This window comes from Zoogloea sp., assembly GCF_041908905.1.
Classification (GTDB): Bacteria; Pseudomonadota; Gammaproteobacteria; order Burkholderiales; family Rhodocyclaceae; genus Zoogloea.
On the sequence record NZ_JAYREK010000002.1, the window covers coordinates 56,346 to 283,386 of the forward strand.

At 69.1% G+C, this 227,041-nt stretch carries 194 protein-coding genes, 1 tRNA gene and 1 pseudogene (2 of these 196 only partly in view); 94 read left to right on the plus strand and 102 right to left on the minus strand.

Translation table 11 applies throughout. From position 1 onward, the window contains the following. The 3 genes from ACE3OU_RS02105 to ACE3OU_RS02115 all read right to left on the minus strand — a co-directional run. On the minus strand, positions 1 to 1,485 hold the start of the coding sequence (locus ACE3OU_RS02105) for a response regulator (protein WP_374239875.1). The gene continues 2,178 nt to the left of window position 1, outside the view; the window shows 1,485 of its 3,663 coding nt (coding positions 1-1,485); the start codon lies at positions 1,483 to 1,485; its stop codon lies off the left edge, out of view. A gap of 106 nt (positions 1,486 to 1,591) precedes the next feature. Further along, positions 1,592 to 2,701, minus strand: a complete 1,110-nt coding sequence (locus ACE3OU_RS02110) for a two-component system response regulator (protein ID WP_374239876.1) — start codon at positions 2,699 to 2,701, stop codon at positions 1,592 to 1,594. A 26-nt stretch (positions 2,702 to 2,727) separates the two neighbouring features. Next, positions 2,728 to 7,110 carry a response regulator gene (locus tag ACE3OU_RS02115; protein ID WP_374239877.1) on the minus strand — a complete coding sequence of 1,461 codons (4,383 nt, stop codon included), beginning with the start codon at positions 7,108 to 7,110 and terminating at the stop codon, positions 2,728 to 2,730. Between the two features lie 420 nt (positions 7,111 to 7,530). Between ACE3OU_RS02115 and ACE3OU_RS02120 the strand changes: the two genes are divergently transcribed. After that, entirely contained in the window at positions 7,531 to 7,818 is a 288-nt protein-coding gene (locus ACE3OU_RS02120; protein ID WP_374239878.1) for a putative quinol monooxygenase, read from the plus strand. A 157-nt stretch (positions 7,819 to 7,975) separates the two neighbouring features. Beyond that, the gene (locus ACE3OU_RS02125) at positions 7,976 to 8,164 is read left to right on the plus strand and encodes a hypothetical protein (RefSeq protein WP_374239879.1); all 189 of its coding nucleotides are present in this window, start codon (positions 7,976 to 7,978) and stop codon (positions 8,162 to 8,164) included. A gap of 35 nt (positions 8,165 to 8,199) precedes the next feature. On the opposite strand, the gene ACE3OU_RS02130 is transcribed toward ACE3OU_RS02125, so the two are convergent. The 3 genes from ACE3OU_RS02130 to ACE3OU_RS02140 all read right to left on the minus strand — a co-directional run bounded on the left by ACE3OU_RS02130 (position 8,200) and on the right by ACE3OU_RS02140 (position 11,287). Then, on the minus strand, positions 8,200 to 9,402 hold the full coding sequence (locus tag ACE3OU_RS02130) for an ammonium transporter (protein WP_374239880.1): 1,203 nt from the start codon (positions 9,400 to 9,402) through the stop codon (positions 8,200 to 8,202). 68 nt (positions 9,403 to 9,470) lie between these two features. After that, positions 9,471 to 10,334: a ferredoxin--NADP reductase gene (locus tag ACE3OU_RS02135; protein ID WP_374239881.1), complete on the minus strand. Its 864-nt coding sequence runs from the start codon at positions 10,332 to 10,334 to the stop codon at positions 9,471 to 9,473. Positions 10,335 to 10,810: 476 nt separating this feature from the next. Beyond that, positions 10,811 to 11,287: a hypothetical protein gene (locus ACE3OU_RS02140; RefSeq protein ID WP_374239882.1), complete on the minus strand. Its 477-nt coding sequence runs from the start codon at positions 11,285 to 11,287 to the stop codon at positions 10,811 to 10,813. A 373-nt stretch (positions 11,288 to 11,660) separates the two neighbouring features. Between ACE3OU_RS02140 and ACE3OU_RS02145 the strand changes: the two genes are divergently transcribed. From ACE3OU_RS02145 to pabB, 11 genes are all read left to right on the plus strand, one after another. After that, positions 11,661 to 12,104 carry a prepilin-type N-terminal cleavage/methylation domain-containing protein gene (locus ACE3OU_RS02145; RefSeq protein ID WP_374239883.1) on the plus strand — a complete coding sequence of 148 codons (444 nt, stop codon included), beginning with the start codon at positions 11,661 to 11,663 and terminating at the stop codon, positions 12,102 to 12,104. Positions 12,105 to 12,401: 297 nt separating this feature from the next. Continuing rightward, positions 12,402 to 12,668, plus strand: a complete 267-nt coding sequence (locus ACE3OU_RS02150) for a BrnT family toxin (protein WP_374239884.1) — start codon at positions 12,402 to 12,404, stop codon at positions 12,666 to 12,668. Next, entirely contained in the window at positions 12,655 to 12,942 is a 288-nt protein-coding gene (locus ACE3OU_RS02155) for a BrnA antitoxin family protein (RefSeq protein WP_374239885.1), read from the plus strand. Before ACE3OU_RS02150 ends, ACE3OU_RS02155 begins: the two co-directional genes overlap by 14 nt. 64 nt (positions 12,943 to 13,006) lie before the next feature. Then, positions 13,007 to 13,258: a type II toxin-antitoxin system VapB family antitoxin gene (locus ACE3OU_RS02160; protein ID WP_374239886.1), complete on the plus strand. Its 252-nt coding sequence runs from the start codon at positions 13,007 to 13,009 to the stop codon at positions 13,256 to 13,258. Continuing rightward, entirely contained in the window at positions 13,255 to 13,635 is a 381-nt protein-coding gene (locus tag ACE3OU_RS02165; RefSeq protein WP_374239887.1) for a type II toxin-antitoxin system VapC family toxin, read from the plus strand. Before ACE3OU_RS02160 ends, ACE3OU_RS02165 begins: the two co-directional genes overlap by 4 nt. 226 nt (positions 13,636 to 13,861) lie before the next feature. Then, positions 13,862 to 14,950, plus strand: coding sequence for a GTP 3',8-cyclase MoaA (moaA, locus tag ACE3OU_RS02170; RefSeq protein WP_374239888.1), 1,089 nt, complete (start codon positions 13,862 to 13,864; stop codon positions 14,948 to 14,950). Positions 14,951 to 14,957: 7 nt separating this feature from the next. Next, positions 14,958 to 15,563: a molybdenum cofactor guanylyltransferase MobA gene (gene mobA, locus ACE3OU_RS02175; RefSeq protein ID WP_374239889.1), complete on the plus strand. Its 606-nt coding sequence runs from the start codon at positions 14,958 to 14,960 to the stop codon at positions 15,561 to 15,563. Next, the gene (gene glp, locus ACE3OU_RS02180; RefSeq protein ID WP_374239890.1) at positions 15,560 to 16,834 is read left to right on the plus strand and encodes a gephyrin-like molybdotransferase Glp; all 1,275 of its coding nucleotides are present in this window, start codon (positions 15,560 to 15,562) and stop codon (positions 16,832 to 16,834) included. Before mobA ends, glp begins: the two co-directional genes overlap by 4 nt. A 111-nt stretch (positions 16,835 to 16,945) precedes the next feature. Continuing rightward, complete coding sequence (locus ACE3OU_RS02185; protein WP_374239891.1) at positions 16,946 to 17,869, plus strand: hypothetical protein; 924 nt, start codon at positions 16,946 to 16,948, stop codon at positions 17,867 to 17,869. Positions 17,870 to 18,050: 181 nt separating this feature from the next. Continuing rightward, positions 18,051 to 19,232: a polyphosphate kinase 2 gene (ppk2, locus tag ACE3OU_RS02190; RefSeq protein WP_374239892.1), complete on the plus strand. Its 1,182-nt coding sequence runs from the start codon at positions 18,051 to 18,053 to the stop codon at positions 19,230 to 19,232. 122 nt (positions 19,233 to 19,354) lie between these two features. Then, a complete protein-coding gene (pabB, locus tag ACE3OU_RS02195; RefSeq protein WP_374239893.1) occupies positions 19,355 to 21,175 on the plus strand; it encodes an aminodeoxychorismate synthase component I in 1,821 nt (606 codons plus the stop codon). Positions 21,176 to 21,187: 12 nt separating this feature from the next. Here the strand turns inward: pabB and ACE3OU_RS02200 are convergent, their stop codons facing one another. Both ACE3OU_RS02200 and ACE3OU_RS02205 read right to left on the minus strand, forming a co-directional pair. Beyond that, complete coding sequence (locus tag ACE3OU_RS02200; RefSeq protein WP_374239894.1) at positions 21,188 to 22,060, minus strand: hypothetical protein; 873 nt, start codon at positions 22,058 to 22,060, stop codon at positions 21,188 to 21,190. Next, entirely contained in the window at positions 22,057 to 22,797 is a 741-nt protein-coding gene (locus ACE3OU_RS02205; RefSeq protein ID WP_374239895.1) for an AAA family ATPase, read from the minus strand. The genes ACE3OU_RS02200 and ACE3OU_RS02205 overlap by 4 nt, the downstream gene beginning before the upstream one ends. A 78-nt stretch (positions 22,798 to 22,875) precedes the next feature. Between ACE3OU_RS02205 and ACE3OU_RS02210 the strand changes: the two genes are divergently transcribed. Further along, positions 22,876 to 23,394, plus strand: a complete 519-nt coding sequence (locus ACE3OU_RS02210; protein ID WP_374239896.1) for an O-acetyl-ADP-ribose deacetylase — start codon at positions 22,876 to 22,878, stop codon at positions 23,392 to 23,394. Here ACE3OU_RS02210 and ACE3OU_RS02215 read toward each other — a convergent pair. Continuing rightward, a complete protein-coding gene (locus ACE3OU_RS02215) occupies positions 23,349 to 23,759 on the minus strand; it encodes a hypothetical protein (RefSeq protein ID WP_374239897.1) in 411 nt (136 codons plus the stop codon). The genes ACE3OU_RS02210 and ACE3OU_RS02215 overlap by 46 nt on opposite strands. Positions 23,760 to 24,042: 283 nt before the next feature. Between ACE3OU_RS02215 and ACE3OU_RS02220 the strand changes: the two genes are divergently transcribed. Beyond that, the gene (locus ACE3OU_RS02220) at positions 24,043 to 25,326 is read left to right on the plus strand and encodes an O-acetylhomoserine aminocarboxypropyltransferase/cysteine synthase family protein (RefSeq protein WP_374239898.1); all 1,284 of its coding nucleotides are present in this window, start codon (positions 24,043 to 24,045) and stop codon (positions 25,324 to 25,326) included. A gap of 53 nt (positions 25,327 to 25,379) precedes the next feature. On the opposite strand, the gene leuA is transcribed toward ACE3OU_RS02220, so the two are convergent. Beyond that, on the minus strand, positions 25,380 to 27,074 hold the full coding sequence (gene leuA, locus ACE3OU_RS02225) for a 2-isopropylmalate synthase (protein WP_374239899.1): 1,695 nt from the start codon (positions 27,072 to 27,074) through the stop codon (positions 25,380 to 25,382). Positions 27,075 to 27,462: 388 nt separating this feature from the next. Continuing rightward, positions 27,463 to 28,920, minus strand: a complete 1,458-nt coding sequence (locus ACE3OU_RS02230; RefSeq protein ID WP_374239901.1) for a hypothetical protein — start codon at positions 28,918 to 28,920, stop codon at positions 27,463 to 27,465. A 172-nt stretch (positions 28,921 to 29,092) separates the two neighbouring features. Here ACE3OU_RS02230 and ACE3OU_RS02235 point away from each other — a divergent pair, with 172 nt between their 5' ends. Next, positions 29,093 to 29,887, plus strand: coding sequence for a thymidylate synthase (locus ACE3OU_RS02235; protein WP_374239902.1), 795 nt, complete (start codon positions 29,093 to 29,095; stop codon positions 29,885 to 29,887). After that, the gene (locus ACE3OU_RS02240) at positions 29,884 to 30,468 is read left to right on the plus strand and encodes a dihydrofolate reductase (protein ID WP_374239903.1); all 585 of its coding nucleotides are present in this window, start codon (positions 29,884 to 29,886) and stop codon (positions 30,466 to 30,468) included. Before ACE3OU_RS02235 ends, ACE3OU_RS02240 begins: the two co-directional genes overlap by 4 nt. Positions 30,469 to 30,551: 83 nt before the next feature. Here the strand turns inward: ACE3OU_RS02240 and ACE3OU_RS02245 are convergent, their stop codons facing one another. The 4 genes from ACE3OU_RS02245 to apbC form a co-directional block, all read right to left on the minus strand. Next, entirely contained in the window at positions 30,552 to 32,795 is a 2,244-nt protein-coding gene (locus ACE3OU_RS02245) for an Orn/Lys/Arg decarboxylase N-terminal domain-containing protein (protein WP_374239904.1), read from the minus strand. Positions 32,796 to 32,909: 114 nt separating this feature from the next. Then, positions 32,910 to 33,479 (minus strand): dCTP deaminase, encoded by a 570-nt coding sequence (gene dcd, locus ACE3OU_RS02250; protein ID WP_374239905.1) that lies wholly within the window; start codon positions 33,477 to 33,479, stop codon positions 32,910 to 32,912. A gap of 70 nt (positions 33,480 to 33,549) precedes the next feature. Beyond that, positions 33,550 to 33,744 carry an NF038104 family lipoprotein gene (locus ACE3OU_RS02255; protein ID WP_374239906.1) on the minus strand — a complete coding sequence of 65 codons (195 nt, stop codon included), beginning with the start codon at positions 33,742 to 33,744 and terminating at the stop codon, positions 33,550 to 33,552. Then, a complete protein-coding gene (gene apbC, locus ACE3OU_RS02260) occupies positions 33,741 to 34,832 on the minus strand; it encodes an iron-sulfur cluster carrier protein ApbC (protein ID WP_374240092.1) in 1,092 nt (363 codons plus the stop codon). The genes ACE3OU_RS02255 and apbC overlap by 4 nt, the downstream gene beginning before the upstream one ends. Before the next feature lie 247 nt (positions 34,833 to 35,079). Here apbC and metG point away from each other — a divergent pair, with 247 nt between their 5' ends. From metG to ACE3OU_RS02285, 5 genes are all read left to right on the plus strand, one after another. Further along, entirely contained in the window at positions 35,080 to 37,290 is a 2,211-nt protein-coding gene (gene metG, locus ACE3OU_RS02265; RefSeq protein WP_374239907.1) for a methionine--tRNA ligase, read from the plus strand. Positions 37,291 to 37,371: 81 nt separating this feature from the next. After that, a complete protein-coding gene (locus tag ACE3OU_RS02270) occupies positions 37,372 to 37,650 on the plus strand; it encodes a hypothetical protein (protein ID WP_374239908.1) in 279 nt (92 codons plus the stop codon). Positions 37,651 to 37,788: 138 nt separating this feature from the next. Beyond that, on the plus strand, positions 37,789 to 39,474 hold the full coding sequence (locus tag ACE3OU_RS02275) for a SulP family inorganic anion transporter (protein ID WP_374239909.1): 1,686 nt from the start codon (positions 37,789 to 37,791) through the stop codon (positions 39,472 to 39,474). Then, entirely contained in the window at positions 39,458 to 39,745 is a 288-nt protein-coding gene (locus ACE3OU_RS02280) for an acylphosphatase (protein ID WP_374239910.1), read from the plus strand. Before ACE3OU_RS02275 ends, ACE3OU_RS02280 begins: the two co-directional genes overlap by 17 nt. An 86-nt stretch (positions 39,746 to 39,831) precedes the next feature. Further along, complete coding sequence (locus tag ACE3OU_RS02285; RefSeq protein WP_374239911.1) at positions 39,832 to 42,306, plus strand: EAL domain-containing protein; 2,475 nt, start codon at positions 39,832 to 39,834, stop codon at positions 42,304 to 42,306. Here ACE3OU_RS02285 and ACE3OU_RS02290 read toward each other — a convergent pair. The 4 genes from ACE3OU_RS02290 to ACE3OU_RS02305 form a co-directional block, all read right to left on the minus strand. Next, on the minus strand, positions 42,296 to 42,772 hold the full coding sequence (locus tag ACE3OU_RS02290; RefSeq protein ID WP_374239912.1) for a WbuC family cupin fold metalloprotein: 477 nt from the start codon (positions 42,770 to 42,772) through the stop codon (positions 42,296 to 42,298). The genes ACE3OU_RS02285 and ACE3OU_RS02290 overlap by 11 nt on opposite strands. Before the next feature lie 66 nt (positions 42,773 to 42,838). Then, positions 42,839 to 43,969 carry a lipocalin-like domain-containing protein gene (locus ACE3OU_RS02295; protein WP_374239913.1) on the minus strand — a complete coding sequence of 377 codons (1,131 nt, stop codon included), beginning with the start codon at positions 43,967 to 43,969 and terminating at the stop codon, positions 42,839 to 42,841. A gap of 1 nt (position 43,970) precedes the next feature. After that, on the minus strand, positions 43,971 to 46,454 hold the full coding sequence (locus ACE3OU_RS02300) for an FtsX-like permease family protein (protein WP_374239914.1): 2,484 nt from the start codon (positions 46,452 to 46,454) through the stop codon (positions 43,971 to 43,973). Next, a complete protein-coding gene (locus tag ACE3OU_RS02305) occupies positions 46,451 to 47,104 on the minus strand; it encodes an ABC transporter ATP-binding protein (RefSeq protein WP_374240093.1) in 654 nt (217 codons plus the stop codon). The genes ACE3OU_RS02300 and ACE3OU_RS02305 overlap by 4 nt, the downstream gene beginning before the upstream one ends. Positions 47,105 to 47,695: 591 nt before the next feature. Here ACE3OU_RS02305 and ACE3OU_RS02310 point away from each other — a divergent pair. From ACE3OU_RS02310 to ACE3OU_RS02390, 17 genes are all read left to right on the plus strand, one after another. Continuing rightward, the gene (locus ACE3OU_RS02310; RefSeq protein WP_374239915.1) at positions 47,696 to 48,343 is read left to right on the plus strand and encodes a hypothetical protein; all 648 of its coding nucleotides are present in this window, start codon (positions 47,696 to 47,698) and stop codon (positions 48,341 to 48,343) included. Between the two features lie 11 nt (positions 48,344 to 48,354). Further along, the gene (locus ACE3OU_RS02315) at positions 48,355 to 48,897 is read left to right on the plus strand and encodes an ATP/GTP-binding protein (protein WP_374239916.1); all 543 of its coding nucleotides are present in this window, start codon (positions 48,355 to 48,357) and stop codon (positions 48,895 to 48,897) included. Then, positions 48,894 to 49,298, plus strand: coding sequence for a roadblock/LC7 domain-containing protein (locus ACE3OU_RS02320; protein WP_374239917.1), 405 nt, complete (start codon positions 48,894 to 48,896; stop codon positions 49,296 to 49,298). The genes ACE3OU_RS02315 and ACE3OU_RS02320 overlap by 4 nt, the downstream gene beginning before the upstream one ends. Positions 49,299 to 49,390: 92 nt before the next feature. Continuing rightward, a complete protein-coding gene (locus tag ACE3OU_RS02325; protein WP_374239918.1) occupies positions 49,391 to 49,750 on the plus strand; it encodes a roadblock/LC7 domain-containing protein in 360 nt (119 codons plus the stop codon). Positions 49,751 to 49,833: 83 nt separating this feature from the next. Continuing rightward, the gene (gene hpnC, locus ACE3OU_RS02330) at positions 49,834 to 50,655 is read left to right on the plus strand and encodes a squalene synthase HpnC (RefSeq protein WP_374239919.1); all 822 of its coding nucleotides are present in this window, start codon (positions 49,834 to 49,836) and stop codon (positions 50,653 to 50,655) included. 6 nt (positions 50,656 to 50,661) lie between these two features. Continuing rightward, positions 50,662 to 51,498, plus strand: a complete 837-nt coding sequence (hpnD, locus tag ACE3OU_RS02335) for a presqualene diphosphate synthase HpnD (RefSeq protein ID WP_374239920.1) — start codon at positions 50,662 to 50,664, stop codon at positions 51,496 to 51,498. After that, complete coding sequence (hpnE, locus tag ACE3OU_RS02340) at positions 51,495 to 52,823, plus strand: hydroxysqualene dehydroxylase HpnE (RefSeq protein WP_374239921.1); 1,329 nt, start codon at positions 51,495 to 51,497, stop codon at positions 52,821 to 52,823. Before hpnD ends, hpnE begins: the two co-directional genes overlap by 4 nt. 138 nt (positions 52,824 to 52,961) lie before the next feature. After that, positions 52,962 to 53,327, plus strand: coding sequence for an ArsC family reductase (locus ACE3OU_RS02345; protein ID WP_374239922.1), 366 nt, complete (start codon positions 52,962 to 52,964; stop codon positions 53,325 to 53,327). Next, positions 53,324 to 54,199, plus strand: a complete 876-nt coding sequence (locus ACE3OU_RS02350) for an Hsp33 family molecular chaperone HslO (RefSeq protein WP_374239923.1) — start codon at positions 53,324 to 53,326, stop codon at positions 54,197 to 54,199. Before ACE3OU_RS02345 ends, ACE3OU_RS02350 begins: the two co-directional genes overlap by 4 nt. Before the next feature lie 73 nt (positions 54,200 to 54,272). Then, the gene (gene minC, locus ACE3OU_RS02355) at positions 54,273 to 55,088 is read left to right on the plus strand and encodes a septum site-determining protein MinC (RefSeq protein WP_374239924.1); all 816 of its coding nucleotides are present in this window, start codon (positions 54,273 to 54,275) and stop codon (positions 55,086 to 55,088) included. A gap of 28 nt (positions 55,089 to 55,116) precedes the next feature. Then, positions 55,117 to 55,935 (plus strand): septum site-determining protein MinD, encoded by an 819-nt coding sequence (gene minD, locus ACE3OU_RS02360; protein ID WP_374239925.1) that lies wholly within the window; start codon positions 55,117 to 55,119, stop codon positions 55,933 to 55,935. A gap of 1 nt (position 55,936) precedes the next feature. After that, complete coding sequence (gene minE, locus ACE3OU_RS02365; protein ID WP_374239926.1) at positions 55,937 to 56,194, plus strand: cell division topological specificity factor MinE; 258 nt, start codon at positions 55,937 to 55,939, stop codon at positions 56,192 to 56,194. Between the two features lie 8 nt (positions 56,195 to 56,202). After that, positions 56,203 to 56,287 (plus strand) — tRNA-Leu (locus ACE3OU_RS02370). Between the two features lie 19 nt (positions 56,288 to 56,306). Then, entirely contained in the window at positions 56,307 to 56,726 is a 420-nt protein-coding gene (locus ACE3OU_RS02375; protein WP_374239927.1) for a DUF1178 family protein, read from the plus strand. A 27-nt stretch (positions 56,727 to 56,753) separates the two neighbouring features. Further along, positions 56,754 to 57,551, plus strand: a complete 798-nt coding sequence (locus ACE3OU_RS02380) for a helix-turn-helix domain-containing protein (RefSeq protein ID WP_374239928.1) — start codon at positions 56,754 to 56,756, stop codon at positions 57,549 to 57,551. Positions 57,552 to 57,788: 237 nt separating this feature from the next. After that, complete coding sequence (locus ACE3OU_RS02385; protein ID WP_374239929.1) at positions 57,789 to 59,540, plus strand: arylsulfatase; 1,752 nt, start codon at positions 57,789 to 57,791, stop codon at positions 59,538 to 59,540. Positions 59,541 to 59,586: 46 nt separating this feature from the next. Continuing rightward, positions 59,587 to 61,632 (plus strand): tetratricopeptide repeat protein, encoded by a 2,046-nt coding sequence (locus ACE3OU_RS02390; protein WP_374239930.1) that lies wholly within the window; start codon positions 59,587 to 59,589, stop codon positions 61,630 to 61,632. 235 nt (positions 61,633 to 61,867) lie between these two features. Here ACE3OU_RS02390 and ACE3OU_RS02395 read toward each other — a convergent pair whose 3' ends face one another. Genes ACE3OU_RS02395 through nifJ form a run of 3 tightly spaced genes read right to left on the minus strand, consistent with a single transcriptional unit; the run spans position 61,868 to position 67,370 of the window. Continuing rightward, positions 61,868 to 62,725 carry a RimK family alpha-L-glutamate ligase gene (locus ACE3OU_RS02395; protein ID WP_374239931.1) on the minus strand — a complete coding sequence of 286 codons (858 nt, stop codon included), beginning with the start codon at positions 62,723 to 62,725 and terminating at the stop codon, positions 61,868 to 61,870. 60 nt (positions 62,726 to 62,785) lie between these two features. Further along, positions 62,786 to 63,799 carry a dihydroorotate dehydrogenase-like protein gene (locus ACE3OU_RS02400; protein ID WP_374239932.1) on the minus strand — a complete coding sequence of 338 codons (1,014 nt, stop codon included), beginning with the start codon at positions 63,797 to 63,799 and terminating at the stop codon, positions 62,786 to 62,788. A gap of 1 nt (position 63,800) precedes the next feature. After that, positions 63,801 to 67,370 (minus strand): pyruvate:ferredoxin (flavodoxin) oxidoreductase, encoded by a 3,570-nt coding sequence (gene nifJ / locus ACE3OU_RS02405; RefSeq protein ID WP_374239933.1) that lies wholly within the window; start codon positions 67,368 to 67,370, stop codon positions 63,801 to 63,803. A gap of 318 nt (positions 67,371 to 67,688) precedes the next feature. Between nifJ and ACE3OU_RS02410 the strand changes: the two genes are divergently transcribed. Next, a complete protein-coding gene (locus ACE3OU_RS02410) occupies positions 67,689 to 68,192 on the plus strand; it encodes a flavodoxin family protein (RefSeq protein ID WP_374239934.1) in 504 nt (167 codons plus the stop codon). A gap of 12 nt (positions 68,193 to 68,204) precedes the next feature. Here ACE3OU_RS02410 and ACE3OU_RS02415 read toward each other — a convergent pair whose 3' ends face one another. Then, positions 68,205 to 69,452, minus strand: coding sequence for an HD-GYP domain-containing protein (locus tag ACE3OU_RS02415; RefSeq protein WP_374239935.1), 1,248 nt, complete (start codon positions 69,450 to 69,452; stop codon positions 68,205 to 68,207). Between the two features lie 174 nt (positions 69,453 to 69,626). Here ACE3OU_RS02415 and ACE3OU_RS02420 point away from each other — a divergent pair, with 174 nt between their 5' ends. Next, a complete protein-coding gene (locus ACE3OU_RS02420) occupies positions 69,627 to 69,911 on the plus strand; it encodes a YbfB/YjiJ family MFS transporter (RefSeq protein WP_374239936.1) in 285 nt (94 codons plus the stop codon). 11 nt (positions 69,912 to 69,922) lie between these two features. Further along, positions 69,923 to 70,072: pseudogene (locus ACE3OU_RS02425) on the plus strand (MFS transporter); the annotation flags it as partial. A 241-nt stretch (positions 70,073 to 70,313) separates the two neighbouring features. On the opposite strand, the gene ACE3OU_RS02430 reads toward ACE3OU_RS02425, so the two are convergent. From ACE3OU_RS02430 to ACE3OU_RS02465, 8 genes are read right to left on the minus strand one after another with little or no spacing between them, the layout of a single operon-like run. Then, the gene (locus tag ACE3OU_RS02430; protein WP_374239937.1) at positions 70,314 to 70,694 is read right to left on the minus strand and encodes a cytochrome c family protein; all 381 of its coding nucleotides are present in this window, start codon (positions 70,692 to 70,694) and stop codon (positions 70,314 to 70,316) included. A gap of 12 nt (positions 70,695 to 70,706) precedes the next feature. Next, the gene (locus tag ACE3OU_RS02435; protein ID WP_374239938.1) at positions 70,707 to 72,098 is read right to left on the minus strand and encodes a cytochrome C; all 1,392 of its coding nucleotides are present in this window, start codon (positions 72,096 to 72,098) and stop codon (positions 70,707 to 70,709) included. 59 nt (positions 72,099 to 72,157) lie between these two features. Beyond that, complete coding sequence (locus ACE3OU_RS02440) at positions 72,158 to 72,739, minus strand: cytochrome b (RefSeq protein WP_374239939.1); 582 nt, start codon at positions 72,737 to 72,739, stop codon at positions 72,158 to 72,160. A 54-nt stretch (positions 72,740 to 72,793) separates the two neighbouring features. After that, positions 72,794 to 74,209, minus strand: a complete 1,416-nt coding sequence (locus ACE3OU_RS02445) for a sensor histidine kinase (RefSeq protein ID WP_374239940.1) — start codon at positions 74,207 to 74,209, stop codon at positions 72,794 to 72,796. Beyond that, the gene (locus ACE3OU_RS02450) at positions 74,193 to 74,873 is read right to left on the minus strand and encodes a response regulator (protein WP_374239941.1); all 681 of its coding nucleotides are present in this window, start codon (positions 74,871 to 74,873) and stop codon (positions 74,193 to 74,195) included. Before ACE3OU_RS02450 ends, ACE3OU_RS02445 begins: the two co-directional genes overlap by 17 nt. A 9-nt stretch (positions 74,874 to 74,882) precedes the next feature. Further along, positions 74,883 to 75,314, minus strand: a complete 432-nt coding sequence (locus tag ACE3OU_RS02455; protein WP_374239942.1) for a potassium channel family protein — start codon at positions 75,312 to 75,314, stop codon at positions 74,883 to 74,885. Between the two features lie 7 nt (positions 75,315 to 75,321). Further along, complete coding sequence (locus tag ACE3OU_RS02460; RefSeq protein WP_374239943.1) at positions 75,322 to 76,758, minus strand: aldehyde dehydrogenase family protein; 1,437 nt, start codon at positions 76,756 to 76,758, stop codon at positions 75,322 to 75,324. A 44-nt stretch (positions 76,759 to 76,802) separates the two neighbouring features. After that, positions 76,803 to 79,034: a UvrD-helicase domain-containing protein gene (locus tag ACE3OU_RS02465; RefSeq protein WP_374239944.1), complete on the minus strand. Its 2,232-nt coding sequence runs from the start codon at positions 79,032 to 79,034 to the stop codon at positions 76,803 to 76,805. Between the two features lie 373 nt (positions 79,035 to 79,407). On the opposite strand from ACE3OU_RS02465, the gene ACE3OU_RS02470 reads away from it, so the two are divergent. The 4 genes from ACE3OU_RS02470 (at position 79,408) to secF (ending at position 83,191) form a co-directional block, all read left to right on the plus strand. Then, positions 79,408 to 79,734, plus strand: coding sequence for a hypothetical protein (locus ACE3OU_RS02470; RefSeq protein WP_374239945.1), 327 nt, complete (start codon positions 79,408 to 79,410; stop codon positions 79,732 to 79,734). A 216-nt stretch (positions 79,735 to 79,950) separates the two neighbouring features. Beyond that, entirely contained in the window at positions 79,951 to 80,283 is a 333-nt protein-coding gene (yajC, locus tag ACE3OU_RS02475; RefSeq protein WP_374239946.1) for a preprotein translocase subunit YajC, read from the plus strand. An 80-nt stretch (positions 80,284 to 80,363) separates the two neighbouring features. Beyond that, positions 80,364 to 82,223 carry a protein translocase subunit SecD gene (gene secD / locus ACE3OU_RS02480; RefSeq protein WP_374239947.1) on the plus strand — a complete coding sequence of 620 codons (1,860 nt, stop codon included), beginning with the start codon at positions 80,364 to 80,366 and terminating at the stop codon, positions 82,221 to 82,223. 35 nt (positions 82,224 to 82,258) lie between these two features. Further along, positions 82,259 to 83,191 (plus strand): protein translocase subunit SecF, encoded by a 933-nt coding sequence (secF, locus tag ACE3OU_RS02485; RefSeq protein ID WP_374239948.1) that lies wholly within the window; start codon positions 82,259 to 82,261, stop codon positions 83,189 to 83,191. Positions 83,192 to 83,259: 68 nt separating this feature from the next. On the opposite strand, the gene ACE3OU_RS02490 is transcribed toward secF, so the two are convergent. Next, the gene (locus tag ACE3OU_RS02490; RefSeq protein WP_374239949.1) at positions 83,260 to 83,967 is read right to left on the minus strand and encodes an ABC transporter ATP-binding protein; all 708 of its coding nucleotides are present in this window, start codon (positions 83,965 to 83,967) and stop codon (positions 83,260 to 83,262) included. A gap of 144 nt (positions 83,968 to 84,111) precedes the next feature. After that, positions 84,112 to 85,572 (minus strand): IMP dehydrogenase, encoded by a 1,461-nt coding sequence (gene guaB / locus ACE3OU_RS02495; RefSeq protein ID WP_374239950.1) that lies wholly within the window; start codon positions 85,570 to 85,572, stop codon positions 84,112 to 84,114. An 81-nt stretch (positions 85,573 to 85,653) separates the two neighbouring features. Between guaB and ACE3OU_RS02500 the strand changes: the two genes are divergently transcribed. Then, on the plus strand, positions 85,654 to 86,112 hold the full coding sequence (locus ACE3OU_RS02500; RefSeq protein WP_374239951.1) for a DUF4124 domain-containing protein: 459 nt from the start codon (positions 85,654 to 85,656) through the stop codon (positions 86,110 to 86,112). Between the two features lie 55 nt (positions 86,113 to 86,167). Here the strand turns inward: ACE3OU_RS02500 and ACE3OU_RS02505 are convergent, their stop codons facing one another. Beyond that, positions 86,168 to 86,497: an RnfH family protein gene (locus ACE3OU_RS02505; RefSeq protein ID WP_374239952.1), complete on the minus strand. Its 330-nt coding sequence runs from the start codon at positions 86,495 to 86,497 to the stop codon at positions 86,168 to 86,170. 1 nt (position 86,498) lies between these two features. Next, positions 86,499 to 86,939, minus strand: a complete 441-nt coding sequence (locus tag ACE3OU_RS02510) for a type II toxin-antitoxin system RatA family toxin (protein WP_374239953.1) — start codon at positions 86,937 to 86,939, stop codon at positions 86,499 to 86,501. 67 nt (positions 86,940 to 87,006) lie between these two features. On the opposite strand from ACE3OU_RS02510, the gene smpB reads away from it, so the two are divergent. Further along, complete coding sequence (gene smpB, locus ACE3OU_RS02515) at positions 87,007 to 87,453, plus strand: SsrA-binding protein SmpB (RefSeq protein ID WP_374239954.1); 447 nt, start codon at positions 87,007 to 87,009, stop codon at positions 87,451 to 87,453. 35 nt (positions 87,454 to 87,488) lie between these two features. Here smpB and ACE3OU_RS02520 read toward each other — a convergent pair whose 3' ends face one another. From ACE3OU_RS02520 to ACE3OU_RS02530, 3 genes are all read right to left on the minus strand, one after another. After that, positions 87,489 to 88,439: a hypothetical protein gene (locus ACE3OU_RS02520; protein ID WP_374239955.1), complete on the minus strand. Its 951-nt coding sequence runs from the start codon at positions 88,437 to 88,439 to the stop codon at positions 87,489 to 87,491. Positions 88,440 to 88,590: 151 nt separating this feature from the next. Further along, a complete protein-coding gene (locus tag ACE3OU_RS02525) occupies positions 88,591 to 88,884 on the minus strand; it encodes a 4a-hydroxytetrahydrobiopterin dehydratase (RefSeq protein ID WP_374239956.1) in 294 nt (97 codons plus the stop codon). Positions 88,885 to 88,895: 11 nt separating this feature from the next. Then, a complete protein-coding gene (locus tag ACE3OU_RS02530) occupies positions 88,896 to 92,612 on the minus strand; it encodes a DUF748 domain-containing protein (protein WP_374239957.1) in 3,717 nt (1,238 codons plus the stop codon). Positions 92,613 to 92,790: 178 nt separating this feature from the next. Here ACE3OU_RS02530 and ACE3OU_RS02535 point away from each other — a divergent pair, with 178 nt between their 5' ends. Next, positions 92,791 to 94,023, plus strand: a complete 1,233-nt coding sequence (locus ACE3OU_RS02535) for an NAD(P)/FAD-dependent oxidoreductase (RefSeq protein WP_374239958.1) — start codon at positions 92,791 to 92,793, stop codon at positions 94,021 to 94,023. A gap of 15 nt (positions 94,024 to 94,038) precedes the next feature. Here the strand turns inward: ACE3OU_RS02535 and ACE3OU_RS02540 are convergent, their stop codons facing one another. The 3 genes from ACE3OU_RS02540 to ACE3OU_RS02550 all read right to left on the minus strand — a co-directional run bounded on the left by ACE3OU_RS02540 (position 94,039) and on the right by ACE3OU_RS02550 (position 97,092). Then, a complete protein-coding gene (locus tag ACE3OU_RS02540; RefSeq protein ID WP_374239959.1) occupies positions 94,039 to 94,482 on the minus strand; it encodes a c-type cytochrome in 444 nt (147 codons plus the stop codon). Positions 94,483 to 94,513: 31 nt separating this feature from the next. Continuing rightward, the gene (locus ACE3OU_RS02545) at positions 94,514 to 95,098 is read right to left on the minus strand and encodes a pentapeptide repeat-containing protein (RefSeq protein ID WP_374239960.1); all 585 of its coding nucleotides are present in this window, start codon (positions 95,096 to 95,098) and stop codon (positions 94,514 to 94,516) included. A gap of 125 nt (positions 95,099 to 95,223) precedes the next feature. Continuing rightward, complete coding sequence (locus ACE3OU_RS02550; protein ID WP_374239961.1) at positions 95,224 to 97,092, minus strand: methanol/ethanol family PQQ-dependent dehydrogenase; 1,869 nt, start codon at positions 97,090 to 97,092, stop codon at positions 95,224 to 95,226. A gap of 195 nt (positions 97,093 to 97,287) precedes the next feature. On the opposite strand from ACE3OU_RS02550, the gene ACE3OU_RS02555 reads away from it, so the two are divergent. After that, a complete protein-coding gene (locus ACE3OU_RS02555; RefSeq protein ID WP_374239962.1) occupies positions 97,288 to 98,553 on the plus strand; it encodes a histidine kinase in 1,266 nt (421 codons plus the stop codon). Positions 98,554 to 98,566: 13 nt separating this feature from the next. Further along, a complete protein-coding gene (locus ACE3OU_RS02560; RefSeq protein WP_374239963.1) occupies positions 98,567 to 99,214 on the plus strand; it encodes a response regulator in 648 nt (215 codons plus the stop codon). A 382-nt stretch (positions 99,215 to 99,596) separates the two neighbouring features. Here the strand turns inward: ACE3OU_RS02560 and ppa are convergent, their stop codons facing one another. From ppa to hemN, 5 genes are all read right to left on the minus strand, one after another. Continuing rightward, positions 99,597 to 100,124 carry an inorganic diphosphatase gene (gene ppa / locus ACE3OU_RS02565; protein WP_374239964.1) on the minus strand — a complete coding sequence of 176 codons (528 nt, stop codon included), beginning with the start codon at positions 100,122 to 100,124 and terminating at the stop codon, positions 99,597 to 99,599. 105 nt (positions 100,125 to 100,229) lie between these two features. After that, positions 100,230 to 100,436, minus strand: coding sequence for a heavy-metal-associated domain-containing protein (locus ACE3OU_RS02570; protein ID WP_374239965.1), 207 nt, complete (start codon positions 100,434 to 100,436; stop codon positions 100,230 to 100,232). Between the two features lie 12 nt (positions 100,437 to 100,448). Then, positions 100,449 to 102,842 (minus strand): heavy metal translocating P-type ATPase, encoded by a 2,394-nt coding sequence (locus tag ACE3OU_RS02575; protein ID WP_374239966.1) that lies wholly within the window; start codon positions 102,840 to 102,842, stop codon positions 100,449 to 100,451. Between the two features lie 18 nt (positions 102,843 to 102,860). Next, a complete protein-coding gene (locus ACE3OU_RS02580) occupies positions 102,861 to 103,583 on the minus strand; it encodes a sulfite exporter TauE/SafE family protein (RefSeq protein WP_374239967.1) in 723 nt (240 codons plus the stop codon). A gap of 108 nt (positions 103,584 to 103,691) precedes the next feature. Then, complete coding sequence (gene hemN / locus ACE3OU_RS02585; RefSeq protein WP_374239968.1) at positions 103,692 to 105,086, minus strand: oxygen-independent coproporphyrinogen III oxidase; 1,395 nt, start codon at positions 105,084 to 105,086, stop codon at positions 103,692 to 103,694. Positions 105,087 to 105,213: 127 nt separating this feature from the next. Between hemN and fnr the strand changes: the two genes are divergently transcribed. Then, positions 105,214 to 105,948 carry a fumarate/nitrate reduction transcriptional regulator Fnr gene (gene fnr, locus ACE3OU_RS02590; RefSeq protein WP_374239969.1) on the plus strand — a complete coding sequence of 245 codons (735 nt, stop codon included), beginning with the start codon at positions 105,214 to 105,216 and terminating at the stop codon, positions 105,946 to 105,948. Positions 105,949 to 105,975: 27 nt separating this feature from the next. On the opposite strand, the gene ACE3OU_RS02595 is transcribed toward fnr, so the two are convergent. The 4 genes from ACE3OU_RS02595 to ACE3OU_RS02610 all read right to left on the minus strand — a co-directional run bounded on the left by ACE3OU_RS02595 (position 105,976) and on the right by ACE3OU_RS02610 (position 110,029). After that, positions 105,976 to 106,362 (minus strand): SirB2 family protein, encoded by a 387-nt coding sequence (locus ACE3OU_RS02595; RefSeq protein WP_374239970.1) that lies wholly within the window; start codon positions 106,360 to 106,362, stop codon positions 105,976 to 105,978. Positions 106,363 to 106,440: 78 nt separating this feature from the next. After that, the gene (locus ACE3OU_RS02600) at positions 106,441 to 107,181 is read right to left on the minus strand and encodes an MBL fold metallo-hydrolase (RefSeq protein WP_374239971.1); all 741 of its coding nucleotides are present in this window, start codon (positions 107,179 to 107,181) and stop codon (positions 106,441 to 106,443) included. Between the two features lie 5 nt (positions 107,182 to 107,186). Beyond that, entirely contained in the window at positions 107,187 to 107,807 is a 621-nt protein-coding gene (locus ACE3OU_RS02605; protein WP_374239972.1) for a chemotaxis protein, read from the minus strand. A 146-nt stretch (positions 107,808 to 107,953) separates the two neighbouring features. Then, on the minus strand, positions 107,954 to 110,029 hold the full coding sequence (locus tag ACE3OU_RS02610) for a hypothetical protein (protein WP_374239973.1): 2,076 nt from the start codon (positions 110,027 to 110,029) through the stop codon (positions 107,954 to 107,956). Between the two features lie 264 nt (positions 110,030 to 110,293). On the opposite strand from ACE3OU_RS02610, the gene ACE3OU_RS02615 reads away from it, so the two are divergent. The 16 genes from ACE3OU_RS02615 to ACE3OU_RS02690 all read left to right on the plus strand — a co-directional run bounded on the left by ACE3OU_RS02615 (position 110,294) and on the right by ACE3OU_RS02690 (position 124,659). Then, complete coding sequence (locus tag ACE3OU_RS02615; protein WP_374239974.1) at positions 110,294 to 110,989, plus strand: discoidin domain-containing protein; 696 nt, start codon at positions 110,294 to 110,296, stop codon at positions 110,987 to 110,989. Positions 110,990 to 111,086: 97 nt separating this feature from the next. Further along, a complete protein-coding gene (locus ACE3OU_RS02620) occupies positions 111,087 to 111,821 on the plus strand; it encodes a tRNA pseudouridine(65) synthase TruC (protein WP_374239975.1) in 735 nt (244 codons plus the stop codon). 165 nt (positions 111,822 to 111,986) lie between these two features. After that, a complete protein-coding gene (locus ACE3OU_RS02625; protein WP_374239976.1) occupies positions 111,987 to 112,655 on the plus strand; it encodes a type II secretion system protein N in 669 nt (222 codons plus the stop codon). Beyond that, positions 112,652 to 114,841 (plus strand): type II secretion system secretin GspD, encoded by a 2,190-nt coding sequence (gspD, locus tag ACE3OU_RS02630; RefSeq protein WP_374239977.1) that lies wholly within the window; start codon positions 112,652 to 112,654, stop codon positions 114,839 to 114,841. The genes ACE3OU_RS02625 and gspD overlap by 4 nt, the downstream gene beginning before the upstream one ends. After that, complete coding sequence (gspE, locus tag ACE3OU_RS02635) at positions 114,838 to 116,304, plus strand: type II secretion system ATPase GspE (protein ID WP_374239978.1); 1,467 nt, start codon at positions 114,838 to 114,840, stop codon at positions 116,302 to 116,304. The genes gspD and gspE overlap by 4 nt, the downstream gene beginning before the upstream one ends. 4 nt (positions 116,305 to 116,308) lie before the next feature. Continuing rightward, positions 116,309 to 117,514 carry a type II secretion system inner membrane protein GspF gene (gene gspF, locus ACE3OU_RS02640; RefSeq protein ID WP_374239979.1) on the plus strand — a complete coding sequence of 402 codons (1,206 nt, stop codon included), beginning with the start codon at positions 116,309 to 116,311 and terminating at the stop codon, positions 117,512 to 117,514. Between the two features lie 9 nt (positions 117,515 to 117,523). Beyond that, positions 117,524 to 117,967: a type II secretion system major pseudopilin GspG gene (gspG, locus tag ACE3OU_RS02645; RefSeq protein ID WP_374239980.1), complete on the plus strand. Its 444-nt coding sequence runs from the start codon at positions 117,524 to 117,526 to the stop codon at positions 117,965 to 117,967. A gap of 7 nt (positions 117,968 to 117,974) precedes the next feature. Continuing rightward, complete coding sequence (locus ACE3OU_RS02650) at positions 117,975 to 118,544, plus strand: prepilin-type N-terminal cleavage/methylation domain-containing protein (protein ID WP_374239981.1); 570 nt, start codon at positions 117,975 to 117,977, stop codon at positions 118,542 to 118,544. Continuing rightward, complete coding sequence (gene gspI / locus ACE3OU_RS02655; protein ID WP_374239982.1) at positions 118,541 to 118,921, plus strand: type II secretion system minor pseudopilin GspI; 381 nt, start codon at positions 118,541 to 118,543, stop codon at positions 118,919 to 118,921. Before ACE3OU_RS02650 ends, gspI begins: the two co-directional genes overlap by 4 nt. Then, a complete protein-coding gene (gene gspJ / locus ACE3OU_RS02660) occupies positions 118,918 to 119,502 on the plus strand; it encodes a type II secretion system minor pseudopilin GspJ (protein WP_374239983.1) in 585 nt (194 codons plus the stop codon). Before gspI ends, gspJ begins: the two co-directional genes overlap by 4 nt. Continuing rightward, positions 119,502 to 120,461: a type II secretion system minor pseudopilin GspK gene (gene gspK, locus ACE3OU_RS02665; RefSeq protein WP_374239984.1), complete on the plus strand. Its 960-nt coding sequence runs from the start codon at positions 119,502 to 119,504 to the stop codon at positions 120,459 to 120,461. Before gspJ ends, gspK begins: the two co-directional genes overlap by 1 nt. Next, positions 120,458 to 121,678, plus strand: a complete 1,221-nt coding sequence (gene gspL, locus ACE3OU_RS02670) for a type II secretion system protein GspL (protein WP_374239985.1) — start codon at positions 120,458 to 120,460, stop codon at positions 121,676 to 121,678. Before gspK ends, gspL begins: the two co-directional genes overlap by 4 nt. Continuing rightward, positions 121,675 to 122,202 (plus strand): type II secretion system protein GspM, encoded by a 528-nt coding sequence (gspM, locus tag ACE3OU_RS02675; RefSeq protein ID WP_374239986.1) that lies wholly within the window; start codon positions 121,675 to 121,677, stop codon positions 122,200 to 122,202. Before gspL ends, gspM begins: the two co-directional genes overlap by 4 nt. A 14-nt stretch (positions 122,203 to 122,216) precedes the next feature. Then, on the plus strand, positions 122,217 to 122,969 hold the full coding sequence (gene gspN / locus ACE3OU_RS02680; protein ID WP_374239987.1) for a type II secretion system protein N: 753 nt from the start codon (positions 122,217 to 122,219) through the stop codon (positions 122,967 to 122,969). A gap of 76 nt (positions 122,970 to 123,045) precedes the next feature. Then, positions 123,046 to 124,122, plus strand: coding sequence for a transaldolase (gene tal / locus ACE3OU_RS02685; protein ID WP_374239988.1), 1,077 nt, complete (start codon positions 123,046 to 123,048; stop codon positions 124,120 to 124,122). A gap of 138 nt (positions 124,123 to 124,260) precedes the next feature. Beyond that, positions 124,261 to 124,659, plus strand: a complete 399-nt coding sequence (locus ACE3OU_RS02690) for a RidA family protein (protein WP_374239989.1) — start codon at positions 124,261 to 124,263, stop codon at positions 124,657 to 124,659. A 139-nt stretch (positions 124,660 to 124,798) separates the two neighbouring features. Here the strand turns inward: ACE3OU_RS02690 and ACE3OU_RS02695 are convergent, their stop codons facing one another. The 9 genes from ACE3OU_RS02695 to ACE3OU_RS02735 all read right to left on the minus strand — a co-directional run bounded on the left by ACE3OU_RS02695 (position 124,799) and on the right by ACE3OU_RS02735 (position 134,696). Beyond that, positions 124,799 to 125,248 (minus strand): DUF192 domain-containing protein, encoded by a 450-nt coding sequence (locus ACE3OU_RS02695; protein ID WP_374239990.1) that lies wholly within the window; start codon positions 125,246 to 125,248, stop codon positions 124,799 to 124,801. Positions 125,249 to 125,712: 464 nt separating this feature from the next. Beyond that, a complete protein-coding gene (locus ACE3OU_RS02700) occupies positions 125,713 to 126,582 on the minus strand; it encodes an alpha/beta fold hydrolase (protein WP_374239991.1) in 870 nt (289 codons plus the stop codon). 55 nt (positions 126,583 to 126,637) lie between these two features. Further along, a complete protein-coding gene (locus ACE3OU_RS02705; protein WP_374239992.1) occupies positions 126,638 to 127,216 on the minus strand; it encodes a hemerythrin domain-containing protein in 579 nt (192 codons plus the stop codon). A 20-nt stretch (positions 127,217 to 127,236) separates the two neighbouring features. Then, complete coding sequence (locus ACE3OU_RS02710) at positions 127,237 to 127,986, minus strand: ABC transporter ATP-binding protein (protein WP_374239993.1); 750 nt, start codon at positions 127,984 to 127,986, stop codon at positions 127,237 to 127,239. Position 127,987: 1 nt separating this feature from the next. After that, positions 127,988 to 129,823 carry an ATP-binding cassette domain-containing protein gene (locus tag ACE3OU_RS02715; protein ID WP_374239994.1) on the minus strand — a complete coding sequence of 612 codons (1,836 nt, stop codon included), beginning with the start codon at positions 129,821 to 129,823 and terminating at the stop codon, positions 127,988 to 127,990. Then, complete coding sequence (locus ACE3OU_RS02720) at positions 129,820 to 130,848, minus strand: branched-chain amino acid ABC transporter permease (protein ID WP_374239995.1); 1,029 nt, start codon at positions 130,846 to 130,848, stop codon at positions 129,820 to 129,822. The genes ACE3OU_RS02715 and ACE3OU_RS02720 overlap by 4 nt, the downstream gene beginning before the upstream one ends. 88 nt (positions 130,849 to 130,936) lie before the next feature. Next, complete coding sequence (locus ACE3OU_RS02725; protein WP_374239996.1) at positions 130,937 to 132,070, minus strand: ABC transporter substrate-binding protein; 1,134 nt, start codon at positions 132,068 to 132,070, stop codon at positions 130,937 to 130,939. Positions 132,071 to 132,111: 41 nt separating this feature from the next. Then, the gene (locus ACE3OU_RS02730; RefSeq protein WP_374239997.1) at positions 132,112 to 133,065 is read right to left on the minus strand and encodes a 3-carboxyethylcatechol 2,3-dioxygenase; all 954 of its coding nucleotides are present in this window, start codon (positions 133,063 to 133,065) and stop codon (positions 132,112 to 132,114) included. Then, positions 133,062 to 134,696, minus strand: a complete 1,635-nt coding sequence (locus ACE3OU_RS02735) for a bifunctional 3-(3-hydroxy-phenyl)propionate/3-hydroxycinnamic acid hydroxylase (RefSeq protein ID WP_374239998.1) — start codon at positions 134,694 to 134,696, stop codon at positions 133,062 to 133,064. The genes ACE3OU_RS02730 and ACE3OU_RS02735 overlap by 4 nt, the downstream gene beginning before the upstream one ends. A gap of 262 nt (positions 134,697 to 134,958) precedes the next feature. Here ACE3OU_RS02735 and ACE3OU_RS02740 point away from each other — a divergent pair, with 262 nt between their 5' ends. Further along, positions 134,959 to 135,807: a DNA-binding transcriptional regulator gene (locus tag ACE3OU_RS02740; RefSeq protein ID WP_374239999.1), complete on the plus strand. Its 849-nt coding sequence runs from the start codon at positions 134,959 to 134,961 to the stop codon at positions 135,805 to 135,807. A gap of 157 nt (positions 135,808 to 135,964) precedes the next feature. Next, positions 135,965 to 138,145 (plus strand): catalase/peroxidase HPI, encoded by a 2,181-nt coding sequence (katG, locus tag ACE3OU_RS02745; RefSeq protein ID WP_374240000.1) that lies wholly within the window; start codon positions 135,965 to 135,967, stop codon positions 138,143 to 138,145. A gap of 75 nt (positions 138,146 to 138,220) precedes the next feature. On the opposite strand, the gene ACE3OU_RS02750 is transcribed toward katG, so the two are convergent. From ACE3OU_RS02750 to ACE3OU_RS02840, 19 genes are all read right to left on the minus strand, one after another. Next, complete coding sequence (locus ACE3OU_RS02750) at positions 138,221 to 138,853, minus strand: pseudouridine synthase (protein ID WP_374240001.1); 633 nt, start codon at positions 138,851 to 138,853, stop codon at positions 138,221 to 138,223. A gap of 19 nt (positions 138,854 to 138,872) precedes the next feature. Beyond that, positions 138,873 to 140,165, minus strand: a complete 1,293-nt coding sequence (locus ACE3OU_RS02755; RefSeq protein ID WP_374240002.1) for a mechanosensitive ion channel family protein — start codon at positions 140,163 to 140,165, stop codon at positions 138,873 to 138,875. Beyond that, a complete protein-coding gene (locus ACE3OU_RS02760; RefSeq protein WP_374240003.1) occupies positions 140,131 to 140,802 on the minus strand; it encodes a phospholipase D family protein in 672 nt (223 codons plus the stop codon). The genes ACE3OU_RS02755 and ACE3OU_RS02760 overlap by 35 nt, the downstream gene beginning before the upstream one ends. Beyond that, positions 140,802 to 142,061 carry an RsmB/NOP family class I SAM-dependent RNA methyltransferase gene (locus ACE3OU_RS02765; protein ID WP_374240004.1) on the minus strand — a complete coding sequence of 420 codons (1,260 nt, stop codon included), beginning with the start codon at positions 142,059 to 142,061 and terminating at the stop codon, positions 140,802 to 140,804. The genes ACE3OU_RS02760 and ACE3OU_RS02765 overlap by 1 nt, the downstream gene beginning before the upstream one ends. A 150-nt stretch (positions 142,062 to 142,211) precedes the next feature. Further along, positions 142,212 to 143,324 (minus strand): DUF3108 domain-containing protein, encoded by a 1,113-nt coding sequence (locus ACE3OU_RS02770; RefSeq protein ID WP_374240005.1) that lies wholly within the window; start codon positions 143,322 to 143,324, stop codon positions 142,212 to 142,214. A gap of 12 nt (positions 143,325 to 143,336) precedes the next feature. Continuing rightward, positions 143,337 to 143,978: a phosphoribosylglycinamide formyltransferase gene (gene purN, locus ACE3OU_RS02775; protein WP_374240006.1), complete on the minus strand. Its 642-nt coding sequence runs from the start codon at positions 143,976 to 143,978 to the stop codon at positions 143,337 to 143,339. A gap of 10 nt (positions 143,979 to 143,988) precedes the next feature. After that, on the minus strand, positions 143,989 to 144,636 hold the full coding sequence (locus ACE3OU_RS02780; RefSeq protein WP_374240007.1) for a DedA family protein: 648 nt from the start codon (positions 144,634 to 144,636) through the stop codon (positions 143,989 to 143,991). A gap of 128 nt (positions 144,637 to 144,764) precedes the next feature. Continuing rightward, positions 144,765 to 147,449, minus strand: a complete 2,685-nt coding sequence (gene pepN / locus ACE3OU_RS02785; RefSeq protein WP_374240008.1) for an aminopeptidase N — start codon at positions 147,447 to 147,449, stop codon at positions 144,765 to 144,767. A gap of 240 nt (positions 147,450 to 147,689) precedes the next feature. Further along, positions 147,690 to 148,628: an NAD-dependent epimerase/dehydratase family protein gene (locus ACE3OU_RS02790; RefSeq protein ID WP_374240009.1), complete on the minus strand. Its 939-nt coding sequence runs from the start codon at positions 148,626 to 148,628 to the stop codon at positions 147,690 to 147,692. Beyond that, entirely contained in the window at positions 148,616 to 150,112 is a 1,497-nt protein-coding gene (locus ACE3OU_RS02795; protein WP_374240010.1) for a glycosyltransferase, read from the minus strand. The genes ACE3OU_RS02790 and ACE3OU_RS02795 overlap by 13 nt, the downstream gene beginning before the upstream one ends. A gap of 17 nt (positions 150,113 to 150,129) precedes the next feature. Then, entirely contained in the window at positions 150,130 to 150,882 is a 753-nt protein-coding gene (locus ACE3OU_RS02800; protein WP_374240011.1) for a glycosyltransferase family 2 protein, read from the minus strand. Positions 150,883 to 150,953: 71 nt separating this feature from the next. Further along, positions 150,954 to 151,538 (minus strand): ankyrin repeat domain-containing protein, encoded by a 585-nt coding sequence (locus ACE3OU_RS02805; RefSeq protein ID WP_374240012.1) that lies wholly within the window; start codon positions 151,536 to 151,538, stop codon positions 150,954 to 150,956. Between the two features lie 17 nt (positions 151,539 to 151,555). Beyond that, entirely contained in the window at positions 151,556 to 154,699 is a 3,144-nt protein-coding gene (locus ACE3OU_RS02810) for a methyltransferase domain-containing protein (protein WP_374240013.1), read from the minus strand. Between the two features lie 58 nt (positions 154,700 to 154,757). Further along, positions 154,758 to 156,125 (minus strand): ABC transporter ATP-binding protein, encoded by a 1,368-nt coding sequence (locus ACE3OU_RS02815; RefSeq protein WP_374240014.1) that lies wholly within the window; start codon positions 156,123 to 156,125, stop codon positions 154,758 to 154,760. Beyond that, positions 156,115 to 156,939, minus strand: coding sequence for an ABC transporter permease (locus ACE3OU_RS02820; RefSeq protein WP_374240015.1), 825 nt, complete (start codon positions 156,937 to 156,939; stop codon positions 156,115 to 156,117). The genes ACE3OU_RS02815 and ACE3OU_RS02820 overlap by 11 nt, the downstream gene beginning before the upstream one ends. A gap of 101 nt (positions 156,940 to 157,040) precedes the next feature. Further along, positions 157,041 to 157,943, minus strand: coding sequence for a glycosyltransferase family 2 protein (locus ACE3OU_RS02825; protein ID WP_374240016.1), 903 nt, complete (start codon positions 157,941 to 157,943; stop codon positions 157,041 to 157,043). Positions 157,944 to 158,399: 456 nt separating this feature from the next. Then, positions 158,400 to 159,797 (minus strand): glutamate--tRNA ligase, encoded by a 1,398-nt coding sequence (gltX, locus tag ACE3OU_RS02830; protein WP_374240017.1) that lies wholly within the window; start codon positions 159,795 to 159,797, stop codon positions 158,400 to 158,402. 182 nt (positions 159,798 to 159,979) lie between these two features. Then, positions 159,980 to 160,318 carry a P-II family nitrogen regulator gene (locus tag ACE3OU_RS02835; protein ID WP_141349134.1) on the minus strand — a complete coding sequence of 113 codons (339 nt, stop codon included), beginning with the start codon at positions 160,316 to 160,318 and terminating at the stop codon, positions 159,980 to 159,982. A 54-nt stretch (positions 160,319 to 160,372) separates the two neighbouring features. Next, positions 160,373 to 161,992: an NAD+ synthase gene (locus ACE3OU_RS02840; protein ID WP_374240018.1), complete on the minus strand. Its 1,620-nt coding sequence runs from the start codon at positions 161,990 to 161,992 to the stop codon at positions 160,373 to 160,375. Positions 161,993 to 162,067: 75 nt separating this feature from the next. On the opposite strand from ACE3OU_RS02840, the gene ACE3OU_RS02845 reads away from it, so the two are divergent. Further along, a complete protein-coding gene (locus tag ACE3OU_RS02845) occupies positions 162,068 to 162,826 on the plus strand; it encodes a peptidogalycan biosysnthesis protein (RefSeq protein ID WP_374240019.1) in 759 nt (252 codons plus the stop codon). Here ACE3OU_RS02845 and ACE3OU_RS02850 read toward each other — a convergent pair. Then, positions 162,789 to 164,000, minus strand: coding sequence for an IS4 family transposase (locus ACE3OU_RS02850; protein ID WP_374240094.1), 1,212 nt, complete (start codon positions 163,998 to 164,000; stop codon positions 162,789 to 162,791). The genes ACE3OU_RS02845 and ACE3OU_RS02850 overlap by 38 nt on opposite strands. 94 nt (positions 164,001 to 164,094) lie before the next feature. Between ACE3OU_RS02850 and ACE3OU_RS02855 the strand changes: the two genes are divergently transcribed. The 7 genes from ACE3OU_RS02855 to ACE3OU_RS02885 all read left to right on the plus strand — a co-directional run bounded on the left by ACE3OU_RS02855 (position 164,095) and on the right by ACE3OU_RS02885 (position 174,422). Then, entirely contained in the window at positions 164,095 to 164,571 is a 477-nt protein-coding gene (locus ACE3OU_RS02855) for a peptidogalycan biosysnthesis protein (RefSeq protein ID WP_374240020.1), read from the plus strand. 230 nt (positions 164,572 to 164,801) lie between these two features. Continuing rightward, positions 164,802 to 166,220 (plus strand): efflux transporter outer membrane subunit, encoded by a 1,419-nt coding sequence (locus ACE3OU_RS02860; protein ID WP_374240021.1) that lies wholly within the window; start codon positions 164,802 to 164,804, stop codon positions 166,218 to 166,220. Positions 166,221 to 166,233: 13 nt separating this feature from the next. Next, entirely contained in the window at positions 166,234 to 167,304 is a 1,071-nt protein-coding gene (locus ACE3OU_RS02865) for an HlyD family secretion protein (protein WP_374240022.1), read from the plus strand. Continuing rightward, positions 167,301 to 170,045, plus strand: a complete 2,745-nt coding sequence (gene rbbA / locus ACE3OU_RS02870; protein WP_374240023.1) for a ribosome-associated ATPase/putative transporter RbbA — start codon at positions 167,301 to 167,303, stop codon at positions 170,043 to 170,045. The genes ACE3OU_RS02865 and rbbA overlap by 4 nt, the downstream gene beginning before the upstream one ends. Before the next feature lie 11 nt (positions 170,046 to 170,056). Further along, the gene (locus tag ACE3OU_RS02875) at positions 170,057 to 171,196 is read left to right on the plus strand and encodes an ABC transporter permease (RefSeq protein WP_374240024.1); all 1,140 of its coding nucleotides are present in this window, start codon (positions 170,057 to 170,059) and stop codon (positions 171,194 to 171,196) included. A 29-nt stretch (positions 171,197 to 171,225) separates the two neighbouring features. Continuing rightward, a complete protein-coding gene (locus ACE3OU_RS02880; RefSeq protein WP_374240025.1) occupies positions 171,226 to 173,061 on the plus strand; it encodes a PHA/PHB synthase family protein in 1,836 nt (611 codons plus the stop codon). A gap of 32 nt (positions 173,062 to 173,093) precedes the next feature. Next, complete coding sequence (locus tag ACE3OU_RS02885; protein ID WP_374240026.1) at positions 173,094 to 174,422, plus strand: ferric reductase-like transmembrane domain-containing protein; 1,329 nt, start codon at positions 173,094 to 173,096, stop codon at positions 174,420 to 174,422. A 7-nt stretch (positions 174,423 to 174,429) separates the two neighbouring features. Here the strand turns inward: ACE3OU_RS02885 and ACE3OU_RS02890 are convergent, their stop codons facing one another. Then, positions 174,430 to 175,683 carry an MFS transporter gene (locus ACE3OU_RS02890; RefSeq protein ID WP_374240027.1) on the minus strand — a complete coding sequence of 418 codons (1,254 nt, stop codon included), beginning with the start codon at positions 175,681 to 175,683 and terminating at the stop codon, positions 174,430 to 174,432. Between the two features lie 67 nt (positions 175,684 to 175,750). Continuing rightward, on the minus strand, positions 175,751 to 180,424 hold the full coding sequence (locus ACE3OU_RS02895; protein WP_374240028.1) for a PAS domain S-box protein: 4,674 nt from the start codon (positions 180,422 to 180,424) through the stop codon (positions 175,751 to 175,753). A gap of 462 nt (positions 180,425 to 180,886) precedes the next feature. Between ACE3OU_RS02895 and ACE3OU_RS02900 the strand changes: the two genes are divergently transcribed. Then, positions 180,887 to 182,626 carry a SulP family inorganic anion transporter gene (locus ACE3OU_RS02900; RefSeq protein ID WP_374240029.1) on the plus strand — a complete coding sequence of 580 codons (1,740 nt, stop codon included), beginning with the start codon at positions 180,887 to 180,889 and terminating at the stop codon, positions 182,624 to 182,626. A 104-nt stretch (positions 182,627 to 182,730) separates the two neighbouring features. Next, complete coding sequence (gene fusA, locus ACE3OU_RS02905; protein ID WP_374240030.1) at positions 182,731 to 184,782, plus strand: elongation factor G; 2,052 nt, start codon at positions 182,731 to 182,733, stop codon at positions 184,780 to 184,782. 47 nt (positions 184,783 to 184,829) lie between these two features. Here the strand turns inward: fusA and ACE3OU_RS02910 are convergent, their stop codons facing one another. Beyond that, positions 184,830 to 185,666, minus strand: coding sequence for a tetratricopeptide repeat protein (locus ACE3OU_RS02910; RefSeq protein ID WP_374240031.1), 837 nt, complete (start codon positions 185,664 to 185,666; stop codon positions 184,830 to 184,832). Between the two features lie 326 nt (positions 185,667 to 185,992). On the opposite strand from ACE3OU_RS02910, the gene ACE3OU_RS02915 reads away from it, so the two are divergent. Then, positions 185,993 to 187,867: an ATP-binding protein gene (locus ACE3OU_RS02915; protein ID WP_374240032.1), complete on the plus strand. Its 1,875-nt coding sequence runs from the start codon at positions 185,993 to 185,995 to the stop codon at positions 187,865 to 187,867. 149 nt (positions 187,868 to 188,016) lie between these two features. Here the strand turns inward: ACE3OU_RS02915 and ACE3OU_RS02920 are convergent, their stop codons facing one another. From ACE3OU_RS02920 to crcB, 5 genes are all read right to left on the minus strand, one after another. Further along, positions 188,017 to 188,430 (minus strand): DUF4870 family protein, encoded by a 414-nt coding sequence (locus tag ACE3OU_RS02920; protein ID WP_374240033.1) that lies wholly within the window; start codon positions 188,428 to 188,430, stop codon positions 188,017 to 188,019. Between the two features lie 70 nt (positions 188,431 to 188,500). Beyond that, on the minus strand, positions 188,501 to 190,240 hold the full coding sequence (locus ACE3OU_RS02925; RefSeq protein ID WP_374240034.1) for a putative bifunctional diguanylate cyclase/phosphodiesterase: 1,740 nt from the start codon (positions 190,238 to 190,240) through the stop codon (positions 188,501 to 188,503). After that, positions 190,233 to 192,887: an ATP-binding protein gene (locus ACE3OU_RS02930; protein ID WP_374240035.1), complete on the minus strand. Its 2,655-nt coding sequence runs from the start codon at positions 192,885 to 192,887 to the stop codon at positions 190,233 to 190,235. The genes ACE3OU_RS02925 and ACE3OU_RS02930 overlap by 8 nt, the downstream gene beginning before the upstream one ends. Positions 192,888 to 192,948: 61 nt before the next feature. Continuing rightward, positions 192,949 to 197,046 carry an ATP-dependent RNA helicase HrpA gene (gene hrpA / locus ACE3OU_RS02935; protein ID WP_374240036.1) on the minus strand — a complete coding sequence of 1,366 codons (4,098 nt, stop codon included), beginning with the start codon at positions 197,044 to 197,046 and terminating at the stop codon, positions 192,949 to 192,951. A gap of 19 nt (positions 197,047 to 197,065) precedes the next feature. Next, complete coding sequence (gene crcB / locus ACE3OU_RS02940) at positions 197,066 to 197,470, minus strand: fluoride efflux transporter CrcB (protein WP_374240037.1); 405 nt, start codon at positions 197,468 to 197,470, stop codon at positions 197,066 to 197,068. 176 nt (positions 197,471 to 197,646) lie between these two features. Here crcB and ACE3OU_RS02945 point away from each other — a divergent pair, with 176 nt between their 5' ends. Genes ACE3OU_RS02945 through ACE3OU_RS02965 form a run of 5 tightly spaced genes read left to right on the plus strand, consistent with a single transcriptional unit; the run spans position 197,647 to position 203,017 of the window. After that, positions 197,647 to 199,200, plus strand: coding sequence for a response regulator (locus tag ACE3OU_RS02945; protein WP_374240038.1), 1,554 nt, complete (start codon positions 197,647 to 197,649; stop codon positions 199,198 to 199,200). Further along, positions 199,197 to 199,511, plus strand: coding sequence for a hypothetical protein (locus ACE3OU_RS02950; RefSeq protein ID WP_374240039.1), 315 nt, complete (start codon positions 199,197 to 199,199; stop codon positions 199,509 to 199,511). Before ACE3OU_RS02945 ends, ACE3OU_RS02950 begins: the two co-directional genes overlap by 4 nt. Beyond that, a complete protein-coding gene (locus ACE3OU_RS02955) occupies positions 199,508 to 200,347 on the plus strand; it encodes an HDOD domain-containing protein (protein WP_374240040.1) in 840 nt (279 codons plus the stop codon). The genes ACE3OU_RS02950 and ACE3OU_RS02955 overlap by 4 nt, the downstream gene beginning before the upstream one ends. 4 nt (positions 200,348 to 200,351) lie before the next feature. Next, complete coding sequence (locus ACE3OU_RS02960; RefSeq protein WP_374240041.1) at positions 200,352 to 201,713, plus strand: ATP-binding protein; 1,362 nt, start codon at positions 200,352 to 200,354, stop codon at positions 201,711 to 201,713. Further along, on the plus strand, positions 201,710 to 203,017 hold the full coding sequence (locus ACE3OU_RS02965; protein WP_374240042.1) for an HD domain-containing phosphohydrolase: 1,308 nt from the start codon (positions 201,710 to 201,712) through the stop codon (positions 203,015 to 203,017). Before ACE3OU_RS02960 ends, ACE3OU_RS02965 begins: the two co-directional genes overlap by 4 nt. A gap of 12 nt (positions 203,018 to 203,029) precedes the next feature. Here ACE3OU_RS02965 and ACE3OU_RS02970 read toward each other — a convergent pair whose 3' ends face one another. The 4 genes from ACE3OU_RS02970 to ACE3OU_RS02985 all read right to left on the minus strand — a co-directional run bounded on the left by ACE3OU_RS02970 (position 203,030) and on the right by ACE3OU_RS02985 (position 208,307). After that, positions 203,030 to 205,168, minus strand: a complete 2,139-nt coding sequence (locus ACE3OU_RS02970) for a putative bifunctional diguanylate cyclase/phosphodiesterase (protein WP_374240043.1) — start codon at positions 205,166 to 205,168, stop codon at positions 203,030 to 203,032. Further along, positions 205,165 to 205,608 (minus strand): Hpt domain-containing protein, encoded by a 444-nt coding sequence (locus tag ACE3OU_RS02975; protein WP_374240044.1) that lies wholly within the window; start codon positions 205,606 to 205,608, stop codon positions 205,165 to 205,167. The genes ACE3OU_RS02970 and ACE3OU_RS02975 overlap by 4 nt, the downstream gene beginning before the upstream one ends. A 90-nt stretch (positions 205,609 to 205,698) precedes the next feature. Further along, a complete protein-coding gene (locus ACE3OU_RS02980; RefSeq protein ID WP_374240045.1) occupies positions 205,699 to 206,316 on the minus strand; it encodes a YfiR family protein in 618 nt (205 codons plus the stop codon). Continuing rightward, positions 206,304 to 208,307: a TonB-dependent receptor plug domain-containing protein gene (locus ACE3OU_RS02985; RefSeq protein WP_374240046.1), complete on the minus strand. Its 2,004-nt coding sequence runs from the start codon at positions 208,305 to 208,307 to the stop codon at positions 206,304 to 206,306. Before ACE3OU_RS02985 ends, ACE3OU_RS02980 begins: the two co-directional genes overlap by 13 nt. Before the next feature lie 199 nt (positions 208,308 to 208,506). Between ACE3OU_RS02985 and ACE3OU_RS02990 the strand changes: the two genes are divergently transcribed. The 6 genes from ACE3OU_RS02990 (at position 208,507) to proB (ending at position 214,250) form a co-directional block, all read left to right on the plus strand. Then, positions 208,507 to 210,225 carry a glutamine--tRNA ligase/YqeY domain fusion protein gene (locus tag ACE3OU_RS02990; protein ID WP_374240047.1) on the plus strand — a complete coding sequence of 573 codons (1,719 nt, stop codon included), beginning with the start codon at positions 208,507 to 208,509 and terminating at the stop codon, positions 210,223 to 210,225. Positions 210,226 to 210,438: 213 nt separating this feature from the next. Continuing rightward, positions 210,439 to 211,212 carry a hypothetical protein gene (locus ACE3OU_RS02995; protein ID WP_374240048.1) on the plus strand — a complete coding sequence of 258 codons (774 nt, stop codon included), beginning with the start codon at positions 210,439 to 210,441 and terminating at the stop codon, positions 211,210 to 211,212. Between the two features lie 87 nt (positions 211,213 to 211,299). Next, positions 211,300 to 211,611: a 50S ribosomal protein L21 gene (gene rplU, locus ACE3OU_RS03000; protein WP_374240049.1), complete on the plus strand. Its 312-nt coding sequence runs from the start codon at positions 211,300 to 211,302 to the stop codon at positions 211,609 to 211,611. A gap of 12 nt (positions 211,612 to 211,623) precedes the next feature. Then, on the plus strand, positions 211,624 to 211,887 hold the full coding sequence (rpmA, locus tag ACE3OU_RS03005; protein WP_374240050.1) for a 50S ribosomal protein L27: 264 nt from the start codon (positions 211,624 to 211,626) through the stop codon (positions 211,885 to 211,887). Between the two features lie 85 nt (positions 211,888 to 211,972). Then, positions 211,973 to 213,151 carry a GTPase ObgE gene (obgE, locus tag ACE3OU_RS03010; protein WP_374240051.1) on the plus strand — a complete coding sequence of 393 codons (1,179 nt, stop codon included), beginning with the start codon at positions 211,973 to 211,975 and terminating at the stop codon, positions 213,149 to 213,151. Further along, entirely contained in the window at positions 213,132 to 214,250 is a 1,119-nt protein-coding gene (gene proB / locus ACE3OU_RS03015) for a glutamate 5-kinase (RefSeq protein ID WP_374240052.1), read from the plus strand. The genes obgE and proB overlap by 20 nt, the downstream gene beginning before the upstream one ends. Before the next feature lie 146 nt (positions 214,251 to 214,396). On the opposite strand, the gene ACE3OU_RS03020 is transcribed toward proB, so the two are convergent. The 4 genes from ACE3OU_RS03020 to ACE3OU_RS03035 form a co-directional block, all read right to left on the minus strand. Next, positions 214,397 to 215,611 carry a porin gene (locus tag ACE3OU_RS03020; protein ID WP_374240053.1) on the minus strand — a complete coding sequence of 405 codons (1,215 nt, stop codon included), beginning with the start codon at positions 215,609 to 215,611 and terminating at the stop codon, positions 214,397 to 214,399. Between the two features lie 266 nt (positions 215,612 to 215,877). Then, positions 215,878 to 216,192 (minus strand): c-type cytochrome, encoded by a 315-nt coding sequence (locus ACE3OU_RS03025; protein ID WP_374240054.1) that lies wholly within the window; start codon positions 216,190 to 216,192, stop codon positions 215,878 to 215,880. Between the two features lie 238 nt (positions 216,193 to 216,430). After that, entirely contained in the window at positions 216,431 to 218,164 is a 1,734-nt protein-coding gene (locus ACE3OU_RS03030; protein ID WP_374240055.1) for an autotransporter assembly complex family protein, read from the minus strand. Positions 218,165 to 218,184: 20 nt separating this feature from the next. Next, the gene (locus ACE3OU_RS03035) at positions 218,185 to 219,186 is read right to left on the minus strand and encodes a class 1 fructose-bisphosphatase (protein ID WP_374240056.1); all 1,002 of its coding nucleotides are present in this window, start codon (positions 219,184 to 219,186) and stop codon (positions 218,185 to 218,187) included. Positions 219,187 to 219,321: 135 nt separating this feature from the next. On the opposite strand from ACE3OU_RS03035, the gene ACE3OU_RS03040 reads away from it, so the two are divergent. Further along, the gene (locus ACE3OU_RS03040) at positions 219,322 to 220,581 is read left to right on the plus strand and encodes a D-amino acid dehydrogenase (RefSeq protein WP_374240057.1); all 1,260 of its coding nucleotides are present in this window, start codon (positions 219,322 to 219,324) and stop codon (positions 220,579 to 220,581) included. Positions 220,582 to 220,866: 285 nt separating this feature from the next. Here the strand turns inward: ACE3OU_RS03040 and ACE3OU_RS03045 are convergent, their stop codons facing one another. From ACE3OU_RS03045 to petA, 7 genes are all read right to left on the minus strand, one after another. Then, positions 220,867 to 221,244 carry a DnaJ family domain-containing protein gene (locus tag ACE3OU_RS03045; RefSeq protein ID WP_374240058.1) on the minus strand — a complete coding sequence of 126 codons (378 nt, stop codon included), beginning with the start codon at positions 221,242 to 221,244 and terminating at the stop codon, positions 220,867 to 220,869. Positions 221,245 to 221,280: 36 nt separating this feature from the next. Further along, positions 221,281 to 221,772 carry a hemerythrin domain-containing protein gene (locus ACE3OU_RS03050; RefSeq protein WP_374240059.1) on the minus strand — a complete coding sequence of 164 codons (492 nt, stop codon included), beginning with the start codon at positions 221,770 to 221,772 and terminating at the stop codon, positions 221,281 to 221,283. Positions 221,773 to 221,874: 102 nt separating this feature from the next. Then, the gene (locus ACE3OU_RS03055; RefSeq protein WP_374240060.1) at positions 221,875 to 222,324 is read right to left on the minus strand and encodes a ClpXP protease specificity-enhancing factor; all 450 of its coding nucleotides are present in this window, start codon (positions 222,322 to 222,324) and stop codon (positions 221,875 to 221,877) included. 80 nt (positions 222,325 to 222,404) lie between these two features. After that, complete coding sequence (locus tag ACE3OU_RS03060; protein WP_374240061.1) at positions 222,405 to 223,001, minus strand: glutathione S-transferase N-terminal domain-containing protein; 597 nt, start codon at positions 222,999 to 223,001, stop codon at positions 222,405 to 222,407. A gap of 104 nt (positions 223,002 to 223,105) precedes the next feature. Further along, positions 223,106 to 223,873, minus strand: coding sequence for a cytochrome c1 (locus ACE3OU_RS03065; protein ID WP_374240062.1), 768 nt, complete (start codon positions 223,871 to 223,873; stop codon positions 223,106 to 223,108). Between the two features lie 2 nt (positions 223,874 to 223,875). After that, positions 223,876 to 225,138 (minus strand): cytochrome bc complex cytochrome b subunit, encoded by a 1,263-nt coding sequence (locus ACE3OU_RS03070; protein ID WP_374240063.1) that lies wholly within the window; start codon positions 225,136 to 225,138, stop codon positions 223,876 to 223,878. A 3-nt stretch (positions 225,139 to 225,141) separates the two neighbouring features. Next, complete coding sequence (gene petA / locus ACE3OU_RS03075) at positions 225,142 to 225,735, minus strand: ubiquinol-cytochrome c reductase iron-sulfur subunit (RefSeq protein ID WP_374240064.1); 594 nt, start codon at positions 225,733 to 225,735, stop codon at positions 225,142 to 225,144. A 210-nt stretch (positions 225,736 to 225,945) separates the two neighbouring features. Between petA and dacB the strand changes: the two genes are divergently transcribed. After that, positions 225,946 to 227,041, plus strand: the 5' portion of a protein-coding gene (dacB, locus tag ACE3OU_RS03080) for a D-alanyl-D-alanine carboxypeptidase/D-alanyl-D-alanine-endopeptidase (protein WP_374240066.1). 329 nt of this gene lie beyond the right edge of the window; only the first 1,096 of its 1,425 coding nucleotides appear in the window; it begins with the start codon at positions 225,946 to 225,948; the stop codon falls past the right edge of the window.

Here is a 227,041-nt window from a genome sequence, read left to right on the forward strand (position 1 = left end):
ATCCCAGTCCCACAGCCCGTCGCTGGCCGCATCGAGCGCGTAGGCATAGCGCTCTTCGCTCAGCCGCAGCTGCTCCGACTTGTCGGCGAGCTCGCGGGTGCGCGCCTCGACCAGTTGCTCGAGATTCTGGCGGTGGGCCTCGAGCTCCATCTCGAGGCGCTTGTAGGCGGTGACGTCGATGGAAATGCCGCACAGGGCGTAGATCCCGCCGTTCGCGTGGCGCAGCGGCAGCTTCACCGTCTTCAGGATCTTGTCGAGCGTGCCGTCCGGGTGGTGGAACACGTCCTCGGTGACGATCCGCTCCCCGTCCTCGATCACCCGGCGGTCGTCGCTCCGCATGTGGGCGGCCTGGGCGGAGCCGAAGAAATCGGCGTCGTCGCGCCCGACGACCCCCTGCGGCGAGCTGCCCATGATCTCGCAGGCGAAGCGGTTGGCGAAGAGGTAACGGTAGCCGGAATCCTTGATGTAGATGCAGCCCTCGACCCCGTCGAGGATGGTCCTCAGGCGGTCTTCACTGTCGCGCAGGCGGGCCTGTTCGTCCCTGAGGGCGGTCGTCCGGCGGGCCACCACCGCCCGCACGGTCTGCAGCCAGATCGCCATCAGCACCAGCACCCCCAGCAGGCCGGCGATCACGTAGCCGCTGAAGCGGATGTAGAGCGGCTCGTCCATGCGCCGGACAGCGCTGCCCATCCACTTTTCGACGATCCGTTGCTGCTCGGCCCTGTCGATGCGCTGAAAGCCGTCGGCGATGCGGTCGCGCAGCGCCTCGTTGCCCTTGCGCACCGCCCAGCCGCTCTGGACGACATAGACCGGCAGCGAATGGCGGAACTCGCCGGCCTGGCCCGCCTGGTTGAGGAAGTAATTGCCCGCCGCCTCGGGGGCGCAGAACACGCGGACCTCGCCCCGCAGCGCGGCGGCCACGAGGGCCTGGGTACCCGGGTAGGCCCGGATGTCCGTCACGCCGGCCTCGCGGAGCTTCTCGGCGCACAGGTTGCCCTGGATCACCCCGACCACGAAACCGCGGGCGGTCTTCGCGTCGACGATGCCCGCGATGCTCTCGTGAAAATACAGCAGCCCCTTCATTTCCGTGAGGTGCCGGCCAAAGACGAAGCGTTGCCTGCGGGCCTCGGTCTCGACAAAGAGGTCGATCACGTCGGCCTCCCCGGCGTCGATGCGGGCCAGCGCGACGGGCCAGCTCGAAGCCAGGTATTTCACCTCGATGCCGGTGCGTACCGACCAGAGATCCCACAGATCCTTCTGCATGCCGCGCAGCTCGCCCGAGGCGTCGCGGAACAGCATCGGCGGAAAGTCGCCGTCGGCGGCGATGGTGATGGACGTCGGCGGCCCGGACGGCCCCGCGACGCCGAGGGCCGGCAGGATGGCCCCCAGCAGGCACCCGAGCATCAGGGCCAGCCGCCCCAGGCCGTGGCGCCAGGTAGCGGCACGGCCCGGAGAGGCTTGCGGATCTGCATCCCATCCGATCACGACGGACCTCCATGCCTGTTGGAAGCGTGCGAGACCTCACTCCGACACCCTCGCACCCGCCCCGGGCTTCCGGCGGGGGCGCCGACTGGGCGGTATTGTGCGCCGCTTAGTCCCGGGCGTCTGCAAAACGCAGCGCGATGGCCTTGAACTCGTCCTGGATCGCCAGGAAGGCATCGACGACATCCGGGTCGAAATGGGCGTCGCGCCCCTCGGCGATGATCGCGGCGGCCTCCTCGTGGGGCATCCCGGCCTTGTAGATGCGCTGGCTGATGAGGGCGTCGTACACGTCGGCCACCGCCATCAGCCGTGCCGACACCGGGATCGCCTCGCCCGCGAGCCCCTGCGGATAGCCGGAGCCGTCCCATTTTTCCTGGTGCGACTGGGCGATGTCCTTGCTCATCGACAGGAAATCCACCTTCATGCCGAGCAGCTGCTCGGCGTGCTCGATGGCCTGCCGGCCCAGGGTGGTGTGGGTCTTCATGATCTCGAACTCGTCGGGCGTCAGCCGCCCGGGCTTGAGCAGGATCGCATCGGGGATGCCCACCTTGCCGATGTCGTGCAGCGGCGCCGACTTGAACAGCATGTCGATGTAGCGCGGGGTTAGCAGCGCGGCGAAGCGCGGGTGGGCCTGCAGGCGGCGGGCCAGAGCCTGGACGTAGAACTGGGTGCGGCGGATGTGGTTGCCGGTCTCGGAGTCGCGGGTTTCGGCGAGGGAGGCCAGGGTGTGGATCGTGACGTCCTGGATCGCCTGGATCTCCCGGGTCCGCTTGTCCACCTCGGCCTCGAGGAAGGCGCTCTTGTCGCGCAGGAAGTCGGTGTGCGCCTTGAGCGCCAGGTGGGTCCTGACCCGCGCCAGCAGCACCGGCGGGTTGAAGGGCTTGGTGACGTAGTCGACGGCCCCCGCCTCCAGCCCGGCCCGCTCCGACTCGGCGTCGGTGCGGGCGGTGAGGAAGATCACCGGGATGTCCCGGGTGGCGGGCTGCTGCTTGAGCTGCCGGCAGACCTCGTAGCCATCCATCCCGGGCATCATGATGTCGAGCAGGATGAGGTCGGGAGCCGGGCTGGCCGCGGCGATCTTCAGCGCCTTCTCGCCGCTGTTGGCGAGCTTGACCTTGTAGGGGCCGCTCAGCAGGGCGTTGAGGAGCGTGAGGTTGTCCGCCGTGTCGTCGACGGCCAGCAGCGTGGGTTTGGGGAGCATGTCGTGGGGAGTTTCCATCGTTGCGTTCCGGCGTGGGTGGCCCGTCAGGGGCTGGGCCAGAGGGCGCGGCACTCGCGCAGGGCGTCGCGGGCGAGGTCGAAATCGAAGTCGGCCAGCGCTGCCGAAACGGCTTTGGCCTGGGCCGGGCACAGCGCCGCGAACCGCCCGGCGTGGGCCTCCCAGAGGGTGACGGCGGCGCCGTCGGACTGGCCCAGCAGCTCGTCGAGCTGCGCCGCCACCGCCGCCAGCGCCGCGACGTCGGCCTCACCACCCGCCGGCGGGGCCGCTGGCGCGTCGCCCTCCAGGTTGGCCAGGCCGTCGATGACCGGCTGGAGCCGGGCGATCACCTCGGCGAGCAGGGCCTCCCGCGCCTCGGCCGGCGCCTGCTCGCGGCAGGCGGTCTCGAGGCGCCGGGCAGCCTGCTGCAGGGCGTGGGCGCCGATGGTGCCGGCGGTGGATTTGAGGGTGTGGGCGCAGCGCTCCTGGCCGGCCGGATCGGCCTCGCCGCCAGCCTGGGCGAAGCGTTCGGCGAAGTCGGCCTGCCCGGCCCGGAAACGCAGCAGCAGCTTGCGGTACAGGCGACGGTCGTTCTGGGCGATGGTCAGCCCCGCCGCGGTGTCGACACCGGCCAGCGGCGGCAGCCCGGCGTCGGCCTCGGGCGCCCCCGCCGGCGCGGAGGCCGGCTGGCCGCGGCGCGGCGCGGGGTGTATCCAGCGCGCCATGGTGGCGAACATCACCCCCACGTCGAGGGGCTTGGCGATGTGGTCGTTCATCCCGGCGTCGAGCACCTTCTGCTGGTCGCCGGCCATCGCGTTGGCAGTCATCGCCAGCACCGGGAGGTGCTGCAGCGCCGGGGTGGCGCGGATCTCGCGGGTGGCGGTGTAGCCGTCCATCACCGGCATCTGGCAGTCCATCAGCACGCCGTCGAAATCGCGGTCACCGGCCAGGATGTCGAGGGCCTCGCGGCCGTTGTCGGCCACCGCCACCTCGAGGCCGGCGCGGGTGAGCAGCTCGACCGCCAGCTCCTGGTTCATGTCGTTGTCCTCGACCAGCAGCACCCGGGCCCCGCGCAAGCGGGCCACCGCCGCCTCGCAATTGTCGATGCGGCGCGTCACGTGGGTCTCGGCCATGATGCCCTTGTCGAGGGCGCTGCCGATGGCCTCCAGCAGCGTCGATGGCGAGGTCGGCTTGTTGAGGACTTCCCTCACCTTGACGCCCCGCTGCTCGATCTGGCTCTGCACGCCGTCGCGGCCATAGGCGGTCACCATCACCATCGCCGGGATGGACACCGGGTATTCGGCCTCGACCCGGCTGACCGTCTCGACGCCGTCCATGCCGGGCATCTTCCAGTCGAGCAGGAGCAGGTCGTAAGGCCGCTGGGCGGCCACCGCGGCGGAGATCTTCTCGAGGGCCTCGGCGCCGCTGGCGACCACGTCGGTCTCGAGGCCGAAGGAGCGGGTCATGCCGGCGAGGATCTCGCGGGCGGTGGCGTTGTCGTCCACCACCAGCACGCGCACCCCGCGCAGCTCGTCGGCGTAGAACATGCGGCGCGGGTAGGGGGTCTTCTGCACGCCGAAGCGCGCCTTGAAGTGGAAGGTCGAACCGCGCCCGGGCGCGCTGTCGACCCACAGCTGGCCGCCCATCATCTCGACCAGGTTCTTCGAGATCGCCAGGCCCAGCCCGGTGCCGCCGTAGCGGCGGGTGGTCGAGGTGTCGGCCTGCTGGAAGGCCTCGAACAGGTGGGCGCACTGCTCGGCGTCCATGCCGATGCCCGTGTCGCGCACCCAGAAGTGCAGCTCCGCCCGCTCCTCGTCCGCCGCGAGGGCCTCGACGCCGATCACGACCTCGCCCTTTTCGGTGAACTTGACCGCGTTATTGCCGAGGTTGATCAGCACCTGGCCCAGCCGCAGCGGGTCGCCGACCAGGGCGGTGGGCAGGTCGGGCTTGACGTCGAAGAGCAGCTCGAGGCCCTTCTCCTCGGTCTTGAGGGTGATCAGGTTGGCGAGGTTGTCCATCACGTCCTCGAGCCGGAACTCGATAGCCTCCATCGCCAGCTTGCCGGCCTCGATCTTGGAGAAGTCCAGGATGTCGTTGATGATCCCCAGCAGGTTCTGCCCCGCCCGCTCCACCTTCTCGAGGTAGTTGCGCTGCTGGCGGTCGAGCCGGGTCTGCAGGGCCAGGTGGGTCATGCCGATGATCGCGTTCATCGGCGTGCGGATCTCGTGGCTCATGTTGGCCAGGAACTCCGACTTCATGCGCGTGGCCTCCTCGGCCTCGTGGCGGGCGCGCTTGATGACCTCGGTGGCCTGCCGCTCGTAGGAGACGTCCTCCATCAGCCACACCACGCCCTCCGCCGGGTCGAGGGGGTCGACGGCGCTGCCGGTGATGTGGCACAGGAAGGTCGAGCCGTCCTTGCGCTGCAGTTCCAGATCGCCCTGGTAGGTCTCGCCGCGCTCGATCAGCGGGTAGGCGGCGGCGCCGATGGCCTCGTAGTGGGCGTCGTCCAGGTGCAGGATCCGCGAGGGCTGGCCGATCACCTCCTCGGCAGCGTAGCCGAACAGCTTCAGGAAGGCCGGGTTGGCGCGCACGATGGTCCGCGCCCTGAAGAGCACGATGCCCATGCGGGCCGACTCCAGCAGGGCCGTCTGCTCCCGGTTGACCTTGTGCAGCGCCTCGGCCGCCGCCTTGCGCTCGCTGATGTCGAGAATCGCCGCGAAGACGCTGTTGCAATGGCCTTCGACGGCCGGCAGGCGGTCGAGGATCAGCTCGAGGGGGATCAGGCGGCCGTCCTTGTGGCGCCCCACCACCTCCCGGACCAGGATGCCTTCGTCCCGGTGGCCACGGTCGTGGATGAAGCCGTCGCGCAGGGCCACGTGGCGCTCGCGCATCTCCATCGGCAGCAGGGTCTCGACGAACTGCCCCTCCAGCTCGGGGCGGGTGTAGCCCAGGACGCGCTCCATCGCCTTGTTGCACAGGGTGATGGCGCCCCGCTCGTCCACCACCAGCATGCCCACCGGCGCCGACTCGATGATGTTGCGGTACCAGGCCTCGGTGGCCTGGATCTGGCGCTGCTGGCTGGCCAGGTCGTCCGCCTGCTGGGCCAGCTTGTCGGTCTGCTGCTGGAGGGTCTGGGCCTGGCGCTGGGTCTGGGCCAGCAGGTCCTGGGTGTGGAGGTTGCGCTGCAGCACCATCAGGCGCGGGGTGATGGTGTCGGACAGCTCCCGCACCAGCGCCCACTGCCGGTCGTCGGGCGCGCCGAACATCGCCAGCTCCAGCACCCCCACCACCAGCTCGCCGTCCTTGAGGGGCACCAGCACCAGCACCGACGGCGCCTTCTCGCCCAGGCCCGAGGCCACCAGCAGGTAATCGGGGGGCAAGCCGCGCACCACCCGCGGCACGCCGTCGCGGGCCGCCTGGCCGAGCACGCCGTCGCCCGGCATGAAACGGCGCCCGCGCAGCGCCGGCTCCTTGATCCCCCAGCCGCCACAAAAACTGCAGACGCCAGCCTCGCACAGGTAGAGCGCCGCCACGCCGCCCCCGAACATCGGAACCAGGCGGGCAAACAGGTGCTGGGCGAAGTCGCCCAGGGTCTCGGCACGCTGCAGGGCGACGCCGATGTCGGCCACCCCGGTGCGCACCCAGCGCTGCCGGGCCGCCTCGGCCGTGGAGGTGCGGTAGCGGTCGAGGGCGCGGGCGAGGTCGCCGATCTCGCTCTGGTTGTCCAGGTGGGCGATCTCGACCCCCAGGTTGCCGGCCGACATCTGCTCGGTGCTGGCGGTGAGCCCGATCAGGGGCATGATGAGGCGCCGCCGCATGAAGGCCAGGTAGCCCCACCAGAACAGCAGCAGGTTGGCGATCAGCAGCACCAGCGCGGCGTTGGAAGCCAGCGCGGCCTCGCGGGTCAGCCGGGCGATGTCGTCGTCGAGCCGCTGCAGCAGCGCCGCGTTGAGCGCCTCGACGGCCTCGAACTGGCCGGCGACCACCTGGCTGAACTCCGGCCCCGCCACCATCCCGGAGGCCCGGGCGAGCTGGCCGCCCTGGACGGCCTCGACGATCTGCGTCGCCAGGGCCAGATAGGCGTTGTAGCGCTCCTGCAGGCGCTGCAGGCTCAGGCGCTCCTGCTGCTCGAGGCGGACGGCCCGCAGCAGCCCGAGCGCCGCCTCCCGCTCGAAGCCCATGCTCACCTCGGTCTGGAACTGGCTCCGGGCGGCCAGATCTCCGGTGGTGGCATAACGGTGCAGGGCGCTGTTGGTCTTGTACAGGCTCTGCAGGATGCGCTCCAGGCTGTGGGACACCTCGGTCTTGCGGCTGTCGGCCTGCAGGCGCGCGTCGAAGTAATGCAGCGACAGGGCGTAGGAGCCGAGCGTCAGGGCAGAGAACAGGGCGCTCAGCGCAATGAGCCAACGATGAACGCGCAGAATCGACATGGGGAGCCGCCCTTCCATGAACCACGCGGCCCCGCTGGCTGCGCGACGACGGCGGTTCGTTTCATGAATACACAATCAAGCCGTGGGTCTACGGCAGGCCCGCGGCCGTACTGGAGGTAATTTTCCACACTTTGTGACAAATGCGACGCCGGGCAATGGCCCCGGCACGCCGCAGGAGCGGAGACGCAGACGCGCAGCGGCACGCCGGCACGCTCGCATTCCCCCCGATGGCCGCGCCGGCCGGAAGGAGAACGGGCGGAATTCGCGACACCGGCCCCGGGCGGCGCGATGCGTCGGCATACGCCACGCCGGCCTCCGCCAGGCATCTGGATCCTACCCCCGGCGGCGGCGGCCGGCGGGCTGCTAGAATTACCCTCGCCTCCGGGCCAGCCAGGCCCGGAAACCACTGGAGAACGCCCCATGAGCATCCGCATCATCGCCCGCCTCATCGCCCGTCCCGACGCCATCGACGCCCTGCGCGCCGAGTGCCTCGCCATGCTCGAGCCGACCCGCAAGGAAGCCGGCTGCGTCCGCTACGAACTGCTCGCCAACATCGCCAACCCGGCCGAATTCACCTTCGTCGAGGAATGGGCCGACCAGGCCGCCATCGACGCCCACATGGCCACCCCCCACCTCAAGGGCCTCGTCGCCAACACCCAGGCCCTGCTCGCCGAGCCCCTCGACGTGCGCCTGTACACCCTGGCCTGAGGCCCCCCGGGCGCCCCCGACGACGGGCGGGGTCGTGCCACGGCCGCCGCGGCATCACACGCCTGCAGCCTTGCCGTCGCCGGGCTGTCATCCAGGGCCCCTAGGATCGGCATCAACGCCGGCTACGGCCGGCCGCGACAACGCCCTGGAGCCGCCCATGCACATCGTCGAAGCAACCCTCAGGCAAGCCTGGCAACGCCTCTTCGGTCCCGAGATCACCGCCTTCGTGGTGGATGACGAATGGCCCTCCCTGCTGTTCGTGCCCGATCTCAGCGCCAGCCCCGTCGACACCAGCGAAAACGCCGCCTGGCCCGAGGACGGGACCGAGGCGGCGCTGGCGGCCTGACGCCACCCGTCGTCGGGGTGGCCGGGCGGATCCGCTTACCAGTGGGTTTCCCGGTCCGGGGTCGCGGTGATCTTGTGGATCGTCAGGTCGGCGCCCTCGAACTCCTCCTCCGCATCGAGGCGGATGCCCACCAGGGTCTTCAGCGTGCCATACACGATGGTGCCGCCGGCCAGCGCCACCACCACCGCCGCCACCGTGCCGATGAGCTGGGCCGCCAGGCTCACGCCCCCCATCCCGCCGAGCGCCTGGCTGCCGAAGATACCCGCCGCCAGCCCGCCCCACACGCCGCACAGCCCGTGCAGCGGCCACACGCCCAGCACGTCGTCGATCTTCCAGCGGTTCTGGGTGATGGTGAACAGGCGCACGAACAGCCCGCCGGCGATCAGGCCGGTGAGCAGCGCCCCCACCGGGTGCATCAGGTCGGAGCCCGCGCACACCGCCACCAGGCCGGCCAGCGGGCCGTTGTGGATGAAGCCCGGGTCGTTCTTGCCCAGCACCATCGCCGCCAGGGTGCCGCCCACCATCGCCATCAGCGAGTTGAGGGCCACCAGCCCGCTCACCTTGTCGAGGGTCTGCGCCGACATCACGTTGAAGCCGAACCAGCCCACCGTCAGGATCCACGCCCCCAGGGCCAGGAAGGGGATGTTGGACGGCGGGTGGGCCGCCACGTGGCCCTCCCTGGTGTAGCGACCGCGTCGCGCCCCCAGCAACAGCACCGCCGGCAGGGCGATCCAGCCGCCCATCGCATGCACCACCACCGAACCGGCGAAATCATGGAACTTGGCGCCGAAGGTGGCCTCCAGCCAGGGCTGCAGGCCAAAGTTGTCGTTCCAGGCGATGCCTTCGAAGAAGGGATACACGAAGCCCACCAGCATCAGCGTAGCGACGCTCTGGGGGTGGAACTTGGCCCGCTCGGCGATGCCGCCCGAGATGATCGCCGGGATCGCCGCGGCAAACGTGAGCAGGAAGAAGAACTTCACCATCTCATAGCCGCTCTTCTGGGACAGCACCTCGGCGCTGGCGAAGAAGTTGGCCCCGTAGGCGATGGTGTAGCCGATGAAGAAATAGGCGATGGCCGATACGCAGAAATCGGTGAGGATCTTCACCAGGGCATTGACCTGGTTCTTCTTGCGTACCGTCCCCACCTCGAGAAAGGCAAAGCCTGCGTGCATGGCCAGCACCATGATGGCACCGAGCAGGACGAAGACTACATTGCTGGCGTGACTGACTTGCTCCATTTTGGGCTCCAGATTTGGTGCTCCGCCCATCGCAAGTGCCGCGCCAGTTAACGCAAAACAGAAAACCTTTACAAGTCAGTTATTTGAAAATCGTGGTCGGTGGATTTCTGCACCATCCGCGTGCGCCGCCGTACCCGCCGCACCAAAAGCGTGCTCAGCCACCAGGCGTTCTCCACCGCAATCTGCGCCGGCGCCGCCAGCCGGCTGAGGCGAAAACCCCGCTCCATCAGCGCCTGGTGGCAGTCGCGCACCATCTCGGGGCTACCGCAGATCATCACCCGCGACTCCTCCAGGCCAAGGGGCAGGCCCACCGCCGCCTCCAGCTGCCCGCTGCGGATCAGCGCCGGGAGGCGCGCCTGCAGCGCACCGGCCAGCGCCTCCCGGGTAACCACCGGCTGGTAGATCAGCTTGTGGCCGTGCTCGGCCCACAGCGGGTGCGCCCGCAGCGCCGCGATCTCGTCGCGGTAGGCCAGGTCGGCCGCCTCCCGCGCGCCATGCACCAGAATGAGCCGCTCGAAGCGCTGCCAGGTGGTTTCGTCCTGCAGGATCGACAGGTAGGGCGCGAGGCCGGTGCCCGTCGCCAGCATCCACAGGTCGCGGCCGTCGGCAAAGCGGTTGGTGGTGAAGAAACCATTCGGCTTGCGCTCAATCAGCACGCTGTCGCCCGGCTGCAGCCCGACGAGCTGCGAGGTGAAGGCCCCGCCCGGCACCACGATCGAGTAGAACTCCAGATACTCGTCCCAGCTCGCCGAGGCCATCGAATACGCCCGCCACACCGGCACCCCGTCCGGCGTCTTCAGCCCCAGCCGCGCAAACTGCCCCGGCACGAAGCGGAACCCCGGCTCCCGCTCGAGCCGGAACGACAACAAACGCGGGCTCCAGCGCCGCATCCACAGGATGCGGGCCGGGACGAATCTGTCCTCGTGATCCATCTGCTCCTCCTTTGCCCGGGCACCGTCATCCATGGAGGTGCGCCCGGTGATGAACGGGCAGCCCGACTCACCGCCAGGCAGCCAATCGCTCGGCCTCGACTTTGCGGGCCAAGGCCACAGCGCCCCTGAGATTCAAGCGCAATAAGGCTCCCCGTTCGCTTTTCGATGTCTTCACTGTAGCCTATCTCGACCTTCCGAGCCTCGCGTTCGACCCTCCGAGCCTCGACAGCCATCCTCCGAAGCTCGAACACGACCTCCCGAAGGTCGAACTGGACCTCCTGAACCTCGAACACGACCTTCCGAACGTCGAACACGACCCTCCGAACCCCGAACTGGACCCTCCGACCGTCGAGCTCGACCTTCCGAACGTCAAGCTCGACCCTTTGGACCTCGAACTCGACCCTCCGAGCGTCGAGCCCCATCCAGCCCATGCCCCGGCCGAGCTGCGGCGGCTCGGGGCGCGGGCCGGGCGGGCGTCAGGCGGAGGCGTCGCCGTCGGGCTTGCGGGGTTTCGGGTTGCCCTTGAAGAGCGGGCTGGCCTGCATCTTCAGCTCGTCGAGCATCGCCCCCGAGCCGGTGGCCTTCGCGAAGCGATAGCCGTCCAGCGCCGCCTTGTAGAGATCGCTGCCGAGGGCCATCTCGGTGTCCTGCACCCGCGAGACCAGCATGCGCAGGCGGGACAGCAGCGGGCGCACCTGATCGATCGCCACCCGGTCCTCGCGGACCGCGTCGAGGTTGAAATCGGCCGGGAGCGCGCCCGGGTTGCGCTCCATCACCTCGATGGTCGCGCGGCAGAAGACCTCGGTCCGCGGGCCGAGCTTGAGCAGCTCGCGGCGCTGCTCGACGGACAGCTCGACAAAGTCGTCGAGCTGCTGCTCGAGGGCCGTGACGGCGGCGTCGATCGCGGAGAAACGGTTGGGGTCGATGCGAAGGGAGATCAGGTTCTGGGACATTCCGGGCAAGCTCCAGGTGGATGACATCAGGTTGAAAGAGCGCCCCGTCGGGGCAACCGGGATTGTAGCCGGGGCGGCCCAAAAAATACCATTTCGATAACCATTGCAAATCACCCGGATCACCCGGCCGGGTTCGCGACGGGCCATACGCGCCGCTGCGGCTGCCCCATTTCGTCAGCGCGGGTGACGAAAATTGTCACCCCATCGGGCTGCCACCGCGCCCGCCAAATCGAAACCGGCTCAGGAAAGAAAGCCAGGCCCTTGTATTAAAAACAATTTTGGATTGCCGGCAATTTCTGGCACGCCGATTGCATTATCCTTCCCGTCGGGCATCCGCCCCGCCCATCATTTAAACCAATCCTTGGAGCCTTCCATGAAGAAACAGTCCGGTTTCACCCTGATCGAACTCATGATCGTTGTCGCCATCATCGGCATCCTGGCCGCGATCGCTGTTCCGCAGTACCAGAACTACACAAAGAAGGCCCGTTTCACTGAAGTCATGCAAGCGACTCAGACCCGTAAGATCGAGGTCGAAGGCTGCATTCAACAAACCAGTGACAACACTGCAGCGGAGTGCGATGGCGGCAAAAACGGCATCTCAGCTGACATTAACTCCGGTTTCTCGAACGTTGTCGACAAAATCGTGGTTGAGAATGGCGTGATTACCGCAACGCCGAAGGCAGCGAATGGCATCGCCGCTACCGATACGCTGATCCTTACGCCGAAGGCAGATGCTAACCGTATTTTCTGGGAAGTCAGTGGCGGTTGTGTTGCTGCGAAGCTTTGCACTGAATCGAAAATCGCTGCTGCTCCGTAACACTCCGAGGAACTCCGCGGCAAGCGCTGATAGCGATGTCTTGACCTAAAAGCAGCAAGCCTAGGTCGGGTTAGCCCACAGGGCGTAACCCGACAAAACTCTGCCGCAGAAGAGCAAGCGTAGGTCGGGTTAGCCCAGAGGGCGTAACCCGAAAGGAGGGGCCGTCTTCGAGACTCATAGGCGGCATTCTACGAGCCGCTGAAAGGGACAGGCTGGTGTCCAAACAGGGTGGCGGCGGTTGATTTGTATGCACAAAAATCCTTGACTTCCCGCTTTCGCGTGCATACATTAATTTACATGGAAATTACCTACGACCCCGCCAAGGACACTACCAACATTGCCAAGCACGACGTATCGCTTGCGTTGGCGGCTGAATTGGAGTGGGAATCGGCGGTGGTCTGGCCCGATGTCCGGCGCGAGTATGGCGAGACGCGCATGGCCGCCATTGGCTACATCGGGCTACGTTTGTACCACGTGGCCTTTGTAGACCGCGCCGAAGGGCGACGTATCATCAGCCTGCGCAAGGCCAATCAGCGAGAGGTGAAACGCTATGCCGAAGCTTAAGCCGGGAACCCTCATTCCCACCCCGGAAGAAGACGCTGCCATCACGGCGGCGGCCATGTCCGACCCGGACGCCACCCCCTACACCGATACGGAATGGGAAGCGGTCAAGCCGACGCTCAAGCGCGGCAGGCCGCTGGCGGCCGTGACCAAGGAGCGAATCACCATCCGTCTGTCACCGGAGGTTGTGCAGGCTTTCCGCGCCTCGGGCGAAGGATGGCAAACTCGTGTCGATGCCGCACTGAAGGACTGGCTCAAGACCCATTCCCCGGCGTAATCCAGACTGTGCAGCCCATCGTCGGGAATGAAGCCCTCGTGCGGGGCACATGCGACTTGTCGAGATGCTTCATCTGATTCAATACTGCATCAAACCTGAAAGGGAGCGCATGAGGACCACGGTCACGATCGATGATGAGTTGTACGAGAAAGCCCTGGCTGTCGCGGATCCCACGATGGACAAGGGGGATCTGTTTCGTGAAGCCATCAAGACCTTTGTGCGTGTCCAGGCGGCCAAACGCCTCGCCGCCCTGGGCGGAAAAACGCCGGACATGCAGGACATCCCGCGGCGGCGTGCGGACCCAACGGCTCAATGAGCGCTCTCATCGACACCTCGGTCTGGGTGGACCACTTCCGTCGCCGCAATGATCGACTGGTCGAGCTCATCGTGATGGATCAAGCGCTCACCCATCCCTTGATCGTAGGCGAACTGGCCTGTGGTACGCCGCCCGCGCCTCGCCTCCAGACGCTCGCCGACATCGCGCTGCTGCAAGCTGCCACCCCGGCAAGCGTGCCCGAAACGATGGACTTCATCGAGCGCGAAAAGCTCTATGGACTCGGCTGCGGCTGGGTGGACCTGACCTTGCTGGCCTCGACACTCATTACGCCCGGCGCCATCCTCTGGACGCTGGACAAGCGGCTGGCCGCCCTGGCGGAGCGGTTTGAAGTCGCGCTTCAGACCCCGTTTCATTAAGGCCGGGCGCAGCTTGCCGGCGTCTGGCGCGCCGGCCCTCGAAACTCTCATGGCCTTCCTGCAAAGCAGGTGAGATTATTCGCGGGACAGCGCAAGCTGGGCCACCCACGACCTCTTCAAGACGGATCTGCTGCCTTGGCCCGCCTGCGCCCGGCCTTATCCCACGACAAGCACAGCCGCGGCCGGCGGGTGTATAAAAGCGCTCCCGCTTCAATCTCCCCGGGACATGAACCAGAAAGTCATTCCCCTCGCCGACGAGCGTCAGCTGCGCCAGTTGCCGGCGATCCCCACCGCGTTGACGGCCCCCACCGGCCGGCTGGTGGACCGCCGCGGCCGCGCGGTGAAGGATCTGCGCATCTCGGTCACCGACCGCTGCAACTTCCGCTGCGTGTATTGCATGCCCAAGGCGGTGTTCGACGCCGATTACCGCTTTCTGCCGCGCCAGTCGCTGCTGAGCTTCGAGGAGATCACCCGCCTCGCCCGGCTGTTCGCCGCCCACGGGGTGAGCAAGATCCGCCTCACCGGTGGCGAGCCGCTGCTGCGGCGCGACCTCGAGAAGCTGGTTGCCGAGCTCGCCGCGATCCCCGGCCTGGAGCTGACCCTCACCACCAACGGCGTGCTGCTGCCCAGGAAGGCCGCCGCCCTCAAGGCCGCCGGCCTGGCGCGGGTGACGGTGAGCCTGGATTCCCTCGACGACGCCACCTTCCGGGCCATGAACGACATGGACGTGCCGGTCTCGGACGTGCTGGCCGGCATCGCCGCCGCCGAGGCCGCCGGCCTCGCGCCGCTCAAGATCAACATGGTGGTCAAGCGCGGCCTCAACGACCACGAGATCGTGGCCATGGCCCGCCACTTCCGCGGCAGCGGTCACATCCTGCGCTTCATCGAGTTCATGGACGTGGGCAGCTCGAACGGCTGGCGGATGGACGACGTGGTGCCCTCAGCCGAGGTGATCCGGCGCATCAGCGCCGTGTTCCCCCTCGAACCCATCGACCCCAACTATCCCGGCGAGGTCGCCGAGCGCTGGCGCTACACGGACGGCGGCGGCGAGATCGGCGTGATCTCGTCGGTCACCCAGGCCTTCTGTTCCAGCTGCACCCGGGCCCGCCTGTCCACCGAGGGCAGCCTGTACACCTGCCTGTTCGCCCAGCAGGGCCACGACCTGCGCAGCCTGCTGCGCCAGGGCTGCAGCGACGCCGAGCTGTCGGCGGTGATCGGCGAGCTGTGGCGGCAGCGGGACGACCGCTACTCCGAGATCCGCACCGCCGAGACGGCCGCGCTGCGCAAGATAGAGATGTCCTACATTGGCGGATGAAGACGCGATGATCCCTCCCACGCCAGAACGCATCACCGGCCTCGTGCTGGCCGGCGGCCTGGGGCGCCGGATGGGCGGCGTCGACAAGGGCCTCAGCCTGCTGGACGGCGAGACCATGGTCGAGCACATCCTGCGCCGCCTGACGCCCCAGGTCGGCCGGCTCATCATCAACGCCAACCAGAACCACGACACTTACGCCGGCTTCGGCCACCCGGTGGTGGGCGACCGCATCGAAGGCCACGCCGGGCCGCTGGCCGGCCTCGAAGCCGGGCTGGCCGCCTGCACCACACCCTACCTGCTGGCGGTGCCCTGCGATTCGCCCTTCCTGCCCGCCGATCTGGCAAGCCGCCTCGCCGCCACCCTGGCCGCCCACAAGGCCAGCGTGGCGGTGGCCCGCACCGGCGAGCAACTGCACCCGGTGGTCAGCCTGCTGCGCAGCGACGAGCTGCCCGACCTGCAGGCCTTCATCCACGCCGGCGGGCGGCGCATGGAGGCCTGGCTGAAGCGCCTCTGCTGGGTGCCCTGCCCCTTCGACGACTGCCCCGAAGCCTTCGCCAACATCAACACGCCGGACGAGCTCCGCGCGCACCAAGCTGGAGACGCCGCCCGGTGACATCCCTCGCCCAACAGTTCCAGGCCCACGCCGATTACCAACCCGACGCCCTGGCGGTGGACGCCGGCCGGCGCCTCATCGTCGAGGCGCTCAGCCCCATCCTGGGCACCGAACACATCCCGCTGCGCGACGCCCTCGGCCGGGTGCTGGCCGACAGCGTGATCAGCCCCATCGACGTGCCGCCCCACGACAACTCGGCGATGGACGGCTACGGGCTGCGCGGCGCCGACCTCGCCGCCGACGGGCCGACGCGCCTCGAGCTCGTCGGCACCGCCCTCGCCGGCCAGCCGTGCGCGGCCCGGGTCGGCCCCGGCCAGGCGGTGCGGATCATGACCGGCGCCCGCCTGCCCGCCGGCGTCGACACCGTGGTGATGCAGGAGGCCGCCCAGGCCGACGCAGGGAGCGTCACCCTCGCACCGGGCCAGCGGGCGGGCCACAACGTCCGCCGGGCCGGCGAAGACCTCAAGGCCGGCCAGGTGGCCCTGGCAGCGGGGCGCCTGATCCGCCCGGCCGAGCTGGGCCTGATCGCCTCGCTGGGCATCGGCGAGGTCGCCGTGCGGCGGCGCCTGCGGGTGGCCTTCTTCTCCACCGGCGACGAGGTCGCCACGCCCGGCGGCGGCGCCTGCGACGGCCAGATCTACGACAGCAACCGCTACACCCTGTGCGGCATGCTCACCCGGCTGGGCTGCGACGCGATCGACATCGGCGTGGTACGCGACGACCCGGACGCCCTCGAGACCACCCTGCGCGAGGCCGCCTCGGTGGCCGACGTGGTGATCACCAGCGGCGGCGTGTCGGTGGGCGACGCCGACTTCACCCGCGCCATGATGGCCCGCCTGGGCGAGGTGCTGTTCTGGAAGATCGCCATGAAGCCCGGCCGCCCGCTGGCCTTCGGGCGCCTCGGGCGGGACGACCGCGCGGCCTGGATGTTCGGGCTGCCGGGCAACCCGGTGGCGGCGATGGTGAGCTTCTACCAGTTCGTGCAGCCGGCGCTGCTGAAACTCGCCGGCGTCGATCCGCTGCCCGCCACGCCGCTGCTGCAGGTTCCCTGCGCGACGGCGCTGCGCAAGCCCGCCGGGCGCACCGAGTTTCTCCGCGGCGTGCTGTACCCGGAGGGCGGCCAGTGGCGGGTGCGCACCACCGGGGCCCAGGGCTCGGGCATCCTCAGCTCGATGGCCGATGCCAACTGCTTCATCGTGCTCGGCCCCCAGCAGACCGCCGTCGCGGCGGGGGAGCCGGTGAGCGTCCAGGTGCTGGACGGCCTGGTCTAAGTTCCCCTGCGACACCAAAATTAACAGTCGATCGGATCAACAGGCATTTTATGGTGCAGAATTTCGACCTTTGACGGCCACGGCGCCCCGATCAACCACCCTGAGCAGACCATGGACAACACGGTTCCGGAAGGCACTCGCCGGATCATCGACGGGCGCGAGCGCGTCTTCTATTCAGACTACTGGGTCAAGACCTACGCCGTCCCCGAAGACACCCTGCAAGCCAAGCGCAAGCTCATCGGCGCGCTGACGCGGCGCCTGTTCAACCACGTCGAACACGGCCTCAACATCCCCGGCAGCCGCCTCAATGAAGCCCGCCAGAGCTACGAGACCGAGGCCGATCCCGAGCGCCGCCGCGTCAAGGGGGCGATGCTCGCCGGCGCGCTGTTCAACCGGGCCGCCGACATCTTCACCAAGCTGGTCGAGCTGCAGAGCGTCGGCATCGAGATCCAGTCCGACAACGCCCTGATGCGCGAATGCGGCCGCTGCCTGCAGGAGGCCCTCGGGCTGGGCCGGCTGGTGCTGCACCGCTCCGGCGAAGAGGGCATCGACGAGCTGTGGGGCGAGCCCTTCAAGGCCTTCTCGATCCCCCTCGAAGACTTCTACGAGAGCCGCTACGTCAAGATCGCCCTCACCCTGCGCGACATCGACCGCATCGCCGAAGCGATCATCGCCAACTTCGAGCCGCTGCCCTGCTTCGCCGGCCTCACCCCCCACGTGCGCGCCTTCGCCGAGGCGGCCAAGAGCAAGACCGAGACCCTCCGCACCGACCACGAGATCTTCGACGTGTGGACCAGCTTCGTCACCGCCGGCGAGCGCCTGTGCGCCCACCTCAACGACGCCGCGATGCCCGAGGGCCTGGAAGACCAACACCTGGTGGCCGACGGCCGGCACCTCCTGAAGCGCGGCCGCGACCTGATCAGCGACATCACCCGCGCCCGCACGCCGATGCCCAAGAGCAGCCAGGAGTACATCGAGAAGTGCCAGGCCTACGCGGCCCGCTGCGCCCGCGCCGAGAGTCGCGCCGGGCAGTGAGCCTCCGCCCTGCGCCCGACCACGGCGTGGGGCACCCGATCTTTCCACACCGGGCGTGAATGCCTTTTGCGTTTTGTCATGGTCGGCGCCAGCCGATTCTCGGAAAATTGATATCTTGTGCATGCGCCGGCAACAATCGCCGCGCACGCAGAGCCGATTTCAATAACAGGAGAGGAACGCCATGAGCACCAAGGACGCAACCCCAGCCGCCCCCGACGAATCCACCAGCAAGGCCGGCGCCAAGCGCCCTGCGCGGGCCAAGGCGCCGCGCCGCGCCGCCGCTGGTGATGTCGCCCCCAAGGCCACCGCCGCCGCAATCGAGGCCTTCGCCGTCGATGAGGCCGTCGAAGCCGCCCGCGACTCCAAGCTCACGGCGATCAGCGACATCGTCGCCACCCTCGCCCGCCACGACACCCACAGCGTCGCCGAGAGCCTGCAGGCCATCATGGCCGGCGCCTCCCCCGACGACGCCGCGCTGCTGCGCAAGGCCCTGTTCGCCGAAGAGGCCCCGATCTACCGCAAGCTCCCCTCCAACCCGGACGACGAGCTCGCCGAGGGCTGGCGCGAAGGCGCCTACCCCTACAAGAACCTGATGTCCCGCAAGGCCTACGAGAAGCAGAAATACCGCCTGCAGGTGGAGCTCCTCAAGCTCCAGGCCTGGGTCAAGGAGACCGGCCAGCGGGTGGTGATCCTCTTCGAGGGCCGCGACGCGGCCGGCAAGGGCGGCACGATCAAGCGCTTCATGGAACACCTCAATCCCCGCGGCGCCCACGTGGTGGCCCTCGAGAAGCCCACCGACACCGAGCGCGGCCAGTGGTATTTCCAGCGCTACGTGCAGCACCTGCCCACCGCCGGCGAGATCGCCCTGTTCGACCGCTCCTGGTACAACCGCGCCGGCGTCGAGCGCGTGATGGGCTTCTGCTCCCCGGACGAATACCTCGAGTTCATGCGCCAGACGCCCGAATTCGAGCGCCATCTGGTGCGCAGCGGCGTGCACCTCATCAAGTTCTGGTTCTCGGTGAGCCGCGAGGAGCAGCGCCGCCGCTTCAAGGAGCGTGAAGCCCACCCGCTCAAGCAGTGGAAGCTCAGCCCCATCGACCTCGCCTCCCTCGACAAGTGGGACGACTACACCAAGGCCAAGGAGGCGATGTTCTTCCACACCGACACCGCCGATGCCCCGTGGACGGTGATCAAGTCGGACTGCAAGAAGCGCGCGCGCCTCAACGCCATGCGTTACATCCTGCACAAGCTGCCCTACACCAACAAGGACCTCGAGCAGATCGGCACCCTCGACCCGCTGCTGGTGGGCCGCGCCCACGTGGTCTACGAGCGGGGCGAGCACGCGGGCGGCCCGCTGCTCTGAGCCCGCCGGGGCCGCCCCCGGCGGCCCGGTTTGCAGCGGCCTTGCCCCAGACACCCCGACCGGAGGCTCCGGTCGGCGCTACCCGCTACGCCCGCCGGGCGTAAGCGGGTAAACTGCGCCGCGTGCCAGCCAAACCGCTCCCCCCTGCCCTCCCCAGATTTGCCCTCTTCGACAGCCAGGACGCCAGCGGCGCGCCCGGGCGCAGCGGCGCCTGGCTGCTGACCCGGCCCCGCGAGGCGGTGTCGTGCACCGACCCCTCGGCCTGGGAAGCCTGCCTGCAGCGGCTCGAAGACGCGGCCCGGGGCGGCGCCTGGGTCGCCCTGGCCGCCAGCTACGAACTCGGCTACGCCATCGAGCCGCGCCTGCACCCGCTGCTGCCGCCGGGCCACGGCGCCCTCGTCACCGGCTGGGTCTTCGAGCACGGCGAATGGCTGGACGAAGCAGCCTGCGAAGCCTGGCTCGCCAGCCAGGCGGGGGATGATCCGGGCGGCACCAGCCGCATGCAGCCCGCCCTCCGCGAGGCGGACTACCTGCAGCAGGTGGCGCGCATCCGCCACTACATCGCCGCCGGCGACTGCTACCAGGTGAACCTCACCTTCCCCCTCGACGGCGAGGCCTTCGGCAACCCGGCCCGGCTCTACCAGGCCCTGCGCGCCGCCCAGCCGGTGGGCTACGGCGCCTTCATCGCCCATGCCGGCGGCGCTATCCTGTCCCGATCCCCCGAACTCTTCCTGGAGCGCGAGGGCACCCGCCTGGCCAGCCGGCCAATGAAGGGCACCGCCCCGCGCCACACCGACCCGGCCGCCCTCGCCGCCTCCGAGAAGGACCGGGCCGAGAACGTGATGATCGTCGACCTCATCCGCAACGACATGGGCCGCCTCGCCCCACCCGGCGGCGTGCGCGTCGAGGACCTGTGCCGCATCGAGGCCTACCCCACGGTCTGGCAGATGACCTCCCGGGTCGTCGCCGAGCCGGTGGACGCCAGCCTGGCGGAGATCTTCCGCGCCCTCTTCCCCTGCGGCTCGATCACCGGCGCGCCCAAGATCCGGGCGATGGAGATCATCCGCGAACTCGAAGCGCGGCCTCGCGGCATCTACTGCGGCGCCCTCGGCTGGCTGCGCCCGGGGGGCGACTTCCGCTTCAGCGTGCCGATCCGCAGCCTGTTCATCGACCCGACGGGCAAGGCCCGGCTCGACGTGGGCAGCGGCATCGTGATCGACTCCCGGGCCGAGTCCGAGTGGGCCGAGTGCCACCTCAAGTCGCGCTTCCTGACCAACCTGCCCAAGGGCCTGCGGCTGATCGAGACCCTGCGCTTCGAACCGGGCGTGGGCTACCCCTTCCTGGCCGAGCACCTGGAGCGCCTGTCGGCCTCCGCCGCCGCCTTCGGTTTTCCGTTCGACCCGGCGGCCTTCCGTGCCGGGCTGGCGCAGATCGATGCCAGCGAGCCCCGTCGCATCCGCGTCACCCTCGGCCAGACGGGCGACCTGGGCTTCGAGGACGCCAGCCTCGCCGCCGGTGCGCCGGGAGACGCGCCGACCGTGGTGATCTCGCCGACCCGCGTCCACAGCCACGACCTGCTGCTGCGCCACAAGACCACCGCCCGGGCCCTCTACGACGCGGAGCTTGCCCGGGTGATGGCCGCCGGCCATTTCGACGCGCTGTTCGTGAACGAACGGGACGAACTCACCGAAGGCGCCCGCACGAACCTCTTCATCGAACGGAACGGCCTGCTGCTGACCCCGCCGGTCTCGGCCGGGCTGCTCGACGGCGTGCTGCGCCGGCGCCTGCTGCGGGAAGGCAAGGCGCGGGAAGCCGCCCTACGCCTCGAAGACCTGATGCAGGCCGACGCCGTCTTCGTCGGCAACGGCCTGCGTGGGCTCGTGCGCGTCGAGCTGATCGACGCGACGGCCCCCGCCGCCCGAGGGCCCACGCCCCCGGGCTGAGCACGACACCGCTTACTTGGCGCCCTTGCCCTTGGGCACCACCGGCAGCCCTTCCACCAGCGCCTTCGCATCGGCGAGGGACGCCTTCAGGAGCAGCTGGACACCGGCGCGCAGCAGCTCCGACTTGGTACAGATGCGGCCGCCCTTGGCCAGGCTCTCGCGCAGGGCCTTGAGCTGGGCGTGTTCGCTCTTGGGCATCGAGAACGAATCCCGCACCACCTTCTCGCGGGGGAGCTTGACCGGCTTTTCCTTGGCCGGCTTGGCAGCCTTGGCGGCGACCGCGGCCTTCTCGCCCTTGCCGCTCTTTTCGGCCTTTGCAGCCTTCTCAAGCTTCTCGTCCTTCGCCGGCTTGGCGGGCTTGTCGAGCTTTGCCGCCTTGGTGGGCTTGGCCGGCTTGACCTCGGCCTTCTTGGCGGCGAGCGGAGGCGTAGGCTCGGCGGCCGGAGCCGCAGGCTTGGCTGCAGTGGGCGTGGCTGCGGCCGGCTTGTCGACCGCGGGCGCCGCCTTGGGCTTGGCCGGAGCCGCCTTGGCGCGGGGCGCCGCCGGCTTCTTGGGGGCGGCGGGCTTCTTCGGCGCCGCCGTGGGCTTGGCGCTCACCGGGGCGGCGGCTGCCACCTCGGGCTGGGGCGCGGCGACGGGCGCGGGAGTGGCGACCACGGCCGGGGCGGCTTCCACCGGGGCGGGGGCCGCCGTTGCGGCGACAAGCGGCTCCACCGGAGCGGCCGGCGTTGCGGGCGCGGGCGCCTGGGCCACCGGCGCAGCAGCCGGCGTTACCGGCTGAGCCGCGGCGGGGGCGGCAGGCTGCGGATCGGGCAGGCGCGCCTCGAGGGCCTTGCTCTCCTGTTCGAGGGTGGAACGCAGGGCCTCCTGGGTTTTCGTGTTCATCTCTTTTCTCCTGTCAGTTTCAATACTTCCGTAACGAGCTTGTCCACCTCACGCATGGCTTCGGCGGCGGCGCGGCCCAGTTGATAGACCGAGGCGCCGATGACCGCGCTCTGCGCAAAGGCGTTGCGCTGGGACAAACCGGCGCCGAGCACCGGCAACGAGAAATCACGCATCACCGCCAGCACGTCCCAGGCCAGGTTGGTACGCACCACCCGGTTGGGCACCAGGGCCGCCCGGAGCGGCCGGGCCGAGGCCTGACGGGCCGCCTGGACCTGCAGGATCAGCCGCTCGACGCCCTTGGTGGACCACAGGTCGGCGGGGCTGGGCACCACCGGCACCAGGGCCAGGTCGGCCTCGTCGAGGGCGGCCAGGGTGGCGGCGTGCTCGATGGACGGCGGGCAATCGAGCAGCACGTGGTCGACGCCCTTGCGGATGGCCCTGAGCTGCTCGCGCAGCGTGGCGGGCTCCCCGTCGAGGGGCGTGACACGGGCGGGGAAAGGCGTGGCCGGGTCGCCCGAATGGGCCCAGCGCAGGGCAGTCTCCTGCGGGTCGAGATCGACGATGGCCACCCGGCGGCCGACGCGGGCCAGCCCCGCCGCCAGCTGCATCGTGAGGGTGGATTTGCCTGCGCCGCCCTTCTGGGAGACGACGGTGATCACTGCCGGCCTTGCCATGCCACACCTATTGCGTAATACCGTATGATCGAAAATATAGCACGCGCCGACGGCGCTGCCCACCCTGCGCAGGCGACAGGTTTCAGCGCGGGTGGGCCGCAGGCACAATGGCCGCCGCGATCAACCGGGAGAGGCGCAACGATGAAGAATGACCAACGGCTCCGCGTCTGGCAGGGCGACATCACCACCCTGGCGGTGGACGCGATCGTCAACGCCGCCAACACCAGCCTGCTGGGCGGCGGCGGGGTGGATGGGGCGATCCACCGGGCGGCGGGGCCGGAGCTGACGGCGTTCTGCGCCGGCCTGGGCGGCTGCCCGACCGGCGAGGCGCGGATCACGCCGGGCTTCCGGCTGCCGGCCCGCCACGTGATCCACACGGTGGGGCCGGTGTGGCGCGGCGGCGGGCACGGCGAAGCCACGGCGCTGGCGAGCTGCTACCGCAACAGCCTGGCGCTGGCCGAGGCCCACGGGCTGCGGACGATCGCCTTTCCGGCGATCAGCTGCGGCGTGTATGGCTTTCCGCTCGACGAGGCGGCCCGCATCGCCGTGGCCAATTGCCGCGCGGCCTTGGATCAGGCAAGCGCGCTGGAGGAGATCGTGCTGGCCGCCTTTGATCAGCGCATGAAGTCGCTGCTCGACGAGGCCCTCGCGGCGGCCTGAGTCCGCTTAACGGGCGGGCTACCGCCGCAGCGCCCGGACGACAGCGCGCAAGCGCGCAGGCCACGGCGGCCGAGACACATGCACTGCATGTCCTGCTGGCCGCAGGCGACGGGCAGATCCCGGGCGTCGCCCTCCTGCACCCGCTCGATGCGCAGCAGCTTGAGGAATCGCAGCACCGCCTCCCGGCCTTTGAACACGGTCAACCGGCCATCGTTGGCACACAGCCAGCGATCATCCAGGGTGAGGGCCAGGCAGCCGGCCTGGCCTCCGCCCAGGGCATGCACCTGCAGCTGCGCCTGGCCGATCCGCCCGAGCGGAGCCAGGGCGAGTTCGAGCCAGGTCGCCCGGCGTCCTTTGATTTCCATGTCTCTCCTCCTTGTCTGCGGCGTGCCGCTGCGCGCCACCCTCCCCACGTCGCCGGTGGAACGCCGCGACCGGGTGAGACGGGCCGAGCGTCCGCCGGCGGGGACATCGCTTTTTATTGCGGGTCTTGTGATGGAGAAGAACTGTCCACGCGGCACTTTGCGTATTATCCCCAGGCGACAAAAGTACGGGGAGCCTGGCAAATCCCGGAAGCCCAGCCGGGAAAACCCTGACTCGGTCATGGCATTGCCCCACCGTACCGCACCTTCAACCCGGAGAAAGACGATGAAACTCGAAACCCTCGCCGTTCATGGCGGCTACAGCCCGGACCCGACCACCAAGGCCGTTGCGGTGCCCATCTACCAGACCACCTCCTACGCCTTCGACGACACCCAGCACGGGGCCGACCTGTTCGACCTGAAGGTGGCCGGCAACATCTACACCCGCATCATGAACCCGACCCAGGCCGTGCTCGAGGCCCGCGTCGCGGCGATGGAAGGCGGCATCGCCGGGCTGGCGGTGGCCTCCGGCATGTCGGCCATCACCTATGCGATCCAGACCATCGCCGAGGCCGGCGACAACATCATCTCGGCCTCCACGCTGTACGGCGGCACCTACAACCTGTTCGCCCACACCCTGCCCCAGCTCGGCATCCAGGTGCGCTTCGCGGACTACCGCGACCCCGCCTCCTTCGCGCCGCTGATCGACGCCCGCACCAAGGCGATCTACTGCGAATCGGTGGGCAACCCGCTGGGCAACATCACCGACTTCGCGGCCCTGGCCGCCATCGCCCACGCCCACGGCGTCCCGCTGATCGTGGACAACACCGTGCCGTCGCCCTACCTGTGCCGGCCGATCGAACACGGCGCCGACATCGTCGTGCACTCCCTCACCAAGTACCTGGGCGGCCACGGCACCACCCTGGGCGGCATCATCGTCGACAGCGGCAAGTTCCCGTGGGCCGAGCACAAGGCCCGCTTCCCGCGACTCAACGAGCCCGACGTGTCCTACCACGGCGTGGTGTACACCGAGGCCCTCGGCCCGGCGGCCTACATCGGCCGCGCCCGGGTCGTGCCGCTGCGGGGCATGGGCGCGGCGATCAGCCCGTTCAACGCCTTCATGATCCTGCAGGGCATCGAGACCCTCGCCCTGCGCATGGACCGCATCTGCGAGAACACCACCAAGGTGGCGGCCTTCCTGAAGAGCCACCCCAAGGCGGCGTGGGTCAATTACGCCGGCCTCGCCGACCACCCCGACCACGCGCTGGTGCAGAAGTACATGGGCGGCCGCGCCTCCGGCATCATCAACTTCGGCGTGAAGAGCGCCGACGGTGACGGCAAGGCCGCCGGCGCCCGTTTCCAGGACGCCCTCAAGCTGGTCACCCGGCTGGTGAACATCGGCGACTGCAAGAGCCTGGCCTGCCACCCGGCCTCCACCACCCACCGCCAGCTGTCCGCCGACGAGCTCGCCAAGGCCGGCGTGTCGGCCGACATGGTGCGCCTGTCGATCGGCATCGAGCACATCGACGACATCCTGGCCGACCTCGACCAGGCTCTCGCCGCGGTGTAAACCCAGACGGGCCGGGGATGACCCGGCCCGTTGTGCTCACACCCTTTCCACGCTTACGCCACGCAGTCGGCCGGCTCGGCCTGGCTCGCGGCCTCGGCCTGGCGCCCCCGCATGCGATTGGCGGCGCTGATGATGGCCCGCACCGAGGCCGTCACCGTGTTGCGGTGCATGCCGGCACCAAAGCAGCTGCCGGCAACCCCATCCATCGCCACCTCGACGATCGCCACGGCTGCCGCGTCGGCCCCTTCGCCCATCGAGCGCTCCTCGAAGCCCTGCACCCGGATCGGCACGCCGAGGGCGGCCACCGCCGCCTCGACCGGGCCATTGCCCTCGCCGGTGAACACCACCGGCTGGCCGGCCACCTCCGCCTCGATGCGGATGCCCTGCCGGCTGCCATCCTCGAAGAGATGGTGGGCAACGTAACGCACCGGCGCGTCGGCCTCGAAATACTCCTCGCCGAAGAGCGTCCACAACTGGTGGGCATCCACCTCCTGGCCGGTGCGGTCGGTGAGGCGCTGGACCGCCGCGCTGAACTCCACCTGCATCCGCCGCGGCATCACGAGGCCGTAGTGGGCCTGGAGCAAGTGGGCCACGCCGCCCTTGCCCGACTGGCTGTTCACGCGGATCACCGAGTCGTAGGTGCGGCCGAGGTCGGCCGGGTCGACGGGCATGTAGGGCACCGCCCACGGGGCGTCCGCGCGCTGGCGCTCGAAGCCCTTCTTGATCGCATCCTGGTGGGAACCCGAGAAGGCCGTGAACACGAGATCGCCCACGTAGGGGTGGCGCGGGTGCACCGGCAACTGGGTGCATTCCTCGCTGATCCGGGCCACCGAGTTGATGTCCGAGAAGTCGAGGCCCGGGTGGATGCCCTGGGTGTACATGTTGAGGGCGAGGGTCACCACATCCACGTTGCCGGTGCGCTCGCCGTTGCCGAAGAGGCAGCCCTCGACCCGGTCGGCGCCGGCGAGCATGGCGAGCTCGGCGGCGGCCACTGCGGTGCCCCGGTCGTTGTGGGGGTGCACGCTGAGGACGATCTGCTCGCGGCGGGCGAGATGGCGGTGCATCCACTCGACCTGGTCGGCGTACACATTGGGCATCGCCACCTCTACGGTGGCCGGGAGGTTGAGGATCACCTTCTCGCCCGGCCGCGGGTCCCACGCGGCGACCACCGCGTCGCACACCTCGCGGGCAAACTCGAGCTCGGTGGCGGTGAAGGTTTCCGGGCTGTACTGGAGCACGAACTCGGTCTCCGGCTGCTCGGCGGCGAGCTGCTTGACGAGCATCACGCTATCCACGGCGAGCTGGCGGACCTCGTCCTTGTCCATCCCGAAGACGGTCTCACGGAACACCGGCGAGGTGGCGTTGTAGATATGCACGATGACCCGCCGCGCGCCGCGCACGGATTCCATGGTGCGGCGGATGAGGTGCTCGCGGGCCTGGCTCAAGACCTCGATGGTCACGTCGTCGGGGATCTCGCCGTGCTCGATGAGCTGGCGGACGAAGTCGAAATCGGTCTGGGAGGCGGAGGGGAAGGCGACCTCGATCTCCTTGAAGCCGATCGCCACAAGCTTGCGGAACATCTGCAACTTGCGGGCGGCGTTCATGGGTTCGAAGAGGGCCTGGTTGCCGTCGCGGAGATCGGTGCTCATCCAGATGGGCGGATGGGTGATCTGGCGGCTGGGCCACTGGCGGTCGGCGAGGGCGACCGGGGGAAAGGCGGAGTACTTGGTGTTCGGGTTCTTCAACATGATGATCTTGTCCTTTGCTGTCGTCGGATGCGCTGCGAATGATGGGATGCGGACACGGGGCTGCCAGACTGCCGCGGGCTCGAGGCCTGGCAACCGGGGCGCAGTCGCAGGGACAGCAGGGCAAGATCAAACGTGGTCATGGTGAGGGCTCCGAAGGCTGTGCGTACGGGGACGCAATTCGCCCACTGTGGGCGAGACGGGAACTGCAACAGGAGGGGGAGATAGATGTGTGCCCGTCAGGGCAGCAGCAGACCCAGCCCGGGGAGGGCCAGAGGAGAGAAGCGAGTGGTCTGGTGCTTGGCGTTCATGAGCGAGAAATTAGCAGGTCGAAATCCGCCCGTCAAACATCAATTTGATATGCCATGGATAGCCGGCCGCTATCGGGCCCTCAGCCCAGGTTGCAGCCGACGATCTGGTAGCCCGGCCCGTTCTGCACCACGCCGGCCGGTGTGAACTTCACGAAGCGCCCCGCCACCTTGGCAAACACATGCACGCCGGTGCGCAGCACACCCGGCTCGCAGGCGATGCGCGCGCCGCGGCCCGGCACCGGCGGGTCGCACAGGATGCCGTTCCAGCTGCGGCTGCCGTCGTCGAAGGTGATGAGCTGCGGGTCGCTGGAGAGGGTCTGCAGCCCCATCGCGGCACCGCCCTCGCTCAGCCGCACCCGGCGCACCACCGCCAGCACCCAGCGCCCGCCGTCGCCGAGGTTGGCGGCGACCATCGCGCCGACCCGGCAGACCTCGCCATCCACGTTGGGCGACGAGACGCCGAAGCCGTTGCGGCTGGCGTCGGTGAGCGACCAGGCGGCGGCCGGGCGCATCAGCGCCTCGCCGGAGATCAGCGAGCGGATGAAGCCCAGGCCCGTCGCCAGGGCGATCGAACCGCGCACCGGATGGCGACGGTACTGCCGCATCGGCGGCACCGGGCCCCACTGGCGCGACAGGTGGCGGATCACCGACGCCACGGCGCCGGCGCCAACCCCCGCGAAGGCCGGATCGAGGGCGCCCTCGGCGAGCATCCGGCGCAGTTCGTCGAGCATCGGCACCGCGTCGGCGGCGCGGAAATAGCGCAGCGACCCCGGCTGGGGCTCGGCCGCGCCCAGCACCCGGCGCGGCGCGCCGAGCTTGGCCAGGTCAATGGAGAACAGGCTGCCGTCGGAAGGCTCGATGGAGAGGTCGAGGGCGGCCTGCAGGTAGCGCACCAGCTTGTCCGCGGCCTCGATGCGGTCGGGAGGCAGCTGATCGAGGCTGGCGCACTGGAGCGCGACGAGGCGGGTGAATTCGCGGGCGATCGTCGAGCGGGTCTCCCGCCCTTCGCGGACGCCCACCGGCACATTGAGCCCCCCTGCCGCGTGGGCGGCCCGGTAGGCGGCGCCGGCCCGACGCCAGACGGTGTCGGTGAGCTCGTGGTAGTCGAAGGCCACCCACTTCATCTCGCCGGCCGCCGCGCGCACGACCCGCAGCAGCATCTCGAGGCGCAGGCGGTTGCCGGGCTCGAGGGAGAAATCGGTGGCAAGGCCGGCCATCACCAGATCGTAGGCGCGGCCCAGGCTGGCATAGTAGTCGCGCCCGATGGCCTTGTAGCGCGCGCTGCGCGAGCCGTAGGCGTTGGACAGGTAGAGTTCGGAGGCGTAGCGCAGCTGGGGCTGGGCTGCCTCGTCGAGGGCCGCCACCAGACGGGCCAGCTCGGGAAAGGGCACCTCATCGAAATGGAAGGAGTCGAGCCAGCGGATCACCTGCACCAGGGCCGCCGGCGCGCCGTTGCTGCCGATATCGGCGAGTGTCTGGCTGAGGGCGTCGCCCTGGAGGAGCGGATGCGAATTCTCGACGACCGAACCTGCTCCCATGACTGCCTTTCACCTTTCAAATTGTTGCAAAAATCATCGCGCGCCGATGTTAGCACAAAGGGCCGACAGCCCTTTGGCCCGGCCGACGGGCGCGGCCCGCGGGGCGGTTTTGCGGCATCATCGGGGCCGGGATCGGTTAGAATCTCAGGCCATTTTCACGTCCCAGCCCGCCATGCGACAGTACCTCGAACTCATGCGCCACGTGGCCGAACGCGGTCACCGCAAGGCCGACCGCACCGGCACCGGCACCCTGTCGGTGTTCGGCTGGCAGATGCGCTTCGATCTGGCCGAGGGCTTCCCGCTGCTCACCACCAAGAAGCTGCACACCCGCTCCATCATCCACGAGTTGCTGTGGTTTCTGCGCGGCGACACGAATATTCAATACCTCAAGGACAACGGCGTTTCGATCTGGGACGAATGGGCCGACGAGAACGGCGAGCTCGGCCCCGTATATGGCAAGCAGTGGCGCCGCTGGGAGGCGCCGGACGGGCGCAGCATCGACCAGATCAGCCAGCTCGTCGAGGCCCTCAAGAAGAACCCGGACTCCCGCCGCCACATCGTGTCGGCCTGGAACCCCTCCGAGGTGGATCGCATGGCCCTGCCGCCCTGCCACGCCCTGTTCCAGTTCTACGTGGCGGGCGGGCGGCTGAGCTGCCAGCTCTACCAGCGCAGCGCCGACATCTTCCTGGGCGTGCCCTTCAACATCGCCAGCTACGCGCTGCTGACGATGATGGTGGCCCAGGTGTGCGGCTACGAACCGGGCGACTTCGTATGGACCGGCGGCGACTGCCACCTTTACCTCAACCACCTGGAGCAGGCCGAGCTGCAGCTCTCCCGCGAACCGCGGCCGCTGCCGACGATGCGGATCAACCCCGAGGTGAAGGACCTCTTCGCCTTCACCATCGACGACTTCGTCCTCGAAGGCTACGACCCGCACCCGCACATCAAGGCGCCGGTGGCCGTATGAGCACGTCCGCCCGGCCGCCCGAAGGAAGGGCTCATGCCTCCCCTGGGGAGGATGCCGCACAGCGGCAGGAGGGCCGTCCTCCGAGCAAACCCATCCTGGCCCTGATCGCCGCCTGCGCCCGCGGCGGCGTGATCGGCATCGCCAACCGCCTGCCCTGGCACCTGCCGGAAGACATGAAGTTCTTCCGCGAGACCACCCGTGGCAAGCCGGTGATCATGGGCCGCAAGACCTGGGAGTCCCTCCCCGACGCCTTCCGGCCCCTTCCCGGCCGGCGCAACATCGTGGTGAGCCGCAACCCGGGCTACGCCGCGCCCGGCGCCAGCGTGGTCAGCGGCCTGCCCGAGGCCCTGGCGGCGGCGGGCGGTTTTGATATCGCCTTCGTGATCGGCGGCGCCGAACTCTACCGCCAGGCCCTGCCCCTGGCCGACCGCCTGCTCCTCACCGAGATCGACCGGGCTTACGAAGGCGACGCCTTCTTCCCCGACTTCGACCGCAGCACATGGCGGGAAGCCTCCCGCGACGCCCGCACGGCCGAATCCGGCCTGCCGTTCGCCTTCGTCACCTACCAGCGCGCCGGCTGACGCCGCCCACCTGCGCCGCAGCGCCGGCCCCATGAAAAACGCCGCGGATTCCGCGGCGTTGTCGTTGGTGGCCCGGGCCAGGATCAGTCCTTCACGCAATCCACAAAGTAGTGGATACGCCCGTCACGCACTTCCTTCACGAGGCCGTGCACGTCGGTCTCGAAGCCCGGGAAGCGCTCGTTGAACTCGCGGGCGAACTGCAGGTAGCGCACCACCGTGCGGTTGAAGCGCTCGCCCGGGATCAGCAGCGGGATGCCCGGCGGGTACGGGGTGAGCAGCACGCTGGTGACGCGGCCCTCGAGTTCGTCGATGGCGACGCGCTCGATCTTGCGGTGGGCCATCTTGGCGAAGGCGTCGGCGGGCTTCATGGCCGGCACCATGTCCGAGAGGTACATCTCGGTGGTCAGGCGGGCCACGTCGCTGGCGCGGTACACCGCGTGGATGTCGCGGCACAGGTCACGCAGGCCGACGCGCTCGTAGCGGGGGTTCTTCTGGACGAACTCGGGCAGCACCTTCCAGAGGGGCTGGTTCTTGTCGTAGTCGTCCTTGAACTGCTGCAGTTCGGTCACCATGCTGTTCCAGCGGCCCTTGGTGATGCCGATGGTGAACATGATGAAGAAGCTGTACAGGCCGCACTTCTCGACGATCACGCCGTGCTCGGCGAGGTACTTGGTGACGATCGCCGCCGGAATGCCGCGCTCGGCGAACTCGCCGTCCACGTCGAGGCCCGGGGTGATGATGGTGGCCTTGATCGGGTCGAGCATGTTGAAGCCTTCGGCCAGGTTGCCGAAGCCGTGCCAGCGCTCGCCGGGCTTGAGCATCCAGGCCTCGCGCTCCTCGATGCCCTCCTCGGAGAGATCATCCGGGCCCCACACCTTGAACCACCAGTCGGCGCCCCACTCCTCGTCCACCTTGCGCATCGCGCGGCGGAAATCGAGGGCCTCGGCGATGGATTCCTCGACCAGCGCGGTGCCGCCGGGCTCTTCCATCATCGCGGCGGCCACGTCGCAGGAGGCGATGATCGCGTACTGCGGACTGGTGGAGGTGTGCATGAGGTAGGCCTCGTTGAACACGTCGCGGTCGAGATGCTGGCTCTCGGCGTCCTGCACCAGGATCTGCGAGGCCTGGGACAGACCGGCCAGCAGCTTGTGGGTGGATTGGGTCGAGAAGATCATCGACTCCTTGCAGCGCGGGCGGTCGGCGCCGATGGCGTGGTAGTCGCCGTAGAAGTCGTGGAAGGCGGCGTGGGGCAGCCAGGCCTCGTCGAAGTGCAGGGTGTCGATCTTGCCGTCCAGCTCGTCCTTGATCGCCTCGACGTTATAGAGCACGCCGTCGTAGGTGGACTGGGTGATGGTCAGCACCCGCGGCTTGGCGTTCTTGTCGGTGATGAAGGGATTGGCGTCGATCTTCTTCTGGATGTTCTCCCACGCGAACTCGCTCTTCGGGATCGGGCCGATGATGCCGTAGTTGTTGCGGGTCGGCATCAGGAAGACCGGGATCGCGCCGGTCATCATGATGGCGTGGAGGATGGACTTGTGGCAGTTGCGGTCGACCACCACGATGTCCCCCGGCGCCACGGTGGAGTGCCACACGATCTTGTTCGACGTGGAGGTGCCGTTGGTGACGAAATACAGGTGATCGCAGTTGAAGATGCGCGCCGCGTTGCGCTCGGAGGCGGCCACCGGGCCGGTGTGGTCGAGCAGCTGGCCGAGCTCTTCGACCGCATTGCAGACGTCGGCGCGCAGCATGTTCTCGCCGAAGAACTGGTGGAACATCTGGCCCACGGGCGACTTGAGGAAGGCCACGCCGCCGGAGTGGCCGGGGCAGTGCCACGAATAGGAGCCGTCGGAGGCGTAGTGGGTCAGCGCGCGGAAGAACGGCGGCGGCAGCGCCTCGAGGTAGGCCTTGGCCTCGCGCACCACGTTGCGGGCGATGAACTCCGGCGTGTCCTCGTACATGTGGATGAAGCCGTGCAGTTCGCGCAGCACATCGTTGGGGATGTGGCGGGAGGTGCGGGTCTCGCCGTGCAGGAAGATGGGGATGTCGGCGTTGCGCATCCGGATCTCGCTCACGAAGGCCCGCAGGTCGGCGATGGCCTTCTCGGCCGCCTCGGGCGACGAGAACTCCTCGTCGTCGATGGACAGGATGAAGGCCGAGCCGCGGCTCTGCTGCTGGGCAAAGGACGCCATGTCACCGTAGCTGGTCACGCCCAGGACCTGCAGGCCTTCCTTCTCGATGGCTTCGGCGAGGGCGCGGATACCCAGGCCAGAGGTGTTTTCCGAACGGTAATCCTCGTCGATGACGATGACCGGAAAATTGAAGCGCATGCTCGACTCCTCGATGCCCACGCAGGGGCGGGCGGGATCAACAAAAAGCTTTGGGCGGACCCGCCTGGCTGCGCATGGTCCGCCCCTGATTCACGACTCTAGCGTGAGAGTATTTCAGATTTTCGGCAACGTAACGCCGGTCTGACCCAGATATTTACCGCCCCGGTCCTTGTAGGAGGTGGCACAGATTTCGTCCGACTCGAAGAACAGCATCTGGGCCACGCCCTCGTTGGCGTAGATCTTGGCGGGCAGCGGCGTGGTGTTGGAGAACTCCAGCGTCACATGGCCCTCCCACTCGGGCTCGAGGGGCGTCACGTTCACGATGATGCCGCAGCGGGCATAGGTGGACTTGCCCAGGCACACGGTGAGCACGCTGCGCGGGATGCGGAAGTATTCGACCGTGCGGGCCAGCGCGAAGGAGTTCGGCGGGATGATGCACACGTCGCCGGTGAAATCCACGAAGTTGCGCTCGTCGAAGTTCTTCGGGTCGACGATGGTGGAGTTGATGTTCGTGAAGATCTTGAACTCGTTGGCGACGCGCACGTCGTAGCCGTAGCTCGAGGTGCCGTAGGAGACGATCTTGCCGCCCTCGTTCTGGCGCACCAGATCGGGGGCAAAGGGTTCGATCATCTTCGCATCGCCTTCCGCCATGCGGCGAATCCATTTGTCCGACTTGATGCTCACGCTGGCAATCCCGACTCAAAAACGCGCATTCTACATCCAGGCCCGGCCAAAACAAGGCAATGGCGCGGGGTCAGTTCTTCTTGGCTTCGGGTTCGTCGTCCTTCATCACGTCGTAGATGCCCTTGCCGACCTTGAAGGGCACCTTGACGACCTCGACACCCACGTCGACGGCGGTGCCGACCACCGTGCCGACGATGCAGCCGGACAAGCCCAGGGTTGAAGCGATGAGCAGGCCCGCGCCGGCTGCCTTGGTGAAACGACTCATGTGTTCTGCACCACGATGTTGGGGAACTTGTGGCTCATGTCCTTGGCGCGCTCGGCCACGGTGATCGCCACCTTGCGGGCGATCTCCTTGTAGAGCACGGCGACACGGCCGTCCGGGTCGGCGACCACGCTGGGCACGCCACCATCCACCTCGCGGCGGATCTGGATGTCGAGGGGCAGCGCGCCCAGGAAGGGCACGCCGTAGTCCTTGCACATGGTCTCGCCGCCACCGGCGCCGAAGATGTGCTCCTCGTGGCCACACTTGGAGCAGATGTGGATGCTCATGTTCTCGACGATGCCGATGATGGGCACGCCGACCTTCTCGAACATCTTGAGGCCCTTGCGGGCGTCGAGCAAGGCGATATCCTGGGGCGTCGTGACAATCACCGCACCGGTCACCGGAACGCTCTGGGAGAGCGTCAGCTGGATGTCGCCGGTGCCCGGCGGCATGTCGATGACGAGGTAGTCGAGGTCCTGCCAGTGGGTGTCCTTCAGCAGCTGGTTGAGGGCCTGGGTGGCCATCGGGCCGCGCCACACCATCGGCGTCTCCACATCCACCAGGAAGCCGATCGACATCACCTGCAGGCCGTGGGCCTCCAGGGGCTCCATGGTCTTGCCGTCGTGGCTCTCGGGGCGCTCGCCGCCGATGCCCAGCATCTGCGGCTGGGACGGGCCGTAGATGTCGGCGTCCAGCATGCCGACCCGCGCGCCCTCGGCGGCCAGCGCCAGGGCCAGGTTGACCGCCGTGGTGCTCTTGCCGACGCCGCCCTTGCCCGAGGCCACGGCGATGATGTTCTTCACCCCCGGCAGCAGCTTGACGCCCTGCTGCACTGCATGGGGGACGATCTTCATGGACACATTGGCGCTCACGTTGCCGACGCCGGGCACCGCCTTGACCTGGGCGATCAGGCCGGCGCGGATCGCGTCGATCTGCGACTTGGCCGGATAGCCCAGCTCGATGTCGAAGGAGACGTCGGCGCCGCTCACGCGCAGGTTCTTCACCGCGCGGGACGAAACGTAATCCTTGCCGGTGTTGGGGTCGGCAAACTGCTTGAGGCTGTCGAGGACGCTTTGTTCGCTGAGGCTCATGGTGTCGGTGGCCGGCTTGCGGCGAAAAAGGGAGAACATGCGGAAAAGGGCGGGACGAGGAAAACCCGAGTAATTTGGTACAGTTTAACCAAAAGCCGGCCCGAGGTTAAGCGCCGGGCTCCACGCCCCGCCCGCCGGCAACACGGAGCGCTCCCCGGAGCGGCCGGCGCGCGCGGCCCTTCCTGCGCCCCGCCCGGCCTTTGCTAGAATGGAGGGCTCAGAATAATCACGCTGCAGGCCCCATCCCATGAGCTCCCCGCGCAAGATCCTCGTCACCAATGCCCTGCCCTACGCCAACGGCGACATCCACCTCGGCCACCTGGTGGGCTACATCCAGGCCGACATCTGGGTGCGTTACCAGCGCATGCGCGGCAACCAGGTGCATTACGTCTGCGCCGACGACACCCACGGCACGCCGGTCATGCTGCGCGCCGAAAAGGAAGGCCTGACCCCCGAGCAGCTCATCGACCGCGTGCACGGCGAGCACAGCCGTGACTTCCGCGACTTCGGCGTGGCCTTCGACAACTACCACTCGACCCACAGCCCCGAGAACCGCTGGTACGCCGAAGACATCTACACCCGCCTGCGCGACGGCGCCCGGCTGATCGACACCCGCTCCATCGAGCAGTTCTACGACCCGGTCAAGGAGATGTTCCTGCCCGACCGCTTCATCAAGGGCGAGTGCCCCAAGTGCGGCGCGGCCGACCAGTACGGCGACAACTGCGAGGCCTGCGGCGCCGCCTACGCCCCCACCGAGCTCAAGAACCCCTACTCCGCCGTCTCCGGCGCCAAGCCCGAGCTGCGCACCTCCGAGCACTACTTCTTCCGCCTCTCCGACCCCAAGGCCGTCGAGTTCCTGCGCGGCTGGACCCAGGGCAGCACCCCCGACGGCAGCCGCCGCCTGCAGCAGGAAGCCGCCAACAAGATGAAGGAGTGGCTCGGCGAGGCCGGCGAGAACAAGCTCTCCGACTGGGACATCTCCCGCGACGCGCCCTACTTCGGCTTCGAGATCCCCGGCGCGCCGGGCAAGTACTTCTACGTGTGGCTCGACGCCCCGATCGGCTACTTCGCCAGCTTCAGGAACCTCGCCGCCAGGCACGCCGACATCGACGTGGCCGCCTTCACCGAAGCCGCCCCGGCCGCCGAGGCCGGCACCGAGCTGATCCACTTCATCGGCAAGGACATCCTGTATTTCCACGCCCTGTTCTGGCCCGCGATGCTGCACTTCGCAGGCTACCGCACGCCCACCCAGCTGTGCGTCAACGGCTTCCTCACCGTCGACGGCGCCAAGATGAGCAAGAGCCGCGGCACCTTCATCACCGCGCGCAGCTACATCGAGCAGAAGCTCAACCCCGAGTGGCTGCGCTACTACTTCGCCGGCAAGTCCAACGGCACGATGGAAGACGTCGACCTCAACCTCGACGACATGATCGCCAAGGTCAACTCGGATCTGGTCGGCAAGTTCGTCAACATCGCCAGCCGCTGCGCCGGCTTCATCGCCAAGCGCTTCGACGGAAGGCTGTCAACTGTAAGGACTGACGGCACCACTTCGATCAGCGAGGTCGGCGACCATCTTCTGGCTCCAGAGCTAGCAGAGGTCGCAAATAAGGCAACTGAAATCGGCGACCTCTTCGAAAAGCGCAACTACGCTCAAGCACTGCGCGAAATCATGAGCCTGGCGGACAGCGTCAACATTTTCGTAAATGAAAACGCACCCTGGGAGTTGGCCAAGCAGCCAGGCCAAGAGGGACGTCTGCATATCGTTTGCAGCATTGCTCTCAACTGCTTCCGACTACTCGCGGTTTACCTCCGTCCAGTGCTCCCTGCTACCGTTGAGAAAATTGAAGCCTTCCTTGGCGTACCGCCGTTGACCTGGGAAGACGCATCCAGACTTCTTCCTGAAGGCCATACCATCGGCACCTACAGCCACCTCATGACCCGCATCGAGCGCAAGCAGGTGGACGCCCTCCTCGAGGCCAACCGCGACTCCCTCGCCCCGGCCGCCGACGCGCAGCCGGCCAAGGCCGCCGCCAAGGGTGGCAACGACAAGGCCAGCCACTCCGAGCAGCGCCATGCCCAGCACCAGGCCCACGCGGCCGCCGCCGAGACCACCAGCGAGTTCGAGCCCTTCATCTCCATCGACGACTTCACCAAGGTGGATCTGCGCATCGCAAAGATCGTCTCGGCCGAGCACGTCGAGGGCGCCGCCAAGCTCATCAAGCTGATGCTCGACATCGGCGAGCCCCAACCGCGCCAGGTGTTCGCCGGCATCAAGAGCGCCTACGACCCGGCCAGCCTGGTCGGCCGCCTCACGGTGATGGTCGCCAACCTCGCCCCGCGCAAGATGAAGTTCGGGATGTCCGAAGGCATGGTGCTGGCCGCCTCCGGCGACGACACCCCCGGCCTCTTCATCCTCTCCCCCGACGCCGGCGCCCAGCCCGGCATGCGAGTCAAGTGACAGCCCGGGCGGCCCGGCCCGGCCACGGCGGCGGGCTGCGTAAGCCTGCCGTCAGGGCCGCCCCCTAAAGTGATCCGAACCATGGAAACCCGGCAATCTCCCCTGCCCCGCCTGACCCCGGCCTTCTGGGGCTGGGCGCTCATCGACATCATCGGCGTGCTGGTGCTCGCCGTCGGCGCGGCCTACCTGATGGAAGACCGCGCCTCCATCCTGCCCGGCTTCCCGGCCAACACCCTGCAAGCCTGGCTCTGCATCGGGGGCGGGATCGTCGCGGTGTTCATCGCCGCGGTGAAGATGCTGGTCGAAGTCATGCACAACGCCTCCCGCGGCAAATCCGCCGCCAACGACGGGCGTTTCTGAACACGCCGGCCGTGCCGCTCACCCCGAGCAAACGCTGGATCGTCCAGCACCGCACCGGCCCCGGCCCACGCCCTCCGCAACAGGCGCACCACCCTCGTGGTGGCGCCGCGTTCCCGACCCCACGTCTGCGGAGGCACCATGAAATTCCCGTTCCATCCCAAGCTCCTCGACACCCTGCCGGGCTACGGCAGGGCCTCGTTCGCCCATGACTTCTCCGCCGGCCTGACGGTCGGCGTGCTGGCGCTGCCGCTGGCGATGGCCTTCGCGATCGCCTCCGGCATGTCGCCCACCGCCGGCATCTGGACGGCCATCGTCGCCGGTTTCATCATCTCCGCCCTCGGTGGCTCGCGGGTGCAGATCGGCGGCCCCACCGGCGCCTTCATCCCCATCATCTACGCCATCGTCGTCGACTACGGCGTGCAGAGCCTGCTGGTGGCCACCATGCTGGCCGGCGCGATGCTGGTGGCGATGGGCGCCTTCCGCATCGGCAACCTGATCCGCTTCATCCCCAAGTCGGTGGTGATCGGCTTCACCAACGGCATCGCGGTGGTGATCTTCCTCGCCCAGATCAAGGACTTCCTCGGCCTGCAGGTCGATCACCTGCCCGGCGAGTTCTTCGGCAAGGTCAAGGCCCTCGCGAGCCACCTGGACACCCTCGACCCGCCCACCGTCGCCCTGTCGGTGGCCTCACTGGTCGTGCTGCTGTCATGGAACCGCCTGGCGCGGCGCTACCCGGCGGTCGGCCGGCTGCCCGGGCCGCTGGGCGTGCTGGTGGTCGCCACCGCCGCCAACGCGGTGCTGCAGCTGCCCGTCGAGACCATCGGCAGCCGCTTCAACGGCATCCCCCAGGCCCTGCCCGCCATCGCGCTGCCGGAGCTGTCCCTCGCCACCCTCGGCAAGCTGATCTCGCCGGCCCTCACCATCGCGCTGCTGGGGGCCATCGAGTCGCTGCTGTCGGCGCGGGTCGCCGACGCGTCCATCGACGACCGCCACGACCCCAACCAGGAGCTCATCGCCCAGGGCATCGCCAACCTGGTGGCGCCGCTCTTCGGCGGCTTCGCGGCCACCGGCGCCATCGCCCGCACCGCCACCAACGTGCGCACCGGCGGCCGCACGCCGGTGGCCGGCATGGTGCATGCGCTGGTGCTGCTGGCGGTGGTGCTGGTGCTGGCGCCCCTGGCGCGCCACATCCCCCTCGCCACCCTGTCGGCGATCGTCGTGGTGGTGGCGGTCAACATGGGCGAATGGCATGAGTTCAAGGGTCTCGGCCGCTTCTCGCTGCCCTACCGCACCACCCTGCTGACCACCTTCTTCGTCACCGTGCTGTTCGACCTGACCCTGGCCGTCGAGCTGGGCATGGTGCTGGCGAGCCTGTTCTTCATCTACCGGATGTCGGACCTCACCCGCGTCGAGCGCCTGCCCCTCGCCGAACTGCGCATGATGCCGGGCTTCCTCTACCCCGACGGCAGCCCGCGGGTGGTGGCCTATTCGCTGTACGGCTCGCTGTTCTTCGGCGCGATCCACAAGCTGGAGACCCTGCTCGCCCCGGCCGAGAACCACCCGGAGGTGGTGATCCTCGAGATGCAGCACCTCCTCAGCCTGGACACCACCGGCATGGAGGGCCTCGAGAGCCTGTGCCGCAACCTCCACAAACGCGGCTGCGCGCTGATCCTGTGCAACCTCAACACCCAGCCCGCCTCCCTCATCCGGCGCTCGGGCTTTGGCGACGAGGTCGGCCCCAACAACCTGTGCGGCGACCTCTACGGCGCCCTCGCCCGGGCACGCCAGCTCCTGCCGACGCTCCCCCATGACACCCCCGCCTGACGCCCGCCTGCTGCGCATCCGCGGCCACGTGCAGGGGGTCGGCTACCGCAACGCGCTGCACCGGGAGGCCACCCGGCTCGGCCTGTCCGGTTGGGTGCGCAACCGCAGCGACGGCAGCGTCGAAGCCCTCGCCGCCGGCCCGGCGGAGGCCCTCGACCACCTCGTCGCCTGGGCCCGCCGCGGGCCGCCCGCGGCGCGGGTCGACGAAGTCGGCTGGGAGGCTGCGGAGCCCCCCGCCGACGCCGGTTTCCACCGGGAGGCCACCCTCTAGCCTCATTCATGCAAACAGGACGCAAGACGGGAAGATAATCGCCGTTATCATTGACCATCCGCCGTCAACCTTGCGCTCCCCCTCCAATGGAAGCCTCTCCCCTATCTACCGGTGACGACCTGCGGGACTTCCCCACGTCCCTGTTCGAGCACTTCCCCACGCTGATCTGGCGTGCCGGCACCGACACCCGGTGCAACTACTTCAACAAGACGTGGCTCGAATTCACCGGCCGCAGCCTCGCCGAAGAGGTCGGCAACGGCTGGACCAAGGGCATCCACGCCGACGACTTCGACCGCTGCGTGCGCACCTACCTCGAACACTTCGCGGTGCGCACCCCCTTCGAGATGGAATACCGGCTGCGCCGCCACGACGGCGAATACCGCTGGATCATCGACGCCGGCCGCCCCATCTACGACCCGGACGGCGAATTCGCGGGCTACATCGGCTCCTGCCTCGACATCACCGATCGCCGCAACACCGAAGCCGAACTGCGCGACCGGGAGCAGCACATGCGCACCCTGCTGTCGGCAATGGGCGAAGGCGTGATCCTGCGCGATGCGGCCGGCCAGGTGCAGAGCTACAACAACGCCGCGGCCGAGCTGCTCGGCCTCACCCCCGACGAGATGGATCGCTGGCAGACCGACGACGGCCGCCTGCGCTACTTCGACGAAAACGGCGACCTCTGCCCGCACCACCACCTGCCCTTCGTGCGCGCGCTCACCAGCGGCAAGCACAAGACCGGCACCCTCGGCATCGAACGCCCCGACGGCAGCCGGCGCTGGCTGTGGATCAACGCCAAACCCTTCTTCGACGACAAGAGCGGCGAGCTGCGCGGCGTGGTCAGCACCCTCGCCGACACCACCCTGAGCCGCGAGCACGAGGAGCAGCGGCGGCTGGCCCTCACGGTGTTCCGCAACAGCGTCGAGGCGATCGTCGTGACCGACGCCCATGAGCGCATCCTGTCGGTCAACCAGGCCTTCACCGAGGTCACCGGCTACGCGGCCGAGGAGATCATCGGCCAGACGCCCCGGATGCTCGGCTCGGGCGTCCACAGCCGCGAGTTCTACCAGGCCATGTGGCGCGACCTGAACATCCTCGGCGCCTGGAAGGGCGAGATCGAGGACCGCCGCAAGGACGGCAGCCTCTACCCGGCCTCCCTGTCGATCAGCACCGTGCGCGACAGCAACGGCCGCATTACCCACTACGTGGCGGTCTTTTCCGACATCACCGAACGCAAGGCCTCGGAGGCCCGCATCGCCTACCTGGCCCAGCACGACGCCCTCACCGGGCTGCCCAACCGGGCCCCGCTGAAGGACCGTCTCGACCAGGCCCTGGCCCAGGCCACCCGCCTCGGCAAGCGCATCGCGCTGATGTTCCTCGACCTCGACCGCTTCAAGACGATCAACGACTCCCTCGGCCACGCCACCGGCGACAAGCTGCTGCAGAGCGTCGCCGCGCGGCTGCGGCAGAGCGTGCGCGAGACCGACACGGTGAGCCGGCAGGGCGGCGACGAATTCATCATCGTGCTCACCGGCATCGACACCCCCGACGAGGCCGGGCGGATCGCCGCCAAGATCCTCGAACAGCTCGACCCGCCCTTCGACGTGGACGGCCAGCAGCTGCGCACCTCGTTCTCGATCGGCATCGCCCTCTTCCCCGAGGACGGCGTCAGCCCCGAAACCCTGATGAAGAACGCCGACACGGCCATGTACCACGCCAAGGAGAGCGGCCGGGACACCTACCGCTTCTTCGACGAGCGCATGAACGTGAACACCCTCGAGCACCTGCAGCTCGAGAACGGCCTGCGCCAGGCCATCGCCCGCAACGAGTTCAAGCTCGCCTACCAGGCCCAGGTGGACCTCGCCAGCGGCCGCATCATCGGCCTCGAGGCGCTGCTGCGGTGGTCCAGCGAGACCCTCGGCAACGTGCCGCCGTCACGCTTCATCCCCCTCGCCGAAGAGTGCGGGTTGATCATCCCCATCGGCGAGTGGGTGCTGCGGGAAGCCTGCCGCCAGGCCCGCCGCTGGCAGGACGCCGGCCTCGCGCCGGTTCCGGTGGGGGTCAATCTGTCGGCGCTGCAGTTCCGGCGCAGCGACATTGTGGCGGGGGTCTCCGCGGCCCTCGCCGAGAGCGGGCTCGACGGCCGCTGGCTGGAGCTCGAGCTCACCGAATCCCTGCTGATGGAATCCGGCCCCGACGTGATCGTCACCCTCGGCCAGCTGAAGGCCGTCGGCGTGCGCCTGTCGATTGACGACTTCGGCACCGGCTATTCGAGCCTCGCCTACCTCAAGCGCTTTCCGGTCGACCGGCTCAAGATCGACCAGAGCTTCGTGCGCGACCTGGCGCAGGACCCGGACGACGCGGTGATCATCCGCGCCATCATCCAGCTCGGCCACAACCTGCGCCTCGAAGTCATCGCCGAGGGCACCGAGACCCTCGAGCAGATGGACTTCCTGCGCCGCGAGGGCTGCACCGCCGCCCAGGGCTACCTGTTCAGCCGCCCGCTGCCGGCCGAATCCATCCCGGCCCTGCTGCAAGGCGGCGTTCCGATCAACCGCTGAAGGCCGCCGCCATCGCGGCGAGGGCCTCCGCCACGCCGGGCTGCCCTTCCGCCGGGGCCCAGGGGCCCCACTCCGCGTCCAGCGGCGCCGCGTAGGGCCCGGCCTTGGCCTCGATGAACAGCGTGCCGCTCTCGAAGCACACGATGGCATGGAAGACCCCCGGCGGGATGTTGTAGCCGATCACCGCGCCGCCCGGCGCCATCTCCCGGGCCGCCTGCACCTGGCCCGCCTCGTCGAAGACCAGCACCCCGAGCCGCCCGCGCAGCACGATGATGGTCTCGGCCTTGTTGGGGTCGAGGTGCCGGTGCGGCCGCACATAGGAGCCCGGCTCCATCGCCACCAGCAGCCGGTGGGCCGGCGCCTCCGGGCTATCGTGGAGGTTATGGTGGGCGCGCAAGCGCGGCACGCCGCGGGCGCGGGCGCAGAGTTCGTCGAGGAGGGCGGCGTCGAGGAAGAAGTCGGACATGGCTCGGGTTGGGGTGGCGTAAGGTGTAAAGGGTGATCTGCGGGGCGGGAAGATAGCACGAGGTCATCACCCCGCTGCGTGCATTACGGCGGCAACGAGGCCATCCCAGGCCCGCCCTGGCTCAGCCTGGCCGACCCGGATCCGGTCACCGTAGCCGGTCATCTCCAGGTAGCCGCGGCCCCGCTCGCGGCCGGCCTCGAGCAGGCGCACGGCCCCCTCCCAATAAACCGCTCCAGTCGAGGCGCGGCTGTCGAGCTCCTGGTCGTCGATCAGCGGCTCCAGCGCGAAGGCCCGGCCGCCCACCCGCAATCGCCACGCCACCGGATAGGCGATGCCCGTTCGCGGCGAACGCCATTGGCGGACCGGCTCGAAGGCCACCGCCTCCGGCGCCAGCACCTGCGCCGCGCCGCCGCCGGCCTGCAGGGTCGCCGCGGCCCACAGGGCACGGCCATCCTTGCCGCGCATCCGGAAGGCCATCAGCGCCCCGCCGTCGTCCAGGTTGATGCCGACCCAGTCCCAGCCCTGGGCCCCCTCGGGCAGCAGTTCGCTCGACCATTCGTGATCCAGCCACGCGCTGCCCGCCACCGTCTGCTCGCGGCCATCGAGGCTCACGCTGCCGCTCACCGCCAGCCGCGGGCGGCTGTAGTAGTAGCTGGCCTGGCGCGGGTCCGGCCCCTTGCGGCTGAAGCCGGCGGCGCCGTTGAGCAGCGGCGGCCCGTCCGGGCGCAGGGTCAGCCGGTAGGCAAAGTCGTCGGCCTTCACCTCGGCGCGATAGGCTCCGCCCTCCAGCGCAAAGCGCCAGTCGCCCACCCACACCGCGGTGTTGCCCTCGGCGCAGCCGGCGTGGCCGAAGCCCACCCGCGCCGAGCGCTCCCCGTGGCGCAGCCGACCCAGCCGCGGGTCGGCCACCGCCGCATGGGCGAGCACCAGTTGGCGCGGCGCGAAGGCGCTCGGGTTGCCCTCCCCCACGCCGGTGCGCACCCGGAAGAAGGTCGTCTGGAAACCCAGTGGACTACCGTCGGGCAGGCGCAGCCAGCCGGTGGCGTACCACCACTCGGTGCGGAAATCGGGGTGCGCCCCGTGGTCCGCCGGAAAGCGCAAGGTCCGCCCCGCCAGCACCGGCGCAAAGTCCACCGCCAGCGCCTGCCGCCCCAGCGGCGACGCCATCAACGCCAGAAGAAAATGCCTGCGCTTCATCTCACCAATCCTCCCGCACCGCCAGCACCGCGTCCTGGCGCATGGCCTGACGCCCGGCGAGCACGGCCGACAGCGCGCCCAGCGCCACCAGCGCCAGCCCGAACAGCGCCAGCGAGGCCCACGGCACATGCACGTCCATGCTCCAGTGGAAACTCTGCCGATTCACCACCCGGATCAGCACCAGCCCGATCGCCCCGCCCGCCGCCAGCCCCGCGACCACGCCGACCCCGGCGGCCAGCGCGCCCTCGCGGGCCAGCATCGCCCCCACCTGGCGGCGGGTCAGGCCCAGGTGGCGCAGCATGCCGAACTCCCGCCGCCGCGCCGCCGCCAGCGCCGCAAAGCTCGCCGCCACGCCGGCCAGGCCGATCGCCACCGCCACCGCCTCGAGCAGGTAGGTGACCGCGAAGGTGCGATCGAAGATCCGCAGGCTGATCGCCCGGATCTCGCCCGGGTAGGCGATCTCCAGCACACCCGGCCCCGCCGCGGCGGTGAGGGCCTCGGCCACCTGGCGGGCCGGCGCGCCCGGCGCAAGGTGGATCGCCGCGTCGTTGGCGAGCCGGTCGCCGCCGAGGCGCCGGTAGGTGTCGAGGGCTATCATCACCGCGCCGGTCTGCCGCGCGTAGTCGCGCCACACGCCGGCCACGTGGGCTGTCACCGCCTGCCCGGCGATGGGCAGGGTCACCGCGTCGCCGGGGCGCCAGCCGTAGAGGTCGACCATCGCCTCGGAGACCCACAGCGCCGGCCCCTCCCCCGTCACCGGCCCACCGCCCACCACAGGCAGCTCGCGGCCGTCGGGCGACAGGGGCCGGGCGATCAACGCCACCGGCGCCTGCCCGGCGGCGAGGCGCAGGCTGTCGTGGCGGGTGAAGCTCACCGCCCCCACCCCCGGCGTCGCGGCGATGCGGGCCTGCAGGGCTTCGTCCAGATGGCCGCTGCCGCTGGCCTTGTCGGCGCGCAGATACAAATCAGCCGGCAGCAGCTGGGCCAGCCAGTCGTCCACCGAGTCGCGGAAGGACGCCACCATGATCGCCATCGCCGCCGCCAGCGCCACGCTCACCAGCACCCCCGCCGCGGCCACCACCGCGTGGCCGGGCGCCGCGCCCAGCCGGGCCGCCGCCAGCCGCGCCGGCACCGGGCCGTTCGTGGGCAACAGCCGGGCGATGCCTGCTGCCAGCGCCGGCAGCAGCATCACCCCGCCGGCCAGCAGGCAGGCCACCGCCAGATAGCCGCCCACCGGCAGCCCATCGACAGGCGGGATGCGGCAGGCCGCCACGCTGGCCAGCAGCAGGCCCACCGCCGCCAGCGGGTGGCCGAGGCCGTCGGCCAGCGCCGCCTCGTCGCCGGCCTTCAGCGCCCGGGCCGGCGCCACCGTGGCCGCCTCGCGGGCCGGCAACCAGGCCCCCGCCACGCCGGCCAGCACCCCGGCCAGCACATAGGCCGCCGTCACCCCGGGCTGGAACACAAGCTGCGGCCGCAGCCCCTGGAAATAGCCGGCCCCCAGGTCGCCCCCCAGCAGCGTCAGCGCCCCCCAGGCCAGACCATGGCCGAGGGCCGCCCCACCCACACCGCCGGCCAGGCCCACCAGCGCCCCCTCCGCCAGGAGCCAGCCGAACAGGCTGCGCCGCGGCAGCCCGATCGCCCGCAGAAAGGCAAACTCCGTGCGCCGCCGCACCACCGACAGGGCCTGGGCCGAGAACACCAGGAAACCGCCGGTCACCAGCGCAATCGCCGCCAGCATGGTCAGATTGACCCGGTAGGCGCGGGACAGGTTGGCCGCCTGGTCCTCGGCCGCCTCGGGGGCCTCCACCAGCACCCCGGCCGGCATCTCCGCCTGCAGCGCTGCGCGGGCCGCGGCCGGCGCCACGCCCTCGTGCAGGCGCACGTCGATGCGCGACAGCCGCCCCAGCCAGCCAAACTGTTCCTGCAGCGCCGCGATGTCCATCAGCGCCAGCCGCCGCCCCACGCCCGCGCCGGGCAGGTCGCCGGCCACCGGCAACTCGATCTCCCGGGCGCCGGCCTGCAGGCGCAACGATCCGCTCGCTCCCAGCACCGCCCGGGCCGCCTCGCTCAGAAAGAGCCCGCCCGACAGGGTCGCAAAGCGGTCGGCCCCGTCCGCCGCCCGCGGCAGCAACGCCGGGCTCACCCGGGCCAGGGCCAGCACGTCCACCCCGAGCAGCCGGAGACTCTCATCGTGGCCCGGCACCCGCGCCTCGATCTCGATCACCGGGCTCGCCGCCGCCACCTCGGGGCGGGCCAGCACCCGGGCGTAAAGGGCCTCGTCGAAGCCCGCCCGCGGGCCGGCCAGCTGCAGGTCGGCGGCGCCCGACAGGGTGCGCATGCCGCGCCCGAACTCGCCGAGCGCCGCCTCGTGCACCGCCTGCACCGCCATGCCCAGGGCCACGCCGAGCACGATGGCGATGAACGAGAACAGCGTGGCCGCCCGCCGCCGCGCGAGGGAGCCCAGAAACACCGGCGCGAGCTTCATCCGTGCAGCCCCTCCGCGTCGAGGCGCAGCACCCGGTCGGCCGTGGCCGCCGCCTCCATCGAATGGGTCACCAGAATCCCGATCGCCCCCGCGCCGCGGATGCGCTCGCCCAGCAGCGCCAGCACCCGCGCGCCGTTGGCCGGGTCGAGGTTGCCGGTGGGCTCGTCGGCCAGCACCAGGCGCGGGCCATGCACCAGCGCGCGGGCGATCGCCACCCGCTGCATCTCGCCACCGGAGAGCTCCCGCGGCCAGCTGCCCGCCCGCGCGCCCAGGCCCACCGCCTCCAGCAGCCGGCGCGCCGGGGCCTCGGCATCGGCACTGTCCACACCCTGCAGCCACAGGGGCAGCGCGACGTTCTGCAGCACCGTCAGGTGGGGCAGCACATGAAAGGCCTGGAACACGAACCCCAGCCGGTCCCGCCGCAGTCGCGTCAGGCCGTCCTCGTCGAGCGTCGTGTAATCGGCGCCGTCCAGCACCACCCGCCCGCTGTCGGGCCGGTCGAGGCCGGCGATCAGATTGAGCAGGGTGGACTTGCCCACCCCCGACTCCCCGACGATCGCCACGTAGTCCCCCGGCGCCAGGCGCAGGGATACCTCGGCCAGCACCTGGCGGCCGCTGAAGGAACGGGAAAGGGCGTCGATCTCGAGCATCGGGGGAATATCCATGAAGCGGGTCGCCAAGCTTAGCCCAGCCGACAGCGCGCGCGCCAAAACTCGCGCATGTCACCACGGGCCGCGCAATCGTGCCCTGCCCCCATCGAAAGACGGCATTGCGGACAGGGTTATTCCGCTTCGGGGAAAAGCCTCAATAACCCCTCAAATTGAATGGAAATAAAACCCGACTTATTTCACACATTCCTTTTATTTCCGCCGCCATCCAGTCAAATAAACCAGCCATTGGTTGACGCGTTCACAAAGCCTTCAATATGATCCAGCCGCTTTGTGAAATTCTGTGTCACCAATTTTTCCCATTCACCCCGCCCCTGGCGCCCCAATCCACCCTTCCGGCAACTGCGGAAAGCCCCAGAACAATCCGCCTTTCGACCTCCATTTTATTCACTTACAAAACATGGGGTTATTAAACCTCTCGCAATGGCAACGGAAATAAGCACGCCATTTACCACCAGAACGGCTGGCACCCCTGCGACCATTTGACGCACTGCATGCGCGAGGCCGCCCTTCGGCCTGAAAACCCCCTCCGGCAATTCCCCCGATAAACCGACCGCCCCCCATATTCCAACCATGCCAGCCTTGAGAATCGGCGCATATGCCCTTCCCGATGTGGAGGTGCGCATATTGAAGTCCATCGTCAATCTGATTTCACCGCCCCCGGACGGACGCTGGCAATTCGTCGCCGGCGCCCCCTATGACGTGCTGGTCATCGAGGGCGACGCCGGAGTGATGCGGGCCGAGGCGCCGCCGGCCGTTGCCCGCGCCGTGCTCCGCCTGCGCTCCGGGCGGGCGGCAGAGGCCCCCGACACACTGCACCGCCCGCTGCGCGCCAACCTGCTCCGCGACTGGCTCGCGGCCCGCGAGAGGGAATGGCGGACCGGGGCCCGCGTCGACACGCCGGCCGCCCCCGCCGCGGAGCCGGGTACCCGCTTCCGGCTGCGCCGCTGGCCGCCGATGCTGGTGCTGCACAACGACCCGGTGCGGATCCGCATCGCGACGATGCTGATGAGGCAGCCGATGGGCCTGGCCGACATCGTGGCGCTGTCCGGCCAGGGCGCCGAAATCTGCAAGCGCTTCCTGCAGGTTCTGGACGATGCCGGCGTGCTGCAATCCGCCACCGCCGCCCCGACGCCAGCACCCGGCGCGGCGGCACCCCAGACACCGGCCCGGGGCCTTGGCGGGCTGCTCGGCAGCATCCGCCGCCGCCTCGGGCTCTGAATGGAAACCCCATGAAAGAATACAAGATCCTGTTCACCGGCAGCGTAGGCGCCGGCAAGACCACCGCCATCGGCCAGATCAGCGACGTGCCGCCCCTCGTCACCGACGTGCGCAACACCGACCGCTCGGTGGACAAGCCCCTCACCACCGTCGGGCTCGACTACGGCGAGTTCGCCCTCGACACCGGCGACCGGGTGCGCCTGTTCGGCACGCCGGGGCAGAGCCGCTTCGACTTCATGTGGCAGATCCTGGCCCGCAACGCCCTCGGCCTGGTGATCCTGGTGGACAACTCGCGCCCCGACCCGCTGGCCGACCTGCACACCTACCTCGACGGCTTCGCCGGAGTGCTCGCCGGGGTGCCGTGCACCATCGGCGTCGGCCGGCTCGACAGCCACCCCCAGCCCGACCTCGACCACTACGCCGAGGCGCTGGCCGGGCGCGACGCCCTGTATCCGGTGCTCGACGTGGACGTGCGGCGGCGCGAAGACGTGCTGCTGCTGATCGATACCCTCCTGGCTCAGATCGAAGCCAACGCCCTTGGAGCGATGCAATGAACGAAAACCGGCTTTCGGGCACGGCCACGGTGCTGATCCGCCGTGCCGCCGAAGATCTCATCAGCGAAGTGAACGGCGTCCGCGCAGTGGTGGTCGCCACCGCCGACGGCTTCGACGTGACCTCGGCGGTGCGCGGCCACCAGGAGCCCTCGCGGATCGCCGCGATGGCCAGCTCCATCGCCGCGATCAGCCTCGTGGTGTCGCAGGAGGCCCGGCTCGGCCGCCACCGCAGCGTGACCATCGACACCGACGACGGCTTCGCGGTGGTCTATGCGGTGCCCGGCGAGCACAGCGACCTGATCATCAACGCCATCGCCGGCCGCGAGGCGATCATCGGCCAGGTGATGTACCGGCTCGGCGCGATGGCCCGCCATGTGGCCGAGCTCGAGGCCCACAACTGAGGCCCGGCGGCCCCGCACACGGAGCCCGGGCCCGGGCGCAGCCCGGCGCCTCCGCCTTCAACGCGCCAGCAACCCCGAACCACAGAGAAAAAATGGTCAATATCAATCAATCCCTCGACACCATCATGACCGTCGAAGGCGCCCAGTGCGCGGCCCTCGTCGACTCCGGCAGCGGCATGCTGATGGGCGCGGTCGGCACCGGCGTGGACATGGAAATCGCCGCCGCCGGCAACACCGAGGTGGTGCGTTCCAAGCTCAAGACGATGCGCGCGCTCAGCCTCAACGACAGCATCGAGGACATGCTGATCACTCTCGGCAAGGCCTACCACATCATCCGCCCGATGGCGCACAAGGAAGGCGTCTTCCTGTACGCGGTGTTCGACCGCAACCGCGCCAACCTGGCCCTCGCCCGCCGCAAGATCCAGGACGTCGAGAAGGCGCTCGACTTCTAAACCCGCGGCACGCGCCCGGCCCGCCGGGCGCTCCGCCTTCCGCGCGCCGGGCTCCCCCAGTCCTTGTATACTCCGGGCCGCCCATGCCCGTCGAACACTACGAAAACTTCCCGGTCGCGTCCTTCCTGCTGCCCGCGCGCCTGCGCGAGCCGGTGGAGGCGATCTACGCCTTTGCCCGCTCCGCCGACGACATCGCCGACGAGGGCAACGCGCTGGCGCGGGTGCGGCTGGAGCGGCTCGACGCCTACCGGCGCCACCTGCGCGCCGCCGTCCGCAAGCGCCCCATCGACGACCCCGAGCTGGCGCCGATGTTCGAGCGGCTGGGCCGCAACATCCGGCACCACCAGCTGCCGGTACCCCTGCTCGGCGACCTGCTCGACGCCTTCAGCCAGGACGTGCGCCAGACCCGCTACGCCGACTTCGCCGAGCTCTCCGACTACTGCCGCCGCTCGGCCAACCCGGTGGGGCGGCTGCTGCTGCACCTCTACAAGGCCGACACCCCCGACAACCTGCTGCTGTCCGACAAGATCTGCACCGCCCTGCAGCTCATCAACTTCTGGCAGGACGTGGAGGTGGACTGGCGCAAGAGCCGCATCTACATCCCGCTGGCCGACATGGAGCGCTTCGGCGTCACCGAAGCGGTGATCGCCGGCGGCGAGGTCACGCCGCAGTTCTCGGCGCTGATGGACTTCGAGATCCAGCGCGCCCGCACCCTGATGCTCCACGGCGCACCCCTCGCCCGCCGGCTGCCCGGCCGTGTCGGCTGGGAGCTGCGCCTGGTGGTACAGGGCGGCCTCGCCATCCTCGACAAGATAGAAGGCGTCGGCTACGACGTGTTCACCCGCCGCCCGACCCTCGGCAAAACAGACTGGCTGCGCCTCGCCTGGCGCGCCGCCACCCGGTAGCCCCCCATGACCGATCCCCACGCCTATTGCCAGGAGAAAGCCGCCAGCAGCGGCTCCAGCTTCTACTACAGCTTCATGTTCCTGCCGCCCGAGCGGCGCCAGGCGATCACCGCCCTGTACGCCTTCTGCCGCGAGGTGGACGACGTGGTCGACGAATGCCACGACGTCCAGGTGGCCCAGGCCAAGCTCGACTGGTGGCGCAACGAGGTGCGCCAGGTGTATGGCGGCCAGCCCCAGCACCCGGTCGGCCAGGCCCTGCAGGACATCGTCCAGCGCTTTCCGCTGCCCATGGAGCAGCTGCTCGAGATCATCGACGGCATGCAGATGGACCTCAGCCAGACCCGCTACCTCGACTGGAAGGCCCTCAACCTCTACTGCTACCGGGTGGCCAGCGTGGTCGGGCTGCTGTCGGCCGAGATCTTCGGCTACACCAACCGCCAGACCCTCAAGTACGCCCACGACCTCGGCCTCGCCTTTCAGCTCACCAACATCATCCGCGACGTGGGCGAGGACGCCCGCCGCGGCCGCATCTACCTGCCCATCGACGAGCTGCAGCGCTTCAACGTGCCGGCCCGGCAGATCCTCGACGGCGAGCACAGCGACAACTTCCGCGCGCTGATGGCCTTCCAGGCCGAGCGCGCCCGCCAGCTCTACGACCAGGCCTTCGCCCAGCTCCCGGCCGAAGACCGCAAGGCCCAGCGCCCCGGCCTGATCATGGCCGCCATCTACCGCACCCTGCTCGACGAGATCGAGGCCGACGGCTTCCTGGTGCTCGACCGCCGCACCTCCCTCACGCCGCTGCGCAAGATCTGGATCGCCGGGCGCACCTGGTTCAAGGGATGAGCCCCGCGCCCCAGGTGGCGGTGGTCGGCGGCGGCTACGCCGGCTTCGCCGCGGCCGTCACCCTGGCCCGCGGCGGCGCGAGGGTGACCCTGTTCGAGGGCTCCCGCGTGCTCGGCGGCCGCGCCCGGGTCGTCGAGAAGGACGGCTACCGGGTCGACAACGGCCAGCACATCCTGCTCGGCGCCTACACCGAAACCCTGCGCATGCTGCGCCTGGTGGGGGTCAAGCCCAGCGTGCTCGAAACCCGCCGGCTGACCCTGGCCTACCCCGGCGAAGGCTGCGCGCTGCGCGCCGCGCCGCTGCCCGCCCCGCTGCACCTGGCCGTCGGCCTGCTGCGCGCCCGCGGCCTCGGCCTCGCCGACAAGCTCGCCATGGCGCGCCTGATGCGCCACCTCAAGGCGCGCCGCTTCCGCATCGAGCCCGACCGCCCGGTAGCCGCCCTGCTCGCCGACACCGCCCAGACCGAACGCCTCAGCCGGCTGATCTGGGAGCCCCTCTGCGTCGCCGCCCTCAACACCCCGGTCGGCGACGCCTCGGCCCAGGTCTTCGCCAGCGTGCTGCGCGACAGCCTCGCCGCCGGCGAATCCGCCTCGCACCTGCTGATCCCGCGGGTGGACCTCTCCGAGCTCTTCCCGGTGCCCGCCTCCCGCTGGCTCGCCATGCGCGGCCACACGGTGCGCAGCTGCGAACCCATCCAGGCCATCACGCGGGACGACGACCGCCTCGTCCTCGACGGTGACCCGCGGAGCACCCGCTACGACCACGTGGTGGTGGCCACCGCGCCCTACCACGTGGGCGGGCTGGTCGCCGGCCTGCCGGCGCTCGCCCCGGTCGTCGAGCAACTCGCCGCCCTGCGCCACGAGCCCATCCTCACCGCCTGGCTCGCCTTCGACGGCCCGGTGCGCTTCCCCGAGCCCATGATCGGCCTCGCCGGCGGCTACGGCCAGTGGGCCTTCGACCGCGCCGCCCTCGGCGGCCCCGAGGGCCTCGTCGGCGTCGTCATCAGCGCCCGCGGCCGCCACCAGGACCTCGGCCGCGAGGCCCTCGAGATCGCCCTGCTGGCCGAGCTGCAGCACGCCGTCGGCCCGCTGCCCGCCCTCAAGTGGTCGCAGCTCATCACCGAGAAGCGCGCCACCTTCGCCTGCACGCCGGGGCTCGCCCGCCCCGCGTGCGCCACCCCCGACCCGCGCCTGTGGCTGGCCGGCGACTACACCGCCTCGACCTACCCCGCCACCCTCGAATCCGCCATCCAGAGCGGCGTCAGCGCGGCTCGAGGCATCCTCAAGGCCTGCGGGCTGAAGGAAGCGGGCCTGCTGGGCCTGTAAGCACGACAGCCCCCGCTGCCCCGCTGGCCGTCACGCCGCGCAACAAATCACCCCACACCCGCCCCCGCCCGGCTAAAATCGGGCCATCCCATTGATTTTTCAGCGACGCCGCGTGGCGTCGCGCTGCTTTTACGGCCCATGACCACGATTTACGGCATCAAGAACTGCGACACCATGAAGAAGGCCTTCGCCTGGCTCGACCAGCACGGCGTCGCCTACACTTTCCACGACTACAAGAAATCCGGCATCGACTCGGCCCGGCTGCACGCCTGGAGCAAGGCCATCGGCTGGAAGACCCTGATCAACACCCGCGGCACCACCTGGCGCAAGCTCACCCCCGAGCAGCAGGCCATCGACACCCAGAGCGCCGCCGTGCAGCTGATGCAGGAGCACCCCAGCCTGATCCGCCGCCCGGTGCTCGAGACCGCCGGTGGCCAGCTGCTGGCCGGCTTCGACCCGGACCTCTACACCAGCCTCGCCACCCCCGCCGGAGCCACCGAATGAGCGATTCCACCAGCTACGTCCAGCGCTTCCTCCTCGACGACCTCGACATCCGCGGCGCCCTCGTCAAGCTCGACGACGTGTGGCGCGCCCTCCTCGAAAACCGCGACTACCCACCCGCCGTACGCGACCTGCTCGGCGCCATGGGCGCCGTCGTCACCGTGATCGGCGGCAACCTCAAGCAGCCCGGCCGCCTCACCGTGCAGCTGCAGGGCCACGGCCCGGTCAGCCTGCTGGTGGTGGACATCACCGAAGCCCTCAACCTGCGCGGCTACGCCAAGGCCTCCCCCGAGGCCGCCGGCAAGGCGGGCATCGGCGAGCTGCTCGGCGACGGCCAGCTGCTGCTCAGCCTCGACATGCCCGAGCTGCGCCACCCCTACCAGAGCTACGTGCCCATCGACGGCGACACCATCGCCGAGGTCTTCGAGCACTACCTCACCCAGTCCGAGCAGCAGCCCGCCACGCTGCACACCGCCTGCTCCGCCAGCGCCGCCGCCTGCCTGTTCCTGCAGAAGCTGCCCGACGCCGACAAGAAAGACCCGGACGGCTGGGACCGCATCACCCGTCTCGCCGCCACCCTGCGCGACGAGGAGCTGCTGGGCCTGCCCGCCGACGAGATCCTCACCCGCCTCTTCCACCAGGAGACAGTGCGGCTCTTCGACGCCCGCGAGGTCAGCCACCACTGGCCCCACGACTGGGACAAGGTGCGCAACATGCTGCGCGCCCTGGGCCGCGCCGAGCTCGACGCGATGCTCGCCGAGCACGGCGAAGTCCTGGTCCACGACGACCTCTCCAACCACGAATACCGGCTCAGCGCCGACGACGTGGCAGCCCTCTTCACCGAACCGGCCGCCGAACCCCGCACCCTGCATTGATTCCGGGCCGGGCTTGCCCGAAACCCTTCTGAAACGTAGACTTAGGCGGTTTTTGTCCGCGCACACCTCATCCATGGCCGACGCAAGCCTTCAGGGCAAACTGATCGAGTTCAAAGGCGCCAGCCTGGCCGTCATGACCGCCAGCCTCCGCGACACCGACGCCGTTCGGCTCGCCGATGCCCTCCACATGATGCTCGGCGGCATGCCCGACTTCTTCGCCGGCGAGCCGGCCATCCTGGACTTCGCCCAGCTCGCCAGCACCCCCGACCGGGTCGACTGGACAGCCATCCTCAGCCTGCTGCGCCGCTACCAGGTGCAGCCCATCGGTGTGCGCCACCTGCCGGACCACCTCGTCGAAGGCGCCCGCCGCGCCGGCCTGGCCGTGCTGGGCAGCGACGGGCTGTCGGCCGAGCGCCCCCTGGGCGCCCCCCAGGCCATGCCGCAGACGCCCCCGCCGGCCCCAGCCCCGGCACCCGCCCCGGCCGAGCCGCCCGCCGCCATCCTGGCCGCGGCCGCCGCTGCGGAGCCGCCCGGCGTCGCCCCCACCCTCATCGTCGACCGCCCGCTGCGCTCCGGCCAGCAGGTGTATGCCAAGGGCGGCGACCTGGTGCTGCTCGCCGGCATGAGCCCCGGCTCCGAGATCATCGCCGACGGCAGCATCCACTGCTACGGCCCGCTGCGCGGCCGCGCCCTGGCCGGCGCCCGCGGCGACACCTCGGCGCGCATCTTCAGCACCAATTTCGGCCCCGAACTCGTCTCCATCGCCGGGGTGTATCGCACCTTCGAGCGCGGCATCCCCCAGTCGGTCGGCGGGCGCGGCGCCCAGGTACGGCTGACGGGCACCGACAATCTGCATACTCTGGAAATCACTCCGCTCCAGCCCAGCTGAAGCGACGTCCATCTTTGAAGGGAACATCGTGGCAGCACGCGTCATCGTAGTAACGTCCGGCAAGGGCGGTGTCGGCAAAACCACCAGCAGCGCCAGCATCTCCAGCGGCCTCGCGCTGCGCGGCTTCAAGACCGCGGTGATCGACTTCGACGTCGGCCTGCGCAACCTCGACCTCATCATGGGCTGCGAGCGCCGCGTGGTTTACGACCTGATCAACGTCGTCAATGGCGAGGCCAACCTCAACCAGGCCCTGATCAAGGACAAGCACTGCGACAACCTCTTCGTGCTGCCCGCCTCCCAGACCCGCGACAAGGACGCCCTCACCGAGGAAGGCGTCGAGAAGGTGCTCGCCGACCTCACCCACATGGGCTTCGACTACGTGGTGTGCGACTCCCCGGCCGGCATCGAGCGCGGCGCGGTGATGGCCCTCACCTTCGCCGACGACGCCTTCATCGTCACCAACCCCGAGGTCTCCTCGGTGCGCGACTCCGACCGCATCCTGGGCATCCTGCAGAGCAAGAGCCGCCGCGCCATCGAAGGCCGCGAGCCGGTCAAGGAACACCTGCTGGTGTCGCGCTACGCGCCCAAGCGCGTCGAGGACGGCGAGATGCTCTCCTACAAGGACGTGCAGGAGCTGCTGCGCATCCCGCTGATCGGCGTGATCCCCGAATCCGACGACGTGCTGCAGGCCTCCAACCAGGGCACGCCGGCAATTCACCTCAAGGACAGCGACGTGGCCACCGCCTACCAGGACGTGGTGGCCCGCTACCTGGGCGAAGACCGCCCGCTGCGCTTCGTCAGCTACGAAAAGCCCGGCCTGCTGAAGCGCCTCTTCGGAGGCAAGTGAGATGTCGCTGCTCTCCTACTTTTTCGGCTCCAAGCCGAAAACCGCCTCGGTGGCCAAGGAGCGCCTGTCGCTCATCATCGCCCACGAGCGCGGCACCAACCGCACCCCCGATTTCCTGCCGGCACTGCAGCGGGAACTCATCGAGGTGATCTCCAAGTACGTCAATGTGGGCGCCGACGACATCAAGGTCCAGCTCGAAAAGCAGGACAATTGCGAGATCCTCGAGGTCAACATCACGCTGCCCGAGCAGCCCAAGTAAGCCGTACCGCCCGGATGGTGAAACTGGTAAACACTGCGGACTTAAAATCCGCCGGCGCAAGCCTTACGGGTTCGATTCCCGTTCCGGGCACCAACACCCCACGGCAGCCATCGTGATCGTCCTCGACCTCTGCTGCGACCACGAGCACCGCTTCGAGGCGTGGTTTGCCTCCAGCGAGGCCTTCGACACCCAGCTCGCCGCCGGCCTGGTGAGCTGCCCCCACTGCGACAGCCGGCAGGTGCGCCGGCTGCCGTCGGCACCTTACGTGCAAACATCTTCCCACTCGGCCCCCGCGCGGCCGCAGCCCGACCTCAAGGTGATCGCCGCCCGGCTCATCGAGGCCCTGCGCGCCGCCGCCAGCCAGTCGGAGGACGTGGGCGAGCGCTTCGCCGACGAGGCCCGCCGCATCCACCACGGCGAGGCCGAGGAGCGCGCGATCCGCGGCCAGGCCAGCTCCGCCGACCTGCTCGAGCTGATCGACGAGGGCATTCCCATCCTGCCGGTGCCGCCGGACAAGGACGACCTGCACTAGCCCGGCGCCAGCCGCCGCGACCGCCCCATGAAGACCATCAACGCCCTCGAGCGTGGTCTCGACGTGCTGCGCAAGCTGAACGAACGCCACGGCCAGTCCCTGGCCGAACTCCACGCCGCCACCGGCATCCCCAAGCCCAGCCTGCTGCGCATCCTCGACACCCTCGAGGCCAGCGGCTTCGCCTGGCGGGCCATCGGCGACGGGCGCTACCGGCGGCGCTTCGCGCTGATCCTGCGGCCCAGCATCGCCGACGAGCTGCTGGCCATCGGCGAGATCGCCGCGCCCTTCCTCGAGAACCTGCGCCGCAAGGTGATCTGGCCCTCCGACGTGCTGGTGTTCCGGGATTTCCGCATGGAACTCGTCGAAACCTCCCGCCGCCAGAGCACCCTCGGCGTCGCCATGTACCCCCTCGGCTACCGGGTCGAGATGTTCCTGTCGGCCCCCGGGCGGGCCTGGCTGGCCTTCTGCAGCGACGCCGAGCGCGAGACGGTGCTCGCCGACGCCGCCCTCCACCCGCCCATGCTCCAGCGCAGCCGCGACCTGCTGCGCGGCGGGCTGGCGGACATCCTCGACGAGACCCGGCGCCTCGGCTACGCCTCCCGCGACCCGCTGTTCGGCGGCGCCGACGACAAGGACATCAGCGTCATCGACGACCGCCTCGACGCCATCGCGGTGCCGCTGATGGCCGGCGGGCGCGTGCTTGCCACGATGAACCTGGTGTGGCCGCGCAAGTACAGGCTCAAGGAGCAGATCGTCCGCGAGCACCTGGCCGACCTGCAGGAAGCCGCCGCCTCGATCGCCGCTGCCTTCTCCCGCGCTGGCTGAGCGCCCCCCGGGGCCGGGCTCCGCCCAGCCCGCCCCCCCGAGGGGGGGTAAGGAAACTTGGGGCGGCCCTGCGTTTCCTTGAGCGCCCCCCCGGAACGCCGCCACGGCCCCGGAAAACACCCCTGGTGTTCCACCTGGTGGAACGCCCCACTTCCGGCAAGGCACGCACACGGTCCCTGTGCAAGGATTATCGCCCTCAGCCTGCCTGAGACGATAAAAACACCCCAGGAGACAACCATGAAGCCCTCTGCCCCGCTTCTCGCGAAGCTTTGCCTGCCGCTACTCGCGCCGGCCTTCGCCCTCACCGCCGGCACCGCCCAGGCCGCCCCCGCCAAACGGCCCAACATCCTGCTGATCGTCGCCGACGATCTCGGCTACACCGACCTCGGGGCCTACGGCGCCGAGATCTCCACCCCCAACCTAGACAAGCTGGCCAGCGGCGGGGTCAAGATGACCAGCTTCTACGCCTCGCCCTTCTGCTCGCCGACCCGCTCGATGCTGCTGTCGGGCAGCGACAACCACCTGGTCGGCTTCGGCGACATGTCCGAGCTGATGCTGCCCGAACAACGCGGCAAGCCCGGCTACGAGGGCTACCTCAACGAGCGCGTGGTGCCGGTGGCCCAGGTGCTGAAGGACGCCGGCTACCGCACCGCGATGGCCGGCAAGTGGCACCTCGGCGTGAAGGAAGAATACAGCCCGGCCTCCCGCGGCTTCGAGCAGTCCTACGCGATGGTGATGGGCGGCGCCAGCCACTGGGGCGACCAGTCGGGCATCGTCGCGATGGACCGGGACAAGCCGCCGAAGGCCATCTACCGCGAGAACGGCAAGGCCATCGACATTCCCCGCGACGGCTTCTACTCGTCCCAGGCCTTCACCGACAAGCTGCTCGAATACCTCAAGGGCGGCGAGAAGTCCGGCAAGCCCTTCTTCGGCTACCTGGCCTTCACCGCCCCCCACTGGCCGCTGCACGCCCCCGAGGCCGACATCGCCAAGTACGAGGGCCGCTACAAGGAAGGCTACGACAAGCTGCGCAAGGAACGCCTCGAGCGCATGAAGCGCCTCGGCATCGTGCCCGCCGACACCCCGGTGTATGAGGGCCACGCCTACTGGCCGAAGTGGGACAGCCTGACCCCCGCCCAGCAGGAAGCCGAGGCCCGCCGCATGACTGTTTACTCGGCGATGGTGGACCACATGGACCGCCAGATCGGCCGCGTGCTCGACTACCTAAAGGCCCGGGGCGAGCTGGACAACACCTTCATCTTCTTCATGTCCGACAACGGCGCCGACGGCAACTCGGTGTACGACGTGGGCCGCACCCGCGAGTGGATCGAGAAGGACATGGACAACAGCACCGCCAACACCGGCAAGCCGGGCTCCTTCATCGAGTACGGCCCGGGCTGGGCCCAGGTGGGGATGACGCCGTTCAAGCTCTACAAGTCGTTCATGTACGAAGGCGGCATCTCGGTGCCGGCGATCGCCTGGGGCCCCGGCATCAAGGGCGGCGCCATCAAGCGGGAGTTCGCCCACGTCACCGACGTGGCGCCGACCATCTTCGAGCTGGCCGGCGCCAGGCACCCGGGCACCGAATACCAGGGCAAGCCGACCCTGCCGCTGCGCGGCAAGTCGATGGTGAACTGGCTGAAGGGCAAGGCCCCCACCGTGCGCGGCAACGAAGAGGCCGTGGGCTGGGAACTCGGCGGCCGCAAGGCCCTGCGCAAGGGTGACTGGAAGATCGTGTACGCCAACAAGCCCTGGGGCAAGGACGGCTGGGAGCTCTACAACCTCGCCAAGGACCGCACCGAGAGCCGCGACCTGGCCGACGAGAACCCCCAGAAGCTCGGCGAGATGATCGTCGCCTGGAAGCAGTACGTGGCCGAGACCGGCACCCTCGAGATCGAAGGCCTCGCCTACCGCCCCGGCTACAGCAACGCCGGCAAGTACTACGACGACCTCGCCAAGGAAGCCGGCAGCCAGCCCAAGGCCAAGTGAGCCGAGCCCCGCGCCCAGCCCTGACCCAACCCGCCCCGGCCGAGCGATGCGCCTCCGCGCCCTGCTTGCACTGCCCTGGCTGACGGCGGTCGTGGCCCTCGCCACGGCCATCGGCACGGCCCGCGCCGGGCAGCCCCAGGGCGAGGCGCGGCCCGGCTACATTGCCGACACCGAATGCGCCGCCTGCCACCCCCGGCAGGCGGCCGCCTTCGAAGGCTCCAAACACCGCCACGCGATGGCCCCGGCCAGCCCCTCCAGCGTGCAGGCCGACTTCGACGACACCCGCTTCGACAGCCCGAAGCAGACCGCCCGCTTCACCCGCCAGCTGGAACGCTTCATCGTGCGCACCGACGGCGCCGACGGCCGGCCCGCCGACTTCCCGGTGAGCCACGCCTTCGGCATCCACCCGCTGCAGCAATACCTCATCCCCCAGCCCGGCGGCCGCCTGCAGGCCCTCGGCGTCGCCTGGGATACGGTGCGCCGCCGCTGGTTCTCGCTGCTCGGCGACGACCCGCCGCCAGCCGGCTCGCCGCTCCACTGGACCGGCCGCTACCAGAACTGGAACCTGATGTGCGGTGAGTGCCACACCACCGCGTTCCGCAAGGGCTACGACGACGCCCGCGACACCTACCGCACCCGCTGGGCCACCGGCCACGTGGGCTGCCAGGCCTGCCACGGCCCCGGCGAGGCCCATGCCAGCAGCGCCCGCACGGCCGCAACGACGCCCGCCCTCACCCCCAACCGGCTGCTCGGCCGCGCCCACGACCAGGCCGATCAGTGCGCCAGCTGCCATGCCCGGCGCACCCGGCTGGTGGAAGACGCCGCTCCCGGCACGCCCTTCCTCGACAACTACCTGCCCGACAACCTGCGGCCCGGGCTCTACTTTGCCGACGGCCAGCAGAAGGACGAAGTCTTCGAATACGGCTCCTACCGCCAGAGCCGCATGTACCAGGCCGGCGTGGCCTGCACCGACTGCCACGAACCCCACGGCGGCAAGCTGCGCGCCCGCGGCAACGGGCTGTGCCTGCAGTGCCACAACTCAGCAGCCAACCCACGCTTCGCCGGCCTCAAGGCGAAGGACTACGACAGCCCGGCCCACCACTTCCACCCGCCCGGCCAGCCCGGCAGCCAGTGCGTGGACTGCCACATGCCGAGCCGCGACTACATGGTGGTGCACGGCCGCCGCGACCACGCCATCCGCATTCCGCAGCCCGCGCTGAGCGCCCGGCTCGGCAGCCCCGACGCCTGCCGCAGCTGCCACGCCGACCGCTCCGCCGACTGGGCCAGCGCCGCCATCGAGAAGCACCACGGCCCGCGCCCGCCCACCGCGCACTACGGCGACGCCCTGGCCGCCGGCCACCTGGGCCAGCCGGGCGCGCCCCGCGCGCTCGCCGCGCTGATCGCCGACCCGGCCCAGCCGGCCATCGTCCGCGCCAGCGCCGTCGAAGCCCTGGCCGCCCTGGGCGGGAGCATTCCCGCCGCGGCCTTCACCGACCCCGACCCGGCGGTCCGCGCCAGCGCCGCGATCGGCCTCGCCGCCCGCCCGCCGGCCGAGCGCCTCGCCCGCCTCGTCCCGCTCCTCGCCGACCCACTGCGCGCGGTGCGGATCAGCGCCGCCCGTGGCCTCGCCGATCTCCCCGACGACGCCCTGCCGCCCGACCGCCGCCCGCTGCGCCGCCAGGGCCTGGCCGAATTCATCGCCGCCCAGCAGGCCATGGCCGACATGCCCGGCGCCCAGGTCAACCTGGCCCTGCTCCACGCCGAGACCGGCGACCCGGCCCGGGCGCAGACCCACTTCCACCGCGCCGTCGCCCAGGACCCGGTGAGCAACGCTCCCCGCCTCGCCTTCGCCCGCTTCCTGGTGGCCAGCCGCCAGCACACCGAAGCCCGGCAACTGCTGCGGGACGGCCTCGCCACCTCGGCCCAGCCGGGCGAACTCCACCTCGCCCTCGGCCTGCTGGCCGGCGAGCTGCGACAATGGGACGACGCCCTGGCCGAACTGCGCCGCGCCGCCGAACTCATGCCCGGCAACACCCAGGTGCGGCGCAACCTCGACGCACTCCAGCGCCGCCTCGGCCAGCCGGCCCACTGACCACGGCTCACCAGGGTTGGAGTGAGGACGGAGCGGGTCTGACCGAGGATGCCTGCTGCTCGCGGATGGAGGCCAAACAACGGAAAGCCCCCAGTCTCGATCACCGCCCCTCAAGCAACCTGCCACGGAATCGCGCCCCGGCCAACGCAAGGCTAAACGCAAGACAGGCGGCTGATCCCCCCATCAGCGATCACGAGCAACCCATCCACCACGCCGGGCAGCCCCCCCTCCGGGGTCAAACCATCCCCGCCAACACCCGCGCGAAATTCGTCGCCGCCTCGGGCGTCGCGCCGAGGAAGAGCTCCGGCTCGATCAGCTCGGCTTCCATCAGCGCCGGGGCGCCGTCGAACTCCACCAGGTCGATGCGCGCGTAGGTGGTCGGTGCCGGGGTGCGGGCGAGCACCGCGTCGGCGACGGCCAGTTCGGCCGCGGTGGGCTGGTGGGGATGCACCGTGCCGCCATACATGTCCTGCACCCGGAAATCCCCCGGGGCGGGCTGCTTGCGGATGGCGTGGGAGAAGCGTCCGCCGAAATACACCAGCGACACCTCGCCGGCCTCGGCGACGCTGGCCACGAAGGGCTGCACCATCACATCCCCCTCCGCCACCAGCCGGTCGAGGTGCTCAAGACAGGCCGGGTCAAGGGCCGCCGCCCGCAGCGCGCCGATGGCGCCGATCGACACCGCCGGCTTCACCACCACCTCGCCCCAGCCGCGGGCGGCCAGCCGGGCGCGGGCGTCACCGCAGCCGTGGTCCAGCCACAGGGTCGGCACCGTGGCGATGCCGGCCTCGGCCAGCCCGCGCAAGTACTGCTTGTGGCTGTTCCAGTCGATCACCTCATAGGGATTGACGAAGCGGGCCAGGCGGCGGGTGCGCTCGGCCCAGGCCAGGAACTCGGGCAGGCGCCGGAAGTAGTCCCAGGGGGTGCGCACCACCACCAGCGGCCAGGCGGCCCAGTCGACGGGCGCGTCCCAGGGCACGATGTCGGCGGCCACGCCGAGCTGCGCCAGCGCCGCGACGAGGTAATGGGTTTCCGGGTCGGGCTTGGCCATCTCGGCGCCGGTGACGAGGGCGATGCGGGGCTTGGCTTGCATGGGATGATCCTGCTGCGTGACGGGAGGCCGGCATTCTAGCCGGCCGCCCGGAAGCCTGCCTCAGCGCCACACCCCCGGCCGCGGGGTGAAGCTGTCGAGCACCCGGATGTAGCTCTGGCGGGCCAGCAGGCTGGCGTCGCGGAGGTTGGTCTGGCACATGCTGCCCTTCAGCTGGGCGACCGACTCGTACTCGCGCTCGATCATCCAGCTCTTCATGTCCTGCAGGATCTGGGCGAGCCGGCCGGGGCCGTGTTCGAGCAGGGCCGAGGCCAGGTGCACCGCGTCGGCGCCGGCCAGCAGCAGCTTGAGGGCGTCGTCGGCGCCATACACGCCGCCGGTGGCGGCGAGGGTCATGCGGGTGTGGGCGCGCAGGATGGCGATCCAGCGGATGCGCAGCAGCGCCTCCTCGGGGGACGAGAGGTGGAGCTGCTCGACCATCTGCAGCCCGTCGAGGTCGATGTCGGGCTGGAAGAAGCGGTTGAACAGCGACACCCCGTCGGCGCCGACGGCCTCCAGGCGCTTGACGAAGTGGGGCAGCGACGAGAAGAAGGGCGGCAGCTTCATCACGATGGGCACACTCACCGCGCGCTTGAGCTCGGCCAGCAGCGCCACGTAGCGCGCCTCGACGGCGTCGCCGCTCTCGGAGGGGTCGGCCGCCACGTGGTAGACGTTGAGCTCGAGGGCGTCGGCGCCGGCCTCTTCGAGCTCCTTGCCCAGGTCCACCCAACCGGACGGGGTCACGCCGTTGAGGCTGGCGATCACCGGGATCGCCAGGCGGGCCTTGAGGCGGCGCAGGTGTTCGAGGTAGCGGTCGAGGGCGCCCTCGTAGCTGCCGTGGTCGGGCAGAAAGCCGGTGGCCTCGCCGTCCTGCAGCTCGGCGTGGAGCAGGAAGCGGTCGGCCATCGCGTCCTCGGCGATCAGTTCTTCCTCGTAGAGGGAGTGCAGCACCAGAGCCGCGGCGCCGGCGTCCTCGAGGCGCAGGGCGGTGTCGAGCTGCTTGGAGAGCGGCGAGGATGAGGGCACCAGCGGGTTCTTGAGCTTGAGCCCCAGGTATTCGGTGGAGAGGTCGATCATGTCAGGCTCCTGCTTTCGGGGTGTCGGCGTGGGCGGCGGCGAGCGCTTGATAGGCCTTGAAGCGCCGGTCGGCCTCTTCCTGGGCGGCGGCGGCGAGGCGCTCGGCGGCCTCGGGGTGGCTGCGGGCGAGCATCGCGAAGCGGGTCTCGCTGTCCATGAAGTTCTTGATCGGCTGGCTCGGCGGGGCCGAATCGAGCTTGAAGGGGTTGCCGCCGGCGGCCTCCAGGCGCGGGTCGAAACGGAACAGCGGCCAGTGGCCCGACTTGACCGCCATCTCCTGCTGACGCTGGTTGTAGAGCATGTCGACACCGTGGGCGATGCACGGGCTGTAGGCGACGATCAGCGACGGGCCGTCGTGGCTCTCGGCCTCGTGGAAGGCCTTGAGGGTGTGCACGTCCTTGGCGCCGTAGGCCACCGTCGCCACATACACGTGGCCGTAGTCGGAGGCGATGCGGGCCAGGTCTTTCTTGGCGGTGGTCTTGCCACCCGCCGAGAACTTGGCCACCGCGCCCACCGGGGTGGCCTTGGAGGTCTGGCCGCCGGTGTTGGAATACACCTCGGTGTCGAGGACCAGGATGTTCACGTCGTAGGACAGGGCCAGCACGTGGTCGAGGCCGCCGTAGCCGATGTCGTAGGCCCAGCCGTCCCCGCCGATGATCCACACCGAGCGACGGATCAGCCACTCGGCCAGCGACGCGAGCTCCTTCGCCCGCGGATGACGGCTGGCAGCGAGCTTGTCCAGCAGCAGCGCAACCCGCTCGCGCTGGGCGCGGATGCCGGTCTCGACGCGCTGGTCGGCATCGACCAGCGCGGTGGCGAGGTCGCCGCCGATCTCGCCGGCCATCTCCTTGACCAGGGTCTGGGCGTAGAGCATCAGCTGGTCGGCGGCGAGGCGCATGCCCAGGCCAAACTCGGCGTTGTCCTCGAACAGCGAATTCGACCAGGCGGGGCCGCGGCCGGCCCCATTCACGGTGTAGGGCGTGGACGGCAGGTTGGCGCCGTAGATCGACGAGCAGCCGGTGGCGTTGGCCACCAGCATGCGGTCGCCGAAGAGCTGGGTGGCGAGGCGGATGTAAGGCGTCTCGCCGCAGCCGGCGCAGGCGCCCGAGAACTCGAACAGCGGGTCGAGGAGCATCGCGCCGGGGATGGTGCCGTGCTTGAGCAGGCTGCGGTCGAAGTCGGGCAGCTTGAGGAAGAACTCGAAGTTGTCGCGCTCCTGCTCGCGCACCGGCGCCAGCGGGATCATGTTGACGGCGCGGCGGCTGACGTTGCTCTTGTCGTGGATCGGGCAGGCCTCGACGCAGTCGCCGCAGCCGGTGCAGTCTTCGGGCGCCACCTGGTAGCTGATGCGGGTGCCGGCCGGGAAATCCTTGCTCTTGGCGGGCACGTGCTTGAAGGTGAGCGGCGCCTCGGCCACCGCGTCGGCCGGGAAGGCGCGGGCGCGGATCGCCGAGTGGGGGCAGACGAACACGCACTTGCCGCACTGGGTGCACAGGTCTTCGACCCACTCGGGAATCTCCAGCGCGATGTTGCGCTTCTCGAACCTGGCGGTGCCGGTCGGGAAGCTGCCATCCACCGGCATCGCCGAGACCGGCAGGCGGTTGCCCTCGCCGCGGTAGATCGGCAGGGTGAAGTCGCGCACGAACGCGGGCAGGCCGGCGTCCGGGTTCAGCTGGATCGGCGCCGCGCCGGCGGCTTCACCGACCACCGCCTCGTGGAGGTTGGCGAGGGTCATCTCGATGGCGCGGTGGTTGAGGTCGGCCAGGCGCTTGCTCTTGCGGCCGTATGTCTTGTCGACGGCCTTCTTGATCGCGGCGATCGCCTCGTCGCGGGACAGGATGCCCGAGATGGCGAAGAAGCAGGTCTGCATGATGGTGTTGATGCGCCGCCCCATGCCCGCGTCCTGGGCCACCCGGTAGGCGTCGATCACCCACAGCTTGAGGCCGCGTTCGCGGATGCCGGCCTGCATGGAGGCAGGCAGGCTGGCCCACACGCGGTCGGCGGGCTCCGGCGTGTTGAGCAGGAAGACCCCGCCCGGCGCCGCATGGGCGAGCAGGTCGTAGCGCTCGACGAACACCGTCTGGTGACAGGCCACGAAGCCGGCCATGCCCTCCTCCACCAGGTAGCTGGAGCGGATCGGCGCCTCGCCGAAGCGCAGGTGTGACACCGTGACGGCCCCCGACTTCTTCGAGTCATACACGAAGTAGCCCTGGGCCTGCAGCGGGGTGGATTCACCGACGATCTTGATCGAGTTCTTGTTGGCCGACACCGTGCCGTCGGCGCCGAGGCCCCAGAACACCGCGTGCTGCAGCGCCCGCGAGGCGTCGCTGCGGAAATCGGCGTCCCAGGGCAGCGACAGGTGGGTGATGTCGTCCACGATGCCCACCGTGAAGCCGCGCTTCGGGCGGTCAGCGAGGAGCTCGTCGAACACGGCCTTCACCATGCCCGGCGTGAACTCCTTGCTGGCGAGGCCGTAGCGCCCGCCGGTGATGCGCGGCATCGCGCGGCGGCCGTCGGCGGCGGCCTCGGCGAAGGCCGTCAGCACGTCCTTGTAGAGGGGCTCGCCGTCGGCGCCGGGCTCCTTGCAGCGGTCGAGCACGGCGATGGCCTTGGCGCTGGCGGGGATCGCCGCCAGCAACGCCTCGCCGGCAAACGGGCGAAACAGGCGCAGCTTGAGCAGGCCGACCTTCTCACCGCGGGCGCAGAGGTGCTCGACGGTCTCCTCGACGGTCTCGGCGGCGGAGCCCATCACCACGATCACCCGCTCGGCGTCGGGGGCGCCGACGTAGTCGAAGAGCCGATAGTGGCGGCCGGTAAGCGCGCCGAAGCGGTCCATGGCCTCCTGCACGAGGGCCGGGAAGGCGTCGTAATAGGGGTTGCTGCGCTCCCGCGACTGGAAGAACACGTCCGGGTTCTGGGCCGTGCCGCGCAGCACCGGGTGCTCGGGCGACAGGGCGCGGGCGCGGTGGGCAGCCACCAGCGTGTCGTCGATCATCGCGCGCACGGTGTCAGGCTCGACGGCGACGATCTTGGCGACCTCGTGGGAGGTGCGGAAGCCGTCGAAGAAGTGGATCACCGGGATGCGCCCGGCCAGGGTGGCGGCCTGGGCGATCAGCGCCATGTCCTGGGCCTCCTGCACCGAGTTGCTGGCCAGCAGCGCGCAGCCGGTGGCGCGGCAGGCCATCACGTCGGAGTGGTCGCCAAAGATCGACAGCGCGTGGGTGGCCAGCGCCCGCGCCGCCACGTGGAGCACGAAGGGCGTCAGCTCGCCGGCCATCTTGTAGAGGTTGGGCACGAACAGCAGCAGGCCCTGGCTGGCGGTGAAGCTGGTGCCCAGCGCCCCCGAGGTGAGCGCCCCGTGCAGGGCGCCGGCGGCGCCGCCTTCGGACTGCATCTCGATGATCTTCGGGACCACGCCCCACAGGTTGGGTTTGCCCTGGGCGGCCCATTCGTCGGCCCATTCGCCCATGTTGGACGAGGGCGTGATCGGATAGATGGCGATCACCTCGCTGCCGAGGTAGGCCATCCGGGCGGCGGCTTCGTTGCCGTCGAGATTGAGATACGTCGTCATTGGAACCCCCTGCTGGGACTGTCCGCAGCTTCGCCGCGGGCTGGCGGGGCCCGGGCTGTGCTTGCTGGAATCGGGAGCGGCAGGTGCAGACCCCGGCCAGGGGCGCTCCGATTGCACGTTTTCTTGATGATGGCACCCGTATCTGACGGGTGTGTGCACTGCAACAACGGAATCCATCATACGACCACGTCAACGGGCCGGAATTTGACCTATCGCAAGCGTTGGCGCCGCCGCGGCGGGGATTTTCCGTGCTGCAACACGTTTACCCGGCCGGCGGGGCGCAACCCGCCGGCCGGCCGACGTGCTAAGTTTGCGGACATGGACAGCCCCCGCCGCACGCTTCTCGTCGTGTATCACTCGTGGACCGGCTCGACCGAGCAGATGAGCCGCGCGGTGCTGCGCGGCGCGGCCCAGGAGCCCGCCGTCGCCCCCCGCCTGGTGCACGCCCGGGACGCCGGGCCCGACGACCTGCTGGCCGCCGACGGCTATGTGTTCGCGACGCCGGAAAACCTCGCCGCCATCGCGGGGCTGATGAAGGATTTCTTCGACCGCAGCTACTACGCGGCCCTCGACCGCCTCAACGGCCGCCCCTACGCGGCCCTGGTGTGCGCGGGCAGCGACGGCAGCAACGCCGCCCGGCAGCTCGCCCGCATCGCCACCGGCTGGCGCCTGCGCGAGATCGCCCCGCCGCTGATCGTGTGCCCCCACGCCCAGACCCCGGAGGCGATCCTCGCCCCCAAGGTGGTGCCGGAGGCCGAACTGGCCCGGGGCGAGGAGCTCGGCGCGGCCTTCGCTACCGGGCTGGCGATCGGGGCCTTCTGAAGGCGGCTTCGGCTACGCGGCCGCGGGGAGCGGCGCCGCGCCGGGGCAAGCCTGGCGCCGGGCCTCGGGTAGGTCGGCGAGCAGTGCGTCCACCAGATCGGCCTCGCAGCGGCCGTCCGCCACCAGGCCGGCCATGAAGCGGGCCACCGCCGCGTCATCCATGCCCGCCCGGTAGGGGCGCGCCTGCACCATCGCCTGAAAGATGTCGGCGACGCGCAGGATGCGGGCCTCCAGGGGCGTCGCGGCGGCATCGAGGTGGAAGGGGTAGCCGCTGCCGTCGGGCTCCTCGTGGTGGCAGGCGGCCCACAGGGCGATCTCCTCGAAGCCTTTGATGCCGCGCAGGATCCGGAAGGTCTCGAAGCTGTGGGCGTTGATGATCTTGCGCTCGCGGGCGTCGAGCCGGCCCGGCTTGTCGAGCACCTCGTCCGGCACCCGCAGCTTGCCGAGGTCGTGGAGCAGCGCGGCGATCTCGAGCCGGTCGCAGTGGTCGGCATCGAAGCCCAGCCCTTCGCCCAGATAGCGGGCCAGCCGGGCGACGCCCAGGGAGTGCTCGGCGGTGAACGGGCTCTTGGCGTCGACGATGGTGGCGAAGATCTCGCCGAGCCGGCGCAGCTCGTCGCCCCGGGCCGCGAAGGTGGCGTCGCCGGCCGTGGCGTCGGGCCGCAGCGCCGCGAGGGAACGGGGCTCCAGCATCAGCCAGAAGGCCTCCGCGCGGGAGGCGTCGAGAAAGTGCCCGACCAACTCCGGCGCAAAGTAGCTGCCGGCGTGCTCCGCGATGCGGGCGCGGACCTCTTCGGTGAACAACAGCAGGGCCTTGTCGCCGTAATGGGGCGCGGCGAGGGCATCGACCCGATCGACCAGGTAGATCAGGTTGGCCTGGCGCTTGCAGTCCTCGGCCAGCGGGAGCTTCTCGAGCACGTCCCAGCGGGTGTGGTGGTAGAGGATGGGCAGCGCCATCGCCTCGAGGGGGGCGAACCCCGTGATCCGCTCGTAACCCACCTGGCAGTGGGTCTGGGCCCCGCTCCAGTCGAAGCTCTCGACCAGATGGCCATGCACCCGGGTGGACGACACCCCGATGTCGTGGAGCATGCCGAGCTCGAACAGAAAGGCCACCTCCCCGGCCGGGAGACCGGCGCCCCGCCCGCACTCGGCGGCCATCACGCCCACCCGCTTGCCGTGGGCCACGTCGTCCACGCCCACCAGGTCGAGGGCGTCCGCCAGGGCATGGATCACCTGGCGCAGATCCACCTTGAGCGTCATCGCTGCACCTCCTGCAGGGGTTGGATGGCGGCGTGGGCCGCGACGGCGGCTCCACCTTGTGACTTCAGTCGTAACGTCCGCCGGCGGCTCGGACTTGAGCGGTTTGCAGTAGATTGCCGGGGCCCGTGCGGCCCGTCCGTGGCAGAAAAACAATAAACCTCTGGAGACGAGAACATGCCCCCTTCCGCCGCTTCCGGCGCGGGCCCGGGCGCCCGCTGGCGGGTGATCCTGGCCGGCATCGGCGCCCTCATCCTCACCGTCGGCCTCGCCCGCTTCGCCTACACCCCGCTGCTGCCGGTGATGCAGGCCGAGGCGGGGCTCACCGCGCTGGCCGGCGGCTGGCTGGCGACCTTCAACTACGCCGGCTACATCAGCGGCGCCCTGCTCGCCGCGACGATCAGCGACCCCTGGGCCGCAAGTTCCAGCGGTACCGGATCGGGCTGGTGCTGGCGCTGCTGAGCACCGGCGCGATGGGCCTCACCGACGACATTTACCTGTGGGTGGCGCTGCGCTTCGTGTCCGGGGTGTCGAGCACCGCCGGGCTGCTGACTGCCTCGGGGCTGGTGCTCAACTGGCTGATGCGCCACGGCCACCGGCCCGAGCTGGGCCTGCACTTCGCCGGCATCGGCCTGGGCATCGTGGTGTCGGGGCTGGCCGTGGCGGCGATGCTACATCGCCACCACCACCGGCAGCTACGACGGGGCCCTGGTGGTCGCCGCCGGGGTGATGGGCCTCGGCATGCTGTTCCTGCTCGCTGCGGGGCGGGCGCAGCAGCCGGCAGCCTGAGCCGCCGGGCCGCTCCACCCTCCCGGTGCGCCGGGCTGCCAACGGGCAACCTGGGCGCACTTCAGCCCCGCATGCTCAACGCAGCGTGGCGAGGTAGGCCAGCAGGTTGGCCCGCTCGGCGGTGCCGGCGAGGCCGTCGTACTTCATCTTGCCGCCGGGCACGAACTTCTTGGGCGCGGCCAGGTAGGCGTCGAGCTTGTCCGGCGTCCAGGTGAGGCCGCTGCCCTTGAGGGCGTCGGAATACACCGCGTCGGGCACCGCCGCGGCCTTGCGGCCGACGACGCCGAACATCGACGGCCCCTTCTTGTTCTTGCCCTCGCGCACGCTGTGGCACTCGGCGCACTCTTCGGCGAACACGTCGCCGCCCTTCGCCACATCAGCGGCCCGGGCCGGATGGCTGGCCGCCAGCACGGCGAAGAGGCCGAACACCAGCGAGACCCGCTGCATCGTCTTCATCTCCATGCTCCGTCAGAACGAGACCCAGCCGAACAGGAACAGGGTGTTGTTGTCCTTGGCGTCGCGGCCGTTGCCGTCGTAGTTGGTCTTGGCGCCATTGAACTTGGTGAACATCGTGTACTGGGCGCCCAGGCGCAGGTTGGCCCACGGAGCACCCCACGAAGCCTCCTTGCCCCACGGCGTCCAGTCGGCCTGCAGGATGTAGCCGGAGCTGTTGGGCGAGCCCTTGGCAAAGCTGGCGTCGCCGTTGCCGGAGGCGTAGAGGCTGCCGTCGGCGGTGCCGGAGGTCAGGAAGCGGCCGACGGTGGCGCCCCAGGTCTGGTCGTAATGGTAGGAGCCGTTGAGCTTGAACTCGTTGAGGTGGCCCTTGCGGTTGTCGGCGTCGCCGGCGGCGAGCCAGGCGTCGCGGGTCTGGCGCTCGCGGATGAAGCTGGTGTTCACGGTGGCCACGTGCTTGCGCGTGCCGAGGAACTGGTACGACGCATCGACGCCGAGGTCATTGAACTTGTTGCGCTCCGGCGCGCTGCGGTCCGGCTGCAGCGAGGTGTTGAGCCCGAACACACCGACGTTGAAGGCCTGCTTCTTCAGGTCCTGGAAGGCCGCCAGACGCCAGTAAACAGTGCCGCCGCCGAGGCGCCCGATGTCGTCGGCGCGGCCCAGGCCGAACTTGCTCTGCATCGTCGGCGACAGGCTGCGGTAGGTGCCCACTTCGGCGTACAGCAGGTTGTTCCAGAACGTGTAGGCGGAGAGGCCGGTGACGCGCTGCTCGAGGCCACCATTGATCATCGTGCCCGCGCCGCCCATCCCGAAGGCCAGCGCCGACGCGGTGTACGGGAAACCCCACACCGGCATGGTGTTGAAGGGGTCCTGCACGCCGGGGTTGTTGTTGAGGGACAGGCCGACGATGGTCTCCTTGCCGGCCAGGTCGAAGGTGTGGGCGGCGCGGATGTCCACCTGGTCGAGGGCGGTGCTGCGGCCGACGCCGTCGTAGGTGGCCTGGATGAAGGCGCCGATCTTCTCGGACAGGCGGCCGGCCAGGAACAGCGAGGCCTCGTCGAAGGCCAGGTTCTTGTTGACGCTGGCGGTGTCGGCCGGGCGATCGGCCTGGTTCTTCTTCGTCTGGGTGTAGGAGCCGACCAGCATCGCCGACAAGGGCACCTTGCCGTCCTTGCCGTCGGTCTCGGTGTAGCCGCCGAGCTTGAACTTGATGCCGTAGGGCGTCAGCTGCGGGCCGAAGGCGCCCACGTGGCAGGCGGCGCAGTCGGCGCCGGTCTGGCGGGCGAAGCTGGGCACGGCGTGGGCGGCCGGCGCGGCGGCGAGCAGGCCGAGGGCGGCCAGCAGCGTGGTGCCGGCGGCGCGGAGGGCGGACAGGGGGAATCTCCGTCCGGAGATGAGCGGTTTCATGGTGGTCCTCTCAAGGATTTTTCAGGGAAAAACGACAATCGGGGCCAACGCGCCCGGGCTCAGCGGCGAGGGCCGGCCAGCCAGGCCGGCAGCATTGCCCGCAGCACGTCGTCACGCTTGATGAAGTGGTGGGCCAGGGCCGCCGCCGCGTGGGCGCCGACGAGGCCGAGGAGGAGCCAGGCGGCGCCCTCGTGGTACTCGGCGAAGGCGTCGCCGAGGTCCTCGTCCTGCTCGACCAGCGGCGGCAGCGTGACCAGGCCGAAGAAGGACACCGGCTTGCCGTTGGCGCTCGACAGCGCCCAGCCGATCAGCGGCAGCGCGAACATGAGCACATACAGCGCCAGATGCACGGCCATCGCCACGAAGTGCTCCAGCGGCGAGGCCGCGGCGGTGGGCGGCAACGGGCGCCTGGCGAGCCGCACGGCGAGGCGCGCCAGGGCGAGCAGCGCCACGCACAGGCCGAGGCTGCGGTGCAGGTTGATGAGGGTGGTGCGCAGGGCCTTCTCGTCGACGCCCTCCCGCACGAGGACGAGGCCAACCACCGCGGCGATCAGCAGCAGGGTCAGCCAGTGCAGGAAGATCAGCGCGGCCGGCCGGCGGGGGCCGGGAAAGGCGCTCGAAAAGACGGAAGGCGAGTTCATGGCAGGCATCCACACGATGGAATGCCGCCGAACTTAGGGCCCGCGACCCTTCAATTACCTGACAGCCGCGTCCCGGTCGCGGGACGGGGCCCCGCCCCGGGGCGGGAAGGACACCCGCACGCATGTGCCGGCGCCCCCCGGCCCGCTGCCGATGATGACCTGGGCGCCGTGGCGGACCGCCACCTCGCGGACGATGGCGAGCCCCAGACCGCTCCCCTCCGCCGCGGTGCCGACGACCCGGTAGAAACGCTCGAAGACCTTGTCGCGCTCGGCCTCCGGAATGCCCGGCCCGTCGTCCTCGACCTCGATGAAGGCGACACCCTCGACGCTGCCGCAACGCACCGTCACGTGGCCGCCCGCCGGGGTGTAGGTGATCGCGTTGTCGACCAGGTTGGCGAGCATCTCGCGGAGCATCCAGCGCGACCCGACGAGGCTCGCCGGCGCGCTGTCGAAGCCCAGGTCGACGCCCCTGGCCAGGGCCGCGTCGAGGAGCTCCGAGGCGGTCTCCTCGAGCAGCCCGGCGAGGTCGACCGGGCCGTTCTCGTGAATCAGCGCCCCCTCCGACGACGAGCGCGCCAGCGCCAGCATCTGGTGGGTGAAGTGGGCCAGCCGGCGCACCGACTGCCGCAGCCGCTCGAGGCGCGGGCGGGCCTCGGGGGGCAGGGTGTCGGCGGCCAGGTCGAGCTGGGTCTGCAGGCCGGCCAGGGGCGTGCGCAACTGGTGGGCGGCGTTCGACAGGAACACCTGCTGGGCGTGGCTGGCCCGGCCCAGGTGGGCCATCAGCCTGTTGATGGCGCGCACCAGCGGCCGCGCCTCGCCGGGCACCTCGTCCTCGGCCAGCGGGCCGAAGTCGTCGGCCCCGCGCCCGGCGATGGTGTCGCCCAGCGCGTCGAGGGGCTCGAGGGCCACCCGCACGCCGAAATACACCAGCAGCAGCGCGGCTGCGATCAGCAGCAGGTTGGGCCAGAAGATGGTGATCAGGATGCGCCGGGCGGCGTGGCTGCGCTTGAAGGTGGTCTCGGCGACGATCGCCGTCGCCACCAGGCCCGGGCTCTCGTAGCGGTAGGCGGCGGTGCGGACACGCCGACCGCCCAGCTCCGCATCGCCCAGCTCGGCATGGTTGGGGCGCCGGGGACGGGGCAGCTGCAGGAGTTCCGGGTCGCCGGCGAGCACCTTGGCCTGATCATCGAAGACCACGTACTGCACCTTGTCGAGAGTGTCTGAGCGGAGGATCTCGTCGGCGGCGGGGGGGAGGTCCACCTCGATGTCGAGATCGTCGTCGTCCCGCTCGAGGCGCGTCACCAGCGCCACCACCGTGCCGCTCAGGGCACTGTCGTAGGCCTCGTCGGCGATGCTCACCGCCGAGCGGTAGTCGGCGAACATGCTCAGGCCCAGCAGCACCAGCAGCGGCCACGAGATCAGCGCCACCAGGCGCCGGCGCAGGGTGTGCGCCCTAGCCTGCAGCGGCATCGCCCGCCTCGAGCCGGTAGCCGATGCCCCGCACCGTGCGGATGCCCACGCGGCTGCCGGCCAGCTTGGCGCGCAGCCGGGAGACGTAGATCTCGACAGCGTTGGGGGTGATCTCCTTGTCCCACTGGCTGAGGCTGTCGGCGAGCTTCTGCTTGGCGACCACCCGCGGCACCGCGAGGGCCAGTTGCTCCAGCACATTCCATTCGCGCCCGGTGAGCTCCAGCGCCTCGCCGAGCAGCGTGGCGCGGTGGGCCTGGACGTCCAGCGCCAGCTCGCCGACCTGCAGCATCAGGCTGGCCGCCGCCCGGCTGCGGCGGATCAGCGCCCGCACCCGGGCCAGCAGCTCGGGCAGCAGGAAGGGCTTCAGCAGGTAGTCGTCGCCGCCCGCGTCGAGGCCCCCCACCCGGTCGTCGAGGGCGTCACGGGCGGTGAGGATCAGGATGGGCGTCAAGGTGCCGCGCCGGCGCACCCGGCGGATCAGCTCCAGGCCGTCCATGCCGGGCAGGCCGATATCGACGATGGCGAGGTCGTAGGCCGTGAGGCCGAACGCGCCCTCCGCGGGCTCGGCCGCCCCCAGGTGATCGACCCGGAAACCCTCCCGCTCCAGCGCCTCCACCAGCCCGGCCGCCAGGGTCAGGTCGTCTTCCACCACCAGTACGCGCATCGTGCTCCCCTACTTGCTGTCGTTGCTCCAGAAGCGCTCCATCGCGATGTAGGTGTAGGACGCCGACCAGCCGATCAGGAGCAGCCCGTTGAGGGCCTCGACGCCGGCCAGCAGGCGCAGCGCCCCGCCCGGCACCACGTCGCCGTAGCCGAGGGAGGTGTAGGTTTCGGCCGAGAAATACAGCGACACATCGAGGGAGAAGCGGCCGGCGTCGCCCAGCGTGCCCAGCCCGTCGAAGCGCACCAGCCCGTAGATCGCCAGGGCGTACAGGCCGATCTCGAGCAGGTGGGCGGCAAAGGTGACCAGGATCACGACGATCAGCCGGGCCCGCGGGCGGATCCGCGAATCCGGCAGCCAGACCGCGAGACCGCGCAGGGCCTCGTAGTGGATGATCGTGGTCAGCACCAGCAGGGCCAGGCAGACCAGGGCGACAGTCAGCATGGACGCCTCAGTCGCCCTCGCCGTAGCCGAGCATGGCCTTCACCTCGAGGAACTCCTCGATGCCCCAGGCGCCCCACTCGCGGCCGAGGCCGGACTGCTTGTAGCCGCCGAAGGGCGCCGCCATGTCGATCGGCGCACCGTTGATGTGCACGTTGCCGGTGCGCAGGCGGCGGGCCACCGCGCGGGCGCGGGCCGGGTCGCCGGCGCTCACGTAGCCCGACAGGCCGTAGGGCGTGTCGTTGGCGATCGCCACCGCCTCGTCCTCGTCGCGGTAGGGCAGGATCGACAGCACCGGCCCGAAGATCTCCTCGCGGGCGATGGTCATGGTGTTGCTCACCCGGCTGAAGATGGTCGGCCGCACGAAGAAGCCGCGGGCGATGCCCTCCGGCCGCCCCGCTCCGCCCGTCAGCAGCTTGGCCCCCTCGGCGATGCCGGCCTCGATGAGGCGTTGCACCCGCTCGAACTGGGCGCCATTGGCCAGCGGCCCCATGGTGGTGGCCGCGTCGAGCGGGTCGCCAATGCGGACTTTGCCGAGGGCCGCCACGGCCAGGGCCTCGACCTCGTCGAGCCGGTGGGCGGGCACCAGCATCCGCGACGGCGCGTTGCAGTTCTGACCGCTGTTGAGCATCAGGGTGGTGACGCCCTGGGTGACGGCGCGCGGGAAGTCGGCGTCGTCGAGGATGATGTTGGCCGACTTGCCGCCGAGCTCGAGGGCCACCTTCTTGATGCCCTCGGCGGCGGCCCGCATCACCAGCTGGCCGGCGCGGGTGGAGCCGGTGAAGGACAGCATGTCCACCTCGGGGTGGGTGGTGAGCGGCGCGCCAACCCCCGCACCGTCGCCATTGACGAGGTTGAAGACCCCCGCCGGCACGCCGGCCTCGTGGAGGATCTCGGCCAGGATGATGCCCGACAGGGGCGCCAGCTCGCTGGGCTTGAGGACCATCGTGCAGCCCGCCGCGAGGGCCGGCGCCACCTTGCAGGCCATCTGGTTGGCCGGCCAGTTCCAGGGGGTGATCAGCCCGCACACGCCGACGGGCTCGCGCAGGATGCGGGTGTTGCCCTGGGGCTTCTCGAACACGAAGTCCTGCAACGCCTTGGCCGTGGTGCGGAAATGGAACAGCCCGGAGCCGGCCTGGCCGCTGCCCGCCAGCGCCTTCAGCGGCGCGCCCATCTCGGCGCAGATGGCCTGGGCCATGTCGTCGTAGCGCTTTTTATAGGCCTCGCCGATGCGCACGAAGAGCTCGAGGCGCTCCTCGCGGGTGGTTGCGGCGAAGGCCGGGAAGGCCGCCCGCGCCGCCGCGACGGCCCGCTCCACGTCGGCGGCGGCGCCCATCGCGATGCGGCCGGCGGGCGCCTCGGTGGCCGGGTTGATCACGTCGCGGAAAGCCGGGACGGCGGGCTCCACCCACTGGCCGTCTATATAGAAGCGTTGCTGGTTGCTCATGGTGTCTCCTCCGGTTTGTTATGGTGTTGCGGGTGGGCGGTGGGTCAGGACGCCGGTGTCAGCTTGGCCACCGCCAGCATCAGCCATTTGCTGCCCGCGCCCGCATCGGCAAACTTTACCTGCACCCGGGCGTCGCCACCGCTGCCTTCGGCGGCGATGATGACCCCGTCGCCGAAGCGGGCGTGGGTGACGGCCTGGCCGATCGCGAAGCCGCCGAGATCCCGCGAGCGCTGGGGCGGAGGCGGCGGCATCGACGGCGCGGCGGGCTTGGCGGCGCCCTGGCTGTAATGGCGCGGCGAAGGCTCGGACACGTAGCTGCGCCGCGGGTTGGGCGGAGTCAGCCACTTGGTGAGCGGCTCGGGGATCTCCTCGAGGAAGCGCGAGCGCAGGTTGTAGCGCACCTGGCCATGGAGCATGCGGCTCTGGGCGAAGCTGAGGTAAAGCCGCTGGCGGGCACGGGTGACCGCCACGTACATCAGGCGACGCTCTTCCTCCAGGCCGTCGGCCTCCTGGGTGCTGTTGCCGTGGGGGAACAGCTCCTCCTCGAGGCCCGACAGGAAGACCACGTCGAACTCCAGGCCCTTGGCCGCATGCACGGTCATCAGCTGGACGGCCTCGGCGCCGGCGTCGGCCTGGTGGTCGCCAGCCTCCAGCGACGCATGGGCGAGGAACTCGGCCAGCACACTGCCGGCCTCCGGGGCCGGCTCGCCCGGGGCCGGGCCGGCGCCCACCTCGGCGCTGAAGTTGGCGGCGGCGTTGAGGAGTTCGTCGAGGTTCTCGAGGCGCTCCTGGCCTTCCTTCTCGAGCTGGTAGTGGGCGCGCAGGCCGGACATCTCGATGACGTGGTCCACCATCTCGTGGAGGGGCAGATCCCGGGTTTCGAGGCGCAGGCGCTCGATGAGGGCGACGAACTGGCCGAGGGCCGCCGCCGGCTTGCCGGAGAGGTGCGGCACGGTCTGGTAGAGCGGCGTGTTCCAGACCCGCGCGGCGTCTTGCAGGGCTTCGAGGGAGCGGGCGCCGATGCCGCGGGTCGGGAAGTTGACCACCCGCGTGAAGGCGGTGTCGTCGTCGGGGTTGGCGATCAGGCGCAGGTAGGCCAGCGCGTGCTTGACCTCCTGGCGCTCGAAGAAGCGCAGGCCGCCATACACCCGGTAGGGCACCCCGCTGGAGAACAGCTGGTGCTCCAGCACCCGCGACTGGGCGTTGGAGCGGTACAGCAGCGCGATGTCGGCGCGGCTGGTGCCCTCCCGCACCAGGGACTGGATCTCCTCGACGATCCAGCGCGCCTCGTCGCTGTCGGTGAAGGCCTCATACACGCGGATCGGCTCGCCGGGGCCGCGGTCGGTCCACAGGCTCTTGCCGAGGCGCTTGGTGTTGTGGCCGATCAGGGCGTTGGCGGCGTCGAGGATGTTGCCGTGGGAGCGGTAGTTCTGCTCCAGGCGGATCACGCTCTGCACCCGGAAGTCCCTCTGGAAGTCGATCATGTTGCCGATCTCGGCGCCGCGGAAGCGGTAGATCGACTGGTCGTCGTCACCCACGCAGAACAGGCTCGCCCCGCCCTCGCTGCCGCCGTCGGCCAGCAGCGACAGCCACTTGTATTGCAGACGGTTGGTGTCCTGGAACTCATCCACCAGGATGTGGCGGAAACGGGCCTGGTAATGCCGCCGGATCGGCTCGTTGCGCTCGAGCAATTCGTAGCTGCGGAGCAGAAGCTCGGGGAAATCCACAACTGCCTCGCGCTGGCATTGGGCCTCATACTCGATGTAAAGCTCGACCCGGCGCCGGGTGTAGTCGTCCCAGGCATCGACCGCCGCCGGCCTCAGGCCGGCCTCTTTCTGGGCGTTGATGAAGTGCTGCAGCTCCCGGGGCGGGAATTTCTCGTCGTCGATGTTGAGGGTTTTGAGCAGGCGCTTGATGGCGGCCAGCTGGTCGCCCGAGTCGAGGATCTGGAACAGCTGGGGCAGGCCGGCGTCGCGGTGATGGGCCCGCAGGAAGCGGTTGCACAGGCCGTGGAAGGTGCCGATCCACATCCCCCGGGTGTTGATCGGGAACATCGCCGACAGCCGCGTGAGCATTTCCTTGGCGGCCTTGTTGGTGAAGGTCACCGCCAGGATGCCCTGGGGGCTGCAGTAGCCGTTCTGGATCAGCCAGGCGATCCGCGTGGTGAGCACCCGCGTCTTGCCCGAGCCGGCGCCGGCGAGGATCAGGGCATGCTGGGGCGCCAGCGTCACGGCGGCGAGCTGTTCCGGGTTGAGGTTGTCGAGGAGCTGGGACATGGGGCGGGCGAAGTAGATAAATGTACAGCTGAGCCCGGGATTGTACCGCCCGGAACAACGGCCGGCACCCCCGTCGATGGATGCCGAAACAGATCCAGATCCCGAAATACGGGTCTGCAGAGCAGAACTCTGTAGCATCAAACCAACACACCGTGATCAAATTCCCGAAACAAAATGCAAGACAGCTTGCGGAGCTTGATCCGGTTGCCTACAATTTTGATTGTGCAATGCAACAAACAACCGGGGAACAGTTTTTAACCTTATGTTTTATAAGGTTAATAAATTTTGTGCACATATTGCATCGCACCAATACGGCCGAAGTCGCCGTAGCTGCGTCCCCGCTTGAATGATGCGACCAACAGGAGCAACAGCAATGAAATCGCCCAAACTCTTACCGTGGCAGGCCCGCAAGGCCGGTGTGTCGCTGGAGCGCGCCGAAGCGCTGTGGCGCAAGGCCGTCCGCGAAGCCACCGCCGACACCGGCTGGGTTGGCACCTCCGAATTCTGGGGCGCGGCCGAAGCCCGCTTCCGTGAACTCCTCGACGCCGAGCGCAGCACCCTGTGCGCACCGCAGATCGAAACCTTCGTACGCAGCCAGAGCCGCCTCGGCCTGCTGCCGCTGCTCGCCGCCGAGCAGATGGTCAGCGCGATCTCTGCCAACTGGCAGCGCTTCTGCAACCAGATGAGCAAGGCCGCCTGACACCCTCAGGCCGCCGCCGGCCTCCGGGCCGGCCCAACCGTGTTTTTCTCCCTCCTCTCCTTCGTGGAGATTTGACGGCGTCTGTCGCAAGGCAGACGCCGCTTTTTTTTGTGCGCCGCTGCCCGCCCCGGGCGCGCCCCCAGCCCCCGCGCACGGAAGGCCATCCGCGGCTGCTGTTATACTCCGGGGTTTTTCACCTCCCCTCAGGAGCTCAATGTGCTGATTTCCAACGCCTTTGCCCAGGCCGCCCCGGCCGCCGCGCAGGATCCGATGTCCAGCATCACCGGCATGCTGCCGCTGATCTTCATGTTCGTCGTGCTGTACTTCCTGATGATCCGCCCGCAGATGAAGCGCGCCAAGGAGCACAAGGCCCTGCTCGAAGGCCTGCAGAAGAACGACGAGGTGCTGACCCAGGGCGGCATCGTCGGCAAGGTCGTGTCGCTGAGCGACTCCTACGTCACCGTCGAAGTCGCCGCGAACACCCAGATCATCGTCCAGAAACAGGCCATCGGCGCCGTGCTGCCGAAGGGCACCATCAAGTCGATCTGAACGCCGGAGGCGGCGGGGCCCCGCTCCGCCCGCCGGGCCGCACAGCATCAACGTAGCTTCCCATCCTTTCCGCCCGACCCATGAACCGCTACCCTCTCTGGAAAAACCTCCTCATCGGCCTCGTGCTGCTGTGGGGCCTGATCTACACCCTGCCGAATTTCTACGGGGAGGTGCCCGCCGTCCAGGTCTCCAGCGGCAAGGCCACGCTCAAGCTCGACACCACGACCGCCCTCAAGCGCGTCGAGGAAAGCCTGGCGGCGGCCGGCATCCCGCACGACGGCCTGTTCGCCGACCTCACCAGCGTGCGCGCCCGCTTCCGTGACACCGACACCCAGCTGAAGGCCAAGGACGCCATCGAGAAGGCCTTCAACCCGGACGCCGCCGACCCGTCCTACGTGGTCGCCCTCAACCTGCTGTCGGCCAGCCCCCAGTGGCTCACCAGCATCCACGCGCTGCCCATGTACCTGGGCCTCGACCTGCGCGGCGGCGTGCACTTCCTGCTCCAGGTGGACATGAAGGGCGCCGTCACCAAGCGCCTCGACGCCACCACCGGCGACCTGCGCACCCTGCTGCGCGACAAGAACGTCCGCCACGCCGGCATCAGCCGTGAAGGCGCCAGCGTGGTCATCCGCTTCCGCGACGCCGAGACCCAGGCCCGCGCGAAGAGCGTGATCAGCGCCGGCAACAACGATCTGCAACTCATCGAAGGCCAGGACGGCGCCGACTTCAAGCTCACCGCCACCCTCACTCCGCTGGCCCAGAAGACCATCCAGGAATTCGCCCTCCGCCAGAACATCGGCACCCTGCACAACCGGATCAACGAACTCGGCGTGGCCGAGCCGGTGATCCAGCAGCAGGGCCTCGACCGCATCGTCGTGCAGCTCCCGGGCGTCCAGGACGTGGCCAAGGCCAAGGACATCCTCGGCCGCACCGCGACCCTCGAGATCCGTCTGGTGGACGACACCCCGGGCGCCCTCGAAGGCGCGCTGCAGGGCACCATCCCGCCGGGCACCGAGCTCTACTCCGAGCGCGGCGGCAACCCGCTGCTGGTCAAGAAGCAGGTCGTCCTCACCGGCGAGCGCCTCACCGACGCCCAGCCGGGCTTCGACGGCCAGACCCACGAGCCGGCGGTCCACCTCACCCTCGACGCCGCCGGCGCCCGCATCTTCAAGGACATCACCCGCGAGAACATCAACAAGCGGATGGCCATCCTGCTGATCGAGAAGGGCAAGGGCGAGGTCGTCACCGCCCCGGTGATCCGCAGCGAGATCGGCGGCGGCCGCGTGCAGATCTCCGGCCGCATGAGCTCCGAGGAAGCCACCGACACCGCCCTGCTGCTGCGGGCCGGCTCGCTGGCGGCGCCGATGGAGATCATCGAGGAGCGCACCATCGGCCCCAGCCTCGGCGCCGAGAACATCACCAAGGGCTTCCACTCCACCATGTGGGGCTTCATCGCCATCGCCATCTTCATGTGCGCGTACTACATGCTGTTCGGCTTCGTGTCGGTGGTGGCGCTGGCCTCCAACCTGCTCTTGCTGGTGGCGCTGCTGTCGCTGCTGCAGGCCACCCTGACCCTGCCGGGCATCGCGGCCATCGCGCTGACCCTCGGCATGGCCATCGACGCCAACGTGCTGATCAACGAGCGCATCCGTGAAGAGCTGCGCAACGGCTCCAGCCCCCAGGCGGCGATCGCCACCGGCTACGACCGCGCCTTCGACACCATCCTCGACTCCAACGTCACCACCCTGATCGCCGGCATCGCCCTGCTGGTATTCGGCTCCGGCCCGGTGCGGGGTTTTGCGGTGGTGCACTGCCTCGGCATCCTCACCTCGATGTTCAGCGCGATCCTGGTCTCCCGCGGCCTGGTCAACCTGATCTACGGCAAGAAGCGCAAGCTCGAGAAGCTGGCCATCGGCCAGGTCTGGAAGCCGGGCCTCTGAGGCGCGGCAGCAACGGCACACAACGGACATTCATCATGGAATTCTTCCGGATCCACAAAGACATCCCCTTCATGCGGCACGCGCTGGTGTTCAACGTGATTTCGTTGGTCACCTTCCTGCTCGCGGTGTTCTTCCTGGCCACCAAGGGGCTGCATTTCAGCGTCGAGTTCACCGGCGGCACGCTGATGGAAGTCAGCTACGCCGAGGCCCCGGCCCTCGAGAAGCTGCGCGACGCCCTCGCCAAGGAAGGCTACCAGGACGCCCAGGTGCAGAACTTCGGCAGCTCCCGCGACGTGCTGATCCGCCTGCCCAACCGGGAAGGCATGGAAACCGGCAAGGTCAGCGACAAGGTCATGGCCAGCCTCAACGCCCTCGAGGGCGGCAAGCCCGAGCTGCGCCGGGTCGAGTTCGTCGGCCCGCAGGTCGGCAAGGAGCTCGCCTCCGACGGCGCGATGGCGCTGCTGCTGGTGATCGGCGGCATCGTGGTGTATCTGGCGATGCGCTTCGAGTGGCGCTTCGCGGTGTCGGCGATCATCGCCAACCTCCACGACGTGATCATCATCCTGGGCTTCTTCGCGCTGTTCCAGTGGGAATTCTCGCTGCCGGTGCTGGCCGCCACCCTGGCGGTGCTGGGCTACTCGGTGAATGAATCGGTGGTGGTCTTCGACCGGGTGCGCGAGACCTTCAAGAAGAAGCGCGGCCTGACCACCCCGCAGGTGCTCGACCACGCCATCACCAGCACCATCAGCCGCACCATCATCACCCACGGCTCGACCCAGATCATGGTGCTGTCGATGCTGCTGTTCGGTGGCGAGACGCTGTACTACTTCTCCCTGGCGCTGACCATCGGCATCTGCTTCGGCATCTACTCGTCGGTGCTGGTGGCGAGCCCGCTGGTGATGTGGCTCGGCGTGTCCCGCGAGCAGTTCATCCAGCCCAAGAAGGAAAAGCAGGAGGCCGTCGTCTGACGCGCCCCCCTTGCTGCATCGAAAAGGGCTGCCCGCGGGCAGCCCTTTTTGTTGCGCGTGTCCCGGGCTCAGGCTTCCACCAGCCGCCCCGAGGCGAGCCGCAGGGTGCGCCCGCAGCGGGCCGCCAGCGCGTGGTCGTGGGTCACCAGCACCAGGGTGGTGCCGGACTCGGCGTTCAGTGAGAACATCAGCTCGATCACTGCCTCGCCGGTGGCCACGTCGAGGTTGCCGGTCGGCTCGTCGGCCAGCACCAGCGCCGGCCGCGGCGCGAAAGCCCGCGCCACCGCCACCCGCTGCTGCTCGCCCCCCGACAGCTGGCGCGGATAATGGGCCAGCCGGCCGGCCAGGCCGACCCGCCCGAGCCAGGCTTCGGCCTCCCGGCGCGCGTCGCTGCGGCCGGCGAGCTCCAGGGGCAGCATCACGTTCTCGAGGGCGGTGAGCGCCGGGAGCAGCTGGAAGGACTGGAACACGAAGCCCAGGCAGGTGCCCCGCAGCGCCGCGCGGCCGTCCTCGTCGAGGGCGAACAGATCCTGCCCGCGGATCTTGACCGTGCCACCGCTCGGCGAATCCAGCCCGGCCAGCAGGCCGAGCAGGGTCGACTTGCCGGAGCCGGAGGCCCCGACGATGGCCACCGCCTCGCCGGGGGCGATGGAAAACGAGACATCTTCGAGGATGTGCAGCACGGGCCCGCCGTCGGCCGTCACGCTGCGGCACAGCCGGCTCACTTCGACCACCGGCACGTCGGCCGGCGGAACATCGCTTCGCTGGGTATTCATGGGCATCGGGGAGTTCGGACAGGGAGCGGCATATGGACACCGATTATCGCCCGGCATGGCCATACCCCGGCAAGCCGCCGGACACGCACGATAAAAAAGGCAGCCCGCAGGCTGCCTTTGGATACCGTGCTGCGCGGACGGTGCTCAGTCCACGTGGTAGTTGGGTGCTTCCTTGGTGATCTGCACGTCGTGGACGTGGGATTCACGGATGCCGGCCGAGGTGATCTCGACGAACTCGGCGCGGGTGCGCATCTCGTCGATGGTGGCACACCCCACGTAGCCCATGGAGGCGCGCAGGCCGCCCATAAGCTGGTGGATCACCGCCGTCACCGCGCCCTTGTAGGGCACGCGGCCTTCGATGCCTTCGGGCACCAGCTTGTCCACATTGCCGTCGTTCTCCTGGAAGTAACGGTCGGCGGCGCCCTGCTGCATCGCGCCCAGCGAACCCATGCCGCGGTAGGACTTGTAGGAACGGCCCTGGAACAGCACGGTCTCGCCCGGCGCCTCTTCGGTACCGGCGAACAGGCCGCCCAGCATCACCACGTTGGCACCGGCGACGATGGCCTTGGAGATGTCGCCCGAGTAGCGGATGCCGCCGTCGGCGATCATCGGCACACCGGAGCCCTCGAGGGCGGTGGCGACATTGTCGACCGCGGTGATCTGCGGCACGCCGACGCCCGCCACGATGCGGGTGGTGCAGATCGAGCCGGGGCCGATGCCGACCTTGACGCCGTCGGCGCCGGCATCCACCAGTGCCTTGGCGGCAGCGGCGGTGGCGATGTTGCCGCCGATGACCTCGACCTGCGGGAAGTTCTTCTTGACCCAGCTCACGCGGTCGAGCACGCCCTGGGAGTGGCCATGGGCGGTATCGACGACGATCACGTCGACGCCGGCCTCGGCCAGCAGCGCGGCGCGCTCCTCGGTGCCGGCACCGACGCCGATCGCCGCACCGACGCGCAGGCGGCCGAGGCCGTCCTTGGAGGCGAGCGGGTGCTCGGTGGACTTCATCATGTCCTTGACGGTGATGAGGCCGGCCAGGCCGCCTTCGTCATTGAGCACCAGCACGCGCTCGAGGCGGTGCTTGTGCATCAGCGCGCGGCCTTCTTCGAGGCTGGCGCCTTCGCGCACCGTGACCAGGCGCGACTCGGGCGTCATGATCGCCGAGACGGGCTGGTCGAGATTGGTCTCGAAGCGGGTGTCACGGTTGGTGACGATGCCGATCACCTTGCCGTTATCGACCACCGGCAGGCCGGAGATCTTGTGGGTACGGGTCAGGGTGAGCACCTCGCGGACCGTCATGGTCGGCGGGATGGTGATCGGATCCTTGAGGATGCCCGATTCGAAGCGTTTTACCTTGGCCACTTCGGCCGCCTGCTGCTGGGGGGTCAGGTTCTTGTGAACGATCCCGATCCCGCCTTCCTGCGCGAGCGCAATGGCGAGGCGTGCTTCGGTGACGGTGTCCATGGCTGCGGACACCAGAGGAATATTCAGGGTAATGTTGCGCGTGAGTTTCGTCTGAAGGCTGACGTCGCGCGGGAGAACGCTCGAATGGGCGGGGATGAGAAGGACGTCGTCAAACGTCAGCGCCTTCTGGATCACTCGCATGGCTTTAATCCCTTGAATCAAATCCGTATTATACGTAGCCAGCCGGCTTGCGGCAAAAGCTTTGTCCTGATGGAGCACTCAATGTTGCACAAACTTCCGGCCGTCGTGCTGGCCCTCGTCACCACGGCAGCCTTCGGCCAGGAAATATACAGCTGGAAAGACCCCAGCGGGCGGGTGCATTACTCCGACCTTCCGCCCCCCGAAGCCCAGGCCCGCACCCTGCGCAAGGCGCCGCTGGCACCCACCGCGGGGGCTTCCGAGGGCCGCCAGGGCCCCGCCTCGATCGTCGAGAAGGACCTCGCCTTCAAGAAACGCCGGGCCGCCGCCGCGGAGGCCGAGGAAAAGGCCACCGCCGACCGCGCGACGGCCGACGCCCGCCAGCGGGAATGCTCCGACGCCAGGGCGCAGCTGGTGGCCATGCAGGACGGCCAGCGGGTCACCCGCTTTGCCGAGAACGGCGAGCGCGTGGTGCTCGACGACTCCGAGCACGAAGCCGAGATCGAGCGCCTGCGCGGCTACCTCGCCCGCAACTGCAAATAGGCCCCGCCCGGCGCCGGGCCGGAGTGCCCTGCCCGGCCCTCGCGGGCCCGCCACGTCAGCCGGCCGCGTCCTCGGCGGGGCCGCCGCCCTTCTTCATGACCTTGCCCTCCTCGGCCCGCTTGCGGCGCACGTCCTTCGGGTCGGCGATCAGCGGACGGTAGATCTCGACCCGGTCGCGGTCGCGCAGCACGGTGTCGGCCTTGACCAGCTTGGCGAAGACGCCCAGCTTGTTGGTCTTGGCGATGTCGATCTCGGGGTGCTTCTGGAGCAGGCCGGAGGCCTCGATGGCCCGCTGCACGGTGCTGCCGGCGGGCAGCTTGAGGCGGACGATCTCCTGGCGCTCGCGGAGGGCATAGCAGACTTCCACGTTGATCGAATCGGACATCTCAGGCCTTCCCGCCATAAACCTGCCCGGCACGCTTCACGAAGGAATCGACGAAGGTGCTGGCAATGTGGTTGAACACCGGCCCCACCGCCTTCTCGATGAGGCGGCTGGAGAACTCGTAGTGCAGGTTGAACTCCACCTTGCAGGCCGAATCGCCCAGCGGCGTGAAGGTCCAGGAGCCGTCCAGGTGCGTGAAGGGCCCATCGGTCAGGCGGATCAGCATGTGGGACGGGTAGTGCTTTTCGTTCTCGGTGCTGAAGTGGGACTTGATCCCGTGGTAGTTGATGTGCAGGGTCGCCCGGGTGATCTGCTCGTCGCGGGAGTGCACTTCGCTGCCGCCGCACCAGGGCAGGAACCTGGGGTAGTCTTCGCAGCGGTCGACCAGATCGAACATCTGGGCCGGCGTGAATTCGATCAGTACGATTTTCTTGACGGTTGCCATCGGGGCGCGGTGGGGCTACCGAGCTGTTAAAATCAGCGATTTTACGCGTCCCCACGAGCCTACGCCAATGAGCATCATCGACAACCGCAAGGCCTTCCACGATTATTTCATCGAGGACAAATACGAGGCCGGCCTCGTGCTGCAGGGCTGGGAGGTCAAGGCCATCCGGGCCGGGCGCGCCAACATCAAGGAGAGCTACGTGGTGATCCGCGGCGCCGAGATCTTCATCGTCGGCATGCACATCACCGCGCTGGAGTCCGCGTCCACCCACGTCAGCCCCGACCCGACCCGCACCCGCAAGCTGCTGCTCCACGCCGAGGAGATCGCCAAGCTGATCGGCAAGGTCGAGCGGGCCGGCTACGCGCTGGTGCCCCTCGACCTCCATTACACCAAGGGCCGCATCAAGATCAGCGTCGGCCTCGCCAAGGGCAAGAAGCAGTTCGACAAGCGCGAAACCGAGAAGGAACGCGACTGGGAGCGCGAAAAGGCCCGCCTGATCCGCTCCAAGGGCTGAGGCCCGCGGATCGGACGCCAGGACGGACGGGGCGTTCAGGGGTAGTCGGGGCCGGCCTCGATCTCACCCAGCGCCCACTCGAGGTGCAGGCGCTCCAGCGCATCCACCGGCTGGCAGGCGGCGGCCTCGGCGCACAGGGCGTGGGTGCGGCCCGTGCGGGCGCCATCGAGCACCAGCAGCGACGCGTGGGCGTACTCGGCGAGCACCAGCGCCGACTGGGCATGCAGCGTCCGCGCCACCTCGAAGTGGTCAACCACCGCCTCCCGGCGCACGCCGTAGGTGAGCCCGCCCACCACCACACCAACCTTGTCGATCACCTCGGCGTTGTAAACCCCCAGCGCCACGTGGGCCGCCGCGTGGCCGGACTCCAGCTGCAGGGCCCGGTGCAGGCTCTCGCGCACCTTGCTGCCGAGCCCCTGGGAGAGCGCCTTCACCACCGACAGATGCTGGCTGTAGCGCACCAGCGCGGCACCGTGGGCGTACCAGGCGTTGGCCCAGTTGGGCGCCAGCCGGACCAGCGCCGCGGCGGAATCCACCGCCTCGCGCAGGATCGTGATGCGTTGCTGCGGATCTTCCTCCAGGTGGCGCGCATAGACGGTGGCGGCCCGCACGGCCACCACACCTCCCACCGGCCCGGCCGCCAGCCCACGATCGACTGCGTCGGCAAAATCACCCGCATGAAAGCTGCGCCAGGCCTCCTCGACCTGCACGGCAAGCCCGTCGGGATCGGCGGCGTGGGGCTCGAGGGCGGGGTTGGCCCGCAACAGCTCGACGAGGTTCTCCGCCGTGGGATAGGGCTCCCGGTCGGCCCGGTGGAGGCGGCACCAGTTGCTGAGCAGCGCGGTGCCACCGTAGCGGTAGACCCGGTCGCCATAGGGAAAGCGCTTCCAGGCAGGGCGTGGCGGGGCGTGCTCGCCCGCGACGGACTCCTTTGCGCCGTGGCGCGCGCGGCGCAAGGCCCCTTGCCAGTCAAAGGTCAGATGCATCTGCAGTGTTCTCCCTCGGACAGCCGGCCGGTTTTTGGTCGTTCCGGCGGAGCCGGACGCAGTGGCAGGTCTGTTACCGGCAGATAATGCCGGTGCAGCCAAGCTTAGCACCGTCGCCGGAGACGCGCATGGCGCAGTGCGGCGTAAGCCCTCAGCGCGCCGCCTCGTCCATGAAGCGGGCCAGCGCGATGTCGCGCCCGGTGACGCCGCCGGCGTCGTGGGTGGTGAGCACCACCTCGACCCGGCCATAAACATTGCGCCAGTCCGGGTGGTGGTCGAGCCGCTCGGCCATCAGCGCCACCCGGCCCATCCAGCCGAAGGCGGCGTTGAAGTCCGCAAAGCGGAAGGTCTTGCCGATCGCCCGCCCGCCGGGCAGCGGCGCCCAGCCCGGCAGTTCGGCCAGGGCCGCGGCGAGCCGGGATTCATCGAACAGCTCGGGATGCATGGCGTCCTCCCTCAACGCAGCGAGAAATCGACACGGCTGACCCGGGCCTTGGGCTGCTTGCCGTCGTCGCCCTCATGGGTGGACAGCAGGAAGACCCGCTCCGCCGGCACCTGCCCCTTGTCGAGCAGCCAGCTCTTGACCGCCTGGGCGCGCTGGGCGCCGAGCAGGCGCACGTCCTCGTCGCCGACCTTGGTGTTGGCGAGGATCAGCTTCTCCATCTCGGACACCGGCAGCTCCTTGGCGAGGCCGATCACGTTGCGCGGTTTCGGAAACTTCTCGTCCTTGTACACGCGAGTCAGCAGCGCCGGATATTCGGCGGGCGACACCGTCACGCGGCCGTCGTCGGCGAGGGATTCGCCCTTCTTCGCCATGTCCTTGACCTTCAACGCCTCGACCTTGCCGAGCAGCATGGCCCGGCCGAGGCCCTCGCGGTCGGTGGCCGGATCGACGCGGCCGGCGATCTCGAGCTTGAGGCCCGGCTTGTCGGCCATCACCCTGGCGATCGACCTGAGCTTGTCCTCGCTCCCCGGCCCGAGGCGGGCAAAGCCGGGCTCGAAGTCCAGCCAGGCGAGCTCCTCGGCGTTGCCGCCGAAGATCGAGCCCAAGAGCGCGAAGGGCGAGGTGAGGGCCTTGCCGATCAGATTGACGATCACCTTGACCACGATGCCGCCGACGCTGAACTGCGGGTCGTCGAGGGAGCCGCCGACCGGCAGGTCGAGGTCGATCTCGCCGCGGCTGTTCTTGAGCAGCGACACCGCCAGCAGCACCGGCAGCTTGAGGGCGCTCGGGCTGTCCACCTTGTCGCCGAAGGTCAGCTGGTCGAGGAAGACCTGGTTGGTGGCGCTGAGCTTGCGGTCCTCGATCTTGTAGCCGAGCTGGGCCGACAGCTTGCCCTTCTCGATGCCGTAGCCCACGTACTTGGCGGCGTAGGTGGACACGCTGGAGAGCTCGAAATCCTTCACGGAGGCGCGGATGTCGAGCGCCCGGTCCTGCCGGAAGGGGTTGAGCCGGCCGACCACCTCGACCGGCGCCGCATTGTCCACCCTGCCGCGCAGGTCGAGCTCGGCGATGGTGTCCGGGTCGGACGACAGGCCGGTGAGCCGGCCACCCATGCCGGTGAGGTTGGCGTCGTAGTTGGGCTTGATGAAGCGGTCGCTGTAGGCGATGTTGCCGCCCTGCAGGGTGATGCGCTTGATGTGGATCGGCGGGGGTGGCTCGGCCTTCGCGACGGCCTGGGCACCCGCCTTGTCGGACGGCTTGGCGGGCACGGCCCCGCCGGCCTTCACCGCGTCGGCCGCGGCCTTGGCCTCGTTGGCGCGCTGGGCGGTGATCTCGCGGATATTGAGGCCGCCCTGGGCGTCGAGGATCAGCCGGGTGTAGAAATCGGTCAGCGCGATGTCGTCGATGCTCACCGCCAGCGGCGCCAGGCGCAGATCCACGCCGCCGAAGTACAGCGACTTCCACTTGAGGAAGTCGGTGGCGTTGAGCTTGTCCACCGAGGCGAAGTCGCCCAGGGTCAGGTTGCCCTTGAAGCTGGCCCGGGGACCACCGGCGGGCGGCAGCTCGAAGGCCAGCTTGCCGCGGGAGGTGAGCTTGCCGCGGGTGATCGCGATCTTCACCTGCTCGGTGACGTAGGGCTGCAGCATCGTGATGTCGACGGCCTTGAGGTCCACGTCGAGGTTGCCCGCCAGCGGCGCGACGCCCAGCGCCCCCCGGATGCCGAACTGGCCGCGCTTGTTGATGCCGGCCTGCAGGTCGACCCGGGCCTTGCTGCCCTTGGCCGTCGACAGGCCCTCGACCCGCAGCGTGAGCGGCTCGGCGTTGAAGACGATGGCCGGCGCCAGCGTGCGATCCTCGACGCGCAGGCCCCAGTCGTCCAGCGCCACGCGCTTCACCTCGACATGCCACGGCGGGGCGGCATCGGCGGGCCTGGCGGCGTGCTTCACCGCGGGCCCGCGGCTCGTCTCGGCCTTGCCCCGCGGCTTCGCGGCGGGTTTGCCGTCGCCGGCCAGGCGCTGGGCATTGAAGACGCCGTCGGCGGCGCGGATCAGCACCACACGGGTCGCCTTGCCGTTCACCTGGCCGACGGTGAGCTTGCGGGCCGCGGTGTCCACGTCGGTGTCACGCAGCTCGAGCAGGCCCAGGCGGACGAGATCGGTCTTCTCGCCCTTGAGGCGCAGGCCGAGGCCCTTCAGGGCGAGGCTTTCGGCCTTCAGCCTGACCTTCGGGCCGGCGGCCTCCTGCACGAAATCGTAGGCGACACGCCCATCCACCCTGCCCGACAGCAGCTCGGCCTCCTTCATCGCCGCGGCGAGGTAGAGCTTGTGGGCGGGCAGTGCCAGCCCGGTGAGCTCGAGCTGACCGGCGGCCTTGAGGGGCGCGAGGCCCAGGCTGCCCTTATGGACGAGCTTCTCGCCGGCATCGGTGGCGAAGGCGACATCGAGCTCGGCGGGCGCCGTGGCCGGCAACGCGAGCTTGCGCAGCGAGACGTCGAGATCCTGAAGGGTCTTGTGGAAGGCCCCGGCGGCGAGCTGGTCGGTGAAGTCGATGCGCCCGCCGGCAATCTTGAACTCGCCGAGCTGGAGGGCCAGCGCCGGAGCCTTCGCCTCGGCCTGAGCGCCGGCCTGGGGGGCCCCCGTGTCGTCCGCCTTGCCGGACGACGGCGCGGCGGGCTGCGGTGCCGGCCTGGGGACCAGCGACAGCAGGCTGATCCGCCCTTCCCGGTCGCGGCCCACGGTCACCTCGGGCTTGTCGAGCGTCACGCTGGCGATGTCCACCTCCCTGGCGAGGGGCGCCAGCCGGTTGATCGCCACCTTGAGCGAGGGCAGCTTGATGGCCGGCGCACCATCGGCGTGCTGGATCTCGACCCCGTCGAGGCCCACGCCGCCCTTGAGGGTGAGGGCCGGCGCCCCCTCGGGCGGCTGGGTGAAGCTGGCCTGCAGGTCGGACGACAGCCGCGCGCCGGGCAGGCGGAAGGTTTTCTCGACGGGCACGTAGGCCAGGAAGCGGGTCAGGTCGAAGCCGTCGAACTTGAGGTCGACCACCGACTCCCGGTCCGCCGCGAAGGGCCTGGCCTTGCCGCGGATCTCGAAGGGCGCGCCATTGATCTTCATCGCCAGCAGCGGCTCGACGAAGGTCTCGACCTGGGACGGCAGGTTGGAGACGAAGGGCACGCCCAGCGCCAGGTCGGCGACCACGTGCTTCTGCCCGGCGGGCCGGTCGTCGAACTCGATGCGGCCCTGCTCGATGCGGATGTTATGCACCGCGAAGTGGCTCTTGCTGCCGTCGTCGGGCTTGGCGAGCATCTCGTCGATCACGTCGGACCAGTTGTAGCGCCGGCCCTCCAGCCGCACCACGCTCACCAGCGGCTCGACCAGCCTCACCTCCTCCACCACCGCCCCGCCGCGGAAGACCGACTCCAGCGACACGTTGGCGTACAGCGAGGTGAAGCCCAGCGCCGTCGCCCCGCCCTCCCGCTCCAGCACGCGCAGGCCGCGCACCTCGGCCGACAGGGCGTAGGGGTTGATCGACAGGCCCTCGATGCTCACCGGCCGGTGCAGCAGCTCCGAGAGCTGGCGCTCGGCCAGGGATTTCACCAGCGGCGGCGCCACCAGAAAGCCCGCCACGCCCACCAGGGCCACCGCCCCGGCGGCCCACAGGGCGCGGCGTCGCCAGCGCTGGCCCGAGGTCTTCTCCGGCGGGCCGCCGGGCGGGGTCGTCTGATTCATCTTGCGTGTCCTCTGTTCTGTGCGCCGTGGGCGCCGCCGCCTGTGGCGGCCATAATCCATATGGCTGAAGCCTAGCAGGCCACCGCGGGGCTGAGAATGCCGTTCTGCGCGGGGTTTGCCGTAACGCAAGCCAGCGTCTATCCTCCGCGGCCGCTTTGACTACTTTTTACAACGCCCCATGAGCGCTCCCGCCTCCGCTGCCGCCCCCCGCCACTTCGACGTGATCGTGATCGGAGCCGGCGCCGCCGGCATGATGTGCGCGGCGCGGGCCGGCCAGCGCGGGCGCCGCGTGCTGATCCTCGACCACGCCGGCAAGCTCGCCGAGAAGATCCGCATCTCCGGCGGCGGACGGTGCAACTTCACCAACCTGGACGTGGGCATCGGCAACTACCTGTCGCGCAACCCCCAGTTCTGCCGCTCGGCCCTCAGCCGCTACACCCCGGGGCATTTCATCGAGCTGGTGAACCGCCACGGCATCGCCTGGCACGAGCGGGAGCACGGCCAGCTGTTCTGCGACGACTCGGCCCAGGACATCATCGACATGCTGCGCGCCGAATGCGAGGATGGCCAGGTGAGCTGGGCGATGCCCTGCACGCTGGAGCACGTCGAGCGGGGCGAAGGCGACGAGGCCCGCTTCCTGCTCGCCACCAGCCATGGACGCTTCAGCTGCCAGAGCCTGGTGGTCGCCACCGGCGGGCTGGCGATCCCCAAGATCGGCGCCTCGCCGCTGGGTTACAGGATCGCAGAACAGTTCGGCCTGCCGGTAGTGGCGCCGCGGCCGGCGCTGGTGCCGCTGACCCTGCCGCCCGACGAGCTGGCGATCTACAAGGAGCTCGCCGGGATGGCCTTCGACGCGGTGGCCGAGTGCGGCGCCGGGCATTTCCGCGAGAACCTGCTGTTCACCCACCGCGGGCTGTCGGGGCCGGTGATCCTGCAGGTGTCGTCCTACTGGCAGGCGCGGGATTACGGTGGCGACGACGGCGGCCGCCGCATCACCATCAACCTCTTCCCGGCCGAGGATGTGCGCCAGTGGCTGGCCGGACACGCCCGCAGCAAGGCGCTGCTCGGCAACCTTCTGGCCGAGCGCCTGCCGCGCCGCTTCGCCCACGCCTGGTGCGACGCCCGCGAATGGAACCGCCCGACCAACCAGTTCAGCGCCCGGGAACTCGACGCCGTCGCCACCGTCCTCGCCGGCTGGCAGATCAGCCCCGACGGCACCCTCGGCTACGCCAAGGCGGAGGTCACCCTGGGCGGCGTGGACACCCGCGCGCTGTCGTCGAAGACCATGGAAGCCCGCGACGTGCCGGGCCTCTACTTCATTGGCGAGGTGATGGACGTCACCGGCCACCTGGGCGGCTACAACTTCCAGTGGGCCTGGGCCTCGGGGCACGCCGCCGGGCTGGCAGTGTGAGGGGGCACGGGCGCGTCAGCGGCCGGTGGCGCGGCTTTCGATGAAGACCTGGATCGCCCAGGCCAGCTCCTGGGACAGCACGCCCTGCCAGGGCGGCATGTGGGTGACGCCGAGGATGACCTTGCCCTGGCGCACGGTCTTCGCAAAATAGGCGTCGTTATCGGCCTGGCAGCGCGCCTTGAGCGTCGGGTCGGCGATGCGCCGGCAGCCGCGGTCGAGATTGCGCAGATCGGGCGCCGGGGCGGCGTTGGTGCTGGCATCGCCCCCGTGGCAGCGGGCGCAGGCCTGATTGTAGGCTTCGCGACCGATGGCCACGGCCTCGGCGGCGGCGGCCTGATGACGGTAGGGGTTGGCGGCCAGCCAACTGGCGCCGAGGGGCGGCAGGCTGCCAGCCTGCACGTCGGGGGCAACGGCGACCTCCTGCGCAGCCAGAGGCTGCACAGTCAGGGCGAGGAACAAGGATCCGAGCAATAAATGGCGCATGGCGGCCTCACCAGTCGGTCGGGCAGCCGGTGCAGCCCTCGAAGTCCGCTTCCTGAAAGACCGCGAAGCGGCGGTAGCTGCCGCTGAGGTCGGCGTCGCGCAGATTGACCGAGAACATTTTGGCCTCCTGGAGGTTGGCATCGACGAGCCGCGCGCCGCGGAACCAGGCGTAGTTGAGCTTGGCCGCCTCAAGGTTGGCGCCGCTGAGGTCGGCCTGGCTGAAGTCGGCCCGGAACAGCCGGGCGAACTCGAGGTCGGCACCCACCAATCGAGCGCCGCGGAACGTGGCGGTGGGGGCCGCGGCCTTGTTGAGGCGGGCGGCGGTGAGGTCGGCGCCGTCAAAGTTGGCACCGGCCAGGTTGGCGCCACGCAGGTCGACGCGGGCCATGCGTGCTCCGGAGAAATCCGCCCCGGCCAGGTTCCTGCCCGCGAGCTTGGCGTGGCGCAGGTCGGCGCCGGCGCAGCGGGTGTGGGGCCACAGGCCGCAGCCGTCGATGACCGGCGGGTCGCCGGCCTCGTCGGCGAAAGCCGGCAGCGCCTGCAGCAGCAAGGCAAGGATGGCGGGAGTGGCGGATCTGGCGATTCTACGCATCGTCGGCAAACCTCCGCGGGGAGCACGCTTTAAAAGGAAGCGGGACCGGAATCCATGCAACCGGCCCCGCGAGTGGCCGCCAAGGGCGGGGGAAGGTCGCCCCCGGCGGAAGGAGATCGAAACGCTCAGTTCTTTGCCACCTTGGGCAGCTTGAACACCCACATCGAGGCGCCCTGGGTGACCTGCTTGGTCAGGTCGGCCATGTCGCCACCCCACAGAGGCACCGCGCCGCCGTAGCCCGACTGGATGCCGATGTACTGCTCGCCATCCATCTCCCAGGTGATCGGCACCGAGACCACGCCGGAGCCAGTCTGGAACTTCCACAGCTCCTTGCCGTTCCTGGCGTCGAAGGCCTTCACGTAGCCGTCGGAGGTGCCGGTGAACACCAGCCCGCCGGCGGTGGTGAGGGTGCCAGCCCACAGGGGGAACTTCTCCTTGTGCTCCCAGGCGATCTTGCCGGTCTTCGGATCCATCGCCCGCAGGGTGCCCACGTGATCGTCGAACAGGCGCTTGATGCGGAAGCCCTGCCCCAGGTAGGCCGAGCCGGCCTTGTAGGTGAGCTTCTCGGTCCAGTAGTCCATCGCCCAGTGGTTGGCCGGGATGTAGAACAGCTCGGTCTGCGGGCTGTAGCTCATCGGCATCCAGTTGGTGCCCCCCAGGAAGGGCGGCGAGACGAAGATCGACTCGCCCTTCTCGGCGCCGGGCTTGGGCTGCGGCGGGCGCTGGCCGTCCACCTCGATGGGCTTCCCGGTCTTCACGTCGAAGCCCTTGGCCCAGGTGATACCGTCCACGAAGGGCCAGGCGCCGATCAGCGAGGTGGGCTTGTTGGGGTAGCCGGCGCCGGTGGCGAGCTTCTCGCGGTCGGTCACGAAGAAGAAGCCATTGCGGTCGGCGTGGGCCGAGGCCTTCACCAGCTTGCCGGTCTTCGGGTCCTTGTATTCGAAGAGCACCACCGAGTTGTTGCCCGAGAAGTCCCAGGCATCGTTGGGGGTGTGCTGGTAGAAGCCCTTCAGCTCGCCGGTGGCGGCGTCCACGTAGGCCTGGCCCGAGGTGAACAGGCTGTCCCAGTTGCGCGGGTCGTCGCCTTCCTTGGTGCGGTGCCAGGTGTTCCACGGCGCGGGGTTGCCGGCGCCGATCACCACCATGTTGCGGTCCACGTCGTAGCTGGCGGTCTGCCAGGGCGCACCGCCGCCGTGGTGCCAGGCCTCGACCAGCTTGCCGTCCTTGTCGCGGGGCCACGAGGGGGCGGCGGGGTCGCCGCTGGGGGTGCTGTCCTTGCCGTTCAGGCGGCCCATGTGGCCTTCCACCAGCGGGCGAGCCCAGACCTCCTCGCCGGTGTCCGGGTCGCGGGCAAACAGCCAGCCGACCACGCCGAACTCGTCGCCCGACGAGCCATGCACCAGCAGCACCTTGCCGCTCTGCTGGTCTTTCACCACGAAGGGCGCGCCAGTCATGGTGTAGCCGATCTTGTGGTCGCCGAACTTCTTCTTCCACACCACCTTGCCGGTGTCCTTGTTGAGGGCCACGATGCTGGCGTCCAGCGTGCCGAAGAAGATCTTGTCGCCGTAGATCGCCGGGCCGCGGTTGACCACGTCGCAGCACGGGCGGATGTCGTCCGGCAGGCGGGCCTCGTATTCCCACAGGCGCTTGCCGCTGCGGGCATCGATGGCAAAGATGCGCGAGTACGAACTGGTGGCGTAGATCACCCCATCGTGCACCAGGGCCTGCCCCTCCTGGCCACGTTGTTTTTCGCCGCCGAACGAGAAGCTCCAGGCCGGCACCAGGTTGGCCACGTTGCGGGTATTCACCTTGGCGAGCGTGCTGTGGCGCTGGGCCTTTAGGCCGAGGCCGTAGGAGAGCACGTCCTGGGGCGTTTTGTCGTCGTTGAGCAGGTCTTCCCAGCTCACCGTCTTGCCAGCGTGGGCCGAGGTGGCGCAGGTGGCGGCCACCAGCACGGCGAGCAGGGCCGGGCGGGGGAATAGGGTCTTCTTCATGTGTCCTTGTCTCCTAGATAGCATTTTTTCTGGCGGGCCGGTGGAACCCCGAAGGCCTGCAGCCAGTTTATGAAGGCCGCGCCGCCGCTGTCCCGGGAGCGCTTCCCTCGCTTTCCGGGAAAAATTCCCGGGTTCGCTGCTAGCAGGTACGAAACCTGCACGTCCCCCCGCATTCACCACGACAAGGGGACCCCGATGGACCTCCGCCGCCGCCTGCTCACCCGGCTCGGCCTGCTGCTGGGCAGCCTGCTGGCCGTCGCCATACTGGTGCAGCTGCACTCCCTGCGCAGCGACATCGAGGCCGAGGTAGCCGCCTCGGCGCGCCTGGTTGACGTGCTGCTGGCCGCTGGCGAAGCCGCGCCCGACGACGCCGCGCCGCTCGCCGACAGCGCCCTGCGGCACCTGAGCATCCGCCCCGCGGGGCAGCCGGCGGTGGCCGCTCCGCCGCCCTCATGGCTGGCCTGGCTGGGGCTGGTGCCGGAGATCGGCGGCGAGCAGCAGATCCGCATCGGCGAGCGCAGCCTCGTCATCGCCCCCAAGCCCGGCTCCGAGATCGACGAGCGGCTGGGGGACACCGTTCGACTATTGATCACCCTCTTGCTCTTTTCTGGAGCAAGTCTGCTCGTCGCCTGGTTTGCGGCCGACCGGGCGCTGGCGCCAGTGCGCGGGCTCGAGGCCGGCCTCGAGCGCCTGGCCCGCGGCGAGGCCGACCCGGCCCTGCCCCCCTTCGCCCTGCGCGAATTCTCGCGGGTCGCCGACGCCATCGAACACCTCGCCGCCGAGCTGCAGGAGGCCCGCGCCGCCCAGCGCGCCCTCGCCCGCCAGCTCATCGAGGTGCAGGAGGCCGAGCGCAGCACCCTCGCCCGTGAGCTGCACGACGACATGGGCCAGAGCCTCACCGCCCTCAACGTCACCGCCGCCTACCTCGAGCGCAACGCCGGCCGGCTCGACGCGGCCGGCGTGGCCGACTGCGCCGCCGACCTGCGCCGCGACATCCGCAGCTGCGGCGAACAGTTGCGCAGTATCCTCGCCACGCTGCGCCCCCACGGGCTGGAGGCCGCCGGGCTGGCCGAGGCGCTGCGGGATCTGGTCGACGGCTGGCGCAGCCGCGAGACCGGCATCGAATTTGCACTGGATCTGCCGCAGGCACCGCTGCCGGTGGACGAACCGAAGGCGCTGGCCCTCTACCGGGTGATCCAGGAAGCCCTGACCAATGTTGTCCGCCACAGCGGCGCCGAATCTTGCCGGGTGAGCCTCGCGGTGCTCGGCCAGCGCCTCGAGGCCTGCATCGCCGACGACGGCCGCGGGCTCCACGGCGAGCCGGAGCGACGCGGCGGCCTCCTCGGCATGGCCGAACGGATGGACATGGCCGGCGGGCAGCTGGCCCTCTCGGGCGGCACCGGCCACGGCCTGTGCGTGACGGCCTGGGTGCCCTGCGCGGGCGCAAGCGCTACAGCATGACAAGGAGCAAGGGATGATCCGCATCGTACTGATCGACGACCACGCCGTGGTGCGCACCGGCTACCGCCGCCTGCTGTCGGCCGAGGCCGACTTCGAGGTGGTCGGCGAAGCCGCCAGCGCCGACGAGGCCAACGCCCTGGTGCAGCGCACCCAGCCCGACCTGGCCCTCGTCGACCTCAACCTCAAGGGCAGCAGCGGCCTCGAGGCGATCCGCGGAATGCTCGCCCGCAAGCCCGGCCTGCGCGTGCTGGTGCTGTCGATGTACGACGGCGCCGGCCACGTGCGCCAGGCCCTCAAAAGCGGCGCCCACGGCTACCTCACCAAGTTCAGCGAGCCCGACGACGTGATCGACGCCCTGCGCCGCGTCGCCGCCGGCCGGCGGGCCTTCTCGGCCGATGTGGCCGACGTGCTCGCCGACCAGGCCACGGGCGGCGACACCCCGCTGCAGGACCTCACCCCCCGCGAATTCGAGGTGCTGCGCATGCTCGCCCACGGCAACACCGCGGCCGACATCGCCGGCGCGATGCACCTGAGCACCAAGACGATCTTCAACTACCTGTCCCTCATCCGGCAGAAGCTGGACGCCGACAGCGACTTCAAACTGCTCCACATGGCCGCTCACCACGGCCTGGTGGACATGCGCAACCCGCTGGGTGCCTGAACGCCGCCGGGCGACACCAATCGGCGGACGGCCTTGTCTGCCGGCCCACGCGGAAAGCCCGCCTCGCGGGCCGCGGGCCATACGGTGGGGACACGAAATCCGGCTGCTCAGCCGGACATTGCGATTGTCGGGCCTGGCATTGACGATGTTTGCGCTGACAACTCAATTGTTCAAACCGACATCGCCAATGCCGGATCCGACATCGTCGTTGTCGGGCCAGACATTGGCAATGTTTGGGGCGACAACAGCATTTTCCGACCAGAAACCTTGTTGCCCAGGGTGAAGAACCTGTTTCCGGGGCGGACGTCGCGGTGACGAGCACTGCGCCCATAAACGACAAGGCCCGCTTGCGCGGGCCCTGTGTCACCTGGAATGCCTGAGCTTACTTGGCGGCAGCGGCCAGGCCGTTCAGGATTTCCTGCTTGGCTTCCTCGACGGTGCCCCAGCCCAGCACCTTGACCCACTTGCCCGGCTCGAGGTCCTTGTAGTGCTCGAAGAAATGCACGGTCTGCTTCATCAGCAGCTCGGGCAGGTCGTCGGTGGTCTGGACCTTGTCGTACAGCGGGGTCAGCTTGGAGACCGGCACCGCGACGACCTTGGCGTCCACGCCGCCGTCGTCTTCCATCTTGAGCACGCCCACCGGACGGCAGCGGATCACCACGCCCGGCATCAGCGGGAACGGGGTGACGACCAGCACGTCCACCGGGTCGCCGTCGCCGGCGATGGTGTGCGGCACGTAGCCGTAGTTGATCGGGTAGCGCATCGAGGTGCCCATGAAGCGGTCCACGAAGACGGCGCCGCTGTCCTTGTCCACCTCGAACTTGATCGGATCACCCTGAGCGGAGATCTCGATGATCACGTTGATGTCGTTCGGAACGTCCTTGCCCGGCTTGACCTGTTCGAAACCCATGCTGCTACCTCCCTTGTTTATTGAATGAGTACGGGCGCGATTATATGTGAGCCGTGTGAATCCGGGATAAAAGCGATCACGGAAGGCCCACGATAGCCGCCCGGATCAGGCCGCGTCGAAGCCGGCGTCCTCGATCACGGCGCGCAGGGCGTTGGCCGACACCCGGGCCGGGTCGTAGCTCACCCGGGCCTCGCCGGCTTCCAGCGACACCACGGCGCTGGCCACCCCGGCGGTGGCGGTGAGGGCGCCGGTCACGTTCTTCACGCAGCCCTGACAGCTCATGCCGCCCACCTTGATCGTCACTTCTTCCATGCTTGCTTCCTTTCAGTCGGGTTGTTGGGGACGCCAGCGGCGCAGCAGCAGCGAGTTGCTGACCACCGAGACCGAGCTCATCGCCATCGCGGCGCCGGCGATCACCGGGTTCAGCAGCCCCAGCGCCGCCGCCGGGATGCCGATGATGTTGTAGATGAAGGCAAAAAACAGGTTCTGGCGGATCTTGCCCAGCGTGGCCCGCGACAGGGAGATCGCGTCGGCGACGCCATTCAGATCGCTGCGCACCAGGGTCAGGTCGGCCGCCTCGATGGCCACGTCGGAGCCGGCGCCGATCGCGAACGACACGTCCGCCGCGGCCAGCGCCGGCGCGTCGTTGATGCCGTCGCCCACCATGCCCACGCGGCCCTCGGCGCGCAGCGCCTCGACCGCCGCGGCCTTGTCGCCGGGGAGCACCTGGGCGCGGAACTCGCTGATGCCGGCCTCGGCCGCGATGCGTGCCGCGGCGGCCGGGTGGTCGCCGGTGAGCATCACCACCCGCAGGCCCAGCGCCTGCAGGCGCGCCACGGCGGCCCTGGCGCCGGCGCGCAGCGGGTCGGCGAGACCCATCACACCGAGCAGGCGGCCGTCGGCCGCCACCGCCACCGGCGTCAACGCCGCGGCGAGCAGGGGCTCGAGGAGCGCCGCCGGCATCGCCACGCCCTGCGCGGCGATGAACTCGGGGGAGCCGAGCTGCACCGCGCGGCCGTCCACCTGCCCCGTCACCCCTTTGCCGCCGAAGGCCTGCGCCGACGCGGCCGCGAGGGGCGCGACGCCTTCGGCCCGGGCGGCGTCCAGCACTGCCCGCGCCAGCGGGTGATGGCTGTTCTGCTCCAGGCTGGCCGCAAGCTGCAGAACTTCGCCGCGGGCCACACCGTCGGCGCAACGCAGGTCGATGAGGGACGGGCGCCCCTCGGTGAGGGTGCCGGTCTTGTCCACCACCAGCACCTTGATCTTCTCGGCCAGCTCGAGGGCCTCGGCGTTCTTGACCAGGATGCCGGCCCGCGCGCCCTGCCCGGTGCCGACCATCACCGCGGTCGGCGTTGCCAGGCCCAGCGCGCAGGGGCAGGCGATCACCAGCACCGCCACACCATTGACCAGCGCCGGCGCCAGCTCGCCACCCAGCCACCACCACAGCCCGAAGGTGGCCAGCGCGATCGCCACCACCGTCGGCACGAAGACGGCCGCGATGCGGTCGGCGAGGCGCTGCACCGCCGGCTTGCCCCCCTGGGCCTGCTCGACGAGGCGCACGATGCCCGCCAGCAGGGTATCGGCACCCACCCCGCTGGCGCGGCAATGCAGCACGCCGTCGCCGTTGACCGTCGCCGCGAAGACCTTGTCGCCGGGCACCTTCGGCACCGGGACGCTCTCGCCGGTGAGCATCGCCTCGTCGGCCGACGAGGTACCGGCCAGCACCTCGCCATCGACCGGCACCGCGTCGCCCGGCCGCAGCACGAAGGTCATGCCGGCCACCACCTGGGCCACCGGCAGCTCGACGAGCTGGCCGTCGCGCTCGATCCAGGCCGTCGGCGGCTGCAGGCGCAGCAGCGCCTCGATGGCCACCGAGGTGCGCGCCCGCGCCCGCGCCTCGAGCAGCTTGCCGAGCAGCACCAGGGTGATGATGCTGGCCGAGGCTTCAAAATACACGTGCAGATCGTGGCGCCCGGCGAGCACCACGAACAGGCTGAAGAAATAGGCCACGCTGGTGCCCAGGGCCACCAGCACGTCCATGTTGGCGCCGCCGCCGAGCAGCGACGACCAAGCGCCCTTGTAGAACCGCCGCCCGATCCAGAACTGCACCGGCGTCGCCAGCAGACACTGCAGCCAGCGCGGCAGCCAGTCGTCGTGATGGCCCCCGAAACCGGCGCCCAGCATGCCCGCCATCTGGGCCAGGAAGGGCAGGCTGAGCAGCGCGGAGATCCAGAACAGGCGCAGCTCGGCGCGGAACTCGGCGTCCTTGCGGGCCCGCTCGGCCTCCCGGTCGCGCCCGGCGATGGGCGTCGCGGTGAAGCCGGCCCTGGCGATCGCCGCGACGATCGCCGCCGGATCGGCGAGCCCGGGCATGTAGCGCACCCGCGCCGTCTCGGCGGCAAAATTGACGCTGCCCTCCACACCGGGCAGCCGCCCCACGACCTTCTCGATGCGCGCCGCGCAGGCCGCGCAGCTCATCCCGCCGATGCCCAGCTCCAGCACCTGGGGTGCCACGTCGAAGCCCGCCTTGCGGATCGCCGCCAGCACCGCGTCGCCGTCGGCCGCCTCGGGGCCGGCGCTGAGACGCGCCTTGCCGGTGGCGAAGTTGACCTGGGCCGAAACGCCGGGCAGGCGGTTGAGCACCTTCTCGAGGCGCACGGCGCAGGCCGCGCAGCTCATGCCGGTGACGGGCAGGTCGTAGCGGCGCGGCGCGTCCATGGTCTCAGGCTCCCGGCGTCAGAAGTGGCACACGACGCCGTTCCACAGGGCTGCGCCGAGGGTTGGCGTGGTGACCACGCCGTACACGCCGAAGGCCAGCACCACCAGGCCGGCGCCAGTGCGCACCGCCTGGTTGCGCACCACGTCGCGCAGCCGGGTGAGCAGCATGCCGGCCAGCAGCAGGTTGGGCAGCGTGCCGAGCCCGAAGGCCAGCATCAGCGCCGCGCCACGCTCGGCCGAGCCGGTGACGAGGGCCGTCGCCAGCACGCTGTAGACCAGCCCGCAGGGCAGGAAGCCCCACAGCAGCCCGAGCGGAAAGGCCTGGGCGACGCTGCGCGCCGGCAGGAAGCGCCGGGTGAGCGGCTGGATGCGCGCCCACAGGCGCTGGCCGAGCCGCTCGACGCCCGACAGCGCGCGGGTGAAGCCGGTGAGATAAAGCCCCAGCGCGACGAGCATCAGGTTGGCCGCCACGTAGAGGGCGAGCTGCACCGGCAGGATGTCGTTGAACAGCATGCCGACCGTGCCGATGGCGCCCATCGCGGCCCCCGCCGCGGTGTAGCTGGTGATGCGCCCGAGGTTGTAGGCGAGGTGCAGCGGCCACTCCCGGCGCGCCGGGCCGGGCTGGCCCGGCAGGCGCACCTGCACCGTGAGGGCGCTGACGATGCCGCCGCACATCCCGACGCAATGGACGCCACCGAGGAGGCCGATGAGGAAGACTGCGAGATAACCGGTTTCAGGCATGACGGGGACCCGTAAAAACCAAACGCCCCGCGGAGGGCGCGGGGCGCGTGGAAGACCGCTTCGATGGCATTCTAGCCGGCGCCGGAGCGCACAGCCAGCGCGGGGCGGTCAGATCACCTTGGAGTAGCGGGTGCGCTCGCGGTCGGCCCGCAGGTACCTGTCGAAGACCATCGCGATGGCCCGCACCAGCATGCGACCGGCCGGCTTGACGGTGATCCACTGGTCGTCGATGGAGAGCAGGCCGCCCTTCTCCATCTCGCGCAGGTCGGCCAGCTCGGCGGCGAAGTACGTCTTGAAGTCAATCAGGTGGGCGATCTCGATGGACTCGATGGACAGCTCGAAATGGCACATCAGCGCCTGGATGATCGAGCGCCGCAGCAGGTCGTCGGCGGTGAGCTCGATGCCGCGCAGCACCGGCAGGCGGCCGGTGTCGAGGATGTCGTAGTACTCGTCGAGGGTCTTGACGTTCTGCGCGTAGGTCGGGCCGACCTTGCCGATCGCCGACACGCCGAAGGCCATCAGGTCGCACTCCGCGTAGGTGGAGTAGCCCTGGAAGTTGCGGTGCAGGCGGCCCTGGCGCTGGGCAGTGGCGAGCTCGTCGGTCGGCTTGGCGAAGTGGTCCATGCCGATATACACGTAGCCCGCCTCGGTGAGCCGGCGGATGGCCAGCTGGAGGATCTGCAGCTTGGTCTCGCCGGAGGGCAGCTGGGCGTCGATGATGCGCCGCTGGGGCTTGAACAGGCTGGGCAGGTGGGCGTAGTTGTAGATCGACAGCCGGTCGGGCGACAGCGACAGGATCTGCTCGAGGGTGCGGTTGAAGCTGATGACGTTCTGCTTGGGCAGCCCGTAGATGAGGTCGACGCTCACCGACTTGAAGCCGTGGGCCCGGGCGGCGTCGATCACGAGGCGGGTTTCCTCCTCGCTCTGGACGCGATTGACGGCCTTCTGCACGTCGGGGTTGAAGTCCTGGATGCCGACGCTCATGCGGTTGAAGCCCAGCTCGGCGAGCAGCGCGACGGTGGCCTCATCGACCTTGCGCGGATCGACCTCGATGGAGTACTCGCCATCCGGGACCAGCGTGAAGTGCTTGCGGACGATGCCCATCAGCTGGCGCAGCTCGTCGTGGGACAGGAAGGTCGGCGTACCGCCGCCCAGGTGCAGCTGCAGGACTTCCCGCGGGCCGTCGAGGCAGGCCACCTGGAGATCCACTTCCTTTTCGAGATAAGCCAGGTACTTTGCCGAGCGACCGTGATCCTTGGTGATGATCTTGTTGCAGGCGCAGTAGTAGCAGATCGTATTGCAGAACGGGATGTGGAAGTATAATGAGAGCGGTTTGCCCACCCCGCCAATGGCCCGCCGGCCCAGCCAGTCGCACAGGGCGGTCGAGTTGAAGGCCTCGACGAAGCGGTCCGCCGTGGGGTACGAGGTGTACCGCGGGCCATTCACATCAAATTTGCGAATGAGCTCGGGGTCGAAGATAAGATCGGTGTGAATCGTGTTCATGGCGGACTTCTTTGGAGTGCGAGAGACGATCGCAGAATCGTACGAAAATCGTATTGATGTGGATCAAAGGGCTCCAAAGCTTGTCAAAACCCCCAATCGAGGCCTCATCAGGTAATTGCCCGTGCAGATGAAATCGGTAATCCCGGTCACCCCTCTGGAAATCAAGACCGCCTGCTCCCAGTGCAACCTGCGCGAGCTGTGCCTGCCCTTCGGCCTCGACCCCAACGAGGTCGACCGGCTCGACGAGCTCGTCGGCAGCCGTCGCAAGATCAAGCGGCAGCAGCACCTCTACCGCTCCGGCGACGCCTTCGAGGCGATCTACGCGATCCGCGCCGGCTCCTTCAAGACCGACGTGATCCTCGAGGACGGCCGCGACCAGGTCACCGGCTTTCAGATGACCGGCGAAGTGCTCGGCCTCGACGGCATCAGCACCGAACACCACTCGTGCAACGCGATCGCCCTCGAAGACAGCGAGGTCTGCGTGATTCCCTTCAGCCGGCTCGAGGAGCTGTCCCGGGAGGTCGAGAGCCTGCAGCACCAGTTCCACAAGATCATGAGCCGCGAGATCGTGCGCGACCACGGCGTGATGATGCTGCTCGGCTCGATGCGCGCCGAGGAGCGGCTGGCGGCCTTCCTGCTCAACATGTCCCAGCGCTTCACCGCGCGGGGTTTCTCGCCCTCCGAGTTCCACCTGCGCATGACCCGCGACGAGATCGGCTCCTACCTCGGGCTGAAGCTCGAGACGGTGTCCCGCGCCTTCTCGCGCTTCCAGGAAGACGGCCTGGTGGCCGTCCAGCAGAAGCACATCCGCATCCTCGACACCCCGGGCCTGAAGCGCCTGCTCAACCACCACGCGGCCTGAGCCCCGGCAGCCCGGGCCGCCGCGAGCTTACAGCCAGGCCAGCCAGCCGGCGGGGTTCTTGCTGAGGGCCACCGAGACGATCCACGAAAACGTGGCCAGCGCGGCCACGAACGCGCCGGCCCGCAAGGCCATGGCGCGGCCCGGCTTGAGGGCCACCATGCCCAGGCCGATGTAGGCCAGCAGGCCGACGATCTTGGCGGTCAGCCAGCCATGCACGAAGGGGTACTGGCCCGCCATCCAGGCCAGCGCGATCGCCGACAGCAGCAGGCATGAATCGACCACGTGGGGCAGCACCCGGGTCAGGCGCGCCCGGGCCAGCGGCGAGCCGGCCAGCGCCCAGGCGCCACGCAAGGCGAAGCCCGCGCCGCTCAGCACGACGCAGGTGATGTGGAAATGCTTGAGAGCCAGGTACATGTCACCTCGCGAACACGGTTGTGTCGCGCCCGTGGCAACCCGGCCGGTGGCAGGCCCTGCGGGCGCAGGGCCCCTACTTTAGCCGCGCAGCACGCCGACTTCCAGCGCCGCGAACCAGTTGATGAAGCGCTGCACGTCGGCGCCCTGGTAGATGGCCCCGTGCTGGGGCACCAGCATGTCGATCTCCAGCCGCGAGACCCGCTCGCACCAGTCGCGCTTGGCCCGGTCGGAGCCCATCCAGCGCTTGTGGAAGCCCTCGGCGTGGCGGATGTGGCGGTTGAAGTCCTCCACGTACAGGCCACCCTGATCGGGAGGTAGCAGGGCCGCGCCCACGTCGCCGGAGAACAGGATCTTCGCCTTCGGATCGTAGAGGTGATGGTTGCCCGACGAATGCAGGTAATGGGCCGGGATGGCCTGCAGCTCGAGGCCGCCGAGGCGGATCGTCATGCCCGGATCGGGGATCGGCACGAAGGTCGAGTCGGAGCCGCCGAAGTGGGGCAGGAAGGACTGCCACAGCCAGCTCGTGTAGCACTTGAGGTCGGGCTTGAACTCCAGCCACAGGGCCAGCGACGAGATGATGTCCGGATCCTGGTGGGAAGCGAAGATGCCCGCCAGCTTGGTCGGGTCGCACTCGGCCGACAGGGCCGAGAACACCGCCGGGAAGATCTCGATCCCGCCCGGGTCGCACAGCAGGGCCTGCTCGCCATCCATCACCACGTATTCGTTGGTGTCGATGAGGTAGCCGGGCTTGGTGGGGTCGCGGGCGATGGCCAGCCAGCGATGGTCGTCGTTCTGGTAGATACAGTGGGCCTGCTTCATGGGTTTCAGTCCTTAACGAGGCGTTCCTTGCCGAGCACTTCGAGGGACCGCTTGATCTGGGCGATCACCTCTGCAAAATCCGTGGAAACCTGCATCAGCGCGGCGCTGAAGTTGCCCCCATAAGCGGCCTCGATCTTGGCCGAGCGGGCCAGCACGCCGCCCAGCTCGACCAGCTGCTGGGTTTCCTCCACCGCGGCCCGCAGGCGCAGGTCGAGGGCGCGCAGGCGTGCCTGCTGATCGGCGAGGCGCCGGGCACCGCGCTGGCGGGCCTCCCGCACGCCGGGCACCCCGTCGCCGCTGAGGCGGATCGCCTGCAGCAGGATCGCCGAGTTGCGCTGCTGCTGGACCACGCCGGTGACGCTGCCCACCGACCCCGAGGTCATGTCGCGCAGGGAAGCCATGTGGCGGGTGAGGTCCTGGGCGAAGCGCCGCAGCTCGTTGGAGAGCACACCGAAGCCCAGCGCCGCGTTGCCGGCCCGCTTGGCCAGGAAGATCGCGTTGAGGGCCATCAGGTTGATCCGGAACGCCGTCGCGACGATGGACTTGATCTCTTCGTTGACCCGCACGATGCAGGTCAGCTCGCTCCCGCTGCGGGACGGTTTTTGCAGTTTTTCAGGCGCGTTCATGCCGGGCTCACGGCGGCCTCAGGCCGCATTGGGGGATCGGATGCACGGCTGCAGCCCCGCCGCAAAGGGGCGGACAGGCCAGCCGCTGCCTGGGATTAACGGCGGCGGCCGGCGGGGCTTGAGGCCCGTCGTGACGGGCCCCGGCCTCAGGCGCTGCGCGGCGGCATGAAGAAATCCCGCGGCCGGCTGGTGAGGCGGTGCCACAGGCGGCGGCGCAGCTCGCGCAGGTCGCTGCGGGGCAGGTCGTAGGCGCGCACCGCCGTCATCAGCGACAGCGCGAAGCTGACCCCCAGGTTGAGCACGAACATCACCCCCACCCCGGCCACCGCCAGCCCGAGCAGGCCGCTGCCGACCCACTCCACATCAAGGGACGAGGTGGCGAGGCTGAGGATGCCCGAGTTGAGCGTCACGTGGCGGACATCCAGCGGCAACCCGAAGAACTTGCCGAGCACCGGCGTCATGCCCAGCATCAGGCCCAGGGAGATGTTGGTGGCCCAGCCCGACATGTTGCGCGACACCACGCCGGCCAGCCGGATCAGGCGCAGCCGGCCGAAGCGGTTGCCGAGCCGGTGCTCGGCGATCGCCTGGGGCAGCCGGTGATAGACCGCCCAGTTGTCCACCCAGCCGCCCACCAGGGCCGCCAGATAGAGGATCACGCCGGTCAGCGCGGCGTAGAACACCGTGCCGCTGTCCACCGGGCTGAGGGAATGGAAGACGTAGCTCGCCTCCGCCCGGCTGAGGAAGGAGTGGCCGGTCATGAAGCGCCACAGGGCATCGAAGGCATAGGCGCCGACGGCGACCACCACCACGTTGGCGATGGTCGCCGCGAGCTGGGAGCGGCAGATGCACGCCGCGTAATCGACGATCACCTCCAGGCGCTCGGCACCCTTGCGGTCGCGGATGATCGCCGCGAAGGCCGCGGCCGTCATCGCCGGCTGCTTGGTGGCGAGGATCAACCCGAAGGCCTGCAGCAGCAGGAAGCTCAGCGCGTAGTTGAGGCCCGAGAAGAAGCCCTCGATGAAGAGCGCCAGCCCGAGGCCGGTGATCGCCATCTTCATCGCCGCGGTGCCCACCGTGAGCACCCCGCCCCCGGCGGCGGCGACCCAGATGTGGCGGTAGTCGGCGGGGGATTCGGCGATGTAATGCTCGCCGGTGCGGCCGGCCCGGTCGACGATGCGCCGCTGCAGGCGCTGCAGGTTGCTGCGCACCAGATGGGAGAGGCCGTTGCTCTCGTGGGCCGCTTCGGCCAGCTGCCGCAGCAGCGCCAGCAAGGGCCCCGGCGTCCGCGGCCCGGCCGCCATCACCGCGACGATGGCCTCCATGCGCGACAGGCAGCGGTCGAGCACGTCGAGCCCATACACGATGTCCACGCTGATGCCCTCGGATTCGAGCCGCTGGGAGATCACCCGCATCTCCTCGCGGCAGGCGGCCAGGTCGGCCTCCCAGGCTTCGAGGAGCGGGCCGGCGACGCGCTGCTGCTCCCAGGCGCACAGCAGGTTCTCGCCGCTGTCGGCGAGGCACCGGAACGGCGAACGGGCCACCGGCCGCGGCGCGCTGCGGGTGCGCAGCTTGAGGGACAGGCCCTGCCCCTGGACGCGGGCCAGCAGCAGGCGGAAGCCGTCGGCCATCCCGCGGCACAGGGCGGCGCTCATGTCGGGCGCGTCGGCCGGGAAGAGGATGTCGAGCAGGCGCTGGAAAGTGGACGGCTGCAGGCCGCGCAGCAACGTCAGGTCGCGGTCGCGCCGGAAGCTCCGCCCCATCAGGTGGGCGAGGTCGTGGTCGTCCCGGGGCGACGGGATCAGCTTGCCGGTCAGGCGGTCGCCGAACTCGGACAGGAAGCCCCGGTCGCTCGGGATGCCCACCTCGCCGAACAGGTTGGCTCCGTCGGTCTCGTCGAGGATGGCCCGGAGCGCGTCGCGCAACTCGGCGGCGAGGGCGGGATTGGCCGCCAGCACGTCCATCAGCACGGCAAAACGCTGGGTCGCCGAGCCATGCACGTCGGCGGCATCAATATAAACGTCGCTCCACAGCGCGCCCGCCGACAGCCAGCGCATCAGGGCCAGCCAGGCATCGAGCCGGTCGGGGAGATCGGCGGCGGCGGTGAGATTGCACAGGTGGCGGGCCAGCCTGGGCAGCTCGCGCTGGCCCTGGCGCTGGGGCGGAAGAGCCGCGTGGATCGCGGCGAGGACATCACGGGGAGAAAGGATTGGCTTGTTCGGCATGGCTCAAGTATGCACAAATCTTGTTGCCCATGCAGTCTTCGGCGGACGTCATATCCCTCCGCAGGCGGGCAAAATGTGTCGGATTTTTTTACAATCTGCCCGACCAAGCGTGACAAGGATCACGGCAAGCCGTTGTTGCCAAAAGAATACCCAAAATTGGCACAAGGTTTGCTAAATCGGCTCCAACGCTACGGCACGCCACTCTCCCGGCCAGCCATCCGGGGGGCCCGGCCCCAACCAACCAGAATGCAAAGGGGTATTTTGATGTTCAGATCCATCCGCCTTACTCAGATCGCCGCCATGCTCGCCGCCCTCGGCAGCCTCGCCGTCGCGCCCCAGGCCTCGGCCGGCAGCATCCTGGGCGCGGTGGGCGCATCCATCAACAGCGGCGGCCCGGGCTTCGGCTCGATCAACGACACCTTCAACCAGGCCGGCCTGCGGACGACCTACATCAGCGGCGTCACCGACTTCGACAGCTACATCGCCAGCCAGCCCAGCCACAGCTACGACTTCTGGGGCAACGAGTGGTACGGCATCCCGAGCGGCGCCTCCGCCAGCGTGACCTACGATCTCGGCGCGGTCCACACCGTGAACGCCTTCGCCCTCTGGAACGAGGACATCTTCGGGCTCGGCCGCTTCAACCTCCTCTACTCCGGCGACGGCAAGCAATTCACCGCGCTGCTGACCAACGTCACCCCCCACGTCAATCCCGACGAAGTCGACTACGGCCCCGAGTCCTTCACCTTCGGTGCAGTCTCCGCACGCTACTTCCGCGTCGAGGCGCCGAACTGCCCGCTGCGCGGCGACCCCTACTACGACAGCACCTGCGCCATCGGCGAAGTCGCCTGGCGCGAAGCCGCCGCGGCCCCCCAGGCGCCGCTGCCCGAGCCCGGGTCGCTGGCCCTCGTGAGCCTGGCACTGACCGGCCTGTCCTGCCTCAACCGGCGCCGCGGGCGCTGAGCGCAGGCGGCGCGGGCGGCCCGGCCGCCCGCCCGTCGCGTACAAACAGGTATCCGGCCGGGCGCAGGGCGGCGCCGGCGGGTTACCATGCGGCACCATGCTGCCCATCATCTACCAGGACGATCACGTCGTCGCGATCCACAAGCCCTCGGGCCTGCTCGTGCACCGCAGCGAGCTCGACCGCCACGAGACGCGCTTCGCCGTCCAGATGCTGCGCGACCAGCTCGGTCGCCACGTCCATCCCGCCCACCGCCTCGACCGGGGCACCTCCGGCGTGCTGGTATTCGCCCTCAACAAGGACACCGCCCGGGCCCTGGGCGGGCAGTTCGAGCGCCAGGAGGTCGTCAAGACCTACCTCGCCGTGGTGCGCGGCCACCCGCCCGAAGCCGGCCGCATCGACCACGCCCTGAGCCGCCGGCGCGACGACGCCGAATGGGTCGGCGAACGGAGCGCCGACGAGGCCCAGCCCGCCGTCACCGACTTCCGCCGCCTCGCCACCTGCGAGCTGCCCCACCAGGTGGACCGCTACCCGACCAGCCGCTACGCCCTGGTCGAACTCACGCCCCACACCGGCCGGCGCCACCAGCTGCGCCGCCACCTCAAGCACCTCACCCACCCCATCATCGGCGACGCCACCTTCGGCAAGGGCCGCCACAACCGCCTGTTCCAGCAGCTCTTCGGTTGCCACCGGATGCTGCTGGCGTGCACGCGGATGCAGCTCCGCCACCCCGTGGGCGGCCAGCGCCTCGACCTGCGCGCCCCGCCCGACGGCGAGTTCGCCGTGGTCCTCGCCGCCCTCGGATGGAAGGAGCAGGAAACCGGCAATGCTTGATGGGGTGACCCCGCCGCCGACACCCGCCGGAAGGCCGCCACCCGCAACACAAAGCGCAGCCGGCCCAAGGCCTCGCTACCAACGCCTGCCCCCACGGACTGCCCCCCCACTTTCACCTGCAACACAGCCCGGCTAACATAGACGGCCCTTTGCGCCGCCAACCCGATGAAGCTCCCCGAACGCCCCGACCTCTCCCGCCTGCCCTGGCCCCGTGCCGCACGGCTGGCGCCGTTGCTCGCCTGGGGCCTGGCGCTGGCCGTCACGGCCTGGGTCGCGGCCGACCTGTTCTGGCGCTTCAACGCCCCCCGGGTGCCGGCCCTGCCGGTGGCCACCCAGGCCGCGCCCCAGGCGGCGGCCCAGGCCATCGCCAGCCGCCGCCTCATGGGCCAGGGCGCCGATGCGCCCCAGGCCGCCGCCGCGGCAGTCGCCAGCCGCTACACCCTACACGCCGTCGTGACCGGCGCCGAAGGCCGCCCCGGCTGGGCCGTGCTGAGCATCGATGGCGGCGCCCAGCAGGGCTTCGTCGAAGGCCAGCCCATCCAGGCGGGCAGCACCCTCGCGCGGGTCCGTGCCGACGCGGTGGACATCGCCTCGGGCGGCGCCACCCAGACCGTCGCCCTCGCCCCCCGCAGCGGCGACGGCAGCCCGTCCGCCGGGGGCCCGCCCCCCGCCATGCCGGCGCCGTTGCCGGCCTCCGCCGCACCGGCCACCCCGCCCTCCTCCATCGAGCTGGGCGGCGACACCACCGACCAACGTCCCGACGCCGCCCAGCGCAACCTCGCTCCCGGCTTCCCGATCCGCATTCCGGCCCAGCCGCCCACGCCCAGCCCATGACACCAGCCCGCCGCCGCCCGGGGTTCGCCCGCCGCGCCATCGCCGCCAGCCTCGCCCTGACCCTCGCCACCGGCCTGCTGCCCAGCACCCCGCAGGCCCTGGCCGCCGACAACGGCAGCAGCGCGAGCGGCGAGCCCGTATCGCTGAACTTCGTCAATGCCGAGATCGGCGGGGTGATCCAGGCGATCTCCAAGATCTCCGGGCGCAACTTCATCATCGACCCGCGCGTGAAGGGCACCCTCAACATCGTCACCGCCCGCCCGGTGGCCCGCCACCTCACCTACTCGATCCTGCTCTCGGCGCTGCGCCTGCAGGGCTACGCGGCGGTCGAGGGCGACGGGGTCACCAAGATCGTGCCCGAGGCCGACGCCAAGCTCCACGCGGTGCCGGTGGGCAAGGGCAAAGGCGCCGGCGGCGGCGACCGCCTGACCACCCAGATCTTCAACCTCAAGCACGAATCCGCCAGCCAGCTGGTGCCGGTGATCCGCCCGCTGGTGTCGCCCAACAACACCGTCACCGCCTACCCGGGCAACAACTCGCTGGTGGTCACCGACTACGCCGAGAACGTCGGCCGCATCGCCCAGATCGTCGAGTCCATCGACGTGCCCCAGGGCGACATGCGGGTGATCCCGCTGCAGCACGCCTCGGCCCTCGACCTGGCCCAGACCGTCACCCGCCTGCTCGCCGACGGTGTCGCCGGCACCACCGCGGGGGTGGCCGGCGGCGGGGTGGGCGGCGACGCCAGCCAGCGCATCTCGGTGATCGGCGACCCGCGCACCAACAGCCTGCTGGTCCGCTCCGAGAACCCGTCCAAGCTCAACGCGGTGCGCCAGCTGGTCGCCAACCTCGACAAGCCCGGCGCCGCCGGCAACATCCACGTGGTGTACCTCAAGAACGCCGAAGCCGTTAAGGTCGCCCAGACCCTGCGCGCGGTGATCAGCGGCGAAGCCGGCAGCCTGGGCCAGAACCCAACGGGCACCGCCGGCAGCAGCTTCGCACCCACCCAGGCCGGCACCACCACCGGCAGCACCACCGGCACAATGGGCGCCACGCCGTCCTTCAGCAGCCAGACCGGCAACACCGGGGCCACCGGCAATGGCATCGTGCAGGCCGACCCGATGACCAACTCGCTGATCATCACCGCGCCCGAGGCCATCTACAACAACCTGCGCAAGGTGGTCGACCAGCTCGACAAGCGCCGCGCCCAGGTGTACGTGGAAGCGCTGATCACCGAGGTCAGCACCGAGAAGGCCGCCGAGATCGGCATCCAGTGGCAGGCCGGCAAGGTGGGCAGCACCACCGCCTACGGCGGCACCAGCTTCGGCTCCAGCGGCAACAACATCCTCAACCTCGCCGCGGGCCTCGCCAACAGCAGTTCCACGGTACTCCCCGGCAACGGCCTCAACCTCGTGCTCGGCAGCGGCACCGTCAGCGTCGGCGGCCGCGAGATCGCCAACCTCAACATGCTGGCCCGCTTCCTCGAGTCCGACACCCGGGCCAACATCCTGTCCACGCCCAACCTGGTCACCCTCGACAACGAAGAGGCCAAGATCGTCGTCGGCCGCAACGTGCCCTTCCCCACCGGCTCCTACGCCACCACGGGCACCACCGCCACCGCCAACCCCTTCACCACCGTCGAACGCAAGGACGTCGGCCTCACCCTCAAGGTCAAGCCGCAGATCTCCGAAGGCGGCACCGTGCGCCTGCAGATCTACCAGGAAGCCTCGGCGGTCATCGAATCCACCGCCACCAGCACCACCGGCCCGTCGACCACCAAGCGCAGCATCGAATCCACCGTGCTGGTGGACGACGGCGCGGTGATCGCCCTCGGTGGCCTCGTCGAGGACACCTACAGCGGCGGCCAGGAGAAGGTGCCGCTGCTGGGCGACATCCCCTACCTCGGACAGTTCTTCCGCTACGACAGCCGCAAGCGCGGCAAGACTAACCTGATCGTCTTCCTGCGCCCGGTGATCCTGCGCGACGCGGCCAGCATCGCCGGCCTGTCGTCCGACCGCTACAACTACGTCATCGGCCAGCAGCGCGACTTCGACAACCCCGACCGCCTGATGCGCAAGGAGCCCGGCGCGCCGCTGCTGCCGCCCCCCGGCAGCCCGCCCCCGGCCGTGCCCTACAACGTGCCGGTCACTCCGCCGCAGCTGCCGCCCGCCGCCGGACTCGCCCCATGAGCGCGCCGGCCCTGCCCTACGCCTTCGCCAAGGCCCACGGCATCCTGGTCGCCGGGCAGGGGGCCGAGCACGCCCAGCTGCTGCTGCGCGAGGGCGCCAGCCTCGAGGCCCTGGCCGAGGTGCGCCGCAGCCTGGGCCTGCCCCTGCAGATCGAGAACGTCTCCCGCGCCACCTTCGAGGCGCGCCTGGCCGAAGCCTACTCGGGCGCCGACGGCAACGCCGCCGAGGTCGTCGCCGACGTGGGCCAGGAGGTCGACCTCACCCAGCTCATGACCGAGCTGCCGGCGGTCGAAGACCTCCTCGAAACCCAGGACGACGCGCCGATCATCCGCATGATCAACGCGCTGCTCACCCAGGCCGTGCGCCAGGCCGCCAGCGACATCCACATCGAGCCCTACGAGCGCCACTCGGTGGTGCGCTTCCGCCGCGACGGCGTGCTGGTCGACGTGGCCCAGCCCCACCGCGCGCTGCACGCCGCGATGGCCTCGCGGATCAAGATCATGGCCAGCCTCGACATCGCCGAGAAGCGCCTGCCGCAGGATGGCCGCATCGCCCTGCGGCTGGCCGGCCGGCAGGTGGACGTGCGGGTGTCCACCCTGCCCACTACCCACGGCGAGCGCATCGTACTGCGCCTGCTCGACAAGGGCAGCGGCCAGCGCAGCCTCGACAGCCTGGGCATGGCGCCGGCCACCGTCGAGCCCTTCGCCCGCCTGCTCGACCAGCCCCACGGCATCCTCCTCGTCACCGGCCCCACCGGCTCCGGCAAGAGCACCACGCTCTACGCCGCGCTGCAGGGCATGGATGCCAAGAGCCGCAACATCGTCACCGTCGAAGACCCGGTCGAATACGACCTGCCCGGCGTCGGCCAGATCCAGGTCAACCCCAAGATCGAACTCAGCTTCGCGCGGGCGCTGCGGGCGATCCTCCGCCAGGACCCGGACGTCATCATGATCGGCGAAATCCGCGATCTCGAGACTGCCCAGATCGCCGTCCAGGCCAGCCTCACCGGCCACCTGGTGCTCGCCACCCTGCACACCAACGACGCCGCCTCGGCGGTCACCCGTCTGATCGACATGGGCGTCGAGCCCTTCCTGCTCGCCTCCACCCTGCGCGGCGTGCTCGCCCAGCGCCTGGTGCGCCGGCTGTGCCCGGCCTGCCGCACCCCCGAGCCCGCCACCGACACCGACCGCGCCCTGCTCGGCCCCGGCACGCCCGCCCACCTGTGGCGCGCCCCCGGCTGCCCCGCCTGCGGCCGCACCGGCTACGCCGGCCGCACCGGCATCTACGAGCTCATCACCACCGACGACGCCGTCGAGCGCCTCATCCACACCGGCGCCGACGAGGCCAGGCTGCGCGCCCACGCCCGCGCCCACGGCGCCCACAGCCTGCGCGACGACGGCCTGCGCCTCGTCGCCGAGGGCGTCACCTCGGCCGAAGAGCTGCTGCGCGTGACCCGCGACTGAGCCCATGACCGCCTTCCGCTATCGCGCCGTCGACCCGGCCGGCAAGGAGACCGCCGGCGTCCTCGAAGCCGACACCGGCAAGGCCGCCCGCGGCCTGCTGCGCGAGCGCGGGCTGTTCCCCCTCGACGTCGCCCCGGTGGCCCAGGAGTCCGGCGGCGGCCGCGGCACCCGCCGGCGCCTCAAGCAGGCCGACCTCACCCTGCTCACCCGCCAGTGGGCCACCCTGCTCGCCTCCGGCCTCACCGTCGAGCAGGCCCTCGCGGCCCTCATTGAACAGGCCGAAACCGACGGCCTGCGCCAGCTGCTGGCCGGCGTGCGCTCCGAGATCCTCGCCGGCTACAGCCTGCGCGCGGCGCTGGACCGCTACCCCCAGGCCTTCTCCACGCTGTACCGTGCCTCGGTGGCGGCGGGCGAGAAGTCCGGCGAGCTGGCCCGCGTCATGAACCAGCTCGCCGACTACCTCGACCGCAGCCACGCCCTGCGCACCAAAACGCTGCATGCCCTGCTCTACCCGGCCATCGTCGCCGGTGTCGCGCTGCTGGTCATCGTCGGCCTGATGACCTACGTGGTGCCCCAGGTGGTGTCGGTGTTCCAGCAGGGCAAACAGGCCCTGCCGCTGCTCACCCGGGCGCTGATCGTCGTCAGCACCCTGCTGCGCGAATGGGGCTGGCTGCTGGTGCTGGCCATTGCCGGCGGGCTGCTGGCCGGCCGCGCGGCGCTGCGCGACCGCAGCGTCAAGCGCCGCTGGGACGCCTGGCTGCTGCGCCTGCCGGTGCTCGGCCGCCACCTGCGCACGCTCGACGCCACCCGCTTCGCCAGCACCCTGTCGATCCTCGCCGGCAGCGGCGTGCCGCTGCTCGCCGCCCTCGACGCCGGCCGCCAGGTGATCAGCCGCCTGCCCCTGGCCGAGGCCGTCGCCACCGCCGCCGAGCGGGTCCGCGAGGGCCAGCCCCTGTCCCGGGCGCTGGGCGCCAGCCGCCAGTTTCCGCCGCTCCTGATCCACATGATCGCCAACGGCGAGGCCACCGGCCGGGTCGACGAGCTCCTCGACCGCGCCGCCCGCCTGCAACAGGCCGAACTCGAAAACCGTACCGCCACCCTCACCGCGCTCCTCGAGCCGGTACTGCTCCTGGCGATGGGCGGCTTCGTGCTGCTCATCGTGATGGCGGTGATGCAGCCGATCATCGAAATCAACACCCTGATGAAATAAGGAACCGCCATGCAACGCACCTCCGCACGCCCTGCCCTTGCCCGTAGCCGCGGCTTCACCCTCATCGAAGTGATGGTCGTCATCGTGATCCTCGGCGTGCTCGCCGCCCTCGTCGTGCCCCGCGTCATGAGCCGCCCCGACGAAGCCCGGGTGGTCGCCGCCAGGCAGGACATCTCGGCCATCATGCAGGCCCTCAAGCTCTACAAGCTCGACAACCGCCGCTACCCCACCGCCGAGCAGGGCCTGCAGGCGCTGGTCACCCGTCCCACCGCCGCGCCGGTGCCCGACAACTGGAAGTCCTACCTCGACAAGCTGCCCGTCGACCCCTGGGGCAAGCCTTACCAGTACGTGCTGCCCGGCCTCAAGGGCGAGGTGGACGTGATGAGCTTCGGCGCCGACGGCATCGCCGGCGGCGAGGGCTTCGACGCGGACATCGGCTCCTGGAGCCTGTGAGCCCCCGATGCCGTCGGCAGCACGCGCCCCCTCGGGGGCGCCTCCGCTCGCAGCGCCCCGGAGCCGGGAGATAGCCCCGACCCGCCCCCCGCGCGCCGTCCGGCGCTCCGCCGGCTTCACCCTCATCGAGGTGATGGTGGTGCTGGTGATCATGGGCGTGATGGCCACCGGCATCACCCTCGGCATCGACAGCCTGCGCGGCCGCGACGCCGATCAGGCGCTGCGCCGCCTGCGCCTCGTGCTCGAGGCCAGCGCCGACCGGGCCAGCGTGCGCGGGCGGCCGATCGCCATCGAGCTGCTGCCCGACGGCTACCGCTTCGCCGCCCTCGACGCCGACGACAACTGGCGCCCCCTCATCGACCCGCCGGTGTTCACCGACCGCACCCTGCCCCCCGGCCTCGCCTGGGCCGGCCTGCGCCTCGAAGGCCAGCCCGACGGCGCCAGCCGGCGCCTGCAGTTCGGCACCCAGCCCCCCGAATACGAGCTGCGCGTCACCACCCCCGGCGGCGAGGCCCGCTTCACCGGCCGGGCCAACGGCGAAGTCCTCCTCAGCCTGGCCGGCGCCGCCGCCCGATGAGCGCCGCCCGCCGCCAGCGCGGCTTCACCCTCCTCGAGACCCTGGTGGCCCTGGCGATCCTGGCCATCGCCCTGAGCGCCGCCTTCCGCGCGCTGGGCGTCACCGCGCAGTCCGCCGCCGAGCTGCGCGAGCGCACCCTGGGCGACTGGGTCGCCGAAAACCGCCTGGCCGAGCTGCGCGCCACCGGCGCCTGGCCCCAGCCGGGCGTGAGCGAAGGCAGCGCCGAGCAGGCCGGCCGCAGCTACCGCTGGCGCGAGGAGGTCAAGACCACCCCCAACCCGCTGTTCCGGCGGGTGGACCTGAGCGTATTCGCGCCGGAATCCGGCGAGCACGCCATCGCCCGCCTCACCGGCTACGTAGCGAGGCCGCTGCAATGAGCGCCCGCCCGCCCCGCCGCCAGCGCGGCCTGACCCTCATCGAGCTGATGGTGGCACTGGCCATCTTCGCGGTGCTCGGCGTGCTCTCCTACCGGGCCCTCGCCGAGGTCGGCACCAGCCGCACCCGCCTCGAAGAAAACTTCGAGCGCTGGCGCGGCATCGGCCGCGCGATGCAGCGCATCGACACCGACCTGCTCCAGGTGGTCGCCCCCGCCGCCGAGGCCGGCTCCGCCAGCCCCCAGGCCAGCCCGGCGATGCTCCTCACCCGCGCCGCCGGCGGCGGGCCGGAGCTGCAGTTCCTGCGCCTCGACGACACCCGCGGGGTGCGCCGGGTCGGCTACCGGCTGGTGGACGGCCGCCTCGATTGGCTGCGCTGGAGCGGCCGCGACGCCTTCGGCGAGCCCGCCGTGGAACCCCTGCTCGACAAGGTACGCGACGTGCGCTGGCGCTTCCTCAGCGGCGGCAACCGGGTCGACGCCTGGCCCCCCGGCGAGCGCCGCGGCGCCCTGCCCGAGGCGGTGATCCTCGAGCTGGAGCTCGCCGACCACGGCACCCTGACCCGCTTCATCGCCCTCCGCTGATGCGCCGCGCCGCCCCCACCCCGCTCCGACGGGCCCGCCAGCGCGGCGCCGCGGTGATCCTCGCCCTCCTCACGGTGGCCCTCGTCGCCGGCCTCGCCGCCGCCGCGGTAGGCGACCTCGGCGTGGCGATGGACCAGGTCACCGGCCGCCACGACCAGGCCCAGGCCCGCCAGCTCGCCCGCGGCGCCGTGGACTGGGCCCGCAACGTGCTGGCCGAGGACGCCCGCGGCAGCACCGTCGACCACCTCGGGGAAGCCTGGGCCGTGCAGGTGCCGCCGACGCCGGTCGAAGAGGGCGAGCTGGCCGGCGAGATCCGCGAACAGTCGGGCCGCATCAACCTCAACAACCTGGTCCAGGCGGACGGGCCGGACCTCGGCGAAATGGACCAGTTCCTGCGCCTGCTCGCCATCCTGGGCGTGGGCGACAGCCAGGCCCTCGACCTCCGCGCGGCGCTCCTCGACTGGCTCGACGCCGACGAAGAACCGCGCCTGCCCGGCGGCGCCGAATCCACCTGGTACGGCGCCCAGACCCCGCCGCGCCGGCCCACCAACGGCCCCCTCGCGGCTGTGGCCGAGCTGGCCCAGGTCCGCGGCTTCACGCCCGAGCTGGTCGCCCGCCTCACCCCCTTCGTCGCCGCGCTGCCCGCCGGCAGCCGGATCAACGTCAACACCGCGCCGGCCGAAGTGCTGGCCGCCGCGACCCCCGGCCTCGGCCTCGACACCGCCCGGGCCCTGGTGGCCGAGCGGGGCCGCGCCTGGTTCAAGGACATCGCCGACTTCGAGGCCCGCCTCAAGTCGCGCAGCCCCGACGCCGACCCCGACACCGCGCGCCTGGCCACCACCAGCCGCCACTTCCTGGTCACCGGCCGCGCCCGCTTCGGCGTGGCCATGGTGCGCATGGAAGTGCTCCTCGACCGCAGCCAGAACTGGCCGACCATCGTTTGGCAGAAACTGTTATGAGCCACCGCCTCCTCCTCGCCATCGACGAACAATGGCCCACCCGGCCCGACTGCCCGTGGGTGCTCCTCGGCCCCGACGGGCGGCCCGTCTCCGAGGGCCACTCCGAGCCCCGCCACTGGCCCGCCGCCGCCGAGTGCGAGGTGGTGCTCACCGGCCCCCAGTGCCTGTGGCTGGAGGTGCCGCTGCCCCGCGCCAAGCGCGCCGACCTGCCGCGCCTGCTCGCCTACGCCCTCGAAGACCGCCTGCTGAAAGACCCGGACACCCAGCACCTCACCGTCAGCCACCGCCGCCCGGCTGGCGACGGCGAGCGCAAGCTCACCGGCGTGCTGGTCGTCGCCCGCGAGCGCCTGCGCCAGATCACCGCCCAGCTCGCCGCCATCGGCCGGCCGCCGCGCCGGATGCTGGCCGAGGTGCAGACCGCGCCGTCCGGCGGCGAGGCCTGGCAGCTCAGCCTGTCGGCGGCTGGTGCGATCCTGCGCAGCGGCGCCGAGGCCGGCGTCGCGCTGGATGCCGAGCTCCTCGCCCCGCTGCTCGCCGCCCAGGCCGCCACCGCCCGCGCCGCCAATACCGCGCCGGCCCACGTCGCGCTGCACCTCGCCCCCGGCTGCCCGGCCCCCGACCTCGCCGCGCTGCAGGCCGAGGCCGCCCTCGACATCCGCCCGGGCGCGCCCTACCTGTGGTGGGAAGGCGCCGCCGGCAAGGTGGCCAACCTGCTCCACGGCGAGTTCGCCTTCCGCGAGCAGGGCGGCGGCTGGCTCGGCCGGCTGGCCCCGGCCGCCGCCCTCGGCGTCGGCGCGCTGGCCCTGTGGTTCGTGGTCGGCGTGGGCGAAGTGCTGTGGCTCAGGCACCAGCAGGACAGCATCGAAGAACGCATCGAGCGCATCTACCGCAGCAGCTTCCCCAACGGCCCGGTGGTCGCGCCGGCGGCCCAGATGCGCCAGCAGCTCAACCTGGAGCGCGCCCGCCACGGCCTGCTCCGCGACGACGACGCCCTCGCGCTGCTGGCCCAGGCCGCCGAAGCCCTCGGCACCGACGCCGCCGGCGGGGTGGCCGCCCTGCGCTACGAGGACGGCCGGCTCGACCTCACCCTCAACGGCCCCGCCGCAGCCCGCGCCGAGGCCGTCGTCGGCCTGCTGACCGCCCGCGGCCTGCTCGCCGACCTGCGCCGCGACGGTGCCTCCACCCATCTGCTGCTCCGCCGGGAGACCCTGCAATGAACGCCCCCGCCCAAGCCAAGGCCGCCGCGGCCCCTGCCTCTCCCCTTTCGCCCCTCGCCCGCCTCACCCAGGCCTGGCAGGCCATCAGCCCGCGGGAGCGCCGGCTGGTGCTGCTGGCCGGCGGCGTGGTGGCAATCGGCCTCGTCGTCGGCCTGCTCGACTGGAGCCGCGGCGAACGCGCCCGCCTCGCCCGCAGCCTGCCCCGGGCCGAGGCCCAGCTCGAACAGGTCCAGGAGGCCGCCACCGAGATCACCCGCCTGCGCGGCGAGACGGCCACCCCGCGGGCTGCCGGCCCGGCGCTGCTGGAGGCCGCCCAGGCCTCGGCCAAGAGCCGTGGCCTCGGGCTGGTGCTGCAGGCCAGCGGCGACGGCCTGCAGGTCAAGGGCCAGGCCGGCCTCGACGCCTTCGTGGACTGGCTGGCCGCCCTCCAGCGCGACCAGGGGCTGCGGGTGCAGCGCCTCGAAGTCCAGGGCCAGGGCAGCGCCGCCAGCATCGACGCGGTGCTGGTGCAGCACGACGGCTGAGGCACGGCCCCACGATGATCCGCAAGCTTCTCGCCCTCTTCGCCCTCGCCATCGGCTTCGCCGTCGTCAAGGCCCCCGCTGCGCTGCTGGGCGGACTGCTCGGCCACTTCAGCGGCGGCGGCCTCATCCTCCAGCAGGCCGAGGGCAGCCTGTGGCAGGGGCGCGGAATCCTCGCCAGCCGTGACGCCGGCGGGCGCAGCCTGACCCCCTGGCTGCCCCTGGCCTGGCGTTTCGACGGCGGCGCGCTGGCACGCTTCGCAATGGGCTGGGATTTCTCGACCAGCGGCAGCCCCCTCGCCCACGTCGAGCTCGGCCCCGGCGGACTGGCCCTCAGCGGCCTGGCGCTCCACGTGCCCGCTGGGCCGGCCCTGGCGGCGGTGCCCCACCCCCTCGCCCGCGCCGGCTGGCAGGGCGACCTGAGCCTGGCGTCCCCCCGCTGGCAGTGCCCCGCCGACGGCCGCTGCAGCGGCGAGGCCAGCCTGCTGTGGCGCGGCGCCGGCAGCGCGCTCTTCCCGGGCCGGGCCTTCGGCGACTACCGGGTGCAGATCAATGCCGAAGCCGGCGCCCTGCGCTTCAACCTGCAGACCCTCGCCGGCCCGATCAACGCCAGCGGCCAGGGCGAAGCGGCCTATCGCGGCCTGCCCCGCTTCGACGGCCAGCTCAGCGGCGACCCGGACCTGCTGCGCCGGCTGCCCGCCATCGCCGGCGGCGCCGCGAAGCCCGGCGCCCAGCCGGGCCACTTCGAGATCCACTGGCCGCCGAGGTAATCCGTCACTTTCGCCAGCCTGCATATTCAGCCAGAATTGCAGGCTCACCCGATCCACCCACCGCAAGGCCCGACCCATGAATCCGATCCAAGCCGCCCGTGCCGCCGGCCAGCAAATCTGGCTCGACAACCTGTCCCGCGCCCTCATCAACTCCGGCGAGCTCGCCCGCTTCATCGAGCTGGGCGTCGCCGGCGTCACCACCAACCCGGCGATCTTCCACAAGGCCATCGCCGAGGGCCACGACTACCGCCCGGCGCTGGACGCCCTGGACGCCTCCCTCGGCGCCGAAGCGCGCTACGAACGGCTGGTGGTCGAGGACGTGCAGCGCGCCTGCGACGTCATCCGCCCGGTCTTCGAGGCCAGCCAGGGCGACGCCGGCTACGTGAGCCTGGAGGTCTCCCCGGCGCTGGCCGACGACGAGGCCGGCACCGTGGCCGCCGCCCGCCGCCTGCGCGCCGCGGTGGCCCGCGACAACCTGCTGGTCAAGATCCCCGCCACCGCGGCCGGCGTGCGCGCCATCGAAACCCTCACCGCCGAGGGCGTCAGCCTCAACGTCACGCTGATGTTCTCCCTCGCCCACGTCGATGCGGTGGCCGGCGCCTACCAGCGCGGCCTCGACACGCTCGCCGCCGCCGGGGGCGACGTCGCCCGCGTGCGCTCGGTGGCGAGCGTCTTCCTGTCCCGCTGGGACAGCCTGATCGACAAGCAGCTCGACGAGATCGGCACCCCCGAGGCCCTCGCCCTGCGCGGCAAGGCCGGCGTCGCGCTGGCCCGCCAGGCCTACCAGCGCTACCTCGCCCGCTTCCACGGCGAAGGCTTCGCGCCCCTCGCCGCCCAGGGCGCCCGCCCGCAAAGCATGCTGTGGGCCAGCACCGGCACCAAGAACCCGGCCTACCCCGACCTCATGTACGTGGAGCCGCTGATCGGGCCGGAGACCGTCAACACCCTGCCCGACGCCACCCTGGCAGCCTTCATCGACCACGGCAACGTCACCGGCAACACCGTCGCCCAGGACGCCGACGCGGCCGCCGCCCACCTCGCCGCGCTGGCGGGCCTCGGCCTCGACCTGGACGCGCTGGGCGAGCGCCTGCAGCAGGACGGCCTGGCCCAGTTCGCCACCGCCTTCGGCAAGCTGCTCGAACTCACCGCCTGAGGCTGGCCTGCCGCCCTCACGACGGCGCGGCTCCGGTCGCGCCGTTTTTCCGTCCGGCGGGAGCGCCCGCCCCGATGGCCAGCGCCGGCCCGGGGCGGCATACTCCCGGGACATCCCTCACCCCAACGGAGACAGCCCATGGAACGCATCGCGATCAACCCGCCCCAGCTCTTCACCGGCAAGGCCTTCAGCCAGACCTTCTCGATCAGCGGCCATCAGCGGCTGGTCTTCGTGTCGGGGCAGGTGGACTGCGGGGTCGACGGCAAGGTACGCCACCCGGGCGACCTCGACGCCCAGCTGGTCGGCACCCTCGACAACCTCAGGATCGCCCTCGAAGCCCAGGGCTGCACGCTGCAGAACCTGGTCAATGTGCACATCTACGTGACCGACCTGAAGCCCGAGGACTGCACCCGCATCCGCGAGATCCGCTCGGGCTACTTCGACGCCGAGAAGCCGCCCGCCGTCTCGCTGCTGGGCGTCGAACGGCTGGCCTTCGAAGGGCTGCGGGTCGAGGTCGAGGCGATGGCCGCGATATGAGCGCCCCCAGGGCCGGGCTTCGCCCAGCCCGCCCCCCGCGGGGGTCAAGAAAACTTGGGGCGGCCCTGCGTTTCCTGGGCCCTGCGTTTCGTTGAGAGGCTGCCGCTCCGCGGTACGCCCGGGCCCGGCCTCCTGCAGGCTACAGCGCCCGGCCCGCGAGGGCCTCGACGCCGCCGATCCGCGCCCCGGGCGCAATGCCCTTCTGCCGGAACCAGCCCTGGTTCATCTCCAGCGCAAAGGCCGCCGGCCGGGCGGCGCAGTGGTTGTCCTCGGTCTGGGGCTGCATGTCCTCGATGTTGAGGATGCGGCCCTGCTCGTCCAGAAAGGCCACCGACAGCGGCAGCAGGGTGTTCTTCATCCACATGCAGTGGGCCCGGCGCTCGGTGAAGACGAAGAGCATGCCGTGGTTGGCCGGCATGCTGCGGCGATTCATCAGCCCCACCATGCGGTGGTCGGGCGTCGCCGCCACCTCGGCCTCGATGCGGTACATCCCGACGGTCAGCTCGGTCATCGGCATCGCCCCCTCGGCCGCCCCGAGGCGGGCAAACCCGAGCAGCAGGATTAAGGAAATCGGGCGGAGGAGTTTCATGGCGCTGGCCTCGGGTGATGGGCTGCGGAAATTACCATGAAAGCCGCCGGGTGCGGATTATGGGGACGGGGGCTGCGGTTCCACGGCTGAGTTTCCAAACCCACTTGTTTGCAGATCGCTGATGGGGACCAGCGGATTTCCTTTATTTGGCGTCACATTGGCCGGGTCGCGCCCCGGCGGGCGCCCTACTTTCTTGCGTCGCCAAGAAAGTAGGCAAAGAAGTAACCCGCCCGCTGGGCGTAGGCGGGGTTTCGCGAAGCACCACTTCGCGCCGCCGAAGCCGGCCGGGTGTGCAAACCCGGCCGTGGAACCGGGACCCGGCCAACGAAACGCCAAACAACGGAAAACCCTTGGTCCCCACCAGCGAACCGCAACACACAAGCAGCGCCCCCCTGACCCAGCCCGCCAAAGGCCAAACAGGCCCCACGCGGCGGGAGTTCCAGCGCCTGGCGCGAGGGCCTCGCTCAGTTCCCAAGGAAATCCAGCACCATCCGGTTGAACTTGTCGGCGTGCTCCCACTGGGCCCAGTGGCCGCAGCGGTTGAAGATGTGCAGCTCGGCGTTGGGCATGCCCCACAGCAGGCGCAGGCCCACGTCCATCGGCACGAAGCGGTCGTCGCGGCCCCAGATGACCAGGGTCGGCGTGGTGATCTCACCCAGGCGCGGGCCGTAGTCGGGGAACTGCTTCGGGTTGGCGGCCAGGCTCTTGACGAAGTTCTCGAGGTGGTCCTTGCGCGACATCATGTTGTCGAGGCGGGCCTGGTAGAGCGCCTCGGTGAGGCTGCTGGTGTCGAAGACGAACACCGCCATCATCTTCTTGAGGTTCTCGATGGTCGGGTCGCGGTAGAGGCCCTGCAGCAGCTTGATGCCCTCGGTAGGCATCGGCACGAACTGGCTCGGGCCGCCGGTGCCGCCGCCCATCAGCACCAGCTTGCCGACCCGGCCGGGGTTGAACAGCGCGAAGGCCACGGCGCTGTGGCCGCCCATCGAGTTGCCGATGATGTGCACCTTGTCGAGCCCGAGGGCGTCGAGCAGTCCCTTGAGGGCGCGGGCGTTGAGCTCGGAGCGGGAGCCGGTGCAAACGATCGGGTCGCTCTTGCTCCAGCCCGGGCAGTCCATCAGGATCACCCGGTAGCCGGCCGCCACCAGCGGCTCGATGTTGCGGTTGAAGTTGGCCCAGCCGCTGGCGCCGGGGCCGGAGCCGTGGAGCATCACCACGGTCTCGGCGCCCTCGCCGCAGTCGTTGTAGTGCAGTTGCAGGTCGAGGTCGCCCTCCTGGATGCGGACGAAGCGGCTGGTGGCGGCTTCGGTGATGGCAGGCGCTTGGGTGGTCATGGTGTCTTCCTTGTGGGGGGGAGGGAGGAATGGGTGGGTCGGGCCGCCCGGCGCTTCAACCGCCGAAGGGGCGCGGGCCGAAACCGATGGGCGCGGGCGCGCAGTCTACGAGCTTCGAGAACAGGCCGGCGAAATCCTCGTGCCCGGCCAGGTCGCGGGACGCCATGTCAGCCTCGAACTCGGCTTCGGCAGCGGACCAGTCGGCGGCGCCGAGGTGGGTGCGCAGCAGCGGCAGCACGGCGCTCTCCTCGAGCATCATGTGCGAGCGGTAGAAGTCGGCGTAGTCGTCGAAGGCCTTCGCGAAGGGCTCGAAGCCGGCCGGGTCGGCCACGTAGCGGTCAAGGGCCTGCTGCAGCGCGGCGATCCGCGCGGGGGCGGCGGCGTGCTGGGCGGCGAGCTGCGCCAGGGCCCCGGCGGCCTCCGGGCTGCGCCCGGCGAGGCGGGCGAAGAGCGGGTCTTCGCGGGGGTGGTGGCGCTGCTCGGCGTAGGCGTCGAGGTAATGGACCATCGCCTGGAACAGCTTGAGGTCCGGCGCCAGGCGGCCGGCGCCGACCTCCTTCAGCATGAAGCGGATGGCGTGCAGGATCGAGGCGAGCGACTGGTGCTCTTCGGAGATGATGCGCAGGGCTTCCATGTGGGGTCTCCCGTGGTCTTTCAGGTGGACAGCAGTTCCTGGTGCTTGCTGCCCAGGCCGAGATAGCTCTCGATCACGCGCGGGTCGTCGCGCAGCGCGCTGGCCTCGCCGTGCATCTTGATGCCGCCGTTTTCGAGCACGTAGGCGTAGTCGGCCACCTGCAGCGCGGCGCGGGCGTTCTGCTCGACCAGCAGGATCGACACGCCGCGGCGGCGCAGCTCGGCGATGATGCGGAAGATCTCGCGCACGATCAGCGGCGCGAGGCCGAGGCTGGGCTCGTCGAGCATCAGCAGCTTGGGGCGGGCCATCAGCGCGCGGCCCACCGCGAGCATCTGGCGCTCGCCGCCGGACATCGTGCCGGCCTGCTGCAGGCGGCGCTCCTTGAGGCGCGGGAACAGGGCATACACCTCCTCCATCGTCTCCAGGTGGTCGCGCTTGCCGCTGCGGTGGCGCTGGAAGGCGCCCAGCAGCAGGTTGTCCTCGATGCTCATCGAGCCGAACAGCTCCCGCTTCTCGGGCACCAGGTTCATGCCGCGCACGACCATCCGCTCGACCTCCGGCACCTGCTCGATGCTGCCGTCGAAGGCCACCTCGCCGCGGGACGGCAGCAGGCCCATGATCGCCGACAGGGTGGTCGTCTTGCCGGCGCCGTTGGGGCCGATCACCGTGACGATGCGCCCCTCGCCCACGCTGAGGCTCACGTTGCTGACCGCCTCGACCTTGCCGTAGGCCACCGAGAGGTTATTGACTTCGAGTACGTTGCGGGCCATCTCAGACACCTCCCAGGTAGGCTTCGAGCACGGCCGGGTTCTTCTGGATTTCCTCCGGCAGGCCCTCGGCGATCTTCTCGCCGAATTCCATCACGACGACCCGATCCACCAGGCTCATCACGAAGTCCATGTCGTGCTCGACGATCAGCACCGCCATGCCCTCCGACTTGAGGCGGCGCAGCAACTCGGCGAGGGCCTGCTTCTCCTTGAGGCGCAGGCCGGCGGCCGGCTCGTCGAGGAGCAGCAGGCAGGGGTCGGAGCACAGGGCGCGGGCGATCTCGAGGATGCGCTGCTGGCCCAGGGCCAGGCTGCCCGCCTCGGCGAACATGAAGTCCTTCAGCCCGACACGCTCCACCTGGATCGCCGCCTCGCGCAGCAGGCGCGCCTCCTCCTCGCGGTCGAGGCGCCAGGCGGCGGGCAGCACGCCCTTGCCGCCGCGACGATGGGCGCCGATGGCGACGTTCTCGAGCACCGTCATCCTGGGCAGCAGGCGCACGTGCTGGAAGGTGCGGCTCATGCCCAGCCCGGCGATCTCCCGCGAGCGGTGGCCGGCCACCGAGCGGCCGCGGAACAGCACGTCGCCCGAGGTGGGCGTGTCGACGCCCGACAGCTGGTTGAACATGGTGCTCTTGCCGGCGCCGGTGGGGCCGATCAGCGCCAGGATCTCGCCGGCCTTCACCGAGAGGCTCATGTTGTTGTTGGCGACGAGGCCGCCGAACTTGCGGGTCACGGCCTTCGCCTCGAGGATGGTCTCGCCCATCGGCGGCTGCGGCTTCCTGGGCAGCGGCGCGGCGGCGGGGTCGATGGTCTTCTGCGCCTCGCGCACCGGCACCAGCCCGGCGATGAGTGGCCACAGGCCGTCGCGGGCGCGCTGCAGCACGATCACCATCATCACGCCGAAGATGATCACCTCGTAGTTGCCGGCGCTGCCGAACACCTTGGGCAGCACATCCTGCAGCCACTGCTTGAGCACGGTGATGACGCCGGCGCCCACCAGCGCGCCCCACACCTGCCCTGCCCCGCCGACCACCGCCATGAAGAGGTATTCGATGCCGATGTGCAGGCCGAAGGGAGTGGGGTTAACGAAGCGCTGCAGGTGGGCATACAGCCAGCCCGCCGCACAGGCGTGCAGCGCGGCGATCACGAAGATCACCATCCGCGCGCGGGAGGTGTCGACGCCCATCGCCTCGGCCATCACCATGCCCCCCTTGAGGGCGCGGATCGCCCGCCCCTCGCGGGAGTCGAGCAGGTTGCGGGTGGTGAACAGCGCCGCCAGCACGAAGAGCCAGACCAGGTAGTAGAACTGCCCGTTGTCGGCCAGCGCGTAGCCGAACACGCTCACCGGCGGAATCCCCGACAGGCCGCCGTGGCCGCCCAGGAACTCCATGTTGCCGAACAGGAAGTACAGGCTGATGCCCCAGGCCATCGTGCCCAGGGGCAGGAAATGGCCCGACAGCTTGAGAGTCACCGAGCCGAGGACCAGCGCCACCGTGGCGGTGAGCACCAGCCCGGCGACGAGGGTCAACCACGGCGAGCCGCCGATGAAGGCCAGCCAGCCCGGCAGATCCTGGGCGGTGGTGAGCCACGCCGTGGTGTAGCCGCCAAGGCCGACGAAGGCCGCCTGCCCGAAACTGGTGAGGCCGCCGACGCCGGTCAGCAGCACCAGCCCGAGGGCCACCAGCGCCGACAGGCCCACGTAGTTGAGCAGCGTGACGTAGAACTCCGGCAGCACCAGCGGCGCGACCGCCAGCAGCGCCAGGAACACGCCGAGCACCAGCCTGGGGCTGAGCCGCGATGCGCCGCCGGGCAGGCTGCGGGTTTGGGTGTTTGCGTTCATTCTTCTTCCTCCACGTGGTGGGAAGTCAGGGAGCGCCACATCAGCACCGGGATGATCAGCGTGAACACGATGACGTCCTTGAAGGCGCTCGCCCAGAAGGACGAGAAGGATTCGAGCAGGCCGACCAGGATCGCACCGCCCGCCGCCAGCGGGTAGCTCGCCAGCCCGCCGATGATGGCGGCAACGAAGCCCTTCAGGCCGATCAGGAAGCCGCTGTCGTAGTAGATGGTGGTGATCGGCGCCACCAGCAGGCCCGACAACACGCCGATGACCGCCGCCAGGAAGAAGGTCAGCCGCCCCGCCAGCGCCGGCGAGATGCCCATCAGGCGCGCGCCGTTGCGGTTAATGGCGGTGGCGCGCAGGGCCTTGCCGTAGAGCGTGCGGTCGAAGAACAGGTACAGCCCGACGATCAGCACCACCGACGCGCCGAGCACCACCAGCGTATGTCCGCCGACCATCAGCGAACCGAGCTCGAACTGGGCGTCGCTGAAGGGCTGGGTGCGCGAGCCTTCGGGGCCGAAGATCAGCAGGCCGAGGCCGACCATCGCCAGATGCACCGCCACCGAGATGATCAGCAGCACCAGCACCGGCGCCTCGGCGACCGGCTGGAAGGCCACCCGGTAGAGCATCGGGCCCATCGGCACGACGATCGCCAGGGCGATCAGCACCCGCAGAGCGGTGGGCAGGTCGGCCAGCGGCAGCACCCGCAGCACGCCCGCCAGCGCGAGCGGATAGGCCAGGTTCCACAGCACGGAGCGCCCGATGCTGCGCCGGCCGCTGGCCGAGAAGACGTCCACCGCCAGGGTCAGCGCGCCGCAGCCGACCAGCAGCCAGGTGGTGGCGGGAAAGTGGCCGGCCTCGAGGGCCGCCATCGTGAGGGCGCCCCAGGCGAGGAACTCCCCCTGCGGGATGAAGATGACCCGGGTGACGGCAAACACCAGCACCAGCGCCAGGGCCAGCAGCGCATAGATGGCGCCGTTGGTGACGCCGTCCTGGCCGAGCATTGCAATGATATCGGCATCCATCGAGGACTCCTGTGCAGACGCACCGGCGCTGCCTGGGCAGGCCGGTGCGGGAAGACGGCAAGGCGGCCGGGATGCCCCGGCCAGGCCCTTACTTGACGAGCTTCCAGTGGTTGTTCTCGACCTTGATCATCACGATCGCGCTGGCGTCGTAGCCGGCATGGTCACCGGCGCTCATCGTGTAGACGCCGTTGGTGCCCACCAGCTTGCTGGTCTTCTCGAGGCCGTCGCGCAGCGCCGCGCGGAACTCCGGCGTGCCCGGCCTGGCCTTGCCCTTCTGGGCGCCGGTGATGGCGTTCTGCAGCAGCTGCCAGGCGTCCCAGGTGGCACCGGCGAAGGTGGAGCGGGAATCCGGGCCGTACTTGCCCTCGAGGGTCTGCACGAAGGCCACCGCGTTCTTCTTGGTGGGGTGGCTGTCGGGCAGCTGCTCGGCCACCAGCACCGGGCCGACCGGGATCAGCGCGCCTTCGACGTTCTTGCCGCCGACCCGCAGGAACTCCTTGCTGGTGACGCCGTGGGACTGGTAGATGCGGCCCTTGAAGCCGCGCTCGCGCAGGGTGATCTGGGGCATCGCGGCGGGGGTGCCGGAGGCGCCCACGAAGACCGCGTCGGGCTTGGCGCTGATCAGCTTGAGCACCTGGGCCTGCACGCTCGGGTCGGCGCGGCCGTAACGCTCGGCGGCGACGATGGTGATCTTGCCTTCGGCGGCCTTGGTGAGGGCCTTGTGCAGCAGCTCGCCCCAGGAGTCCGAGAAGCCGATGAAGCCGACCGTCTTGACGCCGGCGGCGACCATGTCGGCCACCACGCGCTGCACCATCAGGTCGGCGGAGGGCTCGCTGCGGAACACGAAGTGGCGCTTGTCGCCGGCGACGTCGAGGGGGGCGACGGAGACCATCGGCACCTTCTCGCCGTTGGCCACGTCGGCCATCGCCACCGCGGTGCTGATGAGGTTGGGGCCGAGGATGGCGTCGACCTTGTCCTCGCTGATCAGCTTGCGCACGTTCTTGACGGCGGCGGTGGGGTCGGTGGCGTCGTCGAGGAGGATGAAGTTCACCTTCTCGCCGCCGACGCTGGCCGGGAACAGCGACACGGCCTTGCGCGTCTCGGCGCCGAGGGCGGCGGCCGGGCCGGTGAGGGAGGCGACCACGCCGACGTTGATGTCGGCCAGGGCCGGGGCGGCCGCCAGCGCGGCGGCGGTGATCACGAACAGGTTCTTGAGTTTCATTGTTGTCTCCTCGGTCTTGAGTGGGGTTGGATGGTGCGGATTCATGCGTCGGTGGCGGCGCCGGTGAGCGCGGCGAAACCGGCGATCCATTCGGGGATCGCCCGGTAGAAGCGGGGACTGGCCGTGTAGCGGCCGCCGGTGGCGGCGTTCATCGCGGCGTTGGCCGCCACCCAGGTCTTCACCTCGTGGGCCGAGGCGCCGGCGGCCTCGGTGATGGCGGCGTTGCCGTAGCCGTCGAGGGCGGTCCAGTCCTGGCAGGCCAGGTTGGCCAGGAAGGCCTCGTCCCAGTTGGGATTGAGGGGATGCAGCGGGCTGTCGCCGCCGGCAAAGCGGATCGCCGCGTCGAGGGTGCGCTGCTGGCGGGCGGCGCGGGCGGCGGCGTCGGGGTTGCGGCCGGCGATCAGGCGCTCGGCCACCTCGGGGGTGGCGGTGGCGATCTGCGGCACCGGCGGATTGTGGGACAGGCCGCCGGAACCGATGAAGAGCACCCGCTTGCCGAGCCCGCGGGCAAACTCGCCCACCGCCTCGCCGAACTGGCGGGCGCGGCGGAAGCTCACCAGCGGCGGCGCGACGCTGTTGATGAAGAGCGGGATCACCGGGTAGCGGGCGAGGCCGCCGGTGAGCTCTTCGAGCGGCTGGGCGAAGCCGTGGTCCACCTGCATGCGGTAGGACACGGCGAGGTCGATGTCGCGGGCCACCACGTGATCGGCGCAGGCCTCGGCGATCTCCCGCGGCACGCGGAGCGGGCCCGCCGAGGTGGCGTAGTCGCCCACCGAGTCGGCCGCGACGCCGAGGCACAGCTGGGGCATCGTCTCCAGGAAGAAGCCGTTGTAGTGGTCCGGCGCGAACAGGAAGACCAGCTCCGGGTCGAAGGCCTCGATCTCGGCGCGCAGCCGGGCGACGACACCGGCAACCTCATTGACCACCGCGGCCGGCGGGTCGAAGTAGCCCTTCAGCGGGGTGTGCGAGAGGCAGGCGAGCAGCGCGGCGGTCATTGGGCCCTGCCTCCGGCGTCGAGGCCCATCTTGTCGGCGACGGCGGCGATCAGCCCATTGACCTCGATCGGGTAGGAAATACCGGCCACGAAGCGGTCGGGGCGCAGCAGCACGATGGAGCCCGGATGCTGGCCGAACCACTCCTTGAGGCGCATCTGCTCGTCGCCGAGGACGTCGGTGTCGGCGGTCATGTCGACGGTCCGGTCGATCTGCACCACCGGCTTGAGGGTCACGATCTTCGCGTCGAGGGCCTTCAGGATCGCGCGGCTGCGGTCATCCAGCCAGTAGTTGGGGTCGGCGCCCCAGGCAAGCAGCGCAAAGCCCCTGCCCAGCGCGTCGTCGAGCAGCTTGACCTCGCCGGCCCGGGTGCGCACCTTGGGCTGGATGAACATCCGGCCCACCGGCGAATTCTTGCGGCGCACCTTCTCGTGCACCACCAGGCCGTTCTCGTAGAAGGGCATCGGCTTGAAACGCATCTCCATGAAGTAGCGCTTCACCGGCGGGATGTAGTTGAGCACCCAGGTGGTCACGTCGCGCAGGCCGGCCAGGAAGGCGTTGCGCGGCGAGAAGATGCGCCCGGCGGCCACCGACAGGTCGATCATCGCCTTCGCGTGGAGCGGGCGCTCGGACTGGTAGGTTTCGAGGAGCGCGTCACTGCCCTTGCCGTTGATCACGTAGGCCAGCTTCCAGGCCAGGTTGGTGGCGTCGCGCATGCCGGTGTTGTAGCCCTGGCCCTGCCACACCGGCATGATGTGCGCCGCGTCGCCGGCCAGCAGGATGCGGCCGATCTTCCAGCGCTCGGCGATGCGCGCGTTGTGGGTGTAGACGCGCTTGCGGATGAAGTCGAGGCGGCTGATGTCCACGTGGGCCGGCAGCACCTTGGCCAGCAGCTCGGCCATCCGCTCGGGGGTGGTCACCTGCTCCTCGGTCTCGTCCTCGAAGATCATGAACTCGAAACGGCGCACGCCGTCGGGCAGCGCCACCGACACGTAGGGCCGCTGCGGGTCGCTGTGCATGTAGATGTTGGGCACGCCGAGGGGGTCGTTGCGGATGTCCACCACCAGCCACTTCGAGGTGTCGGTGAAGCCGCCGAAGCCGATGCCCAGCGTGGTGCGCACGAAGCTGCGGCCGCCGTCGCTGGCCACCAGGTACTTGCAGCGCAGCGGATTGACCTTGCCCTGGTGCTTGACGGTGAGGCTCACGCCGCCGGCGTCCTGGTCGAACTTCTCCAGCTCGGCCCCCATCCACACCTCGACGTTGGGGAAGCGCTTGAGGCCGTCCATCAGCTCCCGGTCGACGGCGGGCTGGTTGAAGGCGTTGCGGCGCGACCAGCCGAAGTCGTCGGTGCGCGGCTCGATGGATGCGAAGCAGCGCCCGCTGGCCGTCACGAAGCGCATCCAGTGGTAGGGGGTCAGGTGCTGCTGCACCACACCGGCCAGGCCGATGCCCTGGATGGTGCGCAGGCATTCGTCGTCCATGCCGACGGCGCGGGGGTAGTCGATCAGCGCCTCGCCCTTTTCGAGCAGGAGCACCCGGACGCCATACTGGCCGAGGGTGTTGCTGATGGTCAGGCCGACAGGGCCAGCGCCGACGACGACCACGTCGGCATCGAAGTGTTGCGCAGCACTCATGGAGTCTCTCTTCTCGGTTGGGATCGGGTCGGGCCGGCCTGCAAGCCACCCGCCCGCCGCGGATGTGTATTTATTGGTCTGTGTCGATGCCGGACGCCCCGGGCGGCCTTGGGCCCGAAAGGCGGCAGAAACCAAAAATCGCCAAATTCATTAATGGCATCATTGACAAAATTGATTCTACGACCGGCGACCAGGGGCGCAAAATGTGACGACCCAAACATCCACCTGTTGCACAACATTGTTTTAAAAAGGATTTTTAGTCATGCGCAAGAACGGTGGTGCCGATTACGCCGTGGTCCGGGGCCTCACCCGCGGGCTCGATCTCCTGAAGGCCCTCAACAGCCAGGAGGGTGGCCGCTCGACCCTCGGGCAACTGGCGCAGGTCACCGGCCTGCACCGCACCACGGTGCGCCGCCTGCTCGAAACCCTGATCTCGGAAGGCTACGTGCGGCGCAGCGAATCGGACGACCGCTACTGCCTGACCCTCCACGTGCGCTCCCTGGCCGAAGGCTTCCGCGACGAGGACTGGATCTCGTCGATCGCGGCGCCGGCCCTCAGCGAGCTGCTGCAGACGGTGGTGTGGCCCTCGGACCTGACCACCCCCCAGGGCGCGGGAATGATGATCCGCGAGTCGACCCACCGCTTCAGCCCGCTGTCCTTCCACCGGGCGATGGTCGGCCAGACCATCCCGATGCTGCTGACGGCCGCCGGCCGGGCCTATTTTGCCCATTGCCCCGAGACCCAGCGGGAGCAGCTCCTCCACATGATCCGGGCCGGTGACGGCGTCGAGGCCCGCCTGGCCGCCGACGACCGCTTCGTCGCCCGGCTCGTCTCCAACACCCGCGTGCTGGGCTTCGGCAGCAACGACGGCGAATGGACGTCCCAGCGCAAGGTGGGCGCCATCGCGGTGCCGATCCGGCTGGGAGAGCAGGCCGTCGCGGCGGTCAACATCGTCTATCTCAACCGGCTGCTGACCCTCAAGGAAGCCGAACGCCGCTTCCTGCCCGCGCTGCAGCGGGCCGCGATGCGGATCGAGACCCAGCTGTCGGACGGCCCCTCGCCCCTCGCCGGGCCGCTGCCCGATCCCCTCCCCGGGAACCCCGCACCGTGACGGCTGTCACGACAAGGGCGGCCCTCGGCCCGCCACACCGCCGGTCACATAGCGGAGTGCTATCGAAAAGATGGCAGCAATCAATTAGCGCCTGGGGCACCCCGCCCGTACGATGAAAGTGTTGCTTCGTTAAACCTTGACCATCGGGAGAAAAAACATGACTGCAAATCACAACCAGACGGGTTCGGCCGGCAAGTGCCCTGTCATGCACGGCGGCCTGACCTCTGCCGGCATGTCCAGGATGGACTGGTGGCCCAAGGCCCTCAACCTCGACATCCTTCATCAGCACGACAGCAAGACCAACCCGATGGGCGCCGGTTTCAACTACCGCGAAGAGCTGAAGAAGCTCGACGTCGACGCGCTCAAGAACGACCTCAAGGCCCTGATGACCGACAGCCAGGCCTGGTGGCCGGCCGACTGGGGCCACTACGGCGGCCTGATGATCCGCATGGCCTGGCACTCCGCCGGCACCTATCGCATCGCCGACGGCCGGGGCGGCGGCGGCACCGGCAACCAGCGCTTCGCCCCCCTCAACTCGTGGCCCGACAACGGCAACCTCGACAAGGCCCGCCGCCTGCTGTGGCCGATCAAGAAGAAGTACGGCAACAAGATCAGCTGGGCCGACCTGATGATCCTGGCCGGCAACATGGCCTACGAGTCGATGGGCTTCAAGACCTTCGGCTTCGCCTTCGGTCGCGAGGACATCTGGCACCCCGAGAAGGACATCTACTGGGGCTCCGAAAAGGAGTGGCTGGCCAAGAGCGGCGGCGAAGGCAGCCGCTACTCGGGCGAGCGCGACCTCGAGAACCCCCTCGCCGCGGTGATGATGGGCCTCATCTATGTGAACCCCGAGGGTGTGGACGGCCAGCCCGACCCGCTCAAGACCGCCCGTGACATGCGCGTCACCTTCGCCCGCATGGCCATGAACGACGAGGAAACGGTGGCGCTCACCGCCGGCGGCCACACCGTCGGCAAGGCCCACGGCAACGGCAACGCCGCCAACCTCGGCCCGGCCCCGGAAGGCGCCGACGTGGAAGAGCAGGGCCTCGGCTGGATGAACCACACGACCCGCGGCATCGGCCGCGATGCCGTCACCAGCGGCATCGAAGGCGCCTGGACCAGCAATCCCACCCAGTGGGACAACGGCTACTTCGAGATGCTGCTCAAGCACGACTGGGAGCTCACCAGGAGCCCGGCCGGGGCCTGGCAGTACAAGCCGGTGAACATCAAGCCGGAAGACATGCCGGTGGACGTGGAAGACCCCAGCATCCGCTGCATGCCGATGATGACCGACGCCGACATGGCTCTGAAGGTCGACCCGGACTACCGCAAGATCTCCGAGCGCTTCGCCGCCGACCCGGCCTACTTCAACGACGTGTTCGCCCGCGCCTGGTTCAAGCTGACCCACCGCGACATGGGCCCGAAGAGCCGCTACATCGGCCCGGACGTGCCGGCCGAAGACCTGATCTGGCAGGACCCGATCCCCGCCGGCCGCACTGACTACGACGTGGCCGCCGTGAAGACGAAGATCGCCGCCAGCGGGCTGTCGGTTGCCGAGCTGGTCAGCACCGCCTGGGACAGCGCCCGCACCTTCCGCGGCTCCGACAAGCGCGGCGGCGCCAACGGCGCGCGGATCCGCCTGGCGCCGCAGAAGGACTGGGAAGGCAACGAACCGGCGCGCCTCGCCAAGGTGCTCGCGGTGCTCGAGAAGATCGCCGCCGAAAGCGGCGCCAGCGTGGCCGACGTGATCGTGCTGGCCGGCAACGTGGGCATCGAGCAGGCGGCCCGGGCGGCGGGTGTCAGCGTGACCGTGCCCTTCGCCCCCGGCCGGGGCGACGCGAGCGCCGAGATGACCGACGTGGAATCCTTCGAGGTGCTGGAGCCCCTCGCCGACGGCTTCCGCAACTGGCTCAAGAAGGACTACGTGGTGAGCCCCGAGGAGCTGCTCCTCGACCGCGCCCAGCTGATGCGTCTCACCGCCTGCGAGATGACCGCCCTGGTCGGCGGCCTGCGGGTGCTCGGCACCAACCACGGCGGCAGCGCCCACGGGGTGTTCACCGACCGCGTCGGGGCGCTGACCAACGACTTCTTCGTGGGTCTCACCGACATGGCCTACAGCTGGAAGCCCACCGGCCGCAACAGCTACGCGATCGTCGACCGCCAGACCGGCGCCACCAGGTGGACGGCCACCCGGGTCGACCTGGTCTTCGGCTCCAACTCGGTGCTGCGCGCCTACGCCGAGGTGTATGCCCAGGACGACAACCGCGAGAAGTTCGTCCAGGACTTCGTGGCCGCCTGGACCAAGGTGATGAACGCCGACCGCTTCGATCTGGCCTGATGTGGAACGGCGGGCAGCGCCCGCCAGGCCATCACCCAAGACCGGACAGCACTGCGCTGTCCGGTTTTTTTGTCCTCAGCGCCCCTGGCGCCGCCGGGTGAAGGTGGCGCCGGGCCCAGGCGTGGGCCGCTTCGGCGTGGGCCGGGGCCCGGCGCCGGGAGCTGGCGGCAGCGGGCCGGCCACTTCGCGCCATTCGCCCGGCGCGAGGCCATCGAGCGTCCAGTCGCCCACCCGCACGCGGATCAGGCGCAGGGTCGGAAAGCCGACCTTGGCGGTCATCCGGCGCACCTGGCGGTTCTTGCCCTCCCGCAGCACGAGCTCGATCCAGCTCGTCGGGATGGCCTTGCGCTCACGGATCGGCGGGTTGCGCGGCCACAGCCAGGCGGGCTCGTCCACCCGCCGCGCCGCGCAGGGGCGCGTGACGAAGTCGCCGAGGTCGACGCCGGCCCGCAGGCGCGCCAGGGCCGCCTCGTCGGGGATGCCCTCGACCTGGGCGAGGTAGGTCTTGGGCAGCTTGTGGCGCGGGTCGGCGATGCGCTTCTGCAGCAGGCCGTCGTCGGTGAGGACGAGCAGCCCCTCGCTGTCGGCGTCGAGCCGCCCCGCCGCGTACACGCCGGGCACCGGCAGGCACTCGGCCAGGGTGCGCTGGCCGGGCTCGCCGGTGAACTGGCAGAGCACGTTGAAGGGCTTGTTGAGGAGAATCAGCATTGCGTTTCGCCGGGATGACTCACGCCCCGCCGCCCGCTTCCGCGAGCACCCTCACCTCCCGCTGCGGGAAGGGGATCTCGATGCCCTCCTCCTTGAAGCGGCGCCAGATCTGCATGTTGATCGCCGAGCGGATGCCGAGGGTGCCCTCGGCCGGGTCGCGGATCCAGAAGCCGAGCTGCAGGTTGATGCCGCTGTCGGCGAAGCTCTCGAGGAAGGCACCCGGCGCCGGGTCTTCCATCACCCGGGGCTGGGCCTGGGCGGCCTCGATCATGATGGCCATCGCCTTCTCGAGGTCGGTGGCGTAGCCCACCTGGATGGGCACCGCGACGCGCACCTTGGGGTCGGTGAAGGTCTCGTTCTGCACGATGGAGCCCACCAGGGTCTCGTTGGGGACGATGGACTCGATGCCGGTCATGCCCTTCAGTACCGTGTAGCGGGTGGTGATCTGGCTGACGATGCCGCGCTCGTTGCCCACCGAGATCAGGTTGCCCATGCGGATCGAGCGGTCGAGGAGCAGGATGAAGCCCGACACGTAGTTGGCCGCGATCTTCTGCATGCCGAAGCCGAGGCCGACGCCCAGCGCCCCGCCGAACACCGACAGCGCGGTGAGGTCGATGCCCACCAGGGGCAGGCCGATGGCCACCGCCAGCACCACCAGCAGGCCACGCGAGAGGCGCGTGAACACCAGCTTGAGGTTGCCGTCGAGGCCCTCGGTGCGCATCAGGCGGCTCTCGATGACGCCGGCCACCCACAAGGCCACGAGCACGGTGACGAACACCGTCAGCGCCCCCTGCAGCAGCATCCACAGGTTGACCTTGGCCTTGCCGATCGAGAAGGCCACCTGCTCCATCCCGTCGATCACGGTGGGCAGCACGCCGGTGAGGTGCAGCGCCACCACGCCCCAGGCGCCGAAGGCAAAGGCGCGCTCGAAGGACGCCAGCCAGCCAGCCCGGGGGAAGCTGCGCTTCAGGGCATGCACGGTGAGGCGGATCACCGCCATCGCCAGCAGCAGCGGCACCGCGAGCTTGAGCAGGTTGGTGTGATGCCAGTTGGCGAGCACCAGCCGGGCCACCATCACCAGCCCCAGCGCGGTGAGCGGGAAGACCACCCGGCGCAGCCCCTCTTCCCCGGCCCCGGCGGCAAGGCTCGGGTCGGCCGCGCGCCGGCGGCGCAGCACGGCCTTGACCTGGCGGGTGATCAGCCAGGCGATGAACAGGCACACCGCCAGCACGCCGACCTGCCAGAAAATGGCCGGCTGCTGGACGTCACGCCACAGGTCAATCAGGAGTTCGGCGATCTGATTCTCTTCCATCCGTCTTTCCTCTTCGCGGCGGCAGCTCGTCGAGACTGCGCAGAAGCTGCGCCTCGGCCCGATGCCGCTGCCAGTTGTCGGTGTAGGTCCGCACCAGGGCCGGGTTGCCGCGCAGGATCAGCAGGTTCTCCGCGTTGGCGACCCGCGCCGAGCGGGTGAAGTTGTAGGAACCGGTAGCCACCGCCCCGCGACTGGCCGAGGCCGGGTCGAAGATCATCACCTTGTTGTGGGCGATGTTGTAGCGGGTCTCCACCGCCACCGGGATGCCCGCCTCGAGGAGCTGCGGCAGCACGCTGAGCGACGACGGGCGATTCATCTCGGCGTCGAGCAGCACCTCCACGCGCACGCCGCGCCGGTGGGCGTCGGCCAGGGCGCGGGCGATGGGCTTGCTGGTGAACACATAGGCCTGGACCAGGATGCGCTCGCGGGCCTCGGCGATTGCCGCGATGAGCGCCGCCTCCGGGTCGTTCCAGGGCGAGAAGGCGATCTCGACGCTGCCCCGCGCCGGGACGGTCACCGTGGGCGCCTCGCCCGGGCCAGCCCTGCCCGGGCCAGCCTCCGGCTGCGCCGCCGGGGCGCCGACCGCCGACGCGGCGAGCAGCCCGGCGGCCACCCACCGCCGCACGGCCTGCGGCATCAGGCCTTGCGCTCCAGTACCGCGGCGAAGAAGCCGTCAGTGTCCTGGCCGGCGGGGCTCAGGTGGAGCTGCTCGCCGCAGGCGATGGCGATGCCCTGCTTGGCCAGCACCTCCTCGGCACTCACCGGCGCGAAGGCCGGATTGGCGGCCAGGAAGGCGGCGACGATGGCCCCGTTCTCCTCGGGCAGCAGGCTGCAGGTGGCGTACACCAGGCGGCCGCCCGGCTTCACGAGGCGCGCCGCGCTGGCCAGGATCGCCGCCTGCTTGCCGGTGAGCTCGGCCAGGGCCTCGGGGCTCTGGCGCCACTTGAGGTCGGGGTTGCGGCGCAGGGTGCCGAGGCCGCTGCACGGCGCATCGACGAGCACCCGGTCGATCTTGCCGGCCAGGCGCTTGACCCGCGGGTCGTTCTCACTGGCGATGACCACCGGGTGGATGTTGGAGAGGCCCGAGCGGGCAACCCGCGGCTTGAGCTTGCCGAGCCGCTTGTCGGACACGTCGAAGGCGTACAGGCGGCCGGTGTTGCGCATCAGCGCGCCGAGCAGCAGGGTCTTGCCGCCGGCGCCGGCGCAGAAGTCCACCACCATCTCGCCACGCTTGGGCTGGAGCAGGAAGCCCAGCAGCTGGCTGCCCTCGTCCTGGACCTCGAAGCTGCCGTCGAGGAACAGCGGGTGCTTCTGCAGCGCCGGCTTGCCCTCGAGGCGCACCGCCAGCGGCGAGAAGCGCCCCGGCGCGCAGGCGATGCCGTCGGCCCGGAGCTTTTCGACGAGCGCGTCGCGGTCGATCTTGAGGGGGTTGGCGCGCAGGTCGAGGGGCGCCGGCCGGTTGAGGCTCTGGGCGAGGCGGAGCACCTCTTCGGGGCTCAGAAAGGCCGACAGGCGCTCGGCCAGCCAGTCGGGCAGGTCGGCGGCTTCGGCCAGACCGACCTCGCCCAGCTCACGGCCCTTGATCTCGGTGAAGAAGTCGGTGTCGCGTCCGTGGAAGCCCTCGCCGAGCTGGCGCAGGGTGGTGCCTTCGACCCGGGCCAGCCAAGCCAGCACCAGGTGGCGGGTGGACGCGCGCTCGCCGCACAGGCGCTCGAGGGTGCGCTTGCGGCGCAGCACGCCGTACACAGCCTCGGCGACGAAGGCCCGGTCGCGGGCGCCGAGTTCGCGGAAGTCACGGAAGAAGTGGGACAGCACCGAGTCGGCGGGGTAGTCGAAGCGCAGCACCGAGCGGAGGGCCTGGCTGGCGGACTGGATCTGGGCGGGGGTGATGGTCATGGTACGGATGCTTTCATGCGGGGCAAAGATGCCGGCCCCGGTAAGGTGTGGGGGCGACTTGGGTCGCCCGCGGAAACAGTGTCAAGGCGCCAACCCTGGTCTGGCCGACGGCAGGCGGCCGGAGCCGCCCCCGCGGCGGGAACAGGTGATTCACGGGGCCGTGCGGGCGCCGAGGTCGACGCCGGTGGCCACCTGGTCGAGCACGTCGCCGTTCTTGTCGGTGATCTTGAGGCGCACCGGCAGGTTAGCGTAGTCGCGGGCCAGCCAGATGTCGATCTTCAGCTCGCCCCGGTGGCCGGTGCTGCCCAGATGGTAGGCCGAAACCTTGCCGGCGGGCACGTCGAGTTCCTCGATGCCGAGGTTCTCGATCACCGAGCGCACCGCGCTCTTGCCGGTGACGACCAGCAGCTCGGCCCGCAGCGGGCCCTCGGGCTGGAGGGCCAGGTGATGCATCAGCGAGAGCACGTCCTGGTCGCCCTCGGCAATCGAGAACTCCCGCCGGCGCTCGCCGGCAATCAGCACCACCTTGGCCGACGACCAGTCGAAATCGGCCCGCTCCTTGAGCTGGCCGTCGCGCTCGACGGTGAACTTCTCGGGCTGCAGGCCCCGCGGGCCGAGGCGTCCCTCGCTGCGCTGGACCATCCGGAAGGGCTTCACCAATCCGATCAGACCCGCGGTTTCGATGACGGTTTCCATCGAATAGCGTTCGTCGTCGTGGGTCCAGGCGTGGGTGGTGCGACCGATGATGAAGTTGCGCTCGCCGCGGATCACGTTGTACTGCACCTTGCCGGAGGCCGCCCACATCTCGCTGAGGGTCGGCCCGCGGGCGCGGCCCGCCCTGGCGCCGGCGCCGGCGCCGCCCTCGCCTTTGCCGTTAGCCGGCGGGGCCTCGGCCACCGCGCTCGCGTCGTCGGCGGACGGGGTCGCCTCGCCGGTCTTCGCGTCGCCGCTGCCGGGCCGGGCCTCGGGGGCGAGCTCGGCCACCGGCGCGCTGGCGGCCTCCGGCTCGGCCGGGCGGGCCGGCCGGCGGGGCTGGGGGCGCGGCTTGGGCGGCGGCGCATCGCCGAGCACCACGCGCTTCTCGTCGGCCTGCACCACGGCGGGCCGCGGCAGGGGCGTCAGGCGGGCGTCGAGGGGCGGCAGCACGCTGGCGTTGTCGACCGGCAGCCGCCAGGCCGGGCCGAGCAGGATCGCCAGATGCACCGCCGCCGAGATCGCGACGGCGACGAACAGGCTGAGGTCACGCTTGCGGGTGCCGACCATCGGCGTATGGAATCAGGCCTCGACGGGCGGAACCGTCCAGCCGCGAGGCTCCGCCGGCTCGTCCCGCACGAGGACGCGGCCATTGACGAGGCTCAGGCGCCCCTCGACGAACCAGCGCACGGCCTGGGGATAGATGCGGTGCTCCTGCTCCAGCACCCGGGCAGCCAGCGCCGTCTCGTCGTCGCCGGGCAGCACGGGCACCGCGGCCTGGATCACCACCGGCCCGCAATCGAGGGTCGGCGTGACGAAATGGACGGTGGCCCCATGCACGCGCACCCCGGCCTCGAGGGCCTTGCGGTGGGTGTGCAGGCCCGGGAAGGACGGCAGGAGGCTGGGGTGGATGTTGAGCAGCCGGCCGGCGTAATGCTCGACGAAAGCGTCGGTCAGCACACGCATGAAACCGGCCAGCACCACGAGGTCGGGCCGGTGGGCGTCGATGGCACCAGCCAGCGCGGCGTCAAAGGCTTCGCGGCTGGGATGGGCCTTGTGGTCCACCACCTGGGTGACGATGCCGTGGTCGACGGCAAAGGCCAGGCCCGCCGCGTCGGGGCGGTTGGCGATCACTGCGGAGACCTCGGCGCCCGGGATCTGCGCCCGGATGATGGCCTCCATGTTGCTGCCACGACCGGAAATCAGGATGACGATCTTCTTCATGCTCCCCTCCTCAACCCGCCACCGCCGCCCGGCGGCTCTTCAGCCAGCCGAAGAACACCGGCAGCAGCGAGATGGCGATGATGGCCAGAATCACCGCGGTGAGGTTCTTCTTGACCAGCGGCATGTTGCCGAAACCGTAGCCCAGCCAGGTGAGCGAGAAAATCCAGATGAAGCCCCCCAGAAAGTCCAGCGCCACGAAGCGCGCGTAGGTCATGCGCGCGACGCCGGCGACGAAGGGCGCGAAGGTGCGCAGCAGCGGCAGGAAGCGGGCAATGATGATGGTCTTGCCGCCGTGGGACTCGAAATACGAATGGGTCTTGTCGAAGGCCGCCCGGTTGAAGAAGCGGGAGTTGTCCCAGCGGAAGACCTTGGGCCCGATGTGGTGGCCGATCCAGTAGTTGGTGTTGTCGCCGAGCACCGCCGCGGCGAGCAGCACGGCGCACAGCACCCAGATGTCCATGCCACCGGTGGCCGCCAGCGCCCCGGCCACGAACAGCAGGGAGTCGCCGGGCAGGAAGGGGAACACCACCAGACCGGTCTCGCAGAAGATGATCAGGAACAGGATCGCGTAGATCCAGGTGCCGTACTGGGCCGTGAGAGCCGCCAGATGCACGTCGAGGTGCAGGACGATGTCGATGAATGTGGTGAGGAGTTCCATTGCCGCAGCGCAAAAAATGCAGATACGCGATGATACCGGACAGCGGGCGCGGGCGCGCGCGGCGGGCGACACGGCGCCCGCCATATCCGCCCGTCGTAGGCAGCCCGGCGCGGACCGGGCCCGCGGACTCAGCCCAGCGCCTTGCCGACGATCTCGGCCACGTCGGGCGAGAGGCCCCCGGTGGCGGCCACCTTCTCGAGGGCCGGGCGGATGCGCGCCTGGATCTCGGGGGTGAACTTGCGCCAGCCCTCCAGCGCGCGGGCCATCCGCGCCGCCACCTGGGGGTTGTTGCGGTCGAGGGCGACCACCTGGTCGGCCCAGAAGGCGTAGCCGGCGCCATCGACGCGGTGGAACTCGGCGGGGTTGGCCTTGAAGTAGCCGCCCAGCAGCGCATACACCTTGTTGGGGTTGGAGAGGCTGAAGGCCGGATTGGCCATCAGCGCCCTCACCCGCTCCAGGGTGTCGGGCGCGGCGTCCGACCAGCGCCAGGCGCCGGCCTGCAGCTGGAACCACTTGTCGAGCACCAGCGCGTCGCCCTGGTAGCGCTGGTGGAAGGCCTCCAGCGCCTCGAAGCGGGCCGGGGCGTCGCTCTGCGCCAGGGCCGCCAGCGCACCGTAGCGCTCGGTCATGTTGCCGGCGTGCTCGAACTGCTTGAGCGCCAGGTCGATGGCCGTCGCCCCGCCCCAGGCGGTGAGGTAGCGCAGGCACAGGTTGCGCAGGCTGCGCCGGCCGGCGTCGGCCGGGTGGTAGCGGTATTCGCCTTCGACCTCGAGGTCGAGGTAGCGGCTGAGGAAATCCGCCTGCATCGCATGGGCCAGGCCGCGGGTGAGATGGATCAGCGCGGCGCGCAGCGGCGCCGGGTCGGCCGGCTGCATGCGCTCGAGCAGGTAGGCTTCGGACGGCAGCGCGAGGGTCTCGGCGACGAAGGCCGGGTCGAGGCTGTCGTTGATCAGCAACGCCCGGAAGGCGTGGCCGAAAGCCTGCGGCACCTCCAGCGCGCGGCCGGCGGCGGCATCCGCAGCCAGCGCCAGGATCACCCGCTCCATGTAGCGCTGGGCGGCATCCCAGCGGTTGAAGGGATCGGCGTCGTGGGCCATGCGGAAGGCCAGGCGCTCGTCGCCCTCGGCGATGTCGAGGATCACCGGCGCCGAGAAACCGCGCAGCACCGACGGCACCGGCTCGGCAGAGAGACCGGTGAAGGTCCAGCTGCGGGAGGCCTCCTTGAGCTCGAGCACGCGGGTGGTGTCGCCCGGGCCGGCTTCGCCGTCGAGCACCAGGGGCAGGTCGGCGCCGTCGGGCCCGAGCAGGCCGACCGCCACCGGGATGTGCAGCGGCAGCTTGTCAGGCTGGCCGGCGGTGGGCGGGGTGTGCTGGGAGAGGGTGAGCGTGTAGCGGCCGGCGGCGGCGTCCCAGGCGCCCTCGGCCGTGAGGCGCGGGGTGCCGGCCTGGCTGTACCAGCGCATGAAGAGGTCGAGATCGACGCCGTTGGCCTCCGCCATGCAGCCGACGAAGTCGTCGCAGGTGACCGCCTGGCCGTCGTGGTAGGAGAAGTACAGGTCCATCCCGTTGCGGAAGCCCTCGCGGCCGAGCAGCGTATGCAGCATGCGGATGACCTCGGCGCCCTTCTCATACACCGTGGCGGTATAGAAGTTGTTGATCTCCTGGTAGCTGTCCGGGCGGATCGGGTGGGCCATCGGGCCGGCGTCTTCCGGGAACTGGGCGGCGCGCAGGCCGCGCACGTTGGCGATGCGGGTGACCGCCCGGGCCGAGGCCGCCGCGGCCGGCGAGTCGGAGGCCCGCGCCATCATGTCGGCGGTGAACTGCTGGTCGCGGAAGACCGTGAGGCCCTCCTTCAGGGTGAGCTGGAACCAGTCGCGGCAGGTGACCCGGTTGCCCGTCCAGTTGTGGAAGTATTCGTGGGCGACGACGCTCTCGACGTTTTCAAAGTCCAGGTCGGTGCCGGTGTCGGGGTTGGCCAGCACGTACTTGGTGTTGAAGATGTTGAGGCCCTTGTTCTCCATCGCCCCCATGTTGAAATCCGACACCGCGACGATCATGAAGCGGTCGAGGTCGAGCTCCAGGCCGAAGACCTCCTCGTCCCAGCGCAGGGAATGTACCAGCGAATCCATCGCGTGCGCGACCCGGTCGAGGTCGCGGGCCTCGACCCACACCTGCAGCAGCACCTCGCGGCCCGACATGGTGTCGACCTTGCGCTCCAGCGCCGCAAGGTTCGCCGCGACCAGGGCAAACAGGTAGGACGGCTTGGGGAAGGGGTCTTCCCAGCGGGCGAAGTGGCGGCCGTTGGGCAGCGTGCCGGTTTCGAGCAGGTTGCCGTTGGAGAGCAGCACCGGGCAGGTGGCGGCGTCGGCCTCGAGGCGCACCGTGAAGCGGGCCATCACGTCGGGCCGGTCGGGGAAATAGGTGATGCGCCGGAAGCCCTCCGCCTCGCACTGGGTGAAGAACCCGCAGCGGGACTGGTACAGGCCGGACAGGGTGAGGTTGGCGGACGGGTCGATGCGGGTGACGATCTCGAGGATCACGGAATCGGCGGAGACGTCGATCTCGAGGCCGGAATCCGTCTCGCGGAGCTGCCCAGACGCCGGCGCAGCGCCGTCGATGGTGAGGGAGACGAGCTCAAGGGAGTCACCGAACAGCACGATCGGGCCAGCGGGCGCATCCTCGTTGCGCACGCACTGCAGGCGGCTGGTGACCCGGGTCGCCTGGGGGTCGAGGTGAAAATCGAGGTCGACGGTGGCGACGGTGTAGGCGAGGGGCTGGTAGGCGGAGCGGAGAATGGGGGTGCCGGGGGGCATGGGGATCCTTGGGTGTCAGTGGGAGCGAAGTTACGATGACGCTGGGGCTCGATCGTCTCGAACTCCTGCTTCGCCCAACTTATCTGCACGCTCCGTGTATTCGTCGCTCAGGACGGTAGGATACAAGGGTGAGGAATGTGTTGAATGGGATGCATAAAGACATCCCACTGATGACTGATGGATCCTTGTGCTCAAGAGATGAACTCCTCCGTGCTCAAATCCGTCTCACGCACGCAAGAATTAGGCATCAGGACTGCTGGCAATGTAGTCTTTCATCCAGTCTAGTGTCTGTCGCAGGCCCTCGTGCAGACTGACGCAAGGCGACCACCCCAACTCACCATTGGCACGGGAAATATCCAGGACACTTTTCGGAATGTCGAAACCACGAGGCGGATGATAGATTACTTCGGCCTTCTTACCGGAAAGTTCCTCGATAGCAACAAGGATCTCACGCAATGAAACCCCCTGCCCTGCACCTATATTGAATACGAAATAACGCCCACGGTAAGCTGCTGCAGCTCTCATGGCTGCAACGACATCCTTCACGAATACATAATCCCGAACGACTGAGCCGTCGCCCCACAAGTCAAGAACATGATTTCTCAGGATGCGCCCCGAAAAAACGGCGATCACACCCTGAATAGCGTCAGGTCGTTGCCCTGGCCCGTAGGGATTGGCGATGCGCAACACCACCGAATTAACTCCGTGTAGTTCCCGATAAAGCTGCAGATACTTTTCGATTGCCAGCTTGGTGATGCCATAAGAGCATAAAGGATCGGTAGGATGATCCTCTCTAACCACATCCCCCTTCAAATTACCATACACCGTTCCGCCAGACGAGGTGAAGACGATCCGTACATTGTGACGCCTTGCAGCCTCCAACAGGTGTAGCGAACCTAGCACGTTGCCCGTCACGTCCGAGATGGGATCGTCATTGGACGACTTGGGGACACTTGTAGAGATTAAGTGATAGCAGACCTTGACCCCCTGCAGAATCTCGCCCCACCGAAGTTCCCGCTGAAAATCACCCGCGATGCACTTGAGCTGGGGATGCACTGGCGTAATCAGCTGCAGCGACTCCGCCCGGTCATATGCCAGGACCTCATGACCATTTTCCAGCAAATCATCGACCAAATGCCTGCCAATAAAACCGCATGCCCCAAGCACTAAACAACGCATGATTCGACTCCTCCAGAGCTCCCTTGCTGGGCGTCAGCAAGAGGGGACATATAACCCGGAACCGCAGCCAATGCTTGGGCAAAGGCTAAGTCCGAATGCTCGCTTTTCACATACTCGCGGGCCGCTGCAGCCTTCGCCTCTGCCTGCGCAGGAGAGTCCAGTGCCTCCTCGATTCGGTCGACATAGAGCGCGACGTTTTCAATTTCCGCCACCGGGTAACCGCGTTCCTCGGTCACTATATCGCCGACGCCACCTACGCGAGACGCCACGATAGGGATCGAGGCAAGAGCGGCCGCGATGACCATTGTCGGCGTCCCATCCCATTGAGATGTGTAAAAGAACACTGGAAACTCTGTGAACGGCAGACTCTCGACACCATCGAAACCGCCTTTCATGCGCACGTTCTTCAGTTGCCTGAGACTGTCGACGACTCCAGTTTTATAGTCGAGCATCGCATCGCCATAGACATGGAACTCAACATCGGGCAGTGCCTGTGCAACAGCCAGCAACAGGTCGGGGCGCTTCTGGCGATCGAGTCGTCCAGCCCACAGCACCTTGCGCCCTTGCGGCTTCCGGACCGCCGGGACAGAAAACGATGCATCAACTGGACTCTTCAAAACGCGGAACAGTTCGGGCCGATAACCATAGGTCCTATGAAGCAGTTCAGGAAAAGCATGATTATCGGAAAACACGTTCGTCAGCCGGCGATAACAATCGGGCAAATACTGGCGGGCAAACCCCACAGGCTGACCGTATCGATCGAAATCGTCGCAGTAGATCGATGCAAAGATGCGGGTGCGCTGCGTTATCGCCAGGCCGTAACGGCAGACGACCTCCCAAACGTGTCGGGAATTGATGATGTGCAGGGTGTCAATCTGCAGCTGGACCAACATCCGCACGAGCAGCAGCAGCAGTTCATCATGGGAAATCTCGCCCACGAAGCGCGATGCGTCGGCCACATCGACACCGGCAGGAATCCTCGATAACCACGGCGAGTCGCCAGGCTCGGTCATGATGACCAGAACCTTGCCACCCTGCGTCCGGGCGCTTGCTTCAATGTGCTTTAAGGTCACTAGATCCGCCCCGCCGCGCTTGAGCCAGGGGATCGCGAAGCAATGAGTGTAGTGCTCGGAAGAGCAGCACTCCATCAACTCCCGATATATCTTGCCCGGGCGCGGCATGACGGGAAATGAATAATAACGGCAATTAGCCAGAAACTGATCCGTCGGATACAGAATAGGATCGACATCCCGCGCCAAGTCCCTCATCTCATCCAGGACCCAACCTGGAATCGCGGGCGGCATCCAGACGACGCTCTGCGGAACCGGCCCTATCTCGGACGGTGCCGGGATGTAGGCGCCATACTCGGGAAATAGATATGTCTTGATCCGGTAACTCATCCGAATGTAGTTCTGGCGGAACCGGTTGCCGAAAACAGAGGTGAGCGAACGATCGAGTGCCAGATGCACGAACCGGAGGAACATGAATATACTACGGCGGTTCATAGCGTGTCCTTGATGAGGGCGTTAAGGGCAAAAAGGCGAGTTGGAGGAACAATGGCTCCAAATGCCGTGTCTGAAGTGACACGGCTCACCTTCTTCCGGCGATAAAAGCCCACTGCCCCCCATACCAACCTATGCTCGAACCCAGCGGCAATAATTTCGCAATTCCAATGCCAGTCCTCATAGCCAAACCCGGTTTGAGCAGGACGAGCCTCCGAATAAGGACAGGCCAGATAGACACCACGCTTCGCGAACGTCCATGCGGTCCAGTAGTTCGAAACTAATAACCCATCTTGCTCATAGTACTGACCCGCCTGATCGACCTGCCAACAATATGCTGCTTGCGAGCCAAAATTCACGACGAACTCAGGATGCAAAACAGCGTGGTCGCCATACTCCCTAAGGTAGAACCAGGCGCGCTCGATCCAATTTGTTGAGAAGTAATCGTCACCATCCAGAATGGCCACCGCAGCTCCTCGCGCCGCCTGAATACCTGCGTTGCGAGAGGGGCCAGCATCACGGTAATCCACCTCCACGATCTGGACCTTGCCCGCCGCGGCAGGGTGCGCCATCAGCACGTTCCGCGTCTCGTCGTCCACCGCATCCAGCACCCACACATATTCAGTGGTGATTCCAGCAGCTTCAGCGTATCTACGGCAGCGCTCGATGGAGTTCAGCGTTGAATGCGCAAGCACGCCTTCGCCATGAAAGGTGATCAACAGACTCACATCAACAGCATCATTTCTATTCATTTACCGAATTCTTTCAAGCTTTATCGATCTTTGCGGTCTGTATGCTCACGCCTCCAGGCCGGGCCAGCTGATTATTTGACCATTTTGCTTTCCAGCATGCCGACGAGTTCGGCGTTGTTCTTCGCCTTCGCCAGATCGAGTGCGGTGTAGCCATCAGTCTTCTTGATGCTGAGGTCGGCGCCGGCATCTAGGAGCACCTGGACAAGCTCCTTGTTTTCCTTCCAGACAGCCTCCATCAGCGCAGTGCTGCCCTCGGAGGTCTTGGCATTGATATCAGCTTTTTTTCCCAGGAGAAGCTTCACGACCTCGACCTGTCCTTGAGACGCGGCGCCTATTAGCGGAGTCAGGCCAACCTGTGTCGCAATATTAGGATTGGCATTGTTATTGAGTAGCAACTCGACGACTTCCTTCTTTCCGGCCCATGCCGCAGTGTGAAGCGGAGTATTGCCGGCGTTGTCCTTAGCGTTCGGATCAAGGCCAGCCTTGAGCAGCAATTCGAGGCTGCGCTTATCTCCCTGAGAGGCCGAGTAAGTCAGGCCTTCGGCAGAGACGGACACGCCATTTTTGCTCAGTTCGGCGATTGCATCATCCTTGGCACTGCAACCGGCAAGCCCAAGGAACGCCACGGTAGACAGCAAAAAGATTTTGCTTTTCATTTCATCTCTCCAAAAAATCAAAAAAAGTCAAAAAACCCAAGCTTCCTAGCAAGCTTGAAAAAACGGCTCTGTTTCAGCTGGGCTGCCTTGTCCCGGGCTATTTCTAGGTCGGCGGCAAGGCGGGCGTTGTCCGTGCCCAGCGCCGCCAACCGGCTTCCAGCACCAGCTAGCGCGGCCTCTAGTCTTTCAATCTCCGACCGCTGCACCTCAAGGTGTCGTTGCCGGACATCGAGTTCCATCCCTTGCGATTTCCATTGAGACTCAAGCCATTCCTTACCTGCGGAAAACGCTTCCAGTTCCACATCCTTCGCACGGAGCTGCTCCTGCAATGTCATCCGCTGGTACTCTAACCAATCCTTGTTCGCCGTGAGACTGACCAGTTCGGATTTTGCAGCTTCCCATTGCCCCTCCAGCCAAGCCTTGCCCTCCAGCACGCTTTCGAGTTCGGCAGCCTGGCGCACCAACGCTTGTTGGCCAGCCTCCCACCGGGCCTCCAGCCAGCGCTTGCCCTCCAGCACGCTTTCGAGTTCGGCAGTCTGGCGCATCAACGCTTGTTGGCCAGCCTCCCACTGGGCCTCCAGCCAGCGCTTGCCCTCCAGCACGCTTTCGAGTTCGGCAGTCTGGCGCACCAACGCTTGTTGGCCAGCCTCCCACTGGGCCTCCAGCCAGCGCTTGCCCTCCAGCACCGTTTCGAGTTCGGCAGTCTTATGCGCAAGTGCTTGCTGAGCCACCTCCCATTGGGCCCCTACCCAGAGCTTGCCTTCCTGCACCTGTTCAAGCGCCGCGGACTTCCGTTCGAGGGCATCCTCCAGAGCTCTCCATTGCCCCTCCAACCATGCCTTGCCGGCCTCCAGGGTGGCCACGGCCTGTCGAAGATGCTCCCGCTCCGCTTCCGAGGCCCGCCACTGGGTTTCGAGCCACGCCTTGCCTTCTTCAAGCATTTTCACGGCGTCAAAAGCCTCGGCACTTGCATTGCGCTGACGCAGCAACTCAGCCTGGAGAGACGCAGTCTGCGCCTCCAGCCAATCTTTCGCGCCGGATAGGTGGCTCAGTTCATCGTCGCGAAGCCGAATCTCCTGCTGCAATGCACCCCACTGCTGCTCAAGCCAGCCCCTTCCACGCTCCAGTTGATCAAGTCCGGTCTGCTGCTCCAGAAAATCCCGCCGCAAATCAGCAAGCAAATGCTCGACAGCGGCGAACGACTCCAACCGGAACACACTATCCGCGTGGCATTCATCGTAAAAAATACCCGGGCGCTGGGCTAGATCGCCCGCGTGGGCCGCCGCTGCTACCAACCTTCCGCACAAAGCAAGGGTGACGGCGAGTTCCCGAATCTCGAAAACCGCTGGCCTGGCTTCATAGCCCCGTATCAGTCGCTCCCCCAAGGATTTGCTGCTCTGCTGGAAAGCATCCCACCATATGCGCTCGGCCTCGGCCCCCCGCCCTTGCCCTGCCAGCAGAAGCCCGAGGAGATAAGCCGCCTCTGCAGGCTTAGTGAGCAAGGTGGCGCTGTAATCGGCTACAGGTGCTTTGATCACGCCACCAAAATAACGCTGCGCCATGTCCCGCACGCCCCTCGACAAGGCTAGCAAGCCACCGACGTACATCAACGAAACCCGCCAGCGCAGCACGTTGGGATTGGACTCGTCCACGACATGGGCGAGATAGCCGTCGATACGCTCCAGTAGCTCATTACCCAACGCTTTATCACTATTCGCCAGCGCGCAATAAGCCAGGACGCACAGCGCGGCGCCTCTGTCGGCGGCGCCAGTTTCGGCGTCGTTCCAGACTGCTTCGGCCCAGCGGATGCGAAGGCTCGTGTTCTCGGTGCGCAGCCCGATGGAAACCATCGATCGGATCAGCCATGGATTGGAATAGTCCCGCATGAACGCCAACGCGTTTCCGGCCTCGCGCTGCTCGTCGGCCGAGAAAACGTGCTCGCGGTAGGGCACGCGGCGACCGTCCAATGGACTCTTGGCAGCCACGGCCAGCAACCATTCGGCCTCGATCTCATCCTGATCAACCGGGATATCGGTCAGAGAGCGCGGTCTTTTCAGCCAAATGCAACCTCCTCCCGGTTTCTTGATGCGATCAGCCGTCTGCCCAACCAAGCGCTCAAGGTCAAAATACTGGCTCAGCTCAGCGACAAAGCGTTTTTTGTCATAAACGTGAAAATGGAAGGGATTAGGATCCAGACCCGTTTCGTCGCTCCAATCATGGGGCACACTACAGGTAAGACGCCCCCCCGGGGTAAGCACCCGCTGAAACTCCGCCAGGAGGCGAACGGGATCCTGCACATGCTCGAGGGTTTCAAAGCAAAGGACGTGATCAATAGAATCATCCGGGATGTCAGCAAGGCAATCCGGTAGCATTCCCCGACGGAACGATGTGTTCTCTCCACCAAAATTGAGCTGGGCGTAGTCGATGCCATATTCACTAGCATCGATGCCAATAAAACTACGGGCTCGCGTTTCGCTGCGCGCCACATAAGTACCATAGCCAAGTCCGCACGCGGCATCCAGCACCGCGTCACCCGGGCGGATGAATCTGGCGGCAAAATGATAACGTCCGACGTGCGCATCGGAGCGGCTGCCCGATTCGCGTAGCATATCCATGTGGAGATCACGCTCTTCACGCAATGAGTCCATAGGATAGCGCGACCACGCGTCCGCGGGAACCTTCTCGAGAGGGATGAAAACCCGTTCGCCATCACGCTCGAGAGAGGCGTAATCATTGCTCCGATAATACAGCGGATGCTTCCGAAATCCCGCGTCAAAGCAGACGATCTCCCAGCCCCGACGGGTGCGCAGCGAATCGTCTTCTACTTTGCCGATATCGATGGACAATATCAATGATCGTCGCGTCACACGCTTGATTTCTGCAAGAATGAGAGGGAGCGACTCATCCGAGCAAAACTCGAGCTCGTCAAATAAGACAACCGCATCGAAGCTCTCATCCGCAAACGAAAGACTGCCCGGCGAACCGCGGTCGGAGGCACTCAGCGCATGGCCGCATGCCTCAAGACCCGCCAGGGAGAGGGCGCGCAACAGCCTACCGGGCTCGCTCCCCAAAACAAGCACCTGACACGGGCCGCAAGTAACCGCGATCTGCGTCGCCAAAGCCTTCAAATCGACAATATTTTCGTTCTGCTCAACCGACATCAGAGATTCCCAATACGATTATGCAATTAAAATAAAAAGGCTTACGACCACGCCCGACTCACCAACTTGCCCGCATCTTCAGATCGGTCACGCCACCAAAGAAGTACTCGTCGCGTTTCATCAAAACCTGGAAAAACGCAGCCTCGTCAATCCAGTGGAGAATCCGCTGGGTCATGTAGTCGGGAGTCTCTTCATAAGAAATAGAGCCCTGAACTTCATACAGATTCACGCCCAGAGAGCATTGCATTTCTAGCTCGACATCAAAAATCTCGCCAGATTGCGCCGTGCGGGACCAGAAAAGCTCATCACCACTGTTTCGGGCACGCACAGCCATATCCTGATTGAGCGTACCCCATGAATAAATCTTGACCCCTTCTTTGTTACGGATACGAACGCCGACGTTCAGCTTGTCGATGGCAATCGCCGACTGGCAGGTAATCCTGATCCGGATAATATCTCCAGGATAAAAAACGGTCGCAGGCTCTCCATCTCCCCCATAGATCTCGACCTTGAGGATCTTAGCCTCTCCATCGCCAAACGAAAGTCGATCCGATCTCAAGGTCGCCACTTGTCCGGCATCCTGTGCTTCGGGTGCAGACGCCTCAACCGCGGGTTCAGGCTTGGCGACATTCGTCTGGGCTGCTTTATCGGCAATCCGCTTGGCAATCTCGCCGAAATAGGCTGACTCATCATCATGCAGCTGCCGGCGATACTCAAGAACGACCTCCGATGACGCACCATGTGCTGCCACCAGCCCTTTTTTCAGCAACACGGCACGGTTCGTCAAGGTCCGCACACTTTCCTGATCGTGCGACACGAAAAGCAAAGTGACGCCGTCACTCAATAATCGCTCTATCTTCTGGAAACAGCGCTTCTGGAATAAGGCATCCCCCACAGCGAGCGCCTCGTCGATGATCAGGATGTCGGGCTGGACCTGGACCTGAACGGCAAAAGCCACGCGCAACAACATCCCGCTCGAATAGGTTTTCACTGGCTGATTGAGATAATCTCCCACATCGGCGAAGGCTGCGATGTCGTCGAAAAGCTCATCGATGCGAGAGCGCTCGAATCCGAGCAACGCGCCATTCAGGTAAATATTCTCCCGCCCCGAAAACTCAGGATTGAAGCCAGATCCGAGTTCCAGCAACGCCGCGATACGCCCGTTCGTCTTCACTTCGCCGGAAGTCGGCGCCAGCGTCCCGGTGATGATCTGCAGCAGCGTGCTCTTTCCGCTACCGTTACGCCCGACGATTCCGACCGCCTCACCTTTGCGGACATCGAAGGACACATCCTTGAGAGCCCAATACTCCTTCGCATAACGCCGCGTCCCCATGCTGAGCATCTGAAGGAGACGATCGCGCGGCCGCTCATAGATGGAGTAGCACTTACTAACATTGACAACCGAAACAGCAAGATCAGAGGACATCGGCAAACCCCTTGCGTGTTTTCTGAAACCAGGCGAATCCGAGCCATGCTGAAACCACCCCCAATCCCAGGTTGACAACATAGGTCTGTACATCGGGAATTCGCCCCCAATATATGACGTCTCGTAGCATCTCTATCGAGGCGGTCAGCGGATTCATAAGCAGAATGTCCTGAAACTCCGGAGGCAAGGCCGAAATCGGATAGAAAACTGGTGACATGAACATTAACACGCCAGTCAATACGGTCACCACCTGCGAGACATCCCGAAGATAGACGCCGAGCGATGCCAGCAACCATGACAATCCGAGGGTCAGCAGTACCAAAGGAAAGAACACGAACGGCAACAGCAGCGCAGTGACCGGCGGCACGCCAAAAAAGACAAAATAGAAGACAAACCACACCAGCGTGCTGACCAGACCGTGAAATAAGGCAGCCCCCATTGTCACGACCGGGAGCACCTCCAAAGGGAAGACTATTTTCTTAACGTAATTCGGATTTGAAACTATTAAGGTTGGCGCTCGATTGAGGCATTCGGAAAAAACTCCGTAAGCGATCAAGCCTGCAAACAGAACTAGAGCGAATTCAGTCTTCGACTCACTGGCTACATTCCAGCGGGCCTTAAAAACGACACTAAAGACAAAAGTATAGACAGCAAGCATCAGAATGGGATTGAAGAACGACCACATTACACCCATCACGGACCCGCGGTAACGCCCCAGCACTTCTCTCTGAATGAGAGCTACCAGCAACTCCCGGTTTCGCCAGAATCCATCCAGGGCATTCCAAGGAGAAACGGAAAAATCATTCGATGCCACGTTACTGAAAACTCCAAAACAAAGGGTTCATGGACGACGCGTCAGCCAAGCAAAATGAACGCCGCTGGAAAATGCCAAAATTTCAAATGAGATGAACGAAATCAAAGTTTCCCCAGAAAGGCCGACATATAAAGGGACACGCTACCCACCCATGTCTGACGATACACCCCTGACAACCCTACGCCAACGAGACGCCCAAAAGGTCCTCTTTTCCGACCGTCCACAAACAACTTCAGGCACCTCTCACTCTCAGGAGTCAAGCGACTCCTCAAACGCTCTAAGGAAACGACATTCCGATCAACCCAGCCGCGGTAAACCCCTTTCAGGTGCACATCTCGAATACGCCGAAGCGAAGCGAGCACACCGGCACCTGACCCAATTAAATTCCGATCATGCTGCCTGTAGCGGAGCGATGGGCGTTGGTCGAAATAAATCGCACCCCCACACGCCGCCACGACCAAGTAAACCCACCAGTCGTGCATAACTACATCCAAATCAGGCCCTGCCTCTAGCAACAAATCACGTGCAGCATTGTTGAAGACCATCGTATTTCCGCCGGCAATACTCTGTACAAGTGCATTCTCAAACGCAGGAGTCCGAGCAAAGGGCGGCGAAAAACCAAGCTCCTTCCGATTTGAATCGTCAACCAAAAGCGTCCTGGAACAATATAGCGCTGGCTTCTCCTGATTCAGGCTGCTCAGCCACGCAACAGCTCGCTCCAACTTTTCGCTATCCCAGATATCATCCTGATCCGAAAACGCATAATAATCTGCAGATATTTCATTGTTACACACAAGCGACATGAAGTTTGCGACAACACCACTCCGCCTTCCTCGCAAAATAGATAGCGCAACTCCAAGCTCTGCCTGCCATCGCTCGAGGCAACGCCAGGTTTCATCACCGACGGAATCGTCGGAAACCCACAATTTCCAGCTGGGAAAGCTCTGCGAGCAGATTGACGCAATTTGATCATCAAGAAAGTCATGCCCTTCATACGTGGCCATTAAAATCGCCACCATTTGACGAGACAGAGCAGGGCGAACTGCCGAATAGTTGGGCGGCAAAATGTTCACAGAAGACCCACGCGATTACCCAATTAAGAGCAAACAACACAAAGAAGCGCTGCTAAGAAAAAACCAACACCTCAAAAAATGAAAGCCACTCCCGTCTCTAGACGAAGTACTGGACCAGCGCTCAAAGAGCGCATTACTTTTTATTCTTAATCAGTTCTCCCATCTCGCCGAGCTCACACGAAAATTTTTCAACTAGTATGCAAAACTGGCTTGAACGACAATCCGATCACCACGCCAATTAAAAGACACACGCTCCTGAAACCGCTTTACTAGTCTCTTCAAGCTATAAATCGACACACTCCTGGTACGCACCCCTAAACCAAGATACATGATCAAGAGAGGGAGAGTAGCTTAGCCCGAGAATCAACTGACACCTAATCACACAGTTCAAAACGCACGATGGATGCGAGACACACACACATCCCGCCCCATCACCTCGACCACCCCATCGATCGCCGGCGTCTGCGTCTGCCCGAGCAGCAGCACCCGCAGCGGGATCGCCACCTGGGGCATCTTCATCCCGTGCTCGGCGCAGGTCTCCTTGATCGCCGCCGCGATCGCCGCCTTCTCCCACGCAATCACCTCCAGCTTGCCCTTCAGCGTCGCCAGCGCCGCCCGCGCCGCGTCCGTCAGATGCTGCGCCACCAGCTCCGGCGCCGGGTGCAGGTCGATGTAGAAGGGTTCGGCCGCGTCGGCGAGTTCGTTGAGCGTGCTGACGCGGTCTTTGTACAGGGCGATGATCGCCTCCAGCGACGGGCCGGTCTCGGGGTCGACGCCGCGGGCGGCGAGACGGCGGGAGACATCGGCCGCCAGATGGGCATTGTCGCTCTGCTTGATGTAATGGGCGTTGAGCCAGTTGAGCTTTTCGGTGTTGAACTGGGCGGCCGAAGGAGTGATGTGGTCGAGGTCGAACCACTCCACCAGCTGGGCGCGGCTGAAGATCTCGTCGTCGCCGTGGCTCCAGCCCAGGCGGGCCAGGTAGTTGATGACGGCCTCGGGCAGGTAGCCGTCGTCGTGGTACTGGGTGACGCTCACCGCGCCGTGGCGCTTGGAGAGCTTCTGGCCGTCGTCGCCGAGGATCATCGACAGGTGGGCGTACTGGGGCACCACCGCGCCGAGGGCCTTCAGGATGTTGATCTGGCGCGGGGTGTTGTTGACGTGGTCGTCGCCGCGGATGACCTGGGTGATGCCCATGTCCCAGTCGTCGACGCACACGCAGAAGTTGTAGGTGGGCGTGCCGTCGGCGCGGGCGATGATGAGGTCGTCCAGCTCGGCATTGGCGATCTCGATGCGGCCCTTGACCAGGTCGTCCCAGGCCACCACGCCTTCGGCGGGGTTACGGAAGCGGATCACCGGCGCGACGCCGGCCGGAGGCTCGGGCAGCACCTTGCCCGGCTCGGGGCGCCAGCGGCCGTCGTAGCGGGGCTTCTCGCCGCGGGCGCGCTGGGCCTCGCGCAGGGCGTCGAGCTCTTCGGGCGGCATGTAGCAGGGGTAGGCGGTGCCGGCGACGAGCATTTCCTGGATCACCGCCTTGTAGCGGTCCATGCGCTGCATCTGGTAGAACGGGCCCTCGTCCCAGCCCAGGTCGAGCCAGTTCATGCCGTCGAGGATGGCCTGGACGGCCTCGGGCGTGGAGCGGGCCACGTCGGTGTCTTCGATGCGCAGGATGAACTGGCCGCCATGGCGCCGCGCGTAGGCCCAGGAGAACAGCGCGGTGCGCGCGCCTCCGATGTGCAGGTAACCGGTGGGACTGGGGGCGAAGCGGGTGCGGACGGTAGAAACCATGACGTGAATCCGGAGATGCGTAAAACATCACATTTTACGCATCTCCGCCCCCCAAAAACAAAAAGCCCGCAGGGGCGGGCTTTCTTCAAGGCAGGCCGGCGGGCTCTAGAGGAAACGCAGGGCCGCCCCGAGTTTCCTTGCCCCAAGGGGGCGGGCTGGGCAGAGCCCGGCCCTGGGGGCGCTCAGATCGCCGATTCGTTGGTCTCGCCGGTGCGGATGCGGACGACCTGCTCGACGGGCATGACAAAGATCTTGCCGTCGCCGATCTTGCCGGTGCGGGCGGCCTTGATGATGGCCTCGACGGCCTGGTCCACCACGTCGGTGGCGACGACCACCTCGATCTTCACCTTCGGCAGGAAATCCACCACGTATTCGGCGCCGCGGTAGAGCTCGGTGTGGCCCTTCTGGCGGCCGAAGCCCTTCACCTCGGTCACCGTCAGGCCGGTGATGCCGACTTCGGACAGGGCTTCGCGCACTTCGTCGAGCTTGAAGGGCTTGATCACGGCTTCGATTTTCTTCATCGGGTGTTCTCCTTGGAATGGTCAGTCGGTGTGGGTGCTGCGGCCGGGCCGCGCTCAGGCATCGCGGTAGCGGGAGGTGATCGGATAGCGCCAGTCCTTGCCGAAGCCGCGCTGGGTGACGCGGATGCCCGGCGGGGCCTGGCGACGCTTGTACTCGTTGCGCCGGAGCATCCCCACGGTGCGCAGCACGTCGGCCTCCGGATAGCCACGGGCAACGATCTCCCGCGGCGAGAGGTCTTCCTCCATGTAGGCGGCGATGATGGCATCGAGCACCTCGTAGGGCGGCAGGGAGTCCTGGTCGCACTGGTCGGGCTTGAGCTCGGCCGACGGCGGGCGGGTGAGGATGTTGTCGGGGATCACCGCACCGCCGGGCTGGGCGTTACGCCACGCGCACAGGCGATAGACGAAGGTCTTGTAGATGTCCTTGATCACCGCAAAACCGCCGGCCATGTCGCCGTAGAGGGTGGCGTAGCCGGTGGCCATCTCGCTCTTGTTGCCGGTGGTGAGCACGATCGCGCCGGTCTTGTTGGAGAGGGCCATCAGCAGCATGCCGCGGATGCGCGCCTGGAGATTCTCCTCGGTGGTGTCGGCAGGCAGGCCGGCGAACAGCGGGGCGAGCAGGCCGGCAAAGGTGTCCATGGCCGGCTCGATGGCGATCTCGTCGTAGCGCACGCCGAGGCGGCGGATCATCTCGCGGGAGTCGTCGAGGCTCATCTGGGCGGTGTAGGGCGAGGGCATCATCACCGCGCGCACCTTGTCGGCACCCAGGGCGTCGACGGCGATGGCCAGCGTGAGCGCCGAATCGACGCCCCCCGACAGGCCGATGATGGCGCCGGGGAAGCCGTTCTTGCCCAGGTAGTCGCGCACGCCGAGCACCAGCGCGTCGTACACCTCGGCTTCCACCGGTCGGGGCTCCGGCACGGACCGGTCGAGCCAGGCGCCGTCGGCGAAGCGCAGCACCGCAAGCTCCTCGGCAAACGAGGCGCCCTGCCAGGCAAGCGTGCCATCCCGGTCGAGGGCGAAGGAGCCGCCATCGAAGACCAGCTCGTCCTGGCCGCCCACCAGGTTGCAATACACCACCGGCAGGCCGGTATCGGCGATACGCTCGCGCAGCACCTCGTAGCGCAGCGCCTGCTTGTTCATGTGGAAGGGCGAGGCGTTGAGCACCAGCAGCAGCTCGGCCCCCGCGCCGCGGGCCACGTCGGCGGCGCCGGATTCCCACACGTCGGCGCAGATGTTGACGCCCACCCGCACGCCCTTCAGCTCGAACACGCAGGCCTCATGGCCCGGCTCGAAGTAGCGCTCCTCGTCGAAGACCTCGTAGTTGGGCAGGCGGTGCTTGAAGTAGGTGCGCGCCACGCGGCCGTCCTGGATCACCGCGGCGGCGTTGAAGCGCTCGCCGGCCCGCTCGGCCGGGTAGCCCACCAGCACCGTGATGCCCTGCACCTGCGCCGCCAGCGCGTCGAGGGTCTCGGCGCAGGCCTGCAGGAAGGCCGGCCGCAGCAGCAGGTCTTCGGGCGGATAGCCGCACAGGGCGAGTTCGGGGGTCAGCAGCACATCGGCACCCGCGGCCTTGGCGCGGGTTGCCGCATCGAGGATCCGGCGCGCATTGCCGGAGAGGTCGCCCACGACACAATCGAGCTGGGCAACCGCGACGGAAAGAGGGAGTTTCATGGGGCGACACTATACCGCGAAGCCGTGCCCGTCCGCGCGTCCGCCATGCCGCCGGGCCGGTGTAGGATGACCGCCATGCCGACTTTCCACCTCCACAAAGCCCTCGCCGAGATCCCTGCCAACAAGTGGGACGCCCTCGCCGGCCAGGCGCCCCTCGCCCACGCCTTCCTGAGCACGCTCGAAGCCTCCGGCTGCGTCGCCCCGCGCACCGGCTGGACGCCCCGCCACGCCAGCCTGTGGGAGGGCGACACGCTGCTCGCCGCGATGCCGCTCTACCTCAAGGCCCACTCCTACGGCGAATACGTGTTCGACTGGGCCTGGGCCGACGCCTATCAGCGCCACAGCCTCGACTACTACCCCAAGTGGCTCGCCGCCCTGCCCTTCACGCCGGTCCCCGGCAGGCGCATCCTCGGCCGCAACGAGGCCAGCCGCCGCGCGCTGCTCGGCCAGGTGCTGGCCCTGGTGCGCCACTCGGGCGCCTCGTCCTTCCACCTGCTCTTCCCCACCGCCGAAGAGGCCGGCTGGCTGCAGGAGGCCGGGCTGGCGCTGCGCCATGGCGTGCAGTTCCACTGGCACAACGCGGGCTACCGCAGCTTCGACGACTTCCTCGGCCGCCTCACCCACACCAAGCGCAAGAAGATCCGCCAGGAGCGGCGCAAGGTGGCTGAGGCCGGCGTGAGCTTCCGCATCCTGCGCGGCGCCCAGATCACGGACGCGGACTGGGCCTTCTTCCACGCCTGCTACGCCCGCACCTACGCCGAGCACCGCTCCACCCCCTACCTCCAATGCTCCCAACTTAAGCCGCCTTATATGCCAAATGCTGATGCGGCTTGACGCGTCGTGGCCTGGGAAAACTTCGCTCGGGCTGGATGTGGCAGCGGGCGTGTGAGATGGCGTCGAGCACGGTCTGTAGCTGGTTTCGGGCGTGTTCGAGCGCCAGGAGGCAGCCGGCGAGGATTGGTTTGAGGGCACCCTGGGCGTAGGTTCGATTGGGGCGTGAGGCGGCGTCGGGCGGCTCCGTCTCGGCGCTGAGCAGCTGGCAGAGGTTGTCGGCCAGGACCTTGGCGGCGAAGTCCTGCTGAAAGGCGAGATAGGTGAGCCCGCTGGGCGCCTCAAGGCGCAGACGATGCTTGATTCGCTTGAAGGCCTCCTCGACCCGCCAGCGGCGGTGATAGAGCGCCCCGAACTGCTCCGCCGGGTAGCGCCGGGCATCGAGCAGGTTGGTCATCAGCACGCGGATGTTGCCGCCGGGCGTGACGTCACGAATCAGGCGCACCGGGGTCGGAACGGGCTGGATCTCGTAGATCGACGCCTCGGCCGCGCGCGGCGCGGCAAGCGTCACCACCTGCTCGGAGGCGCCCGAGCGCAGGAAATCGGCGACACAGCGCCAGCCCCGGGTGTCGGCCCGCAGGCAAAAGCCCAGCCCGCGCTGCGCCAGGGACGCCACCATCGTGTTGCCGACATAGCCGCGGTCGAGCACCAGCAGGTCGCGGCCGGCATCGAGTTCGTCCAGCGCCTCGAACAGCATCTGGCGCTCCGAACCGTCGGCCGGATGCAGGCTCGCGTGCAGCGTCAGCTCGGCCCCGGGCAGAAACAGCGCGAAGGCGTAGTGATCGGCAGACAACTTGGCGTTGGCGCGGGTCGAGACGCGCAGCCGGGAGGCGTCCGCCGCCACCACGCGCAACCCGTTCCAGCGCGCCGCATCGATCCGTGGCTGCGCCAGCGCCAGCAAGTGCCGGCCGGCGAGCCGGAACAGCTCCGCCGAAAATCCCTTTCGCGCCTTGCTGAAGGCCTGGGCGCTGACCTCCCGACTGCGGACCGCCATGCCCTTCAGCTGGCCGAACAAGGTGTCGAGTTCAGTCTGCACACTGGCACACATCCCGGACATCATCATCGCCGCGATGCGCGGCAAGGTCAGGTGGCGATCGCGGGTAAAAGCGCCTGGGCGCAGGCGCACTTGATCGACCAGGGCTGGGTCGAGGAGAAACCTGGAAAACTCATCCAGCAGCGATTGGGGATCGAGTGTTTGAGTTCATAGTCTCTATTTATCAATGACTTAATGGCATTGATTTTACCGGGGACGGCGCAGGTTCACAAGGGGGGTGGCGTTAAGTTGGGAGCATTGCCCCTACCTCACCCGGGGCTTCTTCACCGACTACGGCCGCCAGGCCGGCGACGCCTGCGTGCTGATGATCGCCGAGCGCGGCGAGCAGCAGGTGGCGGCGAGCTTCTTCCTGCGTGACGCCGACGCCCTCTACGGCCGCTACTGGGGCGCCATCGAATACATCCCCTGCCTGCACTTCGAGGCCTGCTACTACCAGGCCATCGCCTACGCCATCGCAGAAGGCCTCTCCCGCTTCGAGGGCGGCGCCCAGGGCGAGCACAAGCTGTCGCGCGGCCTCGAGCCGGTGCGCACCACCTCGGCCCACTGGATCGCCGACCCGCGTTTTGCCGACGCGGTGGCCGACTTCCTGGCGCGGGAGCGCGGCGGCGTCGAGGACTACCTCGACGAACTCTCCGAGCACCTGCCCTTCCGCGCCGACGCTTCAGCACCAGACGACGGCGGAACTTTGCCCTGAATCAAGGGGAGTGCATTTCGTCTGGCCGAAGATCGCCTCCGGCCTTGCCCCGCCGCCCCGGCGGTGTTACGATACGAATCGGCAACGTTACCGTGACGCCATGGGCAGGCATCCCCCCTGCCGACACCGGCCGGGAGATCGGCCTGCGGATCACGGGCACGCCACGCCGACCGCCCCCTTGCATTACGGCCCAGGGCAGCAACACGCCGGTCCCCCGGCAGGAAGCCACCGTGAAGCCTCACCGCCAAGCCCATATCCCCCTTCTCCGCCTTCTCCGCCTGCGCTCCTTCGGTCTGTTGGCCTGTGCCGCCCTGGCAGCCTGCGCGACCCCCGACGGCCCGACGCCCCAGCCCCTCCCCGCGGCCTACCCGGCAGCCCCCAGCGAAGCCGCCGCCCGCCCGCCCGACTGGAACGCCCTCTTCGCCGACCCCCGGCTGCGCGAGTTGACCGCCGGCGCCCTCGCCCACAACCGCGACCTGCGCGTGGCCATCGCCCGGGTCGCCGAGGCCCGCGCCGCCTACGACATCCAGGAAGCCGCCGGACGCCCGGCCGTCGAGCTCGGCGCCAGCGGCACCCGCAGCCGCACGCCGGCCGACCTGTCGGTCACCGGCCGCGACAAGATCGGCGGCAACTACCGGGCCGGCGCCAACCTGGTCAGCTACGAGATCGACTTCTGGGGCCGCGTGAAGAGCCTCAACGAAGCCGCCCTCAACCAGTTCCTCGCCACCGACGAGGCGCGCCGGGCCTTCGAGCTCGGCCTCGTCGCCCAGCTCGCCAACACCTACCTGCTCGGCCGCGAGCTCGACGAGCGCATCGTGCTGGCCCAGAAGGCCCTGGTGACCCGCGAGGAATCCTTCCGCATCATGGCCCGGCGCGCCGCGGTGGGCAGCAGCTCCGACCTCGAACTGCGCCAGGTGGAATCCCTGCTCCTCAACACCCGCGGCGAGCTCGCCGCCCTCGAACGCCAGCGCGCCCAGAACGACGCCCTGCTGCTGCAGCTCACCGGTCATGCCCCGGCCCCCACGCCGCCGCCCGCGCCGCTCGCCGAGCAGGGCCTGGAAGGCCCGCTGCCGCCCGGCCTGCCCGCCGAGCTCCTCACCCGCCGGCCCGACATCCGCGCCGCCGAAAAGCGCCTCGCCGCCAGCCAGGCCAGCATCCGCGCCGCCCGCGCCGCCTTCCTGCCCAACATCACCCTCACCGGCTTCGGCGGCGCCTCCAGCGCCGAGCTGGACGGCCTCTTCCGGGGCGGCGCCAGCACCTGGAGCTTCACCCCGGCGCTGCGCCTGCCCCTCTTCGACGGCGGCCGCAACCGCGCCAACCTCAGCCTCGCCGAAGCCCGCCAGCTGGTCGCCGTGGCCGACTACGAGGCCACCATCCAGGCCGCCTTCCGGGAGGTCTCCGACGCCCTCGCCGCCCGCCACTGGCTGGCCGAGCAGGTGCGCGCCCAGCAGGCCCTGGTGGCCACCGAATCCGACCGCGCCCGGCTGGCCTCCCTGCGCTTCGAGCGCGGCGTGAGCAACTACCTCGACGTGCTCGACGCCCAGCGGGCGCTGTTCAACGCCGAGCAGGCCCTGGTGCAGCTGCGCCGCGCCCTGATGGCCAGCACCGTCAACCTCTACAAGGCCCTGGGGGGCGGCGAGCCCCGCTAGCAAAGGACACACGATGAACCCCGAAACCCGAACCTGGCTGCGCCGCGGCGCCCTGCTGGCCGTGGCGCTGGTGGCCGCCCTGCTGGCCTGGAAGACGCTCCGCCCCGCAAGCAACGACGGCAGCTTCGTGAAGGGCAACGGCCGCATCGAAGCGGTCGAAGTCGACGTGGCCGCCAAGCTCGCCGGCCGGGTCGCCGAGATCCTGGTGAACGAAGGCGACTTCGTGAAGGCCGGCGACGTGATCGCCCGCATGGACACCCGGGCCCTCGACGCCCAGCTCGCCCAGGCCAGGGCCCAGGTCGCCAACGCCCGGAGCGCAAAGCAGACTGCCCTCGCCCAGCTCGCCCAGCGCAGGGCCGACGCCACCATGGCCGAGGCCCTGCTGGTGCAGCGCAAGAGCGAACTCGAGGTGGCCCGGCGCACCCGCGACCGCTCCCAGGCCCTGCTGGCCGACCGCGCCACCTCGGCCCAGCAGGCCGACGAGGACGCCGCCCGGGCGCGCAACGCGGAAGCCAGCGTGGCCGTCGCCCAGGCCCAGATCACCGCCGCGAAGGCCGCCATCGGCGCCGCCGAGGCCCAGGTCGCCCAGGCCCAGGCCGGCATCGACGCCGCCGTGGCGGTGGTCGAGCGCCTCGCCACCGAGCTCGAGGACGGCGTGCTGCGTGCCCCCCGCAGCGGCCGCGTGCAGTACCGCGTGGTGCAGCCCGGCGAGGTGGTGGGCGGCGGCGGCAAGGTGGTGAGCCTGGTGGACATCGCCGACGTGTACATGACCTTCTTCCTGCCCGAGGTGGCCGCCGGCCGCGTGGCGCTGGGCAGCGAGGTGCGCATCGTGCTCGACGCCGCCCGCCAGTTCGTGATCCCGGCCCAGGTGTCGTACGTGGCGAGCGTCGCCCAGTTCACCCCGAAAACCGTCGAAACCCAGAACGAGCGCCAGAAGATGGTCTTCCGCGTGAAGGCGCGCATCGCCCCCGAGCTGCTGCAGAAGTACCCCGAGCAGGTCAAGACCGGCCTGCCCGGCATGGCCCACCTGCGCCTCGACGCCAGCCAGCCCTGGCCGGCGGAGCTGGAAGTCCGCCTGCCATGAGTGACGACGCAAGCGTCGTCCGGCTCACCGGCCTCACCCACCGCTACGGCCCGGTGCGGGCCGCCGACGGGGTCAGCCTGGAGATCCCCGCCGGCCGCATGGTGGGCTTCATCGGCCCCGACGGGGTGGGCAAGTCCACCTGGCTCGGGCTGATCGCCGGGGCGCGGCAGATCCAGCAGGGGCAGGTCGAGGTGCTCGGCGGCGACATGGCCGCCGCCCGCCACCGGGAAGCCGTCTGCCCGCGCATCGCCTACATGCCCCAGGGCCTCGGCAAGAACCTCTACCCTACCCTGTCGGTGTTCGAGAACATCGACTTCTTCGGCCGTCTGTTCGGCCAGGGCCGCGCCGAGCGGGCCCGCCGCATCGCCGAGCTGCTGGCCGCCACCGGCATGGCTGCCTTCGCCGACCGGCCGGCCCACAAACTCTCCGGCGGCATGAAGCAGAAGCTCGGCCTGTGCTGCGCCCTCATCCACGACCCCGACCTGTTGATCCTCGACGAACCCACCACCGGCGTCGATCCCCTGTCCCGCCGCCAGTTCTGGGAGCTCATCGCGCGCATCCGCGCCAAACGGCCCGGCATGAGCGTGCTGGTCGCCACCGCCTACATGGAAGAGGCCGAGCAGTACGACTGGCTGGTAGCCGTCGACAACGGCCGGGTGCTGGCCACCGGCACGCCCGCCGAGCTGCGCGCGCGCAGCGGCACCGCCAGCCTCGAGGAGGCCTTCCTCGCCCTGCTGCCCCCCGAGCGCCGCGACGGCCACAGCCGGCTCACAATCCCGCCGCTGACGGCCGGCGAGGTGGTGATCTCGGCCCGCGGCCTGCAGATGCGCTTCGGCGACTTCATCGCGGTGGATGACGTCAACCTGGAAGTCCGCCGTGGCGAGATCTTCGGCTTTCTGGGCTCCAACGGCTGCGGCAAGTCCACCACCATGAAGATGCTCACCGGCCTCCTGCCGCCCACCCGCGGCGAGGCCCGGCTGCTCGGCGAGGTGCTCGACGCCACCAACATCGACACCCGCCGGCGGGTCGGCTACATGTCCCAGAGCTTCTCCCTGTACGGTGAGCTCTCGGTGCGCCGCAACCTGCAGCTCCACGCGCGCCTGTTCCGGCTCTCCCAAGCAGAGGGCGATGCCCGCATCGCCACGCTGGCCGAGCGCTTCGACCTCGGCCCGGTGATGGACGCCCTGCCCGACGCCCTGCCCCTGGGCATCCGCCAGCGCCTGCAGCTCGCCGTCGCGGTGCTCCACCGGCCCGACGTGCTGATCCTCGACGAGCCCACCTCGGGGGTCGACCCGGTGGCCCGCGACCGCTTCTGGGAACTCATCATCCAGCTCTCGCGCCAGGACGGGGTGACGATCTTCATCACCACCCACTTCATGAACGAGGCCCAGCGCTGCGACCGCATCTCGCTGATGCACGCCGGCCGCATCCTGGCCAGCGACGCCCCGGCCGCACTGATCGCCGCCCGCGGCGCAGCCAGCCTGGAAGAAGCCTTCATCGCCTGCCTCAGCGACGCCAGCCGCAACGAAGCCAGCCAGGCCGGCGAACCCGCCGCCGAACCGGCCCCCCCCCCGGCGCCCGCCGCCGCACCGCCGGCCCGGCCACCCCGCCCGGCGCGCTTCAGCCTGGCACGGCTCCTCAGCTTCAGCGCCCGCGAGGCCACCGAGCTGCGCCGCGACCCCTTCCGCCTCACCCTGGCGCTGCTCGGCACGGTGATCCTGATGCTGGTGATGGGCTACGGCATCAGCACCGACGTGGAGAACCTCAGCTACGCGGTGCTCGACCTGGACAAGAGCGTCGCCAGCGAGGCCTACACCCTGGAGATTTCCGGCTCCCGCTACTTCTCCGAGCAGCCGCCCCTCGAGAGCCACGCCGACCTGGACGCCCGCATGCGCGCGGGCCGGCTGGCGATGGCCCTCGAGATCCCGCCGGGCTTCGGCCGCGACCTGGCCCGCGGCGCCCGCCCCGAGATCGGCCTGTGGCTGGACGGGGCCATGCCGATGCGCGCCGAGGTCGCCCGCGCCTACATGATCGGCCTGCACACCCGCACCCTCACCGAGGCGGTTGCCCAGGCCACCGGCAGCCACGCGGCGGGCCTCGCCGGCATCGAGGTGCGCTACCGCTACAACCCCGAGATGCTCAGCCTGGTGGCGATGGTGCCGGCGGTGATCCCGATGCTGCTGGTGTTCATCCCCGCCATGCTCACCGCCCTCGGCGTGGTTCGCGAGAAGGAGCTCGGCTCCATCCTCAACGTGTACACCACGCCGGTCAGCAAGCTGGAGTTCCTGCTCGGCAAGCAGTTGCCCTACATCGGGCTGTCGCTGTTCAACTTCGCGCTGCTGTTTTTGCTGGCGATCTTCCTGTTCCAGGTGCCCTTCAAGGGCAGCCTGCTCACCCTGTGCGCCGGGGCGCTGGTGTATGTCACCGCCACCACCGGGCTGGGGCTCCTGATGTCCACCGTCACCGACAGCCAGATCGCCGCGATGGCCGGCACCTCCATCGGCACCCTGCTGCCGGCGATCCAGTTCTCGGGCATGCTCGATCCGGTGTCGTCCCTCGAAGGGGCCGGCGCGTGGGTCGGCGCGGCCTACCCCACCACCCACTTCCTCACCATCAGCCGCGGCACCTTCGCCAAGGCCCTCGACTTCGCCGATCTGGGCGGCGCCTTCGTGCCGCTGCTCGTCGCGGTGCCGGTGCTCACGCTGCTGTCGATGCTGCTGCTGCGCAAGCAGGGCCGCTGACGGAGACCACGATGGCCCCCCGCTCCAGCCTCCTCAACAACACCTGGCACCTGGGCCTCAAGGAGTTCCACAGCCTGCTGGGCGACATGACGATGCTGTTCCTGATCGTCTTCATGTTCACGGTGGCGGTCTACGCGGACGCCCACTCCAAGCCCGAGAGCCTGCACCGGGCCGCGGTGGCGGTGGTGGACGAGGACCGCTCCCAGCTCTCGGCGCGCATCGTCGCCGCGCTGCAGCCGCCCCAGTTCATCCCGCCGGCCCAGCTCGACCTCGCCGAGATGGACCGCTACATGGACGCCGGGCGCTACACCTTCGTGCTCGACATCCCGCCCAACTTCCAGCGCGACGTGCTGGCCGGCCGCCAGCCGGCGATCCAGCTCAACGTGGACGCCACCCGCCAGATCCAGGCCCAGACCGGCACCGGCTACATCCAGAGCATCGTCGCCGAGGAGATCCGCGCCTTCGCCCAGCGCGGGCGCGCCGCCCCGCCGCCGCCCGTCGAGCTGGTGCCGCGCAGCCTGTTCAACCCCAACTTCAGCGCTGCCTGGTTTGCCGCGGTGACGGCGGTGATCAACAACGTCACCCAGCTTGGCATCCTGCTCACCGGCGCCGCGCTGATCCGCGAGCGGGAACACGGCACCATCGAACATCTGCTGGTGATGCCGGTCACACCCCTCGAGATCATGCTCTCCAAGCTGTGGTCGATGGCCGTGGCGGTGCTGGTGGCGTCGAGCCTGTCGCTGAAGGTGGTGGTCGAGGGCTTCCTGGCCGTGGAGGTGCCGGGCTCGCTGCCGCTGTTCGGCGTCGCCACGCTGCTCTATCTGTTTGCCGCCGCCTCGATCGGGATCTTCATGGGCACCCTGGCCCGCAACATGCCCCAGTTCGGGCTGATGTCGATCCTGGTGCTGCTGCCGCTGCAGATCCTGTCCGGCGCCCTCACCCCGCGGGAGAGCATGCCCGAGCTGGTGCAGGTGCTGATGTCCTTCGCCCCCACCACCCACTACGTCAGCCTGGCCCAGGCGGTGCTCTTCCGGGACGCCGGGGTCGGCGTGGTGTGGCCCCAGTTCCTGATGGTCGCGGCGATCGGCGCCGCCTTCTTCGCCCTCGCCCACCACCGCCTGCGCCAGACGATCAGCGCGATGCAGGCCTGACCCCTGAATCCGCCGAAAGGATAGACACCATGAACACCCCCCGCCCGCCCCGCCGCAAGGCCGCCGCCCGGAAAACCCCGCCCAACCCGCCCGCCGTGCGCCCGCCCGCACCGCTGGCCAACACGCCCCCGCCGGCGCCCGCGGCCCCCTGCCGCAACCCCCTCGACCTGCGCTTCCAGGCTGCGGTGGCGCGGACCACCCTGTCGATCGCGCCGGTCTCGCTGCTCCTCGCCACCGTCGACTGGGCGGCCCACCTGGCCGGCTCGCCGGGCAAGCGGCTGGAGCTGGTCAACCTGGCCCAGGAGCACCTGCGCCGCATAACCGAATACGCCGGCAGCGTGGCCTTCGCCAGCCCCGGCTTTCCGGCCCTGCGCTGCATCGCGCCGCCGGCCCAGGACCGCCGCTTCGCCGACCCGGCCTGGCAGAACTGGCCGTTCAACGTGATGCACCAGTCCTTCCTGCTCGCCGAGGAATGGTGGCAGGCCGCCACCACCGGCATTGCCGGCGTCTCGCCCCACCACGAGCACGTGGTGTCGTTCACGGCGCGCCAGCTGCTCGACGTGCTCTCGCCGGGCAACTACCTGCCCACCAACCCGGTGGTGCTGCAACGCACCGCCAGCGCCGCGGGGCTCAACCTGCTGAATGGCCTGGGCAACCTCACCGACGATGCCGCCCGCCTCCTCACCGGGCAGCCGCCGGCCGGCGCCGAGGCCTTCGCGGTCGGCCGCGACGTGGCGGTGACCCCCGGCAAGGTGGTGCTGCGCACCCCGCTGATGGAACTGATCCAGTACGCCCCGACCACCGGCCAGGTGCGCCCGGAGCCAGTCCTGATCGTCCCGGCGTGGATCATGAAGTACTACATCCTCGACCTGTCTCCCCACAACTCGCTGGTGCGCTACCTGGTGGGCCAGGGTTTCACGGTGTTCTGCATCTCCTGGAAGAACCCGGGCAGCGCCGAGGCCGAAATGGGCATGGACGACTACCTGCAGCTCGGCTTCTTCGCCGCGCTGGATGCGATCGGCGCCATCGTGCCGGGCCGCAAGGTGCATGCCGCCGGCTACTGCCTGGGCGGCACGCTGCTCAGCATCGCCAACGCCGCGATGGCCCGCGACGACGACGAGCGCCTCGCCTCGATGACCCTCTTCTGCGCCCAGACCGACTTCACCGAACCCGGCGAGCTGGCCCTCTTCATCGACGAGGGCGAGGTCAGCCTGCTCGAGGCCCAGATGGCCGAGACCGGCTACCTCACCGCCGGGCAGATGGCCGGCGCCTTCCAGCTGCTGCGCTCCTACGACCTGCTGTGGTCGCGGATGGTGGGCGAATACCTGATGGGCGAGCGCCCGCCGATGAACGACCTGATGGCCTGGAACGCCGACACCACGCGGATGCCGGCCCGCATGCACAGCCAGTACCTGCGCCAGCTCTTCCTCAACGACGCGCTCTCCGAGGGCCGCTACCTGGTGGGCGGCCGCCCCATCTCCCTGTCCGACCTGCGCACCCCGAGCTACTGCGTCGCCACCCTCACCGACCACGTGGCGCCCTGGCGCTCGGTGCACAAGCTCCACTACCTCACCAGCGTCGAGCTGCGCTTCGTGCTCACCAACGGCGGGCACAACGCGGGCATCGTCAGCGAGCCGGGCCGGCCCCACCGCCACTTCCAGGCCCTCGACCGGCCAGCCTACGAAAACTACATTGCCCCGGACGACTGGCTGCAGCGCGCCCCCCGCCACGAGGGCTCCTGGTGGCCCGACTGGTCGGCCTGGCTGCAGGCCCGCTCCGGCGCCCCCGTGGCCCCCCCGCCCCTGGGCAACGCCGCCTGCCCGGCGCTCTGCGACGCCCCGGGCAGCTACGTGCTCGAAAAATAGCCCTCCTGCCGGAACACCCAGAAAGCCCCGCCATGCGTCACATCCAGCTCACCCTCGCGGCCCTCCTCGCCGGGCTCACCCTCCTGTGGCTGCAGGCCGAGCCGGGTGCAGGCGCGGCCCTGCCCTTCTTCACGCTGCGCGCGGCGATGATGAACTACACGGGCATCCTCGGCATCGGCGTGATGAGCGTCGGCATGCTGCTGGCCCTGCGCCCGGTGCGTCTCGAGCCCTGGCTGGGCGGCCTCGACAAGGCCTACCGGCTGCACAAGTGGCTGGGCATCAGCGGGCTGGTGATCGCCATCGTCCACTGGGCCTGGGCCAAGGTGCCCAAGTGGGCGGTGGGCTGGGGCTGGCTCGAGAAACCCCGGCGCGGCCCGCGCCCCGAGGAGACGGTGGAGATCTTCCGCATCCTGCGCGAGCAGCGTCACCTCGCCGAGGAGATCGGCGAATGGGCCTTCTATTCGGTGGTGATCCTGATCGCCCTGGCGCTGATCAAGCGCTTCCCCTACCGCTATTTCTTCCAGACCCACCGGCTGATGGCGGTGGTGTATCTGGTGCTGGTGTTCCACTCGGTGGTGCTGATGAACTTCGGCTACTGGAGCCACCCGGTCGGACCGGTGATGGCGCTGCTGATGGCCGGTGGCAGCGTCGCCGCGGTGGTGTCGCTGCGACACCAGGTAGGCGCCCACCGCCGGACCCTCGGGACCATCGAGGAGCTCGCGCGCCACCCGGACAACCAGGTGCTCAAGGTGGCCATCAAGCTGCAGGGGCGCTGGCCGGGCCACCAGGCCGGGCAGTTCGCCTTCGTCACCTTCGACGCCGCCGAGGGCGCCCACCCGTTCACGATCTCCTCGGCCTGGCAGGGGGACGGGCGGATTTCCTTCCTGATCAAGGGCCTCGGCGACTACACCCGCCAGCTGCCCGACACCCTCGCGGTGGGCCAGCCGGTAACGGTGGAAGGCCCCTACGGCCGCTTCAGCTTTGCCGGCGGCAAGGCCCGGCAGGTGTGGGTGGCCGGCGGCATCGGCATCACCCCCTTCATCGCCCGCATGCAGGCCCTCGTCCAGGCCCCCGACGGCAGGGCGGTGGATCTGTTCTACTGCACCAGCGCGCCGGACGAAGGCTTCATCGGCAAGCTGCGTCAGCTGGCCAGCCAGGCCGGCGTGGGGTTGCACGTGCTGGTCAGCCCGCGGGACGGGCGGCTCGACGCCGCGGGCATCGCCGCCGCGGTGCAGGGCTGGCAGGCGGCGGATTTCTGGTTCTGCGGCCCGACGGCATTCGGCAGCGCCCTGCGGGCAGCCTTCTGCGCCCGGGGGCTCCGGACGGACGACTTCCACCAGGAGCTCTTCGAGATGCGCTGAGGCTGCGTCAGCGCGCCGCGCAGGCGGCCTGGGCCACCGGATGGGCCTCGCGGATGGGCACGTTGATCAGCGCGGCCAGGGCCGCCAGCACGATGTCGGCGACAAACATGGTGTCGTAGTTGCCGAACTCCACCAGCGCCAGGCCGCCGAGCCAGGCGCCGAAGAACGCCCCGATCTGGTGGGACAGCAGCGTGAGCCCGAACAGGGTGCCCAGGTAGCGCAGCCCGAACAGCTTGCCCACCAGCCCCGCGGTGGGCGGCACCGTGGCCAGCCAGGTGAGGCCGAGCCCGAAGGCAAACACATAAAAGGTGAGATCGGTCTTGGGCGCCACCAGGTACAGCCCCACCATCACCGCCCGCGAGGCGTACATCCAGAACAGCAGCCATTTCATGCGGTAGCGCTGGGCGAGCCAGCCCGCGCCCAGGCCGCCGAAGATGTTGGCCAGCCCGATCAGCGCCAGCGAGTTGGCCGACACGCTGCCCGGCAGGCCGCAGAGGTCCACCGCGCCGGGCAGATGGGTGGCCAGAAAGGCGATATGGAAGCCGCAGGCAAAGAACCCGGCGTGCAGGCACCAGTAGCTGCGGTCGGCAAAGGCGATGCGCAGCTGGTCGGTCATGCCCACGCCCACCGCGCCGCCGCCCTCGGGGTGCTCGGCCTTGTGGCGCAGCGGCCAGGAGACGGGGATCGTCAGGAGGGCGATCACCGCCAGGCTGAACAGCGCCGTCGCCAGCCCGAAGCCGGCGATCAGCCACTGGGACAAGGGCGCAAAGACGAACAGCCCGAAGGAGCTGCCCGCATTGATGAGGCCCGACGCGAAGGCCCGCCGCGCCGCCGGCAGGCGCAGCGAGACGGCGCCCAGCAGCACCGAGAAGCTGCCCGCCCCGGCTCCGCCGGCAACCAGCACGCCGAGGCTCAGGGTGAGCCCCAGGCTGCTGTCCACGAAGGGCGTCAGGGCCATCCCGGCGGCCATCATCACGGCCCCCACGAACAACGACAGCCCCGGCCCGAAACGGTCGGCCAGGGCGCCGAAGAGAGGCTGGGCGACCCCCCACATGATCTGGGCGACGGCCAGCGCGAAGCTGATGGCGGCAATGCCGAGGCCGGTGGCCTCGTTGATGGGCGCGACGTAGAGCCCGAGGCTCATCCGCACGCCGGTGGTGACCAGCAGCACGCTGGCGGCGGCGAGGACCAGCAGCCAGAACGCCCCGACCGGCGGGGTGGCGGGCGCGGGGGAGACGGACGGGGACGGCGGGGAGTTCATGGCGTACCGCGGAATGCTGTCGGGCTGGGGGGCCGGGCAGCATCCCTCACGCGGGGCGCCAAGTCAATCAGGGCTTGCGGCCACGCAGGATGGCCAGGGCGGCCGGAAAGTCGTAGGCGGCAAGGGCCCCCTCGAAGCCCGCGGCAGCCTCGCCGAGGGCGCTGCGGATCAGCGGCGCGGCCTCCCGGGCCTGCTTGATGACCATCACGTTGCCCTCGTCGAGCAGGGTCTCGAGGCGCTTGAGGGTCTCCTCGGCCGCAGCGGCGCTGGCGGCGGCGTCCGGCGGGCTGGCGGCGGCTGCGGCGGCAGCCTGGGCCGCGGCGACGGTGTCGGCATCCGGCAGGCGCAGGATGGCCGCCACGATGACGGCCTGGGCGGCCTGGACCGCACTCAGGCGTGCCTCGACGACGGCCGGGTCCAGCCCTTCGCGGATGGCCGCCTCGAGCTCGGCCGCCAGCGCCTGGACGTCGGTGGCGCCGATCATCCCGGAGACCCCCTTCAGGGAGTGGGCCAGCCGGCGCACCTCGTCGGTGTCGCCGGCGGCCCGCGCCGCCCGGATGCGCTCGCCGTCGGCGGCATGGCCGTCGGCGTATTTGCGCAGCAGGCGCAGGTAGTTGGGGATGCGCCCACGCAGGTTCTTGAGCCCGTAGGCAACATCGAGCCCCGGCACCTGGTCGAGCAGGCTGCGGATGTCCTCCCCGGCGGCGGGGGGCGGCGCGGCGGCGACCGCTGCGCTGCCGCCCTCGGGCAGCCACTGCAGCAGTTTGGAGTAGAGCATGGCCGGATCGACCGGTTTGGAAAGGTGATCGTTCATTCCTGCCTCCAGGCAACGTTGTCTGTCTTCACCGAACGCGTTGGCGGTCATCGCGACGATGGGCACCTGGGTCCGGCCGCGGCGCCGGATCTCCATGGTCGCGTCGAGACCGTCCATCACGGGCATCTGCATGTCCATCAGGATCAGATCGTAATCGGTCGCGCAGGCTTTTTCGACGGCCTCGGCGCCATTGTCGGCGAGATCCACCCGCAGGCCGGCGCCTTCGAGCAGGCACACCGCCACCTCCTGGTTGATCGGGCTGTCCTCGACCAGCAGCACCCGCTCGCCGCGATGGCTGCGGGCGAGCTTGAGCTCGGCGTCGGGCAGGCCGGCGAGCGGCGGCACCTCGGGCCTGCGCCCCCGGTGCAGCGCGGTGAGGATGGCGCCCTGGAGGCTGGACAGGGTCACCGGCTTGGCCAGCACCCCCGCCGCCCCGAGCGCCAGCGCCCGCTCCAGCGCCTGGGCGTCGTCACCGATCGGCATCAGGATGCAGCGCGGGGAGCGCGTGAGGCGCAGCCGGGCGACCTCGCAATCGGCCAGCGCGGCCTCCACGCCCCGGGTGCCGGCATCGAGCAGCACGACCTCGAAGGGGTCCCTGGCCGCGTCGGCGGCCTGCAGCCGGGCGGCCGCCTCGGCCTTCGAGGCACACACATCCACCCTCGCCTGCAGGCTGCGGAGCATCGCCCCGAGGGCCACCCGCGACGCATCCAGGTCGTCCACCACCAGCACCCGCAGGCCGGTCAGCAGGCCGTCGGTCCGGGGTGCCGCAGGGCCGCGGGCCAGACGCACCCGGAACCAGAAGTGGCTGCCCTGGCCGAGGGTGCTGTCGGCCCCCGCCTCACCGCCCATCAGGCGCGCCAGATGGGCGGTGATGGCGAGCCCCAGCCCGGTGCCGCCGAAACGCCGGGTGGTGGAGGCGTCGGCCTGCTCGAAGGGCCGGAACAGCCGGCTCAGCGCCTCGGGCTCGATGCCGATGCCGGTGTCGATGACCTCGAAGCACAAGTGCACCTCGGCCTCGTCCTCGGCATCGATGCGGGCGCGCAGCTGCACCACGCCGGAATCGGTGAACTTGACCGCGTTGCCGAGGTAGTTGAGCAGCATCTGGCTGAGGCGGGTCGGGTCGCCGCGCAGCATGTCCGGCACGTCGGCGACATCGACGACCACCTCGACCCCCTTCTGGGCGGCCCGGTCGGCGATCAGCGCGCAGACCTTGCGGACCACCTCCTCGAGGTGGAAATCGGCCTCGTCGAGGGTCAGGCGGCCGGCCTCGATCTTCGAGATGTCGAGGATGTCGTTGATGATCGTGAGCAGGTGCTCGGCCGCGTCGCTCACCTTGACCAGGCGGGCCTGGGCCTCGACGTCCGGGACGCTGCGGCGCAGCAGGTGGGTGAGCCCGATGATCGCGTTCATCGGCGTGCGGATCTCGTGGCTCATGTTGGCGAGGAAGACGCTCTTGGCGCGGTTGGCCGCATCGGAGGCCTCACGGGCCGCCTCGAGCTCGACCGAGCGCTCCGACAGCACCCGGTTGGCGTCTTCCAGCTGGCGGGTGCGCTCGGCCACCCGCTCCTCGAGCTGGTCCCGGTAGCGGGCCAGCTCGGCCTCGGCGCGCTTGCGCTCGGTGATGTCCTCCTGGACGCTCAGGTAGTGGGTAATGCGCCCGTCGGCCTGGACCACAGGCGAGATGCGCGCGTACTGCACCACCACGCGGCCATCGCGGCGCCGGTTGTGGAACTCGCCCTCCCAGGCCTGCCCGGCGCGCAGGGCCGACCACAGGGAGACGTAGGTTTCCGGCGGCGTCTCGCCGGAACGCAGGAAACCCGCCTTCTGGCCCAGCACGTCGGCCACCGGGTAGCCCGAGCTCTCGGCGAAGGCCTGGTTGACGTACTCGATGGTGCCGGCGGTGTCGGTGATGATCACGCTCGCCCGGCTCTGGTCGAGGGCCTGGGAGAGCTTGTGCAACTGGGCGTCGGCGGCGTGCTTGGCGGTGTTGTCACGCCACACCCCGGCCACGTAGCGGCGGCCGCGGATCTCCACCGCGCGGTAGTTCAGCTCGACCTCGCGGGCGCTGCCGTCGGCGTGGCGATACCAGCTCTCGAAGGGCGCCAGGCTCTCGCCCCGCTTGAGCGCCTCGAGTCTGGACTCGGTCTCTTCAGTGATCTCCGGGCACTTGATGTCGCGCAGGGTCAGCCGGGCAAACTCGTCGCGGGAATAGCCCAGGCTCGCGCAGGCCGCGTCGTTGAATTCGGTGAAGTGCAGCGTCTCGAGGTCGAGCAGCACGATGCCGTCCGCCGCCTGGTTGACGATGGCGCTGTAGATCTCCTCCCGCGCCCGCAGGGCCTCCTGGTCGCGGCGCAGCGGCGTGACGTCGCGCAGGATGCCGAACACCCCGGCAGGCCGCCCGTCGGCACCGAACAGGGGGCCGCGGGTGGTCAGCATGAAACGCCGCCCGGCGGGGGTGTCGAAGACCTCCTCGCGGGAGATCTCGGCGCCGCCATCGATCACCTCCTGCTCGGCCCGGCGGGCCCGCGTGCCCGCTTCCGGCGGGAGCAGCGCCTCGTCGGTGTGGCCCAGCATGTCGGCGCGGGACAGGCCATGGAGTTCGCAATACGCGCCGTTCAGGAAGGTGTATCGCCCCTCCGTGTCCTTGGCGTACATCAGGTCCCGCGAGCCCTCGGCGATCACGTCGAGCAGCTGCAGCTCGCGCAGCTGGCGGCCCTGGACCGCCTCCCGCTGCAGGCTCAGCACCAGGGACCGCCGCTGGGCGAACCACGCCGCGGCGCCGATGGTCGAGAACAGCGCGAAGGCCGCCGCCGCGGTGATCCACAACACCCGCGGGCGGGAAGCCTCATACACCTCGGCCTCGTCCATCTTGGCCACCAGCAGCCAGTCGGTGCCGGGCACCTCGCGCCCCACGCCCAGCACCGGCGTCCCCCGGTAGTCGTTGGCCGTCAGGGCGCCGCCGCGGCGGAGCGGCTGCTCGGAGACGATCACGCCCAGCGCGTCGCGCCGGGTCAGGGGCATCCGCCCCTCGGGGAGCATGTCGTGGCGCAGCGGCGAGATGAACTGCAGCGCGTCACCGTCGCGCCGGAACAGCTGGGTCTCGGCGGTCGCGCTCGCCACGGGCCAGTCCTGCACATACTCGAACAGCTCCCGCTGGGGATCGACCTGCAGGACGATCACCAGCGGGAGCCCGGCGACGCGGGCGCTCATGGGGGCGACGAAATCGAGGTGATCCACCGCGCGCCCGGGCCCCGCGTCACGGTAAAAGGGGGTCTCGACCGGCCGGGCCTCCCGCGCGGCCCGGCGCACGGCCTGCTGGAGCGGCGGCGCCACGACGAAATCCCCGCCGCTGCTCAGCACCACCCGCGCGTCGGCGTCCAGCACGGCTACCCGCCGGTAGCGGTACGGGCTGCGCACCCCTTCGAGAAACGCCGTGAGCCCGGCCCGGATCCCCGGCTCCTGGCGGCGCGCCATCTGCTCGGGGCTCAGCACGATGTCGGCGCTGGCCGCCGCCGCCAGCGCATCGGCCCGTCTTTCGTAGAGCCAGCGGTTGATCTGCCCGACCTTCAGGTCGGCGACGGCCTCGAGGCTGCGGCCCTGCTGGGTGATGTGCTCGTGGAGCGTCACCACCACCCCCGCCGCGCCGAGGGCCACCACGCCCAGGGCCAGACAGGCGAACGGCAGCCACACCGCGCCCAGCCCGCCCGAGGGCTCGCTCTCGCCGGCCTGATCGCCGGAACGGGCGCGCAGCAGGCCCCACAGCAACAGCGAGGTCACGACCACGAAGGCCCAGCCCTTCAGGGTGCTGGCCAGCAGCACGGCCTCGGGGTCGCTCAGCAGCAGGGCGACCAGACTGTCGGAGAACAGCACCCACCCGGCGGCGAACAGCGCGTAGATCAGCGCGACCCCGGTGGCCGGTGAATTCACACCCACCTCCCGGTCACGGCGGACGCCGCCCGCCGCGCCGCGCCGCGGGCCACGCGGGGCACGGGCGGAGCGATGGGCAGGACGCAGGGAAAGCTGGGCAAGGGAAATTCCGCTTCAATTCTAGGGACGACGGCCGGACACGCCCGCAGGGAAGCACGGCAAGGCCGGAAGCCCGCCCGTCACGGCCCGCGGACGCCCTTCCGGCCACCGCTGACGGTGACCGCAAAACGAAGGGCGAAACGAAGTATCCATGGGATGGGCGGGCTGCAGGTAAAAAAACCGTCGGCTGGCGTTTTGGGTCGGACACCGGGAGTGGCCCACTCATTATCGACCGGCTCCGCCGCATCTTTAGCAAGCCTGCAGGCAGGTGCCGAGCCGTGCGCGCCAAGCTAAACTGCGGCCCTTGCCGAGCCTTCCGGACGCGCGCCGGCCAAACCGGCCGCCCGACGCCGCCCTCTCCCCATGTCCCTCGCCACCAACCGACTGCTGCATCGTCTGCTGCCCTTTCTCGCCTGGCGCCATCAGCTCGATGCCGCCACCCTGCGCACCGACCTGATGGCCGGCGTCACCGTTGCGCTGGTCGCGATCCCCCAGGCCCTGGCCTACGCCCAGCTGGCCGGCATGCCCGCCTACGTGGGGCTGTACGCCTCGCTGCTGCCCTGTATCGTGGCGGCCCTGTTCGGCTCGTCACCCCAGCTCAACACCGGGCCGGTGGCGCTCACCAGCCTGCTCACCGCCGCCGCGCTGGCTCCCCTGGCCCTGCCCGGCTCGGAGACCTGGCTGGTGCTGGCCGTGCAGCTGGCGCTGCTGGCCGGCCTGTTCCAGCTGGCCTTCGGCGCCCTGCGCCTCGCCCATTTTGCCGACCTGCTGTCCTACCCGGTGCTCCACGGCTTCATCAACGCCTGCTCGGTGCTGATCTGCCTGGCCCAGCTGCCGGCGCTGCTGGGCGTCGCCGGCGCCGGCCAGCTACCCTTTGTCGAGGGGCTGGTGCATCTGGCCCGCAGCCTGCCCGCCACCCACCTGCCGTCCCTGGCCCTGGGCGCCGCGGCGATCGTGCTGCTGAGCCTGCTCGCCCGCTTCGCGCCGCGCTGGCCGGGCATGCTGCTGGTCATCGCCGGGCTGGGCACGCTGGCCTGGCTGGGCGGCTTCGAGGCCGACGGCGGCCGGGTGGTCGGGGCCCTGCCGGAGCAGGTCGTCGCCCTTGCGCTGCCGGCCACCGACTGGCGCCAGATCACCGACCTGCTGCCCGCGGCCTTCGTGCTGGCCCTCGTGAGTTTCCTCGAGGCCATGTCGAGCTGCAAGGTCGCCGCGGCGCGCACCGGGCAGCGCTGGGACGGCAACCAGGAGCTCATCGGCCAGGGGCTCGCCAAGCTCACCGCGGCCGTCTGCCAGGCCTACCCGGTGAGCGGCTCCTTCGGGCGCTCGGCCTTCCTGCTCCACGCCCGGGCCCGCACCGGCCTCGCCTCGGTGGTGGGCGCCCTGATGGTGCTGGCGGCCCTGCTGGCGATCCCGGGCCTGATCGCCCACATCCCGCGCCCGCTGCTGGCGGCGGTGATCCTCGTCACCGTGGCCAAACTGCTCAGCCTCGCGCCCCTGCGGGAGGCCTGGCGCAGCAGCCGGGACGACGGCCTGGCCGGCACCGTGAGCTTCGTGGCCACCCTGGCCTTCGCGCCGCACATCGAGATCGGCATCCTGTCGGGGCTGCTGATCTCCCTCGCGCTGCTGATCTACCGCAGCATGCGGCCGCGGGTCGCGGTGCTCGGCCGCCACCCGGACGGCACCTGGCGCGACGCCCGCCGCTTCGGCCTGCCGCCGGCCCACCCGTCCCTCACCATCCTGCGCTTCGACGGCCCGCTGCACTTCGTCAATGCCGCCACCTTCGAGGACGCGGTGCTCGCCGTGGAGCGCGAGCACCCCCGGCTCAAGGTGCTGCTGATCTCCTCGGCAGGGATCAACGACATCGACGCCAGCGGCATCGACACCCTGCGCCGGCTGCACCGCCAGCTCACCGCCAGCGGCCGGCTGCTGGCCTGCTGCGGGCTCAAGAAGCAGGTCATCGACGTGCTCGAACGCACCGGCCTGTGGGCCGAGCTCGGCCCCCACGCCGCCTATCGCAACGAGGACGACGCCCTGCCCCGGCTGCTGCCCAGCCTGGGCGCGCCGCCCCCGCCCCCCGCGCCACGCCGCGGACTGGAGTGGTAGGGCGCGCCTTTGTTGACCTGGATCGTTGTGATGGGGCTTGCCAAGGCAGATACTTTCGGGATCAGGCTTTCGGTTCTCAGAATAATCACAGCAAGGGAGCAAGCATGACCCCCACCTCGGTCCGCGACATCCGCAACCTCACCCTCCTCGGCCAGTCCGGCAGCGGCAAGACGACGCTGCTCGAGCGCCTGCTGCTGGCCGCCGGCGCGATCGCCGCCGCCGGCTCCGTCGAGAAGGGCGACACCGTCAGCGATTACGATCCCCAGGAAAAGGCCTCCGGGCACTCCCTCTACGCCAGCCTCGCCCATCTCGAACGGGCCGGCCACTGGATCAACCTCCTCGACACCCCGGGCCTGCCGGATTTCCTCGGCCGCGCGCTGGCCACGCTGCCGGCGGTCGAGACCGCGGTGGTGGTGGTCAATGCCGCATCCGGCGTCGAGACCGTCACCCGGAAGATGATGGACGCCGCCGCCGAGAAGTGCCGGATGATCGTCGTCAACCGCATCGACGCGCCGGGGGTCGACTTCGCCGCCCTGCTCGACCGCCTGAAGGCCGCCTTCGGCAAGGAATGCCTGCCGATCAACCTGCCCACCGCCGGCGGCGAGCGCGTCATCGACTGCTTCTTCGCGCCCGACTACGACGCCACCCCGGCCTTCTCCAGCGTGCGCGAGGCCCACGACCAGATCGTCGACCAGGTGGTCGAGGTGGATGAAGACCTGATGGCCCTCTACCTCGAACAGGGCGAATCCCTGCAGCCCGAGCAGCTCCACGACCCCTTCGAGCAGGCCCTGCGCGAGGGCCACCTGATCCCGGTGTGCTTCACCTCGGCCCGCACCGGCGCCGGCATCGACGAGCTGCTCGACATCATGGGGCGCCTGCTGCCCGACCCGACCGAAGGCAACCCGCCCCAGTTCCTGAAGGGCGAAGGCCCGGCGGCCCAGCCGGTCAGCGCCACCACCGACGCCGACCAGCACGTCATCGCCCACGTGTTCCAGGTCAGCAACGACCCCTTCCGCGGCAAGCTCGGCCTGTTCCGCATCCACCAGGGCACGGTCACGCCGAGCACCCAGCTCTTCATCGGCGACGCCCGCAAGCCCTTCAAGGTCGGCCACCTGCTGCGCGTGCAGGGCAAGACCCAGACCGAGATCGACGTCGGCATCCCCGGCGACATCTGCGCGGTGGCGCGCATCGACGAGCTCCACCGGGACGCGGTGCTCCACGACTCCCACGACGAAGACCACTTCCACGTGGCCCGGCCGCGCTACCCGCAGCCGGTGTTCGGCCTGGCGCTGCTGCCCGAGAAGCACGGCGACGAGCAGAGGCTCTCCGAAGCCCTGCACCGCCTCCTCGACGAAGACCCCTGCCTCAGCGTCGAGCGCGACATGCAGGCCAAGGAGACCGTGATCCGCGGCCTCGGCGAGGTGCACCTCAAAACGGTGCTCGACACCCTCAGGAGCCGCTGGAACCTCGGCCTCGACACCCGCCCGCCGGCCATCCCCTACCGCGAGACCATCGCCGGCACGGCCGAGTCCCGCTACCGCCACAAAAAGCAGAGCGGCGGCGCCGGCCAGTTCGGCGAGGTGGCGCTGCGGGTCGAAGCCCTGGAGCGTGGCGCCGGCGTACAGTTTGCCGACGAGGTGAAGGGCGGCACGATCCCGGGCAACTTCATGCCGGCGGTCGAGAAGGGTGTCATGCAGGCCATCGAGGAAGGCGTGATCGCCGGCTTCCCGCTGCAGGATCTGCGCGTGGTGGTCTTCGACGGCAAGCACCACGCGGTCGACTCCAACGAGATCTCCTTCGTCACCGCCGCCCGCCACGCGGTGCAGGAGGCCGCCCAGGCCGCCAAGCCGGTGGTGCTGGAGCCGCTGGTCACCCTGACGGTGCGGGTGGCCGACGAGCATTTCGGCGGCATCAGCGCCGAGCTCTCCGGCCGCCGCGGCCGCGTCACCGGCACCGACAGCCCGCAGCCCGGCTGGACCGAGATCACCAGCCAGATCCCGATGGCCGAGATGGAAGGCTTCGAGTCGCGCCTCAAGTCGATCAGCGGCGGCGACGGCAGCTGCAGCATCGCCTTCAGCCATTACGAACCGGCGCCCTTCGACGTCCAGCAGCGCCTGGCGAAGGAACACGCCGGCAAGCGCGGCGGGGAACAGTGACAGGGCGGTAAGTGATAGCGAGTGAGGAGCCTGCTCCTCACTCAGCTTCAATTCAGGTACATCGACAGCTCCCGCCGCGCCGCCGTCACCGCCTTGGGGTCGGGGCACAGCGGAAACCACTCCACCAGCTTGTCCCGCGCCGCCTTGCGGGCCTCGGCCCGGTCGCGCAGCACCACCTCCAGCAGCTGGGCAAAGGCATCGCGCCAGGCGCCGCGCCGGGCCTGCAGCGTGGCGAGGGCGAAGCGCGCCTCGAAATCCTTCGGATCGGTGGCGATGCGGGCCTCCAGCGCCCCCTCGTCCGCGTCACCCGCCCCCTGGGCGAGGTCGAGCCGGGCCTTCAGCTTCGACCACCCCTCGCCGCGCTCGCGGGGCTCGACGGACTCCAGGCCGGCCGCCGCATAATCGACGATGCCGGCGTCGAGGAGCGCGGCGACCAGCTCCAGCACGATCTCCGGCCGCCCGCCCGACAGCTCGGCGGCCTGGTTGAGCAGGTCGGCCCGCACCATCGGGTCGGCGAGGGTGGCCGCCTGGCGGCGCAGCTGCTCGGCCTCGTCGGGCAGATGGGCATCCAGGAAGGCCCGCACCTGCCCCTCCGGCAAGGCGCCGGTAAACTCATCCACCACCTGCCCATCGACGAACAGCTTGACCGCCGGAATGCTGCGCACCGCGTAGCGGGCCGACACCGACGGCGCCTCGTCCGAGTTGAGCTTGGCCAGCTCGAAACGCCCGCCGTAATCGGCCGCGAGCTTCTCGAGCAGGGGCTTCAGCACCCGGCACGGCCCGCACCAGGGGGCCCAGAAATCCACCAGCACCGGCACCTCGCGGGAGCGGGCCAGCACGGCGGTGTCGAAATCGGCTTCGGTGACGTCGTAGGCGTAGGGCATGGATCTCTCGCTGCAGGAAACAAAGGCCCGATTATCCTGGAAACGGTCGCTGGACGCGCTCGCGGGTGCGTCTGGGCGGGTGTCCGGCGCGAGGCCCTCCGAGGGGGCCGCGACCCTGCCAGGCGCACGCCCAGGCGTGCCAGCGGGCACATAGCGAGATCAGCCACCGGGTGAGCATACGCAAGCGTGTGCTCATGCGGCTCCTGGGGTTACGGAAAGCGGTTGGCTGCCGTATCCGGGGTTATCCCGGCAAGCGACCGGACGGGGCAACACGGCGTCCCCGGCGCGCCGGGCGATCTGCTAGATTCAGGCCCCCGCCCCGCCCGATGCCCGTGCCCCCCGCCTATCCCGACGTCCCGGAACGCCTGCTCGCCCAGTGGCAGGAACTGATGAACATGCTGGCCCTCGACTGCCAGGTGCCCTCCGCGCTGATCATGCGGCTGCATCCCGCCGAGCTGGAGGTACTGATCTCCGGCGGCGACGGCTCCCCCTACCACGCCGGCGAACGCGAGCGCCTGAGCTCCGGCCTGTATTGCGAACACGTGATCGCCACCCGGGCCCGGCTGCTGGTGCCCAACGCCCTTGCCGACCCGGCCTGGGACGACAACCCGGATGTCGCCCTCGGGATGATCTCCTACCTCGGCTACCCGCTACTGTGGCCCGACGGCGAACCCTTCGGCACCGTATGCCTGCTCGACCGGGAAGAAAACGCCTACTCGGCCGCCATCGACGGCAAGCTGGCCCTGTTCCGCCGGATCGTCGAGAGCAACCTCTCGCTGATCTTCGAAACCGCCGGGCACCGCCGCACCATCGCCGCGCTCACCGAGAGCCAGCAGCAGCTCCACGAGGCCGTGCTGCGCGCCAACGCCGCCGACCGGACCAAGACCGACTTCCTCGCCCGCGTCGGCCACGACCTGCGCGCCCCGCTCACCGCGATCATCGGCTACGCCCAGCTGCTGCAGGAGAGCGACGCCCCGGCCGCGCGCCATGCCCAGGTGATCGAGCGCAGCGGCAAGCACATGCTGACCCTCATCAACGACCTCGTCGAATACGCCAGCGGCTCCCTGCGGGACGAGCTGGTCCCCCTGCCCCACCGGCTCGCCGGCTTCATCGACGGCATCGCCCGGGAGGCCGAGATGCTGGCTCGCCGCAACGGCAACCGCTTCCGGCTGCGGCTCGGCGCCGACCTGCCGCCGGTGGTGTTCATCGACGCCCGGCGCCTGCGGCAGATCATCGGCAACCTGCTCGACAACGCCGCCAAATTCACCCACCGGGGCAGCCTGGCGCTGATCGTCAACCACCGCCCCGGGAGCGCCCCAGACGGCCACACGACGCTGGAGATCGAGGTGCGCGACAACGGCTGCGGCATCTCGGCGGAAGACCAGCCACGGCTGTTCGAGCCGTTCTTCCGCTGCGACGACAGCCGCCGCATCGAAGGCACCGGCCTCGGCCTGCCCATCGTGGACCTTTGGGTGAAGCGGATGGGCGGTCAGCTGCGGCTCGACAGCCGCCCCAACGCCGGCACGCGGGTCCGCGTGGGCATACCGGTGCGGGTGGGCAGCGAGCGGGACATCGGCGCGGCAGAACCCGGCCCGGACGCCCCCGCGCCCCGCTTCGGCGACGGACGGCGCCTGTGGGTGATCGAAGACATGGCGGCAACCCGCAGCTTTCTGATCGCCGCCCTCGAGGAGGCCGGCTTCGTAGTGGACAGCGCCGCCGACGGCCAGATCTTCCTCGAGCGCCTGCGCGCCGGCGACACCGCCCGCCCCAGCCTCGTGCTGACCGACCTGAACATGCCCGGCGCCGATGGCCACGCGGTGCTGGCCGCCGTGCGTGAGCGCTGGCCCGGCGTGCCCGTCGTGCTGTTGACCGGCCAGTCGCTCAGCGGCGCCAGCCGCGGCTTCGACGCCCGCCTGCCCAAGCCCATCGACGTCGCCCGGCTGCGGGCGACCCTGGCCGGCCTGCTGCCGCCAACACCACCGAAGTCGCCGAAGCCGGCCCGCCGCGCGCCGGTGCGCCGCCCGGGCGCCGAGGCGCTGGCCCGGATGCGGGCCCTGGTCGCCCTGGGCGCCCTCACCGACCTCGTCGAATGGGCCGAAGCCCTGGCCGCCGAGGCCCCGGGGCACGCGGACTTCGCCCGCGAGGTGCTGGCCACCGCCGAGCGCTGGGATCTCGAGGCCCTGCAGGCCCTCTGCCGCTGAGCGCGGCAGCGCCGGCCGGCACTGCCCAAAATTGAGGCAACCTTTAAAAACCCTTCCGGATCATACACCTGAAGGCGGCCCCCACAGCTTATCCACAGGCTTGGTCACGCCGTCCGGGGATAAACGCGGGGCACATTCGCCGGTGGCGCTCAGCCGCCGACCGGCCGGCCGTTGCCGAGAGCGAGCCAGCCCCGCAGCACCCGGTAGCCGACCCACAGGCCGAGCAGCGGGATCATCACCCAGGCCGCAATGGGAATGCCGATGACGGTGAGCATCACCAGAAAGGACACCACCAGCCACAGCAGGGTGAACCAGAAGGTGCGGATCTGCCACCGAAAGTGGCTCTCGAGCCAGCTGCCGGCGGCCTCCCCGCGCTTCACGTAGTTGAGCACCACCGCCGCCAGCGAAGGCAGGCCGAACACGAAGCCGCCCGCCACCGTCGCCGCCGCGGAGGCGACACCGACGATCACCGCGACGGCATGGAGGCCGTAGATCACATGGGTCCAGCGGACCAGGGACGGGTCCGCCGCCGGCCCCGCGGGTAAGACTTGAGGTGAGGTCATCCTGCCGGCTCCTGCTGTAGGTGGGATGACGCCAGTATCACCCCGCGCGGCGCAGGCCGCCAGCGCAACGTCAGCCCGCCCCGCAGAGCCGGGCCTCGAAGTCCGCCCGCTCCAGCGGCCGGGAGAACAGGTAGCCCTGCCCCTGGTCGCAGCCGAGGCGGCGCAGGACGTCGAGCTGGGCGTCGGTCTCGATGCCCTCGGCAACCACCGAGCAACCGAACACGTGGGCGATGATGACGATCGTCTCGACCAGCTTCTGATCGTCGGCGCTGTGCTCGATCTCGCGCATGAAGCTGCGGTCGATCTTCAGCTCGCTCACCGGCAGCGACTTGAGGTAGGACAGGGATGAGTAGCCGGTGCCGAAGTCGTCGATGGACACCCCGATGCCGGCCTCACGCAGCGCGGCGAGGCGGACCCGGGCTTCGGCGATGTCGTGGATGAAACCCGATTCCGTGACCTCGATCTTGAGCCGTCCGGGCGGCAGCGCGGCGGTGGCGAGACGGCGCAGCACGCCCTCGACGAAGCCCTCGTGGAGCAACTGGCGGCTCGACACGTTGAGCGCCAGCGCGAAGTCCCCGTCGATCTGGCCGCCCTCGTGCCAGGCCTGCACCTGGCGGATGCCCGCGTCGAGCACCCAGCTGCCGATGGCGAGGATGTCGCCGGACTCCTCGGCGAGGGGGATGAAGACGTCCGGCGACACCAGGCCCATGTCGGCCGAGTGCCAGCGCAGCAGCGCCTCGGCGCCGATCAGGCGGCGGCTGGCGAGGTCGATCTTGGGCTGGAAGACCAGCTTCAGCTCGCCGTCGGGGACGGCATGCTTGAGCGCCCGCCGCAGCCGGCCGCGGCGCGCCAGGGCCTCTTCGAGGGCAGGGCTGAAACGCCCCACCTGACCACCGCCGGGCGCCGGGATGGCGGCCGCGGCCTTGCGCAGCAGGTCCTCGGAGCCGCTGATCTGGTCCGAGGAATGGGCGACCCCGACCCGGATCGAGGTAGCGAGGAGCAGATCGTCCACCGGGTGGTCGCCTTCGAGCAGGCGCAGCAGGCGGGCGGCCGTCCGGTCGAGCAGGCTCACGTCGGCGCAGGGCTGGACGAGCACCAGCTCGCTGTTGCCCCAGCACCCGATGGTGCCGCCCTGGGCCACCGGGCTCGCCGCGGCCAGCTCGCCGAGGGCCTTGAGCAGCCGCTCCGCGGTGGGGTAACCCTGCACCCGGGCGATCTCCTCGACGTCGTCGGCGACGATGAAGAACACCGCGACCGGCTCACCGCCGCCGAGCAGCTCGTCCACCGCGGCCAGCACCGCGCGGCGGTTGGGCAGGCCGGTGGCGCTGTGGGTGAGGGCGAGGCTGCGCAGCTCGGCGGTCTGGTGGTCGACCAGGGTCTGCAGGCGCTCGGACTTTTCCCGCATGTCCTGGGAGTGCAGGTGGGCCAGCAGGATGTTGCGGATGCGCTTGCGCACCTCGCACTGGTCGAAGGGCTTGTTGAGGAAGTCGATGGCGCCCAGCTCGAGGGACTCGGAGCGGGTCTCCCGGTCGGTCTGGGCGGTGAGCACGACCACCGGCGGTGCCATCACGCCGAGCTGCCAGCGCACCTGGCGCAGCACGTCGAAGCCGGAGAGGTGCGGCATCCGGATGTCGAGCAGGATCAGGTCGGGCAGGCAGCGCTGGATCTCGGCGTTCACGTCCCGCGGGTCGGTGATGCCGAGCAGGTTATGGTAGCCGGCGTCTTCGAGGATGCCGAGCAGGAGCTCGACGTTGGCCGGCGTGTCGTCCACCACCAGGATGCGGGCGTCGGCGAGGTGGGCTTCAAGCATGGGTGGCGCCTCCCAGGTGGTAGGCCAACACCTTGTGCAGGCGGGTGAAATCGAGGGGCTTGACGAGGTAGTCCGCAAAGCCGGCGGCCAGCCCGCGCTCCACGTCGGCGGGCATGGCGTTGGCGGACAGGGCCACCACCGGGATGTCGCGGGTGGCCGGGTCGGCCTTGAGGATGGCCAGGGCGGCGTAGCCGTCGATCCCCGGCAGGTTGATGTCCATCAGAATCAGCGCCGGCCGCTCGGCCCGGGCCAGCTCGATGCCGAGGGCGGCCTCGTGGGCGAGGCTGAGGGCGCAGTCGTCGAGGTCCTCGAAGATGTCGCTCATCAGGCGCTGGTTGGCCGGGTTGTCCTCCACGTACAGCACGCGCCGCCGGCCGGCCTCTCCGCCGCCCCCGGCCAGCGCGCCGGCGACCGGATCGTCGGGGCCCCGGTGGGACACCTCATCGGCCGCCAGCGGCAGCTCGAACCAGAAGCAGCTCCCCTGCCCTTCGGTACTGCGGGCGCCGACGCGGCCGGACATCTTCTCGACCAGCTGCTTGGTGAGGGCCAGCCCGACCCCGGCGCCCTCGATCACGCTGTGCTCGGCGCCGATGCGGTTGAAGGGCTGGAACAGCTCGCCGAGGCGCTCGGCCGGCACACCGATGCCGGTGTCGTGCACCTCGACGCGCAGCCGCCCCTCGTCGCCGTTGCCCCAGGCCACCTCGACCCGGCCGCCGACGCGGTTGTACTTGATCGCGTTCGACAGGAAGTTGATGAGCACCTGCTTGCTGCGGGTGAAGTCGGCCATCACCCGCGGCCGGCTCGCCGAGGGCGGCGGCAGCCGGATCTCGATGCCCCGCTCCCCGGCCAGGGCGCTGACGGTGCCCACCGATTCCTCGACCACCGCGGCAACCTCCACCGGCTCGATCGAGAAGGCCAGGCCGCCGGCCTCGATGCGGGAGAGGTCGAGGATGTCGTTGATCAGCGTGAGCAGGTGCTGGCCGCTCTTCAGGATCTGCGCCACCTGCCCGGCCTGGCGCTCGGGGAGCGGCTGCCGGCGATTGTTGAGGAGCAGCTGCGAGAAACCGATGATGGAGTTCATCGGCGTGCGCAGCTCGTGGCTCATCGACGACAGGAACTCGGTCTTGGCGCGGCTGGCCTGGGCCTGCCGCGCATGGGCGGCCTCCAGCTCGCGGGTGAAGCGGGCCTGCTCGTTGATGCGCCGGTAGAGGTTGATCAGCAGCGCGCAGGTGGCGGTGAAAGGTTCGAGCCAGGCCAGCAGCTCGGCATCCACCTCGTGGCGGGAGTTGGCGATGGCGTACATGCCGATCACCTGCCCCTGGTCGATGATCGGCACGCCGAGGTAGTTGAGGAGCGGCGGATGGCCGTGGGGGAAGCCGGTGCGGCGGGTTTCGCGGCCGAGGTCGTTGGTCATCACCACCTCGCCCCCGGCAAAGACCCGGCCGAGCATGGAGTCCGGGTTGGTGAGCATCATGTCGCCGGAGGAGAGGCGCTCCATCAGCCGGCGCGAGTCGTCGTTCCAGGACAGGTCGGTGATGGCGTGGATCTTCAGCCCGGGCTTGCCATCCACCGGCACCACCTCGCCGATCAGCGCGTAGTCGCTCTCGGTGAGGGTGCGCAGGGCCTGCTTGAGGAACAGCCACAGCTGGTCGCTCGACATCAGCGCGGCGAAGTCGGTCATGCCCCGGTGGAGCACCTGCAGCAGGCGGTGCTGGGCCTGCTCGCGGCCGCGGGCGTGGTGCAGCTCGGAGAGGTCGGACAGGATGCCGATGAACTCGACGCCCTCCTGGCCGGGCGTCACCACCTCGCTCACCGCCAGATGCACCGGGATGGTCCGCCCCGAGCGGTGCAGGGCCTGAGCCTCGCGACCGATGCCGATCACGCTGGGCGGCCGCCCCTTGAGGTAGGAGTCGAGGTATTCGTCGTGGTGCTCGGCCCAGCGCTGGGGCATGATCATCCGCACGTTACGGCCGATCAGCTCGTCGGCTGCGTAGCCGAGGATCTGCAGCGCGAAAGGGTTGACCTGCTCGATGATGCCCTTCGAGGTGATGCGGATGATGCCCACCGCCGCCCGGTTGAGCAGGGCCTGCTCGCGGGCGATGGTGCGGAGCAGCGCCTCGTGCTCGGAGTCGGCCTTGAGGGTGGCCAGATGGTGGCGGATCAGCACCTCGGCCTGGCGGGCGAAGCTGTCCAGGCGGGCGGCCTCCCGGGCGCTCAGCCGGCGGGGGGCAGTGTCGAGGATGCACAGGGTGCCGATGGCCTGCCCATCCACCGGGCGCAGCGGCAGGCCGGCGTAGAAGCGGATGCCCGGCGTGGCGCACACCATTGCGCTGCCGGCAAAGCGCGGGTCGTCCGCGGCATCGGGCACCTCGAACAGCCCCTCGCCGCCGATGGCCAGGTTGCAGAACGCCCCGTCCCGCGGGCCTTCCCGCACCGTGAGCCCCACCGAGGCCTTGAACCACACGCGATCGGCGTCCACCAGGGAGACGACGGCCACCGGCACGTCGAAGACGTCAGCCACCAGCGCCACCAGCCGGTCGAAGGCCGGGTCCGGGGCGGTATCGAGCAGACTGGTGCGGCGGAGCTGGGACAGGCGCCGGGCTTCGGCCTCGGGGAGGGAGGGCTCATCGGAGGAGACGTGGTGCATGTCAGGCATTCCCGCTGGAGGACAGTCCGGGCACCGGTCCGCCGGGCGAACCCGTCAGGCGTCAGCGCGGACGGCTGTCCCAGATTTTTTGTAAACGTTTTATCGACACGGGCATGGGGGTCTTGAGCTCCTGGGCAAAAAGGCCGACCCGCAGCTCCTCCAGCAGCCAGCGGAACTCCTCGAGCTGGGGGTCGGTGACGCCGGCCTTGGCCTTGGCCAGCCATTCGCGCTCGAAGGGCTGGGCGAGGCGCTTCCAGTCGGCCATCAGCTGGCCGTCGCGGGCCGGGTTGGTGCGCAGCTTGTCGATGCGCACGGTGGCGGCCTTGAGGTAGCGCGGGATCTGGGCGATGCGCTCGTAGGGTAGCGCCACCAGGAAGTTCTTCGGCATCAGCTTCGCCACCTGGGCGTTGATGTCGGCGACCACCTCGGGGAAGGTCTTGAGGCCGGCGACGCGCTTGACGAGGGTGGCGTGCTCGGCGATCAGCTGGCCGGTGAGGCGCATCAGCTCCTGGGCCACCAGGGTGATCCGCGGCTTGGCCTCCTGGCAGCGCTTCGCGAAGGCGTCGGCATCCGCCGGCAGCGGTTCGAGCAGGCAGCAGCGCTCCAGGGTGGCGGCGACGAGCTGCGCCTTCAGCTCGGCCTCGCTGCCGTAGCCGATGAACTGCAGGGCCAGCTCGCGGATGCCGGGCAGCTTCTCGATGGCCTTCACCTGGGCCGAGAGCTCCAGCGCGAAGAGCCGCGCCAGGCCGCCGCGATGGACCTTGGCTGCCTCTTCGGGCGTGTCGTAGGGGCGCAGCGAGACGCTGCTGCCGTCGTCATGCAGCGCCGGAAAGCCGATGATGTCGCGGCCGGCCACCTTCACCTCGAGCAGCTCCGGCAGCGGCCCGAAGGTCCAGCCGGTGAAGCCGGCGAGCCGGGGCTCGGCGGCGTTGGGCGCGCCGGGCGCCTTGGGCGGCTCGGCCTTCTTCGCCTCGGCGGCGCCCTTCTTCGGCGCCGGGGCCTCGGCGGCCGGCACGATGCGGGCCGACTGGAAGCGCGCCGCCACCTGGTCGCGATACTTGGTGCGCAGCTCGGCCAGATTGCGCGACTGGCCGAGGATGCGGCCGTGCTCGTCCTGCACCCGGAAGTTCATGAAGCAGTGGGGGTTGAGGTTCTCGGGGCGGAAGCTCTCCATCGGCAGCTTGAGCGACACCCGCTCCTCGACGAAGCGCTGGAGCATCCTGATGAGCGGCTCGTCAGTGTCGAACTCGCCGGCCTCGAACCTGGCCATGAAGTCGGCGGCGCTGTCGACCATCGGCTGCAGGCGGTGGCGGTGCTTCTGCGGCACGGTGCGCAGCAGCGCATGCACCTTTTCTTCGAGCAGGCCGGGCACCAGCCACTCGCAGCGGTTGGCGGGGATCTGGTTGAGCATCGCCAGCGGCACGCCGAGGGTCACGCCGTCGTCGGCCTCGCCGGGGGCGTGGAGGTAGGTGAGCTTGAGCTTCTGGCCGAGCACCTCGAGGTGGGCCGGGAAGCGGTCGGTGGTGATGCCCTCGGCGTCATGGCGCATCAGCTGGTCGCGGCTGAGCTGCAGCAGCTTGGGCGACTTCTTTTCGGCGTCCTTGCGCCAGGCCTCGAAGCTGGCGATGTCCAGCACCTCGGGCGGCAGCTTGGCGTCGTAGAAGGCGTGGATCAGCTCCTCGTCCACCAGCACGTCGGGGCGGCGCGACTTGTGCTCGAGGCGCTCGATCTCGGCCACCAGGCGCCGGTTGTGGGCCAGAAAAGCCATGCCGCGGGCCGGGCCCTCGGCGATCTCGCCCTGCACCAGGCCCTCGCGGATGAACAGCTCGCGGCACAGGGCCGGATCGATCTCGCGGTAGCTCACGCCACGGCGGGGGTACACCGTGAGGCCGTACAGGGTGCCCCGCTCCCAGGCCCGCACGGCGCCGCTGGCCTTCGACCAGTGGGGCTCGGAGACCTGCCGCTTGAGCAGGTGGCCGCCCACCTCCTCCAGCCACTCGGGCTCGATGCGGGCCAGGCAGCGCCCGAACAGGCGCGAGGTGTCCACCAGCTCGGCCACCATGATCCACTTGCCGGCCTTCTTGGCGAGGGCAGAGCCCGGATGCGGCCAGAACTTGATGCCGCGGGCGCCCAGGTAGCTGCCCGCCGCCGGCCCCGAGGCGTCCTCGATCTTGCAGCCCACGTGGCCGAGCAGGCCGGCCAGCAGCGCCTTGTGGATGGCCTCGTAGCTGGCCGGCTTGTCGTTTTCCTTCCAGCCATGCTCGGCGCACAGGGTGTGGAGCTGGGTGAACACGTCGCGCCATTCGCGCAGGCGCAGCCACGACAGGAAGTTGGCCTTGCACCAGGCCTTCTGCTTGCTGGAGCTCTCGTGACGCTGGACCTCCTCCCAGGCCTTCCAGAGGTTCCAGAACCACAGGAACTCGGATTTCTGCTCGTGCTCCGGGCCGCGGAAGCGGGCGTGGGCCTGGTCGGCGGCGGCCTGGCGCTCGGGCGGGCGCTCCCGCGGGTCTTGCGTCGACAGCGCCGCGGCGATCACCAGCACCTCGGCCAGGCTGCCCCGGTCGCGGGCGGCGAGGATCATGCGGCCGATCTTGGGGTCGAGGGGCAGCTTGGCGAGCTCGCGGCCGATCGGGGTGAGGTGCATCACCGCCCCGCCATAGGCCTCCTCGACGGCGCCGAGCTCGGCCAGCAGCTGGTAGCCGTCGGCCACCATGCGCGGCAGCGGCGCGTCGATGAAGGGGAAGTCGGCCACCTCGCCGAGCTTCAGCGACTTCATGCGCAGGATCACCCCGGCCAGGGACGAGCGGAGGATCTCCGGGTCGGTGTGGGCCGGGCGCTTGTCGAAGTCGTCCTCGTCGTAGAGCCGGAAGCAGATGCCGTCGGCCACCCGGCCGCAGCGGCCGGCGCGCTGGCGGGCCGCCGACTGGGCAACCTTCTCGATCTGCAGCTGCTCGACCTTGTTGCGGTGGCTGTAGCGCTTGACCCGGGCAAGGCCGGTGTCCACCACGTAGCGGATGCCCGGCACGGTGAGGGAGGTCTCGGCCACGTTGGTGGCCAGCACCACCCGCCGCCCTCTGGAGGGCGCGAACACCCGCGCCTGCTCCTGGGCCGACTGGCGCGCGAACAGCGGCAGCACCTCGGTGCCGGCGGCGTGGTGGGCCTTGCGCAGGGCCTCGGCGGCCTCGCGGATCTCGCGCTCGCCGGGCAGGAACACCAGCACGTCGCCGGGGCCGCTGCGCTGCGCTTCGTCGACGGCATCCACCAGCGCGTCGTAGAGGTCGCGGTCGGGGCCTCGGGTGTCGGGGCGCGGGGCCGGCTCGCCGGGGCGGACGGGCTTGGGCTCGTCGCGCTCGACGGGGCGGTAGCGCATCTCGATGGGGAACAGCCGGCCCGACACCTCGATCACCGGCGCGGGCTTGTCGGGCGTGCCGAAGTGGCGCGCGAAGCGCTCGGCGTCGAGGGTGGCGGAGGTGACGATCAGCTTGAGATCGGGCCGCCTGGCGAGCAGCTGGCGCAGGTAGCCGAGCAAAAAATCGATGTTGAGGCTGCGCTCGTGGGCCTCGTCGATGATCAGCGTGTCGTAGGCCGACAGCAACGGGTCGCCCTGGGTCTCGGCGAGCAGGATGCCGTCGGTCATCAGCTTGATGTAGCTCTGCGGGCCGATGCGGTCGGTGAAGCGGATCTTGTAGCCGACGGTGCTGCCGAGCTCGCTCTTCAGCTCCTGGGCGATGCGGCTGGCGGTGGCGCGGGCGGCGATCCGCCGCGGCTGGGTGTGGCCGATCAGGCCGGCCACGCCGCGGCCGAGCTCGAGGCAGATCTTGGGCAGCTGGGTGGTCTTGCCGGAGCCGGTCTCGCCGCAGACGATCACCACCTGGTGGTCGCGGATCGCCGCGGCGATCTCGGCCTTGCGCTGGTTGACCGGCAGCTCGGGCGGAAAGTCGGGCTTCGGCAGCGCGTTGGCGCGGGCGATGAGCCTGGCGGCCGAGTCGGCGATGGCCAGGCGCAGAGCCTCCGGCAGCTCGTCGAGACTGCGCGGCCGCTTCGGCAACCGGCGCAGGTCGCGGCGCAGGCGCGGGCGGTCGGCCGACAGGCAGTGTTCGAGCAGGGCGTAGGGATCCTGGGGATCGCGCGGGGTGTTGCGGTGTTGCGGAGCAGCCATTCGGAAGTGCCGGATTGATTCAGTTGCGGAGGAGATGCACGGACCACATGCCGAGGGCCGTCATCGCCAGGGAGCCGAGCACATGCACGGCCGCGGCGCCGGCCGCCCAGGCGTAGCGGGCGGTTTCGATGAGGTGCACGACCTCGGCGGAAAAGGTCGAAAATGTCGTCAGCCCGCCGAGGAAGCCCGTGACCACGAACAGCCGCAGCTCGGCGGGCAGGCCCGTGCGGGTGGCGAAGAAGGCCACCGCCACGCCGATCAGGTAGCCGCCGGCCAGGTTGGCCGCCAGCGTTCCGAGGGGCAGGTGGGCGAACAGGGGGTTGAGCCGCAGCCCGAGCCACCAGCGCAGCCAGGCGCCCAGGGCGGCGCCGACACCGATGGCCACGAGGGCGAGGACGGGAATGTGATGGGCGTGATCGGACATGGGGCCGGATTTTACCGCGCCCGCCGGCCCCCGGCCGCGCGATCTGCCCCGCGCGGCCGCGCAAACATCGGTGCCGTCGGGCCTGCAGCCCCTAAAGGAGTCGGCGCTCGCGCCGATACACTCCACACAAGACGACGGCCCGACGAGGCCGGCCTGCCGGCGCATCTGGAGCTCTGATGGAACACCCTCGTACCCCCGCGGCGACCCCGCCCCCTCTCCTTTACCAGGCCCGTTTCGACTGCCGGAGCGGCCTGCTGAGCGGTGTCCGCGCCAGCCTCGCGGGCGCCGACGATGCCGATGGCGCCCTGCTCGAGAACCTCTCGGCGGCGGGCCTGCAGGCGGTACGGGAAGCCTGCAGCCGGGTGGCCGGGTGGTCGGGCACCGACGGACGTCCGCTCACCCTGACCCTCGGCGGGCATGTCGAGGTGCTGTGCCTGCCGGAGTTCGCAACCCAGCTGCACGCCCTGCTCCTCGAGACCCGGCTGCCGCCGCGCTGCCTCGAGCTCGACATCGTGACGCCCTACGGCGACATCTCCGAAGCCGGCGAACGGGCCCTCCAGCAACTCAAGAACTGCGGCATCCGCTTCACCCTCGGGGCGACCAGCCCCGCCTGCGCCCACCTGGCGTGGACCCGGCGCCTGCTGCCCCTCGACGCGGTCGAGGTGCCGAGCCGGCTGGTCGAGGACGTCGCCGCCGACCCGGAGGGCGTGGCCATCATCCGGGCCCTGGTGATCCGCGCCCACAAGCTCGGGCTGAACGTCTGCGCCCGGGACGTCAGCTCGCCCCACACCGCGTCGGTGATGGCTGCCACCGGCTGCGACCTGCTCCAGGGCCCGCTGTTCGGCGCCGCCATGCCGGCCGCCGAGTTCGAGGCCACCCTCGCCGCCGACCGGCGCCTGGACCCGGCCTATCTGCGCGGCCCGCGCCCCGAGCGCACCCTGCTGCTGGTGGACGACGAGGAGAACATCCTGTCGTCGCTGCGCCGCCTGCTGCGCCGGGACGGCTACACCATCCTCACGGCCACCGGCGGCCAGGCGGCCCTCGAGCTGCTCGCCTCCAACCCGGTGGACGTGATCATCTCCGACCAGCGCATGCCCGGCATGACCGGCGTCGAGTTCCTGCGCAAGGCCAAGGACATGGACCCGGACTCGGTGCGCCTGATGCTGTCGGGCTACAGCGACCTGCAGTCGGTCACCGACGCGATCAACGAAGGGGCGATCTACAAGTTCCTCTCCAAGCCGTGGGATGACGCGCTGCTGCGGGCCAACATCGACGAGGCGTTCCGGCGCAAGCTGCTGGCCGACGAGAACCGCCGCCTGGCCCACGACCTGAAGGAGGCCAACGAGGCCCTGGCCCGCGTGAATACCCAGCTCCAGGGCCTGCTGGCCGACCAGCAGCGCAGGCTGCGCATGGAAGAGGCGGCCCTCGGCATCGCCCAGGAAGCCCTCGCCGTGGCCCCGCTGCCCCTCATCGGCATCGACCCCTCCGGCATGATCGCCCTCGCCAACGGCGCCGCCAGCCGGCTCTTTCCGGAGCGCAGCCCGCTGATCGGCCAGGGCGCCGACGAGGCCCTGCCGGCCGCCCTGGCGCCGCTCCTCGACGGCAGCGCCCGCCAGGTGGAGCTGGCCGGCGACGGCCTCTCCTTCCGGGTGGAAGCCTACCCCCTCGGCGGCGAGGGCGCGGAACGCGGCCTGTTGCTGAGCTTCCAGGACGCGGGGAGCCGCTCATGAACACCCGCGCCCCCGTCCCGATCGCCGACGTCAAGCCCGGCACCTCGCTGGCCGAAGACCTGCGGGACGCCGCCGGCGCGCTGCTGCGCCCGGCGGGCTACGTGCTGGCCGAAGCCGACCTCGAGAACCTGCTCCGCCGCGGCATCGAGACCCTCTGCATCGTCACCCCCGGCGACAGCGCCGAGGACGCCCGCCTGCGCGAAGCGGCCCGGGTGCGGGTACTGCACATCTTCCGTCACTGCGCCGAGGCTCCGGAAGCCCAGGCGCTGCTGCACGCCGTACTGGCCTTCCGGCAGGAACACTTCCGATGACCCACCCCACCCTTGCCGAAATGACGGCCCGGCTCCACAAGCTGCCGGCGATGCCCGTCGTGGCGGCAGAACTGCTCAGCAGCCTGGCCAGCGATGACACCGAGGTGGACGCCCTGGCCCGCCGCATCGCCCAGGACCAGGCCATCGCCGCACGGGTGCTGCGGGTGGCCAACTCGCCCTTCTACGGCCTGCAGACCCAGGTCGGCTCGATCCGCGACGCGATCGTCGTGCTCGGTTTCTCGACGGTGCGCTCGCTGGTGCTCACCGCGACGGTGGTCAGCGGGCTGCCGGCGGGGCGCTGCCCGGGCTTCAGCCAGGAGCTCTTCTGGCGCCACGGGCTCGGCGTCGCGGTGGCCGCGCGGGCCCTCGCCCGGAAGCTCGGGCGCCGGGCCGACGAGCTGTTCATCGCGGGCCTGCTCCACGACATCGGCCGGCTGGCGATGGTGGTGGTCGCCCCCGAAGACTACGCCGAAGTGATCGCCACCTCGCGGGCACAGGACTGCACCCGGCAGGAGGCCGAGATGAGCGTCTTCGGCTACGACCACGCCGCAGTGGGTGCCGCCCTCGCCCAGCGCTGGAACTTCCCCCCCGAGATCCACGACGCCCTCGCCTTCCACCATGCCCCCGCCGGCGGTGCGCCGGACGGCCCGGCGGCCCTCATCCATTACGCCGACGCCATCGCCAAGGCCCTCGACCTCGACGGCGAGGAGGACACGCAGCTGCCCCGCCTCGACCCGGCGACCATCGTCGCCCTGGACCTCGACCAATCCAGCCTGGCCCAGGTGCTGAGCGAAACCCAGGCGGGCTTCGACAACTGCCGCCTGCTGCTTGGATAGATCCATGGACACCTCGGCCTACCCGCTCTCGTCCAGCCGCTTCCCGATCGCCGATGCCCTGGCCCACGGAGTGCTCCTGCATCGGGACGGCCGGATCATGTTCGCCAACCAGGCCTTCTCCCGACTCACCGGCTACGCCCCGGACGAGCTGGTCAAGCTGGACTTCTGGACGCTGTTCCCCCCCGGCCTGAAGGAACAGGTGTGCGGGCAGGGGCAGGCCGGGGCCGCGCCGGCCAGGTACGAGACCCTCCTCCAGTTGCGCGGCGGCGAGGCGCGCTGGGTCGAGCTGACCCTGGCACAGAAGGAGATCCAGGGCGCCGACACGACCCTCTGCAGCCTCATCGACATCACCGAGCGCCGGCGCGCCAGGGAGGCGCTCAGCCAGGTGCACGCCGAGCTCAAGGCCCAGTTCGAGCTCAGCACCACCGAACTGCAGCAGGCCAAGGCCCGGCTCGAAGACGACCTTGCCCGCCGCGAGGCCGCCGAGCTGGAGCTGCTCAAGCGCTACGCCGAACTCACCGAACTCAACTGCCTGCTCCACGACACCCAGCAGCAGCTGGTGCAGTCCGAAAAACTCGCCTCCATCGGCCAGCTCGTCGCCGGCGTGGCCCACGAGATCAACAACCCGATCGGCTACGTCCGCTCCAACATCGGCAGCCTGCAGGACTACGTCACCCGCCTGTTCGAGGTGCTCGACGCCTACCAGGCCGAGGAAGCCGCGCTGCCCGAGGCCGCCCGCGCCAACATCAACAAGGCCAAGCAGGCGGCCGACTTCGACTACCTCCGCGACGACATCCAGGACCTCATCCGCGAATCGGCCGAGGGCACCGAGCGGGTGCGCAAGATCGTCCAGGATCTGCGCGACTTCTCCCGCAGCGACACCGGCCAGCAGTGGCAGGCCGCCGACCTGCACCAGGGCCTCGAGAGCACCCTCAACATCGCCAGCAACGAGATCAAGTACAGGGCCGACGTGGTGCGCGAGTACGGCCAGCTGCCGCTGGTCGAATGCCTGCCGTCCCAGCTCAACCAGGTCTTCATGAACCTGTTCGTGAACGCGGCCCAGGCGATTCCCGACGGGCGTCGCGGCACCCTGCGCATCCGCACCGGCCACGACGGCGAGCAGGTCTGGATCGAGATCGAGGACAACGGCTGCGGCATCGCCCCCGAGGCCCTGGCCCGCATCTTCGACCCCTTCTTCACCACCAAGCCGGTGGGCAAGGGCACCGGCCTCGGGCTGGCCCTGTCCTACGGCATCATCCAGAAACACCACGGCACGATCACCGCCAGCAGCACCCCCGGCAGCGGAACCACCTTCCGCATCACCCTCCCCGTGCATCAACCTGTCGAGTCCGGAAACCCAGCATGACAGCCACCCCCACTTCGCCCGCCGAAGCCGCCGCCTTCACGATCCTGTGCGTGGACGACGAACCCAACATCCTGTCGGCCCTGCGCCGCCTGTTCCGGCCCCAGGGCTACGCCGTACGGGTGGCCAACGGCGGCGTGGAAGGCCTGGCGGTGCTGGACGCCGAGCAGGTGGACCTCATCATCTCCGACATGCGCATGCCGGGGATGGACGGCGCGGCCTTCCTGGCCGAAGCGCGCAAGCGGCAGCCCGACGCCGTGCGCCTGCTGCTGACCGGCTACGCCGACATGGGATCCACCATCGACGCGATCAACGGCGGGCAGATCGCCCGCTACATCTCGAAACCCTGGAACGACCAGGACGTCCTGCTCACCGTCCGCGAGGCCCTCGAACGCCGCGCCCTCCAGAACGAGAAGAACCGCCTGGAGGCGCTCACCAAGGCCCAGAACGAAGAGCTGCGCAGCCTCAACGCCAGCCTCGAACAGAAGGTCGAGGCGCGCACCGCCGAGTTGCGCAACGCCCACGAGAAGCTCAAGCAGAACTTCCTGACCTCGATCCGGGTGTTCTCCAACCTCATCGAGCTGCGCGAGGGCGGCACCGTCTGCGGCCACTCGCGGCGCGTCGCCGACGTGGCCCGCAAGCTCGCCGTCAAGCTGGGCCTCAAGCCGAACGACGTGCAGGACGTGATGCTGGCCGGCCTGCTCCACGACGTGGGCAAGATCGGCCTGCCCGACGAGCTCCTGGCCAAGCCGCTGTCCCACATGAGCGGCGACGAACTGGGGATCTGGCGCAAGCACCCCACCGCCGGGCAGAACGCCCTGATGGGCCTCGAAAACCTGCGCCAGGCGGCGGTGTACATCCGCGGCCACCACGAGCGCTGGGACGGCCAGGGCTACCCGGACGGCCTGTCGGGGCTGACCATCCCGTATGGCGCGCGGATCATCGCGGTGGCCAACGACTTCGACGGGCTGCAGGCCGGGCTGTTCTCGCCGCGCCGCCTCAAGCCGGAGGAGGCCATCACCTTCATCCAGCAGAACCGTGGCAAACGCTACTGCCCCCAGGTGGTGGACGCCTTCCTCGAGGTGATGGGCGCGAGCGACCAGGTCTCGCCGGCTGGCCACGAGATCGGCACCAGCGCCCTCCGGCCGGGCATGGTGCTGGCCCGCGACCTGGTGGGCAAGGACGGAGTGATGCTGCTGGCGGCCGACTTCGTTCTCGACGAGAGCCTGATCCGCCAGCTGCGCGAACTGGAAGCCAGCGAGGGCACCCGCCTCAGCATCGCGGTCCGCCCCGCCCAGGGCGCCTGACGCCCTGGCGCCTCAGCCCGACGGCACGGCCACCCGCTGGGGCAGGATCTCGACCCCGCCGGCCAGCAGGTGCATCAGGGCCTGGCGCGCCATCGGCCGGGCGAACAGGTAGCCCTGGATCAGGTGACAGCCCCGTTGCTGCAGGGCCTCGAGCTGGGCGGGCGTCTCGACGCCCTCCGCCACCACGTCCATGCCCAGGCTGCGGGCCAGGCCGATCACCGCCTCGACGATCGCCAGCCCCTGGCTGTCGTGAAGCTCGCCGATGAAGCTGCGATCGATCTTGAGGGTGTTCACCGCCAGCCGGCGCAGGTAGGCCAGCGACGAGTAGCCGGTGCCGAAATCATCCACCGCCACCCGGATGTCCATCTCGCGGAGCTGGGCCAGGGTGGCGGTGGCGTAATCGAGGTCGCGCATCAGCACCGTCTCGGTGAGCTCGAACTCGATGCGCGACGGCGGCACCCGCGCCGCCTCGAGCACCGCGCGGATGGTGGGGATCAGCTGGGGGTCCATGAAATTGACCCCCGACAGATTGATGCTGACCCGGAAATCCGGCGGCAGCGCGTCGCCCATCTGGGCGATGTCCGAACACACCTGCTCGATCACCGCCCGGGTCAGCGGCACGATCATGCCGGTCTCCTCGGCCAGCGAGATGAACTCCGGCGGCGGCACCGTGCCCCGCGCCAGGTGGGCCCAGCGCACCAGGGCCTCGGCCTTGGCGATGCGCCGGCCGCGCACGTCAACGATGGGCTGGTAGAAGACCTGCAGCTCCTCCTCGCCGATGGCGCGGCGCAGGTCACCCTCCAGGGTGAAGCGCAGGAAGGCCGCCACCTTCATCTCTTCGGAGAACAGCGCGACCTGCTCGCCAGGCGCCCGCTTGGCCCGGTTGAGGGCGGTCTCGGCCGCCTTCAGGAGCGCGTCGGCTTCCGTCGCGTGGTCGGGCATCATCGCCACCCCGATCCGCGCCGCAAGGGTGATCTCCTGCCCCGGCACCCGGATCGGTGCCCGCACCACCGCCAGCAGGCGGTAGGCGCGCTCGAGCACCTCCTCGACCGGCCCCACGTCGCTGATCAGCACCCCGAACTCGTCGGCCGCCAGGCGCGCCACCTTGAGGCGCGGCAGGCCGCCGCCCCCGGCGGGCTCGGCGGGGGTGCGGTCGCCCATGCTCTCGCGCAGGCGGTGGCCGATCACCTGCAGCACCTGATCGCCCCGCTCCGGGCCGAGGCTGTCGTTGATGCGGCCGAATCGGTCGATGTCCAGCACCATCACGGCGCAGGCGCTGTCGTTGCGCAGGCTGCGGGCCACCGCAGCGAGCAGGCTCTCGCGGAAGAACTCCCGGTTCGGCAGCCCGGTGAGGGGGTCGAAATAGGCCAGCTGGCGGATCCGCCGCTGGGTGTCCACCTGCTCGGTGATGTCCTGCACGCTGCCTTCCAGCAACAGGCCGCTGCCACCGGCAGCCGGCTCGGCCGTCTCGAGCAGGGTGCGGACGCTGCCGTCGGGCCACACCACGCGGTAGGTCAGCTGGTAGCCGACGCCCTTCGCGGCGGCCTTCAGCGCTGCCTGCACCATCGGCCGGTCGGGACCATAGACGTGGTCGAGCAGGGCCTCCATGAAGGCGCCGAAGGTCTCGGCCTGCTGCCCGAACAGGCGGTAGTACTGAGCCGAACGCTGCACCCGCCCCTCGCTCACGAACCACTCCCAGCTGCCCAGCCGGGCGATGCGCTGGGCGCTGGAGAGGCTCTCCTTGTTGCGGACGAGCTCCTGCATGACCTGCGCCGAGCGCAGCACGTAGCGGATGCGGAAACGCAGCAGGGTCCAGTTGATCGGCTTGGAGATGAAGTCGGTGGCGCCGACCTGGAAGGCACGCTCCACCGACTCGCCGTCGTCGAGCCCGGTGAGCATGATGATCGGCACCAGCTGCCCCTCGGGGCGGGCCCGCAGGTGCTGGCACACGTCGAAACCGCCGAGGCCGGGCATCATCACGTCGAGCAGCACCAGGTCGGGGCGCTCGGCATCGAAGAGCGCCAGGGCCCGCAGGCCGTCCTCGGCCTCGACGCTGGTGTAGCCGCCCTCCCGCAGCGCCTCCGACGCCATCAGGCGGGTCAGCGGGTCGTCGTCGACGATCAGGACGTGCATCTTGCGGGTCCGGGTCATGGCAGCCCCGCCGCTTCGAGGGTACGAAGCTCGTCGGGGCCGAGCAGCCCCTCGTCGAGGAAGGCCTGGCGAACGTCCCGCCAGGCCCGCGCGATCCCCGCTCCGTCGTCGGGCGCGAGGGGCAGGCCCGCCTTGAGGCGCGCCTCGAGCCGCCGCGCCAGGGAGCCCAGGCCCAGGGCCCCCATCGCCGTGGCGGACGACTTCATCCGGTGGAGCAGCCAAGCGAGGGCCTGCCGGTCGCCCTGGGCGAACGCGGCACGCACCTGCCCCACGTTACGCCCCATCTCCGCAACGAAAACCCCCAGCAAGCGCTTGAGTACCGGCGAATCCCGCCGCCGGCCGACCCCCGGCAGGCCGAGCAGCACCGTCAGGTCGAGCACGACGCCGGCCCCGCAGGCGGCGGACGACGAATCCGCGGAAGCGCTGGCGGTGTCTGGCATCGGGGTGGTCTCCATAAGAACTTTGGCTGATTTTTGAGCATATCAACAAAAATGCTGCAACGCGCGCCAAGTTCGGAACGAAGACACGATTCAGGGCGCCCGAACCCCATAGACGCTCCGGGCAAGGCGCAGCAACTGGGCGCTGGCGCGCAGGCCGTCCCGGAGCAAGGACGCCTGGTTGATCTCGAAGCGCACACGGCCCTCCTCGGTAACCAGCCCGATGCTGCCGCCGGCCTCGGCAAAACCGTCGATATCGCTCACCAGCAGCAGCCCCCGGTTGAACAGCAGCCGCAGCAGCCCGCCCACCCGACGTTCTTCGGAATCGGAGATGAAGACGATGTGGCACTCCCCCGCCTGGTCGACCCCTTCGAGCTGGCGCACGCGCACCTCGCGGCCGTTCACCTGGCGCCCCTCGAGCCCGACCAGCGCCCCGCCGAAGGGGTCGCGGCCGAGCACGCAGACCCGCAACGGCTGCGTCGCCGACAGTCGCGCCGCCGGCCACTCGACGTAGCGGGCGAAATTGAGCAGATAGGCGGCCTTGATCTGGTATTCCGCCGACGGCGTGGCAACGGCCGCAGGCGCGCCCGCCAGACACAGCAGCACCACGCACAGGCTCCACAGCCAGGCGCCGGGCCAGCCCGGCGCGGCAGCCCCGCCGGAGCCCGTCCCACCGGGCAGCAACATCGCCTTCGGAGTCAGAAACGCCATATTCCCTGGACGTAGCCGCGACGGGGCTGATAGCTCAACTGGCTGGGAAAGTAGTCCGAGGCATACTCCAGGTGCCGCTGGTCGAAGAGGTTCTGACCGACCACCGCCAGATCGAAATTCCGCCTGACCCGCCAGCCATAGCGGGCATCGACGCTGATATAGGCCGGCACCCTGCCGGCCTTCACCTCTCCGACCCGCCGCAGCATCAGGTCGAACTCGTGGCCGGCGCCCGGCGACCACAGGGCATGGATGCTCCCCCAGTGATGGGGCGCGCCCCCCTCGAGGGCGACACTGGAGGCGCTGGCGGCCGGATCGGCGTAGCGCCGGGCCTGGGTATCGAGCACGGTATAGCTCGCCTGGAGGCGCAGGGTAGCGCTGAGGCTCAGGTCGGCCGCCAGTTCGAGGCCGGTGGTGCGGGCGTTGCCGAAGTAGCTCCGGAAGAACTGCTGGACCGGCAGCGGGAACCCGGGCACTGGATACTGCGGCCCCGCCGGGTCGGTAAGCGAAGCGTTCAGCCGGCGGTAGTCGTGGTGGAACAGCACCGCCTCGACGCTGCCATTGGAGAGGGTGCGGCGATAGCCCAGCTCCAGCGCATCGACGCGCTCGGCCTTCGGCTTGAAATAGGGGGCCGGCTGGGAGCGCAACACCAGCGCCGGGAAGGGCGACGTCGGCGGCAACGACTGCACGCCGAGCAACGCCGTCGCCGCGACCTCGCCGATGGACGGCGTGCGGGACGCCCGCGACCAGTTGAGCCACAGGCTGTCATCCGTCGTCGGCGTCCACATCAGGCGTGCGGTGGGCTGGGCTTCGAAATGGGAGATCGTCGAATGCTCGAAGCGCGAGCCGAGGGTGAGCATCCAGGTCTTCGGGACCAGGCTGATCTCGTCCTGCACGAAGGCGCTGGCGATCCGGTATTCCGAGACCCGATCCTGAAAGGCGAAAGCGGGCGAAGTCGCAGCGACATCCAGGCGGTTATAGCGCAGCCCCAGGCCCCACATCAGGTCGTGGCGCCCCATCGGCGCCAGGGCGTGCTGGAAGTCGACGTCGACGACATCGGACCTGCCCTTGCCCTGCGTCGAATTGAGCAGGTAGTCGGCGTGATCCGCATAAGCCTGCAGGGTCGCATCGCCGCCCGCCATGGCCCAATTGCGGCGCGCCAGCAGGTTGCCGCCCGAGAACTCGAAGGCGATCGGATAAATGCCAGTCGGGTCGAGAACGGCGGGGATCGGCAGGATCTCCCTGCTGCTCTGGCGGTAGCCGTTGCCCGCGACCGTCCACCCGGCCTCGCCATCGATGCGGAAGCCGGCGAGCCAGCCCCCTACCTTGTCGCCGGCCCTGTCGCCCTCCGCCGTCTCGGAACGCTCGAGGTCGCGCCCCTTGGCGAACACCCGCATGGCGCCGACGCCCCCCAGATCCACCCCCTGGCGGACCGCCGTCGCCACGCCACCCTGGCTGTCCGCCGCGACCGAGACCAGGCCGCCCCGCGTCGCGGTAGCCTTGCGGGTGACGATGTTGATGACGCCATTGACCGCGTTCGCCCCCCACAGGGAAGCGCCCGGTCCGCGCACCACCTCGATGCGCTCCACGTCCTCGATCAGGATGTCCTGGGCCTCCCAGAACACCCCCGAGAACACCGGGTTGTAGATGCTGCGCCCATCCACCTGGACGAGTAGCTTGTTGGCAAAGCGGCCCTGCGCCCCGCGCACCCCCACCGCCCAGCGCGCCGAACCGATCTGCGCCACATTGACGCCCGGCACCTCCCGCAGGGCCTCGGGAATGCTGCGGGCGCCGCTGCGCCGGATGTCGTCGGCCGACAGCACGGTGACCGCCGCCGGGGTATCCGACAGCTTCTGGGCCTTGCGCGAAAGCGTGGCCACCTCCAGCTTGCCCAGATCCTCGAGCGGCAGATCGACGAGGGAAGTCTCGAAAGCCCCCGCCGCGCCCGCCCCGAGCAGGATGGCGAGGAAAAACCCGGTCCGATGACGGCGCATGAATCCACTTCCAATATGTCGATACTGTAGCGTATCGGCACGACCACAGCCGATCTTGAGATTTTTCCCCGGGCGGCCGGCAGGCCCGCCGCCGCGCGCCCATCGCCCGCAAACCTGCAGCGGGCGCGCCTTCGGCTACAATCACAGGTTATTCTTGAATCCGCCGGCACGCCGGCCACGCCCGCCAAGGTAAGACCCGATGACCGCACCAACCTCCCCGGCAGACACCGCCCCCAGCAACTTCATCCGCAACCTCATCGACGAGGATCGCCGCCTCGGCAAGTGGGGTGGCCGTGTCGAGACCCGCTTCCCCCCCGAGCCCAACGGCTACCTGCACTACGGCCACGCCAAGAGCATCTGCCTCAACTTCGGCCTTGCGCAGAGCTACGGCGGCGCCTGCCACCTGCGCTTCGACGACACCAACCCCACCAAGGAAGACCAGGAATACGTCGATGCCATCATCGAGGCCGTCCAGTGGCTGGGCTTCGAGTGGGGCGAGCACCTCTACTTCGCGTCCGACTACTTCGACAAGATGTACGCGATGGCCGAGCACCTCATCACGGTGGGCAAGGCCTATGTGGACTCCCTCTCCGCCGAGGAGATGCGCGCCTACCGCGGCACCCTGTCGGCCCCGGGCAAGGACAGCCCCTACCGCAACCGCAGCGTCACCGAGAACCTGGAGCTCTTCCAGCGCATGAAGGCCGGCGAGTTCCCCGACGGCACCCACATCCTGCGCGCCAGGATCGACATGGCCTCGCCCAACATCAACCTGCGCGACCCGGCCATCTACCGCATCCGCCACGCCACCCACCACCGCAGCGGCGACAAGTGGTGCGTGTACCCGATGTACACCTTCGCCCATCCCATCGAGGATGCCCTCGAGGACATCACCCACTCCATCTGCACCCTCGAATTCGAGGACCAGCGCCCCTTCTACGACTGGCTGCTGGACAACCTGGCCGAAGGCGGTTTCTTCAGCCGGCCGGTGCCGCGCCAGATCGAGTTCGCGCGCCTCAACCTCACCTACGTGGTGCTCTCCAAACGCAAGCTGATCCAGCTGGTCGACGAAAAACACGTCGCCGGCTGGGACGACCCGCGCCTGCCCACCCTGGTCGGCGCCCGCCGCCGCGGCTTCACCGCCGAGGGCTTCAAGCGCTTCGCCGAGCGCATCGGCGTCTCCAAGGCCGACTCGTGGATCGACATGAGCGTGCTCGAGGACTGCATGCGCGAGGACCTCAACGAATCCGCCGAGCGCCGCGTCGCCGTGCTCGACCCGCTCAAGCTGGTCATCACCAACTACCCGGCCGGCGAGACCGAGCGCTGCCACGCCCCCAACCACCCGCTCCACCCCGAGCTCGGCAAGCGCGACATGCCCTTCGGCCGCGAGCTGTGGATCGAGCGCGAAGACTTCATGGAGACCCCGGTCAAGGGCTACCACCGCCTCTACCCGGGCAACATGGCGCGGCTGCGCTACGGCTACGTCGTCAAGTGCACCGGCTGCGAGAAGGACGCCGACGGCAACATCACCGCGGTGCTGTGCGAATACCTGCCCGACTCCAAGTCCGGCACCCCCGGCGCCGACAACTACAAGGTCAAGGGCAACCTGCACTGGGTCTCCGTGGAGCACGCCTACACCGCCGAGGTCCGCCTCTACGACCGCCTGTTCGCCCACGCCTACCCCGGCGCCCGCCGCGAAGGCGACCCGGAAGGCCTCGAACGCGACTTCCTCGACGACATCAACCCCAACAGCCTGCGGGTCATCACCGCCCAGCTCGAACCCGCGCTGCGTGCCGCCCGGCCGGAAGCCCGCTTCCAGTTCGAGCGCCACGGCTACTTCGTCGCCGACCGGGTGGACTCCCGCGACGGCGCGCCGGTGTTCAACCGCACCGTCACCCTGCGCGACACCTGGAAGAAGTAAGCCCGCGGCGGCCCCGGCCCCCGCAAGAGCAGCGGGCCGGCCGCCAACGGCAGGCCCGATCCATCCATGGGCCCGGTGCGGACGGACGCCGTCACCGGGCGTCTGATCTGTGAACATGCGTCAGTTTTGAGGTCTGATCGACCCAAGTTTGCGATGTGCGGAGCGGCCCCGCCCTAAAATCCGCTGCAGTACCGTCTCCAAGCCCGCTCCACCATGAACTCCCTATCCAGCAACGCTCCGCAACCCCACCCCCCCAGGGGCATCTCCGCGGGCCAGACGCTCCTGTGGTTCGCGGCCGGCGTCGCCGGGATGTTCCTGCTCGTCTCCGCGATCTTCGCCGTCAAGCTGGCGATGCAGGGCCAGCTGCCCTTCACCACCACGGCCTCCGCCCCCCGTCCGGTGGCAACGGCGACGCCCCCGGCCAGCGCCGCGACGCCCCCCATCCCGGCGGCCGGCACAGCCGCCGCGCCGGGCGGTAGCGACTTTGAATCCGGCTCCGACGGCATCCTCCCCCCCGAAGCCGCCCACCTCTCGAAGGTCAGCATCGCCGCCACCCCCGCGCCGGTCCAGACGGCGGCACCCACCCAGGCGGCCACGACCGCCGCGATGCCTGTGGCGACGGCAAGCACAGCGGTCGCCGCACCAGGCGCCGACCCCGCCATCGGCAGGCAACTGCAAGCCTGGGCCGAGGCCTGGGAGGGCAAGGCCATCGACGACTACCTCCAGCACTACGCTTCCGACTTCCAGCCCGCCGGCAAGCTGAGCCACCCCGACTGGCTTGCCCAGCGCAGGCAGCGCCTGGCCCGTCCGGGTACGATCAGCGTCGAAATCAGCGAACTCGACATCCGGCAGAGCGGCGACACCGCCAGCGCCCGCTTCGTCCAGACCTACCGCGCCAGCGGCCAGACCCTCACCGACCGCAAGACCCTGGAACTCGTCCGCCGCGACGGCAAGTGGCTGATCCTGCGCGAATACACCGCCGGCTGAGCCGTCAGGCAGCGGCGCATTTGACTCGTCACCCGCGGGCCTATATACTTGCGCGTTTCCTGAAAACCCTTCAATCGGAGTACATCCATGTACGCGGTCATAAAAACCGGCGGCAAGCAGTACCGTGTCACCGCCGGCGAAAAACTCAAAGTAGAACAGATACCGGCTGACGTGGGCTCGCAAATCACCATCGACCAGGTCTTCATGGTCGGCGAAGGCGAGTCGGTCAAGATCGGCACCCCCGTGGTGGCCGGCGCCACCGTCACGGCCACCGTGGTTTCCCACGGCCGCCACGACAAGGTCAAGATCTTCAAGATGCGTCGCCGCAAGCACTACCAGAAGCATCAGGGTCACCGTCAGAACTACACCGAACTTCGCATCGAAGCGATTTCGGCCTAAGGAGAATCCGACATGGCACACAAAAAGGCTGGCGGCAGTTCCCGTAACGGTCGCGACTCAGAAAGCAAACGCCTTGGCGTCAAGCGCTACGGCGGCCAGTTCGTCCTCGCCGGCAACATCATCGTTCGCCAGCGCGGCACCGAATACCACCCGGGCGAAAACGTCGGCATCGGCAAGGATCACACCCTGTTCGCGCTGACCGAAGGCACCGTGCAGTTCACCGTCAAGGGCGCCCAGAAGCGTCGCACCGTGAGCATCGTGCCCGCCGCTGAATAACTTCAGCTCGCACGCACTCAAAGCCCTATCGCTCGATAGGGCTTTTTTTCATTCAGGGCCTGAAAACCCCCAACCGGAAACCCCCATGAAATTTTTCGACGAAGCCCGTATTGAAGTCATCGCCGGCGACGGCGGTAACGGCGCCGCCACCTTCCGCCGCGAAAAATACATCCCGATGGGCGGCCCGGATGGCGGCGACGGCGGCAAGGGCGGCGACGTTTACGCCGTCGGCGACCGCAACCTCAACACCCTGATCGACTACCGCTACAAGCGCACCTTCCTCGCCCAGCGCGGCGAGAACGGCCGCGGCGCGGACTGCTACGGCAAGGGCGGCGACGACATCGAGTTGCGCATGCCGGTCGGCACCATCATCACCGACCAGGAAACCGGCGAAGTCATCGCCGACCTCGACCACGACGGCAAGCGCGTGATGATCGCCAGAGGCGGCCGCGGCGGCCTCGGCAACCTGCACTTCAAGACCAGCACCAACCGCGCCCCGCGCAAGAAGACCATGGGCCAGGAGGGCGAGCGCAAGAGCCTCAACCTCGAACTCAAGGTGCTCGCCGACGTGGGCCTGCTCGGCATGCCCAACGCCGGCAAGTCCACCTTCATCCGCGCCGTGTCGTCGGCCAAGCCCAAGGTGGCCGACTACCCCTTCACCACCCTCGCCCCCAACCTCGGCGTGGTGCGCACCTCCGAGAACCGCAGCTTCGTGATCGCCGACATTCCGGGGCTCATCGAAGGCGCGGCCGACGGCGCCGGCCTCGGCCACCAGTTCCTGCGCCACCTGCAGCGAACCCACATCCTGCTGCACATCGTCGACCTGGCCCCCTTCGATCCGGAGGCCGACCCGGTCCACGACGCCCACGCCATCGTCGAGGAGCTCCACAAGTACGACGAAGCCCTGGCTAGCAAGCGCCGCTGGCTGGTGCTCAACAAGCTCGACCTGATCCCCGACGAAGAAGAGCGCAAGGCCCGCGTGGCCGCCTTCCTCGAAGCCTACGGCCCGGTCGAGCGTCACTTCGAGGTCTCGGCGATCAGCCGCAGCGGCTGCCAGGAGGTCGTGTTCGCGATCCAGGACATCCTCGACGAAGAGAAGGCCCTCGCCCAGGCCGCCGCCGATGCAGCCGCCCGGGAAGCCGCCGAGCGCGGCGAAACCGAAACCATCGACGACGGCTACGACACCGATCACGACGAAGACGACTACGCAGACGACGAAGAGGAAGAGGAAAAGGAAGATCGCGATGAGAACCCGAATCAGTAAGGCCCGCCGCCTCGTCGTCAAGGTCGGCAGCGCCCTCGTCACCAACAACGGCGAAGGCCTCGCCGTCGACGCCCTCGCCGACTGGGCCCGCCAGATCGCCGCCCTGATCGCCGACGGCCGCCAGGTGGTGCTCGTCTCCTCGGGCGCCATCGCCGCCGGCATGCAGCGCCTCGGCTGGACCACCCGCCCCCAGGAAATGCACCAGCTCCAGGCCGCCGCCGCCGTCGGCCAGATGGGCCTCGCCCAGGCCTACGAGAGCGTCTTCGCCCAGAACGGCCTGCACACCGCCCAGATCCTGCTCACCCACGCCGACCTGGCCGACCGCACCCGCTACCTCAACGCCCGCTCCACGCTGATCACCCTGCTCGAACTGGGCGTCGTGCCCATCATCAACGAGAACGACACGGTGGTCACCGACGAGATCAAGTTCGGCGACAACGACACCCTCGGCGCCCTGGTCGCCAACCTGATCGACGCCGAAGCGCTGATCATCCTCACCGACCAGCAGGGCCTGTACACCGCCGATCCGCGCAAGGACCCGTCCGCCACCCTGATCAGCGAGGAGCGCGCCGAAAACACCGCCCTCGAGGCGATGGCCGGCGGCGCCGGCACCGGCATCAGCAAGGGCGGCATGATCACCAAGGTGCGCGCCGCCCAGCGCGCCGCCCGCAGCGGAGCCCACACCTGCATCGCCAGCGGTCGCGAAGCCGACGCGCTGCTGCGCGTCACCCACGGCAAACCGATCGGCACCCTGCTCTACGCCTCCAGCACCCCGCTGGCCGCGCGCAAGCAGTGGCTGGCCGACCACCTGCAGCTGGCCGGCAGCCTGATCCTCGACGACGGTGCGGTCGAAGCCCTGAAGTCGGGCAAGAGCCTGCTCCCGATCGGCGTCACCGCCGTCGAGGGCGAGTTCAACCGCGGCGCCGTCGTCGCCTGCCGCAGCCAGGACGGCCGCGAGATCGCCCGTGGCCTGATCAACTACGCCGCCAACGACACCCGCCGCATCGCCCGCCACAGCTCGGCCGAGATCGAGGACACCCTCGGCTACGTGGAAGAGACCGAACTGATCCACCGGGACAACCTGGTGCTGATCGGCTGACATCCAGCACCAATGCAAAAATGGCCACCCGAGGGTGGCCATTTTTTCGTCTGTCACGCTTCGGGCAAACAGGGCCCACACGGAAGCGTCAACGAAAAACGGGCACCCGAAGGTGCCCGCTGTTTCTAGCTCAGACGAAGTCTGAATTAGAAGGAGTGACGCAGGCCGAGCTGGATACCGTTCAGGCTGGCACCCAGGCCCGAAGCGACGGCGGCGGGGGCAGACGGAGACGTAGCGATACCAACGGAGTTGATACCGAAGTCGTAGTTGGCGTTGTCGTCGTTGTTCAGGTGAGCGTAGACAGCCTTCAGGACGGTACGCTTGGACAGGCTGTGCTCGTAGCCCAGCTCGAACAGCTTGGCGCCGGTGTCCTTGTCAGTGGAGCCGTTCACCTTCAGGTCACGAGCAAAGTAAGCCTGAGCCAGCAGCTTGCCAGCCGGGGTCACGTTGTAGGTAGCGCCAAGACCAAAGACGTTCTGGGTAACGGTGCCGAGGCCGGTCACGTGATCAGCACGGGTGCGGTCGAACAGAGCGCGAACGGAAGCAACGCCGAAGTTGTAGGAGCCACCGACACGGAAGTTGCTGACGTCAGTAGCAGAACCAGCAGCACCAGCGGTCGGGTAGGTACCACCGAGGGAGACGGCGTTGTAGGTCACGGCACCCATGATCGGGCCGTTGTCGTACTTCAGACCCAGGTCGTAACCACGGGTGTTGATCGCGCTGTCAGCGCCGTGGAAAGCCTTGTTCTCGTTGGCGACGTAAGCAACGGTGGCGTTCAGGCCAGCGAAGGTCGGGGAAACGTAGGCAACAGCGTTCTTCCAGCGCTGGTCAAACAGCGAAACGCAGGTGGAGGAACGGCCGCAGTCGGCCAAAGTGGCATCACCACCGGCGTTGGTGCCACCAGTGGAGGCAGCGGTCAGGTGGTTGCCCAGCTTGCCGATCAGGCCGCCGTTGAAGCCGATACCGGTAGCACCGGCGTTGACGTCGATGTCGCCGCCCAGAGCACGGGTCGGGCCGGTCAGGTTACCGAAAACCACGGTACCGAAGCTGCTGCTGGAGACGCCAACGAAGCTGTCACGGGTAGCACCCAGGGTGCCAGCGTTTTCGAAGCCCACGCCGCTTTCGAGCTGGAACACGGCGGTCAGGCCGTTGCCCAGAGCCTCAGCGCCCTTGAAGCCGATGTAGGAAGAGTTGGAGGAAACACGGGTCGTGTTGCCCAGATCGTAGCCATCCTGGACGTTGGAAGCACGAACGACGTCGAAGGTGGCGTCAGCGACACCGTAGACGGTGACGTTGGATTGAGCGAAGGCGCCGGTGGAAGCCAGGCCAGCAACGGCCAGAGCGATCAGTTTCTTTTGCATATGATTCTCCTCTTGATTGAAGACTGGCACGCGCCGCTTTCGCGGGGCCGACCAATTTCACCTCTCTAACGAGAAGTTGAACGCATTGTCCTTGGGACACCAGCCCCCGGCAAGGACGGCGTTGTTTTTTGGATGCGTGTGGCCGGTGGACTGTTGCAAGGGCGCAACAGGGCTCAGCCGCCCTGCCGCACACCCCACCGCCCCCAAAAACACAAAAGCCAGCCCGCGGGCTGGCTTTGATCGGGCGGGCGTTGGAGCCCTGCCGCTTACTTCTGCGCGAGCACCCAGGCCACCAGGGTCTTGGCTTCGGCGGCATTGACCTGCGGGTTGGGGGGCATCGGGACCTGACCCCAGGCGCCGACGCCGCCCTTCTGGACCTTCTCGATCAGCTTGGCCTCGGCGGTCTTGTCGCCCTTGTACTTGGCGGCGACATCTTTGTAGGCGGGGCCGACCAGCTTCTTGTCGACGGCGTGGCAGGCCAGGCAGTTCTTGGCCTTGGCCAGATCGGCGCCGGCGTCGGCGAAGGCGGCGGTGGAGCCCAGCAGGCCGGCGATGGCGGCAACAGCGAACAGCTTCTTCATTGTGATCCCTCTCGGTTCAAGTAAGGAGAATATTAGCGGAGTCTAAACTCCCCGCCGCAACTCTGCCAATCATTCAAGCCAAGCCAGCGAGCCGGCCCGGGCCGCAGATGGTAGCAAAGTCTTAACGCCCCGCGGGCGCCTGGCGTTGACTGTCCGCCGCGAAGTGGAGTTCATCAAGGCGCCGCCGCGACATCCCCCCATCCCGAAACCGCACACGCGCACCGCCCGCGGCAGACACTCAGAATGCGATGGCCACCGCGAACTGCAGCCTCAGCCGGTGATCCCGCTGGCCGTAGGCGAGGTCGACGGCGATGGGCCCGGCCGGACTCTTCCAGCGCGGCCCGATGCCGTAGCCGAGATTCATCTTGAAGAGCTTGCGCTCGTCGTTGGCGTTGCCCGCATCGACGAAGGCCGCGACACCCCAGTTGCCCGCGTACCAATGCACGTATTCGGCGCTGGTGACGGCGAGGTAGCGGCCGCCGACGGTGGCGCTGCCGTCCTTCACACCCAGGCTCTGATAACCGTAACCGCGCACCGTCTGGGCACCGCCGGTGCGGAACAGGAAGTCCTGAGGCACGCCGTCGCGGCTTTCGGCAACGGTGATGCCGCCCTCGGCGCGCAGGATCACCACGTCCCGCCGCTGCACCGGCACGAAGAGCTGGTAGCGGCCGTAAGCCCGCATGAAATTACGATCGGACAGCAGCGCCTGGGAGGCGCCGCCGAGCTGCAGGTTGAGCACCTGTCCGCTGCGCGGATCGAGGATGTTGTCCACGAAGCGGCCGGTCCACGACCAGTTGGCGGTGAGCGCCTTGCGCTGGGTGTCGACGCTGCCATCGGGCGACAGCATCTCGCGCTGGTAGTTGATGGCGAAACGGTTTTCGATGTTGCCGCGGGGGATCGTGCGGACCACACCGAAGGACTGGCGCCGCGTCTGGAGGCCGGCGATGTGGGTATGCTCGACCAGCGCCCCGACGCTGTCGAGGTAGCCGGCGGTAGTCGGCGGCAGGAAGACGTCGGCGTAGGCCAGCTGCCGGCGCTGCTCGATCCGCAGGCCGCTGACCAGGTTGTAGGCCCGGTCGAGGAGGTGGGCGTCGCGATAGCTGGTCTCGAAGCGATAGCCGGTGTTGCTGCTGGCGCCAACGCCGAAGCCGACCCGGCGCGGCTTGGCCTCGGTGACCTGGACCTCCACCGGCGCCGCCTCGGGGGTGGCGGTGTGGCGGTCGATGTCGACGACGACCGACGCGAAATAGGGGGTGTTCTGCAGGGCCGTCTGGTAACGCAGCAGACGCTCCTGGCTGTAGGGCTCGCCGGGTTCCGGCGGCTGGTAGCGCTCGAGCAGCCCGCGGTCGTAATCGGCCAGGCCGCTCACCTCGAGGCGGCCGAAGCGGAAGGCGGGGCCCGAGTCGATCTCGACGCGCAAGCGGGCGCTGGCGCTCTCCGGATCGATCACGGCCTCGCTGTCGGTGATCGCGGCCGCGGCGTAGTCGCGCAGGCTGAGACCGTCGAGGAGCTGCTGTTTGGCCGCGTCCCAGTCGGCCTGCCGGAAGGGCTCTCCGACCGGCAGTGCCCAGGCTTCCCGCAGGGCGGCAAGGCGCCCGTCGACGCCCTCGACGGCACCGCGGAAGTGCAGCTCCACGCCGGTGATGGTAGTGCGCCGGCCAGGCTCGACAACGATCGCGAAGTCGTCGTCGGCGGCATCCCGCCCCTCCACCGACGGCGTGAAGTAACCCTCGGTGGCAAGGAGACTGGCGATCTCCTTGCGCGCACGCCGCAACAGCGCGACCCGCCCCCCCTCATCGAGCCCCTCGCCGGCCTGTTCGCCGATGAAGCCCAGGTGCTTCTCGAGGAGGGGCCGCAGGGCGGAAGGCGCTTCGAGGCTCACCGTGGTGGCGGCCTGCACCGCCCCCGCGGCAAACCACGTGGCCAGCGCGAGCAGCCGCACTCGCCAGCTGCCCGAGATCCTGCGAGGCAAGCGCGTCACCGCCGGGACGCTCAAGCCTCGAGATGGTAGCGGACGACCCGCTCGACCTCGTTCCTGGAGCCGAGCACCACCGGCACACGCTGGTGCAGCTTGGTCGGCACGATGTCGAGGATGCGCTCGCGGCCCGTGGACGCGGCGCCGCCGGCGGCTTCGACGATCATCGCCATCGGGTTGGCTTCGTACATCAGACGCAGCTTGCCGCCCTTGTCCTTCATCTTGCTGTCCAGCGGATACATGAAGACGCCGCCGCGGGTGAGGATGCGATGCACGTCGGCCACCATCGAGGCCACCCAGCGCATGTTGAAATCGCGCTCCCGCGGGCCTTCCTTGCCGGCCTGCAGCTCGGCGATGTAGCGCTGGACGGGCGGCTCCCAGTGACGGGCGTTGGAAGCGTTGATGGCGTATTCCTTGGTGTCCTCGGGAATCGTCATGTTGGGGTGGGTGTAGATGAAGCTGCCCATCTCGCGGTCGAGGGTGAAGCCATGCACGCCATCGCCCACGGTAAGGACGAGCTGGGTGGACGGGCCATACACCGAATACCCTGCCGCCACCTGGGCGGTGCCGGGCTGCATGAAATCGGCCTCGGTGGGCGAGACGACGCCTTCGGGGCAGCGCAGCACCGAGAAGATCGTGCCGACGGAGATGTTCACGTCGATGTTGGAGGAACCGTCGAGCGGATCGAAGAGCAGCAGGAAGCCACCGCGGGGATAGTCGGAGGAGATCGGGCGGATCTCCTCGACCTCCTCGGAGGCCATCGCCGCCAGGTGGCCGCCCCACTCGTTGGCCTGGATCAGGATGTCGTTGGCGATGACGTCCAGCTTCTTCTGGGCCTCGCCCTGGATGTTGTCGCTGCCCGCCTCGCCGAGCACGCCGGCCAGGGCGCCCTTCGAGACGTTGACGGCGATCGCCTTCACCGCACGGGCAACGACCTCGATCAGCAGGCGCAGGTCGGCATCCATCAGCCCCTTACGCTGCTGCTCGATGAGAAATTGGGTGAGCGTGACTCGACGCATGTGGTGGTTCTCCAAAAATGAGCCTCTAAAGTTGCAATTATCGCCCGGATCGCCGGTCGCCGTCGTTTATGATTGCGCACCTCGCATCGCGGCGCTCCGCTGTCGCTCCACCCTGAGTAGGTTTCGCAAGGCATCATGGAAGTTCTGGTGATCGGTGCCGGCCTCGCCGGCATCACAAGTGCGTGGTATCTCGCCCAGGCCGGCTGCAAGGTCACCGTGATCGAGCGGCAGCCCGGCCCGGCGCTCGAGACGAGCTTCGCCAACGGCGGGCAGATCTCGGTGAGCCATCCGGAGCCCTGGTCCAACCCGTCGGCACCCGGCACCATCCTGCGCTGGCTGGGCCGCGAGGACGCGCCCCTGCTGTTCCGCCTGCGGGCCGACGCCGCCCAGTGGCGCTGGGGCCTGTCCTTCCTGCGGGAATGCCTGCCGCGCCGCGCCGCGCGCAACACGGCGGCGATCGCCAGCCTGGCGGTATATAGCCGGCGCGAGCTCCGCGCCCTGCGGGCACAGACGGGCCTGCGTTATGAAGCCCGCGACGCCGGCATCCTGCACCTCTTCGAGAAATCCAGCGAGGCGGCCGATCTGCCCCGCCGGCTGCACGAGCTCGAGGCGCTCGGCATCCACGGCCGCATCCTGGGCCGCGACGAGGCGATCGCACTCGAACCCGCCCTCGCGCCCCTCGGCCACCGCCTCGCCGGCGCCCTGCATGGCCTGGACGACGAGAGCGGCAACGCCCACCTGTTCTGCCGGGGGCTGGCGACCCTGGCGGCGGACGCCGGGGTGCGCTTCGTGTTCGGCACCCGGGTGAGCAGTTTCGACCTCATCCACGGCCGCCTCGCCGGCGCCCGCATCGTGGACAACGCCGACCGCCGGGGGGTGATCGGCGCCGACGCGATCGTGCTGACGGCTGGCAGCTACAGCCCGGGCCTCGTCCGCCCGCTGGGGCTCCGGCTGCCGATCTATCCGGTCAAGGGGTATTCGATCACCGTGCCGGTCCTCGACCCCGAACGCGCCCCGAAGATCAGCCTCACCGATGAATCCCGGCGGGTGGTGTGCTCCCGGCTCGGACAACACCTGCGCGTCGCCGGCACCGCCGAACTCAACGGCTTCGACCTGAGCCCCAACCCCGGACGCAGCGCCGCCCTGGTGCGCTGGCTGGAAGAACGTTTTCCAGGGGCCGCCGACCTGAGCCAGGTCGAGCACTGGTGCGGGCTGCGCCCGGCCACGCCGAGCAACGTGCCGCTGATCGGGCCTGGCGGCATCGACCGGCTCTACCTCAACACCGGCCACGGCACCCTGGGCTGGACCCTCGCCTGCGGCGCCGGGCGGGCCATCGCGGATATCGTGACCGGCCGCCAGCCGGAGCCGGTCTTCCCCTTCCTGAAAGCCCGCTGAGCCTCCACGACGGATGAGGGCGCGGACGGTCGCCGCCGGAAAACACCCGGACACGAAAACCGCCAACTCCATCTCTCGCCGGCAAAGGCGCCGGCTGGATGGCCGCCACATCCAGCGCCTCGTTCTCCGCGGCAGCCACGGGACCGGCCATCCGGATGCACGCCAGCCAGGGATGAAAGGGGATTAGGAAGCCGTCCCGACAGCCACGGCGGTACGCGAGCGGGGTTTCGGGGCGGAAGCCTGGGCGGCGCCCGGCGCGGAGCAAAGCGGCGGGCACACCTGCCCTCACGCCCTCGGCAGGATTTCCTGCGGGGAAGCCCGGGCGGACAGGCGCGCCATGATCGCCGTCGAGACGTGGGACAGGCCCGCCGCCTCGACCCGCAGCAGCAGCTTGGTCATGCGGCGAAGCGTGGCCTCTGGGTCGGAATCTTCGCTTCCAGAGGCAAGGGCTTCGCACAAGGCCCGCAGCTCACGCAATTCGAGGATCGCCGGCGGCACATAACCGGCGTTGCGCAGGATGCGGTTGCTCATGCGCACCTCTGCCGGCACCAGTGCATCGTCGTCGAGTTGGAGCGGTCTGCCTTCGCCGGGCAGGTTGGAGAGTTCGCCCTTTTCGAGGGCGACCCGGATACGCTCTTCAGCCAGTTGATCGAAGAGGCTCACCGGGACACTCCGGGGCTGATGCGGAGCCGGGAAGGCTCAGGCGGGCTGGGATTCGGCCGGCGTGGCAGCCGCCGGCGGGGTGCAGCAGGAGCCCCCCTCCTCGCCGTCTTCCTTGGGCGGATTGCGGATCTCGCCGGTCTCGGTGTCGTAATCGATGCTCTGGATGTAGGACGCGAGGGCAGCGTCCATCGTGGCCACGTGGTTGTCGAACCACAGCGGCAGCTCCTGGATCAGCTGGCGCCCGAGGGCGACGTCGCCCCGCTCCATGCGCTTGCGCACATCGCGGCAGACGGCGAGGACGCGGTCGTGTTCGGCCTTGTGGCAACCTGGGAAACCGATCTGGGCCATCCAGCGGTTTTCCTGGTCGAAGTGTTCGACGCTGTGCGCGATGAAATCGTCCATCGCCGCCAGCAGCTCGGCGCCGGTCACGCCCAGCAGGCGGTTGTAGGCGTCCACAAACTCCACGTGGGTCTGATCCATGGGACCAAGACCAAGGGTGAGTTTTTCCGTCATTTCCATGGCGGCCATGTTCAGAACCTTTCAGACAGAGTATGGGCCCGACTCTACTGGCCAGGCACGCCCCGCGCCCTGCGCCAGATCAACCCGCCGGGCGGCGACGCGAAAAACCGCTCACTTGACCAGCTTGAGATGGCTGCGCCCGCCCTTGGGCGGAGTCGGCTCGGCTTCGGCGCCCTCGGAAGGGGATGCGTCGGCGGACGTCGCTGCGGGCGCCGCTTCGCTTCCGGCGTCGTCATCCGCGAAGGCGCTGGCGCCAACCTCGAAGGCCATGCCGTGACCGTTCTCGCGGGCATAGATCGCCGCGACGTTGTCGACGGGGATGGAGATATTCTGGGCAACGCCCCCGAACCGCGCCTGGAAGGCGATCAGTTCGTTGCCCATCACGAGCCCCTGGGTCGCGTCGGCACTGACGTTGAGCACGATCTGGCCATCCTGGACGAACTGGCGCGGCACCAGGGTCCGGTGATCGACAGCGACGGACATGTAGGGCGTCAGCCCCTGATCGGTGCACCACTCGTGGATGGCGCGGATCAGATAGGGCTTGGTGGAGACTTCACTCATGGAGCGGACCTTCGGGCGGGGAAACGACGGGCACGAAGGCCCGCTCACGGGGCCGCAGGATCAACGGCCCCGGCGATGGCTCAGCGCCGCATCACCTTTTCGGAGGGGGTCATCGCATCGATGAAGCCCTGGCGGCTGAAAATGCGTTCGGCGTACTTCATCAGCGGCGCGGCGGACCGCGGCAGCTCGATGCCGTAGTGATCGAGGCGCCACAGCAGCGGCGCAATGGCGACGTCGAGCATCGAGAACTCGTCGCCGAGCAGGAACTTCTGCTTGGCGAACATGGGGGCCAGCTGGGTCAGCTGGTCGCGCACGTGGGCGCGCTCCTTGTCGGCACCCTTCGGATTCTTCTCGAGGGCTTCGATGTGGGAGAAGAGCTCGAGCTCGAAGGTGTGCAGCAGCTGACGCGCGCGGGCGCGCATGATCGGGTCGGGCGGCATCAGCTGGGGATGCGGGAAACGCTCGTCGATGTACTCGTTGATGATGTTGGACTCGTAGAGCACCAGATCACGGTCAACCAGCACGGGAACCCGGTTGTACGGGTTGATGACAGCGATGTCTTCCGGCTTGTTGAAGAGATCGACATCAATCACCTGGAAATCCATGCCCTTTTCGAAGAGCACGATACGACACCGGTGACTGAAAGGATCTGTCGTTCCGGAATACAAATTCATCATCGTTGTGTTACCCCAAGGATACTCTGAATCACGCACCACGCGCCGGGCGCGTGGTGCGTCTTGCTCAGTTGCGGCAAGAGACTGCATCGGCAGAACCAGGCCGATTAATGAACGTCTTTCCAGTAGTTCTTCTTCAGAAGATAGGAAAGAACGAAGAGGAGACCCAGGAAAGCCAGCACGACCGTGCCGATGGTCTTGCGGGTGTCGGCCATCGGCTCACCCATCCAGACCAGGTAGGAGACGAGGTCGGCGGTGGCCTTGTCGTACTCTTCCTTGGACATCTTGCCGGGCTTGCCCTGCTCGAGGGAGATGGTCTTGACCTTGCCACCGTGACCGTCGTCGGCTTCGGTGACCTTGGCGACCTGCTCACCCTGCAGCTCGTAGAGGACGTGCGGCATGCCGACGTTCTCGAAGATCACGTTGTTCCAGCCGGTCGGACGCTCGCTGTCGCGATAGAAGCTGCGCAGGTAGGTGTACAGCCAGTCGGCGCCGCTGCCGAACTCGGAAGCGCGGGAACGGGCGATCACGGTGAGATCCGGAGGCGCGGCACCGAACCAGGCCTTGGCTTCGTCACGCTGCATTGCGATGCGCATCGGCTCGCCGATCTTCTCGGCGGTGAACATCAGGTTGTCCTTGATCATCTGCTCGGACAGACCGATCTGCTGCAGCCGGTTGTAGCGCATGTAGCTGGCGCCATGGCAGTTCAGACAGTAATTGACGAACAGCTTGGCGCCATTGGCCAGGGCCGCCGGGTCGGTGGACACCGGAGCCTTGTCGAGGTGCAGCTCGGGGCCGCTCGCCACGGCGAGCAGCGGTGCGAAGAGTGCCGTAGCCAGAAGCTTTTTCACGAGACTGATTCCGCGGATTTTCATTTTCAGCTGACCCTTTCCGGAACGGGTTTGGTCTTGTCCATCTTCGAGTACACCGGCATCAGCAGGAAGAACGCGAAATAGATCACCGAACAGATTTGCGACACCAGGGTGCGGCCCGGGGTGGGCGGCAGCACGCCGAGGTAGCCGAGGATGAAGAAGGAAATGATGAAGACCGTCAGGATGGCCTTGTACAGACCGCCCTTGTAGCGGATCGACTTGACCGGGCTGCGGTCGAGCCAGGGCAGGAAGGCGATGATCACCACTGCGGCGCCCATGGCCACGACACCCCAGAACTTCGCGTCGATGCCGAACAGCGGGTAGGTGACGGCACGCAGGATCGAGTAGAACGGCGTGAAGTACCAGACCGGCGCGATGTGCGGCGGGGTCTTGAGCGGGTCGGCCGGGATGAAGTTGTTGAACTCCAGGAAGTAGCCGCCGCCTTCGGGGGCGAAGAACACGATGAACGAGAAGACGATCAGGAAGCCAACCACGCCCACGATGTCCTTGACGGTGTAGTAGGGGTGGAAGGGGATGCCGTCGAGCGGACGGCCCTGGGCGTCCTTCTTCTTCTTGATCTCGACACCGTCCGGGTTGTTGGAGCCGACTTCGTGCAGGGCGACGATGTGGGCGGCAACCAGGCCGATGAGGATCAGCGGCACGGCGATGACGTGGAAGGAGAAGAAGCGGTTGAGGGTGGCGTCGGACACCACGAAGTCACCGCGGATCACGACCGAGAGGTCGGGACCGATCACGGGAATCGCGGAGAACAGGTTGACGATCACCTGGGCGCCCCAGAACGACATCTGCCCCCAAGGCAGCAGGTAGCCCATGAAGGCCTCGGCCATCAGCGCCAGGAAGATCAACGTGCCGAAGATCCAGATGAGCTCGCGGGGCTTGCGGTAGGAACCGTAGAGCAGGCCGCGGAACATGTGCAGATACACCACGATGAAGAACGCCGAGGCGCCGGTGGAGTGCATGTAGCGGATCAGCCAGCCGCCCGGCACGTCGCGCATGATGTACTCGACGGAGGCGAAGGCCACCGGCACGCCGGAGGCGTTGAGGGAGGCATCCGGCTTGTAGTGCATCACCAGAAAGATGCCGGTGACGATCTGGATCACCAGCACCAGCAGCGCCAGCGAGCCGAAGAAGTACCAGAAGTTGAAGTTCTTGGGGGCGTAGTACTCGGTCAGGTGGCCCTTGATGGACGACGTCAGCGGGAAGCGCGCGTCGATCCAGTCGATAACCGATTGGGAATTCTTGCTCATCGTTTAGGCCTTTCCGTCTTCGCCGATCAGGATCTTGGCGTCGCTCAGGTACTTGTGCGGCGGGATCTCGAGGTTGTCAGGCGCCGGCTTGCTCTTGTAGACACGGCCTGCCATGTCGAAGGTGGAGCCGTGGCAGGGGCACAGGAAGCCGCCCGGCCAGTCGGCGGACACACCGCTCTCGGCACCGGTCTTGAACTTGTCCGACGGGGAGCAGCCCAGATGGGTACAGATACCGACCGCCACCAGGATTTCCGGCTTGATGGAGCGGGTTTCGTTCTTGGCGTACTCCGGCTGCATCGGCTTGTCGGAATTGGGGTCACTGACCTCACTGTCGGTCTTTTTCAGGGACTCCAGCATTTCCTTGGTGCGGTTGATGATCCACACCGGCTTGCCGCGCCATTCGACCGTCATCATCTGGCCCGGTGCAAGTTTGCTGATATCCACTTCAACCGGCGCGCCGGCTGCCTTGGCACGCTCGGACGGCGTCAGGCTCGCGACGAACGGAACGGCGGCGGCCGCAGCGGCCACGCCCCCCGCAGCCGACGTCACCAGCAACAGCTGGCGCCGACTCCCATCCACTTTTTGATCCACGCTCATGGCCCACTAACCTCAATAAAAGAGTCTTCGAAGATCGCAATACGGAAAACCTTGCAAGTATACCGAAAAGCCACACCCAAAAAAAGCTTCGCCGCGCAAACCCGCGCCAGGACTGGAGATTTTGGCAGTCGCGCCGCAGCACAAAGGATGTTTAAATCCGCAGGCCCGCTTCGGCAGCCCCCTGCCGGCGATCGTCTCCTTGCATCCGCCATGCCCGCCCTCCCCCTACGCCTCACCGCCGCACTGTTCGCCCTCGTGCTGCTCACGCCCGCCATCCGAGCCGACACGCTCCCGCCCCCGCTCACAGCCAGCCTCGCCCGGGCCAGCATCCCCGACGACGCCGTCACCGTCTGGGTCAACAAGGTGGACGGCGGAACGCCGCTGCTCAGCCACCGCATCGACGAGCCCATGAACCCGGCCTCGGTGATGAAACTGGTCACGGCCCAGGTGGCGCTGGCCCGCCTCGGCCCCGCCTTCACCTGGAAGACCCGCGTCATGACCCCCGGCGAGATCCGCGCTGGCGTGCTGCACGGCCCGCTCCACATCAGCGGCGGCGGCGATCCGCGCCTGTCGCGGGAGCGCCTGTGGCTGCTGCTGCGGGACCTGCGCGCCCAGGGCATCCGGCGGATCGCCGGCGACGTGGTGACCGACCGCAGCCTGTTCCGCCTCCCCCCCCACGACCCGGGCGCCTTCGACCAGCGCCCGCTGCGCCCCTACAACGCCGGTGCCGATGCACTGTCGGTGGACTACGGGGCGATCCGCCTGCGCGTGCAGCCCACCGCCGACGGCGCCCGCGTGTTCAGCGACCCGCAGCCGGCCGGCCTCGTCATCGAGAACCGGATCCGCCGCAACGGCAACGGCGCCTGCGGCGACCCGACCGCCCGACTCACGACGGAAGCCTCCGACACCGGCACCCACACCACGCTCAGCCTCGGCGGCACGATAGCCGCCAGCTGCACCGACGCCTTCGACTGGAATCTGGCGCCCCTGCCGCCGGGCCGCCTCTTCGAGGGCCTGTTCCGCAGCCTGTGGAAGGAGCTCGGCGGCGAGATCGGCGGGCAGTTCAAGGATGGCAGCGCGCCGCCGGAGGCCCGGCTACTGGCGGAGACGATCTCCCCGCCCTTGCCCGAAGTGCTGCGCGACATGAACAAGTGGTCGAACAACGTGATCGCCCGCCACCTGCTGGCCACCCTCGGCGCGACCGAGGAGCCCGGGGAGGACTCAGTGGCCGCGGGAAGGCGGGTGGTCGAGCGCAGCCTGGCGGCCAGTGGCATCGACACCCGCGGTTTCGTGATCGACAACGGCG

Coding starts and splice junctions, on each gene's coding strand:
- gspL (WP_374239985.1), top strand. CDS start 120,458: ATGAGCCACCGCCTCCTCCTCGCCATCGACGAACAATGGCCCACCCGG.
- ACE3OU_RS02510 (WP_374239953.1), bottom strand. CDS start 86,939: ATGGCAACCGTCAAGAAAATCGTACTGATCGAATTCACGCCGGCCCAG.
- ACE3OU_RS02770 (WP_374240005.1), bottom strand. CDS start 143,324: ATGGTCGGCACCCGCAAGCGTGACCTCAGCCTGTTCGTCGCCGTCGCG.
- hrpA (WP_374240036.1), bottom strand. CDS start 197,046: ATGGCTGCTCCGCAACACCGCAACACCCCGCGCGATCCCCAGGATCCC.
- ppk2 (WP_374239892.1), top strand. CDS start 18,051: ATGAGCACCAAGGACGCAACCCCAGCCGCCCCCGACGAATCCACCAGC.
- ACE3OU_RS02380 (WP_374239928.1), top strand. CDS start 56,754: ATGAAGACCATCAACGCCCTCGAGCGTGGTCTCGACGTGCTGCGCAAG.
- ACE3OU_RS02985 (WP_374240046.1), bottom strand. CDS start 208,307: ATGCGCCGTCATCGGACCGGGTTTTTCCTCGCCATCCTGCTCGGGGCG.
- ACE3OU_RS02780 (WP_374240007.1), bottom strand. CDS start 144,636: ATGGAACTCCTCACCACATTCATCGACATCGTCCTGCACCTCGACGTG.
- gspN (WP_374239987.1), top strand. CDS start 122,217: ATGATCCGCAAGCTTCTCGCCCTCTTCGCCCTCGCCATCGGCTTCGCC.
- ACE3OU_RS02835 (WP_141349134.1), bottom strand. CDS start 160,318: ATGAAGAAAATCGAAGCCGTGATCAAGCCCTTCAAGCTCGACGAAGTG.
- ACE3OU_RS02910 (WP_374240031.1), bottom strand. CDS start 185,666: ATGCCCTACGCCTACGACGTCACCGAAGCCGATTTCGACACCGCCGTG.
- ACE3OU_RS02885 (WP_374240026.1), top strand. CDS start 173,094: ATGCGTCACATCCAGCTCACCCTCGCGGCCCTCCTCGCCGGGCTCACC.
- ACE3OU_RS02410 (WP_374239934.1), top strand. CDS start 67,689: ATGGACAGCCCCCGCCGCACGCTTCTCGTCGTGTATCACTCGTGGACC.
- mobA (WP_374239889.1), top strand. CDS start 14,958: ATGATCCCTCCCACGCCAGAACGCATCACCGGCCTCGTGCTGGCCGGC.
- ACE3OU_RS02275 (WP_374239909.1), top strand. CDS start 37,789: ATGAAATTCCCGTTCCATCCCAAGCTCCTCGACACCCTGCCGGGCTAC.
- ACE3OU_RS02815 (WP_374240014.1), bottom strand. CDS start 156,125: ATGTCCTCTGATCTTGCTGTTTCGGTTGTCAATGTTAGTAAGTGCTAC.
- ACE3OU_RS02465 (WP_374239944.1), bottom strand. CDS start 79,034: ATGTCCCAGCTCCTCGACAACCTCAACCCGGAACAGCTCGCCGCCGTG.
- ACE3OU_RS02750 (WP_374240001.1), bottom strand. CDS start 138,853: ATGCTGATTCTCCTCAACAAGCCCTTCAACGTGCTCTGCCAGTTCACC.
- ACE3OU_RS02960 (WP_374240041.1), top strand. CDS start 200,352: ATGGACACCTCGGCCTACCCGCTCTCGTCCAGCCGCTTCCCGATCGCC.
- ACE3OU_RS02385 (WP_374239929.1), top strand. CDS start 57,789: ATGAAGCCCTCTGCCCCGCTTCTCGCGAAGCTTTGCCTGCCGCTACTC.
- ACE3OU_RS02845 (WP_374240019.1), top strand. CDS start 162,068: ATGCCGACTTTCCACCTCCACAAAGCCCTCGCCGAGATCCCTGCCAAC.
- ACE3OU_RS02525 (WP_374239956.1), bottom strand. CDS start 88,884: ATGCATCCCGAGCTGTTCGATGAATCCCGGCTCGCCGCGGCCCTGGCC.
- ACE3OU_RS02310 (WP_374239915.1), top strand. CDS start 47,696: ATGCCAGCCTTGAGAATCGGCGCATATGCCCTTCCCGATGTGGAGGTG.
- ACE3OU_RS02890 (WP_374240027.1), bottom strand. CDS start 175,683: ATGAACTCCCCGCCGTCCCCGTCCGTCTCCCCCGCGCCCGCCACCCCG.
- ACE3OU_RS02145 (WP_374239883.1), top strand. CDS start 11,661: ATGAAGAAACAGTCCGGTTTCACCCTGATCGAACTCATGATCGTTGTC.
- ACE3OU_RS02925 (WP_374240034.1), bottom strand. CDS start 190,240: ATGCTTGAAGCCCACCTCGCCGACGCCCGCATCCTGGTGGTGGACGAC.
- hpnE (WP_374239921.1), top strand. CDS start 51,495: ATGAGCCCCGCGCCCCAGGTGGCGGTGGTCGGCGGCGGCTACGCCGGC.
- gspM (WP_374239986.1), top strand. CDS start 121,675: ATGAACGCCCCCGCCCAAGCCAAGGCCGCCGCGGCCCCTGCCTCTCCC.
- proB (WP_374240052.1), top strand. CDS start 213,132: ATGAGAACCCGAATCAGTAAGGCCCGCCGCCTCGTCGTCAAGGTCGGC.
- gspJ (WP_374239983.1), top strand. CDS start 118,918: ATGAGCGCCCGCCCGCCCCGCCGCCAGCGCGGCCTGACCCTCATCGAG.
- hpnC (WP_374239919.1), top strand. CDS start 49,834: ATGCCCGTCGAACACTACGAAAACTTCCCGGTCGCGTCCTTCCTGCTG.
- hemN (WP_374239968.1), bottom strand. CDS start 105,086: ATGAACACGATTCACACCGATCTTATCTTCGACCCCGAGCTCATTCGC.
- ACE3OU_RS02390 (WP_374239930.1), top strand. CDS start 59,587: ATGCGCCTCCGCGCCCTGCTTGCACTGCCCTGGCTGACGGCGGTCGTG.
- ACE3OU_RS02130 (WP_374239880.1), bottom strand. CDS start 9,402: ATGGAGCAAGTCAGTCACGCCAGCAATGTAGTCTTCGTCCTGCTCGGT.
- ACE3OU_RS02620 (WP_374239975.1), top strand. CDS start 111,087: ATGCTGCCCATCATCTACCAGGACGATCACGTCGTCGCGATCCACAAG.
- ACE3OU_RS02215 (WP_374239897.1), bottom strand. CDS start 23,759: ATGGAAATCAAAGGACGCCGGGCGACCTGGCTCGAACTCGCCCTGGCT.
- gspF (WP_374239979.1), top strand. CDS start 116,309: ATGACCGCCTTCCGCTATCGCGCCGTCGACCCGGCCGGCAAGGAGACC.
- ACE3OU_RS02470 (WP_374239945.1), top strand. CDS start 79,408: ATGAAATCGCCCAAACTCTTACCGTGGCAGGCCCGCAAGGCCGGTGTG.
- rpmA (WP_374240050.1), top strand. CDS start 211,624: ATGGCACACAAAAAGGCTGGCGGCAGTTCCCGTAACGGTCGCGACTCA.
- ACE3OU_RS02395 (WP_374239931.1), bottom strand. CDS start 62,725: ATGCAAGCCAAGCCCCGCATCGCCCTCGTCACCGGCGCCGAGATGGCC.
- gspK (WP_374239984.1), top strand. CDS start 119,502: ATGCGCCGCGCCGCCCCCACCCCGCTCCGACGGGCCCGCCAGCGCGGC.
- ACE3OU_RS02290 (WP_374239912.1), bottom strand. CDS start 42,772: ATGTCCGACTTCTTCCTCGACGCCGCCCTCCTCGACGAACTCTGCGCC.
- ACE3OU_RS02765 (WP_374240004.1), bottom strand. CDS start 142,061: ATGACCATCACCCCCGCCCAGATCCAGTCCGCCAGCCAGGCCCTCCGC.
- ACE3OU_RS02625 (WP_374239976.1), top strand. CDS start 111,987: ATGAAGCTCCCCGAACGCCCCGACCTCTCCCGCCTGCCCTGGCCCCGT.
- ACE3OU_RS02805 (WP_374240012.1), bottom strand. CDS start 151,538: ATGAAAAGCAAAATCTTTTTGCTGTCTACCGTGGCGTTCCTTGGGCTT.
- ACE3OU_RS02220 (WP_374239898.1), top strand. CDS start 24,043: ATGAAACTCGAAACCCTCGCCGTTCATGGCGGCTACAGCCCGGACCCG.
- crcB (WP_374240037.1), bottom strand. CDS start 197,470: ATGTCCGATCACGCCCATCACATTCCCGTCCTCGCCCTCGTGGCCATC.
- gspI (WP_374239982.1), top strand. CDS start 118,541: ATGAGCGCCGCCCGCCGCCAGCGCGGCTTCACCCTCCTCGAGACCCTG.
- ACE3OU_RS02875 (WP_374240024.1), top strand. CDS start 170,057: ATGGCCCCCCGCTCCAGCCTCCTCAACAACACCTGGCACCTGGGCCTC.
- ACE3OU_RS02315 (WP_374239916.1), top strand. CDS start 48,355: ATGAAAGAATACAAGATCCTGTTCACCGGCAGCGTAGGCGCCGGCAAG.
- ACE3OU_RS02610 (WP_374239973.1), bottom strand. CDS start 110,029: ATGCCGAACAAGCCAATCCTTTCTCCCCGTGATGTCCTCGCCGCGATC.
- ACE3OU_RS02965 (WP_374240042.1), top strand. CDS start 201,710: ATGACAGCCACCCCCACTTCGCCCGCCGAAGCCGCCGCCTTCACGATC.
- ACE3OU_RS02560 (WP_374239963.1), top strand. CDS start 98,567: ATGATCCGCATCGTACTGATCGACGACCACGCCGTGGTGCGCACCGGC.
- ACE3OU_RS02345 (WP_374239922.1), top strand. CDS start 52,962: ATGACCACGATTTACGGCATCAAGAACTGCGACACCATGAAGAAGGCC.
- gspG (WP_374239980.1), top strand. CDS start 117,524: ATGCAACGCACCTCCGCACGCCCTGCCCTTGCCCGTAGCCGCGGCTTC.
- ACE3OU_RS02970 (WP_374240043.1), bottom strand. CDS start 205,168: ATGACCCGGACCCGCAAGATGCACGTCCTGATCGTCGACGACGACCCG.
- pepN (WP_374240008.1), bottom strand. CDS start 147,449: ATGCCCCCCGGCACCCCCATTCTCCGCTCCGCCTACCAGCCCCTCGCC.
- hpnD (WP_374239920.1), top strand. CDS start 50,662: ATGACCGATCCCCACGCCTATTGCCAGGAGAAAGCCGCCAGCAGCGGC.
- ACE3OU_RS02460 (WP_374239943.1), bottom strand. CDS start 76,758: ATGAGCAACCAGCAACGCTTCTATATAGACGGCCAGTGGGTGGAGCCC.
- ACE3OU_RS02735 (WP_374239998.1), bottom strand. CDS start 134,696: ATGAGTGCTGCGCAACACTTCGATGCCGACGTGGTCGTCGTCGGCGCT.
- ACE3OU_RS02995 (WP_374240048.1), top strand. CDS start 210,439: ATGAACTCCCTATCCAGCAACGCTCCGCAACCCCACCCCCCCAGGGGC.
- ACE3OU_RS02650 (WP_374239981.1), top strand. CDS start 117,975: ATGCCGTCGGCAGCACGCGCCCCCTCGGGGGCGCCTCCGCTCGCAGCG.
- ACE3OU_RS02945 (WP_374240038.1), top strand. CDS start 197,647: ATGGAACACCCTCGTACCCCCGCGGCGACCCCGCCCCCTCTCCTTTAC.
- ACE3OU_RS02255 (WP_374239906.1), bottom strand. CDS start 33,744: ATGAGTCGTTTCACCAAGGCAGCCGGCGCGGGCCTGCTCATCGCTTCA.
- gltX (WP_374240017.1), bottom strand. CDS start 159,797: ATGGTTTCTACCGTCCGCACCCGCTTCGCCCCCAGTCCCACCGGTTAC.
- ACE3OU_RS02695 (WP_374239990.1), bottom strand. CDS start 125,248: ATGAAACTCCTCCGCCCGATTTCCTTAATCCTGCTGCTCGGGTTTGCC.
- guaB (WP_374239950.1), bottom strand. CDS start 85,572: ATGCGAGTGATCCAGAAGGCGCTGACGTTTGACGACGTCCTTCTCATC.
- ACE3OU_RS02615 (WP_374239974.1), top strand. CDS start 110,294: ATGTTCAGATCCATCCGCCTTACTCAGATCGCCGCCATGCTCGCCGCC.
- ACE3OU_RS02825 (WP_374240016.1), bottom strand. CDS start 157,943: ATGGCCACGTATGAAGGGCATGACTTTCTTGATGATCAAATTGCGTCA.
- ACE3OU_RS02165 (WP_374239887.1), top strand. CDS start 13,255: ATGAGCGCTCTCATCGACACCTCGGTCTGGGTGGACCACTTCCGTCGC.
- ACE3OU_RS02125 (WP_374239879.1), top strand. CDS start 7,976: ATGCACATCGTCGAAGCAACCCTCAGGCAAGCCTGGCAACGCCTCTTC.
- smpB (WP_374239954.1), top strand. CDS start 87,007: ATGAGCATCATCGACAACCGCAAGGCCTTCCACGATTATTTCATCGAG.
- ACE3OU_RS02490 (WP_374239949.1), bottom strand. CDS start 83,967: ATGAATACCCAGCGAAGCGATGTTCCGCCGGCCGACGTGCCGGTGGTC.
- ACE3OU_RS02930 (WP_374240035.1), bottom strand. CDS start 192,887: ATGCACCACGTCTCCTCCGATGAGCCCTCCCTCCCCGAGGCCGAAGCC.
- ACE3OU_RS03020 (WP_374240053.1), bottom strand. CDS start 215,611: ATGCAAAAGAAACTGATCGCTCTGGCCGTTGCTGGCCTGGCTTCCACC.
- ACE3OU_RS02415 (WP_374239935.1), bottom strand. CDS start 69,452: ATGACGCTCAAGGTGGATCTGCGCCAGGTGATCCATGCCCTGGCGGAC.
- ACE3OU_RS02160 (WP_374239886.1), top strand. CDS start 13,007: ATGCTTCATCTGATTCAATACTGCATCAAACCTGAAAGGGAGCGCATG.
- ACE3OU_RS02500 (WP_374239951.1), top strand. CDS start 85,654: ATGTTGCACAAACTTCCGGCCGTCGTGCTGGCCCTCGTCACCACGGCA.
- ACE3OU_RS02445 (WP_374239940.1), bottom strand. CDS start 74,209: ATGCCGCTGCAGGCTAGGGCGCACACCCTGCGCCGGCGCCTGGTGGCG.
- obgE (WP_374240051.1), top strand. CDS start 211,973: ATGAAATTTTTCGACGAAGCCCGTATTGAAGTCATCGCCGGCGACGGC.
- ACE3OU_RS02980 (WP_374240045.1), bottom strand. CDS start 206,316: ATGGCGTTTCTGACTCCGAAGGCGATGTTGCTGCCCGGTGGGACGGGC.
- ACE3OU_RS02955 (WP_374240040.1), top strand. CDS start 199,508: ATGACCCACCCCACCCTTGCCGAAATGACGGCCCGGCTCCACAAGCTG.
- secF (WP_374239948.1), top strand. CDS start 82,259: ATGGAATTCTTCCGGATCCACAAAGACATCCCCTTCATGCGGCACGCG.
- ACE3OU_RS02570 (WP_374239965.1), bottom strand. CDS start 100,436: ATGGAAGAAGTGACGATCAAGGTGGGCGGCATGAGCTGTCAGGGCTGC.
- ACE3OU_RS02435 (WP_374239938.1), bottom strand. CDS start 72,098: ATGAAACCGCTCATCTCCGGACGGAGATTCCCCCTGTCCGCCCTCCGC.
- ACE3OU_RS03050 (WP_374240059.1), bottom strand. CDS start 221,772: ATGGCCGCCATGGAAATGACGGAAAAACTCACCCTTGGTCTTGGTCCC.
- ACE3OU_RS02520 (WP_374239955.1), bottom strand. CDS start 88,439: ATGCATCTGACCTTTGACTGGCAAGGGGCCTTGCGCCGCGCGCGCCAC.
- rplU (WP_374240049.1), top strand. CDS start 211,300: ATGTACGCGGTCATAAAAACCGGCGGCAAGCAGTACCGTGTCACCGCC.
- ACE3OU_RS02550 (WP_374239961.1), bottom strand. CDS start 97,092: ATGAAGAAGACCCTATTCCCCCGCCCGGCCCTGCTCGCCGTGCTGGTG.
- ACE3OU_RS02990 (WP_374240047.1), top strand. CDS start 208,507: ATGACCGCACCAACCTCCCCGGCAGACACCGCCCCCAGCAACTTCATC.
- ACE3OU_RS03055 (WP_374240060.1), bottom strand. CDS start 222,324: ATGAGTGAAGTCTCCACCAAGCCCTATCTGATCCGCGCCATCCACGAG.
- ACE3OU_RS02975 (WP_374240044.1), bottom strand. CDS start 205,608: ATGCCAGACACCGCCAGCGCTTCCGCGGATTCGTCGTCCGCCGCCTGC.
- ACE3OU_RS02235 (WP_374239902.1), top strand. CDS start 29,093: ATGCGACAGTACCTCGAACTCATGCGCCACGTGGCCGAACGCGGTCAC.
- ACE3OU_RS02795 (WP_374240010.1), bottom strand. CDS start 150,112: ATGTTCCTCCGGTTCGTGCATCTGGCACTCGATCGTTCGCTCACCTCT.
- ACE3OU_RS02270 (WP_374239908.1), top strand. CDS start 37,372: ATGGAAACCCGGCAATCTCCCCTGCCCCGCCTGACCCCGGCCTTCTGG.
- ACE3OU_RS02575 (WP_374239966.1), bottom strand. CDS start 102,842: ATGGACGCGCCGCGCCGCTACGACCTGCCCGTCACCGGCATGAGCTGC.
- ACE3OU_RS02740 (WP_374239999.1), top strand. CDS start 134,959: ATGCGCAAGAACGGTGGTGCCGATTACGCCGTGGTCCGGGGCCTCACC.
- ACE3OU_RS02155 (WP_374239885.1), top strand. CDS start 12,655: ATGCCGAAGCTTAAGCCGGGAACCCTCATTCCCACCCCGGAAGAAGAC.
- ACE3OU_RS02580 (WP_374239967.1), bottom strand. CDS start 103,583: ATGCCTGAAACCGGTTATCTCGCAGTCTTCCTCATCGGCCTCCTCGGT.
- ACE3OU_RS02790 (WP_374240009.1), bottom strand. CDS start 148,628: ATGCGTTGTTTAGTGCTTGGGGCATGCGGTTTTATTGGCAGGCATTTG.
- purN (WP_374240006.1), bottom strand. CDS start 143,978: ATGAAGAAGATCGTCATCCTGATTTCCGGTCGTGGCAGCAACATGGAG.
- ACE3OU_RS02450 (WP_374239941.1), bottom strand. CDS start 74,873: ATGCGCGTACTGGTGGTGGAAGACGACCTGACCCTGGCGGCCGGGCTG.
- ACE3OU_RS02135 (WP_374239881.1), bottom strand. CDS start 10,334: ATGGATCACGAGGACAGATTCGTCCCGGCCCGCATCCTGTGGATGCGG.
- ACE3OU_RS02505 (WP_374239952.1), bottom strand. CDS start 86,497: ATGTCCGATTCGATCAACGTGGAAGTCTGCTATGCCCTCCGCGAGCGC.
- ACE3OU_RS02350 (WP_374239923.1), top strand. CDS start 53,324: ATGAGCGATTCCACCAGCTACGTCCAGCGCTTCCTCCTCGACGACCTC.
- ACE3OU_RS02900 (WP_374240029.1), top strand. CDS start 180,887: ATGTCCCTCGCCACCAACCGACTGCTGCATCGTCTGCTGCCCTTTCTC.
- ppa (WP_374239964.1), bottom strand. CDS start 100,124: ATGGGTTTCGAACAGGTCAAGCCGGGCAAGGACGTTCCGAACGACATC.
- petA (WP_374240064.1), bottom strand. CDS start 225,735: ATGAGCGTGGATCAAAAAGTGGATGGGAGTCGGCGCCAGCTGTTGCTG.
- ACE3OU_RS02120 (WP_374239878.1), top strand. CDS start 7,531: ATGAGCATCCGCATCATCGCCCGCCTCATCGCCCGTCCCGACGCCATC.
- ACE3OU_RS03035 (WP_374240056.1), bottom strand. CDS start 219,186: ATGCGTCGAGTCACGCTCACCCAATTTCTCATCGAGCAGCAGCGTAAG.
- ACE3OU_RS02140 (WP_374239882.1), bottom strand. CDS start 11,287: ATGTCCCAGAACCTGATCTCCCTTCGCATCGACCCCAACCGTTTCTCC.
- ACE3OU_RS03070 (WP_374240063.1), bottom strand. CDS start 225,138: ATGAGCAAGAATTCCCAATCGGTTATCGACTGGATCGACGCGCGCTTC.
- ACE3OU_RS02210 (WP_374239896.1), top strand. CDS start 22,876: ATGAAGAATGACCAACGGCTCCGCGTCTGGCAGGGCGACATCACCACC.
- ACE3OU_RS02320 (WP_374239917.1), top strand. CDS start 48,894: ATGAACGAAAACCGGCTTTCGGGCACGGCCACGGTGCTGATCCGCCGT.
- ACE3OU_RS02800 (WP_374240011.1), bottom strand. CDS start 150,882: ATGAATAGAAATGATGCTGTTGATGTGAGTCTGTTGATCACCTTTCAT.
- ACE3OU_RS02305 (WP_374240093.1), bottom strand. CDS start 47,104: ATGCTCGAGATCGACGCCCTTTCCCGTTCCTTCAGCGGCCGCCAGGTG.
- ACE3OU_RS02705 (WP_374239992.1), bottom strand. CDS start 127,216: ATGGAAGCCCTGCGCATCATCTCCGAAGAGCACCAGTCGCTCGCCTCG.
- ACE3OU_RS02545 (WP_374239960.1), bottom strand. CDS start 95,098: ATGCGTAGAATCGCCAGATCCGCCACTCCCGCCATCCTTGCCTTGCTG.
- ACE3OU_RS02295 (WP_374239913.1), bottom strand. CDS start 43,969: ATGAAGCGCAGGCATTTTCTTCTGGCGTTGATGGCGTCGCCGCTGGGG.
- gspD (WP_374239977.1), top strand. CDS start 112,652: ATGACACCAGCCCGCCGCCGCCCGGGGTTCGCCCGCCGCGCCATCGCC.
- ACE3OU_RS02110 (WP_374239876.1), bottom strand. CDS start 2,701: ATGGAAACTCCCCACGACATGCTCCCCAAACCCACGCTGCTGGCCGTC.
- ACE3OU_RS02400 (WP_374239932.1), bottom strand. CDS start 63,799: ATGATCGACCTCTCCACCGAATACCTGGGGCTCAAGCTCAAGAACCCG.
- ACE3OU_RS03025 (WP_374240054.1), bottom strand. CDS start 216,192: ATGAAGAAGCTGTTCGCTGTTGCCGCCATCGCCGGCCTGCTGGGCTCC.
- minE (WP_374239926.1), top strand. CDS start 55,937: ATGTCGCTGCTCTCCTACTTTTTCGGCTCCAAGCCGAAAACCGCCTCG.
- apbC (WP_374240092.1), bottom strand. CDS start 34,832: ATGAGCCTCAGCGAACAAAGCGTCCTCGACAGCCTCAAGCAGTTTGCC.
- ACE3OU_RS02530 (WP_374239957.1), bottom strand. CDS start 92,612: ATGAATCAGACGACCCCGCCCGGCGGCCCGCCGGAGAAGACCTCGGGC.
- minC (WP_374239924.1), top strand. CDS start 54,273: ATGGCCGACGCAAGCCTTCAGGGCAAACTGATCGAGTTCAAAGGCGCC.
- ACE3OU_RS02865 (WP_374240022.1), top strand. CDS start 166,234: ATGAACCCCGAAACCCGAACCTGGCTGCGCCGCGGCGCCCTGCTGGCC.
- ACE3OU_RS02420 (WP_374239936.1), top strand. CDS start 69,627: ATGCCCCCTTCCGCCGCTTCCGGCGCGGGCCCGGGCGCCCGCTGGCGG.
- ACE3OU_RS02300 (WP_374239914.1), bottom strand. CDS start 46,454: ATGAAGCTCGCGCCGGTGTTTCTGGGCTCCCTCGCGCGGCGGCGGGCG.
- ACE3OU_RS02810 (WP_374240013.1), bottom strand. CDS start 154,699: ATGTCGGTTGAGCAGAACGAAAATATTGTCGATTTGAAGGCTTTGGCG.
- fnr (WP_374239969.1), top strand. CDS start 105,214: ATGAAATCGGTAATCCCGGTCACCCCTCTGGAAATCAAGACCGCCTGC.
- ACE3OU_RS02690 (WP_374239989.1), top strand. CDS start 124,261: ATGGAACGCATCGCGATCAACCCGCCCCAGCTCTTCACCGGCAAGGCC.
- ACE3OU_RS02840 (WP_374240018.1), bottom strand. CDS start 161,992: ATGAAACTCCCTCTTTCCGTCGCGGTTGCCCAGCTCGATTGTGTCGTG.
- ACE3OU_RS02430 (WP_374239937.1), bottom strand. CDS start 70,694: ATGAAGACGATGCAGCGGGTCTCGCTGGTGTTCGGCCTCTTCGCCGTG.
- ACE3OU_RS02455 (WP_374239942.1), bottom strand. CDS start 75,314: ATGCTGACTGTCGCCCTGGTCTGCCTGGCCCTGCTGGTGCTGACCACG.
- ACE3OU_RS02880 (WP_374240025.1), top strand. CDS start 171,226: ATGAACACCCCCCGCCCGCCCCGCCGCAAGGCCGCCGCCCGGAAAACC.
- ACE3OU_RS02600 (WP_374239971.1), bottom strand. CDS start 107,181: ATGAAGCAGGCCCACTGTATCTACCAGAACGACGACCATCGCTGGCTG.
- ACE3OU_RS03065 (WP_374240062.1), bottom strand. CDS start 223,873: ATGAAAATCCGCGGAATCAGTCTCGTGAAAAAGCTTCTGGCTACGGCA.
- ACE3OU_RS02605 (WP_374239972.1), bottom strand. CDS start 107,807: ATGAACGCGCCTGAAAAACTGCAAAAACCGTCCCGCAGCGGGAGCGAG.
- metG (WP_374239907.1), top strand. CDS start 35,080: ATGAGCTCCCCGCGCAAGATCCTCGTCACCAATGCCCTGCCCTACGCC.
- gspE (WP_374239978.1), top strand. CDS start 114,838: ATGAGCGCGCCGGCCCTGCCCTACGCCTTCGCCAAGGCCCACGGCATC.
- ACE3OU_RS02950 (WP_374240039.1), top strand. CDS start 199,197: ATGAACACCCGCGCCCCCGTCCCGATCGCCGACGTCAAGCCCGGCACC.
- ACE3OU_RS03040 (WP_374240057.1), top strand. CDS start 219,322: ATGGAAGTTCTGGTGATCGGTGCCGGCCTCGCCGGCATCACAAGTGCG.
- ACE3OU_RS02730 (WP_374239997.1), bottom strand. CDS start 133,065: ATGACCGCCGCGCTGCTCGCCTGCCTCTCGCACACCCCGCTGAAGGGC.
- ACE3OU_RS02700 (WP_374239991.1), bottom strand. CDS start 126,582: ATGACCACCCAAGCGCCTGCCATCACCGAAGCCGCCACCAGCCGCTTC.
- ACE3OU_RS02245 (WP_374239904.1), bottom strand. CDS start 32,795: ATGCGCTTCAATTTTCCGGTCATCGTCATCGACGAGGATTACCGTTCG.
- ACE3OU_RS02595 (WP_374239970.1), bottom strand. CDS start 106,362: ATGTACCTGGCTCTCAAGCATTTCCACATCACCTGCGTCGTGCTGAGC.
- ACE3OU_RS02440 (WP_374239939.1), bottom strand. CDS start 72,739: ATGAACTCGCCTTCCGTCTTTTCGAGCGCCTTTCCCGGCCCCCGCCGG.
- ACE3OU_RS02915 (WP_374240032.1), top strand. CDS start 185,993: ATGCCCGTGCCCCCCGCCTATCCCGACGTCCCGGAACGCCTGCTCGCC.
- ACE3OU_RS02725 (WP_374239996.1), bottom strand. CDS start 132,070: ATGAAACTCAAGAACCTGTTCGTGATCACCGCCGCCGCGCTGGCGGCC.
- ACE3OU_RS02535 (WP_374239958.1), top strand. CDS start 92,791: ATGAGCGCTCCCGCCTCCGCTGCCGCCCCCCGCCACTTCGACGTGATC.
- ACE3OU_RS02760 (WP_374240003.1), bottom strand. CDS start 140,802: ATGCCGCAGGCCGTGCGGCGGTGGGTGGCCGCCGGGCTGCTCGCCGCG.
- tal (WP_374239988.1), top strand. CDS start 123,046: ATGAATCCGATCCAAGCCGCCCGTGCCGCCGGCCAGCAAATCTGGCTC.
- ACE3OU_RS02185 (WP_374239891.1), top strand. CDS start 16,946: ATGGACAACACGGTTCCGGAAGGCACTCGCCGGATCATCGACGGGCGC.
- secD (WP_374239947.1), top strand. CDS start 80,364: ATGAACCGCTACCCTCTCTGGAAAAACCTCCTCATCGGCCTCGTGCTG.
- ACE3OU_RS02240 (WP_374239903.1), top strand. CDS start 29,884: ATGAGCACGTCCGCCCGGCCGCCCGAAGGAAGGGCTCATGCCTCCCCT.
- ACE3OU_RS02150 (WP_374239884.1), top strand. CDS start 12,402: ATGGAAATTACCTACGACCCCGCCAAGGACACTACCAACATTGCCAAG.
- nifJ (WP_374239933.1), bottom strand. CDS start 67,370: ATGACGACGTATCTCAATCTCGACGGCAACGAAGCCGCCGCCCGGATG.
- ACE3OU_RS02115 (WP_374239877.1), bottom strand. CDS start 7,110: ATGTCGATTCTGCGCGTTCATCGTTGGCTCATTGCGCTGAGCGCCCTG.
- ACE3OU_RS02755 (WP_374240002.1), bottom strand. CDS start 140,165: ATGGAAGAGAATCAGATCGCCGAACTCCTGATTGACCTGTGGCGTGAC.
- ACE3OU_RS03060 (WP_374240061.1), bottom strand. CDS start 223,001: ATGATGAATTTGTATTCCGGAACGACAGATCCTTTCAGTCACCGGTGT.
- rbbA (WP_374240023.1), top strand. CDS start 167,301: ATGAGTGACGACGCAAGCGTCGTCCGGCTCACCGGCCTCACCCACCGC.
- ACE3OU_RS02285 (WP_374239911.1), top strand. CDS start 39,832: ATGGAAGCCTCTCCCCTATCTACCGGTGACGACCTGCGGGACTTCCCC.
- ACE3OU_RS02710 (WP_374239993.1), bottom strand. CDS start 127,986: ATGGCCCGCAACGTACTCGAAGTCAATAACCTCTCGGTGGCCTACGGC.
- ACE3OU_RS02715 (WP_374239994.1), bottom strand. CDS start 129,823: ATGAACGCAAACACCCAAACCCGCAGCCTGCCCGGCGGCGCATCGCGG.
- ACE3OU_RS02920 (WP_374240033.1), bottom strand. CDS start 188,430: ATGACCTCACCTCAAGTCTTACCCGCGGGGCCGGCGGCGGACCCGTCC.
- ACE3OU_RS02280 (WP_374239910.1), top strand. CDS start 39,458: ATGACACCCCCGCCTGACGCCCGCCTGCTGCGCATCCGCGGCCACGTG.
- ACE3OU_RS02200 (WP_374239894.1), bottom strand. CDS start 22,060: ATGAACACGAAAACCCAGGAGGCCCTGCGTTCCACCCTCGAACAGGAG.
- leuA (WP_374239899.1), bottom strand. CDS start 27,074: ATGTTGAAGAACCCGAACACCAAGTACTCCGCCTTTCCCCCGGTCGCC.
- fusA (WP_374240030.1), top strand. CDS start 182,731: ATGACCCCCACCTCGGTCCGCGACATCCGCAACCTCACCCTCCTCGGC.
- ACE3OU_RS02555 (WP_374239962.1), top strand. CDS start 97,288: ATGGACCTCCGCCGCCGCCTGCTCACCCGGCTCGGCCTGCTGCTGGGC.
- ACE3OU_RS02720 (WP_374239995.1), bottom strand. CDS start 130,848: ATGGATGCCGATATCATTGCAATGCTCGGCCAGGACGGCGTCACCAAC.
- ACE3OU_RS02230 (WP_374239901.1), bottom strand. CDS start 28,920: ATGGGAGCAGGTTCGGTCGTCGAGAATTCGCATCCGCTCCTCCAGGGC.
- moaA (WP_374239888.1), top strand. CDS start 13,862: ATGAACCAGAAAGTCATTCCCCTCGCCGACGAGCGTCAGCTGCGCCAG.
- katG (WP_374240000.1), top strand. CDS start 135,965: ATGACTGCAAATCACAACCAGACGGGTTCGGCCGGCAAGTGCCCTGTC.
- ACE3OU_RS02325 (WP_374239918.1), top strand. CDS start 49,391: ATGGTCAATATCAATCAATCCCTCGACACCATCATGACCGTCGAAGGC.